The 172,735-nt window shown below is 73.1% G+C and carries 139 protein-coding genes, 2 tRNA genes and 1 riboswitch (1 of these 142 cut by a window edge); of the genes, 89 read left to right on the top strand and 52 right to left on the bottom strand.

Annotated features, from left to right (window positions below):
* A protein-coding gene (locus OTB16_RS20555; protein WP_267721737.1) for a hypothetical protein crosses the window boundary here: on the top strand, positions 1-2,854 show its 3' portion. The gene continues 470 nt to the left of window position 1, outside the view; the window shows 2,854 of its 3,324 coding nt (coding positions 471-3,324); the start codon falls outside the window, past its left edge; the stop codon is at positions 2,852-2,854.
* 86 nt (positions 2,855-2,940) lie between these two features.
* Here OTB16_RS20555 and OTB16_RS20560 read toward each other — a convergent pair whose 3' ends face one another.
* A complete protein-coding gene (locus tag OTB16_RS20560; protein ID WP_267721738.1) occupies positions 2,941-3,444 on the bottom strand; it encodes a GNAT family N-acetyltransferase in 504 nt (167 codons plus the stop codon).
* Positions 3,445-3,482: 38 nt separating this feature from the next.
* Here OTB16_RS20560 and OTB16_RS20565 point away from each other — a divergent pair, with 38 nt between their 5' ends.
* Positions 3,483-4,286, top strand: a complete 804-nt coding sequence (locus tag OTB16_RS20565; RefSeq protein WP_267721739.1) for an exodeoxyribonuclease III — start codon at positions 3,483-3,485, stop codon at positions 4,284-4,286.
* Here OTB16_RS20565 and OTB16_RS20570 read toward each other — a convergent pair.
* Entirely contained in the window at positions 4,271-4,981 is a 711-nt protein-coding gene (locus tag OTB16_RS20570) for a MerR family transcriptional regulator (protein WP_267721740.1), read from the bottom strand. The two genes, OTB16_RS20565 and OTB16_RS20570, sit on opposite strands and share 16 nt — an antisense overlap.
* 152 nt (positions 4,982-5,133) lie before the next feature.
* Here OTB16_RS20570 and OTB16_RS20575 point away from each other — a divergent pair, with 152 nt between their 5' ends.
* From OTB16_RS20575 to OTB16_RS20590, 4 genes are all read left to right on the top strand, one after another.
* Positions 5,134-6,822 carry a flavin-containing monooxygenase gene (locus OTB16_RS20575; RefSeq protein ID WP_267721741.1) on the top strand — a complete coding sequence of 563 codons (1,689 nt, stop codon included), beginning with the start codon at positions 5,134-5,136 and terminating at the stop codon, positions 6,820-6,822.
* Complete coding sequence (locus tag OTB16_RS20580; RefSeq protein WP_267721743.1) at positions 6,819-7,745, top strand: alpha/beta fold hydrolase; 927 nt, start codon at positions 6,819-6,821, stop codon at positions 7,743-7,745. The genes OTB16_RS20575 and OTB16_RS20580 overlap by 4 nt, the downstream gene beginning before the upstream one ends.
* The gene (locus OTB16_RS20585; RefSeq protein ID WP_267721744.1) at positions 7,742-8,623 is read left to right on the top strand and encodes an SDR family oxidoreductase; all 882 of its coding nucleotides are present in this window, start codon (positions 7,742-7,744) and stop codon (positions 8,621-8,623) included. The genes OTB16_RS20580 and OTB16_RS20585 overlap by 4 nt, the downstream gene beginning before the upstream one ends.
* Positions 8,624-8,708: 85 nt before the next feature.
* Positions 8,709-8,897 (top strand): hypothetical protein, encoded by a 189-nt coding sequence (locus OTB16_RS20590; protein ID WP_267721745.1) that lies wholly within the window; start codon positions 8,709-8,711, stop codon positions 8,895-8,897.
* A 109-nt stretch (positions 8,898-9,006) separates the two neighbouring features.
* Here the strand turns inward: OTB16_RS20590 and OTB16_RS20595 are convergent, their stop codons facing one another.
* Entirely contained in the window at positions 9,007-12,288 is a 3,282-nt protein-coding gene (locus tag OTB16_RS20595) for a S41 family peptidase (protein WP_267721746.1), read from the bottom strand.
* Positions 12,289-12,439: 151 nt separating this feature from the next.
* Between OTB16_RS20595 and OTB16_RS20600 the strand changes: the two genes are divergently transcribed.
* Positions 12,440-13,030: a TetR/AcrR family transcriptional regulator gene (locus OTB16_RS20600; protein WP_267721748.1), complete on the top strand. Its 591-nt coding sequence runs from the start codon at positions 12,440-12,442 to the stop codon at positions 13,028-13,030.
* A gap of 123 nt (positions 13,031-13,153) precedes the next feature.
* Positions 13,154-15,355, top strand: coding sequence for an MMPL family transporter (locus OTB16_RS20605; protein WP_267721750.1), 2,202 nt, complete (start codon positions 13,154-13,156; stop codon positions 15,353-15,355).
* Positions 15,356-15,467: 112 nt separating this feature from the next.
* Here OTB16_RS20605 and OTB16_RS20610 read toward each other — a convergent pair whose 3' ends face one another.
* Positions 15,468-15,869, bottom strand: a complete 402-nt coding sequence (locus OTB16_RS20610; protein ID WP_267721751.1) for an SsgA family sporulation/cell division regulator — start codon at positions 15,867-15,869, stop codon at positions 15,468-15,470.
* Between the two features lie 180 nt (positions 15,870-16,049).
* Between OTB16_RS20610 and OTB16_RS20615 the strand changes: the two genes are divergently transcribed.
* The 4 genes from OTB16_RS20615 to OTB16_RS20630 are packed head-to-tail and all read left to right on the top strand — an operon-like array spanning position 16,050 to position 19,980.
* Entirely contained in the window at positions 16,050-17,141 is a 1,092-nt protein-coding gene (locus tag OTB16_RS20615) for an energy-coupling factor ABC transporter permease (protein WP_267721752.1), read from the top strand.
* A 1-nt stretch (position 17,142) separates the two neighbouring features.
* Entirely contained in the window at positions 17,143-17,904 is a 762-nt protein-coding gene (cbiQ, locus tag OTB16_RS20620) for a cobalt ECF transporter T component CbiQ (protein WP_267721753.1), read from the top strand.
* Complete coding sequence (locus OTB16_RS20625) at positions 17,892-18,653, top strand: energy-coupling factor ABC transporter ATP-binding protein (RefSeq protein ID WP_267721754.1); 762 nt, start codon at positions 17,892-17,894, stop codon at positions 18,651-18,653. The genes cbiQ and OTB16_RS20625 overlap by 13 nt, the downstream gene beginning before the upstream one ends.
* Positions 18,654-18,708: 55 nt before the next feature.
* Positions 18,709-19,980, top strand: a complete 1,272-nt coding sequence (locus tag OTB16_RS20630) for a serine hydrolase domain-containing protein (RefSeq protein WP_267721755.1) — start codon at positions 18,709-18,711, stop codon at positions 19,978-19,980.
* A 207-nt stretch (positions 19,981-20,187) separates the two neighbouring features.
* On the opposite strand, the gene OTB16_RS20635 is transcribed toward OTB16_RS20630, so the two are convergent.
* Positions 20,188-21,819 carry a penicillin-binding transpeptidase domain-containing protein gene (locus OTB16_RS20635; RefSeq protein ID WP_267721756.1) on the bottom strand — a complete coding sequence of 544 codons (1,632 nt, stop codon included), beginning with the start codon at positions 21,817-21,819 and terminating at the stop codon, positions 20,188-20,190.
* Between the two features lie 139 nt (positions 21,820-21,958).
* Between OTB16_RS20635 and OTB16_RS20640 the strand changes: the two genes are divergently transcribed.
* Positions 21,959-22,660, top strand: coding sequence for a histone deacetylase (locus tag OTB16_RS20640; protein WP_267721961.1), 702 nt, complete (start codon positions 21,959-21,961; stop codon positions 22,658-22,660).
* On the opposite strand, the gene OTB16_RS20645 is transcribed toward OTB16_RS20640, so the two are convergent.
* Entirely contained in the window at positions 22,657-24,426 is a 1,770-nt protein-coding gene (locus OTB16_RS20645; RefSeq protein WP_420717758.1) for a dolichyl-phosphate-mannose--protein mannosyltransferase, read from the bottom strand. The genes OTB16_RS20640 and OTB16_RS20645 overlap by 4 nt on opposite strands.
* Positions 24,427-24,593: 167 nt before the next feature.
* Between OTB16_RS20645 and rsmI the strand changes: the two genes are divergently transcribed.
* From rsmI to OTB16_RS20710, 13 genes are all read left to right on the top strand, one after another.
* The gene (rsmI, locus tag OTB16_RS20650) at positions 24,594-25,523 is read left to right on the top strand and encodes a 16S rRNA (cytidine(1402)-2'-O)-methyltransferase (protein WP_267721757.1); all 930 of its coding nucleotides are present in this window, start codon (positions 24,594-24,596) and stop codon (positions 25,521-25,523) included.
* Positions 25,524-25,662: 139 nt separating this feature from the next.
* Positions 25,663-26,184 (top strand): hypothetical protein, encoded by a 522-nt coding sequence (locus OTB16_RS20655; protein WP_267721759.1) that lies wholly within the window; start codon positions 25,663-25,665, stop codon positions 26,182-26,184.
* Positions 26,185-26,194: 10 nt separating this feature from the next.
* Positions 26,195-27,100 carry a TatD family hydrolase gene (locus OTB16_RS20660; protein WP_267721761.1) on the top strand — a complete coding sequence of 302 codons (906 nt, stop codon included), beginning with the start codon at positions 26,195-26,197 and terminating at the stop codon, positions 27,098-27,100.
* 182 nt (positions 27,101-27,282) lie between these two features.
* On the top strand, positions 27,283-28,722 hold the full coding sequence (locus OTB16_RS20665; RefSeq protein WP_420717759.1) for a ubiquitin-like domain-containing protein: 1,440 nt from the start codon (positions 27,283-27,285) through the stop codon (positions 28,720-28,722).
* A gap of 48 nt (positions 28,723-28,770) precedes the next feature.
* Positions 28,771-29,691 carry a 16S rRNA (adenine(1518)-N(6)/adenine(1519)-N(6))-dimethyltransferase RsmA gene (gene rsmA, locus OTB16_RS20670; protein WP_267721762.1) on the top strand — a complete coding sequence of 307 codons (921 nt, stop codon included), beginning with the start codon at positions 28,771-28,773 and terminating at the stop codon, positions 29,689-29,691.
* Positions 29,688-30,596 (top strand): 4-(cytidine 5'-diphospho)-2-C-methyl-D-erythritol kinase, encoded by a 909-nt coding sequence (locus OTB16_RS20675; RefSeq protein ID WP_267721763.1) that lies wholly within the window; start codon positions 29,688-29,690, stop codon positions 30,594-30,596. Before rsmA ends, OTB16_RS20675 begins: the two co-directional genes overlap by 4 nt.
* Positions 30,597-30,698: 102 nt before the next feature.
* A complete protein-coding gene (locus OTB16_RS20680; RefSeq protein ID WP_267721765.1) occupies positions 30,699-32,048 on the top strand; it encodes an acyltransferase family protein in 1,350 nt (449 codons plus the stop codon).
* 28 nt (positions 32,049-32,076) lie between these two features.
* Positions 32,077-33,879, top strand: a complete 1,803-nt coding sequence (locus OTB16_RS20685; protein ID WP_267721767.1) for an ABC-F family ATP-binding cassette domain-containing protein — start codon at positions 32,077-32,079, stop codon at positions 33,877-33,879.
* 165 nt (positions 33,880-34,044) lie between these two features.
* Positions 34,045-35,739, top strand: coding sequence for an outer membrane protein assembly factor BamB family protein (locus OTB16_RS20690; protein ID WP_267721768.1), 1,695 nt, complete (start codon positions 34,045-34,047; stop codon positions 35,737-35,739).
* 53 nt (positions 35,740-35,792) lie between these two features.
* Positions 35,793-37,487, top strand: coding sequence for an outer membrane protein assembly factor BamB family protein (locus OTB16_RS20695; protein ID WP_267721770.1), 1,695 nt, complete (start codon positions 35,793-35,795; stop codon positions 37,485-37,487).
* A 146-nt stretch (positions 37,488-37,633) separates the two neighbouring features.
* Entirely contained in the window at positions 37,634-38,326 is a 693-nt protein-coding gene (locus OTB16_RS20700) for a response regulator transcription factor (protein WP_267721963.1), read from the top strand.
* Between the two features lie 163 nt (positions 38,327-38,489).
* Complete coding sequence (galE, locus tag OTB16_RS20705; RefSeq protein WP_267721772.1) at positions 38,490-39,449, top strand: UDP-glucose 4-epimerase GalE; 960 nt, start codon at positions 38,490-38,492, stop codon at positions 39,447-39,449.
* A gap of 476 nt (positions 39,450-39,925) precedes the next feature.
* Positions 39,926-40,690, top strand: a complete 765-nt coding sequence (locus tag OTB16_RS20710) for a LuxR C-terminal-related transcriptional regulator (RefSeq protein WP_267721773.1) — start codon at positions 39,926-39,928, stop codon at positions 40,688-40,690.
* Here OTB16_RS20710 and OTB16_RS20715 read toward each other — a convergent pair.
* A complete protein-coding gene (locus OTB16_RS20715; protein ID WP_267721774.1) occupies positions 40,649-41,146 on the bottom strand; it encodes a MarR family winged helix-turn-helix transcriptional regulator in 498 nt (165 codons plus the stop codon). The two genes, OTB16_RS20710 and OTB16_RS20715, sit on opposite strands and share 42 nt — an antisense overlap.
* A 160-nt stretch (positions 41,147-41,306) precedes the next feature.
* Between OTB16_RS20715 and OTB16_RS20720 the strand changes: the two genes are divergently transcribed.
* Entirely contained in the window at positions 41,307-42,155 is an 849-nt protein-coding gene (locus OTB16_RS20720) for a trans-aconitate 2-methyltransferase (RefSeq protein ID WP_267721775.1), read from the top strand.
* A gap of 100 nt (positions 42,156-42,255) precedes the next feature.
* Here OTB16_RS20720 and OTB16_RS20725 read toward each other — a convergent pair whose 3' ends face one another.
* Together OTB16_RS20725 and OTB16_RS20730 are read right to left on the bottom strand one after the other, a co-directional pair.
* Positions 42,256-42,927, bottom strand: coding sequence for a TetR/AcrR family transcriptional regulator (locus OTB16_RS20725; RefSeq protein ID WP_267721964.1), 672 nt, complete (start codon positions 42,925-42,927; stop codon positions 42,256-42,258).
* The gene (locus tag OTB16_RS20730) at positions 42,927-43,907 is read right to left on the bottom strand and encodes an acyl-CoA desaturase (protein WP_267721776.1); all 981 of its coding nucleotides are present in this window, start codon (positions 43,905-43,907) and stop codon (positions 42,927-42,929) included. The genes OTB16_RS20725 and OTB16_RS20730 overlap by 1 nt, the downstream gene beginning before the upstream one ends.
* A 388-nt stretch (positions 43,908-44,295) precedes the next feature.
* Here OTB16_RS20730 and ppc point away from each other — a divergent pair, with 388 nt between their 5' ends.
* Entirely contained in the window at positions 44,296-47,067 is a 2,772-nt protein-coding gene (gene ppc, locus OTB16_RS20735; RefSeq protein WP_420717760.1) for a phosphoenolpyruvate carboxylase, read from the top strand.
* Between the two features lie 67 nt (positions 47,068-47,134).
* Here the strand turns inward: ppc and pth are convergent, their stop codons facing one another.
* The 5 genes from pth to OTB16_RS20760 form a co-directional block, all read right to left on the bottom strand.
* The gene (pth, locus tag OTB16_RS20740; protein WP_267721779.1) at positions 47,135-47,725 is read right to left on the bottom strand and encodes an aminoacyl-tRNA hydrolase; all 591 of its coding nucleotides are present in this window, start codon (positions 47,723-47,725) and stop codon (positions 47,135-47,137) included.
* 91 nt (positions 47,726-47,816) lie between these two features.
* On the bottom strand, positions 47,817-48,398 hold the full coding sequence (locus tag OTB16_RS20745; RefSeq protein WP_267721782.1) for a 50S ribosomal protein L25/general stress protein Ctc: 582 nt from the start codon (positions 48,396-48,398) through the stop codon (positions 47,817-47,819).
* 192 nt (positions 48,399-48,590) lie between these two features.
* Positions 48,591-49,568, bottom strand: a complete 978-nt coding sequence (locus OTB16_RS20750; protein ID WP_267721784.1) for a ribose-phosphate diphosphokinase — start codon at positions 49,566-49,568, stop codon at positions 48,591-48,593.
* Positions 49,569-49,702: 134 nt separating this feature from the next.
* On the bottom strand, positions 49,703-51,148 hold the full coding sequence (gene glmU / locus OTB16_RS20755; RefSeq protein ID WP_267721787.1) for a bifunctional UDP-N-acetylglucosamine diphosphorylase/glucosamine-1-phosphate N-acetyltransferase GlmU: 1,446 nt from the start codon (positions 51,146-51,148) through the stop codon (positions 49,703-49,705).
* A 109-nt stretch (positions 51,149-51,257) separates the two neighbouring features.
* Positions 51,258-51,329, bottom strand: a tRNA-Gln gene (locus OTB16_RS20760).
* Between the two features lie 213 nt (positions 51,330-51,542).
* Between OTB16_RS20760 and OTB16_RS20765 the strand changes: the two genes are divergently transcribed.
* Positions 51,543-52,805 (top strand): sensor histidine kinase, encoded by a 1,263-nt coding sequence (locus OTB16_RS20765; protein WP_267721788.1) that lies wholly within the window; start codon positions 51,543-51,545, stop codon positions 52,803-52,805.
* A gap of 326 nt (positions 52,806-53,131) precedes the next feature.
* Here OTB16_RS20765 and OTB16_RS20770 read toward each other — a convergent pair whose 3' ends face one another.
* Both OTB16_RS20770 and OTB16_RS20775 read right to left on the bottom strand, forming a co-directional pair.
* Positions 53,132-53,641 carry an SUKH-3 domain-containing protein gene (locus OTB16_RS20770; protein WP_267721789.1) on the bottom strand — a complete coding sequence of 170 codons (510 nt, stop codon included), beginning with the start codon at positions 53,639-53,641 and terminating at the stop codon, positions 53,132-53,134.
* Positions 53,642-53,643: 2 nt separating this feature from the next.
* Positions 53,644-54,108: a YwqJ-related putative deaminase gene (locus OTB16_RS20775; protein ID WP_267721966.1), complete on the bottom strand. Its 465-nt coding sequence runs from the start codon at positions 54,106-54,108 to the stop codon at positions 53,644-53,646.
* A 434-nt stretch (positions 54,109-54,542) separates the two neighbouring features.
* On the opposite strand from OTB16_RS20775, the gene OTB16_RS20780 reads away from it, so the two are divergent.
* The 3 genes from OTB16_RS20780 to OTB16_RS20790 all read left to right on the top strand — a co-directional run bounded on the left by OTB16_RS20780 (position 54,543) and on the right by OTB16_RS20790 (position 59,138).
* Positions 54,543-55,538: an SMI1/KNR4 family protein gene (locus OTB16_RS20780; RefSeq protein WP_267721790.1), complete on the top strand. Its 996-nt coding sequence runs from the start codon at positions 54,543-54,545 to the stop codon at positions 55,536-55,538.
* 7 nt (positions 55,539-55,545) lie between these two features.
* Positions 55,546-58,131, top strand: a complete 2,586-nt coding sequence (locus OTB16_RS20785) for an SUKH-4 family immunity protein (protein WP_420717761.1) — start codon at positions 55,546-55,548, stop codon at positions 58,129-58,131.
* 134 nt (positions 58,132-58,265) lie between these two features.
* A complete protein-coding gene (locus tag OTB16_RS20790) occupies positions 58,266-59,138 on the top strand; it encodes a coiled-coil domain-containing protein (protein ID WP_267721793.1) in 873 nt (290 codons plus the stop codon).
* 225 nt (positions 59,139-59,363) lie between these two features.
* Here OTB16_RS20790 and OTB16_RS20795 read toward each other — a convergent pair whose 3' ends face one another.
* Positions 59,364-60,242, bottom strand: coding sequence for an alpha/beta fold hydrolase (locus tag OTB16_RS20795; RefSeq protein WP_267721794.1), 879 nt, complete (start codon positions 60,240-60,242; stop codon positions 59,364-59,366).
* Positions 60,243-60,324: 82 nt separating this feature from the next.
* Between OTB16_RS20795 and OTB16_RS20800 the strand changes: the two genes are divergently transcribed.
* Positions 60,325-60,873: a CGNR zinc finger domain-containing protein gene (locus OTB16_RS20800; RefSeq protein WP_267721796.1), complete on the top strand. Its 549-nt coding sequence runs from the start codon at positions 60,325-60,327 to the stop codon at positions 60,871-60,873.
* A gap of 72 nt (positions 60,874-60,945) precedes the next feature.
* Here OTB16_RS20800 and OTB16_RS20805 read toward each other — a convergent pair whose 3' ends face one another.
* Together OTB16_RS20805 and OTB16_RS20810 are read right to left on the bottom strand one after the other, a co-directional pair.
* Positions 60,946-61,800: a hypothetical protein gene (locus tag OTB16_RS20805; RefSeq protein ID WP_267721797.1), complete on the bottom strand. Its 855-nt coding sequence runs from the start codon at positions 61,798-61,800 to the stop codon at positions 60,946-60,948.
* Positions 61,801-61,925: 125 nt separating this feature from the next.
* Complete coding sequence (locus tag OTB16_RS20810) at positions 61,926-62,207, bottom strand: hypothetical protein (RefSeq protein WP_267721799.1); 282 nt, start codon at positions 62,205-62,207, stop codon at positions 61,926-61,928.
* Between the two features lie 342 nt (positions 62,208-62,549).
* Here OTB16_RS20810 and OTB16_RS20815 point away from each other — a divergent pair, with 342 nt between their 5' ends.
* Positions 62,550-63,326 carry an ABC transporter ATP-binding protein gene (locus tag OTB16_RS20815; protein WP_383913064.1) on the top strand — a complete coding sequence of 259 codons (777 nt, stop codon included), beginning with the start codon at positions 62,550-62,552 and terminating at the stop codon, positions 63,324-63,326.
* Positions 63,323-65,911 carry an ABC transporter permease gene (locus OTB16_RS20820; protein ID WP_267721801.1) on the top strand — a complete coding sequence of 863 codons (2,589 nt, stop codon included), beginning with the start codon at positions 63,323-63,325 and terminating at the stop codon, positions 65,909-65,911. The genes OTB16_RS20815 and OTB16_RS20820 overlap by 4 nt, the downstream gene beginning before the upstream one ends.
* 156 nt (positions 65,912-66,067) lie before the next feature.
* Here the strand turns inward: OTB16_RS20820 and OTB16_RS20825 are convergent, their stop codons facing one another.
* Positions 66,068-67,474, bottom strand: a complete 1,407-nt coding sequence (locus OTB16_RS20825) for a DUF2079 domain-containing protein (RefSeq protein WP_267721802.1) — start codon at positions 67,472-67,474, stop codon at positions 66,068-66,070.
* Positions 67,475-67,768: 294 nt separating this feature from the next.
* Here OTB16_RS20825 and mfd point away from each other — a divergent pair, with 294 nt between their 5' ends.
* The 4 genes from mfd (at position 67,769) to OTB16_RS20845 (ending at position 75,824) form a co-directional block, all read left to right on the top strand.
* The gene (mfd, locus tag OTB16_RS20830; protein ID WP_267721803.1) at positions 67,769-71,302 is read left to right on the top strand and encodes a transcription-repair coupling factor; all 3,534 of its coding nucleotides are present in this window, start codon (positions 67,769-67,771) and stop codon (positions 71,300-71,302) included.
* Positions 71,303-71,532: 230 nt separating this feature from the next.
* Positions 71,533-73,596 (top strand): N-6 DNA methylase, encoded by a 2,064-nt coding sequence (locus tag OTB16_RS20835; protein WP_267721805.1) that lies wholly within the window; start codon positions 71,533-71,535, stop codon positions 73,594-73,596.
* Between the two features lie 171 nt (positions 73,597-73,767).
* Complete coding sequence (locus OTB16_RS20840; protein WP_267721807.1) at positions 73,768-74,319, top strand: hypothetical protein; 552 nt, start codon at positions 73,768-73,770, stop codon at positions 74,317-74,319.
* Positions 74,316-75,824, top strand: coding sequence for a serine/threonine-protein kinase (locus OTB16_RS20845; protein ID WP_267721808.1), 1,509 nt, complete (start codon positions 74,316-74,318; stop codon positions 75,822-75,824). Before OTB16_RS20840 ends, OTB16_RS20845 begins: the two co-directional genes overlap by 4 nt.
* A 78-nt stretch (positions 75,825-75,902) precedes the next feature.
* On the opposite strand, the gene OTB16_RS20850 is transcribed toward OTB16_RS20845, so the two are convergent.
* Positions 75,903-78,329 (bottom strand): YfhO family protein, encoded by a 2,427-nt coding sequence (locus tag OTB16_RS20850; RefSeq protein ID WP_267721809.1) that lies wholly within the window; start codon positions 78,327-78,329, stop codon positions 75,903-75,905.
* A 175-nt stretch (positions 78,330-78,504) separates the two neighbouring features.
* Between OTB16_RS20850 and OTB16_RS20855 the strand changes: the two genes are divergently transcribed.
* Both OTB16_RS20855 and OTB16_RS20860 read left to right on the top strand, forming a co-directional pair.
* The gene (locus tag OTB16_RS20855) at positions 78,505-79,131 is read left to right on the top strand and encodes a SurA N-terminal domain-containing protein (RefSeq protein WP_267721810.1); all 627 of its coding nucleotides are present in this window, start codon (positions 78,505-78,507) and stop codon (positions 79,129-79,131) included.
* A 28-nt stretch (positions 79,132-79,159) separates the two neighbouring features.
* A complete protein-coding gene (locus OTB16_RS20860; RefSeq protein WP_267721811.1) occupies positions 79,160-80,203 on the top strand; it encodes a nucleoside triphosphate pyrophosphohydrolase in 1,044 nt (347 codons plus the stop codon).
* 27 nt (positions 80,204-80,230) lie between these two features.
* Here OTB16_RS20860 and OTB16_RS20865 read toward each other — a convergent pair whose 3' ends face one another.
* Positions 80,231-81,439 (bottom strand): globin domain-containing protein, encoded by a 1,209-nt coding sequence (locus OTB16_RS20865; RefSeq protein ID WP_267721967.1) that lies wholly within the window; start codon positions 81,437-81,439, stop codon positions 80,231-80,233.
* A 121-nt stretch (positions 81,440-81,560) separates the two neighbouring features.
* Here OTB16_RS20865 and OTB16_RS20870 point away from each other — a divergent pair, with 121 nt between their 5' ends.
* From OTB16_RS20870 to OTB16_RS20910, 9 genes are all read left to right on the top strand, one after another.
* Positions 81,561-82,919, top strand: a complete 1,359-nt coding sequence (locus OTB16_RS20870) for a cytochrome P450 family protein (protein ID WP_420717763.1) — start codon at positions 81,561-81,563, stop codon at positions 82,917-82,919.
* Between the two features lie 85 nt (positions 82,920-83,004).
* Positions 83,005-84,084, top strand: a complete 1,080-nt coding sequence (locus OTB16_RS20875; RefSeq protein WP_267721813.1) for a LysM peptidoglycan-binding domain-containing protein — start codon at positions 83,005-83,007, stop codon at positions 84,082-84,084.
* Between the two features lie 275 nt (positions 84,085-84,359).
* Positions 84,360-84,532: riboswitch (cyclic di-AMP (ydaO/yuaA leader) on the top strand.
* 3 nt (positions 84,533-84,535) lie between these two features.
* Positions 84,536-85,267, top strand: a complete 732-nt coding sequence (locus OTB16_RS20880) for a LysM peptidoglycan-binding domain-containing protein (protein ID WP_267721815.1) — start codon at positions 84,536-84,538, stop codon at positions 85,265-85,267.
* A 294-nt stretch (positions 85,268-85,561) separates the two neighbouring features.
* Positions 85,562-86,854 carry a phosphopyruvate hydratase gene (gene eno / locus OTB16_RS20885; protein WP_267721817.1) on the top strand — a complete coding sequence of 431 codons (1,293 nt, stop codon included), beginning with the start codon at positions 85,562-85,564 and terminating at the stop codon, positions 86,852-86,854.
* A gap of 128 nt (positions 86,855-86,982) precedes the next feature.
* The gene (locus tag OTB16_RS20890) at positions 86,983-87,471 is read left to right on the top strand and encodes an FtsB family cell division protein (RefSeq protein ID WP_267721818.1); all 489 of its coding nucleotides are present in this window, start codon (positions 86,983-86,985) and stop codon (positions 87,469-87,471) included.
* Between the two features lie 52 nt (positions 87,472-87,523).
* Complete coding sequence (locus OTB16_RS20895; protein WP_267721820.1) at positions 87,524-88,069, top strand: DUF501 domain-containing protein; 546 nt, start codon at positions 87,524-87,526, stop codon at positions 88,067-88,069.
* Positions 88,066-89,037 (top strand): Ppx/GppA phosphatase family protein, encoded by a 972-nt coding sequence (locus tag OTB16_RS20900; protein ID WP_267721822.1) that lies wholly within the window; start codon positions 88,066-88,068, stop codon positions 89,035-89,037. The genes OTB16_RS20895 and OTB16_RS20900 overlap by 4 nt, the downstream gene beginning before the upstream one ends.
* Positions 89,038-89,554: 517 nt before the next feature.
* The gene (locus OTB16_RS20905) at positions 89,555-90,937 is read left to right on the top strand and encodes an NAD(P)/FAD-dependent oxidoreductase (RefSeq protein WP_267721823.1); all 1,383 of its coding nucleotides are present in this window, start codon (positions 89,555-89,557) and stop codon (positions 90,935-90,937) included.
* Positions 90,938-91,100: 163 nt separating this feature from the next.
* Positions 91,101-92,642, top strand: coding sequence for an SAM-dependent methyltransferase (locus OTB16_RS20910; protein WP_267721825.1), 1,542 nt, complete (start codon positions 91,101-91,103; stop codon positions 92,640-92,642).
* A 114-nt stretch (positions 92,643-92,756) separates the two neighbouring features.
* Here OTB16_RS20910 and OTB16_RS20915 read toward each other — a convergent pair whose 3' ends face one another.
* Both OTB16_RS20915 and OTB16_RS20920 read right to left on the bottom strand, forming a co-directional pair.
* Positions 92,757-95,306 carry an ABC transporter permease gene (locus tag OTB16_RS20915; RefSeq protein WP_267721827.1) on the bottom strand — a complete coding sequence of 850 codons (2,550 nt, stop codon included), beginning with the start codon at positions 95,304-95,306 and terminating at the stop codon, positions 92,757-92,759.
* Between the two features lie 60 nt (positions 95,307-95,366).
* Positions 95,367-96,131, bottom strand: coding sequence for an ABC transporter ATP-binding protein (locus OTB16_RS20920; RefSeq protein WP_267721970.1), 765 nt, complete (start codon positions 96,129-96,131; stop codon positions 95,367-95,369).
* 459 nt (positions 96,132-96,590) lie between these two features.
* Here OTB16_RS20920 and OTB16_RS20925 point away from each other — a divergent pair.
* A tRNA-Leu gene (locus OTB16_RS20925) sits at positions 96,591-96,672 on the top strand.
* A gap of 146 nt (positions 96,673-96,818) precedes the next feature.
* Positions 96,819-97,679: a Bax inhibitor-1/YccA family protein gene (locus OTB16_RS20930; protein ID WP_267721828.1), complete on the top strand. Its 861-nt coding sequence runs from the start codon at positions 96,819-96,821 to the stop codon at positions 97,677-97,679.
* 114 nt (positions 97,680-97,793) lie between these two features.
* Here the strand turns inward: OTB16_RS20930 and OTB16_RS20935 are convergent, their stop codons facing one another.
* Positions 97,794-98,024 carry a DUF4287 domain-containing protein gene (locus OTB16_RS20935; RefSeq protein WP_267721830.1) on the bottom strand — a complete coding sequence of 77 codons (231 nt, stop codon included), beginning with the start codon at positions 98,022-98,024 and terminating at the stop codon, positions 97,794-97,796.
* Between the two features lie 103 nt (positions 98,025-98,127).
* Here OTB16_RS20935 and OTB16_RS20940 point away from each other — a divergent pair, with 103 nt between their 5' ends.
* A complete protein-coding gene (locus OTB16_RS20940) occupies positions 98,128-98,517 on the top strand; it encodes a hypothetical protein (protein ID WP_267721831.1) in 390 nt (129 codons plus the stop codon).
* On the opposite strand, the gene OTB16_RS20945 is transcribed toward OTB16_RS20940, so the two are convergent.
* From OTB16_RS20945 to OTB16_RS20955, 3 genes are all read right to left on the bottom strand, one after another.
* Positions 98,501-99,316, bottom strand: coding sequence for a hypothetical protein (locus tag OTB16_RS20945; RefSeq protein WP_267721971.1), 816 nt, complete (start codon positions 99,314-99,316; stop codon positions 98,501-98,503). The genes OTB16_RS20940 and OTB16_RS20945 overlap by 17 nt on opposite strands.
* Positions 99,317-99,792: 476 nt before the next feature.
* The gene (locus tag OTB16_RS20950) at positions 99,793-101,013 is read right to left on the bottom strand and encodes an acetyl-CoA C-acetyltransferase (RefSeq protein ID WP_267721832.1); all 1,221 of its coding nucleotides are present in this window, start codon (positions 101,011-101,013) and stop codon (positions 99,793-99,795) included.
* Positions 101,014-101,222: 209 nt separating this feature from the next.
* Positions 101,223-102,287 (bottom strand): SGNH/GDSL hydrolase family protein, encoded by a 1,065-nt coding sequence (locus tag OTB16_RS20955; RefSeq protein ID WP_267721834.1) that lies wholly within the window; start codon positions 102,285-102,287, stop codon positions 101,223-101,225.
* 126 nt (positions 102,288-102,413) lie between these two features.
* Here OTB16_RS20955 and OTB16_RS20960 point away from each other — a divergent pair, with 126 nt between their 5' ends.
* Positions 102,414-103,799: a cystathionine beta-synthase gene (locus OTB16_RS20960; RefSeq protein ID WP_267721972.1), complete on the top strand. Its 1,386-nt coding sequence runs from the start codon at positions 102,414-102,416 to the stop codon at positions 103,797-103,799.
* Between the two features lie 349 nt (positions 103,800-104,148).
* Here the strand turns inward: OTB16_RS20960 and OTB16_RS20965 are convergent, their stop codons facing one another.
* The 5 genes from OTB16_RS20965 to OTB16_RS20985 form a co-directional block, all read right to left on the bottom strand.
* On the bottom strand, positions 104,149-104,532 hold the full coding sequence (locus OTB16_RS20965; RefSeq protein WP_267721835.1) for a hypothetical protein: 384 nt from the start codon (positions 104,530-104,532) through the stop codon (positions 104,149-104,151).
* Positions 104,533-104,572: 40 nt separating this feature from the next.
* Complete coding sequence (locus OTB16_RS20970; protein ID WP_267721836.1) at positions 104,573-105,238, bottom strand: hypothetical protein; 666 nt, start codon at positions 105,236-105,238, stop codon at positions 104,573-104,575.
* Positions 105,231-106,502: an ABC transporter permease gene (locus tag OTB16_RS20975; RefSeq protein WP_267721837.1), complete on the bottom strand. Its 1,272-nt coding sequence runs from the start codon at positions 106,500-106,502 to the stop codon at positions 105,231-105,233. Before OTB16_RS20975 ends, OTB16_RS20970 begins: the two co-directional genes overlap by 8 nt.
* Positions 106,499-107,200 (bottom strand): ATP-binding cassette domain-containing protein, encoded by a 702-nt coding sequence (locus OTB16_RS20980; protein WP_267721839.1) that lies wholly within the window; start codon positions 107,198-107,200, stop codon positions 106,499-106,501. The genes OTB16_RS20975 and OTB16_RS20980 overlap by 4 nt, the downstream gene beginning before the upstream one ends.
* A 154-nt stretch (positions 107,201-107,354) precedes the next feature.
* Complete coding sequence (locus OTB16_RS20985) at positions 107,355-107,687, bottom strand: hypothetical protein (RefSeq protein WP_267721841.1); 333 nt, start codon at positions 107,685-107,687, stop codon at positions 107,355-107,357.
* A 612-nt stretch (positions 107,688-108,299) separates the two neighbouring features.
* Between OTB16_RS20985 and OTB16_RS20990 the strand changes: the two genes are divergently transcribed.
* Positions 108,300-109,142: a MurR/RpiR family transcriptional regulator gene (locus tag OTB16_RS20990; protein WP_267721842.1), complete on the top strand. Its 843-nt coding sequence runs from the start codon at positions 108,300-108,302 to the stop codon at positions 109,140-109,142.
* A 122-nt stretch (positions 109,143-109,264) separates the two neighbouring features.
* Here OTB16_RS20990 and OTB16_RS20995 read toward each other — a convergent pair whose 3' ends face one another.
* Positions 109,265-110,722: a type III PLP-dependent enzyme domain-containing protein gene (locus tag OTB16_RS20995; RefSeq protein ID WP_267721844.1), complete on the bottom strand. Its 1,458-nt coding sequence runs from the start codon at positions 110,720-110,722 to the stop codon at positions 109,265-109,267.
* A gap of 103 nt (positions 110,723-110,825) precedes the next feature.
* Between OTB16_RS20995 and hutU the strand changes: the two genes are divergently transcribed.
* From hutU to OTB16_RS21035, 8 genes are all read left to right on the top strand, one after another.
* Entirely contained in the window at positions 110,826-112,505 is a 1,680-nt protein-coding gene (gene hutU / locus OTB16_RS21000) for a urocanate hydratase (RefSeq protein ID WP_267721845.1), read from the top strand.
* A 23-nt stretch (positions 112,506-112,528) separates the two neighbouring features.
* Positions 112,529-113,734: an allantoate amidohydrolase gene (locus tag OTB16_RS21005; RefSeq protein WP_267721974.1), complete on the top strand. Its 1,206-nt coding sequence runs from the start codon at positions 112,529-112,531 to the stop codon at positions 113,732-113,734.
* Positions 113,710-115,065, top strand: coding sequence for a formimidoylglutamate deiminase (locus OTB16_RS21010; RefSeq protein WP_267721847.1), 1,356 nt, complete (start codon positions 113,710-113,712; stop codon positions 115,063-115,065). The genes OTB16_RS21005 and OTB16_RS21010 overlap by 25 nt, the downstream gene beginning before the upstream one ends.
* Before the next feature lie 77 nt (positions 115,066-115,142).
* A complete protein-coding gene (hutI, locus tag OTB16_RS21015; protein ID WP_267721848.1) occupies positions 115,143-116,321 on the top strand; it encodes an imidazolonepropionase in 1,179 nt (392 codons plus the stop codon).
* Between the two features lie 264 nt (positions 116,322-116,585).
* A complete protein-coding gene (locus OTB16_RS21020; RefSeq protein WP_267721850.1) occupies positions 116,586-117,272 on the top strand; it encodes an LPXTG cell wall anchor domain-containing protein in 687 nt (228 codons plus the stop codon).
* Between the two features lie 16 nt (positions 117,273-117,288).
* Complete coding sequence (locus OTB16_RS21025; protein WP_267721852.1) at positions 117,289-118,287, top strand: hypothetical protein; 999 nt, start codon at positions 117,289-117,291, stop codon at positions 118,285-118,287.
* 5 nt (positions 118,288-118,292) lie between these two features.
* Entirely contained in the window at positions 118,293-119,426 is a 1,134-nt protein-coding gene (locus OTB16_RS21030) for a neocarzinostatin apoprotein domain-containing protein (protein WP_267721976.1), read from the top strand.
* Positions 119,423-120,718, top strand: a complete 1,296-nt coding sequence (locus OTB16_RS21035; protein WP_267721854.1) for a hypothetical protein — start codon at positions 119,423-119,425, stop codon at positions 120,716-120,718. Before OTB16_RS21030 ends, OTB16_RS21035 begins: the two co-directional genes overlap by 4 nt.
* Before the next feature lie 76 nt (positions 120,719-120,794).
* Here OTB16_RS21035 and OTB16_RS21040 read toward each other — a convergent pair whose 3' ends face one another.
* Positions 120,795-122,315 (bottom strand): peptide MFS transporter, encoded by a 1,521-nt coding sequence (locus tag OTB16_RS21040; RefSeq protein ID WP_267721855.1) that lies wholly within the window; start codon positions 122,313-122,315, stop codon positions 120,795-120,797.
* A 499-nt stretch (positions 122,316-122,814) separates the two neighbouring features.
* On the opposite strand from OTB16_RS21040, the gene OTB16_RS21045 reads away from it, so the two are divergent.
* Both OTB16_RS21045 and OTB16_RS21050 read left to right on the top strand, forming a co-directional pair.
* On the top strand, positions 122,815-123,492 hold the full coding sequence (locus OTB16_RS21045) for a response regulator transcription factor (protein WP_267721856.1): 678 nt from the start codon (positions 122,815-122,817) through the stop codon (positions 123,490-123,492).
* Between the two features lie 28 nt (positions 123,493-123,520).
* On the top strand, positions 123,521-124,786 hold the full coding sequence (locus OTB16_RS21050) for an ATP-binding protein (protein ID WP_267721857.1): 1,266 nt from the start codon (positions 123,521-123,523) through the stop codon (positions 124,784-124,786).
* Between the two features lie 57 nt (positions 124,787-124,843).
* Here OTB16_RS21050 and OTB16_RS21055 read toward each other — a convergent pair whose 3' ends face one another.
* Positions 124,844-125,410, bottom strand: a complete 567-nt coding sequence (locus tag OTB16_RS21055; protein ID WP_267721859.1) for a GtrA family protein — start codon at positions 125,408-125,410, stop codon at positions 124,844-124,846.
* 233 nt (positions 125,411-125,643) lie between these two features.
* Here OTB16_RS21055 and OTB16_RS21060 point away from each other — a divergent pair, with 233 nt between their 5' ends.
* From OTB16_RS21060 to OTB16_RS21075, 4 genes are all read left to right on the top strand, one after another.
* Complete coding sequence (locus tag OTB16_RS21060) at positions 125,644-126,762, top strand: 5-(carboxyamino)imidazole ribonucleotide synthase (RefSeq protein WP_383906532.1); 1,119 nt, start codon at positions 125,644-125,646, stop codon at positions 126,760-126,762.
* A complete protein-coding gene (gene purE / locus OTB16_RS21065; protein WP_267721862.1) occupies positions 126,759-127,295 on the top strand; it encodes a 5-(carboxyamino)imidazole ribonucleotide mutase in 537 nt (178 codons plus the stop codon). The genes OTB16_RS21060 and purE overlap by 4 nt, the downstream gene beginning before the upstream one ends.
* Positions 127,292-128,509 (top strand): dipeptidase, encoded by a 1,218-nt coding sequence (locus OTB16_RS21070; protein WP_267721863.1) that lies wholly within the window; start codon positions 127,292-127,294, stop codon positions 128,507-128,509. Before purE ends, OTB16_RS21070 begins: the two co-directional genes overlap by 4 nt.
* A gap of 178 nt (positions 128,510-128,687) precedes the next feature.
* Complete coding sequence (locus OTB16_RS21075) at positions 128,688-129,830, top strand: membrane dipeptidase (protein ID WP_267721865.1); 1,143 nt, start codon at positions 128,688-128,690, stop codon at positions 129,828-129,830.
* A gap of 23 nt (positions 129,831-129,853) precedes the next feature.
* Here OTB16_RS21075 and OTB16_RS21080 read toward each other — a convergent pair whose 3' ends face one another.
* Complete coding sequence (locus OTB16_RS21080; protein WP_267721866.1) at positions 129,854-130,216, bottom strand: VOC family protein; 363 nt, start codon at positions 130,214-130,216, stop codon at positions 129,854-129,856.
* Between the two features lie 95 nt (positions 130,217-130,311).
* Here OTB16_RS21080 and OTB16_RS21085 point away from each other — a divergent pair, with 95 nt between their 5' ends.
* Positions 130,312-130,800, top strand: a complete 489-nt coding sequence (locus OTB16_RS21085; protein WP_267721867.1) for a CGNR zinc finger domain-containing protein — start codon at positions 130,312-130,314, stop codon at positions 130,798-130,800.
* A gap of 39 nt (positions 130,801-130,839) precedes the next feature.
* Here OTB16_RS21085 and OTB16_RS21090 read toward each other — a convergent pair whose 3' ends face one another.
* On the bottom strand, positions 130,840-132,183 hold the full coding sequence (locus OTB16_RS21090) for a UDP-glucose dehydrogenase family protein (protein WP_267721869.1): 1,344 nt from the start codon (positions 132,181-132,183) through the stop codon (positions 130,840-130,842).
* Positions 132,184-132,377: 194 nt separating this feature from the next.
* Here OTB16_RS21090 and OTB16_RS21095 point away from each other — a divergent pair, with 194 nt between their 5' ends.
* Positions 132,378-133,550 carry an acyl-CoA dehydrogenase family protein gene (locus OTB16_RS21095; protein WP_267721870.1) on the top strand — a complete coding sequence of 391 codons (1,173 nt, stop codon included), beginning with the start codon at positions 132,378-132,380 and terminating at the stop codon, positions 133,548-133,550.
* Here the strand turns inward: OTB16_RS21095 and OTB16_RS21100 are convergent.
* Positions 133,496-133,867, bottom strand: a complete 372-nt coding sequence (locus OTB16_RS21100; RefSeq protein ID WP_267721872.1) for a GntR family transcriptional regulator — start codon at positions 133,865-133,867, stop codon at positions 133,496-133,498. The genes OTB16_RS21095 and OTB16_RS21100 overlap by 55 nt on opposite strands.
* Positions 133,868-134,208: 341 nt before the next feature.
* Here OTB16_RS21100 and OTB16_RS21105 point away from each other — a divergent pair, with 341 nt between their 5' ends.
* Both OTB16_RS21105 and manB read left to right on the top strand, forming a co-directional pair.
* Positions 134,209-134,856: a hypothetical protein gene (locus OTB16_RS21105; RefSeq protein ID WP_267721874.1), complete on the top strand. Its 648-nt coding sequence runs from the start codon at positions 134,209-134,211 to the stop codon at positions 134,854-134,856.
* 298 nt (positions 134,857-135,154) lie between these two features.
* On the top strand, positions 135,155-136,237 hold the full coding sequence (gene manB / locus OTB16_RS21110) for a mannose-1-phosphate guanylyltransferase (RefSeq protein ID WP_267721875.1): 1,083 nt from the start codon (positions 135,155-135,157) through the stop codon (positions 136,235-136,237).
* 91 nt (positions 136,238-136,328) lie between these two features.
* On the opposite strand, the gene OTB16_RS21115 is transcribed toward manB, so the two are convergent.
* Positions 136,329-137,666 (bottom strand): LCP family protein, encoded by a 1,338-nt coding sequence (locus tag OTB16_RS21115; protein ID WP_267721877.1) that lies wholly within the window; start codon positions 137,664-137,666, stop codon positions 136,329-136,331.
* Between the two features lie 106 nt (positions 137,667-137,772).
* Between OTB16_RS21115 and OTB16_RS21120 the strand changes: the two genes are divergently transcribed.
* A complete protein-coding gene (locus OTB16_RS21120; RefSeq protein ID WP_267721879.1) occupies positions 137,773-138,309 on the top strand; it encodes an acyl-CoA thioesterase in 537 nt (178 codons plus the stop codon).
* Positions 138,310-138,399: 90 nt separating this feature from the next.
* Here the strand turns inward: OTB16_RS21120 and OTB16_RS21125 are convergent, their stop codons facing one another.
* A complete protein-coding gene (locus tag OTB16_RS21125) occupies positions 138,400-139,896 on the bottom strand; it encodes an LCP family protein (protein ID WP_476470171.1) in 1,497 nt (498 codons plus the stop codon).
* Between the two features lie 166 nt (positions 139,897-140,062).
* Between OTB16_RS21125 and OTB16_RS21130 the strand changes: the two genes are divergently transcribed.
* Positions 140,063-141,088, top strand: a complete 1,026-nt coding sequence (locus OTB16_RS21130) for a glycosyltransferase family 2 protein (RefSeq protein WP_267721882.1) — start codon at positions 140,063-140,065, stop codon at positions 141,086-141,088.
* A 79-nt stretch (positions 141,089-141,167) separates the two neighbouring features.
* Here OTB16_RS21130 and OTB16_RS21135 read toward each other — a convergent pair whose 3' ends face one another.
* The 4 genes from OTB16_RS21135 to OTB16_RS21150 form a co-directional block, all read right to left on the bottom strand.
* Positions 141,168-142,934 (bottom strand): LCP family protein, encoded by a 1,767-nt coding sequence (locus OTB16_RS21135; RefSeq protein WP_420717764.1) that lies wholly within the window; start codon positions 142,932-142,934, stop codon positions 141,168-141,170.
* Positions 142,935-142,984: 50 nt separating this feature from the next.
* Positions 142,985-144,715, bottom strand: a complete 1,731-nt coding sequence (locus OTB16_RS21140) for an LCP family protein (RefSeq protein ID WP_267721886.1) — start codon at positions 144,713-144,715, stop codon at positions 142,985-142,987.
* A gap of 219 nt (positions 144,716-144,934) precedes the next feature.
* Positions 144,935-146,161, bottom strand: coding sequence for an LCP family glycopolymer transferase (locus tag OTB16_RS21145; RefSeq protein WP_267721888.1), 1,227 nt, complete (start codon positions 146,159-146,161; stop codon positions 144,935-144,937).
* 189 nt (positions 146,162-146,350) lie between these two features.
* The gene (locus tag OTB16_RS21150; RefSeq protein WP_267721890.1) at positions 146,351-147,100 is read right to left on the bottom strand and encodes a TIGR03089 family protein; all 750 of its coding nucleotides are present in this window, start codon (positions 147,098-147,100) and stop codon (positions 146,351-146,353) included.
* Between the two features lie 139 nt (positions 147,101-147,239).
* Between OTB16_RS21150 and OTB16_RS21155 the strand changes: the two genes are divergently transcribed.
* Entirely contained in the window at positions 147,240-148,643 is a 1,404-nt protein-coding gene (locus OTB16_RS21155; RefSeq protein WP_267721892.1) for a peptidoglycan recognition protein family protein, read from the top strand.
* A gap of 124 nt (positions 148,644-148,767) precedes the next feature.
* Positions 148,768-149,850 carry a DNA-3-methyladenine glycosylase family protein gene (locus OTB16_RS21160; protein WP_267721894.1) on the top strand — a complete coding sequence of 361 codons (1,083 nt, stop codon included), beginning with the start codon at positions 148,768-148,770 and terminating at the stop codon, positions 149,848-149,850.
* Positions 149,851-149,961: 111 nt separating this feature from the next.
* On the opposite strand, the gene OTB16_RS21165 is transcribed toward OTB16_RS21160, so the two are convergent.
* Genes OTB16_RS21165 through OTB16_RS21175 form a run of 3 tightly spaced genes read right to left on the bottom strand, consistent with a single transcriptional unit; the run spans position 149,962 to position 152,735 of the window.
* The gene (locus OTB16_RS21165; protein ID WP_267721896.1) at positions 149,962-151,281 is read right to left on the bottom strand and encodes a coenzyme F420-0:L-glutamate ligase; all 1,320 of its coding nucleotides are present in this window, start codon (positions 151,279-151,281) and stop codon (positions 149,962-149,964) included.
* Positions 151,278-152,237, bottom strand: a complete 960-nt coding sequence (cofD, locus tag OTB16_RS21170) for a 2-phospho-L-lactate transferase (RefSeq protein WP_267721897.1) — start codon at positions 152,235-152,237, stop codon at positions 151,278-151,280. The genes OTB16_RS21165 and cofD overlap by 4 nt, the downstream gene beginning before the upstream one ends.
* Positions 152,238-152,264: 27 nt before the next feature.
* Positions 152,265-152,735 carry a cupin domain-containing protein gene (locus tag OTB16_RS21175; RefSeq protein WP_420717765.1) on the bottom strand — a complete coding sequence of 157 codons (471 nt, stop codon included), beginning with the start codon at positions 152,733-152,735 and terminating at the stop codon, positions 152,265-152,267.
* Positions 152,736-153,515: 780 nt separating this feature from the next.
* Here OTB16_RS21175 and OTB16_RS21180 point away from each other — a divergent pair.
* From OTB16_RS21180 to OTB16_RS21190, 3 genes are all read left to right on the top strand, one after another.
* On the top strand, positions 153,516-153,779 hold the full coding sequence (locus tag OTB16_RS21180; protein WP_003983763.1) for a WhiB family transcriptional regulator: 264 nt from the start codon (positions 153,516-153,518) through the stop codon (positions 153,777-153,779).
* 262 nt (positions 153,780-154,041) lie between these two features.
* Entirely contained in the window at positions 154,042-157,740 is a 3,699-nt protein-coding gene (locus OTB16_RS21185) for a glycosyltransferase (protein WP_267721937.1), read from the top strand.
* Positions 157,737-159,227 (top strand): DUF5719 family protein, encoded by a 1,491-nt coding sequence (locus OTB16_RS21190; RefSeq protein ID WP_267721938.1) that lies wholly within the window; start codon positions 157,737-157,739, stop codon positions 159,225-159,227. The genes OTB16_RS21185 and OTB16_RS21190 overlap by 4 nt, the downstream gene beginning before the upstream one ends.
* 78 nt (positions 159,228-159,305) lie before the next feature.
* Here OTB16_RS21190 and OTB16_RS21195 read toward each other — a convergent pair whose 3' ends face one another.
* On the bottom strand, positions 159,306-159,773 hold the full coding sequence (locus tag OTB16_RS21195) for a metallopeptidase family protein (RefSeq protein ID WP_267840192.1): 468 nt from the start codon (positions 159,771-159,773) through the stop codon (positions 159,306-159,308).
* Positions 159,774-159,863: 90 nt separating this feature from the next.
* On the opposite strand from OTB16_RS21195, the gene OTB16_RS21200 reads away from it, so the two are divergent.
* The 6 genes from OTB16_RS21200 to OTB16_RS21225 all read left to right on the top strand — a co-directional run bounded on the left by OTB16_RS21200 (position 159,864) and on the right by OTB16_RS21225 (position 165,476).
* On the top strand, positions 159,864-160,238 hold the full coding sequence (locus OTB16_RS21200) for a DUF3499 domain-containing protein (protein ID WP_267721939.1): 375 nt from the start codon (positions 159,864-159,866) through the stop codon (positions 160,236-160,238).
* Between the two features lie 75 nt (positions 160,239-160,313).
* Positions 160,314-161,684 carry a phosphomannomutase/phosphoglucomutase gene (locus tag OTB16_RS21205; RefSeq protein WP_267721940.1) on the top strand — a complete coding sequence of 457 codons (1,371 nt, stop codon included), beginning with the start codon at positions 160,314-160,316 and terminating at the stop codon, positions 161,682-161,684.
* Between the two features lie 179 nt (positions 161,685-161,863).
* Positions 161,864-162,049, top strand: a complete 186-nt coding sequence (locus OTB16_RS21210) for a Trm112 family protein (protein ID WP_267721942.1) — start codon at positions 161,864-161,866, stop codon at positions 162,047-162,049.
* Positions 162,050-162,108: 59 nt separating this feature from the next.
* Positions 162,109-163,242, top strand: coding sequence for an SIS domain-containing protein (locus OTB16_RS21215; protein WP_267721944.1), 1,134 nt, complete (start codon positions 162,109-162,111; stop codon positions 163,240-163,242).
* A 39-nt stretch (positions 163,243-163,281) separates the two neighbouring features.
* Positions 163,282-164,439 carry a mannose-6-phosphate isomerase, class I gene (gene manA / locus OTB16_RS21220; RefSeq protein WP_267721945.1) on the top strand — a complete coding sequence of 386 codons (1,158 nt, stop codon included), beginning with the start codon at positions 163,282-163,284 and terminating at the stop codon, positions 164,437-164,439.
* A 71-nt stretch (positions 164,440-164,510) separates the two neighbouring features.
* Positions 164,511-165,476 carry a cation diffusion facilitator family transporter gene (locus OTB16_RS21225; protein WP_267721946.1) on the top strand — a complete coding sequence of 322 codons (966 nt, stop codon included), beginning with the start codon at positions 164,511-164,513 and terminating at the stop codon, positions 165,474-165,476.
* 97 nt (positions 165,477-165,573) lie between these two features.
* On the opposite strand, the gene OTB16_RS21230 is transcribed toward OTB16_RS21225, so the two are convergent.
* On the bottom strand, positions 165,574-167,625 hold the full coding sequence (locus OTB16_RS21230) for a fructose-specific PTS transporter subunit EIIC (protein WP_267721947.1): 2,052 nt from the start codon (positions 167,623-167,625) through the stop codon (positions 165,574-165,576).
* A gap of 373 nt (positions 167,626-167,998) precedes the next feature.
* Here OTB16_RS21230 and ahcY point away from each other — a divergent pair, with 373 nt between their 5' ends.
* The gene (ahcY, locus tag OTB16_RS21235; protein WP_267721948.1) at positions 167,999-169,435 is read left to right on the top strand and encodes an adenosylhomocysteinase; all 1,437 of its coding nucleotides are present in this window, start codon (positions 167,999-168,001) and stop codon (positions 169,433-169,435) included.
* A gap of 108 nt (positions 169,436-169,543) precedes the next feature.
* Complete coding sequence (locus OTB16_RS21240; protein ID WP_267721950.1) at positions 169,544-170,173, top strand: hypothetical protein; 630 nt, start codon at positions 169,544-169,546, stop codon at positions 170,171-170,173.
* On the opposite strand, the gene OTB16_RS21245 is transcribed toward OTB16_RS21240, so the two are convergent.
* Positions 170,170-171,138 (bottom strand): RDD family protein, encoded by a 969-nt coding sequence (locus tag OTB16_RS21245; protein WP_267721951.1) that lies wholly within the window; start codon positions 171,136-171,138, stop codon positions 170,170-170,172. The two genes, OTB16_RS21240 and OTB16_RS21245, sit on opposite strands and share 4 nt — an antisense overlap.
* Before the next feature lie 112 nt (positions 171,139-171,250).
* Here OTB16_RS21245 and OTB16_RS21250 point away from each other — a divergent pair, with 112 nt between their 5' ends.
* Positions 171,251-172,258, top strand: a complete 1,008-nt coding sequence (locus OTB16_RS21250; protein WP_267721952.1) for a stage II sporulation protein M — start codon at positions 171,251-171,253, stop codon at positions 172,256-172,258.
* A gap of 180 nt (positions 172,259-172,438) precedes the next feature.
* Here the strand turns inward: OTB16_RS21250 and OTB16_RS21255 are convergent.
* A partial coding sequence (locus tag OTB16_RS21255; RefSeq protein ID WP_267721953.1) for a hypothetical protein occupies positions 172,439-172,735 on the bottom strand: 297 nt, incomplete at its 5' end.

Consider the following 172,735-nt stretch of genomic DNA (forward strand, 5'->3'; position numbering starts at 1 on the left):
GCTGGGCACGGTCACGATCCCCGCCGGGCAGACCTACTACGGGACGTACGGGCGCACCGTACTGACCGTCGAGGGCGGCGACTCCGCCGTCACCGGCTGGTTCCTGAACCGGCTGGACGCGGGCTCCACCGTCCGCACCAAGGTGGCGCTTCCCGCCGGCGCGGTGCCGGCCACCTCGGTGCACGACGGTGACCAGAACTCGCTGATCCTGCGTCACCGCCTGGACGACCTCACGCACTCCGTCCTGGTGGACGTCGTGACGGGGCAGACCACCGCGCTGCCGGACGAGGGCCCGTACGACTTCACGCACGGCTTCCGGCTGGCCAAGGGCAAGGTGCTGCGCACCGACCAGCAGAACATGGTCGACGTGCTGGACCGGGCGCAGCCGCAGACCGTGCTCAGTTCCACCTACTTCAACCCGGTCGACGGCGAACTGCGGCTGCTCGGCGACTGGTTGCTCGGCAGCCAGTCCGTCGCGGGGACCTCGGGCGACAACCGCGGCCGTCCGCTGCACCTGGCGGAGGTCGGCTCGACCTCCGGCGTCGTCGAGTTCTTGCTGGAGTTCGCCGACTCCCAGTTGCTGCCCGCGCCGGACGGGTCGCTCATCGCGATCGGCAGTGCGAAGGCCCCCGAGTACGGCACCCAGCCGCAGACCGCCGTCCACCGGATCACCGCGGCCGGCGCCGCCAAGCCGCAGGCCGTCAAGCTGGTCGACGTGCCCCACGCGCCCGCCACCGTCTTCGGGCTGACGATCGGCGGCGGCGTGGTCACCGCCGCCTCGGACACCGTCCAGTTCCAGCCGGGCGACATCACGGGCGCCTACCGCAGCTACCGCGTCTCGAACGACGCGACCCCGGTCAAGACCGCCGAATACCTCGACGGCCGGCACGGCATCAGCGACTGCTTCAGCTTCAACGCGGGCTGCGTCGGTCTCCGGTCCACCGGAGACGGCCGCTACCTGGAGCACGAGCCGGTGGAGCAGGACCGGTACGTCGTCGTCCGCGAGGCGGGGAACAAGGAGTGGGCCGGCACGATCCCCATGAACGGCGAGAGCGGCATGCAGACCGCGGACGTCTCGGGCCGCTACATGGCGCTCGCCCAGACCGCGTACGGCAACTGGACCGCCAACCACCAGGTGATCGTCAACGACCTCGACACCCGTACCCGGGTGTTCACGACGCAGGCGACCGGCGTCGCCCTGCAGGGTGACACGCTCTGGACCTCGAAGGAGGGCAGCACCAGCGTCTCCGCCACCGACGTGCGGGGCGGGCAGGCCCGCGGCAGCTTCACCACGCCGTGCCCGGCCACGCTGCTCGAGGCCGTCGGGCGCTACGTCGCCTGGAACTGCCAGGACGACCACGGCACCGTGCGCACCAGCGGTGTGTACGACACGGTGACCCGCCAGACCCTCTCGGTGCCGGTGCAGACCGTCGGCTGGCTCAACGTGACCTGGGGCCGCGAGTCGCTGCTCGGCGACGGCTACCTGGTACGCCAGGACCTGGCCACCGGCCGGCTGCTGCTGCTCGACTTCCACGAGGGCATCAAGACCTCCGGCGGCGAGAACACCGTGCAGGTGCGCACGCTCGCCCAGGGCGACGAGTGGAAGTCGCTGCGCCAGCCGAACCGGTCCTGGGCAGTCGACCGTACCGGCGCGAACATCGTCTGGACCGACGCCGACGGGCAGCGTGTCCACGTCGCCAACAACGGCATCCCGGCCGTTCCGGCCGTGCCGGCAGGCGACCGCTTCACCGCGCTCTCCCCGGCACGCCTGCTGGACACCCGGGAGGCCCTCGGCCGTCCCGGGACCCAGCCGGTGGCGGCGGGCGGCGAGGTGTCGCTCCAGGTCGCGGGTCGGGCGGGGGTGCCCCAGTCCGGGGTGAAGGCCGTCGTGCTGAACGTGACGGTGACCGACCCGAAGGCCGACGGTCACCTGACCGCCTGGCCGTCGGGCACCACCCGGCCGGATTCCTCCAACCTCAACTGGGCGGCCGGGCGGACCGTACCCAACCAGGTCGTGGTGCCGGTGGGCGCGGACGGCAAGGTGAACCTGCGCGTCGCCAGCCCGGGCACGGCGCACGTGATCGCCGACGTCTTCGGCTACTACTCCGCGGACGCCGGCGGCAGCACCTTCGCCTCGGCGGGACCGGCGCGGCTGCTGGACTCGCGGGCGGCCGTGGGCAGGCCGGGCACCGACCCGGTGCCGGCCCGCGGCGAGGTGTCGCTGACCGTGGCGGGCCGCGGCGGTGTCCCGCAGAGCGGGGTCAAGGCCGTCGTGCTGAACGTCACGCTGACGGACGCCAAGGACGCCGGGCACCTGACGGTGTGGCCGTCGGGCACCACCCGGCCGAACTCGTCCAGCCTCAACTGGACGGCCGGCCAGACCGTGCCCAACCACGTGGTGGTCCCGGTCGGCGCGGACGGCAAGGTGAAGCTCTACAACGCGAGCGGGGGCTCCGCCCACCTGATCGCCGACGTCTTCGGCTACTACTCCGACGACCCGGCCGGCGCCACCTTCCGCACCGCCGGTCCCAAGCGCATGTTCGACACCCGCACCACCAGCCCGGTGGCCGCGCGGGGGAGCACCGTGCTCGACCTGTCCGGCAGCAGTGAGCTCGCCCGTGCCAAGGCGGTCGTGCTGAACGTGACGGTCACCGACCCGAAGTCCGACGGTCACCTGACCGCCTGGCCCTCGGGCACGACCCGCCCCGACTCGTCCAACCTCAACTGGACGGCCGGCAGCACCGTGGCCAACCTGGTGACGGTGCCGGTGGGCGCCGACGGCAAGGTGGAGTTCGCCAACATCGGCTGGGGCTCCGCCCACGTCATCGTCGACCTCTTCGGCTACCTCGGCTGAGACCCGGAGCCGCGGTACGGCCCGGCCCCAGGCCGGCGCCGTCCGCGGCTCCGTCGTTTCCGGCGCGGGGCCGTGCCCGGTCCGGGTCAGGACGGGGTGTGGAGCGCCTTGGCCATGCAGCGGCTGGAGTCGTGGAAGCGGTAGTGGCCGAACTTGGCGGCCGGGGCGTAGCCCGAGGAGAAGTACAGGGCTATCGCCTCCGGCTGCTGGTCGCCCGTTTCCAGGACCATCCGGGTACGGCCCGCCGCGCGGGCGTCGTCTTCCAGGACGGCCAGGATGCGCCGGGCGAGGCCCAGGCCGCGGGCCTCGGGGACGACGTACATGCGCTTCAGTTCCGCGTCGCCGTCCGCGTACCCCTCGTCGTTCTCGTCCTGGCGGCGCCAGCCGCCGCTCGCGACGGGAGCGTCCTTGAGGTCGTAGGCGATGAGGTAGAGGCCCCGGGGCGGGGCGAACATCGCCGGGTCGAGGTACGTGACGTCGCCCTCACCCTGGTACCGCTCCTGATACTCGAGCTGGACCTGGTCGTCGAGTTTGACCGCGTCAGAGTGGTCGTAGGGTACGGCGCGGAGCTGGATCATCCCGTGAGACATTCGAATATCGTACGGAAGCATCCCGCTATCGTGCAGGGATGCTCACTGTGACCTCCGTGAATGTGAATGGGATCCGCGCCGCCGCGAAGAAGGGCTTCGTGGAGTGGCTCGCCGGGTCCGACGCCGATGTCGTCTGCCTCCAGGAGGTGCGGGCCGAGGAGGGGCAGATCCCGGCCGGGGCCAGGGAGCCCGAGGGCTGGCACACCGTCTTCGCGCCCGCCGCGGTCAAGGGCCGGGCCGGGGTCGCGCTCTACAGCCGGCGCGAGCCCGAGCGGGTGCGGGTCGGCTTCGGCAGCGAGGAGTTCGACGCCTCCGGCCGGTACGTCGAGGCGGACTTCCCCGGTGTGACCGTCGCCAGCCTCTACCTGCCCTCGGGCGAGGCGGGGACCGGGAAGCAGGACGAGAAGTACCGGTTCATGGGCGAGTTCCTCGCCTACCTCCGGGAGCTCAAGGTGCGGGCCGCCGCCGACGGGCGCGAGGTCGTCGTCTGCGGCGACTGGAACATCTGCCACCGGGAAGCCGACCTCAAGAACTGGAAGACGAACCGGAAGAACGCCGGCTTCCTCCCCGAGGAGCGGGAGTGGCTGGGGAAGGTCTACGGGGAGGCCGGCTACGTCGACGTCGTGCGCGGCCTGCACCCCGACACCGAGGGGCCGTACTCCTGGTGGTCCTACCGGGGCCGGGCCTTCGACAACGACGCCGGCTGGCGCATCGACCTCCAGGTCGCGACCGCGGGGCTGGCCGCGAAGGCCGTCAAGGCCTTCGTCGAGCGGGCCGAGACGCACCCGGAGCGGTGGTCCGACCACGCGCCGGTGACCGTGGTCTATCAGCTCGGGGTCTGATCCCGGTGCGGGGATGACGGTGGCGCCGGTGACGCTGCCAGGAGGCGGTCCATCGCCATCGTCAGCTCCGCCTCCACCACGCTCTTCGCCAGCGGGCGCAGGCGCGGGAGGGCATCCTGCGAGGTGTGGGTCGAAATCAGCTCGGTGAACAGGGCGGCCAGCGCGTCCGCGTGCTCGCGGACCCGGCGGCCGGTCTCCAGGACGGCCGAGAGCGGGATCCCCTCGCGGACCAGGGCCGAGGAGACGTCCAGCAGCCGCCGGCTGACGTGCACGATCTCCTCGCCGTCGGTCGCGAGGTAGCCGAGGTCGAGCGAGGCCGCCAGGTTCTCCGGGGTGACCTCGCCCTCGAAGTAGTCGGCGAGGGCCTCGGGAGTCAGGCGTACGGGGGTCTCCTCGGACCAGCCGATGCCGAGGAGCTCACCCAGCTGGCCCACGTCGCGGCCGCTCTCGAAGGCGGCGGTCAGCTCGGCGATCCCGCCGAGGGTGTGGCCGCGCTCCAGCAGGGCGGCCACGGTGCGCAGCCGGGCCAGGTGGTGTTCGTCGTACCAGGCGATGCGGCCCTCGCGGCGGGGCGGTGGGAGCAGTTTGCGCTCGCGGTAGAAGCGCAGGGTGCGGACCGGGATGCCGGCCGCCTCGGCCAGTTCCTCCGTGCGGTACTCGCGCACTGTCTTCGCTTCCGTCTCGTCCTTCGCCACAGGCGCAGCCTATGGCGTACCGGGGGTAACTTTCCGGGCGCGACCCCTACCCATGAGTACGGGGCTGCTCTACCCTCCCGATTGTGCCAGTGATTGCTGGCAGTGTTGCGATGGTCTGGCAAGGCACTGCGGATGAAGCGGAGGCGGCGGGCATGGGCGAGCGCGAGCACGGGCGGCGTGAGCACGTACGGGTGGCGGTGATCGGAACGGGCTTCGGCGGTCTCGGGGCCGCCGTACGGCTGCGGCGCGAGGGGATCACGGACTTCGTCGTCCTGGAACGGGCGGGGTCGGTCGGCGGGACGTGGCGCGACAACAGCTATCCGGGGTGCGCGTGCGACGTCCCGTCGCACCTGTACTCCTTCTCCTTCGCGCCCAACCCGGACTGGCCCCGGACCTTCTCGGGGCAGCCCGCCATCCGGGAGTACCTGGAGCACGTCGCCGACACCTTCGGGCTGCGCCGGCACATCCGCCTCGACTCCGAGGTGCGGATGATGCGCTGGGACGCCGAGGAGCTGCACTGGGAGATCGAGACCGACACCGGGGAGCTGACCGCCGACGTGGTGGTGTCGGCCACCGGACCGCTGTCCGACCCGAAGATGCCGGAGATACCGGGACTCGCGGAGTTCCCCGGCAAGGTCTTCCACTCGGCCCGCTGGGACCACGACTACGACCTCGCGGGCAAGCGCGTCGCCATGATCGGCACCGGCGCCTCCGCCATCCAGATCGTGCCCGCCATCGCCCCCGACGTGGAGCGGCTCACGCTCTTCCAGCGGACCCCGCCGTGGGTGATGCCGCGCACCGACCGGGCCATCTCCACCGCGGAGCGCTGGCTCCACCGCCAGCTGCCCTTCACCCGCGCGGCGCGGCGCGGGCTGCTGTGGGGGATCCGGGAGCTCCAGGTCAGCGCCTTCACCAAGCGGCCGAACCAGCTCGGGCTCGTCGAGGCGCTGGCCAAGGCCAACATGGCCCGCTCCATCAAGGACCCGGCGCTGCGGGCCAGGCTGACGCCCTCGTACCGGATCGGCTGCAAGCGGATCCTGCTGTCCAGCGAGTACTACCCGGCACTGGCCCGGCCCAACGTGGACCTCGTCGCCTCCGGCCTCAAGGAGATCCGCGGCTCGGTGCTGGTCGCCGCCGACGGGACGGAGACCGAGGTCGACGCGATCGTCTTCGGTACCGGCTTCCACGTCACGGACATGCCGATCGCCGACCGGGTGGTCGGCGCGGAGGGCAAGACCCTCGCGGACGAGTGGAAGGACGGGATGCGGTCGCTGCGCGGCGCGACGGCGGCGGGCTTCCCCAACTGGATGACGATCATCGGTCCGAACACCGGGCTGGGGAACAGCTCGATGATCCTGATGATCGAGTCCCAGCTGAACTACATGGCGGACTACCTGCGCCAGCTCGCCCTCCTCGACGGAAGCAGCCTGGGCGGGAAGGTCGCGCTGGCCGCCCGGCCCTCCGCCGTGAACACGTGGAACCGGCACGTCCAGGCGCGGATGGAGCGGACGGTCTGGAACACCGGCGGCTGCACCAGCTGGTACCTGGACGCCCAGGGCCGCAACACCACCGTCTGGCCGGGCACGACCGGGGAGTTCCGCAAGGAGACGCGGACCGTGGACCTCGCCGAGTACGAGGTCATCCGCGCCCAGGACCGCGACCGGGGACGGGAGCGGATACCGGTGCCGGTGGGCGCGACGGCGGGCCCGGCCGCGGCCGCCGCCCGGCCCGGCCGGGCGGCCAAGGCCGTCGCCGGGGCGCCCGCGGCGGCTCCCGCCGCCGCGCCCACGACGGGGCCCGCCGGGGCGCCCGCCGCCGCCGCCGGGGAGGGGGCCGCGTGAGCCGCGCGGCGCACGTTACGACCGGTCGCTACGCCCCGCCCGCCGCGCGGCGGGAGCTGGAGGCCGTCTCCGCCGACGGGGCCCGGCTCCACGTCGAGGTGCACGGGGAGGACGGGGCGCCGGCCGTGGTGCTGGCGCACGGCTGGACCTGCTCCACGGCCTTCTGGGCCGCGCAGGTCCGCGAGCTGGCCACGGACCACCGGGTCATCGCCTACGACCAGCGCGGGCACGGGCGCAGCCCCGCCTCCCGCGCGTGCACCACCACCGCCCTCGCCGACGACCTCGTGGCCGTACTGAAGGCCACCCTGGCCGCCGGTGAGCGGGCCGTCGTCGCCGGGCACTCCATGGGCGGGATGACCGTCATGGCGGCCGCCCGGCGGCCCGAGTTCACCGAGCACGCCGCGGCCGCCCTGCTGTGCAGCACCGGCAGCGGACGCCTGGTCGCCGAGTCGCGGGTCCTGCCGTTCGGCCCGGGGCGCGCGCGGACCCGTATCACCGGCGCGGTGCTGGGCTCGCGCGCCCCGCTCGGGCCCGTCACGCCGGTCGCCCGCGCGATCCTCAAGTACGCCACCATGGCCCCCGGCTCCGCCCCCGACGCCGTCGAGGCCTGCGCCCGCATCGTGCACGCCTGTCCCGCGGGGGTCCGCCGGGACTGGTCGCAGGTGCTGGCCGGGCTCGACCTCGACGCGGACCTCGCCCGGCTCACCGTGCCCACCGCCGTCATCGCCGGCACGAGCGACCGGCTCACCCCCGTGGTGCACGCCCGGGGGCTCGCCGCCGCGCTCCCGAACTGCGTGGGGCTGACCGAGCTCACGGGGATCGGGCACATGACCCCGATCGAGGCCCCGGAAGCCGTCACCCGCGTCCTGCGCGAACTGACCGCCCTGTACCTCCCCACCGAAGAGAAGGAGAAGACCCCGTGAGCCGCAGGAGTCTGGAAGGCCAGGTCGCCGTCGTCACCGGCGCGGCCCGCGGGGTGGGCGAGCTGCTCGCCCGCAAGCTCTCGGCGCGCGGTGCGAAGATCGCGCTCGTGGGACTGGAGCCGGAGGCCCTCAAGGAGGTCTCCGAGCGGCTGCACACCGAGAGCGCCCACTGGTACGCGGACGTCACCGACCACGAGGCGATGGCCCGCGTCGCGCAGGAGGTCAAGGAGCGCTTCGGCAAGGTCGACATCGTCGTCGCCAACGCGGGCGTGGCCTCCGGCGGTCCGTTCGTCGACTCCGACCCCGCCGCCTGGCGCCGGGTGATCGAGGTCAACCTGATCGGCGGGGCCGTCACCGGCCGGGCCTTCCTGCCCGTCCTGATGGAGAGCCGCGGCTACTTCCTCCAGATCGCCTCGCTCGCCGCGATCACCCCGGCGCCCATGATGACGGCGTACTGCGCCTCCAAGTCGGGCGTCGAGGCCTTCGCCCACTGCCTGCGCGCCGAAGTCGGCTACAAGGGCGTCAAGGTCGGCGTCGGCTACCTGTCGTGGACCGACACCGACATGGTGCGCGGCGCCGACCAGGACGACGTGATGCGGGAGCTGCGCCAGCGGCTGCCCTGGCCGTCGAACCGCACGTACCCGCTGGGGCCGGCCGTCGACCGGATCGTGGCGGGCATCGAGCGGCGCTCGGCGCACGTGTACGCGCAGTGGTGGCTGCGCGGGATGCAGGGCGTGCGCGGCTACCTGCCCGGGATCATCGGCGCCGTCGGGCAGCGCGAGATGAAGCGGTTCGAGCCGCGGCTGGCCTCCGTGTCCAAGGGGCTCGTCGGGGCCGGCGGGGCCGCGGACGAGCAGGAGCGGGCCGTGCGCTCCTGAGGGCGAACTGTCGGATGTGCGAGGTTCGTCCGGTCGTGCCAGGCTGGTCGCACCCGAACCCCCGACACCACGCTGGAGGAACGCCATGGGCCTGAGAGACCAGTTCCACGAGAAGGCGAAGCAACTGGCGGAGCGCGCCGGCGCCGAAGCCGGCCGGATCCGCGACGAGTCCCCGGAGGGTTCGGCGCAGCGCGCGCCGGACGCCCCGGGCACGCCCGACCGGGCGCGGCGGCGCCGACCCGCCGAGGCCCCCGCCGACGGCTTCGGCGCGTAGCCGCGCGGCGGGACCGGCCGACGGAAGGGGCGCGGCCCGCGGGCCGCGCCCCTTCCCCGTGCCCGGGTTTCCCCTCCCGTCCCTCCCGTCCCTCCCGTCCCTCCCGTCCCTACGGCCTCGGCGGCAGCTCCGGGCGGCGCAGGTCCGGTACGTCCGTGTAGCCGGGCGGCACCGCCGCCGGGTCCTGCTCCAGCAGCTCCAGGGCCAGGTGCACCGCGTCGTCGAGCTGCGCGTGGCGGCCCTCCGCCCAGTCGAGGGGGGTCCGCAGGACGGCGAGGTCCGGCTCCACGCCGTGGTTCTCCACCGACCAGCCGTACTCGGGGAACCACGCCGCGTTCATCGGCACCGTGATCACCGTCCCGTCGCCGAGGGTGTGCCGGCCGGTCATCCCGACCACACCGCCCCAGGTCCGCTGGCCGACCACGGGGCCGAGCCCCAGCAGCTTGACGGCCGCGGTGATCATGTCGCCGTCCGAGGCGGTCGCCTCGTCGGCCAGCGCCACGATGGGACCTCGGGGCGCGTTGGACGCGTACGACACCGGCTGGGCACCCCGCGGGAGGTCCCAGCCGAGGATCGATCGGGTCAGCTTCTCCACCACCAGCTCGCTGATGTGCCCGCCCGCGTTGCCGCGCACGTCCACGATCAGCGCCGGACGGGACATCTCCATCCGCAGGTCGCGGTTGAACTGGGCCCAGCCCGAGCCGCCCATGTCCGGGATGTGGAGGTAGCCGCAGCGGCCGCCGCTGAGCTCCCGGACCACCGCGCGCCGCTTGGACACCCAGTCCTGGTAGCGCAGCGGCCGCTCGTCGACCAGCGGCACGACCGCGACCCGGCGGGCCCGGCCGGAGCCCTCCGCGGGCCGGAAGGTCAGCTCCACGGTGGTGCCGCCGGCCGCCCCGAGCAGCGGGTACGGGCCGGTCACCGGGTCGACCGGGCGGCCGTCCACGTGGGTGAGCTCCGCGCCCTCCCGGATGCCCGTTCCGGCCAGCGGGGAACGGGCCTTGGAGTCGGAGGACTCGCCGGGCAGGATGCGGCTGACCACCCAGGCGCCGTCCCGGGGGACCAGGTTGGCGCCGAGCAGCCCGATGGCCCGCTGGTAGTGCGGGGGGCCCTCGTTGCGGCGCGCGGGGGAGACGTAGGCGTGCGAGGTGCCCAGCTCGCCGAGGACCTCGCGCATCAGGTCGGCGAACTCGTCGGGCGAGGCGACCCGTTCGACCAGGAAGCGGTACTGGCGCAGCACCCCGTCCCAGTCGATCCCGCACATGCCCGGCTCCCAGAAGTAGGCGCGGATGATCCGCCCGGCCTCCTCGAAGGCCTGGCGCCACTCGGCCGCCGGGTCGACCTCGTGCAGGATGCGCCGCAGGTCCAGGTAGACGGTCGAGTCGCTGTCGCCCGACTCGGTCGCCGGGACCGCCCGCAGGTCGCCGTCGTCGTTGACCACGAGCCGGGTGCCGTCCCCGCTGACCGCGAACCAGTCCAGACCGGCGGCCAGTTCGGTCTTGCGGGCCTTGGTCATGTCGAAGTGCTCCAGCGTCGGCTTGCCGCTGGTGTCCGCCGGGTTGGCGAAGGTCTCGCCGAGCGCGCCGGAGATGGGCCAGCGCAGCCACACCAGCCCGCCGCCGCTGACCGGGTACAGCGCCGAGTACTTCGACGCCGACACCGGGAAGGGCGTCACCCGGCTCTCCAGCCCCTCCACCTCCACGATCACCGCGCCGTCGCCCGCGTCGGAGTCCCCCTCGACCGGGTCGAGCCCGCCGGCCGCGGGGCGCCCGTCGGGCGAGAACGCGAACGGCGAGGGGGTCGCCGAGGACAGCGGCACCAGATAGGGGCGGCAGCCCAGCGGGAAGGACAGGTCCCCGGTGTGCACGTCGTACACCGGGTCGAAGCCGCGCCACGACAGGAAGGCGAGGTAGCGGCCGTCCCGGGTGAAGACCGGACTCTCGTCCTCGAAGCGGCCGTTGGTGACGTCGATGACCGTGTGGGCGCCGGGACCGGAGATCCGGGCCATCTTGATCTGCCGCAGCGAGCGGCCGATGCCCGGGTGCGACCAGGTCAGCCAGCACCCGTCGGGGGAGAACGCCAGGTCGGTGACGGGTCCGTTGGCGGACCGGATCAGCTCGGTGACCTCGCCGTTGGACTCCTGCGTCGCGTCGATGAGGAGCAGCCGCCCGTCGTTGGAGGCGATGGCGAGGCGCTCCCCGTCCGGGTCGGACAGCAGCTCCAGTACGCGCCCCAGCTCGCCGGAGGCCAGCCGGCGCGGCTCCCGCTCCCCGGAGGCCCGCGGCAGGTACGCGATCTCGACCGCGTCCTCGCCCTCGGCGTCGGTGACGTACGCGACCTGCCCGCCGCTGCCGAGCATCTCCGGCAGCCGCACCCGCACCCCCGGGGTGTCGGCGATGGTCCGGGCGGGCCCGTCGCGGTGGGTCAGCCAGTACAGGCTGCCGCGCACCACGACCGCGCTGGCCCGGCCGGTGGCGTCCACCGAGAGGGAGTCGACGTGGCTGGCGGCCGGCACCTGGTAGCTGCGCCGGCCCGCGCGCGGACCCCCGAGCCGGACCCGGAGCTTGCGCGGGACCGCGTCGGGAGCCAGCGACTCCACCAGCCAGAGGTCCCCCGCGCACTGGTAGACGATCCGGGAGCCGTCGCTGGAGGCGTGCCGGGCGTAGAACTCCCGGTGGTCGGTGTGGCGGCGCAGTCCGGTGCCGTCGGGCAGGCAGGAGTACAGGTTGCCGACGCCCTCGTGGTCGGAGAGGAAGGCGATCCGGCCGTCCACGAACATCGGCGAGTCCAGGTGGCCCTCGATGTCCTCCAGGAGCCGCGTGCCGTGCAGCCAGAGCCGGCCCGTGGCGCCGCCGCGGTACCGCTTCCAGGCGGCCGGCTCGTGCGGGGGCTTGCCGGTGAGCAGCAGGGTGCGCCGCTCGCCGTCCTCGCCGCCGTGCACCTGGAGGTCGGAGACCGGCCCCCAGGGCAGGCGGCCGCCGGGGCTGCCGTCGGTGGGGAGGCTGTAGGCCCAGGCGAAGTACGAGAAGGGCTGGCCGTGCGAGGAGACGGCCAGGATGTCGCTGCGGCCCTCCTCGTCGGGCGGGGTCCAGCCGCAGACGCGGGTGTCGGTGGCGCCCCAGTAGCTCAGCTGGCGCGCCGGGCCGCCGTCCACGGGGACGAGGTGGATCTCGGGGTCGAGGCTGCGCCAGGTGGTGAAGGCGATGTGCCGGCCGTCGGGGGAGAAGCGGGGGTGGCTGACCCGGGTCCGGTCGACGGTGACCCGCCAGGCCCGGCCGGGTGTCTGTCCGTCGGGGACCAGGGGGGCGATCCAGAGGTCGTCCTCGGTGGCGAAACACAGCAGGTCGTCGTGCAGGTGCGGGAAGCGGAGGTACGCGACGTCGTGACTCACCCCCCAATGCTTTCCGCGGCAGGGGGGCCTGGCAACTCGTACAGGTGATCCACGACACGGTCCGAAGCGAAACGGTACGGTTTCGTTTCGCTAGGCAGGGGGGTATGGTCTTAAGCGTACGGAACAGTTTCGTTCGGACGGAGGATGCGGAATGACCGAGGCGATGGCGGCTCGGCGCAGCCGGATCACCCCCGAGCGGCAGGCCGAACTGCACGAGGCGGTCCTCGACCTCCTGCGTGACGTCGGCTACGAGGCGCTGACCATGGACGCGGTCGCCGCCCGGACGAAGTCCAGCAAGGCCACCCTCTACCGCCAGTGGGGGAGCAAGCCGGAACTGGTCGCCAAGGCCCTGCGGTGCACGCAGCCCGTCTCGCTGCGCGAAATCGACACGGGCACCCTGCGCGGGGACTTCGCGCGCATGGTGGCGCACTCGGACGACGCGCAGATGGCCAAGGACACCGCGCTGATGCGGGGTCTGGCCCACGCCGTCCACGAGAGCCCCGAGCTCCACCAGGCGCTGCGGGACCTGCTGGTCGACCCCGAGATCAACGGCCTCCAGGACATGCTCCAGCGCGCGGTCGACCGGGGCGAGATCCGCCCGGACTGTCCCGCTCTGGATTTCGTACCCCACATGCTCATCGGGGCGTTCATCGCGCTCCCGCTGATCGAGGACCGGCCCGTCGACCGTGCCTTCCTCGGTGACTTCATCGACGCCGTGGTGTTCCCCGCCCTCGGCGTCTGACCCTCCCCGTCCCCACCACCGCCTTCCGCTGCTCCTGACACGCCGCTCTCGTCGTCGGGCCGGCTCACCACGCCCTGATCCGCCTCGGATCCATCCCACGACCTGAACGGGAGAACCACCGACGTGGCCACCTTCCTCTACCGGCTCGGCCGGGGCGCCTTCCGGCGCCGCCGCCTCGTCGCCCTCGTCTGGGTGGCGCTGCTGTTCGTCGCCGGCTTCGGCGCCGCATCGGCCTCCGCGCCCACCTCCGGCTCCTTCTCCATACCCGGCACGGAGGCCCAGAAGGCCTTCGACCTGCTGGACCAGCGCTTCCCGGGCATGGCCGCCGACGGCGCCACCGCCCGTATCGTCATCAAGGCCCCCGAGGGCGCCAAGGTCACCGACCCCGGCACCAAGACCGAGGTCGAGAAGATCGTCTCCGAGCTGAAGTCCGGCCCGGGCGCGCAGCAGATCTCCTCGGTCGCCGACCCGTACCAGTCCCAGGCCGTGAGCCAGGACGGTTCCACCGCCTACGTCAGCGTCAAGTACGACGTCAGCGGCATGGAGCTGACGGACGCGGCGCGCGACGCGCTGAAGGACTCCGGCAAGGAAGCCACCGCCGCGGGGCTGAACGTCCAGATCGGCGGCGACGCCCTGATGGAGACCCCCGCGACCGGTTCCGGCGAGATCATCGGCATCGCGGTCGCCGCGATCGTCCTCGTCATCACCTTCGGCTCGCTGATCGCGGCCGGACTGCCGCTGCTGACCGCGCTGATCGGCGTGGGCATCGGCGTCTCCTCCATCACCGCGCTCGCCAACGTGCTGGACCTGGGCTCGACCACCTCCACCCTCGCGATGATGATCGGCCTCGCGGTCGGCATCGACTACGCGCTCTTCATCGTCTCCCGCTACCGCGCGGAGCTCGCCGAGGGCCGTGACCGCGACGAGGCCGCCGGCCGGGCCGCCGGAACCGCCGGCTCCGCCGTCGTCTTCGCCGGTCTGACCGTGGTCATCGCCCTCGTGGGCCTGGCCGTCGTCAACATTCCGATGCTGACCAAGATGGGCTTCGCGGCCGCCGGAACCGTGGTCATCGCGGTCCTGGTCGCCCTGACGCTGGTCCCGGCCATCCTCGGATTCGCGGGCAAGAAGGTCCTCCCCGCCGGTACGAAGAGCAGGCTGTTCGGCAAGGGCCGCCCGGCCGGGGCCGAGCCCAAGGCCAACGGCGGCACCCGCTGGGCCCGCTTCGTCCTGCGCCGCCCCGTCATGGTGCTGCTGGCCGGCGTGATCGGCCTCGGCATCATCGCGATCCCGGCGAGCAAGCTGGAGATGGGCCTGCCGGACGACGGCGCCCAGCCGGTCTCCACCAGCCAGCGCCAGGCGTACGACCTGCTGTCCGACGGCTTCGGCCCGGGCTTCAACGGCCCGCTGATGGTGGTCGTGGACGGCGACAAGGCGCTCGCCGACAAGACCGTCGACCAGATCAAGGGGCTGGAGGGCGTGGCCGCGGTCACCCCGCCGAACCTCAACAAGGCCGGCGACGCGGGCGTCATCACCGTCATCCCCAAGGACCGCCCGTCCTCGACGCAGACCGAGGACCTGGTCCACGAGATCCGCGCGGTCAGCGGCGACGAGGTCCTCGTCACCGGCCAGACCGCGATGAACATCGACTTCTCGCAGAAGATGAACGACGCGCTGCTGCCCTACCTGGCGCTCGTGGTCGGCCTCGCCTTCCTGCTCCTGATGCTGGTGTTCCGCTCGATCCTGGTCCCGCTCAAGGCGGCGCTCGGCTTCCTGCTGTCGGTCGTCGCGGCCCTCGGCGCGGTCGTCGCGGTCTTCCAGTGGGGCTGGCTCGGCTCGCTGTTCGGGGTGGAGCAGACCGGCCCGATCATGTCGATGATGCCGATCTTCATGGTGGGCGTGGTCTTCGGTCTGGCCATGGACTACGAGGTCTTCCTCGTCACCCGCATGCGGGAGGCGTACGTCCACGGCGAGCGCCCCGGCCAGGCGGTCGTGACCGGCTTCCAGTACAGCGCCCGGGTGGTCGTGGCCGCCGCCGTCATCATGATCGCGGTGTTCGCCGGCTTCATCGGGGCCAGTGAGCAGATGGTCAAGATGATCGGCTTCGGTCTCGCCGTCGCCGTCTTCTTCGACGCCTTCGTGGTCCGCATGGCCATCGTCCCGGCCGTCCTCGCCCTGCTCGGGCACAAGGCCTGGTGGCTGCCGAAGTGGCTGGACAAGCTGCTGCCGAACGTGGACGTGGAGGGCGAGAGCCTGCGCAAGCACCTCGACGGCACTCCGGACTCTCCCGAGGGTCCGGACAAGGACCGCGAGCTCGTCAACGTCTGACCGGGCGGCTCCCGCGCGGCCCTGACCGTACGGCCGACCGCGCGGGCCCCGCACGACGGACCGGCCCCGTACCGCCTGATCGCCAGGTGGTACGGGGCCGGTCCGTTTGCGCCTACCGGGTGACGGAGGCGTACGTACGGCGCAGGAAGCGGCGCAGCACGGCGATGTCGAACTGCACCACGGCGACGCCCTCGGGGGAGTGGAACTCGACGACCGCCTGGACGCGGCCGCAGGGCCAGACGCGTACGTCCCCGGTCCCCGTCGGGGTCACCAGGCCGGCCTCCAGCAGGGCGCGGGGGAAGACCCACTCGTTGTCCGTGCCCTCGGGGGAGAGGTCCGCGGGGAAGACGATCCGGACGGCCAGGGGTTCGTCGGGGTCGAAGCGGAGGAAGGCCGGGACGGTCCGGTAGAGCGGGTCGTCGGTGATCACGCGTGCCCTGACGCGTTCCTCGACGGCGGCCGCGGTCGCGGTGGCCGCTCCGACGGCGGGCGGATTCTCGGCGGTCGCTGACATCGACACGACTCCTCGAAATCGGAACATATGAGTCCGTTTGTCCGTCAAGCCTCGCACATTCCGACGAAAGCGCACCGCTCTATTTGTGACGGCAGCGCTCTTGCCAACCGTTCGCAAGTGGGCACTATTCTTGAACGGTTAAAGACTTCGTAAGTCTGCGTGAGGAAGCGGAGCCATTCCATGCATGTGCCCGACGGATTCATCAACGCACCCGTCTCGGTGGCCGCCGGAGTGGTGGCCGTCGCCGCGGTGGGCGTCAGCCTGCGCGGCGCGCGCCGCGAACTGGGGGGCCCCTCTCAGGCCGAAGGCTCCGGGGGAGAGCGCACCGCACCGCTCGCCGGTCTCGTGGCCGCCTTCGTCTTCGCCGTCCAGATGCTGAACTTCCCGGTTGCCGCCGGCACCAGCGGCCACCTGCTGGGCGGGGCGCTCGCCGCGATACTCGTCGGCCCCTACACCGGCGTGCTGTGCGTCTCCGTGGTGCTCCTCATGCAGGGCATCCTCTTCGCTGACGGCGGGCTGACCGCGCTGGGCGTGAACATCACCGTCATGGGCGGCGTCACCGTGGTCGTCGCCTACGCGATCTTCCGCGGGCTCCTCAAGGTGCTGCCGCCCACCCGCCGCTCCGTAACCGCGGCCGCCTTCACCGGCGCCCTCGTCTCGGTGCCGGCGGCCGCCGCCGCCTTCACCGCCGTCTACGCCGTCGGCGGCACCACCGACGTCCCGCTCGCCAAGGTCCTCACCGCCATGGTCGGCGTGCACGTCCTCATCGGCATCGGTGAGGCCGCCATCACCGCCGCCACCGTCGGCGCCGTGATCGCCGTACGCCCCGACCTGGTGCACGGCGCGCGCGGGCTGCACACGCCGCTGAAGCTGCGCGTCGGCGGCGAGCTCGTCGACGCGCCCGCCGCCGAGGCCCCCGCGCCGGCCGCCCACCGCTCCACCCGGAAGTTCTGGCTCACCGGCCTGGTCACCGCCCTCGTCCTCGCCGGATTCGTCTCCTTCTACGCCTCCGCCAGCCCCGACGGCCTGGAGAAGGTCGCCGCCGACAAGGGCATCGACGCGAAGGTCGAGGACCACGCGGCCGCCGGCTCCCCGCTCGCCGACTACGGCGTCAAGGACGTCGAGGACCCGCGCCTGTCCGGCGGCCTCGCCGGGGTCATCGGCGTCGGCGCGACCGTCGCCGTCGGCACCGGGATCTTCATCACCGTGTCCCGCCGCCGCCGCTCCGACGAGCTCACCGCCGCCTCCACGGCGCCCCCCGCGGCCGGCTGACGTGGGAGCCGGCCACGCCCACAAGCTCTACCGGCACGGGCACTCGCCGGTCCACCGCCTGCCGCCGCACTGCAAGCTCGCCGCGGCCTTCGCCTTCGTGCTCGTCGTCGTGTCCACACCGCGCGAGGCGGTGTGGGCCTTCGGCCTGTACGCCGTCCTCGTCGCCGGGGTCGCCGCCGTGGCCCGCATCCCCGCGGGCTTCCTGCTGCGGCGCCTCGTGATCGAGGTCCCGTTCGTCGCGTTCGCCGTCCTCATGCCCTTCGTGGCGCAGGGCGAGCGGGTAGACGTACTCGGCATGTCCCTCAGCGTCTCCGGGCTCTGGGGCGCCTGGAACGTCCTGGCCAAGGGCACCCTCGGCGTCGCCGCCTCGGTGCTCCTGGCCTCCACCACCGAACTGCGGGCACTGCTGCTCGGCCTCCAGCGGCTGAAGCTGCCGCCGATGCTCGTACAGATCGCCTCCTTCATGATCCGCTACGGCGACGTGGTCACCGACGAGCTGCGCCGGATGTCCATCGCGCGGCGCTCGCGAGGCTTCGAGGCCCGCGGCGTCCGGCACTGGGGCGTGCTGGCCAAGACGGCCGGAGCCCTGTTCATCCGTTCCTACGAGCGCGGCGAGCGGGTCTACCTGGCCATGGTCAGCCGCGGCTACGCCGGCTCGATGCCGGTGATCGACGAGGTGACGGCCACGCGCACCCAGTGGGCGTACGCCGCCGTGCTCCCGGTGACCGCGCTCGCCGTCTGCCTGATGGGATGGACCCTGTGACGACCGCACCCTCGCTGGAGATCTCCGGCCTCGCCTACGCCTACCCCGACGGCCACCAGGCCCTCTTCGGAGTGGACCTGACCGTCGGGCGCGGCGAGCGCGTCGCCCTGCTCGGCCCCAACGGCGCCGGCAAGACCACCCTCGTCCTGCACCTCAACGGGATCCTGGCCGGCGGCGTCGGCTCCGTCACCGTGGCCGGGCTGCCCGTGGAGAAGCGGAACTTCGCCGAGGTCCGGCGCCGGGTCGGGATCGTCTTCCAGGACCCCGACGACCAGCTGTTCATGCCCACCGTCCGGGAGGACGTGGCCTTCGGCCCGGCGGCGGCCGGCCTGCGCGGCGCCGAACTGGAGGAACGGGTCCAAGGCGCCCTGGAGCAGGTCGGCATGGCCGGTTTCGCCGACCGGCCGCCGCACCACCTGTCCTTCGGGCAGCGCCGCCGGGTCGCGGTGGCGACCGTACTGGCCATGCGGCCCGAGATCCTGGTGCTGGACGAGCCCTCCTCCAACCTGGACCCGGCCTCGCGGCGCGAGCTCGCCGACGTCCTGCGGTCCCTGGACGTGACGGTGCTGATGGTGACCCACGACCTGCCGTACGCGCTGGAGCTGTGCCCGCGGGCCGTGATCCTCAGCGAGGGCGTCATCGCGGCCGACGGCCGCACCCAGGACCTGCTGTGCGACGAGCCGCTGATGCGGTCCCACCGCCTGGAGCTGCCGTTCGGCTTCGACCCGCGCTCGGTGCACGTGGCGTAGGGGCGCGGCACAGGGGACGTGGCATAAGGGCGCGGTGCCGGGTGTTGGACCGCTCGTGAACATCCAGGGTGAGGTGGCGGAGGGTTTCGAGGCCGTCCGCGAGGCATTCGTGCGCAACTTCGAGGTGCTGGGGGACCGGGGCGCGGCCGTTGCCGTGTACCGGGACGGGCGCCGGGTCGTCGACCTGTGGGCCGGGCCGAAGGACGCGGACGGGGCTTGTGACGGGGCCTGTGACGGGGCTTGTGACGGGGGCGCCGCCGCGCCGTGGGGGGCGGGGACCGCGCAGGTGGTCCGGTCGGCCACCAAGGGGGTCGCGGCCGCCGTGCCGCTGCTGCTGCACCAGCGGGGGCTGCTGGACCTGGACGCGCCGGTGGGCTCGTACTGGCCCGAGTTCAAAGCGGGCGGCAAGGACCGGGTCCTCGTACGGGACCTGCTCGCGCACCGGGCCGGGATACCCGCGCTGGACCGGAGCCTCACCCCGGCCGAGGCCGTCGACGGGACGTCCGGGCCGCGCGCCGTCGCCGGACAGCGGCCGTTCTGGGAGCCCGGCACCGACCACGGCTACCACGCGCAGACGTACAGCTGGCTGCTGTCGGAGCTGGTGCTGCGGGTGACCGGCACCTCGATCGGCCACTGGCTGGCGGCGGAGGTCACGGGCCCGCTCGGGCTGGACTTCTGGATCGGCCTGCCGGACGCCGAGGCGGCGGCCGGCCGGGTGGGCCGGGTCGCGCCCGTGGAACCGCCGGAACGGGCGGGCGCGCTGCGGGTCCGGCCGCGCAGGAACGTGTCCGAGGCGTACGCCGACCCCGCCTCCCTGACCCGGCGCGCCTTCGCCGCCATCGACCCGCTGCCGGACGAGAACGCCCCGGAGTACCGGGCCGCCGAACTCCCCGCCTCGGCGGGCACCGGCACGGCGCGGGCACTGGCCGGCTTCTACGCGGCGCTGCTGGACGACACCGAGGACGGCCGCCGCCTGTTCACCCCGCGGACCACCGCCCTCGCCGGGTCGGAGCTGTCCGCGGGCCCGGACCGGGTGCTCGTGGTGAACACCCGCTTCGGCCCCGGCTACATGCTGCACGGCGCGGCCTCACCGCTGCTGTCCCCGGCGTCCTTCGGGCACCCCGGGCGGGGCGGCTCGCTGGGCTTCGCCGACCCGGAGGCGGGCGTCGGTTTCGGGTACGTCACCAACGCCCTGGCCAAGTCGGTCACCGCCGACCCGAGGGCGCAGGCCTTGGTCCGGGCGGTGCGCGCCTGCCTTGATGCGGCGGGCGGGTCCGATTCCGGAGCCGGGCCCGGTTCCGGCCGGGGCTCTGCCGACGGCCGTTAGGCGGTGGCCGGCAGAGCCCGTACGTCGGCCAGTCGGGCGGGTGCGGCGCCACTGCCGGGGGCCCTGCCCCCGGACCCCCGCGCCTCAAACGCCGGCGGGGCTGGATTGGGGCCCCCGCGCCTCGAACGCCGGCGGGGCTGGATCGGGGCCCCGGGCCTCAGGCGGCGGTGGTTGGCAGGGGGCCGGGGGCCGGGGGGTGGGGTGGGGTCAGTTCGAGGTGAGGACCGAGGCTACGATCGGGCCCGCCGCGTCGCCGCCGTGGCCGCCGCCCTCGACCATCGCCGCCGCGGCCACGTCGCCGCTGAACCCGGTGAACCAGCTGTCCGGGCTGCCCGCGCCGTCGACCTCCGCGGAACCGGTCTTCGCGCCCTTGTCGCCGCCGACCGGCGCCATCGCCCTGGTGCCCGTACCGCCGGCCGCCGTCAGCCGCATCATCGACACCAGCTGCTGCTGCACCGCCGGCTTCATCCGGCGCTCCGCCGTCGCGACCGTACGCCCGTCGAGGTCCGGGGAGACCAGCAGCGGCTGGCGGAACACCCCGGTGCGCGCGGTCGCGGTGATCGACGCCACGTTCAGCGGGTTCATGGTGATCCGGCCCTGCCCGATGTACGCGGCGGCCTCCTCCGCGCCCGTGGCCGTCGGAACCTTGCCGTCGGTGGACTTGATGCCCGTCTTCCAGTCCAGCCCGATGCCGAAGACCTCCCGCGCCTCCTTCGACAGCGCCGCGTCGTCGCGCACGTCGTCGATCGGCTTGATGAAGGCGGTGTTGCAGGACTGGGCGAAGCTCTTCGCGAAGGTGGCGCCCGGCAGTTCGAAGTTCTTCAGGTTGTGGAAGGTGCGGCCTCCCCAGACCACGTCCTTCGTGCACTCCGCCGGCTTGTCGGCCGCGACCAGGCCGCGGTCCAGCAGCATGGCCGCCGTCACGACCTTCATCGTCGAGCCCGGCGCCCGGTTGCCCGTCATCGCCGCGTCGTAGCCGTCCGCGCGGTGGTTGGCGATGGCGAGGATGTGCCCGTTGCTCGGCTTGACCGCGACCACCGACGCCTCGGGGTACTCGGCGACCGCCTGCTCGGCCGCCGCCTGCACCTTCGCGTCCAGGTACGTCTTGAGGGTGCTCGGCTCGCCCTCCACCAGCGTCAGCAGGGTCCGCTTCGCCCCGTTCCCGTCGCCCGGCCCGATCCACAGTTCCACGCCGGGCTTGCCGCCGCCCTTGGCGCCGTACGTCTCGCGCAGCTGGGCCAGGACGGTCCGCAGCGAGGGGTACTTCTCCGCGGTCAGCTCCTCGCCGTTGCGGTCCACGGCCTTGACGGGCGGGCTCGCGGGCGCGCCCGCGCGCAGCGTGTCGCTCGGGCCCAGCTCCGGGTGGATGACCGAGGACTTCCAGTCGACCAGGGGCTTGCCGCTGGTCAGGCCGCGCACCACGGTCAGCCGGGAGTCGTAGACGAGGGGCTTGGTGACGCCCTCGTACGTGATTTCCGCGGCGACCTTGAAGGGCACGGTGGTCCCCGTCGGCGGGCCGGGGGTGATCACGGCCTTCGACACTAACGCCTTGGCCGTGAAGTCGCCGAGCGCGCTCTGCGCGGCCGCGGCGTTGTTCGTCAGGTCGGCGGCCTTCCTGCCGTCGCCTTCCGCCCACGCCGCCAGGAAGTCCTTCGCGGCCGCGGCGGCCTCCTTCTCGCCGACGGGGCCGCTGCCCTTCTCCGATGCGGTCTGGGCGCCGCCGGACGACCCGCCCCCGCCGTTCTCGTCTCCGACGAGCGCGTACACCCCGTACGACGTCCCGCCCACCATCGCCAGGAATACCCCACCGACGACGGCACTCTTCGCTGCCCCGTTCACTACTGGTCCCTCCCCCGGGAAACACGTCACTTCTCTGAACATGTTCAAAGAACCTCAGGTGCAGACCTTACGCTGTGCATACACCATGATTCACCCTTGTTACCGGACCGGAACATCTTTCAGGAGCCCCATGAACCCCATGAGCCCCATGAGCGGCGTGCGCGAGGTGGAAGCGGCCCGGGTGGACGGGCCGCCCCCGGAGCTGGTCTGGTACACGGCGTACGGCTCGAACATGCACCTGGACCGGCTGAACTCCTACATCGCCGGAGGTGCCCCGCCGGGGTCCCCGCACCGCTACCCCGGGTGCCGCGACCGGCGCGCCCCGGCGCGGTCGCTCCCCGTCGAGCTGCCCGGCCGGCTGTACTTCGCCACGGAATCCGCCGTGTGGACCGGCGGCCGGGGCTTCTACGACCCGGCGCCCCCGGGCCGGACGCGGGCGCGGGCCCACCTGGTGTCGGCGCGGCAGTTCTCCGACATCGCGGCCCAGGAGATGTACCGGGATCCCGGCGCCGACCTCGACCTGACCACGGTGCTGCGCACGGGCCGCGACGAACTCGGGCCCGGCCGGTACGAGACGCTGATCTGCCCCGGCGCGCTGGAGGGCGTCCCGGTGCTGACCTTCACGGCGCCCTGGGCCATGGGGGACGTGGACTGGGCCGCGCCCTCCGCCCCGTACGTACGGCTCCTGGCGACCGGCCTGCTGGAGTGCGGCCCGTGGGACCGGCGCTCCGTAGCCGCCTACCTCGCCCGCTGCCCGGGCGCGGCCGGCCACTGGACCGAGGCCCGGATCACGGCCCTCCTCACACCCCCTGACGGCGCCGCCGCCGGACGGACCCGCTAGACCCAGGTGTCCAGCCACATGCGGTGGCGCCAGGAGTCCATCGGGAGGGTCTGGCCCGTGTAGATGGGCCAGAAGTAGATGAAGTTCCACACGATCAGCAGGACCAGCACGCCCGACCCGATCGCGCCCAGGGCCCGTCTGCGTTCCGATGAGCCCGCCGGGCCCAGCAGGGCGCCGATCATCATCGCCACCGCCAGGCACAGGTACGGGACGAAGACCACCGAGTAGAAGAAGAAGATGGTCCGCTCCTGGTAGTTGAACCAGGGCAGCAGGCCCGCGCCCAGTGCGCACGCGATCGCGCCCGCCCGCCAGTCGCGGCGGGAGAACCACCGCCACAGCACGTACAGCAGCGCGAAGCAGCCCGCCCACCACAGCAGCGGGGTGCCCAGGGCCAGCACCTCGCGGGCGCACTTGCCCGCCTCCGTCGCCGGGCAGCCGTCCGTGCCGGGTTCGGGGGACTCGTAGAAGAAGGAGACGGGCCGGCCCAGGACCAGCCAGCTCCACGGGTTGGACTCGTAGGTGTGCCCGGAGGTCAGGCCGACGTGGAACTTGTAGACCTCGGTCTCGTAGTGCCACAGGCTGCGCACCCACTCGGGCAGGAACGACAGGGAGCTGCCCTGGTCGTTCTTGGCGGCCCAGTCGCGCAGGTAGCCGCCCTTGCCGTTGTCCGGGCTGAAGATCCAGCCCGACCAGGAGGCCGCGTACGTCGCCACCGCCACCGGCACCGTCGACACGAAGGCGGGCAGCGCGTCGCGCCGCAGCATCGAGGCGTACGGGGCGCCCGCGCCCGCCGTGCGGCGCGCGGCGGCGTCCCACAGGACGGTCAGGACGCCGAAGAAGGCCAGCGCGATGAAGCCGTTCCACTTCGTGCCCGCGGCCAGGCCCAGGCACACGCCGGCCAGGAGGCGGTACGGCCGCCAGCCCAGCCCCAGCGTCTCGGCGATCTTCATGTCGGGCCGGGTACGGCCCTCCGCGTCCACCGGCAGCGCGTCGGCGAGTCTGGCCCGGGTCCGGTCCCGGTCGATGAGCAGCGCCCCGAACGCGGCCAGCACGAAGAACATCAGCACCAGGTCGAGCAGCGCGGTCCGGCTCATCACCAGGTGCAGGCCGTCCACCGCCAGCAGCGCGCCCGCCAGGCAGCCGAGGAACGTGGAGCGCAAGAGGCGGCGCCCGATCCGGCACAGCATCAGCACCGAGAGCGTGCCGAGGACGGCGGTCATGAACCGCCAGCCGAAGGGGGTGAGGCCGAACATCCACTCGCCGAGCCCGATGACCCACTTGCCGACCGGCGGGTGGACCACGTACCCGGGGTCGACCGGCAGCGGCACGCCGTCCGGGTTGGCGAGGATCGACTTGTCGATGTCCTTCGGCCAGCTGGCCTCGTAGCCCTGCTTGACCGTGGCCCAGGCGTCCTTGGCGTAGTACGTCTCGTCGAATATCACCGCCTTCGGGCTGCCCAGGTGCACGAACCGCAGCACACCGGCGACCATCGCCACCAGCAGCGGACCGGCCCACGAGACGATGCGCTGCCAGGTGCCCCACACCCCGGGCGGCAGCCCGAAGGTCGCCCACAGCTGCGCCGACGGCCTGGCGTACGGGGGCACCAGGCGGGTGCGGGCGTCGGGGCGCGGCGCCGTCCCCGCCGGGGGCGCGTAGCCGAAACCGCGCAGGCGGCCCAGCCACGTGGGGGGCTCTTGTGCGCGTCCCGCGGGCGGGGCGGGCGGGGCCCCCGCGGGGCTGGGCGGCGGCGTCGCGGTACTGGTCACCGGGTCATCGTAGGGAACCGATCTGTGGGAGCCCCAGTCGCCGCGTACCCGACGGGCGAGCCGGGCCCCCGGCGGCGGCCCACGGTGGCTGCGTGGCGGCCCGGCGGCGCTCCGGGCCGGGGCCCGCGGCGGGGCGGGACGGCCGGAAGGACTGAGAGGATGGGCCGGTGACAGCTGACCAGCCCCGCGGTACCGAACCCGTCCACACGCCCGCCGGCCAGGCAGGCGTCCTCGTCCTCGCCGGGACCCCGATCGGCGACCTGGCGGACGCCCCGCCACGGCTCGGCGCCGAGCTGGAGCGGGCCGACGTGATCGCCGCCGAGGACACCCGGCGGCTGCGCCGGCTGACGCAGGGGATCGGGGTGCACACCACCGGGCGCGTGCTCTCGTACTTCGAGGGCAACGAGTCGGCCCGCACCCCGGAGCTGGTCGAAGCCCTGGAGGCGGGCAAGCGGGTGCTGCTGGTGACCGACGCGGGCATGCCCTCCGTCTCGGACCCCGGCTACCGGCTGGTCGCCGCCGCCGTGCTGAAGGACATCAAGGTCACCGCCGTGCCCGGGCCGTCCGCGGTGCTCACCGCGCTCGCGCTCTCCGGGCTGCCGGTGGACCGGTTCTGCTTCGAGGGCTTCCTGCCGCGCAAGGCCGGCGAGCGCCTGGGCCGGCTGCGCGAGGTCGAGGGCGAACGGCGCACGCTCGTCTACTTCGAGGCCCCGCACCGGCTCGACGACACCCTCGCCGCCATGGCCGAGGTCTTCGGCGCCGACCGGCGGGCGGCCGTGTGCCGCGAGCTGACCAAGACGTACGAGGAGGTCAAGCGCGGCGGGCTCGGCGAGCTGGCGGCCTGGGCCGCCGAGGGCGTCCGCGGGGAGATCACCGTCGTCGTCGAGGGCGCCCCGGCGGCCGGGCCCGGCGACGTGGACGCCGAGGAGCTGGTGCGCAGGGTGCGGGTGCGCGAGGAGGCGGGGGAGCGGCGCAAGGAGGCCATCGCGGCGGTCGCGGCCGAGGCGGGAGTACCCAAGCGCGAGGTGTTCGATGCGGTGGTCGCGGCAAAGAACGCGGCACAAAAGGTGCCCGCATCCGGTAAAGAGCTAACCTGAAAGGCAAAGCTCAGACCGCGCACCGGGCCCTTCGGGCATGAGTCGCCCAAGGACCGTCCAACACTCGACCGAGCCTGATGCGCTCCCGCCCGAAGAGGCGTCCACTGGCCATGGCACCAGTGGAACAAGAGGAGCTGGCATGAGTGAGATCGCAGACACCCCGGTACCCGTCGCCGCCGCGGTACCCGGCACTGTTTCCGCACCCGCCCTGCACACCGTGCACGAGGCGTACTCGTTCGCGTGCATGAGGTGCGGGTACGGCTGGGAGCAGGCCTACGAGATAGAACACCGCGTCGACGGCACAGGACGTCCGTTCATCACCTACACGGCCAACCGGGAGCGGGTTCCGTCCCCGCTGTCGAGCCCGACCTGCCTGAACTGCGGCGGGCACGTCGTACGGATCATGCGGTCGGGGCAGGTCTCCTCCGTGCTCGGCATGCTCGACCAGCTCTACCACCACCCCGTCGCACCCGGCATCGCCGGACCCGTCCCGGCGGGCCAGAACGTACCGAGGGGTCCGAAGGCTCCCAAGGCACCCAGGGCTCCGAAGCCGCGCAAGGCGTCCCGGCTCCACGACGCCCCGGGACCGGTCGCGATCGACGACGCCGAGGAGCGCCGGGGGCCGGTCGCCCGGCTGATGGGGATCTTCCGCCGGTCATAGGATCGGCCGTATGAGCACCGCTTCGAAGGACGCCCCGCCGCCGCTGCCCGAACCGCTGCGGGTGGCGGTGGCCGACTCGCACACCCACCTCGACATGCAGTCCGGCACCGTCGAGGAGGGCCTCGCCAAGGCGGCGTCGGTGGGCGTGACCACGGTCGTCCAGGTGGGCTGCGACGTGAAGGGCTCCCGCTGGGCCGCCGAGACCGCGGCCCAGTACGCGAACGTGCACGCGGCGGTGGCCCTTCACCCGAACGAAGCCCCCCGGATCGTCCACGGGGACCCAGGGGGCACCTCCCAGCCCCCTGGGGCTGGGGGAGGCTGGTCGCGGCAGGGCGCCCGCACCGGCGGCGGCGAGACGGCGCTGGACGACGCGCTCGCCGAGATCGAGGCGCTCGCCGCGCTCGGCCACGTGAAGGCGGTCGGTGAGACCGGCCTCGACCACTTCCGGACCGGCCCGGAGGGGATGGCTGCACAGGAGCGTTCCTTCCGCGCCCACATCGAGATCGCCAAGCGGCAGGGCAAGGCCCTGGTCATCCACGACCGGGACGCCCACGCGGACGTGCTGCGCGTCCTGCGCGAGGAGGGCGCGCCCGAACGGACCGTCTTCCACTGCTACTCGGGGGACGCCGAGATGGCCCGCGAGTGCGCGGCCGCCGGGTACTACATGTCCTTCGCCGGGACCGTCACCTTCAAGAACGCGGCGCCGCTGCGCGAAGCCCTCGCCGTGGCCCCGCTGGAGCTGGTGCTCGTCGAGACGGACGCCCCGTACCTGACCCCGGCGCCGTACCGCGGACGGCCCAACGCGCCCTATCTCATTCCGCTGACCGTACGGGCGATGGCCGCCGTCCGGGGCCTCGACGAGGACGCCATGGCCACCGCCCTGGCCGCCAACACGGCACGCGCCTTCGCCTACTGACGCCCCGTCCGCCCCGCCCCGCCGCAGGACGCCCGCCGGCCGGGAGACGCCCGCACCGCGACGCTGTGTGATCGAACGGCTTTCGTGTGTGACGGATCCTCCGCTAAGGTGCCGTGCCCGAACCAGCGGGGGCCGGACCAGTGGAGCGAGCGTCGTGAGCGATACGCAGGGCAGTCACCGCCGTGGCGGTCCCGTGCCGGAGGCGTACGAGGACGAGCCCCCGGGCCCGCCGGCCGCCCCGTGGGACACGGCCGGGGCGGAGCCCCCGGCCGTCCCGGCGGGCCGCCGCCGGGCCCGCGGCCGCGAAGCCCCGGCCGCCGCCGTGTCCATCCCCGCCCCCGCCGGCGAGCCGGGCACGGGCCGCCGCCGCGGGACCGGGGAGCCGCCCGCCGCCGCGGCGGCCGCCCCGTCCGGCTCCGGCAGACGCCGGGGCACCGCCGCCGAGGCCGCCGGGCCGGGGACCCTGCCCGCGCCCGCCGGAACCGGCCGGCGCCGGACGCCGGCGCGGGACCCGGGCCCCGGCGCCCTCCGCCCGCGGCGGGACCTGGCGGCGGATCGTGCCGCAGGCGCTGGTCGTCGCCTTCCTCGCCGGCGGCACCAGCGCGTTCGTGGCCGCCGACAAGGCCGTACGCCTCACCGTCGACGGGGTCCCGCGCGAGCTGCACACCTTCGCCGACGACATCGGCGAGCTGCTCGCCTCCGAGGGCCTCGGCGTCGGCCCCCACGACCTCGTCACCCCCGCCCCCGGCGCCCACCTCGACGACGGCGAGGAGATCGTCGTCCGCTACGGCCGCCCGCTGCGCCTCACCCTCGACGGGCGGCAGCGCCAGGTGTGGACCACCGCCCGCACCGTCGAGGGCGCCCTGCACCAGTTCGGCATCCGCGCCGAGGGCGCCTACCTCTCCGTCCCCCGCACCGCGCCCGTCCCGCGCGCCGGCCTCACCCTCGGCGTCCGTACGGAGCGCAGCGTCACCTTCATGGCCGACGGCCGCGAGCGCACGATCCGCACCAACGCCGCGACCGTGCTGGAAGCCCTCGACCAGGCCGGCATCACCCTGCGCGGCGAGGACACCACGTCCGTGCCCCCGACCGCCTTCCCGCGCGACGGCCAGACCGTCACCGTGCTCCGGATCACCGGCAGCCGGGAGGTCCGCGAAGAGCGCATCCCGTACCTGACGGAGCGGGTCAAGGACCCCGCCCTGTTCGCCGGCACCGAGGTCGTCGAGCGGGCCGGCCGGCCCGGCGCGCGCAGGGTCACGTACAGCCTGCGCACCGTCAACGGGGTCCGCCAGAAGGCCCGCCGGATCGCCGAGGAGACCGTCCGCGAGCCCGTCGGACAGCTCGTCAAGGTGGGCACGAAGCCGCTGCCGACGTCCGTCGCGGGCGCCGACGGCCTCAACTGGGCGGCGCTGGCCCGGTGCGAGTCCGGCGGCCGTCCCTCCGCCACCGACCCCTCGGGCACCTACGGCGGCCTCTACCAGTTCGACGTCCGCACCTGGCAGGCGCTCGGCGGAAGCGGACGCCCACAGGACGCGTCGGGGTCGGAGCAGACGTTCCGCGCGAAGAAGCTCTACGTCCAGCGCGGCGCGAGCCCCTGGCCCCACTGCGGCCGCAGGCTCTAGTCGCCGGGCCGGGGCGGGAGCACCCCGTCGATCTGAGACGCTTTACCGGTGAGCACCGCAGAGCAGCAGCCCCAGAACCCCGAGAACCCCGGGCATCCCGTATCCGACTCCCTTCTCGGCCCCGCCGACATCCGGGAGCTGGCCGCGGCACTCGGCGTACGCCCGACGAAGCAGAAGGGCCAGAACTTCGTCATCGACGCCAACACGGTCCGCCGGATCGTGCGCACCGCCGGGGTCCGCCCCGACGACGTGGTCGTCGAGGTCGGGCCGGGCCTGGGCTCGCTGACGCTCGCGCTGCTGGAGGCCGCGGACCGGGTCGTCGCGGTGGAGATCGACGACATCCTCGCGGCGGCGCTGCCCGCCACCATCGAGGCCCGCATGCCCGCGCGCACGGACCGCTTCGCGCTGGTCCACTCCGACGCGATGCTGGTCACGGAGCTGCCCGGCCCGGCGCCCACCGCGCTCGTCGCGAACCTGCCGTACAACGTGGCCGTGCCCGTGCTGCTCACGATGCTCGACCGCTTCCCGAGCATCGAGCGGACCCTGGTCATGGTGCAGGCCGAGGTCGCCGACCGGCTCGCCGCCGAGCCCGGAAACAAGGTCTACGGAGTCCCCTCCGTGAAGGCCAACTGGTACGCGCACGTCAAGCGCGCCGGGTCCATCGGCCGCAAGGTCTTCTGGCCCGCGCCGAACGTCGACTCCGGACTCGTCTCGCTCGTCCGCCGCACGGAGCCCGTCAAGACCACCGCCACCAAGGCCGAGGTCTTCGCGGTCGTGGACGCGGCCTTCGCCCAGCGCCGCAAGACGCTGCGCGCCGCCCTGGCCGGCTGGGCCGGTTCGGCGGCCGGCGCCGAAGCGGCCCTGGTCGCCGCCGGCGTCTCGCCGCAGGCCCGCGGGGAGTCGCTGACGGTGGAGGAGTTCGCGGCGATCGCCGAGCACAAGCCGGCGGTACGGGAGCCCGTCCTGTGAGCGGCGCCGTGACCGTACGGGTCCCCGCGAAGGTCAACGTGCGCCTCGCGGTGGGCGGGGCCCGCCCCGACGGCTTCCACGACCTGGCCAACGTCTTCCTGGCGGTCTCCCTCTTCGACGAGGTGACGGCGACCGCGGCCGACGCGCTGACGGTGACCTGCGAGGGGCCCGACGCGCACAAGGTCCCGCTGGACCGCACCAACCTCGTGGCGCGCGCCGCCGAGGCGCTGGCCGCGCGGGGCGGCCTCGACCCCGCCGTCCACCTGCACATCGCCAAGCGCATCCCGGTCGCGGGCGGCATGGCGGGTGGCAGCGCCGACGGCGCCGCGGCCCTGCTGGCCTGCGACGCCCTGTGGGGCCTGGACACGCCGCGCGCCGAACTCCTCGAGATCTGCGCGGAGCTGGGCAGCGACGTCCCGTTCAGCCTGGTGGGCGGCGCGGCGCTGGGCACCGGCCGGGGCGAGCTGCTGACCCCGGTGGACGCGGGCACCTTCCACTGGGTCTTCGCGGTCGCCGACGGCGGACTGTCCACCCCGGCGGTCTACCGCGAGTTCGACCGCCTCGCCGCCGCGGCCGGTACGGAGGTCCCCGCGCCGGCCGCCTCCCCGGAGCTGCTGGCCGCCCTCGCCTCGGGTGACCCGGACGCGCTGGCCGCCACCCTGGCCAACGACCTGCAGCCCGCCGCCCTCTCGCTGCGGCCGGGACTGGCCGCCGTACTGGCCGCGGGGACGGGCGGCGGAGCACTGGCCGGGATGGTCTCCGGCTCGGGGCCGACGACGGCCTTCCTGGTCCGGGACGCGGAAGCCGCCGCCAAGGTCGCCGCCGGGCTGGACGCCTCCGGCACCTGCCGGGCCACCCACGTGGCGTCCGGCCCGGCCCCCGGCGCCACGGTCCTGCCGGGCTGAGCGCGGGTCCCGGGGCCCCGGGACCCGCGGGCGGGCGTACCCAGGCCGGAACTGAGTATCCGTACCCTGTCGCGGGCCCCCGGCGGCGGCGATGTTGGGGCCATGACAGTCAGCGCCGAAGCCGTGGCCGCCGCCACCCCCGCCGCCCGGGACCGGTACATCGACCTGCTCCGGGTCGCCTCCCTCGGCACCGTCGTGTGCGGGCACTGGCTGATGGCCGCCGTCAGCGCCGACGGGATAGGGAACCTGCTCGCCCTCGTGCCCGGGCTCCAGGTCCTCACCTGGGGGCTCCAGATCATGCCCGTCTTCTTCTTCGTCGGCGGCTTCTCGCACGCCCTGTCCCACCGCTCCCTCGCCCGCCGGGCCGACCGCCCGGTCTACGCCGACTTCCTGCGGGCCCGCCTCCAGCGGCTGCTGCGGCCCACCCTCGTGTTCGTCCTCGTGTGGAGCGCGGCCGCCCTCGCGCTCCAGCTCGCCGGCGCCGGCGGGGGACGGCTGACCGGGGCCGCCCTGCGGCTGGTCACCCAGCCGCTGTGGTTCATCGGGATCTACCTCGCCATGGTCGCCTTCACCCCGCCGCTGCTGCGGCTGCACGAGCGCTTCGGCTGGGGCGCCTTCGCCGGGCTGGCCGGCGCCGCCGCCCTCGTCGACGTGCTGCGCTTCGCGCTCGGGGTCCCGTACGTGGAGTTCCTGAACTTCGCGCTCGTCTGGCTCGCCGTGCACCAGCTGGGGTTCCTGCGCGCCGACGGCCGCCTGAGCGGACTGCGACGGCCGGGCGCCCTGGCCGCCGCCGGGCTCACCGGGGCCGTCCTGCTCGTCGCGTTCGGGCCGTACCCGCTGTCCATGGTCGGGATGCCCGGCGAGAAGGTGTCCAACATGGCACCGCCCACCCTCGCCCTGCTCTGCCACGGCCTGTGGCTCGTCGGCGCCGTCCAGCTCCTGGCCGGGCCCGCCACCGCGTGGCTGCGCCGCCCGCGGGTCTGGCGCGGGGTCGTCGCCGCCAACGGCGTCGCCATGACCGCCTTCCTCTGGCACCTCACGGCGATGCTGGGGGTGTACGCGGCCCAGCTCGCCCTCGGCCTCGCCCTCCCGGCCCCCGCCGGCGCGGCCTGGTGGGCACAGGTTCCCGTACGGCTCGCCCTCGCGGCCCTGGTGACCGCGCTGCTCGTCGCCCTGTTCCGCCGCTTCGAGGCCCCGCCCCGGCCGGGTCCCGCCGTGGCCCCGGGGAGCACCCCGGCCGGCGGCGGGCCGTCGGCCGCCCTCGGGATCACGCTCTGCCTCCTCGGCGTCCTCGGCCTGTCCATGACCGGCCTCGGGGGCCTGCTGGAGGGCCACAGCGCCACCCTGATCGCCGTACCGGTCACCGCGCCCGTCGCGATCGGCATGGCGCTGGGAGGCTGGCTGCTGGTGGAACGGTCGGCCCCGGCCCGGAGGGTTAGGCTGAGGGGCTGATCCACACCCCTTCCCTGGAGCGCGTCTGATGGCCGTCAATCTGGTCAATGTCGAGGCAGTCAGCAAGGTGTACGGCACACGTACCCTGCTCGACGGCATCTCCCTCGGCGTGTCCGAGGGGGACCGGATCGGCGTCGTCGGTCGCAACGGAGACGGGAAGACCACCCTCATCCGGATGATCGCCAAACTGGAGGAGCCCGACAGCGGACGGGTCACCCAGAACAGCGGGCTGCGCATGGGCGTCCTCACCCAGCACGACTCCCTCGACCCCGCGGCCACCGTCCGCCACGAGATCATCGGGGACATGGCCGACCACGAGTGGGCCGGCAACGCCAAGATCCGCGACGTGCTCACCGGCCTCTTCGGCGGGCTGGACCTGCCCGGCTTCGGCCAGGGCCTGGACACCGTCATCGGCCCGCTCTCCGGTGGCGAGCGCCGCCGCATCGCGCTGGCCCAGCTGCTCATCGCCGACCAGGACCTGCTGATCCTCGACGAGCCCACCAACCACCTCGACGTCGAGGGCATCTCCTGGCTCGCCAAGCACCTCCAGGAACGCCGCTCCGCGCTCGTCTGCGTCACCCACGACCGCTGGTTCCTCGACCAGGTCTGCACCCGCATGTGGGACGTGCAGCGCGGCGACGTGCACGAGTACGAGGGCGGCTACAGCGACTACGTCTTCGCCCGCGCCGAGCGCGACCGCATCGCCGCCACCGAGGAGTCCAAGCGGCAGAACCTGATGCGCAAGGAGCTGGCCTGGCTGCGCCGCGGCGCGCCCGCCCGGACCTCCAAGCCCCGCTACCGCATCGAGGCCGCCAACGAGCTCATCGCCGACGTGCCGCCGCCGCGCGACACCTCCGAGCTGATGAAGTTCGCCAACGCCCGCCTCGGCAAGACGGTCTTCGACCTGGAGGACGTCACCGTCCAGGCCGGCCCCAAGACCCTGCTGGAGCACCTGACCTGGCACCTCGGCCCCGGCGACCGCGTCGGCCTGGTCGGCGTCAACGGCGCGGGCAAGACCTCCCTGCTGCGCGCCCTCGCCGAGGCCGCCCGCACCCAGGGGGAGGTCCAGCCCGCCAAGGGCAAGGTCATCGTGGGCAGGACCGTCAAGCTCGCCTACCTCTCCCAGGAGGTCGGCGAACTCGACCCCTCCCTGCGGGTGCTGGAAGCCGTCCAGCGGGTGCGCGACCGCGTCGACCTCGGCAAGGGCCGCGAGATGACGGCGGGCCAGCTGTGCGAGCAGTTCGGCTTCACCAAGGAGAAGCAGTGGACGCCGGTCGGCGACCTCTCCGGCGGTGAGCGCCGCCGGCTGCAGATCCTGAGGCTGCTGATGGACGAGCCCAACGTCCTGTTCCTCGACGAGCCCACCAACGACCTCGACATCGAGACCCTGACCCAGCTGGAGGACCTCCTCGACGGCTGGCCCGGTTCGATGATCGTGATCTCCCACGACCGGTTCTTCGTCGAGCGCACCACCGACACGGTGATGGCCCTGCTCGGCGACGCCAGCCTGCGGATGCTGCCGCGCGGCCTGGACGAGTACCTGGAGCGCCGCCGGAAGATGATCGAGGCGGCCGCGCCGGCGCCCGCCCCCGCGTCCGCCGGGGCCAAGACGTCCGCCTCCGGCGACTCCCGCGCCGCGAAGAAGGAGCTCCAGAAGATCGAGCGGCAGCTGAACAAGCTCTCCGACCGCGAGAGCGGCCTGCACGCGCAGATCGCCGAGAACTCCACCGACTACGACAAGGTGGCCAAGCTCGACGCGGAGCTGAGGGAACTGCTCTCCGACCGCGACGACTTGGAGATGCGCTGGCTGGAGCTGGCCGAGGAGGCGTAGCCCGCGCCGCACTCCGCCCGTACTCCGGGCCGACTGGCCGGATAACGGCGGCGTCACGGGCCGGTCCTCCCTTGGGAACAGGGGGCGGACCGGCCCGGCATAAGGAAGGCGTGAGTGATAGAAAGGCATCCCCCACGACCTCACCGAAGCCGAAAGTGTGCGCTGATGACCGAGCCGCCCCAGCCGCCGAACCAGCCGCCGACACCTTCCGGTTACGGCCACCTGCCCGGCCCGCCCCAGCCCGGCTACGGCTACCCGCCGCAGGGCGCGAACCCGTACGCCCAGCAGCCGCCGTACGGCCAGCAGCCTCCCCAGCCCCAGCAGCCCCAGCAGCCTTCCCAGCTCCCGCAGTACCCGCCGCAGCAGCCCCCGCCCGGCTACGCCCACCCGCCGCAGCCCCCGACCGTGCCCTCGGGCCAGGCGCTCGGCGCCCCCGGGACCCCGCCGAGGAAGAAGACGACCGCCCTCATCGCCGCCGCCGTCGCGGGCACCCTCGTCCTCGGCGCCGGCGCGTACTTCGCCTTCTTCCGTGACGGTGGCGCGGACCCCAAGCAGCCCGTGGCGCAGCCGTCCACCCCCGCCGACCCCAAGCCCTCGGCCTCCGCCGAGGTCGACAAGGGCGACGGCACCGGCAACGGCGCCGGCGGGGAAGACCTCAACGCCGGCCGGCAGCAGGGCGAGGACAAGGTCCTCTGGCTCAAGACCGCCAAGATCGACGGCCCCGGCATGGGAGTCGAGTCCGAGGGCCAGTGGGTCGTCGGCGACACCGTCGTCAAGAGCGTCTGGAAGTCCCTCACCGGCTACGGCGTCGCCGACGGCAAGGAGAAGTGGACGCTTGCCTTCCCCGCCGCGGTCTGCTCCGTCACCCCGCAGACCACCGCCGACAACAAGACGGTCGTCATGTACCGGGAGAGCGAGGCGGAGTCCGCCGCCTGCACGCAGATGCGCGTGGTCGACCTCGCGTCGGGCAAGGAGGTCTGGTCCAAGGAGGTGCCCAAGGAGCAGCTCTTCGACATCTTCACCAGCCCCGCCGTCGCCATCACCGGCGACACCGTGGCCATCAGCCGGGGCGGCACCGCCAGCGCCTTCAAGATCAGCAACGGCGACAAGCTCTTCGCCAGCACCCAGGCCGAGGGCTGCAAGCCCGGCTCCTACGCGGCCGGCAACGGCAAGATGGTCGGCCTCGCCACCTGCCTCGACGAGGACAAGACCGCCGAGGTCCAGAGCACCGACCCCGTCACCGGCAAGCGCGGCTGGACCTACCGGGTTCCCAAGTCCTTCAAGGTCAGCAGCGTGTACTCGCTGGATCCGCTCGTCCTCGAACTCGGCAACGAGGCGACGAAGGAGATCGTCATCACGGTGATCGGACCCGACGGGAAGCAGGGCGCCACCCTCTCCGCCGAGGGCAAGTTCCCGATCGGTTGCGGTGACACCGGCATCTTCCGGTCCTTCTCCGTCTGTTCCTCGGCCGTCGTCGACGGGGGCACCCTCCACCTCGCGACCGCCCGCGACGCGGTGGCGGGCAACGCCGTCGTCGCCTTCGACCTGTCCACGGGCAAGGAGAAGTGGCGCACCCCGGCCGGGGCCAAGCGCACCCTCACCCCGCTCAAGGCCGTGGGCGGGCAGCTCATCGCCTACCGCCAGGCCGAGTACGACAAGGGCGGCGAGATCCTCTCCGTCCCGGCCGGCGGCGCCACCCCCACCGCGCTCCTGCGCAACCCGTCGGGCGCGGCGGCCCCGGTCGAGAGCTCCTTCCACACCCCCAGACTCGACTACGTCGACGGGCGGTTCTTCCTCTCCGTATCGCGCCTGCAGGCCCGGGGCAAGGACGAGAAGTTCCTGATGGTCTTCGGCAAGTGAACGCGTCCCCCGAGCCGCCCCCCGAGCCGCCCACCGAGAGGCAGTCGCAACCCATGAGCACCCCGCCGCCCCCCAGCCAGCCGCCGTCCGGCGGCTTCGGAGCGCCGCAGGATCCCCCGCCGGGCGGATTCGGCGCGCCCGCCCCGCCGCCCGTGCCGCCGCAGCAGCCCCCGGCCGGCTACGGGTACCCGCAGCAGCCCCCGGCGGGCTACGGATACCCCCAGCAGCAGCCCGGCCCCGGTACCCCGCCGCCGTACGGCCAGCCGCCCACCGTGCCGGTCCAGGCCGCCCGGCCGCCGGCCGGCGGCAACGACAAGCGCACCCAGCTGATGATCGTCGGCGCCGCCCTGCTGGCCATCGTCATGATCGTCGGAGGCGGCCTCTGGTACGTCTCCGGCGACGGCAGCGGCACCGGCGGGCAGCCCACCGCGAACGGCAGCCCCAGCGCGGGCCCCGACGGCAAGCCCCAGGGCGCGGGCGGCTCCGAGAAGGTGCCCGCCAACCCCAAGTCGAAGCCGCTGTTCAACCAGCCGAACCCGCAGCCGGCCGACATCGCCAACGTCGCCGGCTCCTGGCTGACCGACTCCACCTACGTCAAGTCCGACGTCGCGAAGGTGGTCGGCTACAACGTCGTCGACGGCGGCAAGAAGTGGGAACTGCCCTTCCCCGGCGAGCTCTGCGGCGCGACCCGGCACGTCAGCGACAACAAGACGGCCGTCCTCTTCAAGGCGGTCATGCCCACGCCCGAGAACAAGTACCCGCAGTGCACCGAGGTCGGTGTCATCGACCTGGGCACCGGCAAGCTCGTCTGGTCCGGCAACGCCAAGGGCGCCACCAGCGGCGACAAGCCCGTGTCCTACTACGAGGTCACCCTCAGCGGCCAGACCGTCGCCGCCGCGGGCACCGCGGGCGGCGCCGCCTGGAACCTCGCCGACGGCAAGTCCCTGTGGCTGCCCAAGATCGACGGCGAGGGCTGCCGCGACGCGGGCTACGCGGGCGGCGAGGCCCTCGGCGTGATCCGCAAGTGCGGCCAGAGCTCCAGCCCGACCCTGCACGCGCAGCTCCTCGACGCGGCCACCGGCGCGCCCACGGCCTCGTACAAGCTCGCCCCGGGCATCGAGTACGCCGGCATCGTCTCCACGAAGCCGCTCATCGTCGGCGCCGACGTCGGCAAGACCGCCAAGAACGCCACCGGCCTCAGCGACCTCTTCGTCATCGCCCCCTCGGGCGAACTGAAGGCGCGCATCTCGCTCGCCGACGGCACGTTCGCCGGCAAGTGCGCGTCCACCGAGGTCGAGAAGTGCACCAACATGGTCGTCGGCAACGGCAAGATCTACGTGCCCTCCTACGAGCACCAGGGCGGCCAGTCCTCCAGCGGCCGCACCAACGAGCTGCTCTCCTTCGACCTGGAGACCGGCAAGCAGACCACCGACCGCGCCGACGCGGGCGACGGGTTCACGATGTTCCCGCTGCGCATGGACGGCTCGAACGTCATCGCCTACAAGGAGCCCCCGTACGACAAGGGCGGCCAGATCGTCAGCATCGACGGGACGACCATGAAGGAGACCCTCCTCATGCAGAACCCGTCGGACAAGGCGAGCCAGCGCATCGAGACGGCGTTCTCGCCCGAGTACTCCGAGTACCGCTACCACAACGGCAAGCTGTTCGTCTCGCGCACGACGGCCCGCAAGCCGTACTCGGACAAGAGCGACCCCGAGTACCTGTTCGTCTCCTTCACCGCGAGCTGACGGCGAGCCGGCCGCTCCCGCACACCCGCACCGGCACGCAGCCCCCGGAAGGTCCGCCTTCCGGGGGCTTCTGCGCGGTATCCCCCTCGCTCCGTCGAACAAGCGTGTAGCTTGCCGGGGCAGAAGGGTCGGGGGTGGATGCCTTCATGGGCGTACGGGTCGTGGTGGTCGACGAGCACCGCCTGCTGGCCGAGGCGCTCGCCTCGGCCCTGAAACTGCGCGGGCACCGGGTGCTCGCCGCGGCCGCCCCGGCCGCGGGCGCCGCCGAGCTGGTGATCAGCCGGGCGCCGGAGGTCTGTCTCTTCGGCACCGCCTCCCCGGCCGAGCCGGGAGTCTTCGAACCCGTGGCCCGCATCAAACGGGAGCGCTCGCAGATCGCCGTGGTCGTCCTGGGACCGGTGCCCAGCCCGCGCGGGATCGCGGCCGCCTTCGCCGCCGGCGCCTCGGGGTACGTACGCCAGGACGAGCGGATCGAGGGCGTGGAACGGGCGCTGGCCAAGGCGCGGGCCGGCGAGGTCGCGATCTCCCCGCAGCTGCTCCAGGGGGCCTTCGCGGAACTCCTCAACCCGGCCGTCCAGCCCGACGACGAGGGCAGCCGGCTGCTGCGCCTGCTCACCCCGCGCGAGGTGGAGGTCCTGGTACGGGTCGCCGAGGGCGAGGACACCCGGCTGATCGCGGCGGGGATGGAGATCGCCCCCAGTACCGCCCGCACGCACGTGCAGCGGGTGCTGATGAAGCTCGGCGTGGGGTCCCGGCTGGAGGCGGCCGCACTGGCGGCCCGTACCGGACTCCTGGACCGGGTGGCCCCCGCGCAGCCGCCCGGCGCGGCCCGCGGCTGAACGGCGCGGGCCTGAACTGAACGGGGCGGGCCCCGGCTGAACGGCGCGGGCCCGGGCCGTGGCGCGGGCCCGCCGATTTCCCTGCGGGCGCCGGATCGGGTAAGCCAGTCTCCAGCACGCGCACGCATCCAGCGCGCGTTCCCCCGCGAGAGGCAGTAGGCGAGTGAGCAAGTACCTGGTAACCGGTGGCGCCGGATACGTCGGCAGCGTGGTCGCTGCCCACCTCCTGGAGGCCGGCCACGAGGTCACCGTCCTCGACGACCTCAGCACCGGCTTCCGCGCGGGCGTCCCGGAGGGTGCCGCCTTCATCGAGGGCCGCATCCAGGACGCCGCCGACCACCTCGACGACTCCTACGAGGCGGTGCTGCACTTCGCGGCGTCCTCGCAGGTCGGCGAGTCCGTGGCGAACCCGGCCAAGTACTGGGAGAACAACGTCGGCGGCACCCTCGCGCTGCTGAACGCCATGCGCGGGGCGGGCCTGCGCAAGCTGGTCTTCTCCTCCACCGCCGCCACCTACGGTGAGCCTGCGGAGGGCCTGCTGACCGAGGCGTCCGTCACCGCGCCGACCAACCCGTACGGGGCCACGAAGCTCGCCGTGGACCACATGATCGCGGGGGAGTGCGCGGCGCACGGCCTGGCCGCCGTCTCCCTGCGCTACTTCAACGTGGCGGGCGCGTACGGGCGGTTCGGGGAGCGGCACGCCCCCGAGACCCACCTGATCCCGCTGGTCCTCCAGGTCGCGCTCGGCGAGCGGGAGTCGATCTCGGTGTTCGGCGAGGACTACCCGACCCCGGACGGCACCTGCGTGCGCGACTACATCCACGTCGCGGACCTCGCGGAGGCCCACCTCGCCGCGCTGGAGAACGCCACCGCCGGCGAACACCTGATCTGCAACCTCGGCAACGGCAGCGGCTTCTCGGTCCGCGAGGTCGTCGAGACGGTCCGCAAGGTCACCGGCCGGGAAATCCCCGAGGTCGTCGCCCCGCGCCGGGCCGGTGACCCGGCGGTCCTGGTCGCCTCCGCCCGCACCGCCCACGAGCGCCTCGGCTGGACCCCCAACCGCTCGGACCTCACCGGCATCATCTCGGACGCGTGGAACTTCGCGCGCACGCACGCCTCCTGACCCCTCGGCCCCGCCGGGCCCACCGCTGTCCCCTACGCCCCCCGCACCGCCAGGTACGGGGGGCGTACGCGTGTGCGCCGCGCGCCGTGATCGGGAGCCGTGCGCGGGCGCCCGGCGTGCACGCGCGGGGTGAAATGCCCCCCGTGCAACTGCCCGCGGCACACGCCGGGTCGGAAACGGCCATCCGGACCTTCGGTGCAGTCGAATTCAAGCCATGACAAAGCCCGTTCGGAACGGCTGCGCGGGAAAATCGCTGGGAAAACTTCTGCAATTCGGCCAACCGTCAGCCGCCCCGGCTCTACGCTGATGCGTGACACCGGTGGGGGCCGGTGTTGATTCAGGGGTCGAGACACGTCGGGTACGGCGTCCGCTCCGGGGTAGTGCAGAGGTGTCTCGGCGGCGGCCGCGGCAGCTGCGGATCACCCGGTCCGGGCGCCGTACCCGCCGCCGTCCGTTCCCCTACCCTTGGGGGTTTTGTGGTTCGTATCCGGGTTCTCGTGGTCGACGATCACCGCATCTTCGCCGAATCGCTCGCAGCCGCGCTCGCGGCCGAGCCGGACGTGGACGTGTCCGCGGCCGGCAGCGGCCCCGCCGCGCTGCGCTGCCTCGAACGCGCGGTGGCCGAGGGCCGCCGCTACGACGTCCTGCTGGTCGACGCCGATCTCGGCGCCGCGGCCGGGTCCGTGCCCGCCCAGCGGGAGTCCGGCTCGGGGCCGCCGGGCGGCGCGGACGGGATCGCGCTGGTCGCGGGGGTGCGGGTGTCCCATCCGGGAGTCCGCACCGTGGTCCTCGCGGAGCGGGACGAACCCCGCCGGGCCGCGATGGCGTTGCAGGCGGGGGCCTCGGGCTGGGTGGCGAAGGACTGCTCGCTCTCGCGGCTGCTGGCCGTGGTCCGCGGCGTGCTGCGCGAGGAGACCCACCTCCCGCCCGCGCTGCTCACCGGAGTGCTGCGCGAGCTGACCGCGGCACGCAAGCACCGTACGGACAGCGAGCGGCTCGTGGAGTCGCTCACCCCGCGCGAGCACGAGGTGCTGCGCTGCATGGTGGCGGGGCTGGGCCGCAAGGACGTGGCGGCGCGGCTGTTCCTGTCCCCGCACACGGTCCGCACCCACATGCAGAACGTGCTGGGCAAGCTCGGGGTGCACTCGACGCTCGCCGCGGTGGCGCTGGCCAGGCGGGCCGGCGTACGTCCCGCGGAACTAGCCGGGGATGTTGTCGAACGGAGCGGTCAACTGGCGTAGCAGCCCGGCGAGGTCGCCCCGCTGGCTCTGGGAGAGCCGGGCGAGGATCGCCCGTTCCTGGGCCAGCAGTCCGGCGAGGGCCTGGTCGGCGCGGTCCCTGCCCTCGGGGGTCAGCCGCACCAGGACCCCGCGGCGGTCGCTGGGGTCCGGGAGCCGCTCGACGAGGCCCTTCTTGGCGAGCCGGTCGATGCGGTTGGTCATGGTGCCGGAGGTGACCAGGGTCTGGGTCAGCAGCTGGCCCGGGGAGAGCTGGTAGGGCGCGCCGGCGCGCCGCAGCGAGGTGAGGACGTCGAACTCCCACGGCTCCAGGCCATGCTCGGAGAAGGCGAGCCTGCGGGCGCGGTCGAGGTGGCGTGCGAGCCTGCTGACGCGGCTCAGCACTTCGAGCGGTTCCACGTCGAGGTCAGGGCGCTCCCGCCGCCAAGCCGCGACCAATCGGTCGACCTCGTCCTCCATGCGGATCAGTGTAAGGGGTCTGTCGACGTGAAGTCTCTTCATGTCATGTATCTCGTTATCGAGTATCTTGACATCGAGATATAAACGGGTCGACGATGGGGCAGTGAGGGTCCGGAACCGCTTCCGCTTCCGACCGCCCCGCCAGCAGGGAGGCTCGTACATGCATTCCGATACCGCGCAGGACCGGACCACCGCGCCCTCCGCGCCCACCTGGGACCCCCAGCAGTACCTCCGGCACGCCGGACACCGCGCCCGCCCCTTCGTCGACCTGCTGGCCCGGATACCCGAGCTGCCCGGCCGGCCCGCCCGCATCGCCGACCTCGGCTGCGGCCCGGGCAACGTCACCACCCTGCTCGCCGACCTCTGGCCCGAGGCCCGCGTCACCGGCTTCGACCTCTCCCCGGAGATGCTGCACCGCGCCACCGGGGAGTACGCCGGGCCCACCGCCGGCGGCGGCAGCCTCGACTTCCGGCTCGGGGACCTGGCCACCTGGCTCCCCGAGGAGCCGTACGACCTGATCGTCTCCAACGCCGCCCTGCAGTGGGTCCCCAGCCACCCCGGCTCCTTCGGCCCGTGGATCAACGGCCTGCGCCCCGGCGGCACCTTCGCCTTCCAGATCCCCGGCAACTTCACCGCCCCCAGCCACGCCCTGCTCGCCGAGATCTGCGACGCCCCCCGCTGGCGCTCCCGGCTCGCCGGGCACGGCGCCCACTACGTGCACCTCCTCGAACCCGCCGAGTACCTGGCCCGGCTGACCGAGCTCGGCTGCGCCGTCGAGGTCTGGGAGACCACGTACTTCCAGCTGCTCCAGGGCGCCGACCCGGTGCTCGACTGGGTCAAGGGCACGGCCCTGAGGCCCGTCCTCACCGCCCTCGGCGACGACCGGGACGCCGTCGACGCCCTGCTCGCCGAGTACCGGGACCGGCTGCGCGAGGCCTACCCGCCCGGCCCCCGCGGCACCGTCTTCCCGTTCCGCCGCATCTTCGCCGTCGCGCGCAAAGAGGGCTGACAGCCGCCCGCGGGCGGTGCGGCCGGCGCGCGACGGCGCCCCGCCACCGGAAGCCTCCGGTGGCGGGGCGCCGCCCGTGTCGCCGTACCTGCCCGCGGGGTCAGTTCTTGCGCCGGCCCACCAGCTGTGGCTTGGACTCCAGGCGGTCCAGCCCGTGCCAGGCCAGGTTCACCAGGTGCGCGGCGACCTCCGCCTTCCCCGGGCGGCGGACGTCCAGCCACCACTGCCCGGTCAGCGCCACCATCCCGACCAGCGCCTGCGCGTACAGCGGGGCCAGCTTCGGGTCGAAGCCCCGGGCCTTGAACTCCAGACCGAGGATGTCCTCCACCTGCGTGGCGATGTCGCTGATCAGCGACGCGAAGGTGCCCGTGGACTGGGCGACCGGGGAGTCGCGCACCAGGATCCGGAAGCCGTCCGTGTACGACTCGATGTAGTCCAGCAGCGCGAACGCCGCCTGTTCCAGCAGCTCCCGCGGGTGCCCGGCCGTCAGCGCGCCCGTCACCCCGTCCAGCAGCTGGCGCATCTCCCGGTCCACGACGACCGCGTACAGGCCCTCCTTGCCGCCGAAGTGCTCGTACACCACCGGCTTGGACACCCCGGCCTTCGCCGCGATCTCCTCGACCGACGTGCCCTCGAAGCCCTTCTCCGCGAACAGGGTCCGGCCGATGTCGAGCAGCTGCTGGCGCCGTTCCACGCCCGTCATCCGCACTCGGCGACCGCGCCGCGGCTTGTCGCTGCTGGAATTCCCGCCGTCGTTCGCCACGCCCCCCATCATGCCGCGTTCGACTCGTTTTCCCTGCGCCGGGCGTCGATGCGGGCCGCGGACGGCCAGCGCACGTCCGTGGCCCAGCCCAGTTGCTCGAACCAGCGGATCAGCCGCGCACTGGAGTCGACCTGGCCGCGCAGCACCCCGTGCCGGGCCGAGGTCGGGTCGGCGTGGTGCAGGTTGTGCCAGGACTCCCCGCAGGACAGGACCGCCAGCCACCACACGTTGCCCGAGCGGTCCCGGGACTTGAACGGCCGCTTGCCCACCGCGTGGCAGATCGAGTTGATCGACCACGTCACGTGGTGCAGCAGCGCCACGCGCACCAGGGAACCCCAGAAGAACGCCGTGAACGCGCCCCACCAGGACATCGTCACCAGACCGCCCACCAGCGGCGGGATCGCCAGCGAGAACATCGTCCAGAAGATGAAGTCACGCGAGATCCGCCGGATCGCCGGGTCCTTGATCAGGTCCGGGGCGTACTTCTGCTGGTCGGTCTGCTCCTCGTCGAAGAGCCACCCGATGTGCGCCCACCACAGGCCCTTCATCAGGGCCGGGAGCGTCTCGCCGAACCGCCACGGCGAATGCGGGTCGCCCTCGTGGTCCGAGAACTTGTGGTGCTTGCGGTGGTCCGCCACCCAGCGCACCAGCGGGCCCTCCACCGCCATGGACCCCATGACGGCCAGGGCGATCCGCAGCGGCCGCTTCGCCTTGAAGGAACCGTGCGTGAAGTAGCGGTGGAACCCGATGGTGATCCCGTGGCACGCCAGGAAGTACATGAAGACCATCAGGCCGAGGTCCAGCCAGCTCACCCCCCAGCCCCAGGCCAGCGGGACGACCGCCAGCAGGGCCAGGAAGGGGACGGTGATGAACAGCAGGAGGGCGATCTGCTCGACGGACCGCTTGTTCTCGCCGCCGAGCGTCGCCGACGGCGAGGAGGTGTCGGAGGACGCCGGGGCGTCCTCGATCAGATCGGGACTGACGGTCATGGGGGTCCCCTGGGGGTGAGGAGTCGGCGAGGGGGCACCACCCAGCGGTGCTGGGGGAGCCGGGAGAGCACGGAGCCTACGGACCCGTAACCTACGGCATCGTAAGTATGGCAAAGCAGGGGGCGAGGGCAAGAGGAGCGCGGCCCCGGAGAGTCGCCACAGGCCGTGCACACGGCGTACGCGCGACGTCCACAGCCCGTGCACGGCCCGCCTCGCGGCCGCCTCGCGAGACAACTGACCGGACACGGGGATCGGACACCTATCCTGTTCTCGTCGGACAGCGCGGTCCGTACGGGCAGCCCGGGCTGCGCATCAGGAGCGGCAGTGCCGCGTGCGACCGGGAGCCCACCGCCCAGTAGCGCTCGAAACACTGCAAGGAGCCGCACCTGTGAGCAGTGCTGACCAGGCCCCCCGGGCCTCCCAGCCGGCAGCCCCCCTCACCCCGGCCGCCACCGCGAACGCAGAACTGCGCGCGGACATCCGCCGCCTCGGCGATCTCCTCGGGGAGACCCTCGTACGTCAAGAGGGCCAAGACCTCCTGGACCTCGTCGAACGCGTCCGCGCCCTCACCCGCACCGACGGCGAGGCCGCCGCCGAGCTGCTCGGCGACATCGACCTGGAGACCGCCGCCAAGCTGGTGCGCGCCTTCTCCACCTACTTCCACCTCGCCAACGTCACCGAGCAGGTGCACCGCGGCAAGGAGCTGCGCGCCCACCGCGCCGCCGAGGGCGGGCTCCTCGCCCGCACCGCGGACATGCTCAAGGACGCCGACCCCGAGCACCTGCGCGAGACGGTCAGGAACCTCAACGTCCGCCCGGTCTTCACCGCGCACCCCACCGAGGCGGCCCGCCGCAGCGTCCTGAACAAGCTGCGCCGCATCGCCGCGCTGCTGGAGGAGCCCGTCACCGGCGCCGGCGACCGCCGCCGCCACGACCTGCGCCTCGCCGAGAACATCGACCTCGTCTGGCAGACCGACGAGCTCCGCGTGGTGCGCCCCGAGCCCGCCGACGAGGCCCGCAACGCCATCTACTACCTCGACGAGCTGCACGCCGGCGCGGTGGGCGACGTCCTGGAGGACCTCGCCGCCGAGCTCCAGCGCGTCGGCGTCGAGCTGCCCCCCGGCACCCGCCCCCTGACCTTCGGCACCTGGATCGGCGGCGACCGCGACGGCAACCCGAACGTCACCCCCGACGTCACCCGGGACGTGCTGATCCTCCAGCACGAGCACGGCATCACCGACGCCCTGGAACTCGTCGACTTCCTGCGCGGGCTGCTGTCGAACTCCATCCGCTACACCGGCGCCACCGAGGAGCTCCTCGCCTCGCTCCAGGCCGACCTGGAACGCCTCCCCGAGATCAGCCCGCGCTACAAGCGGCTGAACGCCGAGGAGCCGTACCGACTCAAGGCCACCTGCATCCGGCAGAAGCTCGTCAACACCCGCGAGCGCCTCGCCCGGGGCACCGCCCACGAGGAGGGCCGCGACTACCTCGGCACCGCCGAGCTGCTCGCCGACCTCACCCTCATCCAGACCTCCCTGCGCGAACACCGCGGCGCGCTCTTCGCCGACGGCCGCATGGACCGCACCATCCGCACCCTGGCCGCCTTCGGCCTCCAGCTCGCCACCATGGACGTGCGCGAGCACGCCGACGCGCACCACCACGCGCTGGGCCAGCTCTTCGACCGGCTCGGCGAGGAGTCCTGGCGCTACGCCGACATGCCGCGCGAGTACCGCGGCAAGCTCCTCGCCAAGGAACTCCGCTCCCGGCGCCCGCTGGCCCCCACCCCGGCGCCGCTCGACGCCGCCGGCCAGAAGACCCTCGGCGTCTTCGGCGCGATCAAGGACGCCTTCGAGAAGTTCGGCCCCGAGGTCATCGAGTCGTACATCATCTCGATGTGCCAGGGCGCCGACGACGTCTTCGCCGCCGCCGTCCTCGCCCGCGAGGCCGGCCTCATCGACCTCCACGGCGGATGGGCCAAGATCGGCATCGTGCCGCTGCTGGAGACCACCGACGAGCTGCGCGCCGCCGACGTCATCCTCGACGAGATGCTCGCCGACCCGTCGTACCGGCGCCTGGTCTCACTGCGCGGCGACGTCCAGGAGGTCATGCTCGGATACTCCGACTCCTCCAAGTTCGGCGGCATCACCACCAGCCAGTGGGAGATCCACCGCGCCCAGCGCCGGCTCCGCGACGTCGCCCACCGCTACGGCGTGCGGCTGCGCCTCTTCCACGGCCGCGGCGGCACCGTCGGCCGCGGCGGCGGCCCCTCGCACGACGCGATCCTCGCGCAGCCCTGGGGCACCCTGGAAGGCGAGATCAAGGTCACCGAACAGGGCGAGGTCATCTCCGACAAGTACCTCGTCCCGTCCCTGGCCCGCGAGAACCTCGAACTGACCGTCGCCGCCACCCTGCAGGCCTCCGCCCTGCACACCGCGCCCCGCCAGTCCGACGAGGCCCTCGCCCGCTGGGACGAGGCCATGGACACCGTCTCCGACGCCGCCCACGCCGCGTACCGCGCGCTCGTCGAGGACCCGGACCTGCCCGCGTACTTCTTCGCGGCCACCCCCGTCGACCAGCTCGCCGACCTGCACCTGGGCTCGCGCCCCTCCCGCCGCCCCGACTCCGGCGCCGGCCTCGACGGCCTGCGCGCCATCCCGTGGGTCTTCGGCTGGACCCAGTCCCGCCAGATCGTCCCCGGCTGGTACGGCGTCGGCTCCGGCCTCAAGGCCCTGCGCGAGTCCGGCCGCGCGGAGGCGCTGACCGAGATGGGCGAGCGCTGGCACTTCTTCCGCAACTTCCTGTCCAACGTCGAGATGACGCTGGCCAAGACCGACCTGCGGATCGCCCGGCACTACGTCGACACCCTCGTACCCGACCACCTCAAGCACGTCTTCGCCCGCATCGAGGCCGAGCACGAGCTGACCGTCCGCGAGGTCCTGCGCATCACCGGCGGCGAGAAGCTCCTGGACTCCCACCCGGTGCTCCAGCAGACCTTCTCCGTCCGCGACGCCTACCTGGACCCCATCTCCTACCTCCAGGTCTCCCTGCTGGCCCGCCAGCGCGCCGCCGCCGCCCGCGGCGAGGAGGCGGACCCGCTGCTCGCCCGCGCCCTGCTGCTCACCGTCAACGGTGTCGCCGCGGGCCTGCGCAACACCGGCTGACCCGCCGCACCACGGCACACGGGAGCCCCCGCACCCTTCCGGTGCGGGGGCTCCCGTACGTCCGTTCCTACGCGTTGTACGTGGACTGCGCGCGCTCCAGACCCTCGGAGACCAGGCTCTCCACGGCATCGGCGGCCCGGTCCACGAACCAGTCGAGCTCCTTGCGCTCCGTCGAGGAGAAGTCCTTCAGCACGAAGTCCGCGACCTGCATCCGGCCCGGCGGCCGGCCGATGCCGCAGCGGACCCGGTGGTAGTCGGGGCCCATCGACTTCGTCATCGACTTCAGGCCGTTGTGGCCGTTGTCCCCGCCTCCCAGCTTCAGCCGCAGCGTCGGATAGTCGATGTCCAGCTCGTCGTGGACCGCGACGATCCGCTCCAGCGGCACCTTGTAGAAGTCGCGCAGCGCCGTCACCGGGCCGCCCGACAGGTTCATGTACGTCATCGGCTTGGCCAGCACGACCCGGCTGCCCGCCGGTCCCGGCGGTCCGAAGCGGCCCTCGACCACCTGGGCCCGGGCCTTGTGCGCCTTGAACTTCCCGCGGATCCGGTCCGCCAGCAGGTCGGCCACCATGAACCCGATGTTGTGGCGGTTGCCCGCGTACTCCGGTCCGGGGTTGCCGAGGCCGACGATCAGCCAGGGCGCCGCGTCGTCCGACATCAAATGCTCCTTGAGCGGGAACGACCGCCGTCCCGCTCCAGTGGAGCCGGACGGCGGTCGGTCAGCAACTGCAGAGGGGGGAGGGGGAGGCTCAGGCCTCGGTGCCCTCGGCCTCGGCGGTCGGCTCCTCGGCCTGCGGGGCGACGACCTGGAGGACGGCGATGTCGCCGTCGACGGCCAGGGTGGTGCCCTTGGGGAGGACCAGGTCCTTGGCGTGGATGGTGTCGCCGGCCTGGAGGCCCGCGATGGAGACGGTGACCTCGGTCGGGATGTGCGTGGCCTCGGCCTCGACGGAGATGGTGTTCTGGAGGGTCTCCAGCATGTTGCCGCCGACGGCCAGCTCGCCCTCGGTGACGATCGCGACGTCGACGGTGACCTTCTCGCCCTTCTTGACGATCAGGAAGTCGACGTGGGAGATGGAGCGCTTCAGCGGGTGGCGCTGCACGGCCTTCGGGATGACCAGCTCGGTGCCGGCGCCCGCGATGTCCAGGGAGAGCAGGACGTTCGGGGTGCGCAGCGCGAGCAGCAGGCCGTGGCCCTCGACGTCGACGTGCTGGGGGGCGGTGCCGTGACCGTAGATGACGCCGGGAACCTTGCCCGCGATGCGGGCCTGGCGGGCGGAGCCCTTGCCGAACGACGTGCGGACCTCGGCGGAAAGCTTGACCTCGGACATGCTCACTCCTCGTGGGGTGACGGAAGAACGGACTGGTCACCCGGCCGGAACGGCCTGCTACGAAGAGCGCGTCGATAACGGAGCATCCGTACCGGAAAAAAAGGTACGGCCTCCCTCGCCGAGCAACTCATGGAGTGTACCCGGCGGGAGAGGCCGTACCAAAAAGGATCTACCGCGTCCGCGGCGCAGCGGTTACTGCTGCTCTTCGAACAGGCTGGTGACCGAGCCGTCCTCGAAGACCTCGCGCACCGCGCGCGCGAGCATCGGGGCGATCGAGAGCACCGTGATCTTGTCGAGCTCCAGGTCGGACGGGTCCGGCAGGGTGTTCGTGAACACGAACTCGCTGACCTTGGAGTTCTTCAGGCGGTCGGCGGCCGGGCCCGACAGGATGCCGTGCGTGGCCGTCACGATGACGTCCTCCGCGCCGTGCGCGAAGAGCGCGTCGGCCGCGGCGCAGATGGTGCCACCGGTGTCGATCATGTCGTCGACCAGGACGCAGACGCGCCCCCTGACCTCGCCGACGACCTCGTGGACGGTCACCTGGTTGGCGACGTCCTTGTCGCGGCGCTTGTGCACGATCGCCAGCGGGGCGTCCAGGCGGTCGCACCAGCGGTCGGCCACGCGCACGCGCCCGGCGTCCGGGGAGACGATCGTCAGCTTGGTGCGGTCCACCTTGGCGCCGACGTAGTCCGCGAGGACCGACAGGGCCGACAGGTGGTCCACCGGGCCGTCGAAGAAGCCCTGGATCTGGTCCGTGTGCAGGTCGACCGTGAGGATGCGGTCCGCACCCGCGGTCTTCAGCAGGTCGGCGACCAGACGGGCCGAGATCGGCTCGCGGCCCTTGTGCTTCTTGTCCTGGCGGGCGTAGCCGTAGGACGGGACGATCACGGTGATGGACCGTGCCGACGCGCGCTTCAGCGCGTCGATCATGATCAGCTGCTCCATGATCCACTTGTTGATCGGAGCCGTGTGGCTCTGCATCAGGAAGCAGTCCGCGCCACGAGCGGACTCCTGGAAGCGGACGTAGATCTCGCCGTTCGCGAAGTCGAAAGCCTTGGTCGGCACGAGGCCGACACCCAGCTGGTGCGCGACCTCCTCGGCCAGCTCGGGGTGGGCGCGGCCGGAGAAGAGCATCAGCTTCTTCTCGCCGGTCGTCTTGATCCCGGTCACAGCACTGTCTCCTCAGACGTGTGGGAAAGCTGCTCGCCCCCGTGTGCGTCCGTCCCGCACACGGTGAGCCAGCCGAATTGCGTGCACCTATCACGGTACGCCGTCGCGGGCGCACCTGTTCCCGCCGGTTCTGCTCAGTGGCGGGCGGCGTCCTCCGGGGCCGCGGACTGCGCCGCGGTCGCGGCGGCGCTCCCCGGACGCTTGCGGGCCACCCAGCCCTCGATATTCCGCTGCTGGCCGCGGGCCACGGCCAGCGCACCGGGCGGCACGTCCTTGGTGATCACGGAGCCGGCCGCAGTGTAGGCGCCGTCCCCGATGGTGACGGGCGCCACAAACATGTTGTCCGAGCCCGTCTTGCAGTGTGAGCCGATGGTGGTGTGGTGCTTGTGTTCACCGTCGTAGTTCACGAACACGCTGGCCGCGCCGATGTTGGTGTACTCGCCGATCGTGGCGTCGCCCACGTACGACAGGTGCGGCACCTTGGTGCCCTCGCCGATCGTCGCGTTCTTCATCTCGACGTACGTGCCGGCCTTGGCCTTCGCGCCGAGGTTCGTGCCCGGGCGCAGGTACGCGAACGGCCCCACGGTCGCCGACTCGCCCACGACCGCGCTGTCGGCCACCGTGTTGTCCACGCGGGCGCCCGCGTGGACGGTCGTGTCCTTGAGGCGGGTGTTGGGGCCCACCTCGGCACGCTCCGCGACGTGGGTGGCGCCGAGGAGCTGGGTGCCGGGGTGGATCAGCGCGTCCTGGCCGAAGGTGACGGTCACGTCCACGAACGTGCTGGCCGGGTCCACGACCGTCACGCCCGCGAGCATCGCCTGCTCCAGCAGGCGCGCGTTCAGCAGTGCGCGGGCCTCCGCGAGCTGCACGCGGTTGTTGATGCCGAGGATCTGGCGGTGGTCGCCGCCGACCGCGGCGCCGACGCGGTGCCCGGCCTCGCGCAGGATGCCGAGGACGTCGGTGAGGTACTCCTCGCCCTGGCTGTTGTCGGTGCGGACCTTGCCGAGGGCGTCGGCGAGGAGGGTGCCGTCGAAGGCGAACACCCCGGAGTTGATCTCGCGGACGGCGCGCTGGGCGTCCGTGGCGTCCTTGTGCTCGACGATGCCCGTGACCGCGCCGTCGGCGCCCCTGATGATCCGTCCGTAACCGGTGGAGTCGGGCACCTCGGCGGTGAGGACGGTGACGGCGTTGCCGTCGGTCTCGTGCGTGCGCGCGAGCTGGCGGAGCGTCTCCCCGGTCAGCAGCGGGGTGTCGCCGCAGACGACGATCACGGTGCCGGTGACGTTCCCGCCGAGCTCTTCCAGGGCCATGCGGACCGCGTGCCCGGTGCCGTTCTGCTCGTACTGGACGGCGGTGCGGACCTCGGGGTCCACGGCGGAGAGGTGCGCGGTGACCTGCTCGCGGGCGTGTCCGACGACGACGACGAGGTGGGCGGGGTCCAGCTCGCGGGACGCGGCGACGACGTGACCGACGAGCGAGCGCCCGCAGATCTCGTGCAGGACCTTGGGGGTGGCCGACTTCATGCGGGTGCCTTCCCCCGCTGCGAGTACGACGACGGCTGCCGGGCGGTTGGCGCTCACGGGTGGGCCCTTCGGCTTCGGGGGTGGACCCGTGAAGGATAGCGGGGGCCCCGTGCCCCCCAACGAAGGCGGGTCCCGACCGTGGAGGTCAGGACCCGTACGTGCGGAGCTCCCCCGCCAGGACTCGAACCCGGACATAAGGCACCAAAAGCCTCAGTGCTGCCAATTACACCACAGGGGATGGCGGTCCAGTCTAAAACGGACATCGACTCGGCCCGCTGCGGCTAGACGCCCCTACTATGCCGCACCAGGTGCCCCCGACGCGACGGTCTACGGCGGCGCTTCGCCCGGCGCGACGCACCGGGCGGCCCGCTCGGGCGTCCGTACGTGCACCGACCGCGGCCCCGGAAATCCGGTCGGCGGGGCGCGGGGGGCGCTGGCTAGGGTGGAGCGCATGACCAGTACGGGGGAAGTGGAAGGCCGCGCTGGGCCGCCTTTGTGGTGGGTGCGGCGGCGGGATCTCTGGGTGGACGTGACGCTCGGCGGGCTGTCCGTCGTCGAGTGCGGGTGGGAGGGCGTGCTCTTCGCACGCGAGGCGGGGCTGCCGACCGCGGCCGGGGTGCTGTTCGGCATCGTGGTGGGGGCGGTGCTCGTGCTGCGGCGGCGCTGGCCGATCGCCGTGGTGCTGGTCGGGATCGCCGTGGCGCCGGCCTCGATGGGGTTCCTGCTCGGGGTGGTGGGGCTGTACACGCTGGCCTCCTCCGAGGTGCCCCGGCGGATCATCGCGACGCTGGCCTCGATGTCGCTGGCCGCGACCTTCGTCGTGATGTACCTGCGGACCCGCGGCGACGTGGAGGCCGATCCGACGCTGGTGGTGGTGCTGTCCGGGTTCGTGGCGGTGGCGCTGACCGTGCCGCCCGTGCTGTTCGGGCTGTACATCGGGGCCCGGCGACGGCTCATGGAGAGCCTCCAGGAACGCGCGGACTCCCTGGAACGGGAGCTGTCCCTGCTGGCCGACCGGGCGGAGGAGCGGGCCGAGTGGGCCCGGACCGAGGAACGGACCCGCATCGCGCGGGAGATGCACGACGTCGTCGCGCACCGGGTGAGCCTGATGGTGGTGCACGCCGCGGCCCTGGAGGCGGTGGCGCTGAAGGACCCGGCGCGGGCCGCGAGGAACGCCGCGCTGGTCGGGGACATGGGGCGCCAGGCGCTGACGGAGCTGCGGGAGATGCTCGGGGTGCTGCGGGCCGCCGGGAAGCCGAAGCCCGTCGTGGCGCGGCCGGCGGCGGCTCCCGTGACCGCCGGGCCGGCCGGGGCCTTCGAGGACGGGCCCACGATCGGCGAGCTGGAGGTGCTGGTCGGGCAGTCGCGGACGGCCGGGATGGCCGTCGAGATGCTGGTGCACGGCGAGGGGGCGGCGTACGCGGCGGAGGTGGAGCAGACGGCGTACCGCGTGGTGCAGGAGGCGCTGACGAACTGCCACAAGCACGCCCCGGGCGCGCGCGTCGTGGTGCGGCTCGCGCACCGCGACGGGGAGGTCGCGATGCAGGTGGAGAACGGGCCCTGCGACGGGACCTCCGCCGAGCCCGGGCTGCCGAGCGGGGGCAACGGGCTCGTCGGGATGCGGGAACGGGTGCTCGGGCTGGGCGGGGTCTTCGTGTCGGGTCCGACGGACGAGGGCGGCTTCAAGGTGTCGGCGGTCCTGCCGGTCCGCTAGGCGCTGAACCCGGGCAGGCGGGCGGGCGGGCAGGCGGGAGCGGTGGTGCCGGCCCTCCGGGCGCGGGGTGTCGGGGCGGGTCTGCCGGGCCGGTTCGCCAAGGCGCGGCTTCGGCGGGGTGAGCCGGGTGGGCCGGGCGTGCCGGGCTCCGGCTCGCGGCGGGCGCGGGGTGCGGCCGGCCGTTCGGGGCGCGTGGCGTCGGCCCCTGTGGGCAGCCCCGCTGTGGTGCGGGCTGCCCGTTCCGGCTGCGCGGCGACCGAGAGGAGTCCGCGCGGCGCGGAAGTGGCCGGCCCTGGGGGGCGGGCCGGGTCCCGCCCCCCCGCCGGTCAGGCGGTGGTGAGGCGGGTGGGCTGGAGGCCCGTCAGCAGGAGCGTCAGGGCCTCGTCCACGCTCGCCCCGAGGTACCAGTCGCCGGTGTGGTCGATGCCGTACACCCGGCCCTCCGCGTCGAGCGCGAGGTGGGAGCCGCCGTCGGACTCGACGCCGAGCGGGCAGAGCGTGGTGGACAGGGCGCGGCCGAGGTCGGCGAACGTGCGGGCCAGGTGCAGGCCGGTGAGCGGGTCGATCCGGACGGGGACCGGCGCTATCTGGCGGCCCGGCCCGGGGGCGGTGACCGTGAGGCCGCCGAACTCGGCCCAGGCCTCGACGGCGGCGGGGAACACGGTGTGCCGGTGCCCGGCGGGGGTGGTGTGGTCCCGGAGGGCGTCGGCCCAGTACTCGGCCTGCTTGATGTCCCAGCGGCCGGGTTCCCAGCCGGCGATGCGCAGGGCGGAGTTCACGGCGACCGGGAAGCGGGTGGCCGCGGAGCGGTCGTAGGACGCGGAGGTGCTGGTCATGGCTACTCGGCTGGGGTGAGGTCGACGGAGCGTACGCCGAAGTGGGCGAGGAGGGCCTCGCAGGAGCGGCAGGGGGGTGCGTAGCTGCCGTGGAGCGGGTCGCCGTCCTCGCGGATGCGGCGGGCGGTGATCTTCGCGTGCTTGAGGGAACGCCGGGCCTCGCTCGCGGCGAGGGGCTTGCGGGAGGCGCGCTTGGAGCGGGCGCCCTCGACGGCCGCCAGGTGGCGGGAGAGGAGGAGCGCCTCCGGACATCGGCCGGTGAAGCGTTCGCGCTGGCCGCTGGTGAGGGTGTCGAGGAAGTCCTGGACGAGGGGGTGCAGTACGGGAGGGTGGTCGGCCTTGCCCGCGGTGCCGGTGAGGGTCTCGCCGCGTACGGAGAGGGCGGCGGCGACCGTCGGCAGGATCCCGTCGCGGCGGAACCGCAGGACGGGCGGGGTGGGGCGGCCGTCGGCGCTGCCCCAGCGCAGGCGCGGGTCGCCTGCGGGACCGCCCGGCTCGGCGGGGCCCGCGGGTGCTCCTCGGCCTTCCGCTGCTTCCCCTTCTTCCGTGGGCCTCGTCCCTTCCCGTGCCGGTGTGCCTTCGGGTGCTTCCGTAGCCGCTCGGTCTCCCGGTGTTCCCGGGCCTCCCGCGGCGGTTTCGGCCGGATCCGGCCGTGTTGCCGTGTGGTGCATGGTCGCGCTTTCCCTCCCGTGGCGGCGGTGGTGGCCGCTGTCGCGCACGCCCCCGTGCCGCGGGGACAGCCTGCCAAATGTCACCTGTCATGCGGAAGCGGGGTCGAATTTTCGTATCAATTCGGATGTTCCTGGCCCGAGCCCGGAGGCATGGCCTACGTGCGGGTGAGCCTCTTGCCCCAGCGCATAGGCTGTGGCGAACCAGCCAGATCCAGCAGGGGGCTACCGCCATGACGACAGGTCGGCTCGGGCAGCAGGCCGCGCCACCCAACGCCGCTTATTCGGGGCAGGTCGTGCATTTCCCGGACCCCGTCCGGGCCGCTCGGCATCCCCGCGGAGTGCGGATGGGCGGCAACGGGCATCCGGACTTCTCCGCGTACGCCCGCGCGGCGGTCGAGATCGCCGACCCGCCCGAGGGCTTCGGCGTCGACGAGCTGCGGCTGACGGACTGCGTGTCCGCGAACGCCGCGATGCGGGCCGCCGGGCACGAGCTGTGGGACACGGTCGGCCCGGTGGCGACCCCGCACGGCTGGACCTGGCACCACGTGTCGGGCTCGCGGCGCATGGAGCTGGTCCCCGTCGAGGTGAAGGCGCTGCTGCGGCACCACGCGGGACTGGCGACGGCTCCGGTGGACCACGACAAGCGCGGGACGCGGGCCCTCCAGGAGGTGCGCCCGGTGCACATGGGACTGCCGAAGTCGGTGGTGTCGGTGTCCGAGGAGCAGGTGCAGGGCGTCGAGGAAGACCTCGGCTACCGGCTGCCGGAGGCGTACCGCTCGTTCCTGAAGGCCGCGGGCGGCTGCGCGCCGGTGGGCGCGGGGCTGGACGTGGACCTCGGCCTGCTGGTGGACCAGCCGTTCTTCACGGTGCGCGAAGAGGCGGCGGTCAACGACCTCGTGTACGTCAACAAGTGCCTGCGGGACCACCTGACGAAGGACTACCTGTGCGTGGCCTTCGTCCAGGGCGGGCTGCTCGCGCTGAAGGTGAGGGGAGAGGGCACCGGTTCGGTGTGGTTCTCCCCGTACGACGACGCCCGCGACCGGGACGGGTGGTCGGTGCAGGAGCGCGTGGAGCGGTTGTTGCTGCCGTGCGGCGCTGATTTCGATGCCTTCCTTGAGCGGCTGGCGGGCAATCCGCCGGAGCTGGAGACGGTGGCCGGTCTGATGGTGGACGGCGGATTCGCACGCTCGGTTCCCGTGGTGCGTGCCGGTTCGGATGAGGGGTGACGGCGCGGTGGTGACGTTTGCGCAGGCGCAGGAGCGCGCCGAGGAGTGGATCAACGGGGACGTGCCCGGCTACCAGCACCGCGAGGTGCGGGTACGGGAGTTCGGGCTCGGGTTCGTGGTGTGGGCGGAGGACCGGGCGGCCGGTCCGGTGTCCGGGGGCGGCCGGCAGCGGCTGGTCATCGCCCGGGACAGCGGCGAGGTGACGCTGTGGCCGGGGCTGCCGGTGGGTGAGGTGATCCGCCGGTACGAGGAGGAGTACGGGGCGGCGGCCGCGGCCGTGGCCTCGGAGGCTTCCGTTCCGCCGCCGCGGATCGACTCGGAGCAGACCTCGTTCATGCTGAGCCCGCCGGAGTGGCTGCAGGAGGCGGCGGACCGGGCCGGGATCCCGCGCGGACCGTCGTCGTCGCCAGCGTCGGCCGCCGCCGCTTCGTCTCCGGCTTCGGGCTCGGGCTCGGGCTCGGCCGCGGGCTCGGGCTCCGGATCGGCTGCGGCCGCGGGACCGGCTCCTGCGTCGGCTTCTGCCTCTGGCCCGTCCTCGTCCTCGTCCCCTTCTTCTTCGGCGTCGTTGTCTTCTTCTTCCGCTTCTTCCGCCGGGGCTTCCTTCCCCTCCTCTTCTCCCTTCTCCTCCCCGGCGCCCGTGCAGGAGAACGCCTCCGTGCCCGCCGCGGAGCCCGCCGACGTTCCGCCGGCGCCCGTGGCCGCCGTGCCGCTGCGGCGCGGGGGTGAGATCCCGTACGAGCCGACCGCCAACGACGGCGTGCCGACGGCCGTGCCGTCCGGGGCCACGCCCTGGGCGGGGACCGACGTGAACCCCGGGGCGGACGACGCGTCCGTGGCCCTGCCCGCGACCGTGTTCGCGCCCCCGCTGTCCGGGTCCGACCTGGAGGACGGTCCCTCGTCCGGGGTGGCCCCGGAGGCGAAGACCACGCTCATGGCCGGCGGCAGTCAGCTCCCGCCCACGGCGGTCGTGCCGGCGCTCGGGTCCCGGGCGGGCGACATCGCCGACGCCCCGACCAGCAAGGCCCAGATCTCCCGGCCGGGCTCGCGCGGCCCCGGTCCGGCGCCCGTGCCGCCGGGTCCGCCCGGTGCGCCCGGTGTGCCCGGTGCCCCGGGCCCGGGACAGCCTCCCGCTCCTCCCGCTCCTCCCGCTCCGCCCGGTCCGCCGGGCGGGGGCGCGCACCATGCCGCGACCATGCTGGCCGGTCCCGGTGTACCGCGGCCGCCCGGCCCGCCGGGGGCTCCCGGCGCGCCCGGCGGCGGGTTCGACCACGCGGCGACGATGCTCGCCGGTCCCGGCGTCCCGCAGCCTCCGGGCCCGCCCGGCGCGCCCGGTGCTCCGGGTACGGGTGCGGGTACGGGTACGGGTCAGCCTCCGGCTCCGCCGGCTCCTCCGGGTCCGCCCGGGGCCCCCGGCGGGGGCGCCCACCACGCCGCCACGATGCTGGCCGGTCCCGGTGTACCGCAGCCGCCCGGCCCGCCGGGGGCTCCCGGTACCCCGGCCGGCGGCATCGACCACGCCGCGACGATGCTGGCCGGCCCCGCCGTGGGCCGCCCGCCCGGTCCCCCCGGCCCGCCGCCGGGCGGACCCGTGGCGCAGCCTCCGGCGCCCACCGGCGCGCCCACGGTGGGCCCCGGCTATCAGGCCGTGCTCCGCTACCGCGCGCCCGACGGTTCCGAGCAGCAGCTGATCCGCCGCTCGGCGCCCGGCACCCCGCACCCGGAGTGGCAGATCCTGCACGAGCTGCGCGCGATGAACGTGCCGCCGCAGCAGGTGCTGGAGCTGCACACCGAGCTGGCGTCCTGCGAGCTGCCCGGCGGTTACTGCGCCCGGATGATCAGGGAGACCTGGCCCCAGGTGCGGATCACCAGCGTCGCCCCGTACGGGACGGACCACGCGGGCCGCCAGCAGGGCATGCGGCACCTGCTCACCCACCAGGGGGAGCTGCACCAGGTGGCCGACGGCCCGGCGCGCCCCGCGCCGGTACGGGCCCCCCTGCCGCAGGTCCCGCTCCAGCCGGCGATCCCGCTGGACGCCATCGCGCAGGAACTGGCGGGGGCCTTCGGCCCGCAGGGCGTGTTCCGCTTCGAGCAGCGCGCCGTGTCCCGTCAGGGCGTGCCGGAGATCGTGGCGCAGACCCTGATGTGGGCGGGCGTACCCGTCGACTTCGGGCCGTTCTTCTGGGGCCAGGCGGTACCGGGCCAGCCCGTGCCGACGCTGGCCGAACTGGCCGGGCAGCGGCAGGTGCAGCCGGCGTCGGACGCGGGCTCGTACCTCGTCGTCGGCAGCGACTTCGGCAAGGCGCTCTGCGTGCAGTACGGGACCGCGAGCATCGTGGCGGTGCCGGTGGAGGGCGGTCCGGGCGGCGCCCCGGTACCGCCGCAGTTCGTGAACTCGAGCCTGCCGCAGTTCGTACGGTCCCTGGCGATGCTGGGTCACATGTGGCGGCTGCGGCAGCATCTGACGCCGGAGCAGGCGGGCCGCTGGACCGTCGATTTCCAGGCGAATCTTGCGGGCCTCGACAGCGCCGCGCTGGCGTCGCCGGAGAACTGGTGGTCGGTGCTGCTGGAGCAGATGTGGGACGGACTGCTGTGATCGCGGGCTGATCCGAAGATCGGTTGAATGGCCGGGGCGAGACCTTCGAACAGGGTCGCGGCCCGGCCATTCCGGCTTCCGCTCGCAAATGACGCATCCTTGACAGGAATCCCCGCGAGAGAGGCGCTTCCAGGATGAGTGCACCCATTGCGACCGTGCGCGGCCGCGGCTACCGCACGGAAGAGGTCGACCGGTATCTCGCCCGGCTCTCCGGCAGCCGTGACGAGGCCTGGGAGCGGGTCGCACGGCTGACCGTCCTGGCCGAGGAGAGGGAGGGTGAGGCGGCGCGGCTCCGCGAGGCGGTGTCCCGGCTGGCCCCGCAGACGTACGACGAGCTGAGCGAGCGGGCCCGGCGGATCCTGCTGCTCGCGCGGGAGGAGTCGCAGACGCTGGGGGCGGACGCGCGGGCGGACGCCGCCGCGACGCGGGACGCGGCCGGCGCGCACGCCGAGCGGGTGGCGGAGCTGGCCCGCCACGACGCGGAGGCGGTACGGGAACAGACCGAGGTACGGGCCCGGCAGGGGCTGTTGCGGGCCCAGCGGGAGGCGGACGACGCGCGCGCGGGGGCGCGGGACGACGCGGAGGCGTGGCGGGCGGAGGGCCAGGCCGCGCTGGACGGGATGCGGCGGCGGTCGGAGGAGCTGCTGGCGGAGCGCGAGCAGGAGCAGACGGACCGGTGGGACGCGGCCGAGCGGGAGCTCGCGGCGCGCGACGCGGAGCAGGCGGCGCGCCAGGCGGAACTGGAACGGACCGCGGAGGCGCGGCTGGCCGAGGCGCGGCGGGCGTTCGCCGAGGCGCAGGAGTCGGCGCGGCACGGGCAGGAGGACGCCGAGGCCGCGGCCGCCGAGGTGATCGCGGAGGCCAGGGTCCAGGAGGAGCGGGTGGGCCGGGAGACGGACCGGGTGCTGCGGGAGCACGCGGAGTCCCAGGAGGAGATGCGGGCCCACATGAACCACGTCCGCTCCAGCCTGGCGGCCCTGACGGGCCGGACCCCGGCGGAGGGCTGAGCCGTCGCTGCCGTTCCCGGCCGGTTTCCCGCCGTTCCCGGACGGTTTCCCGCCGGGCGCTCGGCGGACCGGGCCGTGGCCGGGGTCGCGCGGGCCGGCTCCTGAGGGCCGGTCCGTACGGACCGAGGGCGTGCCCGGCGGCTCCTCCCACGCGTGGCCCAATCGATGGCCCCACCCGGCCCCCACCCGGCCCCCGCGCGCGGCGGGCGGGGGCCGGCCCGCCGGTCAGGGGAGTTTCGCGAGGAACCCGGCGATCAGCGGGGCGATGGCCGGGAGGTGGGTCTCCAGGGCGAAGTGGCCCGCGCCGTCGAAGACGTGGACCTCCGCGTCCGGCACGTCCCGGCGGTACGCCTCGGCGCCCGCGGGGATGAAGAAGGGGTCTCCCGCACCCCACACGACCAGCACCGGCAGGCCCGCGGAGCGCAGCCAGGCCTGCCAGACGGGGTACTGGGCGAAGTTCGAGGCGTAGTCGAAGGCGAGGTCGGCCTGGGCGTCCGCGCGCCCCGGCAGGCCGAGGTAGTGGACGTCGAGGGTCCAGCCGTCGGGGGACAGCAGGCCGGTGTCGGCGACGCCGGCCTCGTACTGGAAGCGGGTGCCCTCCGCGGTGAACAGGCCGCGGACGCGCTCCTCGTCGCCCGGGACCTCGCGGCGCAGGCCGGTGAAGGCGCGGGCCGCGTCCGAGAGGCCCTCCTCGTAGGCGTTGCCGTTCTGCACGATCAGGCCCGTCACCCGCTCCGGCCGCCGCGCGGCGACCCGCAGGCCGACGGGTGCGCCGAAGTCGAAGACGTAGAGCGCGAAGCGGTCCAGGCCGAGGGCGTCGGCGAAGCCCTCCACGGTGTCGGCGAGCCGGTCGAAGGTGTACGTGAACCCGGCCGGGGCCTCGGTGCGGCCGGAGCCGGGGTAGTCGGGTGCGATCAGCCGGTACGGGGTGTCCCCGAGGGCGTCCATCAGGCGGGCGAACTGGTGCGAGGAGGTGGGGAAGCCGTGCAGGAGCAGCAGGACCGGGCCGTCGGCGGGGCCGCTCTCGCGGTAGGCGACGCGGACGCCGTCCACGTCGACGCTGAGGTGCCGGACGGGCGGAACGGCGGTGCGAAGAGCGGGCATCACATGGCTCCTTGGGTCTTGGTCCCATTAGTCTTGCCCGATCATGGCTAATGGGTCAAGGGGGAGGAGTAGCATTAGCCGGGTGACAGTGACCTTCCCGCTCACCGGTGAGCACCTCGCCCTGGACCTCCTCAACACCCGCACCGCGCAGGACGACCTCGTCGCGGATCCGTCCGCTCTCGCCGACTGGCTGGCGGCGCAGGCCGGACGGCTGACCCCCGTCGCCGCCGTGGGCCCGGCCGAGGTGGCCGCCGTGGCGGGCGTACGGGAGGCCGCGCGCCCGGCGCTGGAGGCCGTGCGGAGCGGCGGGCGGCCGCCGGCCGGCGCTCTGCGCGCGCTGAACGCGGCCCTGGCGGCCGCGCCGGTCCGCCGCGAGCTGCTCTGGGGCGCGGAGACGGGCCTGGCCGCGGCGTCGCGCAGGGACGCCGAGCCGCCCCTGCGGCTCGCCGCGGAACTGGCCGAGGCGGTCGCCGCATTGCTGACCGACGCCCGGGTGGCGTCGGTGCGGGCGTGCGAGGCCGAGGACTGCGTGCTGCTGTTCCTGCCCGCGCATCCGCGGCGGCGCTGGTGCGTCGCGGCGGTCTGCGGCAACCGGGCCCGGGTGGCCCGCTACTACGCCCGCCACAAGTAGCCGCCACCAGCAGCCGCCACGAGCAGCCGCCACGAGTATCCGCCGCGGCGGGCCCGTCCGCGGCGCCTGCGGCTACGGGGCCGGGGCGGGCCGCGCCGGCGCCCCCTCGTAGCAGTACGGGTCGCTGCGCAGGCCGCGGGCGGTGACCACCACCGTGAAGGGCGCCGTCGCGGCGGCCGGCAGCGGGGCCGTGAGAGCGCCGGTCAGCGGGTCCGCCACCGCCGGGAGGACGGTGTCGTCCACCGTGACGCGGGTCGCCTGGCCCGCCGGGCCGGTGGTGAAGCCGCCGCCCTCGACCGTGAGCCGGCCGTCATGCACGTGGACGTCGGTGATCACCGGGGTGGCCCGGGTGGCCAGCTTGTTCACCAGGTACGCCCCGGCCGGGGCGCCGGTGAGCGCCCAGATCTCGTCGGGCAGGCGGGGCAGGCCGTCACCCACGTCGGAGAGGAAGAAGAGCACCACGTAGAGCATGGTGACGGCGCTCAGCGCGACGTACTGGAGGTCGACGAGGTCGGTTCGCCCGCTGTCGTTCGCGATCAGCTCCCGCAGCGGGCGCCGCCCCGACGCCGTGGCTTTGGGGGCCGGTTTGGCCAGGGTGCCGTTCTCGATGCGCAGGCCCACGACCGTCTTCGCGGCGATCATGGCCACGTACGGGCCGCCGAGCAGCGGCAGGTACACCGACGTCAGGGGTGACAGCGGGCCGCGCTCGCCCTGGAACCAGCCGATGCCGCCGCCGGCCGTGAGCCCGTACGCGAGGACGGTGAGGAGCAGCCAGAGCAGGATCACCGTCCAGGCCAGGGCCAGCACCGTGGAGGTGGAGAGCCGGCCGTCGCGGCCGGTGACGAAGCCGGGACTGCGGCGCAGCCGCAGGGTGAGCGGCCCGGCCAGTGCGGCCAGGAGCGCCAGTGCGAAGAGTGCGGAAGCCATGTGATCCCCCCGGAAAACGGTCCTGGGCAAGAGGGTCACCTACCGGACCGGTCCATGACAACCCGACCCGCCCCGGGGCTCGCCGAGCCTCCGGCCCGCCCGTCCTCTCGGCCCTCTCGGCCCTCTCAGTCCTCCGGGAGGACGGGGAACCTCCGCGGGGCCGCCAGCAGCAGGATCAGCAGCGCGACGAGGGCAGCCACGGCCGCGCCGAGGAAGATGTGGTCGACCGCGGCGGCCACGGCCGCGCGCAGCTGGTCGGCGGCGGCCGGGGGGAACAGTTCCGGCCGGTCCAGTGCCTTCGCCACGTCGTCCAGGCCGTCTGGCAGCCCGGGCACGGCCCCGCCCGCCGTCGCCCCGCCCGCGGCCGTCCCGGCCGCGGCGGTGCCCCCGCTCTCCCCTGACCCCACCGGATTCCTTCCCCCTGCACACAGATGCGGGGAGCACCTTCTCACCGGCGGCGTACCGGGTGGTATCCCCCAGACCCGGTCCGCCGGAGGGCGGAGAACCCCTAGGGGTCACTCCACACAACGGGCCAGGGACGGCTCGTCCCGGCGGAGGAGGCCCAGGGCCGCCCCGCGTCCTTAACTGGTTCACATGGGCCGCGAGTTCCGGGGGGTGGGGATAACCCCCGGGCGGATACGGCGACGGGCACCAGCGCGCCGGACCCCCGGTCCGCCCAGACTTCACGACGGCGACGCATGCACGCGGACGACGCACACCTACCGAGGAGAAGCACCGTGACAACGGCTATGACCGAGACCAGGCACGGGGGCACTGGAGGCCATGAAGCCGTCGCGGCCCGGGCGCGGAAGGTCGTCAAGGCCTACGGCTCCGGCGAGACGCGCGTGGTCGCCCTCGACGAGGTGGACGTGGACATCCGCCGCGGACAGTTCACCGCGATCATGGGTCCCTCGGGCTCCGGCAAGTCCACGCTCATGCACTGCCTCGCCGGGCTCGACACGGTGACCAGCGGGCGGATCCACCTCGACGACACCGAGATCACCGGGCTGAAGGACAAGAAGCTCACGCGGCTGCGGCGCGACCGGATCGGCTTCATCTTCCAGGCGTTCAACCTGCTGCCCACGCTGAACGCCCTGGAGAACATCACCCTCCCCATGGACATCGCGGGACGCCGTCCCGACGCGGAGTGGCTGAACCGGGTCGTGGAGACCGTGGGTCTCGCCGGCCGCCTGAAGCACCGGCCCACCGAGCTGTCCGGCGGCCAGCAGCAGCGCGTGGCGGTCGCCCGCGCCCTCGCCGCCCGGCCGCAGATCATCTTCGGCGACGAGCCGACCGGAAACCTCGACTCCCGGGCCGGCGCCGAGGTCCTCGGCTTCCTGCGCCGCTCGGTCGACGAGCTCGGCCAGACCATCGTCATGGTCACGCACGACCCGGTCGCCGCGTCCTACGCGGACCGCGTCATCTTCCTCGCCGACGGCCGCATCGTCGACGAGATGTACGGGCCCACCGCCGAGCAGGTCCTCGACCGCATGAAGGACTTCGACGCGCGCGGGCGGACCTCATGAGCGGCATGGTCCTGAAGACCTCGCGGCGCAACTTCGTCGCGCACAAGGGGCGGATGGCGCTCTCCGCCGTCGCGGTCATGCTCTCCGTCGCCTTCGTCTGCGGCACGCTGGTGTTCACCGACACGATGAACACCACCTTCGACAAGCTGTTCGCCGTCACCAACTCCGACGTGACCGTCAGCCCGAAGTCGGCCGGGGACGGGGAGGAGACCCCCGACCGCGGCAAGCCCGAGGTCCTCGACGGCGCGGTCGTCGCGAAGGTCGCCGCCGCCGAGGGCGTCAGGAGCGCCGAGGGCGGCGTCCTGTCGATGTCGGTCACGGTGGTCAACTCCAAGAACGAGAACATGGGCTCGACCACCGGCGCCCCGACCATCGCGGGCAACTGGAACGCCAACGAGCTCAAGTCCATGAAGATCACCGCCGGTCACGCGCCGCGCGGCCCCACCGAGATGATGGTCGACGCCGACACCGCGAAGAAGCACGGTCTGCGGATCGGTGACGAGCTGCGCACCATCGCCGTCACCGGAGACATCCGCGCCACCATCACCGGCCTCGCCGCCTTCACCGTCACCAACCCGGGCGCGGCCGTCGTCTACTTCGACACCGCCACCGCGCAGCGGCAACTGCTCGGCGCGGCCGGCGCCTTCACCCACGTCAACGTCACCGCGAAGGACGGGGTGAGCGACGAGCGGCTCAAGGCCAACGTCGCCGCCGCCGTCGGCGCGGACACCTACAAGCTGCAGACCTCGAAGGAGGCCGCGGCCGCCAACAGCCAGGACGTCGGCTCCTTCCTCGACGTCATGAAGTACGTGATGCTCGGCTTCGCCGGGATCGCCTTCCTCGTCGGCATCTTCCTCATCTTCAACACCTTCTCGATGCTGGTCGCCCAGCGGACCCGCGAGATCGGCCTGATGCGCGCCATCGGCGCCGACAGCGGACAGGTCCTCAAGTCCGTCGTCGTCGAGGCCTTCCTCCTGGGTGTCGTGGGATCGGTGCTGGGCGTCGGCGCGGGCGTGGGCCTGGCCGTCGGACTCATGGAACTCATGGGCCAGATGGGCATGCACCTGTCCACCGACGATCTGACCGTCGCCTGGACCACCCCGGCCATCGGCGTGTTCCTCGGCGTCGTCGTCACCGTCGTCGCCGCCTTCGTCCCGGCCCGCCGGGCCGGCAAGGTCTCCCCGATGGCCGCCCTGCGCGAGTCCGGCGCCCCCGGCGACCGGAAGGCCGGCATGGTCCGCGCCGCCCTCGGCCTGGTCCTCACGGGCATCGGCGGCGCCGGACTGTTCCTCGCCGCCGCGGCCGACGAGGCCGGACCCGGATCCATGTGGCTGGCCATGGGCGTCGTCCTCACCCTCACCGGCTTCATCGTCATCGGACCGCTGCTCGCCGCGGGCGTGGTGCGGGTGCTCTCCGGCGCGGTCCTGCGGCCCTTCGGCTCCGTGGGCCGCCTCGCCGAACGCAACGCCCTGCGCAACCCCCGCCGCACCGGCGCCACCGCCGCCGCGCTGATGATCGGCCTCGCCCTGGTCGCCTGCCTGTCGGTCGTCGGCTCCTCGATGGTGGCCTCCGCCACCGACGAGCTCGACGCGTCGGTCGGCGCGGACTACATCGTCAGCTCCACGGCCCAGCAGCCCGTCGTGCCCCAGGCCGAGCAGGCGCTGCGCGCCACCCCGGGCCTGGACCACGTCACCGCCTACCGCCTGGTGGAGGCCGCGGTCACGGCGCCCGACGGCACCACCGAGAAGGGGGAGGGCCTCGGTGCCACCGACCCGACGTACGCCCGGGACATCCAGCGCACGATGGTCGCCGGCGAGCACGCGGCGGCGTACGGCAAGGACTCCGTGTCGGTCGGCTCGGAGTACGCCACCGCGCACGCGGTCAAGCTCGGCGACGAGCTGACGGTCGCCTTCACCGGCGGGAACACCGTCAAGCTGAAGGTCGCCGCGATCACCAGCGACGAGGGCACCCTCGACAAGGGCATGAAGTACATCAGCACCGCCGTCGCCGAGGCCAACGTCCCGGCCGACCGGATGCCGCGCCCCTTCATGCTGCTGGCCACCGCCGAGGACGGGCGGTCCGACGCGGCCTCGTACAAGGCGGTCAAGGCGGCGCTGGCGGAGTACCCGCAGTACCAGGTGCTCAACCGGGCCGACTACAAGCAGGCCCTGAAGGACCAGGTCGGCCAGCTGCTGAACATGGTCTACGGACTGCTCGGCCTCGCCATCGTCGTCGCCGTCCTCGGCGTCGTGAACACCCTCGCCCTCTCGGTCGTCGAGCGGACCCGCGAGATCGGCCTGATGCGCGCCATCGGCCTCTCCCGCCGCCAGCTGCGCCGCATGATCCGCCTGGAGTCCGTGGTCATCGCCCTCTTCGGTGCCCTGCTGGGCCTCGGACTGGGCATGGGCTGGGGGGCCAGCGCGCAGCAGCTGCTCGCGCTGGAGGGCCTGAAGGTGCTGGAGATCCCCTGGCCGACGATCCTCGGGGTGTTCGCCGCCTCGGCCTTCGTGGGCCTGTTCGCCGCGCTGGTCCCGGCCTTCCGGGCAGGGCGGATGAACGTACTGAACGCGATCGCGAGCGAGTAGCACCGCTGCGCGGTCGTACGGGGGAAACAACGGGGGACGGCCCCGGACCCGCCCGAGAGGGCGGGTCCGGGGCCGCGCCGCGTCCGGGGCGGGTCCGCGTCCGGCTCCGGCTCCGGCTCCGCGGGGCCGGCCCCGGCGGCGGTACGGCCGGTGCCGTCAGCCGCGGCGCATCAGCACGATGCCCTCGGCCTCGCCCACCACGGTGAACCGCTCGCCGGGGTGCAGCTGGGCGGCGTAGACGGTGGGGTCCTCGCCCGCCCACTTGGATGCGTTGTCGATGGTGATCCAGTCCGGGACCACGCCCTGGGTGCCGCCGATCCAGAACACGCGGCAGCGCGAGGTCAGCCGGGTCAGCGGCGTGGTGTCCGCCTCGACGCTCGCCCCGTCGGGGATCCGCTCCAGGAGCCGCTCGATCGCGCCGACGCGGGCGGGCCGCTCGTACGTACGGGCCTCCGCCAGCTTGGCGCTCGGCATGCTGGTCGCGGCCAGGGCCAGGCCCGCGGCGAGCACGGCGGTGGGCAGCTGGAGCGCGTACGCCCGCAGCCAGGGGCGCTCGCCGCGCCGGACGGTGTCGATGGCGTCGACGAGGGCGAGGGTCACGACGGGCATCAGCACGGCGCTGTAGTGCCAGTCGGTGGACCAGTAGTGGTCGTCCCCGGACAGGAACCGCCAGCCGAGGGTGGGGGCGGCGACCAGCAGCAGCGGCGAGCGCAGCGCGAGCAGCCCGGCGGTGGGGATCAGGACCCAGCCCAGGGTGGCGAGCTTGGTGCCGAGACCGGCGAGGGGCCCGCCGCCGTCGATCTTGTCCCAGTAGCCGTAGCCCGCGGTGGCGAAGGCCGGGATGAACACGGTGAACACCAGGGCCGCGAAGACCGTGGCCCCGGCGGCGACGCCGAGCGCGAGCCGCACCGCCCGCCGGTCCGAGGGCCACGCCCGCCAGGCCACCACCACGGCCAGGGCGGCCAGCGTGAAGCCGAGGTCCTCCTTGACGAGGACCAGCGGCAGCCCCCACAGCAGGGCTGCCCGCCAGCGCCGGGCGAGGACCGCCTCCAGGGCGAAGGCGATCAGCGGCACGGCGAAGGCGATCTCGTGGAAGTCGAACTCCACGGCCCGCTGGACGCCCCAGGACAGCCCGTACGCCACCCCGAGGGCGATCCCCCGGGGCCGGCCCAGCAGCCGTCCGGCGGCCCGGGTCACCGGCACGGCGGAGAGCGCGAACAGCGCGGCCTGCACCACGAGCAGGGTCACGGGCCCGGGGAAGACCCGGTAGACGGGCGCGACGAGCGCGATGACCGGGCTGAAGTGGTCTCCGAGGATGTTGGCCCCGGGCCCCTTCAGGTCGGCGACGGGCTTCTGGAAGTGGGCGTAGGCGCGGATGGCCTGCTCGAAGATCCCCAGGTCCCAGGAGGCCCAGTCCATCCGGCGGAACCGCCCGACGGACAGGATCAGGTAGACGGGGAACAGCCCGGCGGCCACCGCGTAGGGGCCGGCCCACCGGGCCCTGACCTGCCCCACCGCGGCCGGGGCCGCGGGTGCAGGTCGGGTTATCGCATCGCTCGTCACGGTCTGATGCTCCTCGGCCGGGCGGCGTGAACTCCTGCGGACGGTGGCGCGGCGAGCTCAGACGGTCAATGCGGTCGTTACGGGGACATCGTAGAGCGGCGGCCCGCCGGACCGGGCACCCCGTGCACCGTGCGCGGGGGCGTTCGCGCGCCACTCCCGCGGCGTCCGGAATCCCCCGCGCACGGGGGCGGCACGCGTCGTAGGGTGGGAAGCCCCGGCCCGTTCGACGTGTCGGGCCCTTCGCGTTGCGCCCCTGAGCCCACCGCACCCTCCACCGGACGGAAAGCCCTCTCCATGAGCCTGCACGGACTGCTCGACGCCGTCACCCGGGACCCCGCCCTCGCCGAGGCGGTCACCGCGGCCGGGGACGGCAACCGCATGTACGTGGACCTCGTCGGCCCGCCCGCCGCGCGGCCTTTCGCGATCGCCGCGCTGGCCCTGCGGACCGAGCGGACCGTCCTCGCGGTCACCGCCACCGGCCGCGAGGCCGAGGACCTGGCGGCCGCCCTGCGCTCGCTGCTGCCGCCCGACGAGGTCGTGGACTACCCGTCCTGGGAGACGCTGCCGCACGAACGGCTCAGCCCCCGCAGCGACACCGTCGGGCGCCGCATCGCCGTCCTGCGCCGGCTCGCGCACCCCAGCAAGGACGACCCGGCCGCCGGGCCCGTCAGCGTCGTGGTCGCCCCCATCCGCTCCGTGCTCCAGCCGCAGGTCAAGGGGCTCGGGGACCTCGTACCGGTGAGCCTGCGCCAGGGGCAGAGCGCCGACCTCGGCGAGATCACCTCCGCGCTGGCGGGGGCCGCGTACGCGCGCGTGGAGCTGGTCGAGAAGCGCGGCGAGTTCGCCGTGCGCGGCGGCATCCTCGACGTGTTCCCGCCCACCGAGGAGCACCCGCTGCGCGTGGAGTTCTGGGGCGACGACGTCGAGGAGATCCGCTACTTCAAGGTCGCGGACCAGCGGTCCCTGGAGATCGCCGAGCACGGGCTGTGGGCCCCGCCCTGCCGCGAGCTGCTGCTGACCGACGAGGTCCGGGAGCGGGCGGCGGTCCTCGCCGAGGCCCACCCCGAGCTGGGCGAACTGCTCAACAAGATCGCCGAGGGGATCGCCGTCGAGGGCATGGAGTCCCTCGCCCCCGTCCTCGTCGACGACATGGAACTGCTGATCGACGTGCTGCCCGCCGGGGCGATGGCCGTGGTCTGCGACCCCGAGCGGGTCCGGACCCGCGCCTCCGACCTGGTGGCGACCTCGCAGGAGTTCCTGATGGCCTCCTGGGCGGCCACCGCCGGCGGAGGCGAGGCCCCCATCGACGTCGGCGCGGCCTCCCTGCGCGGGATCGCGGACGTCCGTGAGCACGCCCGCGAGCTCGGCATGATGTGGTGGTCGGTGTCCCCCTTCGCCGCCGACGAGGACATCGCGGGATCGGACACCCTCAAGCTCGGCATGCACGCCCCGGAGGCCTACCGGGGCGACACGCCCCGGGCGCTCGCCGACACCAAGGCGTGGATCGCCGACGGCTGGCACACCGTCTACCTCACCGAGGGCCACGGACCGGCCGCCCGTACCGTGGAGGTCCTCGGCGGCGAGGGCATCCCGGCCCGCCTGGAAGCGGACCTGCGCGTCCTGGAGCCCTCGCTCGTACACGTCGCCTGCGGCTCGCTCGCCAACGGGTTCGTCGACCCGGCGCTGAAACTGGCCGTGCTGACCGAGACCGACCTCACCGGGCAGCGCACCGCCACCAAGGACCTCGGGCGGATGCCGACCCGGCGCCGCAAGTCGGTCGACCCGCTGACCCTGGAGGCCGGCGACTACATCGTGCACGAGCAGCACGGCGTCGGCCGCTACATCGAGATGGTGCAGCGCACCGTCCAGGGCGCCACCCGCGAGTACCTGCTCGTCGAGTACGCCCCCGCCAAGCGCGGCCAGCCCGGCGACCGGCTGTACATCCCGACCGACCAGCTGGAGCAGGTCACCAAGTACGTCGGCGGCGAGTCCCCGACCCTGCACCGGCTCGGCGGCGCCGACTGGACCAAGACCAAGGCGCGCGCGAAGAAGGCGGTCAAGGAGATCGCCGCCGACCTCATCAAGCTCTACAGCGCCCGCATGGCGGCCCCCGGACACACCTTCGGCCCGGACACCCCCTGGCAGCGCGAGCTGGAGGACGCCTTCCCGTACGCGGAGACGCCCGACCAGCTCACCACCATCGCCGAGGTCAAGGAGGACATGGAGAAGTCCGTCCCGATGGACCGGCTGATCTGCGGCGACGTCGGCTACGGCAAGACCGAGATCGCGGTCCGCGCCGCCTTCAAGGCGGTCCAGGACGGCAAGCAGGTGGCCGTCCTCGTCCCGACGACCCTGCTGGTGCAGCAGCACTTCGGGACCTTCTCCGAGCGCTACAGCCAGTTCCCCGTCACCGTGCGGGCGCTCTCGCGCTTCCAGAGCGACGCCGAGTCCAAGGCCACCCTGGAGGGCCTGCGCGAGGGCTCGGTCGACCTGGTCATCGGCACCCACCGGCTGTTCTCGCAGGAGACGAAGTTCAAGGACCTGGGCCTGGTCATCGTCGACGAGGAGCAGCGGTTCGGCGTCGAGCACAAGGAGCAGCTGAAGAAGCTCCGCGCCAACGTCGACGTGCTGACCATGTCCGCGACGCCCATCCCGCGCACCCTGGAGATGGCGGTGACCGGCATCCGTGAGATGTCGACGATCACCACTCCGCCGGAGGAGCGGCACCCGGTGCTCACCTTCGTCGGCCCGTACGAGGAGAAGCAGATCGGCGCGGCCGTCCGCCGCGAGCTGCTGCGCGAGGGCCAGTGCTTCTACATCCACAACCGCGTCGAGTCCATCGACCGGGCGGCCGCCAGGCTGCGGGAGATCGTCCCCGAGGCGCGGATCGCGACCGCCCACGGCCAGATGTCCGAACAGGCCCTGGAACAGGTCGTCGTGGACTTCTGGGAGAGGAAGTTCGACGTGCTGGTGTCGACCACGATCGTCGAGTCCGGCATCGACATCTCCAACGCGAACACGCTGATCGTGGAGCGCGGCGACACCTTCGGCCTCTCCCAGCTGCACCAGCTCCGCGGCCGCGTGGGCCGCGGCCGCGAGCGCGGGTACTCCTACTTCCTGTACCCGCCGGAGAAGCCGCTGACCGAGACCGCGCACGAGCGGCTCGCGACGATCGCCCAGCACACCGAGATGGGCGCCGGCATGTACGTGGCCATGAAGGACCTGGAGATCCGCGGCGCGGGCAACCTGCTCGGCGGCGAGCAGTCCGGCCACATCGCGGGCGTCGGCTTCGACCTGTACATCCGCATGGTCGGCGCGGCCGTCGCCGACTACCGGGCGGCCGTCGAGGGCGGGGTGGAGGAGGAGCCCGCGCTGGAGGTCAAGATCGAGCTGCCCGTCGACGCGCACGTCCCGCACGACTACGCGCCCGGCGAGCGGCTGCGCCTCCAGGCCTACCGGTCGATCGCGGCCGCCGCCTCCGAAGCCGACGTCAAGGCCGTACGGGAAGAGCTGACCGACCGCTACGGCAAGCTGCCGGAGCCGGTGGAGAACCTGCTGATGGTGGCGGGGCTCCGGATGCTCGCGCGCGCCTGCGGCGTCGGCGACATCACCCTCCAGGGGCCCAACATCCGCTTCGGGCCGGTGGAGTTGCGCGAGTCGCAGGAGCTGCGCCTGAAGCGGCTCTATCCCGGGGCGGTCCTCAAGCCGGCCACCTCGCAGGTGCTGATCCCGCGCCCGAAGACCGGCCGGGTCGGCGGGAAGCCGCTGGTCGGGCGGGAACTGCTGGCCTGGACGGGGGAGTTCCTCACCACCATCCTCGGGTCCTGAACGCGGCGGAGGCCGGGAGCCCGCCCGGGCTGCCGGCCTCCGGGCCTGCCGTGACCCGGATCGGGTGCCGCGACCCGGGGCGGTTGTCGTGACCCGGGGCGGCTGCCGGGCCCCGGAGCGGCTGCCGTGGACCGAGCGATGGCTGTGAACCGGGTCAACACGGATCACCGGCGTTCTCAAGTCAACGGGGGAACCGGGCCCTTCACCGGTGCACGGGTATGCTCCCCGGCATGCCCGAGGAGAGCGCCGCAGGCGCAGAGGTCACCGCCGCCGAGGTCGCCCGGCTGGCAGGCGTCGGCCGCGCCGCCGTGAGCAACTGGCGGCGCCGCCACGCCGACTTCCCCAAGCCCGCCGGCGGCTCCGAGACCAGCCCCTCCTTCGCCCTCGCCGAAGTCGAGGACTGGCTCCGGGTCCAGGGCAAACTCGCCGAGGTCCCGCTGCGCGAACGGGTCTGGCAGCAGGTCTGCGCCCACCCCGGCGGAGCCGTACCCGCGCTCACCGAAGTCGGGGCCGCACTGCTCGTCGTACGTGACCGGCCGACCGACTGGCTCGAGCTGACCGCCGTCTCCGACGAGCGGACGGCAGCCCTGCTGCGGCCCGTCTTCGGGCAGGTGCTCGCCGCGCGGCTCGGTGCCGGCCACCCGCTCGCCGCCGCGCCGCCCCGGCCGGCCTCCGTGCCGCTGCTGCGCGCCGCCGCCGGGCTCGCCGCCGAACTCGGCGCGCGCAAGGCCTTCGAGTTCCTGCTCGCCCGCCACCTCGACGCCAACCCCCGCCAGTACACGCGTACCCCCGGCGGCCTGGCCGAGCTCATGGCCGCCCTCGCCGGACCCGGCGTCCGCACCGTGCTCGACCCCGCCTGCGGCACCGGCACCCTGCTGCGGGCCGTCCCCGGCGCCACCGCCCTGTACGCGCAGGACTCCTCGCCCGAACTCGCCGTCCTGGCCGCGCTGCGCCTCGCCCTGCACGGCTCCGCCCAGGTCCGCGCGGCCGCCGCCGACAGCTTGCGCGCGGACGCCCATCCGCGGCCGCCCGTCGACGCCGTGCTCTGCCACCCGCCGTTCAACGAACGCGACTGGGGGCACGAGGAGCTGGCCTACGACCCCCGCTGGGAGTACGGCTTCCCGGCCCGCACCGAATCCGAACTCGCCTGGGTCCAGCACGCCCTCGCCCACCTCCGCGAGGGCGGCACCGCCGTGCTGCTCATGCCGCCCGCCGTCGCCGCCCGCCGCTCCGGCCGCCGCATCCGCGCCGATCTGCTGCGCCGCGGGGCGCTGCGGGCGGTCGTCGCGCTCCCCGCCGGGGCCGCCCCGCCCTACGGCATCCCGCTGCACCTGTGGGTGCTGCGCCGCCCCGCCCCGCACGCGGCGCCCCCCGCCGGGCTGCTGCTCGTCGACACCGCCGGCGCCACGACCGCCGCCACGACCGGCGCCGAGGGCCGCCCCCGGCCCGCCTGGCCCGCCGTGCACGGCACGGTGGAGGGCGCCTGGGCCGCGTACGAACGCACTGGCGCGGTCGAGGAGGTGCCGGGCGTCAGCCGCGTCGTGCCCGTCATCGAGCTGCTGGACGACGACGTGGACCTCACCCCCGCCCGCCACCTCCCGCCCGCCGCGGGCGGCGGCCCGGCCGAACTGAGCGCCGTGCGCGGCCGGCTCGACGAGATCCTCGCCCGCGCCGCGCGCCTCGCCCCGCCGCCCGCCGACCCGCCCGCCGGGGACGCGGGACGGCCGCCGCTGACCACCGTCGGCGAACTCGCCCGCGCCGGAGCCCTGTGGCTGCACACCGGCACCGGCGGCGGGACCGGAACGGCGCCCGTCCTCACCGTGCGGGACGTCCTTGCCGGACGCGGCCCCTCCGGCGCCCTGGCCGCCACCGCCGACGAGCCCGTGCTGACCGCCCCCGGCGACGTCCTCGTCCCCGTCGCCGGCGGAGCCTCCACCGCCGGCGGTGCCTGCGGAGTCCGCGTCGTCGGCGCGGACTGTGCCGGCGCGGTCCCCGGCCGCGGCCTGCACCTGCTGCGCCCCGACCCCGGAGTGCTCGACCCCTGGTTCCTGGCCGGATTCCTGCGCGGCACCGCCAACAACCGCCGCGCCAGCAGCCACGCCTCCACGGCCACCCGTCTCGACGTCCGCCGGCTCCGGCTGCCCCGGCTCCCGCTGGCGCAGCAGCGGCGCTACGGCGACCGCTTCCGGGCACTCGCCGAGTTCGAGGACGCGCTGCGCCAGGCCGGGCGGCTCGGCGAGCAGCTCGTGCAAGGCCTCTACGACGGCCTGGCGGACGGCACTGTCACGCCCTAGCCCCCACTGTGCGGCGACCCTGCAACGGTTGGGCCCATCCCCTCACCGGTGGCCGGGAAGGCTGTATACCCTTTCGATCCGAATCCTCTTCCGCACGGCCCGTCAGGAGCAGCGATGCACGGCCCCGGCCTCCCGCCGCAGCACGGTCACCAACCCAGTTCCGGGGGTGTCGTGACGCTGCGCGTGCTGTTCGCGCTGCTGCCCATCCTGAGCTGCGGTTTCCTCGCGTGGGGGTCGATGCTGCGACTCGCGCTGGTGACCCGCAAGACCCGCGACTGGGTGCTGCTGGTGGTCAGCGGCGGCCTCGTCGTGCTCTGGATGACGCTGATCGGTCTCGACCCCACCGCCGAGACCAACGGCTGGCAGGGCAACCTCGGCGCCGGCGGCTCGATCTTCACCGGCTTCGCCATCTGCGTGTACTTCCTCGTCGCCGACATCAAGCACTTCGAGGCGAAGGCGGCCGACCGGTCCGCGCACTGGTACGGCTCCCAGCCGGCGCCCTACCTCCCGCCGCACCTGCCCCAGCAGCAGCAGTCGCAGGGGTACGGCTACCCGCACCAGCAGCCGGCCCCCCGGACCACCCAGCCGCAGCACCCCGCGCAGCCCCAGCAGCCGCCGCACGCCACCCCGCCGCCGCGGATCGGGCAGGTCCGGGCCGAACTCGACGAGCTCAGTGAGCTCCTGCGCAACCAGCCGCCGCGCGACGAGGATCCGACCAGGTGACCGAACGGCTCATCGGAGAGCGCTACCAGCTCGCCACCATCCTCGGCCAGGGCGGCATGGGACAGGTCTGGACGGCCTACGACCAGCGCCTGGACCGGCGGGTCGCCGTCAAGCTGCTGCGCCCCGACAAGGTGGCCGGCCCCGGCACGGTCGCCGAGGAGCTGCGCCGCCGCTTCGTGCGCGAGTGCCGGGTCACGGCGCAGGTCGACCACCCCGGCCTCGTCACCGTGCACGACGCGGGCAGCGACGGCGACGAGCTGTACCTGGTCATGGGCTACGTCGAGGGCGCCGACCTCGCCGACCACCTCGCGGAGCACGACCCGTACCCCTGGCCGTGGGCCGTCGCGATCGTCGCGCAGCTGTGCGCCGTCCTGTCGGCGGTGCACGCGGTGCCGATCGTCCACCGCGACCTGAAGCCGCGCAACGTCATGGTCCGGCCCGACGGCACCGTCCTCGTCCTGGACCTCGGCGTGGCCTCGGTGATGGACACCGACACCACCCGCCTGACCAGCACCGGATCACCCATCGGCAGCCCCGCCTACATGTCCCCCGAGCAGGCCATGGGCGGCGCGGTCGGCCCGTACACCGACCTCTACGCCCTCGGCGTGCTGCTGTACGAACTCCTCAGCGGGAACGTCCCCTTCGCGGGGTCCACCGCCCTCGGCGTCCTGCACCGCCACCTGTACGAGCCCCCGCTCCCGGTCCGCCAGCTCCGCCCGGAGGTCCCGCCGGAGCTGGAGGCCGTCCTGCTGCGCCTCCTCGCCAAGGACCCCCAGGACCGCCCCGCCTCCGCCCAGGAGGTGTACGAGGCCCTCGTGCCGCTGCTGCCCGCGCGCGGTAGCGCCGCCCCCTCCGGCCCGCTCGACCCCACCCGCCCCTTCACGCGGCCCCACGCACCCTGGCCGGACCGGGCCACGGCGATCCCGCCGCGGCCCGCCGACCCGCCGACGCCCCCGCGGCCGGACATCCCCGGCGCGGTGGACGAGGCACGCACGCTCCTGGACCAGGGGCAGCTGACCCAGGCCGGGGACATCCTCGGCGGCATCCTCCCGGCGGCCGTGGCCCAGCACGGCGAGCACTCCCCGGTGGTCCGCTCCCTGCGCAAGCAGTACGCGGCCACGCTGATGGACGACGGCCAGTACCGCCGCGCCCTGCCCGAGCTGCGCCGCCTCGCCGACCAGTTCCCGGCGGGCGACCCGCAGTCCCTGCGCTTCCGCTACGACTCGGCGCAGTGCCTGGAGCAACTCGGCGAACCGGCCGCCGCCCTCGCGGAGTACCGCTCCCTGCTCCCGCTGTTCGAGAACCACTACGCCAACCCGGACCCGGGCCTGCCCCTGGAGGTCCGCCGCCGGATAGCGCACCTGCTGCTCTCCCTCGGCGACCGCCCCGCCGCCCACGCCACCCTGGTCCGCCTGCTCTTCGACGCGGACCGCCTGCACGGCCCGGCCCACCCGTTCCCGACGGAGGTCCGCCGCACCCTGCACTGGCTCGGTCAGGTCCGCTGACGGGGCCTGCTCAGGTGCCCGGTGCGGCGATGGCCGGCCCCAGCGACTCGGCGGCTTCGAGCAGGCGCTGGTCGTACGTCACGAAGGTGAGCTGCTCGGCGCCGGGCTGGCCGGCCAGGAGCTGTGCGGTGGCCAGGGTTCGCCCGGACGAGTGGCCGGGGCCTTGCCGCGCCGCCGGGAGCGCCGTACCAGGGCGACCAGGGTCAGCGCCGCCGCAGCAGCCGCCGCCGCGCCCGGGATCAGGCCCGGCGGGCGGAAGGAGCAGGTCACCGGCCCGGTGCGGCCGTCGAGCGGGACGGCCACCAGGCCCAGGTGCGCCGCCGCCGGGCGGCCGTTGCAGGTCCAGCCCGCGACCGCCGGGACGGAGAGGACAGCCGTGCCCGTGCTCCCCGGGGGCAGCACGGCCCGTACGTCCGCGGAACCCACCCGCACGGACACCGCCCCCGAGGCCCGCAGGGCGGCCACCGCCGGGGTGAGCCGGGCCCGGTCCAGACAGGACAGCGTCCACCGGGCGGGCGGGGCGGCGTCGAAGACCAGCACGGAGGACGGCCCACGGGAGACGCCCAGCGGCTGCACGGCCGCCCGGTTGCGGGGGGCCGCGCCGTTCAGCCGGAACGGGGGCCCGTCCGCGCGCCGGGCCGTCGCGTTGTACTCCGGGGCCCACAGGAAGGCCTCCGTGCCCGCGCGGCACACCCCCGGCGCGACCGGGTCCTCGTACACCCGCGCACCCAGCAGCGCCTCCTGGTTGGCGAACGGGGAGTCCCCGTACACCGGCGCGGGGCCCGGCGGGCGCACGGTGACCAGCGGCGGGACCTCCGCCCGGCCGACCGTGCCGTCGGGCCGCAGCCGCGCCCCGACGGCGAAGACCGCGTCCGTCACCGGGCTGTCGATGCTCTGGACGTTGCGCCCGCGCGAGGTCCAGCCCGCCCCGAGCGCCGCCATCGTGTCCGTGAACACCTTCGGTGTGTGGCTGCTGTAGTACGCGCCGCCCTCCCCGCCCAGCAGCATCGGATCGTTGCCCGACAGGGCGGGCCGCCCCGCGTCGGTGCGGTACGCCGGCCAGCCCCCGGCGGCCTCCAGTGCCTCGGCGCGCGCGGTGTGCGCCGCGCCCCACGACGGGTAGTCGTCGAGGCCGCCGAGCTTGCCCCGGTGCCCTTGGGCCCCCGTCGCGGCCGCCTGAGCGAGGAGCACCCCCGCCAGCAGCCCGGCGGCCGGCAGCAGCAGCCGCGGCCGCCGCAGCGCCCACCAGGCGAGGGCCGCTACCGCCAGCCCGCCGCAGAACAGCCCGTACCCCCAGGCCGTCGTCAGCGTGCTGCCGCGCGCCGACAGCGCCGCGGCCGCCAGCAGCCCGGCCCCGGCCGCGAGGGCCCGCGGCGGCGGCGGGCCCGCCGCCAGCCCGGTCCAGGCGGCGATCACGGCGATCCCGGCCAGTACGAAGGTCTGCCGGTACGGGCTCCCGTTCGGGGTCGCGAACAGGTGCCAGGCCAGGTGCGCCGGAGCCCACTGGAGGGACAGCGCCACCGCCGCCGTCAGCCCCGCCCACCACCACCGGGCGCGCGCGGGCACCCCCCGGTGGAACGGCAGCGCGGCCACCAGCAGCAGCGTGCCGGTGCCGACGAAGACGGCGGGGGAGGAGAAGGAGTACGTGGCGGGCAGCAGCCGCGCGAACACGTCCGCCCACGGCACCGGCCGGAACTCCCGGGACCACCCCGGGTACGCCTGCCCGGAGCTGAGGAACAGCGGGACCAGGACCGGCGCCGCGAGCGCCAGGCCCAGCGCGGCCGTCGCGGCGGCCCGCCCGACGGCCCGCAGCCGGGGCCCCGCCCCCTCCCGCGTCAGCACCACCCGTACGGCCAGGACCAGCACCGCGCCCAGCGTCGCCATGTAGGCGGTGTAGAAGTTCGCCGTCCAGCACACCGCCACCACCAGCACCCCGAGGACGGGCCGGCGCCCCCGCAGGGCCCATTCACCCGTCAGACACAGGAGCGGGAAGGCGATCAGCCCGTCCAGCCACATCGGGTTGTACGAGGCCTCGACCACCGACCAGCCGCACAGCCCGTACGAGGCCCCCAGCAGCCCCGCCGCCCACCACGGGCCGCGGGCTTGCGTGCGCAGCAGCCAGGCCATCGCCGCCGCGGCCGCGGCCGTCTTGAGCACCGTGACCACGTACACCGCGAGGTCGATGCCGTCGCGCGGGAAGAGCCCGACGAGGGGGGCGAACGGACTGGTCAGGTACGTGCCCAGGTCCGGCAGGAAGCTGGTCCCGTACCCGGACTGCCAGTTGACCAGCAGCCCGCCCCGGGCCCGGCCGTGCAGCAGGTCCCACAGGTGCGCGTGGAAGGGGACGAACTGGTTGCCGAGGTCGTTGACGCTGCGGTGGCGCGGCCCGTAGGGGAAGACGCGGGCGACGGCGTCCCCCGCGCCCACGGCCACCGCCGTGAGCAGGGCGGCGGCGGCCGAGCCGAGCAGGCTCAGGCGGCGCGGAGAGCGGTGCGGTGTCGACATGGTGGGCCGACCCTGGCAGCGCCGGAGGTCCGAAGGATGGCCACCGGGTGAACACGCACCCCAACACCCCGGGAATCGTTGGTCGAACCGGTGGCCCGGACCACCCTGACTGCTTACCATCGATCACCGCAAGGCTTGTGCACCGAAGCACAATCTCCCGGCCCTGGAGGCTCCTTTGCACCGTCGCGCAGCGCTCTCCGTCTCCGTCGCCCTGCTCCTGGCGGCCCCCCTGCTGTCCGCCTGTTCGGGCGGCCAGCCCCACGCGGGCACCGCGGCCGTCGTGGGCGGGGAGCGGATCACCACTTCCGCGCTCCAGGCCCAGGTCAACGACGTGCGCGCCGCGCAGAACCGCTCCGGGCAGGCCGCCGCCGAACTCATCGCGGCGACCCCCAACCTGGAGCGGCTCAAGCTCGGCTCGATGCTCCAGAGCCGCATCATCGACAAGATGGCCGACTCCGCCGGTCTCACGGCCACCACCAAGGAGATCGAGGAAGAGCGCAAGGCGTTCGCCGAGGGCAACGGCGGCGCCGCCCAGTTCGAGGCGCTCCTCCTGCAGAAGGCCGCCACCGCCCCCGGTCAGTCGGACCGGTTCCTCACCGACCGGGTGCTCCTCGCGAAGCTGAACGCCAAGTACGGCAACGGCAAGCTCGCCGAGCCGGCCGCGGCCGCCGCGAAGGCGCTCGACATCGAGGTGAACCCGCGCTACGGGGCGTGGGACGCCGCGCAGGTCCAGCTCGGCGAGGCGCAGACCCCCTGGATCACCCAGAAGACCCGCCCCGAGCAGGCCCCCGCCGGAGCCTGACCCCGGCCGCCGGAGGTAGGTTCGCCGGGTGACCGACCACGTACCCGCCGAGCCCGCCCCCGCCGAGCCCACCGGCCGCATCGTCCTGCTGACCACCAGCCACCGGGTCGCCCCGGGCGTGCTGTCCTGGCCGGCCTGGCAGGTCCTGCACGCCGCGGACCGGGTGCTGTGCGCCGATCCGGCCCACCCGCAGCTGCCGTACCTGCGGGACGCGGGCATCGAGGTCGAGCAGGCGGCCCCGGACGCGCCCGCGCTGGTCGGGGCCTGCGCCGGCGGACGGACCGTCGTGGTGCTCCCGGGCGGCGAGGGCGACCGGCGGCTGACCGACGGCCTGGCCCGGCTCGCGGGCTCGGGCCGGGTCTCCATGCCGGACCTGGAACTGCTGCCGGGCTCGTACGACCTGCCGGGCGCGCGCCTGCTCGACCTGGTCCAGGTGATGGACCGGATCCGGCGCGAGTGCCCGTGGTCCTCCCGCCAGACCCACCGGGGCCTGGCGAAGTACGGGATCGAGGAGGCGTACGAACTCGTCGAGGCCATCGAGGACGGGAACCGGACGGAGCTGCGCGAGGAACTCGGCGACGTGCTCCTCCAGGTCGTCTTCCACGCACGCATCGCCGAGGAGTACCGCGCGGACGCGGAGGGGGAAGAGGGCGAGGAGGGGGAAGAGGGAGAGGACGGCGACGGGCCGTTCTCCATCGACGACGTCGCCGGGACCCTGGTGGAGAAGCTGGTCCGCCGCCACCCGCACGTGTTCGGGGACGCGACGGCGGACACCCCGGAAGAGGTCAAGGAGCACTGGCTGCGGACCAAGGCGGTCGAGAAGCAGCGGGAGTCGGTCACCGACGGGATCCCGCTCGGCCAGCCCGGCCTCGCGCTCGCGGCCAAGCTCGCCGGCCGCGCCCGTACGGGCGGGGTGCCCGTGGACCTGCCCCGCGGCGAGGGCGTCGGCTACGAGCTGCTGGCGCTGGCGGCGCGCGCCGAGGCGGCGGGTATCGACCCCGAGACCGCCCTGCGCGCGGCGGCCCGCGCCTACCGGGACGCGATCCGGGCCGCCGAGGGCGTCGGACCGTAGTCCGGGCCGGTCCGGATCGCGTCCCGCTCAGGGGCGCGGTGCGCGGCCCGAGGGGTTGTGCCAGTGCGGCGCCGGGCGGTTCAGGAACCACTCGCCGAAGCCCAGCGGCCGGCCGCCGGGGCCGTTGCCCCGGCCCGCGCCGGGCACCGTGTCGTGGAAGATCCGGCCGGGCCGGGCACCCAGCTCCTCCAGCAGGTACGCGGTCTCCTCGATGAACGGGGCCGGTCCGCTGAGGTAGACGTCCTGGTCGGGCCAGAGCGCGCGGTTGCTGAGCGCGGTGGCCAGCCGGTCGGTGGCCTGGTTGCGGTGCTGCCCGGGGGCGGGCGTGATGTAGGTGACGCCGAGCCAGGCGCAGGCCTCGGCGTACGCGTCGATGAGCGGCCGGTCGTAGAGGTACGCGGAGTCCCGGGCGACGACGAAGAGGCGTACGTCCTGGTCGGGGGGATGCTCCGCGAGCTCCTCCAGCAGGGCCCGGACCGGCGCCCAGCCGGTACCGGCGGCGATGAGGCTCACCGGGCGGTCCTCGCGGCGCAGGACGAGCTGCCCGCCGGCGGCGCCGAGGCGCAGCATGTCGCCGGGCCGCGTGTCGCGGACCAGGGCGGTGCTGAGCCGGCCGTCCTCGATCCGGCTGACGTGCAGGTCGACGGTGCCGTCGGGGCGGGGCGCGTTGCCGAGGGAGTAGGTGCGCCAGGTCGTCGGCACCCGCTCGCTGCTCACGCTCGCGTACTGGCCGGGGAGATAGGGGAAGGGGAGCAGCGGCTTGAGCGTCACGACGCCGATGTCCTGCCCGTACTGGAGGTGGCGGACGACCTCCGCGTCCCACCACGGGGGGTCCTCGCCGGCGTCGGCGCCCTCGGCCATCGCGTCGGAGATCATCTGGTACGCCTCGGTCCAGGCCTTCTCCGCCTGGGGCGTCCAGGCGTTGCCGGAGGTCTCGGCGAGCGCGGCGATCAGGCTGGTGCCCACGGCCGCGTAGTGCTCGGGGCCGGCCAGGAACTTGCGGTGGTCGCGCCCGAGGTCGCGGAGGTAGGGGAGCAGGGCCTCGCTCTCCAGCTCGGCGACGACGTGCGTGAGCGCGGCGAAGAGCCGGTCCCGCTGCCGTTCCATGTCCTCAAAGGACGCGGGGAAGAGCTCGCGGATCCCGGGGTTGTGCCAGAACAGGTGGGAGTAGAAGAACTTGACCGCGTGCTCGGCCCTTCTCTCCACCACCGCGAAACTGCTCTTCAAGATCCTCACATCCACAAAACCGAAAGTAGGAAGGGCCGCGAACCTGAGGTCAAGCGATGGCGGATCTACGGACAGCCGCGACGAACCGCCCATATGGGGTGGCGGGTGAACGCCGGGATACGGTCATCGGGTGCATGAGCAGACTCCCGCGACACCAGCAGAGACCCCGTCCGAGTGCCCGTCCGAGGACCCGTCGCAGACTCCGTCCGAGACCCCGTCCGCCCCCGGCCCGACCCTGTTCGACTGGGAGTTCGCGACCGACCCGTACCCGGCCTACGCCTGGCTGCGCGAGCACTCCCCGGTGCACCGCACCACGCTCCCCAGCGGTGTCGAGGCCTGGCTGGTCACCCGCTACGCCGACGCCCGCCAGGCCCTCGCCGACCAGCGGCTCAGCAAGAACCCCGCGCACCACGCGGAGTCCCCGCACGCCAAGGGCAAGACGGGCATTCCGGGCGAGCGCAAGGCCGAGCTGATGACCCACCTGCTCAACATCGACCCGCCGGACCACACCCGGCTGCGGCGGCTGGTGTCGAAGGCGTTCACCCCGCGCAGAGTGGCCGAGTTCGCCCCGCGCGTGCAGGAACTCACCGACCACCTCATCGACCGGATCGTGGAGAAGTCCCGGGGCGCGGAGACGGGGGAGGCCGACCTCATCCACGAGTTCGCCTTCCCGCTCCCCATCTACGCCATCTGCGAGATGCTCGGCGTCCCGCGCGAGGACCAGGACGACTTCCGGGACTGGGCCGGGATGATGATCCGGCACGGCGGCGGTCCGCGCGGCGGCGTCGGACGCGCGGTCAAGCAGATGCGCACGTACCTCGGCGAGCTCATTCACCGTAAAAGGGATGATCTGGGCGACGACCTGATCTCCGACCTGATCCGGGCGAGCGACCACGGGGACCATCTGACGGAGGGTGAGGCCACCGCGATGGCCTTCATCCTGCTGTTCGCCGGGTTCGAGACGACCGTGAACCTCATCGGCAACGGCGTCCACTCCCTCTTCATGAACCCGGACCAGCGCGAACGCCTCCAGCGCTCCCTCGCGGCCGGGGAGCGCGGCCTGCTGGAGACCGGTGTCGAGGAGCTGCTGCGCTACGACGGGCCCGTGGAGCTCGCCACCTGGCGGTTCGCCACCGAGGCGCTGACCCTCGGAGGCCGGCCGGTGGCGGCCGGAGATCCGGTGCTGGTCGTCCTGGCGGCCGCCGACCGGGACCCTGACCGCTTCGCCGACCCGGACGCCCTGGACCTCTCGCGCACCGACAACCAGCACCTCGGATACGGGCACGGCATCCACTACTGCCTGGGTGCTCCGCTCGCCCGGCTGGAGGGCCAGACCGCGCTTGCGACTTTGCTGACGCGTCTGCCGGACCTGGAACTCGCGGTTCCGCCCGAGGAGCTGCGCTGGCGCGGCGGACTGATCATGCGTGGCCTGCGCACGCTTCCCGTCCGCTTCGCAGCCCCAAACATCGGAGGAACATCTGACGCCTAGTCGACTGCGATCGGAACTTGTGACAATCGCTCAAAGGCCGCTAAGTTCTGCCGTTACCCCGCCGTTATGCGAAAGGTGCACCTACATGCGTTCCGGGAACGGCCGCCACAGACGCCCCCGCCAGGTCCCCGCGCTGGTTGTCACAGCCGGGGTCACTGGCTCCGCACTGGCCCTGCCACTGCTCGCGGCCACCAACGCCACGGCTGCCGACGCCTCCACATGGGACAGGGTCGCCGAGTGCGAGAGCGGCGGGAGCTGGAGCGCCAACTTCGGCAGCGGTGTGTACGGCGGGCTGCAGTTCACCCAGGACCAGTGGCGCGGCGCCGGCGGGCTCGACTTCGCCGAGCGGCCCGACCTGGCGAGCCGGTCCCAGCAGATCGCCGTCGCCGAGCGGGTGCTGGCCTCCCAGGGACCGCAGGCGTGGCCGCTGTGCGCGGCGTCCGCCGGGCTGGTCCAGCAGGGCCCCGCCGCGGAGGTGGACCCGGGCCTGCCCGGCGCCGCCGGGAGCGCGTCGCCCACGCCGAACCGCCCGGACGCCGCGGTGCCCGTCCACGGCTCCGGCGCCGCCAAGGACTTCGGGGCGCCGACCCCGACTCCGTCGGACACCCCGGCGTTCGCCATTCCCGACGCCCCGAGCGCGCCGCCGGGCGGACTTCCCGTCATGCCGGCGCCGGACGACCCGACGACGGCGCCGGCCGACCCGACGGCCCCTGTGACCCCCGGCGGCCCGGGCACGACCCCCGCGGACCCGACCGCCCCGGTGGCCCCGACGGCCCCCGTGGACCCCACCGCGCCGACCGGCCCGGCCGACCCGACGGCCCCGGCCGGCCCGGGCGCGCCCACGACCCCGGCCCCCGGCGCCTCCACCGGCCCGACGCCGCAGACCACCCCGGGCGCCTCCACCGACTCGTCGGTCCCGCCCGCCCTCCCGGCGGAGGGGAAGGGCAAGCACCGCGGGACGCCCGCCTTCGAGGCCCCCGGAGCGTCTGACGCCGCGTCGGACCCCTCGTACACCGTGAAGTCGGGCGACAGCCTGACCGCCATAGCGGACGCCAACGGACTCAAGGGCGGCTGGAACGCGCTCTACGCCGCCAACGAGCAGGTCATCGGCGGGGACGCCAACCTGATCAAGCCCGGCCAGAACCTGGATCTAAGCGCGAAATAGGGGCACTTCGGGCACCCTTTAAGGGATTGATTGTCCGTTTTCTGTAAGTGAGACATGTGTCTCTTCCGGTCAACTGGCGTGTCCCGCCCCGCGACTCGCGCAAACCCCGTCCTCACCTGCGCAAACGCTCTCGGGAGGGGCGCAAGTAGGGGCGTTTCTCCCCGATGTGGCTCGTTGAACATCGGGGAGGGAGCCGTCTACCTTCTGAATCGCCCGCCACCGCGGGCTCCTTCGACCGCATCGCCGAATCCTGCCGGCGGACGGGGGGAACAGTCGTCGCGCAAGCGCCGAAGGCAGGAGCGGGGGAACCAAGGTAGGCGCCGGGAGCGGCCGTTGAGAGACGGTCACGCCACCGGCTAGGGGTTAAGACGTGCGCTAGGTCGCACGGCCGGGCAACTCACTCGCCCGAACCCGACAGCTCACCTCGTAGGCGTCGGTGAGGAGAAACTCCATGCTGCTTTCCGGCAAGGGCAAGCACCGCCGCGGTTCCAAGGCCGTCCGCCTCGTCACGCTCGCCGGTGTCGCCGGTGTGGCCGTGGCCGCCCCTCTGATGGCCGCCGGCACCGCCAGCGCCGCCACCGCGTCCGAGTGGGACAAGGTCGCGCAGTGCGAGGCCGGTGGCAACTGGGCCATCAACACGGGCAATGGCTACTACGGCGGTCTGCAGTTCTCGTCCTCCACGTGGGCCGCGTTCGGTGGCAAGACGTACGCCGCCCAGGCCAACCAGGCCACGAAGTCGCAGCAGATAGCCATCGCCGAGAAGGTCCTCAAGGGCCAGGGCAAGGGTGCCTGGCCGTCCTGCGGCGTGGGCCTGTCGAACTCCTCCTCCACCGGTGGCGGCTCGACGGAGACCCCGAAGCAGACCAAGAAGACCGAGACCAAGAAGACCGAAACCAAGAAGACCGAGACGAAGAAGACCGCGCCGAAGGTGGAGACCAAGCGCGCCCAGGCCCCGACGACGCGCTCCGAGCGCTCCGAGGCCCCGGCTCCGGCCGCCAAGCCGAAGGCCCAGGCCCCGAAGACCGGAAACGGCTCGTACGAGGTCAAGTCCGGTGACACGCTGGGCACCATCGCCGAGGCCAACAACGTCCAGGGCGGCTGGGAGAAGGTCTTCGAGCTCAACAAGGACATCGTCTCGGACGCCGACCTGATCTTCCCGGGCCAGAAGCTCAAGCTCAGCTGATCCAGCTGACCCCGCGGTACCCGCCGCAGGAGCCCCCGCGCTCCGCCCGCCGCACCACGCAGGGTCCCCACCGCCCGGCGCGCCTTCCCCCGCGCGCCGGGCGGTGGCGTGTGCGGCCGCAGGCGTGTTGACCAAGAGTCCTATGTCCTGGAACAGGGGTATTCGGGCCCTTTTTCGTCCCAGGACCCGGGCGGTCGTCCGGCCGATTGGCCGGAGCCGGTTAGGCTCTAGGCGGCAAGGCCATCCCACGGCCTGACACGCCACCGCACACCCAGCGTCACATCCCAGAAGGAGATGCTCGTGCCCTCCATCGACGTCGTCGTAGCCCGGGAAATCCTGGACTCCCGAGGCAACCCCACGGTCGAGGTCGAGGTGGGCCTCGACGATGGCAGCACCGGCCGTGCTGCCGTTCCGTCCGGTGCCTCCACCGGTGCATTCGAGGCCATCGAGCTCCGTGACGGTGACCCCAACCGTTACTTCGGCAAGGGTGTCGAGAAGGCCGTCCTCGCCGTCATCGAGCAGATCGGCCCGGAGCTCGTCGGCTACGACGCCACCGAGCAGCGGCTGATCGACCAGGCCATGTTCGACCTGGACGCCACCGACAACAAGGGCTCCCTCGGCGCCAACGCCATCCTCGGCGTGTCGCTCGCCGTCGCGCACGCCGCGTCCGAAGCCTCGGACCTGCCGCTCTTCCGCTACCTCGGCGGTCCGAACGCGCACCTGCTGCCCGTCCCGATGATGAACATCCTCAACGGTGGGTCGCACGCGGACTCCAACGTGGACATCCAGGAGTTCATGATCGCCCCGATCGGCGCGGAGTCCTTCTCCGAGGCGCTGCGCTGGGGTGCCGAGGTCTACCACACCCTCAAGAAGGTCCTGCACACCAAGGGCCTCTCCACCGGTCTCGGTGACGAGGGCGGCTTCGCGCCGAACCTGGAGTCCAACCGCGCCGCGCTCGACCTCATCGTCGAGGCCATCAAGCAGGCCGGCTACGTCCCGGGCAAGGACATCGCGCTCGCGCTCGACGTCGCCGCGTCCGAGTTCTACAAGGACGGCAAGTACGAGTTCGAGGGCCAGTCCCGCTCGGCCGCCGAGATGACCGAGTACTACGAGGAGCTCGTCTCCGCGTACCCGATGGTCTCCATCGAGGACCCGCTGTACGAGGACGACTGGGCCGGCTGGAAGACCCTCACCGACCGCCTGGGCGCCAAGGTCCAGATCGTCGGCGACGACCTCTTCGTCACCAACCCGGAGCGCCTGGCCCGCGGCATCAAGGAGGGCTCCGCGAACGCCCTGCTCGTGAAGGTGAACCAGATCGGTTCGCTGACCGAGACCCTGGACGCCGTCGAGATGGCCCAGCGCAACGGCTTCAAGTGCATGATGTCGCACCGCTCCGGCGAGACCGAGGACGTCACCATCGCCGACCTCGCCGTCGCCGTGAACTGCGGCCAGATCAAGACCGGCGCCCCGGCCCGCTCGGACCGCGTCGCCAAGTACAACCAGCTGCTGCGCATCGAGGAGATCCTCGACGACGCCGCCGTGTACGCGGGCCGCTCCGCCTTCCCGCGCTTCCGCCCCGCGAACTGATCCCGCGCGGCCGGGGCTGACCGCCGCCCCCGCTTTTTGCGGCGCTGGCCTCCGTACGTCCCCGCACTCGGTCCCGTACCGTGTGCGGGGACGTATTGCGTAGTGCGTATATAGGGGAGGCGGGATCAATGGCCGGGAACCGGGATCGGTTCTCCACCTTCTCCACCGCGACCAGGCTCAAGCAGCTCGGCGAACGGACCGCCGCCCACGTCTACCGCTCGCAGTCGCGCCGCCAGGTCCGCCGCAGCCGGCTCACCGGCCGGGCCGCTCTGCTGGTGCTGGTCCTCTGTACCCTGGTCGTCGCCCTCGCGTATCCGATGCGCCAGTACGTGTCCCAGCGCTCGGAGATCGCGGAGCAGCAGAAGGCGGCCGCCTCCGCGCGGCTCCGCCTGGAACGGCTCCGCGACGAGAAGGCCCGCTGGCAGGACGACGCGTACGCGGAGCAGCAGGCGCGCAAGCACCTGCACTTCCTGCGCCCGGGGGAGATCGGCTACATCATGAGCGACCCCGGCGCCGAGGGCCGCGAACGGCCCCGGACCGGCCAGGCGGGCTCCGACCGGCCCTGGTACTCCAACGTCTGGGACGGCGTCGACAAGGCCGACCGACCAGGCGACTGACCGACCAGCACCATCCGTCAACGAACCGCGAACGAAGAGACTTCCTCCAGGCATGCAGACGCCCCCGCCCCAGACCGACCGGACCGAGCCGACCGACGCGGACATCGAGGCGTTCGAGCAGCAGCTCGGCCGCCCGCCGCGCGGGCTGCGCGCCATCGCGCACCGCTGCCCCTGCGGCCAGCCGGACGTGGTGGAGACCGCCCCGCGGCTCCCCGACGGCACCCCCTTCCCGACGCTGTACTACCTGACGTGCCCGCGCGCGGCCTCCGCGATCGGCACGCTGGAGGCCAACGGCGTCATGAAGGAGATGCAGGCCCGGCTCGCCGAGGACCCGGAGCTCGCCGCCGCCTACCGGGCCGCGCACGAGGACTACATCCGCCGCCGTGACGCCATCGACGTGCTCCAGGGCTTCCCGAGCGCCGGCGGCATGCCGGACCGGGTGAAGTGCCTGCACGTCCTGGTCGGCCACTCCCTGGTCGCCGGCCCGGGCGTGAACCCGTTCGGCGACGAGGCCCTCGCGATGCTGCCGCAGTGGTGGGCCAAGGGTGCCTGCGTCACCCCGTGCGGGGAGCGGAAGGCCGAGGAGGAGTCCCGGTGACCCGGGTCGCGGCCGTCGACTGCGGTACGAACTCCATCCGCCTGCTGGTCGCCGACGTCGACCCGTCCTCCGGCGAGCTGGTGGAGCTGGACCGGCGGATGACCGTCGTCCGGCTCGGCCAGGGCGTGGACCGGACCGGGCGCCTCGCCCCCGAGGCCCTGGAGCGGACCTTCGCGGCCTGCCGCGCGTACGCGGCGGTCATCAGAGAACTCGGCGCGGAGCGGGTGCGCTTCGTCGCCACGTCGGCCTCGCGGGACGCCGAGAACCGGGACGACTTCGTCCGGGGCGTGCTGGAGACCATCGGCGTCGAGCCCGAGGTGATCTCCGGCGACCAGGAGGCGGAGTTCTCCTTCACCGGCGCCACCAAGGAGCTGGCCGGCCGCGACGATCTGGCCAAGCCGTACCTGGTCGTGGACATCGGCGGCGGCTCGACCGAGTTCGTGGTCGGCGACGACCGGGTGCGGGCGGCCCGCTCCGTGGACGTCGGCTGCGTCCGGATGACCGAACGCCACCTGGTGGCGGACGGCCGGGTCTGCGACCCGCCGACGCGGGAGCAGATCGCCGCGATGCGGGCCGACATCGAAGCGGCGCTCGACCTGGCCGCCGAGACGGTGCCGCTGGGCGAGGCGCGCACCCTGGTGGGGCTGGCCGGCTCGGTGACCACGGTCGCCGCGATCGCGCTCGGGCTGCCGGAGTACGACTCATCGGCGATCCACCACTCGCGGATCTCCTACGAGCGGGTCCGCGAGATCGGCGAGCGGATGCTGACGTCGACGCACGCCGAGCGCGCCGCGATCCCCTCGATGCACCCGGGCCGGGTCGACGTGATCGGGGCGGGCGTGCTCGTCCTGCGGGCGATCATGGAGCGGACCGGCGCCCGGGAGGTCGTGGTCTCGGAGCACGACATCCTCGACGGCATCGCGATCAGGACCGCGGAAGAGGCCGAGGCGGACAAGCAGCGTTCCTGACCCGGCTCACCTCGGCTCACCCCACGAAGGCGGCGCCCCGTTCATCGGACCGGAGCGCCGCCTTCGCCGTCAGATCCCGCGGAACGGGCGGCCGCGGGCCGTGATTCCCAGGCGATCGGGTCCCATCGGCCGGTCGAACAGGGGTCTGGAGGGGGCTTCGGTCCCGTGATCCACATCAAGTTCGTGAAGTTCTTCACAAGGAAAAGGGGTCTGTTGGTCGAACGGAGGGGCCCTTGGGGGCGCTCCGGGGGCCTTCGGGCCTCTTTCCGCGTCCGTTCGTACGAACCGGGGGCGCGACGTGTTCCGTGTCGGAGCAATGGACGAAGCCTGGTGGTCCAGTCCGTTTGAGGGCCTGCGGGCCAGTTCAGGACGGGTGAACAACGATTCCTGTGGCACGCTGGTTCCCGTCGCGGGACATGACCTCGGTCACGTGGGCGGCGGAGTGTAGCAGAGGGTCCCGGACACCTTGTGAAGGGGCTCACGAGCGTCACCCCTGGGGGTGCTGGATACTCGTTCCATGAGCACCACGGAGCGTCCCAGGATCCTCGTTGTAGGAGGTGGGTACGTAGGCCTGTACGCAGCCAAGCGCATCATGAAGAAGATGCGCTACGGCGAGGCGACCGTCACGGTCGTCGACCCGCGCTCGTACATGACCTACCAGCCCTTCCTCCCCGAAGTGGCCGCAGGCAGCATCTCGCCTCGGCACGTCGTCGTCCCGCTGCGACGCGTGCTGCCCAAGGCAGAGGTCCTCACCGGCCGGGTCACGACCATCGACCAGGACCGCAAGGTCGCCGTCGTCACGCCGCTGGTCGGCGAGGCGTACGAGCTGCCCTTCGACTACCTGGTGATCGCGCTCGGAGCCGTTTCCCGCACCTTCCCGATCCCCGGCCTCGCCGAACAGGGCATCGGTATGAAGGGCGTCGAAGAGGGCATCGGCCTGCGCAACCACGTCCTCGAGCAGCTGGACAAGGCCGAGTCCACGACGGACGAGGACGTCCGCCGCAAGGCCCTCACCTTCGTCTTCGTCGGCGGCGGCTTCGCCGGTGCGGAGACCATCGGCGAGGTCGAGGACATGGCCCGCGACGCCGCGAAGTACTACTCCAGCATCAAGCGCGAGGACATGCGCTTCATCCTGGTCGACGCGGCCGACAAGATCCTTCCCGAGGTCGGGCCCAAGCTCGGCACCTGGGGCAAGGAGCACCTCGAGTCCCGCGGCATCGAGATCTACCTCAACACCTCCATGGACTCCTGCGTGGACGGCCACGTGGTGCTGAAGAACGGCCTCGAGGTCGACTCCAACACCATCGTGTGGACCGCGGGCGTCAAGCCGAACCCGGTGCTGGCCCGCTACGGCCTGCCGCTGGGCCCGCGCGGCCACGTCGACGCCGAACCGACCCTCCAGGTCAAGGGCACCGACTACATCTGGACCGCCGGCGACAACGCCCAGGTGCCGGACCTCGCCGCCCGCAAGGCCGGCGTGGAGAACGCCTGGTGCCCGCCGAACGCCCAGCACGCGCTGCGCCAGGCCAAGGTCCTCGGCGACAACGTCATCTCGGGCATGCGCGGTTTCCCGCAGTCCGAGTACTCGCACGCCAACAAGGGTGCGGTGGCGGGCCTCGGCCTCCACAAGGGCGTCGCGATGATCGTCATGGGCAAGATGAAGATCAAGCTCAAGGGCCGGCTCGCCTGGTACATGCACCGTGGCTACCACGGCATGGCCATGCCGACCTGGAACCGCAAGATCCGCGTCTTCGCCGACTGGACCCTCGGCATGTTCCTCAAGCGCGAGGTCGTCTCCCTCGGTGCGCTGGAGACCCCCCGCGAGGAGTTCTACGAGGCCGCCAAGCCGGCTCCGGCCGCCGCCGTCACGGCTCCGGCCCAGAAGGCCAAGGCGTCCTGACCCGGCACTGCCGGTGAGGCCCTGAGCCCGACCCGCAGTACCCGCCCGACCCGAAGGGGCCGTCCGCCATCCGTGGTGCGGACGGCCCCTTCGGCGCGTCCGGCGGCTTACCCGCGGTCCGGGGTGGGTAGACCGGGAGGTCGGAGCTTTGTGGAGGTGCGCCATGACCGACGCCGCGCCGCGGCTGGCCGCTGTTGCCGAGACCCTGCTGGGCACCCCCCTGCCGGTGCGCGTACGCGCGTGGGACGGCAGTGAGGCGGGCCCGCCCGGAACCCCGATCCTCGTCGTCCACAACCGTCGGGCGCTGCGCCGCATGCTCTGGAAGCCCGGCGAGATGGGGCTGGCCCGGGCCTGGGTGGCGGGGGAACTGACGGTCGAGGGCGACCTGTTCGAGCTGCTGGACCGGGTGGGCGGCCTGCTCTGGGCGCGGGTGCCCGCGACCCCGGCGCCCGCGCCCGCCACCCCGGCACTTGTGCCCACCGTGCCCACCGTGCCCGCGGCGCCGGCGCCCGTGCCCACCGTGCCCGCGACCCCCCTGCGGGTGAACGGGTCGCCGCCCGTGCTCGCGCCGCCCGCGCTCCCGCAGCCCGTGCTTCCGGCGCCCGCGCCCGTGCCCCAGGGGCCCGCCCCGCGGCGCCCCCGGCTGCCCGGCCGGCTCTCCCGGGCCGCCGACACCGCCGCGCTGCTGCGCGACCCGCGGGCGCGGGCCGCCGTACGGGAGCTGGCCGCCCTGGCACGGCCCTGGCCGGCCCCCGCGGCGCCCCCGGAGGAGGCGCGACGCCGCGGCGGACCCCGCCACACCAGGGGCGGCGACCGGCAGGCCATCAGCCACCACTACGACGTCGGGAACGACTTCTACGAACGGGTCCTCGGGCCCTCGATGGTGTATTCGTGCGCCTACTGGAGCCCCGGCGGAACCCTGGAGGAGGCCCAGCACGACAAGCTCGACCTCGTCTGCCGCAAGCTGGCCCTGGGACCCGGCGACCGGCTCCTCGACGTCGGCTGCGGCTGGGGTTCGATGGCGCTGCACGCCGCCCGCGAGTACGGCGTCCGGGTCACTGGCGTGACCCTCTCGCGCGAACAGGCGGCGTACGCCCGCAAGCGGGTCGCGGACGGGGGCCTCGCCGACCTGGTCGAGATCCGGATCCAGGACTACCGGGACGTCGCCGACGGCCCGTACGACGCCGTGTCCTCCATCGGGATGGCCGAGCACGTCGGCGCCGACCGCTACCGGGACTACGCCCGCACCCTGTACGCCCTGCTGCGCCCCGGCGGCCGGCTGCTCAACCACCAGATCGCCCGCCGGCCGGAGCCCGACGAGGAGGCGTACCGGATCAACGACTTCATCGACGCGTACGTCTTCCCCGACGGGGAGCTGTCCCCGCTCGGCACCACCGTCGGCGAGCTGGAACGGGCCGGCTTCGAGGTCCGGGACGTGGAGGCGCTGCGCGAGCATTACGCGCTGACCCTGCGGGCCTGGGTGGCGCGGCTGGAGGCCGGCTGGGACGAGGCGGTCCGGCTGACCTCGCCGGGACGGGCCCGCGTCTGGCAGCTGTACATGGCGGCCTCGGCGCTCGCCTTCGAGCACGGCCGGCTCGGGGTCAACCAGGTGCTCGCGGTGAAGTCCGCGGCGCGCGGCGACGCCGGGGTGCCGCTGCGGCCCCGTACCTGGGGCCCGGGGCCCGAGGAGTCGCCCGGGGCCTGAGCGGGGGCGCGCGGCCCGCGTACGGGGCCGGGTACGGCGGAAGGGCCACAGGAGACCGGCGGTCTCCTGTGGCCCTTCCTTGTCCCGTCCTCGCGCGTACCGGACCGGGGCCGGCTACTCGGTCTTGATGGCGGTGAGCATGTTCAGCCGGGCGGCGCTGCGCGCCGGCCACATGGCGGCCAGGACGCCGACCACGCCGGCGAGCAGGAGGAAGATGCCGATCCGGTCGAACGGCACGACCAGCGCGTAGTCCGGGATCGTCTTGGAGACGGTGGTGCCGACGGCCCAGGCGAGGAAGACGCCGATGACGATGCCGAGGACCGCGCCGAAGAGCGAGATCACGACGGCCTCCAGGCGGATCATGTTCTTGACCCGGCTGCGGTCGAGACCGATGGCGCGCAGCATCCCGATCTCCTGGGTCCGCTCGAAGACGGACATCGCCAGCGTGTTGACCACGCCGAGCACGGAGATGATGAGGGCCATGCCGAGCAGGCCGTACATGATGTTCAGCGCCAAGTTGATCATGCCGCCCATCTCGTCCCGCATGTCCTGCCGGGTGGCCACGGTCATCGCCGGGTTCTTGCCGAGGGCGTCGACCACGGTCTGCTGGGCGGCCTTGGAGGAGCCGCCGTCGACGTTGACGTAGACCTCGCTGATGAACGGCTCGTCGGAGTGGGCGTTCAGGACCTTCTCGTCGATCACGTACGGGGAGAGCAGGCCCTCCAGGTCCTTGTAGACCGCGCCGACCTTCAGCGAGCCCTTCTCGCCGTCTTCGTACTGGACCTGGAGCGGGGAGCCGACCGCGAGTTTCTGCGCCGTGGCCGTCTTCTCCGCGACGGCCACCTCGCCCTTGCCGAGGCTGTCGAGCGAACCGCTGAGGACCTCGATGTTCAGCAGCTGGCCGATGGCTCCCGGGGTGACGCCCGAGGCCGACGCGAACTCGCCGCCGATCCGCAGCGCTCCGGCGATCTGCGGCGAGACCGCCTTGATGCCGGGGGTCTTGGCCAGCGTCTCGGGCACCGACTTGTCGAGGTAGCCCGAGCCGCCCGACATCGAGACCTTGTAGTCGGCCTTGAGCTTGTCCGTGCTCATCCGGTCGACGGCCTTGCCCATGGTGATGCCGAGCACCGACAGCGTGGTGACCAGGGTCAGGCCGATGGCGAGGGAGGCGGCGGTGACGGCGGTGCGGCGCGGGTTGCGCACCGCGTTCTGCGCGGCCAGCTTGCCCGGGACCCCGAACAGCTTCTGCAGGAGAGGGCGGACGGAGGCGATGACCGGCTTGGAGAGCAGCGGCAGCAACACGATCATGCCGATGAGCATGAAGAACGCGCCGGCGCCGATCACCATGCGGCCGTCGCCGCCCATGGACACGCCGAGCAGGACCACGCCGATGCCGAGGACGCTGATCACGGAGCCGAGGATGTTGCGCAGGACCAGCGACTTGGCACTGGCCGGCAGGTGGGCGCTGCCCATGGCGGCGACCGGGGCGATCCGGCCGGTGCGCCAGGCGGGGAGCACGGCTGCCAGGGTGGTGACCAGGACGCCGATGACCAGGGCCGCGACGATGGTGCCCGGGGCGATCACCAGGTCGCCGGCCGGGAGCTTGGCGCCGAAGGAGCCCATCAGGGAGCGCATGCCGACGGCCAGGCCGATGCCGCTGACCAGGCCGATGACGGCGGACACGACGCCGACGACGAGGGCTTCGGCGAGGACCGAGCGCATGACCTGGCCGCGGTTGGCGCCGACGGCGCGCAGCAGGGCCAGCTCCTTGGTGCGCTGGGTGACCAGCATGGTGAAGGTGTTGTAGATGAGGAAGACGCCGACGAAGAGGGCGATGCCGGCGAAGGCGAGCAGCATGGTGCTCATGCCGCCGAGTTCGCGCTCGATGTCCTTGGCCTGCTCCCGGGCGAGCTCGGCGCCGGTCTGCGCCTTGGTGTGCTCGCCGTCGACCAGCGGCTTGATCTCGGTGAGCAGCCGGTCGGCGGAGGTGCCGGCCTTGGCGGACACCGACAGCTCCTGGAAGAAGCCGGGCTTGAGGTACAGCTCCTGGGCGACCTTGGTGTCGAAGAGCACCAGGCTGCCGCCGGCCTGGACGGCGCCGTCCTCGGTGGTGAAGACGCCGGCGAGGGAGTACTCCTTGACGGGGCCGTTGGTGGCGACGCGGACCTTGTCGCCCACCGCGTACCCGCCCGCGTCCGCGGTGGCCTTGTCGAGGGCGATCTCGTCGCCCTTGGCCGGGCCGGCGCCGGTGGTGAAGGCGTAGCGCGGGTCCTTGCCGTCCTTGACGGGGGCGTAGTTGGAGCCCTTGTTGGACCAGCCGGAGCCGATCAGCTTGCCGCCCTCGTCGCCGACGCCGGCGAAGCCCTGGACGCGGCCGGAGACGGTGTCGACGCCGCCCAGGCCGCGGACCTTGTCGAGGGTCTGCTGGCTGATGCCGGGCTCGCCCTCCGGGCGGCCCTCCTCGTCGCGGCCCTGGCCGTAGGAGGTGACGGAGACGGCGATGCCGTCGTAGCTCTTGGCGGACTGGCCGGAGAGGGACTTCTTGAGGGTGTCGGTGAAGACGAGGGTGCCGGAGACGAAGGCGACGCCGAGGGTGACGGCGAGCACCGTCATCAGCAGCCGGGCCTTGTGCGCGAGGACGTTGCGCAGGGCGGTACGGAACATGAGGGAAAGTCCAGGGGTTCGGTTGCGGTCAGCGGAGGCCGGGCGGGAGGAGCAGCCGCCTCAGCTGGTGCGGCCCTTGGCGTCGAACGCCTTCATGCGGTCCAGTACGCCGTCCGCGGTGGGCGCGGTCATCTGGTCGACGATGCTTCCGTCGGCGAGGAAGACGACCCGGTCCGCGTAGGCCGCGGCGACCGGGTCGTGGGTGACCATCACGACGGTCTGGCCGAGCTCGCGCACCGAGTTGCGCAGGAAGCCCAGGACCTCGGCTCCGGAGCGGGAGTCGAGGTTGCCGGTGGGCTCGTCGCCGAAGATGATCTCGGGGCGGGAGGCCAGGGCGCGGGCCACGGCCACGCGCTGCTGCTGGCCGCCGGAGAGCTGGGTCGGGCGGTGGCCGAGGCGGTCGGAGAGGCCGACCATGGCGATCACGGTGTCCAGCCACTGCTTGTCGGGCTTGCGGCCGGCGATGTCCATGGGGAGCGTGATGTTCTCCAGGGCGGTCAGGGTCGGCAGCAGGTTGAAGGCCTGGAAGATGAAGCCGATCTTGTCCCGGCGCAGCTGCGTGAGCTGCTTGTCCTTCAGGGAGCCCAGCTCGGTGTCGCCGATGCGGACGGAGCCGGAGGAGAAGGTGTCCAGTCCGGCGACGCAGTGCATCAGCGTGGACTTGCCGGAGCCCGAGGGGCCCATGATGGCGGTGAACTCGCCCTGGTTGAAGTTCACGGTGACGTCGTTCAGGGCGACCACCTGGGTCTCGCCCTGGCCGTACACCTTGGAGAGGCCGGTGGCGCGGGCCGCCACGGCCTGGGTGGTGTGCGGGGCGTAGTTCATGGTGGTCACGGGAGCGACTCCTGGGGCTGCGGACCGGCTGCGGTCTACGGATCGGCGGGACCTTCCCATCCTCACCGGGCCCACCCCCGCTCCGGATCAGCCGTGGTGACCGTTCCCTGGCCCTCCCGAGGCTGACCACGGGGCCGCCGCCCTCCTCCTCTGGTATGACGGGAGCCCCGACGCGCGACGGATCCGCGGCGCGGTCCGCCCCGGCACCGGGGGTGGCAGGGGGTGGCGGCAAGGGTGGCGCGCGGGGTGGCGGATGCCATCGAATTCCCGTCATTCCCACACGGGCGGAGACGGCCTTCCGGAAGGTGCCCACCGCGTGTTCTCGGTCTGACACTCCCTCAAGCGCCAATAAAATCAGACAACATCGGATAGACGCCCCGTTGGTGGCGATCGTCTTCCGGATAGGCTCGGCACAGCGTTCAAGGCTTTTTCACGGGGCCGCCGCGCCTTGCCCGGATGGTGGAATGCAGACACGGCGAGCTTAAACCTCGCTGGCCCTCGGGCCGTGCCGGTTCGAGTCCGGCTCCGGGCACTCCGCGCTGTCGCGAGGCTCCGCCTTTTTATCTCCTGCGCTTCGCCCTGCCTTCTCCTAAGATCCTCCTCCAGCAGTAGGGTGCTTTCTTTGCGAGCGCATTACTCTTGAGTCAAGGCCGCGCTCGGTGGCCACGGAGGAGTGAGATGAGGAGCAGTAACCCGGTCTTCTCGCGACGGGGGTTCAGCCGCGACAACGGTGGTCACGCGGGCTTCGATGCCCAGCAGCAGCACCAGCAGGCCGGGGCCGCGACCAACCCCTACGCGACGAACCCGTACGCGACCGACCCCGCCACGGGTATGCCGCAGGCGCCGGCGCGCACCAATGTGATGACCATCGACGACGTCGTGAGCCGTACGGCCATGACGCTCGGCACGGTCATCCTGACGGCGACGCTCGCCTGGGTCCTGCTGCCCGTCGACCCGGCCAACATCGGCACGTCCTACGGCATCGCGATCGGCGCGGCCCTGGTCGCGTTCGTCCTGGCCATGGTCCAGTCGTTCAAGCGGAAGGCTTCGCCGCCGGTCATCCTGGCCTACGCGGCCTTCGAGGGCGTCTTCCTCGGCGTGATCAGCGCGGCCGTCAGCACCTACCTGGGCGCAGGCGTCGTCATCCAGGCCGTGATGGGCACGATGTGCGTCTTCGCCGCCGTGCTCTTCGCGTACAAGATGCGCTGGATCCGCGTGAACCGGCGCTTCACCGGTTTCGTGATGGCCGCCGCCATGGGCTTCATGCTGCTCATGCTGGCGAACCTGCTGTTCTCGGTCTTCGCCGGCGGTGACGGCCTCGGCTTCCGCAGCGGCGGCCTCGGCATCCTGTTCGGCGTCATCGGCGTCATCCTGGGCGCCTGCTTCCTCGCCCTCGACTTCAAGCAGGTCGAGGACGGCGTGGCGTACGGCGCCCCGCGCGAGGAGGCGTGGCTGGCGGCCTTCGGCCTCACCATGACCCTCGTGTGGATCTACCTGGAGATGCTCCGCATCTTCTCGATCCTCTCGGGCGACGACTAGCGGGACCGGCGGCCGTACCGGCTGTCCGCGCAGGGGGAAGGCCCCGCGAGCACACCGCTCGCGGGGCCTTCCCGCGTTCGTAGGGGACAGGGGTCGGGAACGGGGTACCAGGGCTCAGCCGAAGCGGCGAGCGGCCCTGCGCAGGTCGTACTCGTGGATGATCGCCTTGGCCTGGCCGTACGACAGCTCGTGCGCGCCGCGCAGCCAGCCGACCTTCTCCTCGAACCGGACGAGGGACGGGCCCTCGTCGACGGTGCGGAGCCAGTCGGAGAGTTCACGACCGGTGGTCTGGGGGATTCTGTCGATCATGTTGCGGTGGGTCTGTTCGGAGAACTCGACGGACATATGGGCGCCTCCGGAGGTATCGCCGTGCTGTTCTCTTCACGACACCGTGCCGCAGAGTCCGCCCGTTGGCAATGGCGCCCGGGCGGCGCGTAAGGTCGGCCGGGTGCTTGATACTTCGCCCCTGACCGCCGTCGTGGAACGTTTCGCCGACCGGCTGCGGGCCGCCCCGCAGAGCCGCTTGCAGCAGGGTGCCGCCGCCGTGGCGCTGGAACTGGCCCGCGAGCTCTCCGTACGGGCGCAGCGCCTGGAGGGGTCCGGGCCGGCGCGGGAGATGCCGGACGCGGGGATCTTCGTCGTCGGCGACCAGGTGGCCGTGGCCGGGCTGGACCTCGCCGAGGCACTGCGCGGCGCGGCGGCGGCCCCGGAAGCGGCGGCCGGGGCGTCCACGGCGTCCTCCGCGTCCACGGCGGGGGACGGCACGAAGGCCCCGTCCGTGATCCTGGACGAGGCCGTGCGGCTGGTGGAGCAGGCGGACGTCAGAGCGATGCGATGACGCGGTCCGCGAGGATGTAGACGTTGCTGTCGGGGTCCTCGGCGTCGCCGCACGAGAAGGTCAGGGCGTACGCCCCGGAGATGCCCGAGCCGCCCAGCAGGACCGGCGCGGTGCCCGAGCGCAGGGCCTCGGCTAGCCGCTCCGCGGTCTCCCGGTGGCCGGGGGTCATGCAGAGCGTGGTGCCGTCGGTGAAGACGTACACGTCGAGCGTGCCCAGCGGGCCCGGCCGGACGTCCGAAAGGGCCGTACGGGCCTCCGCGAGCTCCTCCAGGCGGCTGACGGTGCGCTCGTGGTCGGCGCCCGGGTACGAGGCCTGGACCGGTACGAAGTCGGGGTGCGAGGGGTGGCGCCGGCGGGCGGCGGCCAGCTCGGCCGACTCCTCCGGGTAGCCGGTGTACTCCTCGTACGACTCCTCGCCGAGCACCGCCTCCAGGCCCACCAGGTCGGCCTGCCGGGGCAGGAAGACCGGGCTGTCCTCGCCGAGCCCGGGCAGGCCGCCCAGCAGCGACGGCGCGTCGGCGGCGTCACGGGCCTCCTGCGCGGCCCAGAAGGCCCGCGCCTCGGCCAGCTCCCGCTCGCGCTCCTCGGCGAGGGCTTCGGCCACGGCGGCTCGTATTTCCGCGGCGGGGGACTCCACGGCGCTGCGGGCGTGCGGCACGGTCGCACCGCGGGGGTGGGCCGGCGCCGCCAGCTCACTGCGCAGGGCCGTGACCTGCTTGCGCAGGCCGTGGACGGCGTGCAGCGCAGCAGCGCCCACGGTCGTGGCAGCGGCCGTGGTCAGCAGCAGGGCAAGAGACATGGCGCTCACTGGCTAACTCCTGATTGTTTCGATCCCCCGACTTCCTACATCAGAGTGTCCCGACCTGGGAATGGCGTGCAGTGCATTACGTCATGAATTGGACAGGTCTTTCGTCCCGGGGGCCTCGGCCGCACGGTGGTTGACCTGCACATATGCCGATCCCCCAGGACAAAGGTCACATCCTGGGGGAGATTCGGTCACAGGTCGGCGGCGACGGGGTTAGAACTGGTGTCAGTACGGGACGCGGGATCTCGCCGGATCCCTTGCGGCGCCCGGGGTTCGAGACGCCGGGGCCGCTCCCGGCAGGGGCGGCACCCATTCGGACGAGCGACGCGCCCCCTACCCTCAGCTACCGCCCGGCCCAGCCGTCGCGGCTCAGCTCAGGCGCTTCGCTCCTGTGGTCGCGCTGAGCTTCGCCTCCGCTGCGGGCAGGTGCCGCCCTCGTTCCTCGGGCGACCCCTACCCTCCGCTGCGGCTCAGCTCAGGCGCTCGATCACCATCGCCATGCCCTGGCCGCCGCCCACGCACATCGTCTCCAGGCCGAACTGCTTGTCGTGGAACTGCAGGCTGTTGATCAGGGTTCCGGTGATCCGGGCGCCGGTCATCCCGAACGGGTGACCGACGGCGATGGCCCCGCCGTTGACGTTGAGCTTGTCCAGCGGGATCTCCAGGTCCCGGTAGGACGGGATGACCTGGGCCGCGAAGGCCTCGTTGATCTCGAACAGGTCGATGTCCCCGACGGTCAGGCCGGCCCGCTTCAGGGCCTGCTTGGACGCCTCGACCGGGCCCAGGCCCATGATCTCGGGGGACAGGCCGGTGACGCCGGTGGAGACGATCCGCGCCAGCGGGGTCAGGCCCAGGTCCCGCGCCTTGGTGTCGCTCATGATGACCAGCGCGGCTGCGCCGTCGTTGAGCGCACAGCAGTTGGCGGCCGTGATCAGGCCGTCGGGGCGGAAGACGGGCTTGAGGCCCTGGACGCCCTCCAGCGTCACGCCGGCGCGCGGGCCGTCGTCGGCGGAGACGACCGTCCCGTCGGGGGTCGTGACCGGGGTGATCTCGCGCTCCCAGAAGCCGTTCTTGATCGCGGCCTCGGCCAGGTTCTGCGAGCGGACGCCGAACTCGTCCATGTCCTGGCGGGTCACGCCCTTCAGGCGGGCCAGGTTCTCCGCGGTCTGGCCCATCGCGATGTACGCGTCGGGGATCAGGCCGTCCTCGCGCGGGTCGTGCCAGGACGCGCCCTCGCTCTGCGCGACGGCGGCCGTACGGCCCTCGGCGTCGGCGAAGAGCGGGTTGTGCGTGTCCGGCAGGCCGTCGGAGGAGCCCTTCACGGACCGGGAGACCATCTCGACGCCCGCGGAGATGAAGACGTCGCCCTCGCCCGCCTTGATGGCGTGCAGGGCCATCCGCGAGGTCTGGAGCGAGGAGGAGCAGTAACGGGTGATCGTGCAGCCCGGCAGGTGGTCCATGCCCATCTGCACGGCGACGATGCGCCCCAGGTTGTGGCCCTGCTCGCCGCCGGGGAGGCCGCAGCCGAGCATCAGGTCGTCGATGTCGCGCGGGTCCAGCCCGGGAACCTTGGCGAGGGCGGCCTGGATGACCGTCGCGGTCAGGTCGTCCGGGCGTACGTCCTTGAGGGACCCCTTGAAGGCGCGTCCGATGGGCGAGCGGGCGGTCGAAACGATGACGGCTTCGGGCATCGGGACTCCAGGGGTGCGTCGTTGCGGGACCGCAAGCGAAGTTACCGCCCCGTACGGTCGAGGTCACCGGCCTTGCGGTGTGATGCCGGTCGCTCCCGCGGGGGTGGCGGGTGGCCGGGCGGGCGCCGGGGCGGCTCCGCGCCGCCTCCGGCACCCGCCCGCCGGGCCGCCCCGGGGCGCGCCCCGGGGCGTGAGGCGCCCTGGGTGGTTCAGGCCGGGCCGGAGACCGCTTCGGGGTTCGGCGTGCCCGTGGCGGCCGTCCCGGCGGCGCGCGCGGCCGGTGCCGGCTCCTCGCCGGGGACCCGCCGGCGGCGGCGGTGCTTGAGCAGGGCCCAGGGCCCGCGGGCCGCGGTGACCTCCGTACCCGCCTCGCCAGCGGCCGCCGACGCGGCCTTGGCCACCGGGAGCATGTCCTCGTCCCGGGACACGTCCAGCCGGTCCGACTCGGGCCACACCCCGAGCGCCGCGCACAGCGTGGGCAGCACGGCCATCGCGGCGGTCGCGTACCCCTCCGCCGACGGGTGATAGGCGTCCGGGCCGAACATCTCGCGCGGGTTCGCGGCGAACTCCGGGCCCAGCAGGTCCCCCATGGAGACCGTACGGGCGCCCAGCGCGACCACGCCTATGGTCTGGGCCGCCGCCAGCTGGCGCGAGACCCGCCGGGCCACCCACCGCAGCGGCTGGTACACCGGCTCGATGGTGCCCAGGTCGGGGCAGGTGCCCACGACGACCTCGGCGCCCGCCAGCCGCAGCCGCCGTACGGCCGAGGTCAGGCACCGCACCGAGTGTGTCGGCGGCATCCGCCGGGTCACGTCGTTCGCGCCGATCATGATCACGCAGACGTCGGGCGGGGGCACGTCCTGCCCCTCGGGCCCGTCGAGCAGCAGGGCCACCTGCCGGTCCAGGTCGTCGGACATGGCCCCCGACAGGGCCACGTTGCGCATCTCCACCGGCCGCTCGGCCACCGCCGCCAGCCCGGAGGCCAGCAGGGCCGCCGGTGTCTGCCGGGCCCGCCGTACGCCCAGCCCCGCGGCCGTGGAGTCGCCCAGCATGCCCAGCCGCAGCGGCCCCGGGCTCATCTCGGGGCCGGCGAACTCGCTCCCGTACAGCCCGTCCGCGCGCGGCGGATCCGGCAGCCCGGTCCCCACCGTCCGCTTCGCGAACTGGACCTCCGCCAGCACCAGGCCCACCGTCGCGGCCCCGACCAGCCCGAGGCCGCCTCCGCCGTACGCCGCTCCCGCCGCGATCCGCCGGGCCGTTCTCGCCCTCGACACGCTTCAGGCCACCTCCTCGTCCCTCGATGACCTACCTGCCCCGTACGTACGGTCGTCCAATCCCTTTCGGCATACCCTGGCCGGACCTCCCGGAGAACCCGTGGAGTCCCCTCCTTGGAGAACATGGTGCAATTCCACGACTCGATGATCAGCCTCGTCGGCAACACCCCGCTGGTGAAGCTCAACCGTGTGACCGAAGGCCTGCAGGCCACCGTCCTTGCGAAGGTCGAGTACTTCAACCCCGGCGGGTCGGTGAAGGACCGCATCGCCGTACGGATGATCGAGGCCGCCGAGCAGAGCGGAGCCCTCAAGCCCGGTGGCACCATCGTGGAGCCGACCAGCGGCAACACGGGTGTAGGACTCGCCATCGTGGCCCAGCAGAAGGGCTACCACTGCATCTTCGTCTGCCCTGACAAGGTGTCCGCGGACAAGATCAACGTCATGCGTGCGTACGGCGCCGACGTCGTGGTCTGCCCGACCGCCGTCGACCCCGAGCACCCGGACTCGTACTACAACGTGTCCGACCGCCTCGTGCGCGAGACGCCCGGCGCCTGGAAGCCCGACCAGTACAGCAACCCGAACAACCCCCGTTCGCACTACGAGACCACCGGTCCCGAGCTGTGGGAGCAGACCGACGGGAAGATCACCCACTTCATCGCGGGCGTCGGCACCGGCGGCACGATCTCCGGCACCGGCGGCTACCTGAAGGAGGTGTCCGGCGGCAAGGTCAAGGTCATCGGCGCCGACCCCGAGGGCTCGGTCTACTCCGGCGGCTCGGGCCGCCCGTACCTCGTCGAGGGCGTCGGCGAGGACTTCTGGCCGACCGCCTACGACCGCAACGTCACCGACGAGATCATCGCGGTGTCCGACAAGGACTCCTTCCAGATGACCCGCCGCCTCGCGAAGGAGGAGGGCCTGCTCGTCGGCGGTTCCTGCGGCATGGCGGTCGTGGCCGCCCTGCGCGCCGCCGAGGGCCTGGGCCCGGACGACGTGGTCGTCGTCCTGCTGCCGGACAGCGGCCGCGGCTACCTCAGCAAGATCTTCAGCGACGAGTGGATGGCCGGACACGGGTTCCTCGAGGAGGCCGGGCCCTCCGCGCGCATCGGCGACGTGCTGAACGACAAGGAGGACGGCATTCCCTCCCTCGTCCACATGCACCCCGAGGAGACCGTCGGCGAGGCCATCGAGGTCCTGCGCGAGTACGGCGTCTCGCAGATGCCGATCGTCAAGCCGGGCGCCGGCCACCCCGACGTCATGGCCGCCGAGGTCATCGGCTCCGTCGTCGAGAAGGAGCTGCTGTCCGCCCTGTTCGCGCAGCGCGCCTCGCTCGGTGACCCGCTGGAGAAGCACATGAGCGCGCCGCTGCCGCAGGTCGGCTCGGGCGAGCCGGTCTCCGAGCTGATGGCCGTGCTCGGCGAGGCCGACGCGGCGATCGTGCTGGTCGAGGGCAAGCCGACCGGTGTCGTCAGCCGCCAGGACCTGCTGGCCTTCCTGGCCAAGGGATCCAAGTAGCCGCGGCCGGTCCGCGGCCGCCGCGACGCGGCCGCGCGAGCCCGTAGCGCAATCGGTACGGGCCCGACACGTGGGCGCAGCACCGGCTTAACACGGCTCCGGCACAGTGGTGGTCGTCGGCAGGGAAGAGCGGGAAACCGCCGGACCCGGCCGGCACCACCGAACGGCGTTGCGTGACTCCGGAGCGGCTCCCGGACCATGTGCGCCACGGACGCGGACGGCCCTGACCCGGCCGTGTCCTTCGCGGGGACCGCCGTCGTCCCGCCCCCGGGCAACCGGGGTGCGGCGGTCCCCGCCCAAGTCTTTTCCGGACTCTTCTCCGGGCTCAGGCGGGGACCGGCCAGGCCGGTCAGCCGAGCGGATCGCGGTCCCGGCGGCCGAAGGACTTGTGGGCGTGGACGAAGTTCACGGCCACGATGCCCGCCCAGACCACCAGCAGCCCGCTCAGGCGCGCGTGCGCGGCGCCGATCGCCGAGAGCGGGATCGCCAGGACCAGCGTGATGACGGCGAAGCCGAAGCGCTCCCCGAACGCGGCCCCGGGCGAAGCCGGGCCGCCGCCCGCCCCGCCGCGGGCCGCGAGCAGGCGTTCCTCGGCCAGCCGGCGCCTGACCTGGGTGTCGACCTTCTCGACGAACGAGTCCACCAGCTCGGCCTCGTACTCCGGCCCCAGCTCCCGCCGGGCGTCCAGGGTGGCGTCGAGTTCCTTCTTCAGCTCTCGGGCATGCGCGTCCATCCCCCCACCGTAGGCAGCGGCCGGCCCTGCGGCACTGGGGCTAGCCCCCGGTTCGCGCGCGTCCGATGCGCGTGAACGCCCGCGACACCGCCCTGCGGGCGGAGTGGATCCTCCACGGCGTCACGCGGAGCACGGCCGGGGCGGCGATCACGAGGACGAGCGTCAGGGCCCAGCTCCACGGATCCGCGGCCGGCCGGCTCGTCCAGTCCCACCAGTAGACGTGGCCGGCGCCCCCGTGCCCGTAGTAGACGAGCGGGAAGATCGTGGAGACGGGCAGGACCCAGGCCAGGCGCCAGCCCAGGACACGGCCGGACACCACCGCCAAAGCCAGCCAGGCGAGCAGGGAACGGGAGGCCTGGAGCCCCGCCCCGGCGTCGCGCAGCACCACTTCGCAGACCCCGACGAGGAGGAGTGCGAACGCCGTCGCCGTGGCCAGGTAGCGCAACTGCATGCGCCGCAAGGTGCTCGAAGGGGATTCCTCGAACGTGTGCATGAGGCTGTGCAGGCCTCCGGCGACGAGCGATGCGTGGATCACCGGGACTTCTCGGCGGAAGGGCACCTGACGTACGCCCTCCGCCGAGGGTATGGCCAGGAGCGCGGCACCGAAGAAGGCGTTGAGGGCGAGGACCACCAGGAAGGCCACGGCCATGGCCGGGATGCCGTGGGCCCGCAGGAAGAGCCTCACGGGAGGATCGGTCTCACGCACAGGGAGTCTCCTCGATGACGTTCAGGCGTTGGTCGACCCATGCCTTCTGAGCGGGTTCTCCTTCCTTGCTGATCTTCTCTATCGCGGCGAAGTCGACCCCGGGCGGTCCGCCGTGGATGCCCTTCCGCTCGTTCGGCCCGTTCGCCCGGAACTCGAGCCAGGTCTGGATCTCGAACGTCGCCGCGCTCAGGCGTTCCAGGGAGTCCTCGCGCCACTGCTCGCACCGCATCGGGATGGAATCGCGCATGATGGCGCCGGCGAGGTTGGGGGAGACGAACCACAGGTTGCCCTCGATGATCTCGAAGTCGTTGGCGGAAGCCTCGGACCACGGCCGCAGGCCCGCCTCGTGGAAGGTCTGCGGCATCTTGATCCAGTCCTGCGGAATGGCGTCGAGGCGCTTCACCATGGCCGTGACCTCCGGCAGGTACGTGCGGTCCTCGGGCCAGAGGCACACGCGGGGCGCACCGGAGGAGCACAGCGGGGTGCCGGTGTTCTCCCGGTCCACCTGCACGGGCCCCGCCGAGACGAGGGCGACCAGCGAGGCGAAGACGGCGGTGATCGCGGCGAGACCCGCCGCGCGCGCCGGTGCCGCTGCCGTGCGCAGCCCGCTCTTGCGGCGGAATACCGACGGTCCGAGCACGGCGAACGCCGCGAGGAAGAGGGCGAGCGCCAGGTGCGACAGGAGGGCGGACTCCGAAAGCTTCCGGGCAGGGCTGCCGGACAGGACGTAGAAGCCCAGCTGGTCTGGTGAGCCGAGTGCCCCGATCGCGACGAAACACGCGAGCCCGCAGATGACGGGGGCCGCGATCGCCGAGGTGGACAGGCGTCCCACCGCGTGCCCGATCGCGGTGCAGGCCACGATCGTCGAGGCACCGAGCAGGAGGTAGCCCGGCCACAGGAAGCCCGGGCCGCCTTCCGGTACGGTGACCGCCGCCGCGGCGGCCGCTCCGAGGACGTACGCGATGAGGACGTGGGCGAGGGTCGCCGTGAACTGCGCCGCCTCGATCCGCCAGCCCGCTCGCGCGGCGGTCTCTCGCTGCTCGGCGATGCCGCGGCGCAAGGAGCGGCCCACGGCCCATGCCGCGGCCGCGGCCGCGATCGGGGCGAAGAAGAGGGCGGGAATCTGCGCCGCGGCGCTGGCCTGCGGCCAGACGCCGATCCACCACCGGCTCCGCCCGAAGATCGACGCCAGGTCGACCGCCACGAGCAGCGGAAGGACCAGGAGCAGGGGGGAGCGCCGGAATTCGATCCAGAGGACTTTCACCGCGTCGTCCCCCGGTCGGCCAGGACGGACATGTAGCCGCGCTCCAGGGCGCTGTCTCCGGGCTGGTCCGGGGACCCGCCGCCGGCGAGGGCTTCCGGTGTGCCGTGGAAGAGGAGGCTGCCCGAGCGTACGACCGCGACCTCGTCGCAGGCCGCCGAGACGTCCTCGACGAGGTGGGTGCTGAGCACGACCGCCGCGTCCCCGAGGCCCTTGATCAGAGCCCTGAACTCGAGGCGCTGCGCGGGGTCGAGTCCCACCGTGGGCTCGTCCAGAAGGATCAGGCGCGGCGATCCCACCAGGGCCGTCGCGATGCCGGCGCGGCGCAGCATGCCGCCCGACAGCGACTTCATCTTGTCGTTCGACCGGTCACTCAGGCCGACGGAGGCGATGGCCTCGCGTACCGCATCGCGCGTCCGCTTCCTCGGCACCTCGCGCAGCCAGGCGCAGTAGGTCACGAACTCCTCGACCGTGAAGTTCGGATAGAAGCCGAACTCCTGGGGGAGGTATCCGATATTGCGCCTCGCGGTCCTCGCGTCCTTTTCCGAGGTGATGGTCCTGCCCATGATGGTGATAACCCCGTCCTGCGGCGGGGCCACTGTCGCCAAGGTGCGCAGGAGAGTCGTCTTGCCGGCTCCGTTCGGTCCCAGAAGGCCGATGACCGAGCCGTTCCCGATCTCAAGCGAAAGGTGATGGATCACGGTTCTCTTCCCGTATCCCTGCTTGATTCCATCGGCGCGCGCGATGGTGTCCACATCTGCCTCCCATGCCGGAATGGGTGCCCCGATGGCCTGCTATCGGAACACCCATTCTGTCGGCCTATTCAATGCTGAAACCGACGGTTATCGGAGTGGCTCAGCCGTTGCTGTAGAGGATGTACGAGCGCAGCACCTTGAACGAGCACTCCCGCGTTCCCCACTTGCCGACGAAGCCCTTGCTCCAGCGGTGGTAGCCGCTGCCGCGGTCGGTCTGCCAGTCGCACACGCCCCAGTTGTTGAACTGCCCCGACACCGTCACCGGGTTGCAGTGGCCGGTGAATGCGGTGTTCCCCCAGGTCGAGTAACAGCCGTTGGTCTTCCCGCTGGTACCCGCCGCGGTCGCGGTGGGTACGACGGTCACGGCGGCGGCGACCGTCAGCGCTCCGATGGTGACCGCCTGGGTCACCTTGCCGAACACATTCTTCTTCATGCTCTTCCTTCCGTGGAATCAGTGATGGAATTCATCGAAAGAGGGCAGCGTCAGCTGCTCTTCGATTTCACAGAAAGGGGTAGCGGTAATTCTCTCCCGACGGTCAAGCCCGTCGAGGCCGGAAGTGCGGGTGCATAACCTCGCGCGCTTCCGGGTCACCTGTATGCGATGTGGGGCCGCAGTTTCACCGCGAACCCCGTCCCCCTTGTGATCGAAATTCTAGCCTTCGGCCCGAGGGTGATCGGCAGGCGAGGGCGGGTGGGGCGATTATGAGCCACTGCTCCACGTGTGGCCGGATCCGTGCGGCCTTGAGGCAGAGGCGGCGGGCGGTTCGACCCATCTGGTGCCTGAAGATCGAATGGCTGATTTTGTTCGCTCACGCGCACTGTTCCATAGGCGGCAAAACGGGACACTCGGGCCAATCCAGATGCGGCGGTGGGTGGTCGACCGGACCGAACTGCCGGTGGGCGCGGCGCGATCGGGCTTCGGACCGACTTCGGACCGGCTTCGGCGCGCATCCGCAGTGCGGGCGCGGGTTGCCCCGCTGCATAACCACATGCAGAGTGCTCCGTGACTGAATATCTCACCGGGGACGGGATGGAGGGGACCGCCATGAGCGACGGCCCGGCCGCACGGCTGCAGAAGCTGTTCGAAGGGCACCGGCTGACGCCGACCCAGCGGCGGATCGCGCACTGCATGGTGCGCGGGGCGGCCGAGGTGCCGTTCCTGTCGAGCGTGGAGCTCGCCGAACTGGCCGGGGTGAGCCAGCCCTCCGTGACCCGGTTCGCGGTGGCGCTCGGCTTCGACGGGTACCCGGCGCTGCGCCGGCACCTGCGCGAGGTGGCCCCCGCCGAGCGGGCGGGCACCGAGGACGGGGACGCGTACAACGAGTACCAGCAGGCCGTCCAGGGCGAGATCGAGAACCTGCGGCAGCTGTCGGCGATGCTCGCCGATCCCGCGCCGGTCCAGGAGGCGGGCCGGATGCTCGCCGCCTCGGTCCCGCTGCCGGTGCTCGGGCTGCGGGCGGCGTCATCGCAGGCGCGCGGGTTCGCGTACTTCGCCGGCAAGGTGCACCCGGACGTACGGCTGCTCGACGAGGGCGGTTCGATGCTGGAGGACCGCATCGACGCGGCCCGCTACGAGGGGGCCACCGCGCTGCTCTGCTTCGCGCTGCCCCGTCACCCCCGGGAGGTCGTGGAGGCCCTGGAGCGCTCGCGGCGGGCCGGGCTGACGGTCGTCACCGTCGCGGACTCGGCGTTCGCGCCGGTCGCCCGCCACTCGGACCTGCTGATCCCGGCCCCCGTCGGCACCGGCCTGGCCTTCGACACGGCCTGCGCCCCGATGCTGCTGGGCCGGGTGCTGCTGGAGGCGATGGCGGACGCGCTGCCGGACGCGCAGGCGCGGCTGGAGGCCTTCGACGCGCGGGCCGCGGCGCGGGGGCTGTTCGTGGAGTGAGCCGGCCGCGGGGGCGGGGCGCGGCGGTTGGCGGCGGGGCGGTCGGTGGCGCGCTCGGTTTCGGGCCTCGCCCCCGGCCCTCGCCCCGGCCTCGCGGCCGCCCTGGCGCGCGAGCCGCGGCGTCAGAGCAGGGCGTCCCGGTGGGCGCCGCCCGCCTCCGCGACGAGGGCCGCGAGGTCCTGCGCCGGGCGGGCCGCGGTGAAGCGGATCCCGCCGTCCGGGGCGGGCGCGTACCCGTGGACCGCCGGACGGGGCAGGCTGTTGTAGCCGTAGTGCGCCGTGAAGAAGTACGCGCCCGTGTCCGGCACCCCGACCAGGTCGCCCGGGGCCAGCGGGGGCAGTTCCCGGGCCGTGGCGAGCAGGTCGCCCGCGAAGCAGGCCGGGCCGGCGACGTCCTGCGCGACGGGGTCGCCTGTCTTCGGGGCGCCGGTCGCGTCGTACGCCAGGACGCGGACCGGCCAGGAGGCCGGCGCGTACACGGTCCGGGTCGCCACCTGGACCCCGGCGTGCGTGACGGCGATCGGGCGGCCCCCGGTGGTCTTGGTGTACTCGACCCGCGCGAGGACCAGCCCGTGCTTGGCCAGCAGGGACCGGCCGAACTCCGTCACCAGGCCGTACGAGCCGTCGAAGAGCCCGGGCACCGCCTCGCGCAGCGCGGCCGCGTACCGCGCGAACGCCGGGGGCTCCTCGTCCGAGGTGAAGTCCACCGGCAGCCCGCCGCCGATGTCGAGGGTGTCGACCTGGCGGCGCCCGGCCGCCGCGTTGATCTCCTCGGCCAGCGCGTGCAGCTCCCGTACGCCCTCCACGAGCAGGGCGAGCGGGACGCCCTGCGACCCGGAGTGGGTGTGCAGGCGCGTCAGCCACGGCCGGTCCAGGAAGGCCCGGACGAGCCGGGCGCGGGCGCCCGGGTCGCGCAGGGCCACGCCGAACTTCGAGGTGGCGGTGGCGGTGGAGAGGGCGCCGATGGTGCCCGCGCCCGTCTGGGGGTTGACGCGGACGCCGATCGGGGAGACGGTCGGCGCCGCCGCGACCAGGGCGTCGAGGCGCTCCAGCTCCTGGTGGTTGTCGGCGTTGACGGCGATCCCGAGGGCGAGGGCCTCCCGCAGCTCGGCGGTCGTCTTGGCGGGGGAGTCCAGGACGGTGTGCTCCGGCAGTGCCCCGGACGCCCGGGCCAGCGCCAGCTCGCCGGCGCTCGCGACCTCGCAGCCGATCCCGCAGTCCGCGAGCAGCCGCAGGACCGGTACGAGCGGGGCGGCCTTGACGGCGAAGGCGTGCAGAACGGGCGTGCCGGGCGGCAGCACGGCCGCGAACGCGCCGGTCAGGGCGGCGGCCGAGGCCCGGATGCCGGCGGTGTCCAGCAGGCAGACCAGCGGCTCGGAGTCGAGCAGCCCCTGCCCGACGGCCGCCCGCACGGCCAGGTCCCGGCGCCGGGCCCCGGCCCCCGCGGCCGGGGCGGCGGCCCCCGCGGCGGCCCCCGAACCGGCGTCCTCGCGCCCGCCGGTATGCGCGCCCGTATCCGCGCCCGTATCCGCGCCCGTACCCGCCCCCGTGCCCGTCTCCGCGTTCGTTTCGGCAGCCATGGCGCCATCCCATCACCACACCGACCCGCCCGCAGCTGTTGACTGAATCTATTCATGGGGACAGGATGTGAATGGATTGACCAACATCGGAGGAGGCACAGCCATGTCAGGACCTCGCCCCGTACGGGCCTCGCGCGGTACCGCACTCAGCACCCTGGGATGGCAGCAGGAGGCCGCGCTGCGGATGCTCCAGAACAACCTCGACCCCGAGGTCGCCGAGCACCCCGACAAGCTCGTCGTCTACGGCGGCACCGGCAAGGCCGCCCGCGACTGGCGCTCGTACGACGCCATGGTCCGCACCCTCCAGACCCTCAAGCAGGACGAGACGATGCTCGTCCAGTCCGGCCGCCCGGTCGGCGTCATGCAGACCCACGAGTGGGCGCCGCGCGTCCTGCTCGCCAACTCCAACCTCGTCGGCGACTGGGCCAACTGGGAGGAGTTCCGCCGCCTGGAGAACCTCGGCCTGACCATGTACGGCCAGATGACGGCCGGTTCGTGGATCTACATCGGCACCCAGGGCATCCTCCAGGGCACCTACGAGACCTTCGCCGCCGTCGCCGCCAAGAAGTTTGGCGGCACCCTCGCCGGCACCATCACCCTCACCGCCGGCCTCGGCGGCATGGGCGGCGCCCAGCCGCTGGCCGTGACGATGAACGACGGCGTCGCGATCTGCATCGACGTCGACCCGCGCGCCATCGACCGCCGCATCGAGCACCGTTTCCTGGACGTCAAGGCCGACAACCTCCGCCACGCCCTCCAGCTGGCCGTCGAGGCCCGCGACGCCCGCAAGCCGCTCTCCATCGGCCTCCTCGGCAACGCCGCCGACCTGCTCCCGCAGATGCTCGCCGAGGGCGCGCCGATCGACATCGTCACCGACCAGACGAGCGCCCACGACCCGCTCGCCTACCTCCCCGTCGGCGTCGACTTCGACGACATGGCCTCCTACGCGGCCAAGGACCCGGCGGGCTTCACCACCCGCGCCCGCGAGTCCATGGCCACGCACGTCGAGGCCATGGTCGGCTTCATGGACGCGGGCGCCGAGGTCTTCGACTACGGCAACTCCATCCGCGGCGAGGCCCAGCTGGCCGGCTACGAACGCGCCTTCGCCTTCCCCGGCTTCGTCCCCGCCTACATCCGGCCGCTGTTCTGCGAGGGCAAGGGCCCCTTCCGCTGGGCGGCCCTGTCCGGCGAGGCCTCCGACATCCACAAGACCGACAAGGCGATGCTGGAGCTCTTCCCGGAGGCCGATTCTCCTCAGAACGCCTCCCTGCACCGCTGGATCAAGATGGCCGGCGAGCGCGTCCACTTCCAGGGCCTGCCCGCCCGCATCTGCTGGCTCGGCTACGGCGAGCGCGACAGGGCCGGCGAGCGCTTCAACGACATGGTCGCGAGCGGCGAACTGGCCGCCCCGCTGGTCATCGGCCGCGACCACCTCGACTGCGGCTCGGTGGCCTCCCCGTACCGAGAGACCGAGGCCATGCTCGACGGCTCCGACGCCATCGCCGACTGGCCGCTCCTCAACGCCATGGTCAACGTCGCCTCCGGCGCCTCCTGGGTCTCCATCCACCACGGCGGCGGCGTCGGCATGGGCCGCTCCATCCACGCCGGCCAGGTCACCGTCGCCGACGGCACCCCGCTCGCCGGCGAGAAGATCCGCCGCGTCCTCACCAACGACCCGGGCATGGGCGTCATCCGCCACGTCGACGCCGGCTACGACATCGCCGAGACCGTCGCCGACGAGCGCGATGTCCGCATCCCCATGCGCGAGGGTGACGACGCGTGAGCGAGGCCTCCACCTTCCACGGCATGTGGGCGCAGCTCGCGCCCGTCGGCCGGCACGCCGGCAGCGGCGGCTACCGCCGCTACGCCTGGACCGGCGCCGACGCCGACTGCCGGACCTGGTTCCAGGAGCAGGCCGAGGCGCGCGGGCTGGCGTACGAGACCGACCGCAACGGCAACCAGTGGGCCTGGCTCGGTGACCCCCTCGCCGGGGACGCCGTCGTCACCGGCTCCCACCTGGACTCCGTCCCCGACGGCGGGGCCTTCGACGGCCCCCTCGGGGTGGTGTCCTCCTTCGCTGCCCTGGACGAACTCCGCAGGAGGGGAGCGGAGTTCGCCAGGCCTCTGGCCATCACCAACTTCGGCGACGAGGAAGGGGCCCGCTTCGGCCTCGCCTGCGTCGGCTCCCGGCTCGCCGCCGGGCAGCTGACCAAGGAGAAGGCGTACGAGCTGCGCGACGCCGACGGGATCAGCCTCCCCCAGGCCATGGAGGCCGCCGGGTACGACCCCGACGCCATCGGGGCCGACCCCGAACGCCTCGGCCGGATCGGCGCGTTCGTCGAACTCCACGTGGAGCAGGGACGCGCCCTGGACCTGTCCGGCGACCGGGTCGGGATCGCCTCCGCGATCTGGCCGCACGGCCGCTGGCGGTTCGACTTCCGCGGCGAGGCCAACCACGCCGGCACCACCCGCCTCGTGGACCGCCGCGACCCGATGCTCACGTACGCGGCGACCGTGCTGGCCGCCCGGACCGAAGCGGCCCTCGCCGGGGCCGTCGCCACCTTCGGGAAGATCGCCGTCGAGCCCAACGGGGTCAACGCCATCCCCTCGCTGGTGCGCGGCTGGCTCGACTCCCGCGCCGCCGACCAGGCGACCCTGGACACCGTCGTCACCGCCATCGAGAAGGCCGCCCGCGAGCGCGCCGACCAGGACGGCACCGACCTCGCCGTCATCCGGGAGTCCTTCACCCCGGTCGTCGAGTTCGAACACGCCCTGCGCGACGAGATGAACCGGATCCTGGGCGGGTCCGTGCCCGTCCTCGGCACCGGGGCGGGACACGACGCCGGAATCCTCTCCGCGGCCGTCCCGACCGCGATGCTGTTCGTACGGAACCCGACCGGCGTCTCCCACTCCCCGCGGGAGTTCGCCGCCGAGGACGACTGCGTGGCCGGAGTCCTCGCCCTCGCCGACGTACTGGAAGGCCTCGCATGCCGCTCGACCCGCACGCCGTGACGACGTACTGGCTGGAGCACGCCTGGCTCGGCACCCACGTCGAGCCGGGCGTCGCCCTCGACGTGACGGCCGACGGCCGCGTCGCCGCCCTGCGCACCGGGGCGGCGACGCCCCCGCCCGGCGCGGAGGTGCTGCGCGGCCTCACCCTCCCGGGTCTGGCCAACGCGCACTCCCACGCCTTCCACCGGGCGCTGCGCGGAACGGTCCAGGTCGGCTCGGGCACCTTCTGGACCTGGCGAGACTTCATGTACAAGGCCGCCCAGAGGCTCACCCCCGACACCTACTTCGCGCTCGGACGCGCGGTGTACGCCGAGATGGCGCTGGCCGGCATCACGAACGTCGGCGAGTTCCACTACGTCCACCACGCCCCCGGAGGCGTCCCCTACTCCGATCCGAACGCCATGGGTGAAGCCCTCATCGAAGCCGCCGCCGCGGCCGGCATCCGGATCACCCTGCTTGACACGGCGTACCTGGCGGCGGGCTTCGGCGACGCTCCCAACCAGCACCAGCTGCGGTTCTCCGACGGCACCGCAGACGCCTGGGCCGAGCGGGCCTCCGCCCTGAAGCCCCGCGGGCACGCCCTGATCGGCGCCGCGATCCACTCGGTGCGCGCCGTGCCCGCCGACCAGCTGGCCACCGTCGCCCGCTGGGCCGAGGAGCGCCGGGCGCCCCTGCACGTCCACCTCTCGGAGCAGACCGCCGAGAACGACGCGTGCCGGGCCGCCCACGGGCGTACGCCGACCCAGCTGCTCGCCGACCACGGGGTGCTCGGCCCGCGCACCACCGGCGTCCACAACACGCACCTCACCGACGCCGACATCGCCCTCCTCGGCGCCGCCACCACCGGCACCTGCATGTGCCCCACCACCGAACGCGACCTCGCCGACGGCATCGGCCCGGCCGTCCGCCTCCAGCACGCGGGCAGCCCGCTGTCTCTGGGCAGCGACAGCCACGCCGTGATCGACCTGCTCGAAGAGGCCCGCGCGATGGAGCTGAACGAGCGCCTCAGCAGCCGCACCCGCGGCCACTGGACGGCGAACGCCCTGCTCACCGCCGCCACCGAGGACGGGCACGCGGCCCTCGGCCGGCCCGACGCCGGCCGGCTGGAGGCGGGCGCGCCCGCGGACTTCACCACCATCGCCCTGGACTCCGTACGGACGGCGGGCACCCTGCCCCGCCTCGGCGCCGAGACCGCCGTCTTCGCGGCCACGGCCGCCGACGTCCGCCACACGGTGGTCGGCGGCCGCCACATCGTCCGCGACGGCCACCACACCCTGGTCGAGGACGTCCCGTCCGCCCTGGCCGACGCCATCGCGGCACTGCGCGCCTGACCAGCCGAAAATCAGCCCCGCCGGCGTGTGAGGCGCTAGGTCTGGGGCGGAGCCCCAGGCAACCCCCGAGAGGAATCATGACCACCACCGTCATCACCCACATCGGCAGCCTCGTCACCAACGACCCCGCCGTCGGCGACGGTTCCCCCCTCGGGCTGATCCGGGACGCGGCCGTCGTCATCGAGGACGACAAGATCGCCTGGGTCGGCCCCGCCGGCAAGGCCCCCGCCGCGGACGAGACGTACGACGCGCAGGACCGCGCCGTCATTCCCGGCTTCGTCGACTCCCACTCGCACCTGGTCTTCGCGGGCGACCGAACCGCCGAGTTCAACGCCCGCATGTCCGGGCGTGGTTACTCGGCCGGCGGCATCCGCACCACCGTCGCCGCGACCCGCGCCGCCACCGACGCCGAACTGGAGGCCAACCTGCTGCGCCACCTCCACGAGGCCCGCCGCCAGGGCACCACCACCTTCGAGACCAAGTCCGGCTACGGCCTCACCGTCGCCGACGAGGCCCGCGCCCTGCGGATCGCCGCCGCGCACACCGAGGAGGTCACCTACCTCGGCGCTCACATCGTCTCCCCCGACTACGCCGACGACCCGGCCGGCTACGTCGACCTCGTCACCGGCGACATGCTGGCCGCCTGCGCCCCGTACGCCCGCTGGGTGGACGTCTTCTGCGAGAAGGGTGCCTTCGACGGGGACCAGGCGCGCGCGATCCTCACCGCCGGCGCCGCCGCCGGGCTGATCCCGCGCATCCACGCCAACCAGCTCGGCCACGGACCCGGCGTACAGCTCGCCGTGGAGCTCGAAGCCGCCTCCGCCGACCACTGCACCCACCTCACCGACGCGGACGTCGACGCCCTCGGCCAGGCCGCGGCCACGACGGTGGCCACCCTGCTGCCCGGAGCCGAGTTCTCCACCCGCGCCCAGTGGCCCGACGCGCGCCGGCTGATCGGCGCGGGCGCGACCGTGGCCCTGTCCACGGACTGCAACCCCGGTTCCTCCTACACGAGTTCCATGCCGTTCTGCATCGCGCTCGCCGTACGGGACATGCGGATGACCCCCGACGAGGCCCTCTGGTCCGCCACGGCGGGCGGCGCCCGTGCCCTGCGCCGCACCGACGTCGGCACGCTCACCCCCGGCGCCCGCGCCGACCTGGCGCTCCTGGACGCGCCCAGCCACGTGCACCTGGCGTACCGCCCGGGCGTCCCGCTCGTCTCGGCCGTCTGGCAGCGCGGGGTCCGCGCGCACTGACGGTGCCGGAGGCGGGCGGGCGGTCGGGCAGCCGGCTCCGGGGCCGGCCGGCTCCGGGGGACCGGCCCGAGCCGCCCGAGCCGCCCGGCGGCCCCGGACGGCCGTGCCGGAGCCCGTCGGCCGCCCCCGGACCGGCCGAAACCGCACGGCCGAAAGCCCGTTGATCCGGGCCGTCCTGTGTCTTCCCTCCGTAAGGCCCCCGGCGTACCTTGAGCCACCAATCTGATGTGCCGTCAGTAACTTGTGGCCGAGGGGAAGACGATCGTGTCCGACCGGAAACGCTCCACCGCGCTCGCGCTGGCCTCCGCGCTGGCCGGATCGGCGGTACTGCTGGCCGCCCCCGCGGCCCGTGCGGCCGTCGTCGACGTGGCCTACGACTGCAAGACCCCCATCGGGGACAAGTCGGCCGTGTCGCCCATCGACATCAAGGCGGTCAAGGAGGGCGACGCCTACAAACTGACGATGTCCTTCCAGAAGGGCGTCTCGTCCAGCCCCATCGAACTCGGCAAGGGCGCGATGACGCCCAGCGCGGTCATCCTCGTCGACGGCGCCGAGAAGGTGTCCGTGCCGGTCGCCGGCCCGCCCAACGCCGAGGCGGCGCCCGCCGACACCCCCATCAAGATCAGCGACCTCTCGGGCACCTACACGCCCGGGAAGAGCGGCAAGGTCACCTTCACCGCCGGCGTCCTCACCATCAAGGCGATGGGCACCACCACCACCTGCACCCCCGGAAACAGCCCCGGGCCCTCCCTGGACCTGGAGGTCACCGCCCCCGCCGGGAGCGCCCCCCAGTCCGGCGGCGGGAGCGGCGGGAGCGGCGAGGACACCCTGCCGCAGACCGGGCCCACCGACTCCGCCCTCGCCCTCGGCACCCTCGGCGCCACCGTGCTGCTCTCCGGCGCCGCCGGCGTGCTCTGGCTGACCCGGCGCGGCCAGCGGGCCCGGTCCTGAACGGAGCACCCCGGCCATGTCCGTGCTCCACACCCCCGGGAGGACCGCCCGCCTCGGCGCGGCCCTCCTCACCGCCGCCGCCCTGTACGCGGGCTCCGCGCACCCGGCCGCCGCCGACGAGCCCGGCTGGACCGCCGAGCCCGCCGCCGGGAGCGCCGCCCGTCCCGGCGCCGCGCGCCCGTACTTCTACCTCTCCGGCACCCCCGGCACCGTGCTCGAGGACCGCCTCGCCCTCGCCAACACCACCGACCGGGAACTCACCGTCACCCTGCGCGGGGCCGATGCCTACAACACCGCCGACGGCGCCTTCGCCGTGCGCCCCGCCCGGGAGTCGGCCGGAGCCGGGTCCTGGATCAGCTTCGGCGCGGGCTCGACGGTGAAGGTTCCGCCGCGCACCCGCGCGGTCGTCCCCTTCACCGTCACCGTGCCGCCCGCCTCCCCGCCCGGGGACCACCCCGCGGCCGTGGTCGCCGCCGAGGGGGGCCGCGAGGCGGGCGTACGGCTGCACCTGCGCGTCAGCGGCCCGGCCCTGGCCGCCCTCACCGTCGAGGACGTCTCCGTGCGCGGTCGCGGCGCGGCCGCGGAAGTCGCGTACGCCCTGGTCAACCGGGGGAACGTGGCCCTCGCCCCCGAGCTGTCCCTGCGCGCCGAGGGCCGCTTCGGCGAGGTCCCCGGCCGCACCGCCCGCGCCCTCCCGCTGGAACTGCTCCCGGGACAGCGGGTCGAGCTGACCGAACCCTGGCCCGGCGCCCCCGCCTTCGACCGGGTCCGCCTCACCCTGACCGCCACCGCGCCCGGCGGCGCCCGGGCCACGGCGGAGGCCTCGGCGTGGTTCGTGCCCTGGCGGGTGGCCGGCTGGACGGGAGCCGGGCTCCTCCTCCTCGGCGGGACCGCGCTGGCCGCGCTGCTCCTCGTACGCGGCCGGCGGACCCGCCCGGAGCCGCCCAAGGACGAGGCCCCCGCGGCCGCACCGCACCCCGCGCCGGAACACGAACTGACGGGAGCCTCCAGGTGAGCGCCATGGTCGCCCGCACGCCCGGCGCCGGAGCACGGCTCGCGGCCCTCCTCGCCGCGGCGCTGGCGGCCTGTGTCCTCGCGCTGCTGCCCACGGCCCCGGCCGCGGCCGACGAGGGCAGGCCCGCGGTGGCGCTCTCGCTCCAGGACGCCGCGAAGGGCACCGAGATCACCGTCACCGGCACCGGCTGGCGGCCCAAGACGATGGTGATGCTGCTGGTCTGCGGCCAGAACATGATCGGCGGCACCAACAGCTGCGCCAACGCCGACGGCGCGGCCGTCGCGGTCGCCGACGACGGCCGCTTCGCCGCCCAGCTGCCGGTCGTGGCCCCGCCCAAGCCCTGCCCCTGCGTCGTGAACGTCACCTCCGTCAACGGGGACCAGTCCACCGTCGCGGCCCCCCTGAAGATCACCGACCACCCGGTCGCCGAGCTGCCCGCCGCGTCCGGCACGGCCCGTCTCGCGATGCTCACCGGGGTCAGGCTGGAGGGCGAGGACGGGGTGCTGACCTGGTTCGGCTCCCCGCCGTCGCGGAAGTTCGAGGTCACCGTCGGCAACCTCGGCACCGCCCCGGTCAAGGACCCGGTCTTCCAGCTCGGCATCGCCCACGGGGTCTTCGCGCCCCTGTGGGAGGAGGCCCGCTGGAAGGGCACCATCCCGCCGGGCGGAAAGGCGGAGATCGCCCTGGACGTCGCCCTCACCGCGGGCGCGTACGGGGACTACACGATCTCCCTCAAGTACGGGGAGACGGTGGTGGCCGCCCAGCCCTGGGGCGTGGACCGCCCGTACGGCGTCCTGCTCTTCTGGGGCCTGCTCCTGGTGGTGGTTCCGGCCGCTGTCTTCCGCGTCGGCATGGCCGTCGTCGACAAGGTCCGGCCGCGCGCCGCGCCCGCCGGCGGACGCCACCGCGGCGCCGGGACCACCGACGCGGCCGCGGCCGTGACGGCCCGGCTGCCCCGGGTGCCCCGGCTGGCGTCCGTACGCGGACCCGCGCGGGCGGACCGTACGGAACCGGCGCCCCCACCCCCACAGACCACCACGGCGGTCCTGCCGTGGTTCACCCCGGACAGCGCGCCGGAGACAGCACCACAGACGTCCGCACCGTCTGAGAACCGTTCGACGACGAAGGGACATTCGTGAAGACCCAACGGAGGGTAAGCGCGGCCGCGGTCGCGCTGCTGCTCGGCGGCGCGGGCATCGCCCTGGCGGCTTCTCCCGCCCTGGCGGCCGAGACCACGTACAAGGTCAAGTGCATTCCGCCGGCCGGCGGTGGCAGCCCCGTGGAGGGCGACACCACGGCCAAGATCACGGCTCCGGCCACCGCCAAGGTCGGTGACGAGGTCGACGTGGTCTGGGAGACCGTCAAGCCCGCCTCGAACAACACCGACCTGATGGTGATTCCGAAGGACTCCGTCCTGCCCACCGGCTGGATCGCGGTCGGCGGCGGGATGGGCGAGCTCAAGGTCGTCGGGGAGAAGAAGAACCCGGAGATAGCCAAGAAGGCCCCCATGGTGATGTCCGCCATGAAGGGCAAGCTGAAGCTCACCAAGGCCGGAAAGATCACCCTGAGCCCCGGCAAGTACGACGTCGCCGTGACGTTCTCCATCGGCACGTTCGTCACCAAGTGCGCGCCGACGGGCGAGGCCGGCGTCGGGGCGACCATCGACGTGTCGGCCGGCTCCAGCGGCGGCGCGACGAACGGGGGCGCCACCAACGGCGGCGCGACGAACGGAGGAGCCACCAACGGGGGAGCCGCCAACGGCGGCACCACCGCCGGGGGCGGCGGCCAGACCGACTTCCCGGGCAAGGCCGTCGACGTGAAGTTCGACTGCGGCGAGACGGTCCCCGGCGGCATCACCACCCCGGTCACCGTCAACGCCAAGAAGAACGGCGGCGGCTACGACCTGACGGTCAAGACGGCCAAGGACGCGATGAAGGCCCCGGTGCCCCTGCCCAAGGGCGCGCTCAAGCCGTCGATGCAGATCAAGCTCGGCGGCGCCGACAGCGGCGCGGTCAAGGTCACCGGCCCGGCCAACGCCGAGCCGATCGGCCAGGGCGCGGGAGTCAGCCTCAGCGACATGACGGGCACCTACAAGCCCGGCAAGACGGGCAAGGTCACCCTCAGCCCGTCCGACATGACGATCGAGGTCACGATGGTCGCGGGCTCCACCCCGCTCAGCGTGCCCTGCAAGGCGGCCACCAGCGCCGTCTCGCTGGAGCTGGACACCACCGCCCAGCAGGGCGGCTCCGGCGGTCCGTCCACCACGGGCGGTTCCGGCAGCGCCACCACCACCTCGGGCGGCCTCGCCGAGACCGGCGCGGAGGACGAGGGCGGCATCAAGGCCCTGGCCCTGGTCGCCGGCACGGTGGTGCTGCTCGGCGGCGCGGTCTTCACCTTCACCCCGTGGCGCCGCCTGCGCGGCACCCGGTAGAACCGGTCACGGCAAGGGAACGGCCCGGCACACCTTCCGGTGTGCCGGGCCGTTCGTCCCACGGGGCGGGGAGGGGTCAGTTCACGTCGCCCATCAGCGCGTTGACCTTCTTGCGGTACATGTAGATCGCGACACCGGCGAGCACGGCGGCGGCCGCCTGGAAGAGGATCACCCCGACGCCGTTCAGCTTCACGTCGGCCAGGCTGAGCAGACCGGTGATGCAGTCACCGGCGGTGACGGCCAGGAACCAGACGCCCATCATCTGGGAGGCGTACTTCTGCGGAGCCATCTTCGTCGTGACCGACAGGCCGACCGGTGAAAGGAACAGCTCGGCGATCGTGTGCATCAGGAAGATCAGCACCAGCCACCACATGGTGACCTTGGTGTCGTTGCCCGCGACCTGGCTCAGCGGCACGGCGAAGACGAAGAACGAGGCGCCGACGATGACCAGGGCGATCGAGAACTTCACGATGGTGCTGGGCTCGCGGTTGCGGCGGGCCAGGGCCACCCACACGGCGGCGAAGATCGGGGCCAGGGCCACGACGAAGAGCGGGTTCAGCGACTGGAAGACGACGGTCGGAACCTCCCAGCCGAGCAGGTTGCGCTCGGAGCTCTTGTCACCGAACAGCGAGAGGGTCGAACCGCCCTGGTCGTAGATCATCCAGAAGACGGCAGCGGCCACGAAGAACCAGATGTAGGCGCTCATCCGGGTCTGCTCACCGGCGGAGAGGTCCTTGTCCCGCTTGATGCGCACGAGCACCGCGACCGGGATGATCAGACCGGCGATCGTGATCGGGTACAGCGCCCACTTGATGGTGAACATGTCCGCCGCGACCACGGCGCCGTAGAAGACGGCGACGGCGGCCAGGACGGCGAGGGCCTTGACGATCACGGTCTTGCGCTCGGCGGGGGACAGCGGGTTCGGGACGATGCTGCTCTTCGGGCTCAGGGTCTTGCCGGCCAGCAGGAAGATGACCAGGCCGACGCCCATGCCGATGGCGGCGAGGAAGAAGCCGAGGTGCCAGTTGACGGTCTCGCCGATGGTGCCGATGGCGAGCGGCGCTGCGAAGGCACCCACGTTGATGCCGATGTAGAAGATCGTGAAGCCACTGTCACGGCGCGAGTCGTCCGCGTCCTTGTACAGGTGGCCGACCATCGTGGAGATGTTGGCCTTCAGCAGACCGGAGCCGATCGCGACCAGCAGCAGGCCGACGAAGAACGCCAGCTGGCCGGGCACAGCGAGCGCCACGTGGCCCGCCATGATCACCAAGCTGGCGATGGCGACCGTCTTGCGGGCGCCCCAGACGCGGTCACCGAACCAGCCGCCGGGCAGGGCCATGAGGTAGACCATGGCCACGTACACGGAGTAGATCGCCGTGGCCGTCGCCGCCGTGAAGCCGAGCCCGCCGCCCTGGCTTCCGGTCGCGGCGTCCACACCGCCGGAGACCAGGTACAGGACGAGAAGCGCACGCATGCCGTAGTAGGAGAACCGCTCCCACATCTCGGTCATGAACAGCGTGGCCAGGCCGATCGGGTGGCCGAGGACGGTCTTCTCGTGAGCGGGGCTCGGTGAGGCCGTCGTCAGGCTGGAAGCCATGGTCGATCCTTGCTTGCTCGGGACGCTGGGCCTCGTGAGCCCGGTAGCGCCCGGTGGGGGTGGCCGGCACCGGCGGCCGGAGTTCCGCCCCACGCCTCGGGGTCCGCACCCGGAGGGGGAGCGGTGGAACGTCCGTCGCCGGGATCCACGCCCGTCGCGCACCATCGCGCGCAGGGCCCGGCCCACAGGTCATTCACTGTCATCGCACCGGACAGGGCGGCCCGTCGCGTCGGTGCGTGAGGACAGCCAAACCGGCCCGAACAGAATCGAAGACCTCCGGCGCGCTTTTCGGCACAAAGGTCCCCTGAGTAGTGCATCAGGCGTCTCGCCACCATACGACACGACACTGCGGCATATGGAAGGACTTGAGATATGGATCACAGGATTCCGGGGAACCGCCTGACCGTATTCGAAGGTCATCGGCCCTTCGTATGCCCAGTTCCACAGGGGTACGCCGGCAGGCCCCAGCGTGGACTTCCTGCGGACTACCATCACCCACATGACGCGTGTACTGCTCGCCGAGGACGACGCATCCATCTCGGAGCCCCTGGCTCGCGCCCTGCGCCGGGAGGGGTACGAGGTCGAGGTCCGGGAGGACGGCCCCACCGCCCTGGACGCGGGACTGCAGGGCGGCATCGACCTCGTCGTCCTCGACCTCGGCCTGCCGGGCATGGACGGCCTGGAGGTCGCCCGCCGGCTGCGCGCCGGGGGCCACGGCTTCCCGATCCTCGTGCTCACCGCCCGCGCGGACGAGGTCGACACGGTCGTCGGCCTGGACGCGGGCGCCGACGACTACGTGACCAAGCCCTTCCGGCTGGCCGAGCTCCTCGCCCGGGTACGGGCCCTGCTCCGGCGCGGCGCCACCGAGGCGAGCCAGCCCCCCGCCACCCACGGCGTCCGGATCGACGTCGAGTCGCACCGCGCCTGGATGGGGGAGGAGGAGCTCCAGCTGACGGCCAAGGAGTTCGACCTGCTGCGCGTCCTGGTCCGGGACGCCGGACGGGTCGTCACCCGCGACCAGCTGATGCGCGAGGTCTGGGACACCACCTGGTGGTCCTCCACCAAGACCCTCGACATGCACATCTCCTGGCTGCGCAAGAAGCTCGGCGACGACGCCGCCAATCCGCGCTACATCGCCACCGTCCGCGGCGTCGGCTTCCGCTTCGAGAAGAGCTGATCCTCCCTCCTGGGGCATGCTCTAGGGCATGCGCCGCCGCCTGATCAACTCCACGCTCGCCGTGGTGCTCGTCGTCATCGCCGTCTTCGGCGTCTCCCTGGTCATCGTGGAGACCCGCACCATCAGCAGCAGCGCCCAGGACCGGATCGAGTCCGATGCGCTGAGGCTGGTGGGCGTCGTGGAGTCCGACGTCCTGGAGAAGAAGCCGGTGGACACCGCCGCGCTCGCCGAACTGCTCGAGAACGGCAAGTACGCCCGGATCACCATCCCCGGGCAGCCGGCCGTCGAGGTGGGCGACCGCATCGACGAATCCGTGATCCGGGGCACCGCGCGCGGCGAGCAGGGCGAGGTCGTCGTCGTGGAGGAGGCCCGCTCCACGGTCACCCGGGAGGTCGTGCGGACCCTGGCCGTGGTCGGCGCGGTGGCCCTGCTGGCGGTCGTGGCGGCCGTACTCCTCGCCGTACGGCAGGCGAACCGGCTGGCCTCCCCCCTCACCGACCTCGCCGAGACGGCGGAGCGCCTCGGATCCGGCGACCCGCGCCCCCGGCACAAGCGGTACGGGGTGCCCGAGCTGGACCGGGTCGCCGACGTACTGGACTCCAGCGCCGAGCGGATCGGCCGCATGCTGACCGCCGAGCGGCGCCTGGCCGCAGACGCCTCCCACCAGCTGCGCACCCCGCTCACCGCCCTGTCCATGCGGCTGGAGGAGATCACGGTCACCGACGACCTGGAGACCGTAAGGGAGGAGGCGACGATCGCCCTGACCCAGGTCGAGCGGCTCACGGACGTGGTGCAGCGGCTGCTCACGAACTCGCGGGACCCGCGGACCGGCTCGGCGGTCCCCTTCGACCTGGACGAGGTCGTCAAGCAGCAGGAAGAGGAGTGGCGCCCCGCCTACCGCAGCGCCGGCCGGGCCATCGTCCGCTCCGGCAAGCAGGGCGTACGGGCCGTCGGCACCCCCGGCGCCGTCTCGCAGGTGCTGGCCACCCTCGTGGAGAACGCCCTGATGCACGGCGGCGGCACCGTCGCCCTGCGGACCCGGGTGATCGGCAACCAGGCGGTGCTGGAGGTCACGGACGAGGGGCCGGGGGTGCCCCCCGACCTCGGGAACCGGATCTTCGAGCGGGCCATCAGCGGCCGCAACTCCACCGGCATCGGCCTCGCCGTCGCCCGGGACCTCGCGGAGGCGGACGGCGGCCGCCTGGAACTGCTCCAGGCGCAGCCGCCGGTGTTCGCGCTGTTCCTCAGCCGGACGGCCCCGGAGCGGGCCGACCCGGAGACCACGGTCCGCTAGCGGGCGTACGGGCGTACGGGCGTACGGCCCTACGGGCGCAGAGGCGTGCGCGGCGGGCTAGGAGTTCGCGGGCGCCCGCTGCTCGGGGACCGGCCCCGGGGAGGTGCCGGTACGCGGCCGGGCCGCGGGCTGCGCCGCGGGCTGCGCGGCGGGCCCGGGCGCGGGCTCCGGTGCGGCCGGCGCCTCGGGCAGGGCCTTGAAGACCCACGTCCGGTACGACCAGAAGCGGAAGACGGTGGCCGTCCCGATGCCGACGAACTTGAACACGTTGCTCGCCACCGGTCCGTCCCAGCCGAACCCGTACGTGGCGGCGTACAGCACGCCGTTCTCGATCACCAGGCCGATCGCGCTGAAGGCGGCGAACAGCGTCAGCTCGCGCGTCCGGCCGCTCTGCGCGCGGTCCCGGTAGGCGAAGTACCGGAAACCGAGGTAGTTCGTGGCGATGGCCACGACGGTGGCTATCACGCTCGCGCGCACCACCTGGAGGTCGGTCGTGTGCCGGATCAGGTTGAAGACACCCAGATTGACCAGCACACCCAGACCGCCGACCGCCCCGAACTTCGCGACCTCCCGTACGAGGTCGCGTACGCGTTCGAGGACGGATCCGTTCCCCGGCGTGCTCATCTGATGGTTCAGTCCCTGTCGGTCACCGCCCCGCGCGGGGCGTCCGGTTCTCTGCGTCGGCTCTTCCCGCCGACCCGGCCATGTTAAGTGTCGCCCCCGTACTCCGTCTGTGCCTTCGGGCACCGTGCGACGCACGGCACACCGGCCGGTCCGGACCGGGGGCGCGCGGATGCGGGTCCCGATGGCCGAATACCGCCGGATACCCTGGAGGCGTGACGTTCCCGGTAGTCGGCATGGTCGGCGGCGGACAGCTCGCCCGCATGACCCACGAGGCGGGCATCCCCCTCGGCATCAAATTCAAGATCCTCAGTGACACCCCGCAGGACTCGGCGGCCCAGGTCGTGAGCGACGTCGTCATCGGCGACTATCGCGATCTGGAGACACTGCGCGCCTTCGCGCGCGGCTGCGACGTGATCACCTTCGATCACGAGCACGTGCCCACCGAGCACCTCCGGGCCCTGGAAGCGGACGGCATCCCCGTCCGCCCGGGGCCCGACGCGTTGGTGCACGCCCAGGACAAGGGGGTGATGCGCGCCAAGCTCGACGAGATCGGCGCGCCCAGCCCCCGCCACCGGATCGTGCGCGATCCGGCGGACGCGGCGGCCTTCGCGGACGAGGTGGGCGGCTTCCCCGTCATCCTCAAGACGGTGCGCGGCGGGTACGACGGCAAGGGCGTGTGGTTCGTCCGCACCCCCGAGGACGCGGAGGCCCCGTTCAAGGCGGGCGTCCCGGTCCTCGCGGAGGAGAAGGTCGAGTACGTCCGCGAGCTCGCGGCCAACATCGTCCGCTCCCCGCACGGCCAGGCGGTGGCCTACCCCGTCGTGGAGTCCGTCCAGGTGGACGGGGTCTGCGACACGGTGATCGCCCCCGCCCCGAACCTCTCCGAAGAGCTCGCGGGCGAGGCCCAGACCCTCGCCCTGCGCATCGCCAAGGAGCTGGGCGTGACCGGCCACCTGGCCGTGGAGCTGTTCGAGACCACCGACGGCCGCATCCTGGTCAACGAGCTGGCCATGCGCCCGCACAACAGCGGCCACTGGACCCAGGACGGCGCCGTCACCTCCCAGTTCGCCAACCACGTGCGCGCGGTCCTGGACCTCCCGCTGGGCGACCCGCGCCCCCGCGCCCGCTGGACGGTCATGGCGAACGTGCTGGGCGGGGACTTCCCCGACATGTACGCGGCGTACCTGCACTGCATGGCCCACGACCCGCAGCTGAAGATCCACATGTACGGCAAGGACGTGAAGCCCGGACGCAAGGTCGGCCACGTCAACACCTACGGCGACGACCTGGACGACGTGCTGGAGCGCGCACGCCACGCTGCCGACTACCTCAGAGGAACGGTCACCGAATGAGCACCTCCGCCGCTGGTCCCGTCATCGGCATCGTCATGGGCTCCGACTCCGACTGGCCGGTCATGGAGGCCGCCGCCCAGGCCCTGGACGAGTTCGAGATCCCGTACGAGGTCGACGTCGTCTCCGCGCACCGGATGCCGCGCGAGATGGTCGCGTACGGGGAGCAGGCCGCCGGACGCGGCCTGAAGGCGATCATCGCCGGCGCGGGCGGGGCCGCCCACCTGCCGGGCATGCTCGCCTCCGTCACCCCGCTGCCGGTCATCGGCGTGCCGGTGCCGCTGAAATACCTCGACGGCATGGACTCGCTGCTGTCGATCGTCCAGATGCCCGCCGGAGTTCCCGTCGCCACCGTCTCGGTCGCCGGCGCGCGCAACGCCGGACTGCTCGCCGTACGGATGCTGGCCGCGCACGACCCGGAGCTGCTGGGCCGGATGCGGGAGTTCCAGCAGGAGCTGAACGACCAGGCCACCGACAAGGGCAAGCGACTGCGGGCGAAGGTCGCGGGAGCGGACTCCTTCGGATTCGGCAAGTGAGCGCCGCGCAGCGCCTGGACGAGGCGCGCGGGCTGCTGGCCGAGCACCCCGTCGTGGACGGCCACAACGACCTGCCCTGGGCGCTGCGCATGGGGTCCCCCCGTCCGGAGGACGGGGGGAAGGTGCGCTACGACCTGGCGCGGCGGGACATCGCGCAGGACCAGTCCGCCCACCTGCACACCGACATCCCCCGGCTGCGCGCCGGCGGGGTCGGGGCGCAGTTCTGGTCGGTGTACGTGCGCTCCGACTACGCGGGCGACGAGGCGGTCAGCGCCACCCTGGAGCAGATCGACGTCGTCGCCCAGCTGATCGACCGCTACCCCGGCGACCTGGTGCGGGCGCTGACGGCGGACGACATGGAGGGGGCCCGCGCCGACGGCCGGATCGCCTCGCTGATGGGCGCCGAGGGCGGCCACTCGATCAACAACTCGCTGGCCACCCTGCGCGCCCTGTACCGGCTGGGCGTGCGGTACATGACGCTCACGCACAACGACACCATCGACTGGGCCGACTCGGCGACCGATGAGCCCCGCCACGGCGGCCTCACCGGCTTCGGCCGCGAGGTCGTCCGCGAGATGAACCGCGTCGGCATGCTGGTCGACCTCTCGCACGTGGCCGCGACGACGATGCGCGACGCGCTGGCCGTCTCGGCCGCGCCGGTGATCTTCTCGCACTCCTCCGCACGGGCGGTGTGCGACCACCCGCGCAACATCCCGGACGACGTGCTGGCGCTGCTGCCCGCCAACGGCGGGGTCGCGATGGCCACCTTCGTACCGAAGTTCATCCTCCCGGCCGCCGTCGAGTGGACCCTGGCCGCGGACGAGAACCTGCGGTCGCACGGTTTCCACCACCTCGACACCACGCCCGCGGCGATGGCCCTGCACCGGGCCTTCGAGGCGCGGCGCCCGCGCCCGGTGGCCAACGCCGCCACGGTGGCGGACCACCTGGACCACATGCGCGCGGTGGCCGGGATCGACCACATCGGCATCGGCGGGGACTACGACGGCACCGCCTTCACCCCGTCCGGACTGGACGACGTGGCGGGCTACCCGAACCTGATCGCGGAACTGCTGGACCGCGGCTGGTCGAAGGCCGACCTGGCGAAGCTGACCTGGTCCAACGCGGTACGGGCGCTGCGCGACGCGGAATCGGTGGCGCGCGGTCTCGCGGAGACCCGGGGCCCGTCGAACGCGGTGATCCCGCCGGTGCCGTAGGCCCGACGGGGCCCGCTGCGGGCCCGACGGGGCCCGCAGCCCGCAGCCCGGCGGATGTGATGACCTGGTGTGACCTGTCGGTTACACCCGAACGCCCCATCCGCCGGGCGATCCAGGCGTCCCACATGTCACGGTGGCACCACCTCTCCCTGCTGCCGCCGAGACCGGAGCGAACGCCATGGCCGACCTGCAGGATGAACCCCACTCCGTGGGCATCGGAGCGGAGTACCTCCCGGCTCCCGCGGTTCCCGCCGTTCCCGCGGCGCCGGCCGTTCCCGCGGCGCCGGCCGTTCCCGCGGCGCCGGCCGTTCCCGCGGCGCTGCCCTGCGCCCTCGACCGGGCCGCCGCGCTGCTGTCCGTGCATCCCGTCGCGGACGGGTGCAACACGCTCGTCTGGACCCTGCGCCAGAGCCCGTACCACGACATCGGCACCCCGGACGCCGGCGTGGACACCGACATCCCGCGGTTGCGCGCCGGGGGAGTGGGGGCCCAGTTCTGGTCCCTGCTCGTGCCGTCGGGCCGCCCGGGCGGGGCCGCGGCCGCCGACCGGGTCGTCTCCGACACCCTGGAGCAGATCGACGTCGCACTGACCCTGGTGCGGGACTACCCCGACAGCCTCCTCCTCGGCCTGACCGCGGACGACATGGCCGACGCCCGCAACCGCAACCGGATCGCCTCGTTCCTCGGCCCCGTCCCCGGCCGTACGCTGACCGACTCGCTGGGCGCGCTGCGCGCCTTCCACGCCCTGGGCGTACGCATCCTCGCGCCCGCCGGGGCGCCCTGGGCGCAGGACGGCCTGACGGCCTTCGGCCACGAGGTGGTCAAGGAGGCCAACCGGCTGGCCGTGCTGCTGGACCTCACCGACTGCCCGCCGGCGACCGCCTGCCAGGTGGCCGGGGCCTCGAAGGCGCCGGTGATCATCTCGAACACGGCGGCGGCCGCACTGAACCCCCACCCGGGCAACGTCACCGACGAGGTCCTGCTCGCGCTGCGGGCGGCCGACGGGCTGGCGATGGTCACCTTCGACCCCGCGCGCACCGGCGACTCCCTGCACGCGGTGGCGGACCACGTGGACCACGTACGGGCCGTGGCGGGCCCGAACGCCGTCGGCCTCGGCGCCGCCTTCGGCTCCGAACCGGGCAGCCCCCGCCCGGCGGGCCTCACGGACCCCTCGGGCTACCCGAAGCTCATCGCGGAGCTGCTGGAGCGGGGCTGGCCGGAGGCCGACCTCGCCCTGCTGACCTGGGGCAACGCCCAGCGGGTGCTGCGCGACGCGGAGTTCACGTCCCGCGCGGCCCAGCACCGCCGCTCGTCGCCCTAGCCGCCCGCGGGCGGCGGCGCCCCCTAGCCGGCGCAGAGGCACACCGGGTGCCCGGCCGGGTCGGCGTAGACCCGCCAGGAGCGGGCCCGGTCACCGGCGTCCAGGGGCACGGCCCCCAGGGCGAGGATGCGCTCCTCCGCCGCGTCGAGGTCCTCCACGGTCAGGTCCAGGTGGAACTGCTGCGAGCCCTCCGGGGCCGGCCACTTCGGCGGTACGTGGCCGGGGGCCAGCTGGAAGGCCAGCGGGGTGCCCCCGTGCCCCTCCAGGTCCACCCAGGTGTCGTCCCCGGTGCTGGGCGTGCCGCCCAGCAGGCCGGCGTAGAAGGCGGCGAGGGCGGGCGGGTCGGGACAGTCGAGGACGACGGTGCCGAGCGTGGCGACGGCCATGGTTCTCTCCTAGCGGTTACCGGTAGATGACTTCAAGCGGTAACCGCGACTCTACGCGTTACCTCTTGCCGAAGCCAAGAGGTAACGTCGTGTCCATGAGTGGACGCGCACCGGCACCCGGCGGGCTCGCACTGGTGGAACAACTCGTCAACACGCTGAGCGTGGACACGGGGGACGACCGCCTCGCGGCCGAGTTCGGCCTGTCCGGCGCGGTCCTCGCGGACGCGGCGGAACTCCGCGAAGCGCTGCGCGAGGCCCTGTTCGCGCACGCGGGCCACGCGTTCCCGGCCGGCGCGGCCGACCGCCTGAACCGGCTGCTCGCCGCGGCCCCGCTGGCCGTACGCGTCGACGCGGCCGGCGCCGCGGTCCTGGTCCCCGCGGGGGAGCCGTCCCTGGCCTCGGGGGTCGCCGAGGCCGTCGCCGGGGCGGCCGCGGACGGCACCTGGCCCCGGCTGAAGGCCTGCGCGGCGGACGACTGCCGGTGGGCGTACTACGACCGCAGCCCGGCGGGCCGCGGCCGCTGGTGCAGCATGTCGGCCTGCGGCAGCCGCGCCAAGATGCGCACCTACCGCGCCCGCGGCTGACCGGCCGCGCCGGGGACGTACGCCGCGGCCGGAGACCGGCTACGCGCGCGGGCGGCCCATCGCGCGGTAGGTCCAGCCGGCCGCGCGCCAGCGCTCGGGGTCGAGGGCGTTGCGGCCGTCGAGGACGAGCGGGTCGGTGACGACCGAGGCCAGCTCGGCCGGGTCGAGGTCGCGGAACTCGCGCCACTCGGTCAGGTGCAGGACCACCTCGGCCCCGCGGGCCGCCGCGAGCGCGGAGTCGGCGTACGCGAGGGTCGGGAAGACCCGCCGCGCGTTGTCCATGCCCTTGGGGTCGTAGACGGTGACCTGGCCGCCCTGCAGGTGGATCTGCCCGGCCACGTTCAGCGCGGGCGAGTCGCGGACGTCGTCCGAGTCGGGCTTGAACGTGGCGCCGAGCACGGCGACCCGCTTGCCGAGGAACGAGCCGCCGACCGCGTCGCGCGCCAGCTCGACCATGTGCCCGCGGCGCCGCATGTTGATGGAGTCGACCTCCCGCAGGAAGGTCAGCGCCTGGTCGGCGCCCAGCTCGCCGGCCCGCGCCATGAAGGCCCGGATGTCCTTGGGCAGGCAGCCGCCGCCGAAGCCGATGCCGGCCCGCAGGAACTTCTTGCCGATCCGCTCGTCGTGGCCGATGGCCTCCGCCAGCTTCACCACGTCGCCGCCGGCCGCCTCGCAGACCTCCGCCATCGCGTTGATGAAGGAGATCTTGGTCGCGAGGAAGGAGTTGGCGGCCGTCTTGACCAGTTCGGCGGTCGGGAAGTCGGTGATGACCAGCGGGGTCCCCTCCGACATCGGCGTCTCGTACACCTCCCGCAGCAGCTTCTCGCCGCGCTCGCCCTGGACGCCGATCACGATCCGGTCCGGGTGCAGGGTGTCCTGCACGGCGAAGCCCTCGCGCAGGAACTCCGGGTTCCACGCCAGCTCCACGTCCGCGCCCGCCGGGGCCAGCTCGGCGAGCTTCGCCGCCAGGCGCTCCGCCGAGCCGACCGGCACCGTGGACTTGCCGACCACCAGCACCGGGCGCGTCAGATGCGGGGCGAGCGAGGCCATCGCCGCGTCCACGTAGGACATGTCGCAGGCGTACTCGCCGTGCTTCTGCGGAGTGTTCACGCACACGAAGTGGACGTCGCCGAACGCGCCGACCTCCTCCCAGGAGGTGGTGAACCGCAGCCGCCCCGTGGAGCCCGGCAGCCCGGCGACGTGCGCCGCGAGGAGCTCCTCCAGCCCGGGCTCGTACATGGGCACCCGGCCCGACGCCAGCATCGCGATCTTCTCCGGAACCACGTCCAGCCCGAGCACCTCGAACCCCAGCTCGGCCATCGCCGCGGCGTGCGTGGCGCCTAGGTAACCGGTGCCGATCACAGTGATCCTGAGGGGGGCCATGGGTGCTCCAGAGGTGCGGGGCCGTTTGCGGCCACGAGCATAGTCGTGCCTGGCAGGGGGGACGTTCCCCAGGCGGCCCCAGCTGTCACGCAACTCACGTGGGCGGTCCATATCGCCATACGGACGCCGGACACTAAGCTTGGGGTTACTTAACGGTAGTTAGCATCACGCATCACCTTTGGGGAGTGAAAGTCTTGGCGGGTTCTGCCGACTTCGACCTGTACCGCCCGGCCGAGGAGCACGACATGCTCCGCGAGTCGGTCCGCTCGCTCGCCGAGGCGAAGATCCTGCCGTTCGCCGCCGCGGTCGACGAGGAGTCCCGCTTCCCGCAGGAGGCCCTCGACGCCCTGGTCGCCAGCGACCTGCACGCCGTCCACGTGCCCGAGACCTACGGCGGCGCGGGCGCCGACGCCCTCGCCACCGTGATCGTGATCGAGGAGGTGGCCCGCGTCTGCGCGTCCTCCTCCCTGATCCCGGCCGTGAACAAGCTCGGCTCGCTCCCGGTGATCCTCTCCGGCTCCGAGGAGCTCAAGGCCAAGTACCTCGGCCCGCTGGCCAAGGGCGACGCGATGTTCTCGTACGCCCTCTCCGAGCCGGACGCGGGCTCCGACGCCGCCGGCATGAAGACCCGCGCCGTGCGCGACGGGGACTTCTGGGTGCTCAACGGCGTCAAGCGCTGGATCACCAACGCGGGCGTCTCCGAGTACTACACGGTCATGGCCGTGACCGACCCCGAGAAGCGCTCCAAGGGCATCAGCGCCTTCGTCGTGGAGAAGGGCGACGAGGGCGTGTCCTTCGGCGCCCCGGAGAAGAAGCTCGGCATCAAGGGCTCCCCGACGCGCGAGGTCTACCTCGACAACGTCCGCATCCCGGCCGACCGCATGATCGGCGCCGAGGGCACCGGATTCGCCACCGCGATGAAGACCCTGGACCACACCCGCATCACCATCGCCGCCCAGGCGCTCGGCATCGCCCAGGGAGCCCTGGACTACGCCAAGGGCTACGTCCAGGAGCGCAAGCAGTTCGGCAAGCCGATCGGCGACTTCCAGGGCGTGCAGTTCATGCTCGCGGACATGGCCATGAAGATCGAGGCAGCCCGCCAGCTGACCTACTCGGCGGCCGCCCGCTCGGAGCGCGTCTCCTCCGGAGGTCCCCACGAGGACCTGACCTTCTTCGGCGCGGCGGCCAAGTGCTTCGCCTCCGACGTGGCCATGGAGGTCACGACGGACGCGGTCCAGCTCCTCGGCGGCTACGGGTACACCCGCGACTACCCGGTGGAGCGCATGATGCGCGACGCCAAGATCACGCAGATCTACGAAGGCACGAACCAGGTCCAGCGGATCGTGATGGCCCGCAACCTGCCGTAGCACGTCTGACCTGCGCAAACGCGAACGACCCCCGGCATACCGCCGGGGGTCGTTCGCGTTTGCGGGCAGTGGGCTACTTGCCGGACGCGTCGAGGACGTAGGCGCCCATGCCCGTGACGGTATGCACCAAGCCTTCGTCCTTGGAGTACCTGTACTGCCCTGCGGAGGGTGTCCCGTGCAACGCCGAACTCCTCCTCCAGGGCCACCAGGCTGGGGATACGACGTCCGGGCGGGATGCTTCCGTCCCCAATACGTGCACGCAGGATCGTTGCGATCTGACGGTACGGCGGAACTGGTCCTTCCCGGTCAGCACTCATGGCCCACGACCCTAGGTGGCCACCAGGGACCTGCCATAGCCACCCCAGGGGGGTAGGCGGGGGTAGTAACCCTCCTCATGGTCGCGCGTCAACCCGGATGTGCGTGCGGTGCGAACGGCTCACCATGGACCCCATGGTCGTCTCCGAGGTGCACGCCGGATGGGGACCAGGGTTCAACGTCTACGCTTCCGCGTACGGATGAACGGGAGGTGCCGACTCGTTCCCGGAGTCGGCACCCTGGGCAGGCGCCCTCGGCCCGACCCAAGCGGAATCCCTCTCTCCTGGTGCGGTTATGCTCTGCGGCTGTCAGTCGTCAGTGCGCGGGTGAGGCGGAAACAAGGATGCTTACAGAACGCCAGATATCAGGAATACTCCGGCAGATCGCCCGCCAGGACGTCATCGAAATCGGCCCCGAGATGTCCACAGGACGGCTGGCCGCCCTGGCCTACATGGCCGAGCAGTACGGCTTTGAGTACGGTGAATCGCACCGGACAGGGGGGCAGAACAACTCGGTTGTCCTCGTCCAGATGTACCGAGACCCCCGCCCCGAGGCGCGTGCCCGCGAGGCGGCCACCATCGCCGCGTACCCGCAGGCGGGAAACGGCGGGGCGGTACCCGGGATGCGACAGGGGTCGCTGAAGCCCCTCCCCGAAGCGCATGAGGCCGTCGCCCGACTGAAGGACCGGATCGGGTTCGATGTCATGGCCAAGGCCGCGGACAAGCGCCAGAAGACGATCGCATGGGGATGGTGCGGGGTCCTGGTCCTCGTCCTGCTCATCATCGGGATGCCGGTTGCCGCGCTGGCCGGCGGCGCTGCGCTCGCAGCGTTCCTGACCGGAGCGTTCAAATTGGGCGAGTTCCGCCGACAGCGGATCGCACGGCGGCTGACAGACGCCGGGTTCGTTTCGGTACAGGACGAGTACGGGCGCCAGCGCTTTCTGCGTCCTGGTCAGCAACTGCCCGGCCACGCCAACCCGTTCGCCTCCTGACAGCTCGTCCACTCAGCGGAGCGGGCAGTGCAGTTCGGGGCTGGACCTGTTGGGTGAGCACGTCACCACGGCTACGGAATGGAAGAGCGTGCCGGCCAGGTAGTGGCCGAGCGACACATCCCCTTCGCCGGGGCAAACCCTGGAGTCCCCTTGCCCCGCGTCCGGGCCGACTCCGGACTGCTCCCGTTCCGGCATAGGCGATCTTGTCGGCTGGGATCTGGCCCGCGAGCCCGGCAGTGCCCCCCGCATGGGCTAAATTTGGACCCTCGCACGCAGGAATCGGTTGGGGAGAACGCAAATGACGGAAGCGATCCTGCTGGTCGGCGGCCAAGGAACGCGCTTGCGTCCCGTGACCGTGAACACGCCCAAGCCGATGGTCCCCACGGCCGGCGTCCCGTTCCTCGCCCACCAGATAGCCAGGGCCACCGCCGCGGGCGTCACGCACATCGTGATGGCCACCTGCTACCTCGCCGAGGTCTTCGAGCCGTACTTCGGCGACGGCTCGGAGTTCGGCATCACCCTCGAGTACGTGGTCGAGGACGAGCCCCTGGGCACCGGCGGGGCCATCCGCAACGCCGCGCAGCGCCTGACGGGCGGCCCGGACTCCTCCGTCCTCGTCTTCAACGGCGACATCCTCACCGGCCTGGACATCGCCGGGCTCGTCTCCGCTCACGAGGCGGCCGACGCGGACGTCTCCCTGCACCTGGTGCAGGTCGAGGACCCGCGCGCCTTCGGCCTGGTCCCCACCGACTCCGACGGGCGGGTGCTGGCCTTCACGGAGAAGCCGCAGACCCCGGAAGAGATCATCACCGACCAGATCAACGCCGGCTGCTACGTCTTCCGCCGCAGCGTCATCGACTCCATCCCGGCCGGCCGGCCGGTCTCCGTCGAGCGCGAGACCTTCCCCGGTCTCCTCGCCTCCGGGGCCAACCTCCACGGAGTCACCGAGAACACGTACTGGATGGACCTCGGCAAGCCGGAGGCCATCGTCCAGGCCTCCGCCGACCTGGTCCGCGGCGTGGTCTCCTCCCCGGCCGTCCCCGGGCGCCGCGGCGAGTCCCTGGTGCTGCCCGGCGCCGAGGTCGCCGCCGACGCGAAGCTGTCGGGAGGAACCGTCGTGGGCGCCGGAGCCCGCATCGAGGCCGGGGCGGTCGTCGAGGGCTCCATCGTGCTGGCCGGGGCCTTCATCGGCCCGGACGCGCAGGTCAGCGCCAGCCTGATCGGCGCCGGGGCCTCGGTCGGCCCCCGCAGCGTGCTCGACAGCGCGGTCATCGGCGACGGGGCCGTCGTCGGCGCCGACAACGAGCTCCGCGCCGGCGTCCGCGTGTGGTGCGGCGCCGAGCTGCCCGCCGCCGCGATCCGCTTCTCCTCCGACTCCTGACACCGACGGCTCCTGACTCCCGACGTACGGGAGGGGGTGGCGGGAGACCCCGCCACCCCCTCCCGCCGTCACCCGGCCGGCCGGGCGCCGCTCACTGGCCGCGGACGGTGACCTTCTCGTCGTTCTGGATCTGCTTGACCAGCTGCTGCACCTTCGCCTTGTCCCAGACGAGGTTCCCGCCGCGCTGACCGGAGATCGGCATGTTCATCGAGACGCCGTCACCGCCGTTGACGCCCTTCATCGCGAAGAACATCTGGCCCATGTCCCACAGGCCCATGTCCTTGTCCACGATCAGCGTGTCCAGGCCCGCGCCCAGCATCGGGTAGAGCGAGAACGGGTTGAGGACCGTCCCCGGCGTCGCCGCCTGGCTCGCGAGCGCCGACAGGAACTTCTGCTGGTTCTTCGTCCGCTGGAGGTCCGACTCGGCGAAGGCGTACCGGGTCCGTACGAACGCCAGCGACTGCTCGCCGTTCAGCGTCTGCTTGCCGGCCTGGAAGTCGGCGCCCGACTTCTCGTCCTTGAAGGCCTTCTCGATGTCGAGCTCCACCCCGCCCAGCGCGTCCACGATGTTCGCGAAGCCGGCGAAGCCGATCTCCGCGTAGTGGTCGATGCGCAGGCCGGTGTTGTGCTCCACCGTCCGTACGAGCAGCTCCGGACCGTCCTCCGCGTACGCCGCGTTCAGCTTGACCCGCCGCCCCTCGCCCGCGAACTTCTTGCCCGACTGGGAGCCCACGAACGACGGGATCTCCACGTCCGAGTCGCGCGGCAGCGAGATCATCGTGTTCCCGCTGGAGCACTTGGCCAGGATCATCATCGAGTCGGTCCGCTTGCCCTCGGCCGAGCCCGTGTGGAGCTTCTTCTTCTCCTCGGCGGACATGCCCTCGCGGCTGTCGGAGCCCACGATCAGGTACGTCGTGCAGTCCCCCTCCTTCGGGCGCTCGATCACCTTGGCGAGGTCCACCTCCCGGCGCACCTTGGAGTCGGCCCAGAAGTAGGTGGCGACCGTCGTCACCAGCAGTGCGGAGACCAGCACGATCGAGCCGACCTTGATCCGCCTGCGCCAGTCCGGAGCCGGGCCGGGCGCCCGCCCGGGGCGGCCGGGCCCCGACGGCGGCTGCGTCGGCCCGCCGGGCCCCGCGGGGCCGGCCGGCGAGCCGTAGACCTGGCCGGTGTTGTAGCCGCTGTCGAAGCCGCCGTAGGTGTCGTGGCCCTGCGCGTGCTGCGGGGGCACTCCCGGTACGGGCGGCGCCGGAGTTCCGGGCCGCCGGCCGGGCGGCGGGACCGCCGGGCGCGGGGGCTGCTGCCGCTGGACGTGCCGCATCCGCTGCGCGCCCTCGGGCCGCGCCTGCGCGCTGCCGCGTCCGTACCCGTCGTCAGGGCGGTCGCGCTCGTCGCGGTCGCCGTTCCGCCCTGCTGGCCAGTCATTCATGCGCCCTAGGATGCACGCCCGGGCGTGTCGTCCGACAGCCCGGGTGGCGTTCCGTACCGGTGCTGTTGCAGAGCTGATGCCTCCGGTACCCAACTAAGGTATGCGTATGACAGACATACCGGTCGAGCTGCCGGGGAAGCCGACCGCGGCCTCCCGGACCACCCTCAGCCACATCATGACCGCGAACGACACCAACCTCCTCGGCACCGTGCACGGCGGTGTGATCATGAAGCTGGTGGACGACGCGGCCGGAGCCGTCGCCGGCCGCCACTCCGGCGGCCCCGCGGTCACCGCGTCCATGGACGAGATGGCCTTCCTGGCCCCCGTCCGCGTCGGCGACCTCGTCCACGTGAAGGCCCAGTGCAACTGGACCGGCCGCTCCTCGATGGAGATCGGCGTACGGGTCCTGGCGGAGCGGTGGAACGAGTCCACCCCCGCCACCCAGGTCGGCAGCGCCTACCTCGTCTTCGCGGCGGTCGACGCCGAGGGCAAGCCCCGCACGGTGCCGCCCGTGCTCCCGGAGACCGAGCGCGACGAGCGGCGCTACCAGGAGGCCCAGATCCGCCGCACCCACCGGCTCGCCCGCCGCCAGGCGATCATGGCGCTGCGCGAGGAGCGGGCGGCGCAGGGCTTCGACGACTGACGGCCGCCGGCCGGCCTCCGCCACCACGAGGCCGGCAGCGGCCACCGGCCGTCACGGCGCCGGCGCCCCCGCCACCCGCGGCCGCCCCGGCTACGTCCCGCAGACCACCTGGTCGCCGGTGACCGCCCCGGTCGCCCCGCCCTGGTACGGGTCCTCCGCGCGCACCGGAACCACCTTGCGGTAGTCCGCGCCCGCGATCACCACCACGGTCCGCCCCTGCCCCGGTACGGCCCGCAGCTCGCTGCCCGGCAGGGCCGTGGACACCGTACGGGCGGAGCGGTCCCAGCGCGGGTCGTACGTGATCACCGTGCGCTTGACCTCGCGGCTGGCGCCGTTGCCCGGGGCCCGGGTGGTGTCGAAGCCGGTGGCGCGCAGGGCCGCGTCCACCCGCCCGCCCAGACCGTCGATCCGCGTCCCGTTCTCCACCTGGACCCGGATCTGCTGCGGCGGCACGTCCACCGGCACGGACGCCGGCCGGCCCCGGCCCGGACCGGGCCGGGCGGGGGCCAGCGGCCGGTCCTCCCGTACCGCCGCGAACAGCTTGGCCGCCTTCGCCTCGTCCCACTTCACGGTGGAGCCGATGCCCTTGACCCGGTACGAGGGGCTGCCGATCGGCACCGAGGCGAACTCCGACGAGGACGGGGTGAAGTCCCGCATGGCCTGGCCGAGCGCGAGCATCTGCTCCGAACCGAAGCCGGTGTCGGCCCGGACCGACCCGAGCAGGGTGGAGCTGACCTGCTTGAACTTGACCGGGTTCAGCAGCACCCCGCCGCCGGTCGCCTGCTTGATCAGGGCGGCGATGAACCGCTGCTGGCGCTGCATCCGGCCCAGGTCGGACGCCCCGTCGATGTGGCGCGAGCGCACGTACTGCAGGGCCTGGCCGCCGGTGAGCCGGTGCGTGCCGGGCAGCAGGTCCAGGCCGGTGGAGGTGTCGCGCATGGTCTTGGCGGTGCAGATCTCCACGCCGCCCATCGCGTCGACCGTCCTCATGAAGCTGGTGAAGTCGACCTCCAGGTAGTGGTCGATCTTCACCCGGGTCATGTTCTCCACGGTCCGCACGGTCAGGTTCGGCCCGCCCTCCGCGTACGCCGCGTTCAGCTTCACGGGGTGCGGCTTGTGGGCCTTGCCCGTGACCAGGTCCTGGTGCGCGGGCACCTCGGCGTAGCTGTCGCGGGGCAGGCTGATCACGCTCGCCCGCTCCCGGTCGGCCGACAGGTGCACCAGCATGATCGTGTCGGTGCAGTGGCAGGGCGCGCCGCCGAGGCGGTACTCGCGCTTCTCCTCCGGGGTGATCTTCTCCCGGCCGTCGGTGCCGACCAGCAGGAAGTTCATGCCGTGCCCGGCCTGGGGGCGGTTCTTCATGTCCTTGAACGGGTCCACCCGCTCGATCCCGGTGTCCAGGCCGGTCATCACGGCGTGCCCGACGGCCCCCGAGCCCAGCACCACCACCGACAGGCCGGCCGCGAGCCGCACCCCCCACCGGGGCCGGTCACCGCGGTGCCGGGCCGGGCCGCCGCCGGGTCCGCGCCGCGCGCGCTGCGGCTCGGGCGGCCTGGCGGGACGGATGGGGCGGTGCGGCTGGGGCACGGTGGACACCTCCGCGTGGACAGCAGGGGGACGGTCGGTCGTTCCGTCTGATTCGGCTGAACAGTAGGCCCATACGATCAGCTTCTGTCCGTACCGCTCATTCGGCGCGCACCCGGTTCCCCCGTACGCGGTAACGTGACACCGATACCCGACCTTGAAGGACGACATGCCCGCCCAGCAGCCCGCAGTCTCGGTGATCATGCCGGTGCTCAACGAGGAGCACTACCTCCGCGATTCCGTCCGCCACATCCTGGAACAGGAGTACGCGGGCGAGATGGAGGTGGTGATCGCCCTCGGGCCGTCCACGGACCGCACCGACGAGATCGCCGCCGCACTCGTCGCCGAGGACCCGCGCGTCCACACCGTCCCGAACCCCACCGGCCGGACCCCGGCGGCCCTCAACGCCGCCATCAAGGCCTCGCGACACCCCATCGTGGTGCGCGTCGACGGTCACGGCATGCTCTCCCCGAACTACATCGCCACCGCCGTCCGCCTCCTCGACGAGACGGGCGCGCAGAACGTCGGCGGCATCATGCACGCCGAGGGCGAGAACGCCTGGGAGGAGGCCGTCGCCGCGGCGATGACCTCCCGGATCGGCGTCGGCAACGCGCCCTTCCACACCGGCGGCCGGGCCGGACCGGCCGAGACGGTCTACCTCGGCGTCTTCCGCCGCGAGGCGCTGGAGCAGCAGGGCGGATACAACGAGGAGTTCATCCGCGCCCAGGACTGGGAGCTGAACTTCCGCATCCGCGGGGCGGGCGGCCTGATCTGGTTCTCGCCGGAGCTGAAGGTCCAGTACCGGCCGCGGCGTTCCGTACGGGCCCTGGCCAAGCAGTACAAGGACTACGGGCGCTGGCGCCACGTGGTGGCCCGCTACCACTCGGGCTCCATCAACCCGCGCTACCTCGCCCCGCCGACGCTCGTGTGTGCCCTCGCGGCGAGCGTGGTCGTCGGCGCGGCCGTCACCCCGTGGGGCTTCGCGGTCCCGGCCGGCTACCTCGCGGGCATCGTCGTCGGCGCGGTCCCGGCGGGCCGGGGCCTCCCCCTGAAGGCCCGGGTACGGATCCCGGTGGCCCTCGCCACCATGCACCTGTGCTGGGGCTTCGGCTTCCTGACGAGCCCGCGCGCGCTGGCGAAGCGGCTGATCGCGACCCGCCGCCCGGTGGTCAGGCGCGACGCCTCGCAGGTCTGACCCGTACGCGGGCACGCACGGCGCGAGGGGCCCGGCGGCTGTGACCACACAGCCGCCGGGCCCCTTCGTACGTACGCCGCTACCAGGTGAAGCCGGGCTGGACCGGCATGCACGCCTGGTCGTTGTCGCCGTTGAGCGGGCGGGCGGAGTCCGGCGCCTTGGTCGGCGCGGGCGGCGGCGGGGTCGGCGCGTCGCCGGTCCGCCAGTCCTTGCCGACGAACAGGACGATGCCGGACACCTCGCCGGACTTCTGCACCGAGGACGCCGGCAGCCCGAGCGCGGTCGCCAGGGCGGCGGCGCTGCCCGCCTGGTCCGCGGCGGAGAAGCGGACCACCGTCACGTCCTCGGCGCCGGTCCGGTTGTCGGCGACGGCCTTGGTGTAGCCCTTGCCGCCCAGCAGGGCGGTGACGTCGCGCGCCCGGTTCCGGGCCGGGGCCTCGGCGCCGTCCTTGCCGCCGGAGGCGTTGCGGACGCTGACCGCGGTCTTCGCGGGCGGCTCGGCGGCGGCGGTCGGCTGGGCCGCGGGCGCCGTCGGCGCCGGGGTGCCGGTCGCGGCCGACGGGGAGGCGGCGGGGTCCGCGGGCGTCCCGGAGCCCTTGCCGTCGAGGGCGATGTCCTCGCGGACCATCCGGAACAGGTCCTCGGCCTCGCCCGACTTGGGCTCGACCCGCCCGTCCATGCCGGACCGGGTGCTGTAGACCCACGGCATGGTGGTCATGGTGATCCGGCCCGGCGGGACCTTCTTGAGCTCCATGCTGAGGTCGAACAGCTTGTCTATCTTGTTGAGGCCGGTGTCCACGACCATGGCCTCGATGGCCGCCTGCGCCAGGCTGTTGAGCTTCACCGGGTTGGTGAGCTTGGCGTTCTTGCGGAACTCGCGGGCCATCGAGTTCATGTACTGGTGCTGGGCGTGGGTGCGGCCGATGTCGGTGCCGTCCTCGAAGCCGTAGCGGGTGCGCAGCCACTGGAGGGCCTGCTGGCCCTGGATGACGCTCTCGCCCTTCGGCAGCTTCAGGCCGGAGCCCTTGCCGTCGCGGGTGAGGGAGTGCACGTTCTGCTCGACGCAGACCGGGACGCCGCCGATGGCGTCCGCCATCGAGACCACGCCCTTGAAGTCGATCATCATGAAGTGATCGATGGGGATCTTGGTCAGTTCCGTCCAGGCGGCCACCGTGCAGCCCGGTCCGCCGCGGCTGAGGGACTCGTTGGTCTGGACGAGCCCCTTGCTGGCCTCGTGCACCTTGCCGCCCGGCTCGGTGCACTTGGGCATCATCAGGATCGTGTCGCGCGGCATCGACACCACGGACATGTTGCTGCGGTCGGCGGAGAGGTGCAGCAGCATCTGTACGTCCGCGAGGGGCGGGCCGTCGAAGGTGTCGGTGGCGCCGCCGAGGGCCTGGTTCGCCGCGTCGTCACGCGCGTCGGAGCCGATGAGCAGGATGTTCAGCGGGGTCTGGCCGAAGGCGTTGGGCTTGGAGCCGCCCAGTTTGTTCTCGCCGAGGTTGAGGGCGTCGGTCTGGATGCTGCCGTTCAGGTGGCGGTAGTACAGGTAACCGGCCGCCCCCGTGCCGAGTATGAGCAGGGACAGCACGGAGGCCGTCCAGCGCAGCACGCGCCGTCGTCCCCGCCGGCCGCCCGCCGCCCGCCGGGCGGCCCGGGAGCCGTCCCGCGGCGGAGGCACCGCGCCGGAGGCGCCCGTACCGTCGCCGGAGCCGGCAGTGCCGGCAGAGTCACCGGAGTCGCCGGATATGCCGCCGGACGTGTCTCCGGCGGTCCCGGCGGTCCCGGCGGTCCGAGCGGTCGCCCCCTCCCTCCGCACGCTGCTGTGCCTCACGCGTCCCCCCATCAAGATCCCCTCGTGCTTCGTGTGGTGCCGGTCCTACCGGCCGTGATCGGTCATTTCACGCAGACCGCCTTGTCCGCCTCGGTGCGCTGGACGTTCTCGGGCAGCTGCTGGGGCGCCGGCGCCGTCAGCGGGGTGCCCGGCTCCTTGAAGTCCGGACCCAGCGTCAGCTTCATCGGGGTCTTCGCCGCGGCGTCCGCCGTGCCCACCTTCATGGAGGTCGCCTGGAGGCCCAGCAGGTCCGCGAGCGCCCGGGCCTGGTCGGCCTGGTTGGGCGCGTACTCCAGCTGGGTGGCGCCCACCTTCGCGGGTGCGTTGCCGCGGTTGCTGCTCCTGGACACGCCCTTGGTGTTCTGGAGCCAGTTCAGGGTGGTGGAGGCCGAGCCCTTGGGGCCGCCCCCGTTGTACACGTCCACCCGTACGTCGGCCGCGGCCGCGCGGCCGCCCTGGAGCAGGGCGTCCTGCTTGGCCTTCGCGTCGGCGTCGGCCGACTCCTTCGCGGCGGCCTCCTTCTTCTCGACCTCCGTGAGCGAGACGTCCCCCCGGACCATCTTCAGCAGCGGATCGGCCAGTTCCTGGTTGAGCACGACGGTCGCCTTGACCTTCTCGGCCGGGTTGTCGAGGACCGGCAGGGTCGTGAAGGTGACGTTCTTGAGGTCGATGTCCTTCAGTTCGCCCGCCAGGTCGGTGAGTTTGTCGATGGAGCCCAGACCCTGATCGACGGTCAGCGACTTGGTGGCGGCCTCCGCCAGCGAGAAGAACTTCTTCGGGCTGGTCAGCGTCTCCTTCGACTTCATCTCGCGCATCATCGAACTCAGGAACGCCTGCTGGGTCTTGATGCGGTCCAGGTCGCTCTCGTTGCCGAAGGCGTGCCGGGTCCGTACGAACGCCAGTGCCTCCTCGCCCGCCAGGCGGTGTTCGCCCGCGCCCAGTTTGAGCTTGGAGTCCCTGTCGTCGACGGCCTTCTCCAGGCAGACGGGCACCCCGCCGACGGCAGTGCTGAGGTTCTTCACCGCGTTGAAGTCGACCATCATGAAGTTGTCGACCTCGATGCCGGTGAGGGCCTTGACCGTACGCATCGTGCAGCCCGCGTCGCGCCCCTCCTGCCCGAGGCTGTTGTTGAACCGGGTGCCCTTGGTGGCCCCGATCTCCTTCGTCGACCCGTCCGGCTGCTTCGTCGGGCAGGCCGGGATGTCCGTGATCAGGTCGCGCGGAATGGACAGCGCGGTCGCGTTGCTGCGGTCCTTCGCGACGTGGAACAGGATCGTGGTGTCGGCGTGGCCGAGGCTGTTCGCGTCCCCGTAGCCCTCGTTACCGGCACCGCTGCGCTTGTCGGTGCCGATGACGAGGATGTTGATGGCCTCGTTCTTCCTGAAGCCGCCGGTGCCCGCGCCCGCGGTGTCCGTGATGGTGAGGTTGCCGTTCAGGTGCTGGTAGTAGAGGTACCCCGCCACCGAACCGCCGACCAGCAGGAAGGCCAGCGCCCCGCCGGTGATGACCAGCGACTTCTTGCGGCCGCCGCCACCGCCCGTGCGGGAGCGGCCGGTCCGCCGCCCGGGCGGGCCGCCGCCGCGCCGCGGCCCCGGAACGGCGGGGGAGGGGGCGGCCGGTGCGGGGGCCGGAGCGGTTCTCGATCTGCGCTGCGCCGAAACGGAGGGCCGCTGCCGCTGTTGCTGCTCAGCGGAGTCGGCCAGTCGCAGTTCGTAGTGGCCGGTGCGGGGGTTGATCACCCACTGGTCTGCGGGGTCGATCTCGTCGGCCCGCCCACGGCTTTGCGCATCCACGGTTGCTCGAATCCTCCGTCGGTGCATCGCGACGCGCCTCCCCCAGGCGCACGGTCAACGATCCGGCTGGTGCGTGGCCTCTTGGTCGGCCGGGCACCGGATCGCTCACCCTATCCGTCAGGTTCGGCTGCAAACCATGCTGGTGACAAATTCCACTTCCCTGATAACGGGGCGAAACGCCCATCACGCTCGGTTCGGTCACCGGCCTTTGGGATTGCTTTACCGGCAGTCGGCCGGGCCCGCCGTCGTTCCGGTGAAAGTGGGGACGGGGGCAGGGGCGGTTCCGGTTCCCGCGGAGGTCTCGGCGGGCTCCGTGGCGGCTGCGGAGGGCCGCTCGGACGCCGTCCCGGAACCGGGCTCCGACGTGTCCTGCGGCGTCGGCGGGGTCACCGTCACGGGCCGGTCCATCCGCAACTGCTCGAACAGCCGGGCGGCGTCCGGTTCCACCAGTTCGTCCCGGTTGGGATTGGGCGGGTACGGCCTCCGGGGCACCGTGAGGAACTTGACCTGGTCGGTCGGTATGTCCCGTACGCCCCGGACGAGTTCGTACAGCCCGCGCAGCGAGGCCAGCCCCGGGTCGGTGGTCACCGAGGAGGTCGCCGCGTCCAGCAGCGGGACCAGGCGGGCCGGATTGAGCAGCACACCGTTGCTCTGCACCTTCTTGACCAGCGAGCCGAGGAACTGCTGCTGGCGCTGCATCCGTTCGGTGTCGCTGCCGTTGCCCAGGCTGTGCCGGGCGCGCACGTAGCCCAGCGCCTGTTCGCCCCGCAGGGTGTGCAGCCCGGCGGGCAGCTTCGCCTTGGCCGCCGCGTCGTCCACCGGCTGCTCGAGGCAGACCTCCACCCCGCCCACGGCGTCGACCATCTTCTTGAAGCCGCCGAAGTCGACGACCATGTGGTGGTCGACGCGGATGCCGGTCAGCTTCTCGACCGTACGGATCGTGCAGGCGGCCCCGCCCCACTCGAACGACCAGTTGAACTGCGCGTACCGGGCTGCGGTGCGGGTCCCGTCCGGCTTCAGGCAGGACGGGATGTCGCTCATCAGGTCCCGGGGTATCGAGACCGCGGTCGCGCTCTTCCGGTCCGCGGGCAGGTGCAGCAGGATCACCGTGTCCGAGCGCTGCGTGCCCTTGTCGGTCCCGTAGGTGGCGTTCTCCTTGCCGGAGCGGGAGTCCGATCCGATCAGCAGGATGTTCTGGGACCCGGTGGCGAGGTTCGCCGGACGCTCCTTCTCGTAGCGCCTCAGCTCGGCCTCCGCCGAGGTGTCCGAGGTGATGTTGCCGTCGAGCCTGCTGTAGAGCCACCAGCCGGCGGCGGCGCCCCCCAGGACCAGTACGCAGGCCCCGACGCAGCTCCAGCGCAGCAGTCGGCGCCTGCGGACGGGCGGAGGCGGGGGAGTGCCTCCGCCCGCTCCGGCGCCGCCCGGTATGCCTGCGCTGTCCGTCACCCGCGTCAGTCCCCTCGCCGCTCCGGCAACAAGCCGTACGAGTGAGTGCGGCCATTGCCGATCCTGCCCCCGGCGCGCCGGGGCGGCCCGGGGGCGGGGGTCTGTCAAGGGCCGGGCGGGTGACAAATAGTCCGTTCTCCGCGTTTGGAGCGGGAGCGGAACCTCGCGGGGAGCGGGAAACGCGGCCGGTCAGGCGCGGTGCGTGACGCGCTCGCTCTCGACCCGCTGGGCCAGCCCGTCCGCCGGCAGGGCGTCCAGGTTCCGGCACAGCACCACGGAGCCGCCGCAGGCCAGGGCCGCGTACAGCCCGGCCGAGAGGCCCTCCCAGGTGTCGTAGCCGAGGCCGGTCAGCACCCGCGAACCCGGGCCGAGCCCGAGCTTGACCGCGTCCTCGCGGGCGCGGTCGATGAGCTGCGCGTACGAGAGCTCCTCGCCGCCGACGGCCAGCCCGGGCCCCCGCGGGTCCACCGGGGCGAACGGCGCGAAGCGGTCGCCCTGCCCCGGCACCTCCACCGCGTAGTCCGCGAACCCGTCCGGCGGCTGCGGGAACCGCCCGCCCAGCGGCCGCAGGGCCAGTGCCACGCGCTCCCCGGAGCAGGCGCGGGCCTCCTCCAGCGTGTCCGGCCCGCTGACCACGAGGTCGGCGCCGGCGGGATCGCCGCCCACCTCCGCCACGACCCCGACCGAGGCGCAGGCGAGCAGCCACACGGCGCTCTGCCAGTGCGCGGGGAGCAGCAGCGCCAGCCGGTCGCCGGGCTCGGCGCCCAGGTCGCCCTGGAGCAGGTTGGCGGTCTTGGCCACCCAATTGGCGAAAGTGGCGACGGACAATTCGACGCGCTCGCCGGTGGCGTCGTCGTAGAAGGTGACGAGCGGACGGCCCGGATCGGCGGCGAGCGCGGATCGCAGCAGGTCGGCAGGGGTGCGGTCAGTGGCGTTCACCCGGCACAGGGTACGCGGGCCCGTCCCCCGTACGAGGGGCCTCGGCTCCTCCGTACGGGGGAGGGGTACGCGGCGGTAATCGGACGGATCGTCAGTTCTCGGTTGGCGCCGGGCCGTGCGGGTGTTCAGCATCCTTTTCATGCGTGGATTCCTTGCTTCCTCGATCGGCGTCGCGACGGCCGCCGTACTGGCCCTGCCCCTCGCGCTCCCTACTCCGGCCCTGGCCGCCCAGTCCCCGGACGCGGTCTCCCCCGTGACCCCCGCCGGGTCCACCCGGTCGCTTCCGCTCGTCCCCGTGGGACCCGCCGCGGACCGCAGCCCCGGCGTCCCCGGCATGAGCGCCTCGCCCCGCCTCCCCGAGACGCAGGGCCTCGCGGCCCGCGAGGTCACGACGTTCTCGATGGTCGGCGTCGTCTGGGACGACGCCACCACCCAGCTCCACGGCCGGGTCCAGGTCCGTACCCGCTCCAAGGCGACCGCCACCTGGTCCGGCTGGCAGGACGTGGAGACCCACAACGACGAGCACGCCGCCGACCCCGACGCGGCGGAACGCGGCTCCGGCCGGGTCCGCGGCGCCACCGCCCCGCTGTGGGTCGGCGCGTCCGACGGGGTGGAGGTCCGGGTCCAGGCCGAACCGGGCACCCCGGCCACCCGCGCACCGGCCCGGCTCCCGTCGGGCCTGCGGATCGAACTCGTCGACCCGGGCGAGGAGACGCCCGGCCGGGGGACGGACGGCAAGAACTCCGGCCCCGGGGGCGACGAAAAGGGCGACGTGGCCCTGCCCGGCATGACGATGGAGATGGCCGAGTCCTCCGCGGCCAACCTGCCGCACGCGGCGCTCGGCGCCACCGAGATCTCCGCGCTCGACAAGGCCGACTCCACCGCCGACGCCGTCTTCGCCAGCGACGGCAAACTGACCGCCGCGGCCGCCCCGTACATCGGCCCGCGCCCGCGGATCGTCACCCGTGCGGGCTGGGGCGCGGACGAGAAGCTGCGCGAGCCCGGCTTCGGTTACACGAACACGGTCAAGGCCGCCTTCGTCCACCACAGCGCCTCGGGCAACAACTACGCCTGCAAGGACGCGCCCGCGGTGCTGCGCAGCCTGTACCGCTACCACGTGGTCAGCAGCGGCTGGCGGGACATCGGCTACAACTTCGCCGTCGACAAGTGCGGCACGGTCTACGAGGGCCGCGCGGGCGGCGTCTCCAAGGCGGTCCTCGGCGCGCACACCATGGGGTTCAACACGGACAGCATGGGCGTCGCGGTCATCGGCTCCTACACCAGTACGGCCCCTCCGGCGGCGGTCGTCGACTCGGTGGCCCGCCTCACGGCGTGGAAGCTGGGCCTCTTCGGCGCGGACCCCCGGGCGAAGACGACCCTGAAGTCGGGCGGCGGCAACCTGTACGCCAAGGGCAGCAACGTGAAGATGAACGTGATCTCGGGCCACCGGGACGGCTTCGCGACGGAATGCCCCGGCAAGCTCCTGTACGGCAGGCTCCCCACCACCCGCACCGCCTCGGCCCAGCTCCAGGGCCGCCCGTAGGCCGTCGAAAGACCGCGGGGGTACGGGACGGAGCCCCGGGCCCGGAGGGGGTCCGGGGCACCGCCCCCGGGGAACGGAGCAAGGGCGGGGCGGGGACCAGCCCCGCACGGCTACGCTCGAAGACATGGCCGGCCGCTTCGACCCCCTCACCCGCACCGCCGTACGCGGCGGCCGCACCACCGTGCCCGCGGCGCAGCCCGCGCCCCCCGGGGCCGCGCAGGCACCGGTAAGCGCCGCGCCCCCCGGGGCGGCGCAGGCCGCACCGGGCCCGGTCGCCGGGGCCGGAGCCGGGCAGCGGCGCCGCTGGACCCCCGACGGACCCCTGGACCTCGGGATCACCCTCGGCCCCCTGCGGCGCGGCCCCGGCGACCCCACCTTCCGCGCCGCCCCCGACGGCTCCGTCTGGCGCGCCAGCCGTACCCCGCAGGGCCCGGCCACCCTCCGGGTCTCCCGTACGGGCACGGGCGGCGGTACGGAGATCGGCGCCGAGGCCTGGGGACCGGGCGCCGACTGGATCCTCGACCGACTGCCGGGCCTGCTCGGCGCCGGCGACGACCCCGCCGCCTTCTTCCCCCGCCACCGGCTCGTGCACGCCAGCCACCGCCGCCGTCCGGGCCTGCGCCTGACGCGCACCGGCCTGGTCCTGGAGTCCCTGATCCCCACCGTCCTGGAGCAGAAGGTCACCGCCGACGAGGCCTACCGGGCGTGGCGCCGGCTCGTGCGCCAGTACGGCGAACCCGCCCCGGGCCCTCGGGACCTCGGCCTCCACGTCATGCCCACCGCCCGGGCCTGGGCCCTGATCCCGTCCTGGGACTGGCACCGGGCAGGAGTCGACGACAAGCGCGCCGCCACCATCGTCCGGGCCGCCCGCGTGGCGAACCGGATGGAGGAGGCCGCCGCGATGGAGCCCGGGCCGGCCGCCGCCCGGCTGGAGGCGGTCCCCGGCATCGGCCCCTGGACCTCCGCCGAGACGCTCCAGCGCAGCAACGGCGACCCGGACGCCGTCACCACCGGCGACCTCCACCTGCCCGGCATCATCGGCTACGCCCTCGCGGGGGACCGCGACGCCGACGACGCCGCCATGCTGGAGCTCCTCGCCCCGTACGCGGGACAGCGCCACCGGGCCGCCCGGCTCGTTCTCCTCGCGGGCCGCACCCCGCCCCGCCGCACGCCGCGCATGCCGAAGAGCGACATCGGCAAGCTCTGACGCCCGGACCGCCCGGACCGCCCGGACCGCCCGGACCGCCCGGACCGCCCGGACCGCCCGGACCCGCCCGGACCCGCCCGGCTCAGCCCTGCGGGCGGCCCGGCGGACGGTTCAGCGGACCTCGATGAAGTCCGCCGCCACCCGTACCGGCCGCTCCGGCGCGGCCGCGGCCGGGTGGCCCACCGCCACGGCGCCCATCGGGTCCCAGTCGTCCGGCAGCCCCAGCACGCCGCGCACCACGTCCCGGCAGAACATCGTCGAGGACACCCACGCCGAGCCCAGCCGCTCCCCTGCCAGCGCGACGAGGAGGTTCTGCACGCCCGCGCCCATCGCGACCACGAACATCTCCCGCTCGGCCGCGTCACGCCGCGCGTGCCCGTAGTCGTGAGCGCCGTCCGTCACCAGACAGGGCACCACCAGGTACGGGGCGGCCCGCAGTACGTCCCCGCGCCTGAGCCGCCGCGCGATGGACTCCTCGGACTTCCCGTCCGCCCGCAGGTCGGCGGTCCACGCGTCCCGCATCGCGTCCAGCAGTTCCAGCCGGGCCGCGGCCGACTCCAGCAGGACGAACCGCCACGGCGTCGTGTGGTGCGGAGCCGGAGCCGTCACGGCCGCCGCCACCGCCCGCCGCACCGCTCCGGGGTCCACCGGCTCGGCGGTGAAGGCCCGTACCGTACGGCGCTGCGTCACGGCCTTCCGTACGGCCTCCGAGGTGCCGAGGCGGAACATGTCGTCGGCCGGCGAGCGGACCAGGTCCCGCGCCGAGGAGCCCTCGCCCAGGAGGTGGGCCAGCCCGCGGACGACGGCCACCGGCAGCCCGGCCGCCTTGCCCTTGACCAGGTCCCCGGCGGCGGCCAGTTCGTCCGCCGTGGCCACGACCGTCGCGCTCAGCGGATTGCCGTGGGCGTCCGTGCCGCCCCGCAGGTCGTCCAGGACCCGCACCCCGGCCGAGCCGATGGCGACATCGGTGAGCCCGGTGCGCCACGGCCGCCCGAAGGTGTCCGTGACGACGACGCCCACGTCCGCGCCGAGGATGTCGCGCAGCCCCTGCCGGATCGCGGCGGCCGAGGCGTCGGGGTCGGCGGGCAGCAGCAGCACGGTGCCGGGGGCGGTGTTGGAGGCGTCCACGCCGGCCGCGGCCATGACGAGGCCCTGCCGGTTCTCGACGATCCGCAGCGGGCCCCGGCGCGCGACCACCCGTACCGTCTCGGCGTCGATCGCCTCCTCGCGCGAGGAGGCCTCGACGATGCGGCCCTCCGCCTTGGAGACGATCTTCGAGGTGACCAGCAGGACGTCGCCGTCGCGCAGGTCGGGCGCGGCCACCGCGATCAGCTTCGCCAGGTCGTCACCGGGCCTGACCTCGGGAATCCCGTCGACCGCCCGGACCTCGTACGAGCGGCCGTCCCCGCACGGAGCGAGCGCCGCCGTCACCGCGCGGCCTCGGCCAGCTCCAGCGCGGCCCGGGCCATCTCGGCGGTGGCCTCCAGGTCGGTCATCATCAGCGGCACCGCGCGGCAGGTGATCCCGGCGGCCTCGACCTCGGCGACGGATTCCGCGTCGGCGGTGTCCACCAGCCAGGCGTCGAGCAGCCCGGTCCCGTAGTGCAGGGCGACGGCGGCGGCCGTGGACTCGACGCCCACCGCGGCCAGCACCTTGTCGGCCATGCCGCGCACGGGCGCGCCCCCGACGATGGGGGAGAGGCCCACGACCGGCGCGGGGGCGGCGGCCACCGCTTCCCGGATCCCGGGCACGGACAGGATCGTCCCGACGGACACCACCGGGTTGGACGGCGGGAAGACGATCACGTCGGCGGCCGCGATGGCCTCCAGCACGCCGGGCGCGGGCTTGGCCTGCTCGGCGCCCACGGGGACGACCGCCTCCGCGTCGACCGAGGCGCGCAGCCGGACCCAGTACTCCTGGAAGTGGATGACCCGGCGCTCGCCGGTGCCGGCCTCGGTGATGGCGACGTGGGTCTCGACGCGGTCGTCGGACATGGGCAGCAGCCGGACGCCGGGCTGCCAGCGGTCGCAGAGGGCCTCGGTGACCGCGCTCAGCGGGAAGCCCGCGCCGAGCATCTGCGTACGGACGATGTGGGTGGCGAAGTCGCGGTCGCCGAGCCCGAACCAGGTGGGTCCGACCCCGTAGGCGGCGAGCTCCTCCTTGACGGTGAAGGACTCCTCCGCGCGGCCCCAGCCCTGGTCCTCGTTGATGCCACCGCCGAGGGTGTACATCACCGTGTCCAGATCGGGGCACACCTTGAGCCCGAACAGGTGAATGTCGTCACCGGTGTTGCCGATGACCGTGATGTCCGCGTCGGGGACCGCGGACTTGAGTCCGCGCAGGAAACGGGCGCCGCCTATACCGCCGGCCAGAACAACAATGCGCATGCACCGAAGTCTGTCAGGCCCGCCGCGTCAGACGGGAAGGGCCTCCGGCCTGGCCGGGGAGCAGCTGTGTATCGGCATCTCGGTCAGGCCGGGGAAGTACACGTGCAGGCTGACGGCGCCGTCGAGGGTGTCGTTGACGACCTCGTGGGCGTAGCCGGGGGCGAAGACCCGCTGGGAGCCGGCGCCGAGGGAGAGCCGTCCGCGGGCGCTGTGCTCGGTGAGCTCGCCGTCGAGGACGGTCATCACGCCGGAGGAGCTGCCGTGGCCGTGGGAGCCGCTGCCCTGGCCGGGGACCCAGCTGAGCAGCCAGACCTCGTAACCGGGGCCGGTGCGCAGCCGGTGGTACCAGCGGGTGGTGGCGTCGTACCGGACCAGGTGCTCCCAGGAGGCGCGGTCCCCGGCGATGGAACGGGCGAGGCCCACGAACTCGGCGACGGTGGCCGGGTGCTCGCGGGCGGGCTGGAGGAGGTGCTGGACGGCGAGGATGTCGCCGGCGATCTGGAGGTCGCTCTCGCCGCCCGTGACGGGCGCCGGGGAGGCGGGGGCAGGGGAGGCCGGGAAGGTGACGGCCGACGCCGGGGCGACGGAGGCAGCGGCAGTGGCAGCGGGGGCCGCGGCGGGGGCGATCACGGTGGGGGTGGCGCTGTTCATCGTGGGGATACCTCGACGGATGTCAGTCGTGCTGGCGGTTGCTGTGGGGGCGGGCCGGAGCTCAGCGGAGCCGGAGCTCCGAGGGCATCAACAGCTGCAACAGCAACAGCGAACCTGGGCAGCGCACAGGAACCCACGAATGGGGGTCCGGGTGGCGACTGCAGGCGCTGACATGCGAACAAGGAGACCCGGTCGAAGGCCGGACTGTCAACTCAATGACCGTTTCGAGGCAAAAGTTTCACCTCATCCGGTTAACGGGCCCGGAGAAAGGTTTGTGCAGTCCGGGCCAGGGGATGTGGCGCTGTGTCGCGACTCAAACCAGTACCCGCCATCTCGTGACCTGAATGTGATCTGCGCCGCTTCCGTGACCAGATCGCAACCACGCCTGCGAGTGGCACGTCGATTCCGGGTAATGGGCGTCTAGTGGTGCGCGAGGCATGTGTCACGATTTTTGGCGATTTGAACACTTACTGCGTACGCTTGGTTCCGCAGAGTGAATAAGAGGCCCAATAGCAGATCCCAGCTTGACTGCTCCGGAGCCACGCACTTGTAATTTCACTCGTGTCGTTACGTAGCGATCAGTGACGGCATCACCACGGGGACGCACAGACAGAGCGAGGGGCGCACATGACCGAGCTGTTTCAGGAACTGCTGGTCGAGGAGGCGGACGAGGAGCTCGGATGGCAGGAGCGCGCTCTGTGCGCCCAGACCGACCCCGAGTCCTTCTTTCCCGAGAAGGGCGGCTCCACCCGCGAGGCCAAGAAGGTCTGCCTCGCCTGCGAGGTCCGGTCCGAATGCCTTGAGTACGCCCTCGCCAACGACGAGCGATTCGGCATCTGGGGCGGTCTCTCCGAGCGGGAGCGCCGCCGGCTGAAAAAGGCAGCGGTCTGAGGAGGGCCCGGCGCCCCCGAGCGGGCACCTACGGCACATCGCACGACATATCCCACGGCATATCCGACGGCACACCGCCCGGCACGTCCCGCGGCACGGCCGACGGCGCACCGCACCGATCGAGCAGAGCAAACGGTCCGCCTCCCGCACCTTCCCCGCAGGAGGCGGACTGCCTTGTTCCCAGCCGTTAGTGTGGGGCGCTGTCCAGCAGCCTCCGAGGGTCCACCACCCCCGGACCCCCGGCCGGAGGGCCCGTACCGCGATGTCCCTGCACAGCCAGTCGACGGCCTCCCACCAGGCCTCCGCCACCCCAGAGTTCCCCCGGCACGTCGTCACCGCGGTCCTCGTCGCCCATGACGGCGCCCGCTGGCTGCCCCGGACGCTCTCCGGCCTCCTCGGCCAGGAACGCCCCGCCCAGAACCACGTCGCCGCCGACACCGGCAGCGCCGACGAGTCCGCCCGGCTGCTCACCGAGGCCTTCGGCGACGACCGCGTCCTGCACCTCGCCCGGCGCACCGGATTCGGCACCGCCGTCGACGAAGCCGCCCGGACCGCGGGCACGCTGACCCCCGAGGACCTCCCGTACCTCAAGCGCCCCAGCGGCTGGGACCCCGTCAGCCGCACCTGGCGCGACGACGCGTACGACCTCCCCGAACTGCCCCACGGCGAACCGGTCCAGTGGCTCTGGCTGCTCCACGACGACAGCGCCCCCGAACCGGACGCCCTCACCGAACTGCTCCGCGTCGCCGACGAGAACCCCGAAGCCGCCGTCATCGGCCCCAAGCTGCGCGGCTGGTACGACAGGAAGCAGCTCCTCGAAGCCGGCGTCACCATCGCCCGCAGCGGCCGCCGCTGGACCGGCCTGGACCGCCGCGAACAGGACCAGGGCCAGCACGACCAGATCCGCCCCGTCCTGTCCGTCTCCACCGCCGGCATGCTCGTGCGCCGCGACGTCTACGACGCCCTCGGCGGCTTCGACCGCCGACTGCCGCTCATGCGCGACGACATCGACCTGTGCTGGCGCGCCCACAGCGCCGGCCACACCGTCCTCGTCGCCCCCGACGCCGTCCTGCGGCACGCCGAGGCCTCCGCCCGCGAACGCCGCACCGTCGACTGCGCCGGCCGCACCACCGCCGGCCCGCACCGCGTCGACAAGGCCGGCGCCGTCTACGCGATGCTCGCCAACAGCTCCGGCCGCGCCCTCCCGTACGTACTGCTGCGCGTCCTCGTCGGGACCGTCCTGCGCACCCTCGCCTACCTCGTCGGCAAGGCGCCCGGCCAGGCCGTCGACGAGGTCACCGGCCTGCTCGCCACCCTGCTCCGCCCCGGCCGCGTCCTCGCCGCCCGCAAGGCCCGCCGCCGCCCCGCCGTCCCCGCCGCGGAGCTGCGCCCGCTCTTCCCGCCGCCCGGCGCCTCCCTGCGCGCCAACGCCGAGGCCCTCGCCGGGTACTTCGGCGAAGGACGCGCCACCGACACCGCCCCCGCCGGCCGGCACGGCGGCGCCAGCATCCTGACCGCGCCCGGCGAGGACGGCGACTACCAGGAGACCGAACGGTTCGCGCGCCTCAAGCGGATCGCCCGCAACCCCGCGCCCGTCCTGTTCGGCCTCCTCCTGCTCGTCTCCCTCGCCGCCTGCCGCTCCCTGATCGGGGGCGGCTCCCTCATGGGCGGCGCCCTGCTGCCCGCCCCCGACAGCGGCCTCGACCTCTGGCGCGCCTACACCGACGGCTGGCACAACGTCTCCACCGGCTCCACCGCCGACGCGCCCCCCTACCTCGCTGTCCTCGGAGCCGTCTCCACCCTGCTGTTCGGCTCCACCCAGGCGGCCCTGACCCTCCTGCTCGTCGGCTCCGTGCCGCTCGCCGGACTCGCCGCGTACTTCGCCTCCCGGCCGCTCGTCGAGTCCCGCCTGCTGCGCGCCTGGGCCGCCGTCGCCTACGCCTTCCTGCCCGCCGTGACCGGAGCCCTCGCCACCGGCCGGCTCGGCACCGCCGTCCTCGCCGTGCTGCTGCCCCTCATCGCCCGCTCCGCCGTCGCCGCCTACGGCCTCGGGGGCGCCGACGCCGACGCGGCCGGCCGGCGGCCCGTATGGACCCACACCCTCCTGCTCACCCTCGCCACCGCCTTCACCCCCGTCGTCTGGCCGCTCGCCGCCGTACTCGGCGCCGCCGCGCTCGCCGCCCGCCGCGACCGCTGGAAGACGTACGGCCCCCGGCTCCTCGCCACCCTCGCCGTCCCGGTCCTCGTGCTGGCCCCCTGGTCCCTCGGCCTCCTGACGCACGCCGGCCGCCTGCTCCGCGAGGCCGGACTGCCGTACGGAGCCGGCTCCGCCTCACCCCTCGGCCTGCTCGGCATCAACCCCGGCGGCTCCGGCACCGGCGCCTCCCTGCTCCTTGCCGGCGTCGTCCTCGCAGCCCTGGCCGCCCTGCTGCGCGCCGACCGGCGGTCCGCCGTCGCCGCCGCCTGGGCCGCCGCCCTCACCGGGCTGCTGTTCGCCGTCCTCCTCGCCCGCACCGCCTGGGCCGGCCCCGCCACCCTCGTCTACGGGCTCGCCCTCCTCGCGGCCGCCGTGCTCGGCGCGGACGGCGCCAAGCACCGCGTCGCCGCCCGCAGCTTCGGCTGGCGCCAGCCGCTGGCCGTACTGGTCGCGCTCGCCGCCGCCGCCGGACCGCTGCTCGGCGCGGCCGGCTGGGTGCTCGACGGAGCCGCCGGCCCGCTCCAGCGCCGGGACCCCGTACAGGTACCGGCCTTCGTCGCCGACGCCGGCGGGGACGACAACCAGACCCGCACCCTCATCCTCGACCTGGACGGCCCCGCCGGCGTCTCCTACAGCCTGGTCCGCGGCTCCGGCGGCCGCCTCGGCGACGCCGAGACCACCGCCGCGACCGGCGGAGACGCCCGCCTCGACAAGGTCGTCTCCAACCTCGTCGCGGGCTCCGGCGCCGACCAGTCCAGCCAGCTCAGCGCCTTCGCCATCCGGTTCGTCATGTTCCGGCCGGGCGGCCCCGAGGAGATCCGCCGCGTCCTCGACGCCACCCCCGGCCTGAGCCGCCGCCACCAGCAGGACGGCACCGCCCTCTGGGGCGTCGAGCCCTGGCTGCCCCGCACCGTCATCCTCTCCGGCAAGCCCGGCGAGGCACCCGTCCCGGTCGCCTCCGGCCCGGTCGAGGCCCACGGCGAGATCCCGGCCGGCGAGGCGGGCCGGACCCTGCGCATCGCCGACCGCGCCGACTCCGGCTGGCGGGCCACCCTCGACGGCAAGCCCCTGAAGCCCAAGACCCTGGACGGCTGGGCGCAGGGCTTCGAACTGCCCGCCGCCGCCGGCCGCCTCGACCTCGTCCACGAGACGTCCCTGGTCCGCACCGCCTGGCACTGGACGCAGGGCCTCCTCGCGCTGGTCCTGCTGGTGATGGCGCTGCCCGGCCGCCGGGCCCGGCTCGACGACGACCTGCCGGAAGAGGAGGTCGAGCTGCCGTCCCAGCCCGGTCCGGGCGGGGCCGGCGAGGGCCGCCGCGCCCGCCGCCTGCGCGCCGAGGCGGAGGCCGGGGCGGCGCCGGCCCGCGCGGAGGACGCCGGGGCTGCCGACCCGTACGCGCAGATCCCCGCGCAGCCGGCGTACGGGGAGGAGACGTACGCCTACCAGGGCTACGGCGAGGACCAGAGCGGCTACGCGTACGACCCCCGGCCCCAGCAGCCCCAGCAGCCCCAGCAGCCCTACACCCCGGCGCCGGGCTACGAGCAGTACCCCGGGCAGGGCCCGTACGAGGAGCAGGACCCGTACGACCAGCAGAACCAGCAGAACCAGCAGAACCAGCAGGGCCACCAGGGCTACGAGGCCGCCCCCTACCCGCAGCACCCGCCGGCCCAGGACCCGGTCCGGCCGGACCACCCCTACCCGTACGAGCCGTACGACACCTACGGACAGCACGACCCGCGTCCGGACGGGAGCCCCCAGCAGTGAAGCAGCGCGCACCCCTGACGCTGGCGGCCGCCGCCGCGGCGCTGGCCGCCCTCACCGGGCTCGCCGCCCTGACCGCGCCCGAGGCGGAGAGCGCCGGCAGCACGGCGGCCGCGTCCCGGATGCCCGTGGAGCGGTCCCTGCTGGTCTGCCCGGCGCCCAGCTCCTCGGACATCGCGGACACGACGTACACGGCGTTCACCCCGGCCGCGACCGGGGAGAAGGCCGGCACGCCCGGCCAGGGCTCGGCCCGGCTGCTCGGCGCGACCAAGGACGCCAAGCCGGTACTGGAGCCCAAAGAGCCCGGCAAGCCCTTCGGGGCCACCGCCGCGGGCGCCGACGCCCCCGCCCTGACGGGCACCGCCGACGGGTCCCTGGCCCCCGGCTGGACCGCGCAGCAGACCACAAAGGTCTCGGTCGGCCGCGCCCGCGGCGTGCTCGGCGCCGGCTGCACCGCGCCCGGCACCGACTTCTGGTTCCCCGCCGTGAGCACCGCCAAGGGCCGCGAGGACTACGTCCACCTCACCAACCCGGACGACGCCGCGGCCGTCGTCGACATCAAGCTCTTCGGCCCCGACGGGCCGCTCAAGTCCGAGGCGGGAACCGGCGAGAACATCCGGATCGACCCCCGGTCCAGCAAGGCCGTCCTGCTGTCCTCCCTGGAGCCCGCGACCCAGCTCGCGGACGCCACCGCACACGTGACCACCCGGGCCGGCCGGGTCGGCGCCTCCGTGCAGGTCGCCGAGGAGGGGGTGGGCGCCGACTGGCTGCCCGCCGCCACCGACCCGGCCGGATCCCTCGTCCTGCCCGGCATCCCGGCGGACGCCACCTCCGTACGGCTGGTCGCGTTCGTGCCCGGCGACCAGGACGCGGACCTCAAACTCCGGCTGGCCGGCCAGGGCGGCTCCATCAGCCCGGCGGGCAACGAACAGCTGCACGTCAAGGCGGGCATGACGGCGAGCGTGGACCTCGCGGACCTCACCCGGGGCGAGGCGGGCTCCCTGCTGCTGACCCCGGCGGACGTGAAGAAGACCTCGCCGGTGGTCGCCGCGGTACGGGTGGTCCGCGGCAGTGGCGCCAAGCAGGAGCTGGGCTTCGTCCCGGCGACGGGGCCGGTGGGCCCGCGGGCGACCGTCGCCGACAACCGGCCCGAGGAGAACACGACCGTGCTCGCGCTGACCGCGCCGGGCACCGAGGACGCCAAGGTCAGGGTGACGGCCTCGCCGGGCACCGGGGGCGGGGAGGCCGCCTCCAAGGAGGTCGTCGTCAAGGCGGGCACCACCCAGAACGTGACGGTGGCCCCGGCGGGCGGGAAGGGCTCGTACGCCCTGACGGTGGAGACCCTTTCGGGCGATCCGGTCCACGCGGCCCGCACCCTGTCGCTCCCGCACGAGGGCATCGCGATGTTCACGGTGCAGACGCTGTCGGACGACCGCTCCACGGTCTCGGTCCCCAGGGCCGCCCAGGACCTGTCGGTCCTCACCCGCTGACGGCGGCCGGTACGGCCGGGACACCGCTCCCGGCCGTACCGCCGGCCGGGCCGTCAGTTCCGGCCGCCGGCCCGGCCGTCAGTCCTGGCCGTACCGCGGGTCCACGGTCTCCGGCGAGAGCCCCAGCAGCTCCGCCACCTGCTCCACCACGATCTCGTGCACCAGCAGCGCCTTCTCGTCGCGCGTCTTCGTACGGATCTCCACCGGCCGCCGGAACACCACGATCCGGGCCGGCCGCCCCTCGCGGGGCTCCTGCACCGCGCCCAGCGGCACCGCCTCGTCGTTCCAGCCGGTGTCCGCGCCACCCGGCGGACCGGGCACGTCCCCGACGAGGAACTCCACCTCGGCCAGCTGCGGGAAGCGCCGCTCCAGCCGCTCGACGGAGTCCCGCACGAGGTCCCCGAACACCTCCGACCGGCTCGCCGACAGCGGCACCTGAGGGGGCGCCACGGGCCCGCGCATCCCGCGCCCGTGGCGGTCACGCCGACGCTGGCGCGGCTCGGCGGGAAGATCGACCGGGTGGGGGGGAAGCGGGCTGTCCGTCACCCCCGCAGGGTAGCCGCCGACCACGACACGGGGGGTGAGCGCCGGGAGAGTCGTCGCGGCCCGGTCAAGAGTGCGGTACGGTCCAACGTCGTGAGCCTTGTACGTCGCTGTTCGCGCACCGCGTGCGGCCGCCCTGCCGTCGCGACACTGACGTACGTCTACGCCGATTCGACCGCAGTTCTCGGCCCGCTCGCCACCTACGCCGAACCCCACTGCTACGACCTGTGCGCCGAGCACTCCGAGCGTCTCACCGCCCCGCGCGGCTGGGACGTCGTCCGGCTGTCCGACGGCTCCGCGCCGTCCCGCCCCAGCGGCGACGACCTCGAAGCCCTCGCCAACGCCGTACGCGAGGCCGCCCGCCCGCCGGAGCGACCCGCCGAGGCGAAGGGCCCCGGGCGCGGCGGCCCGACCGCCGGCGAGACCCGCCGCGGCCACCTGCGCGTCCTGAGATCGCCCGAATCCTGACCCTCCCGCGATCCGGGGGGTACGACCCGTGCAGGTAGGTTGATCCACCGCACAGGACCTTCAGGAGGGCAGGCAGTGGCCGCAGATCTTTCGAACATCGTCAAGGCGTACGACGTGCGCGGTGTCGTACCGGACCAGTGGGACGAGACGCTGGCAGAGCTGTTCGGCGCGGCATTCGTCGAGGTCGTCGATGCCACGGCGATCGTGATCGGCCACGACATGCGCCCCTCCTCCCCGGGCCTGTCCGCCGCCTTCGCCCGCGGCGCCGCCGCTCGCGGCGTGGACGTCACCCTCATCGGGCTCTGCTCCACCGACCAGCTGTACTACGCCTCCGGATCCCTCGGCCTCCCCGGCGCCATGTTCACGGCGTCCCACAACCCGGCCCAGTACAACGGGATCAAGCTCTGCCGCGCCGGCGCGGCCCCCGTGGGTCAGGACACCGGCCTCTCGCAGATCCGCGAACTGGCCGAGAAGTGGACCGACGACGGCGTCCCCGCGATAGCCGAAGGCACCGTCCCCGGCACGGTCACCGAGCTGGACAGCCTTCCCGGCTACGCGGCGCATCTGTTGGGCCTGGTCGACCTCTCCACGATCCGCCCGCTCAAGGTCGTCGTGGACGCGGGCAACGGCATGGGCGGCCACACCGTCCCCACCGTGTTCGCGGGCCTCCCGCTCGACGTCGTCCCCATGTACTTCGAGCTCGACGGCAGCTTCCCGAACCACGAGGCCAACCCACTCGACCCGAAGAACGTCGTCGACCTCCAGGCCCGCGTCCTCGCCGAGGGCGCCGACCTGGGCATCGCCTTCGACGGCGACGCCGACCGCTGCTTCATCATCGACGAGCGCGGCGTGGGCGTCTCCCCGTCCGCGATCACCGCCCTGGTCGCCGCCCGCGAGCTGGCCCGCAACGGCGGCAGCGGCACCGTGATCCACAACCTGATCACCTCCTGGTCCGTCCCCGAGGTCGTCCGCGAGCACGGCGGCACCCCCGTCCGCACCCGCGTCGGCCACTCCTTCATCAAGGAGGAGATGGCCAAGGCCGGCGCCATCTTCGGCGGCGAGCACTCGGCGCACTACTACTTCAAGGACTTCTGGAACGCGGACACCGGCATGCTCGCCGCGCTCCACGTCCTGGCGGCCCTCGGCGGCCAGCAGGGCACCCTCTCCGACCTGGTCTCCTCCTACGACCGCTACGCGGGCTCCGGCGAGATCAACTCCACCGTCGACGACCAGAAGGCCCGCCTCGCCGCCGTCAAGGAGACCTACGGCGCCCGCGAGGACGTCACCCTGGACGAGCTCGACGGCCTGACCGCGACCGGCGCCGACTGGTGGTTCAACGTACGCGCCTCCAACACGGAGCCGCTGCTGCGCCTGAACGTCGAGGCCCGCGACGAGGCGACCCTCGCCACGGTCCGCGACGAGGTCCTGGCCCTCATCCGCGCCTGACGCCCACACCCGCGGCCGCCCCCACCGCCCCGCCCCGGGGCGGCGGGGACGCTCCGGGGCGGGGCGGCAGCGCCACCGCACGCGGCGGGACCGCGACCGGACACCGCCGCACCGCACCCGGGGTGGCTCGGCGGTACGCTGACCACGCCCCAACCGCATGTCCGAAGGGAAAGCGCCCCATGCCGCTCGAAGCCGGTCTCCTGGAGATCCTCGCCTGCCCCGCCTGCCACGCGCCCCTCCGGGACGAGTCGGCCGAGGAGACGGCCCCCGAGCTGGTCTGCACCGGCCAGGACTGCGGACTCGCCTACCCCGTCCGCGACGGCATCCCGGTACTCCTCGTCGACGAGGCCCGCCGCCCCGCCTGAGCCGCCCCGCACCGCGAGACGCGCAGACTGGTTCCGTCACCCAACAGCCGGAGGCCGCCATGCTCGACGAGTCGCTCCTCGACGCACCGGACGCGCTGGTCCGCGCCGACCGCAGGGGCCTGCTCCGCGGCGCCGCCGAGGCCGGGGCCAGGGTCCGCACCGCCGCCCGTCACGCCGTCGAGGCCGGCCTCGACGACCTGCGCCCCGACGGCCGGCCCCGCGCCGTCCTGATCGCCGGGTCCGGCACCGCGGCGACCGGGGTCGCCGACCTGCTCGGAGCCCTCGCCGGCGCCTCCGCGCCCGTCGTCCGGCTGGACCCCACCGGCGTCGCCCACGCGGCCGGAGCCCTGCGCTGGGCCCTGCCCGGCTGGGCCGGCCCCGTCGACCTGCTGCTCATCGCCACCACCGACGGCACCGAGCCCGGCCTCGCCCTCCTCTCCGAGCAGGCCTACCGGCGCGGCTGCACCGTCGTCGCCGTCGCCCCCGAACGCTCCCCGCTGAGCGAGGCGGTGGACGGCGCGCACGGGCTCCTCGTACCGATGGCCAAGGCCCCGTACCAGGAGTACGACGAGTCCGCCGCGGCCGGACCCGGCGCCCTGTGGGCCCTGCTGACGCCGCTGCTGGTGCTGCTCGACAAGGTCGGCCTGATCACCGCGGCCCCCGCGACACTGCAACTCGTCGCGGACCGGCTCGACCGCACCGCCGAACGCTGCGGGCCCGCCATCGCCACGTACTCCAACCCGGCCAAGACGCTCGCCTCCGAACTGGCCGACTCGCTCCCGCTCATCTGGAGCGAGGGCGCCGGAGCCGGGCCCGCCGGACGCCGCTTCGCCGCCACCCTCGCCGAGCTCGCCGGCCGCCCCGCACTGGCCGCCGCGCTCCCCGAGGCGCTGCCCGCCCACGGCGTCCTGCTCTCCGGCGCCTTCGCGGCCGGCGCCGATCCCGAAGACTTCTTCCGTGACCGGGTCGAAGAGCCCCAGGCCCTCCGCGCCCGCATCGTCCTGCTGCGTGACCGGCCGGCAGGCGGCCTCACCGCCGCCCCGGCCGCACGCGAGCTCGCCCTCAGCCACGACACGGCCATCAGCGAGCTCGAACCGGAGGAGGGCGTCGAGCTGGAACAGCTCGCCGAACTCCTCGCCGTCACGGATTTCGCCACCGCCTACCTGGCGTTGGCTTCCGGGGGACACGCCTGAGGTACACCTGCGTATCCGGCTCTATCCAGGAAGACCACGATGGACCGCCTGACGAACACGATCCGCCCCTACGCCTGGGGATCCACCACCGCCATCCCCACGCTCCTCGGGGTCGCACCCACCGGTGAGCCCCAGGCCGAGATGTGGATGGGCGCCCACCCCGGCGCCCCCTCCCGACTCGACCGGGGCACGGGCGAGACCAGCCTCTCCGACCTGATCGCCGCCGACCCCGAAGGCGAACTCGGCGCCGCGACCGTCGCCAGGTTCGGCCCCCGGCTGCCCTTCCTCTTCAAGGTCCTCGCAGCCGGAGCCCCCCTCTCCCTCCAGGTCCACCCCGACCTGGCCCAGGCCCGCGAGGGGTACGAGGACGAGGAGCGGCGCGGCGTCCCGACCGACGCGGCGCACCGCAACTACAAGGACCCCAACCACAAGCCCGAGATGATCTGCGCGCTGTCCCCGTTCGACGGGTTCTGCGGCTTCCGCCGGCCCGAAGAGGCCGCCGACCTCCTCGACGGCCTCGGCGTCGACTCCCTCAAGCCGTACGCCGACCTGCTGCGCGCCCACCCCGAGGACGCCGCGCTGCGCGAGGTGCTGACCGCCGTACTGACCGCCGACCGCGAGCAGATGGCCCGCACCGTCACCGAGACCGCGGCCGCCGCCGAACGCCTCGGCGGCCCGTACGCGCCCTACGCCGCCCTGGTCCACCACTTCCCCGGCGACCCCGGGGTCATCGCCGCCCTGCTCCTGAACCACTTCCGGCTCCAGCCCGGCGAGGCGCTGTTCCTCGGCGCCGGCGTCCCGCACGCCTACATCGACGGCCTGGGCGTCGAACTCCTCGCCAACTCCGACAACGTGCTGCGCGCCGGACTCACCCCCAAACACGTGGACGTGCCGGAGCTCCTGAGGGTCGTACGGTTCGAGTCGGGCGACCCGGCCGTGCTGCGGCCCGAGGGCGACGCCGAAGAGGTCTACGAGACCCCCATCGACGAGTTCCGGCTCTCCCGCTTCCTGCTCGCACCCGGCGGAGCCTCCCGGACGCTCCCGGCGGACACCGCGCAGATCCTGCTCTGCACCGCGGGCGCCCCCCGGGTCGGCGAACTCGAGCTGGCTCCCGGCGAGTCGGTCTTCGTACCGGCGGGCGAAAAGGCCGAACTGTCGGGAAGCGGCACCGTATTCCGTGCGACGGTGCTCGTCTGACGCGCTGTCGCCGGGGTAGCTGCAACAATGTGCGGCCGGTAGACAGTGCCTAGGAAGGACATCCTGAACCCATGAGCGCGTCGGGCGGTACCAAGGCGATCGTGGCGGCACTCGCCGCCAACCTCGCCATCGCTGTAGCCAAATTCGTGGCGTACCTCTTCAGCGGATCCTCGTCGATGCTCGCGGAAAGCGTCCACTCGCTCGCGGACTCGGGCAACCAGGGGCTGCTGCTCCTCGGCGGCAAGAAGGCCAAGCGCGAGGCGACGCCCGAGCACCCCTTCGGGTACGGGCGCGAGCGGTACATCTACGCCTTCCTCGTCTCCATCGTGCTCTTCACCGTCGGTGGCATGTTCGCCATCTACGAGGGCTACGAGAAGATCCACGACCCGCACGAGATCACCAACTGGTACTGGCCCGTCGGCGTCCTCGTCTTCGCGATCATCGCGGAGTCCTTCTCCTTCCGCACCGCGATCAAGGAGTCGAACCTGGTCCGCGGGAACCTGACCTGGCGCCAGTTCGTCAAGCGCGCCAAGGCCCCGGAGCTCCCCGTCGTGCTCCTGGAGGACCTCGGCGCGCTCGTCGGCCTGTTCCTGGCCCTCGGCGGCGTCGGCCTCGCCCTGCTGACCGGCAACGGCGTCTGGGACGGCATCGGCACCCTGTGCATCGGCGTCCTGCTGATCGTCATCGCGATCATCCTGGCGGCGGAGACCAAGTCCCTGCTGCTCGGTGAGGCCGCGGGCACCGACGACGTCGAGAAGATCAAGGCCGCCGTCGTCGACGGGCACACCGTGACCAGCCTGATCCACATGCGCACCCTGCACCTCGGCCCCGAGGAGCTGCTGGTCGCGGCGAAGATCGCGGTCAGGAGCGACGACACCGCGGCCGAGGTGGCCCGCGCGATCAACGACGCCGAGACCCGCATCCGCGAGGCGGTCCCGATCGCCCGGGTGATCTACCTGGAGCCGGACATCTACGACGCGGCCGCCGCGGCCTCCGCGCCCGACCCGGCGAAGGCCCCCGGCGACGACGCCCACTGAGGGTCCGGGCGGACGCCCAAGGAGACGTGAAGGCGCCCGCGGCCGGTTGGCCGCGGGCGCCTTCACGTCTCCTGCACGGTTCTCCTCGTGCGCGCTCCTACCGGATCTCGCGCAGCACCTCCAGGACCGCCGGGACGTCCGGAGCAGTGTGCAGCCGCTCCCGGAAGCCGGTGTCCATGAGCTTGCGCGACAGCAGCGCCAGGATGCGCAGGTGCTCGTCGCCCGCCGCGGCCTCGGGCACCGAGATCATGAAGACCAGCCGGGCCTTCGTGCCGTCCAGCGAGCCCCACTCGATGCCCCCGCCGGACCGGGCGAAGCCCACGGTGGGCCGGGTCACCGCGTCCGTCTTGGCGTGCGGGATCGCGATGGACTCGCCGAGACCGGTCGTACCCTGCGCCTCCCGGGCCAGCGCGACCCGTACGAGCTCGTCCACGTCCCGGACGTTCCCGGTGGTGGCCAGCATCTGCGCCATCTCGCGGATCGCCGCCTCCTTGGAGTCCGAAGCCAGCTCCGTCTTCACGGTCCGCCCGGTCAGGTAACCGGACAGCACCTCGGGCTCGCCGGGAGCCACCGGGGGCGCGGCGGTCTCCCGTACGGCGCCACCGGCAGCCGCACCGGCGGCAACACCCGCACCCGTACCCGTACCCGCACCGACCAGCACCGGCTCGGGCGCGAGAGCCTTCGGACCGGTCGGCGCCGCGCCGGCCCGGCGCTGCTTGAGCGCGATCAGGGCGTTGGTGGTCAGCGCGGTGACGACGGTGCCCGCCGCGATCGCGACGAAGAACATGCCGACCCCGCCGACGGCGCCGAACACGGAGACGATCGGGCCGCCGTGCGGCACCGAGTTCGTGACCCCGGCGATGCCCGCGATGGCACCGGCCACCGCGCCGCCCAGCATGTTCGCGGGGATGACCTGCGCCGGCCGCGCGGCGGCGAAGGGGATCGCGCCCTCGGAGATCCCGAAGCAGCCCATGAAGAGCGCGGCGATGCCGGTCTCGCGTTCCTGGTCGCTGTACAGCTTGCGCCGCAGCTGCGTGGCCAGGCCCTGGCCCAGCGGCATGACGGGGATCGCGGCGGCGGCCATGCCCATGACGGTGTTGTTGGTGCCGATCAGGCCGACCGCGACGAGGAAGGCCGTCTTGTTGACCGGCCCGCCCATGTCGAAGGCGATCATCAGTCCGATGATGGCGCCCAGCAGGATCGCGCTGGAGCCGGTCATGCCGTTCAGCCAGCTGGTCAGGTGCGTGAACACCCAGGAGATCGGCTGCCCGATCACGTAGATGTAGAACAACCCCAGCGCCAGTGTCGACACGATCGGGATCACGATGATCGGCATGATCGGCTGGACGAACTTCGGGACCTTCACCTTCTTGATCCAGATGACCAGGTAGCCCGCCAGGAAGCCGGTGGCGATGGCCCCGAGGAATCCGGCGTTCGCGTCGGCCTTGTAGATGGTCGTGGCGTCGGCGGCGAGGAAGCCGCCGATCATGCCGGGCACCAGCGCCGGCCGGTCGCCGAGGGCGTGGGCGATGTAGCCGGAGAAGATCGGCAGCATCAGCGTGAAGCCGAGGGTGCCGAGCGCGTTGACGTAGAACCAGAAGGACCCCTCGTCGAAGGTGATGCCCTTCGAGGAGGAGTGCCCGCCGAGCGCGATCGAGACGGCCAGCAGCAGCCCGCCCACGACCACGAACGGGATCATGTGGGAGACGCCGTTCATCAGGGCCTTGTACGCGGCGCTGCGCTCCCGGCCGCCTCCGCCCCCGGCCCCGCCCGCCGGGGCGGTCCCAGCCTGTACGGGCGCGCTCCGGACCCGCTCGATGAGCTCCTTCGGCTTGTGGATGCCGTCGGCGACCCCGGTGGACAGCACCCGCTTGCCGGCGAATCGCTCCCGGTCGACCTCCTTGTCGGCGGCGATGATGATGCCGTCGGCCGCCTTGACATCGTTGTCAGTGAGCACGTTCTCGGCGCCGATGGAGCCCTGCGTCTCCACCTTCATGTCGATGCCGAGCTCGTCGGCGGCCTGCTGGAGCTTCTCCGCGGCCATGTAGGTGTGCGCGATGCCCGTGGGACACGCGGTGACGGCGAGCAGCTTCAGGCGCTTCTGCCCGCTTGCGCCCCCGCCTGCGGGAGGGCCGGCCGGACTGGTCACAGAAATCTCCTTCACGCCGTGTGTCCTGCGGGGATCGTGCGGAAGTACCGATCCACCGGCATCCTCCCGCACGTCAGAGGTGGATTGAAAGTCCGAAAGGCCCCGAAACCTCCCGCCGGAGGGCCCGACCTCGGAACATGCCTCTTCCCTCGGGTGACTGGGGCACGCCCCGCGGATCGGTGTAGATTCGTCATCAGTGTCAGGCGTCGCTGCTGATGGCGGCGGGCGGTCTTCGCGACCGGCCGAGGGGAGAGAGGGCCCCCGACGGACTGTGCTCGGTGTTCCATCCCCCAGACTCGTCCGGGGTACCCCAGCCGTCCGGCGCACGGCCCAGAGCCGTACCCACCCTCTCGAACCATGAGGAGCAGCACCCATGGACTTCAAGGTCGCAGACCTCTCCCTTGCCGCCTTCGGCCGCAAGGAGATCACCCTGGCCGAGCACGAGATGCCGGGCCTGATGTCGATCCGCGCCGAGTACGCGGACGCCCAGCCCCTGGCCGGTGCCCGGATCACCGGCTCCCTGCACATGACCGTGCAGACGGCCGTGCTCATCGAGACCCTCGCGGCCCTCGGCGCCGACGTCCGCTGGGCCTCCTGCAACATCTTCTCCACCCAGGACCACGCGGCCGCCGCCATCGCGGTCGGCCCGAACGGCACCCCGGAGAACCCGCAGGGCATCCCCGTCTTCGCCTGGAAGGGCGAGACGCTGGAAGAGTACTGGTGGTGCACGGAGCAGGCGCTGACCTGGCCGAACACCCCCACCGGCGGCCCGAACATGATCCTCGACGACGGTGGCGACGCCACCCTCCTCGTCCACAAGGGCGTCGAGTTCGAGAAGGCCGGCGCGGCCCCGGACCCGTCCACGGCGGACTCCGAGGAGTATGCGTACATCCTCACGCTCCTCAACCGCACCCTCGGTGAGAACCCGCAGAAGTGGACGCAGCTCGCGTCCGAGATCCGCGGCGTGACCGAGGAGACCACCACCGGCGTGCACCGCCTGTACGAGATGATGGCCGAGGGCACCCTGCTCTTCCCGGCGATCAACGTGAACGACGCCGTGACGAAGTCGAAGTTCGACAACAAGTACGGCTGCCGCCACTCCCTGATCGACGGCATCAACCGCGCCACCGACGTCCTCATCGGCGGCAAGACCGCCGTCGTCTTCGGCTACGGCGACGTCGGCAAGGGCTGTGCGGAGTCGCTGCGCGGCCAGGGCGCCCGCGTCATCGTCACCGAGATCGACCCGATCTGCGCCCTCCAGGCGGCCATGGACGGCTACCAGGTCGCGACGCTGGACGACGTCGTGGCGACGGCCGACATCTTCATCACGACCACCGGCAACAAGGACATCATCATGGCCTCCGACATGGCCAAGATGAAGCACCAGGCCATCGTGGGCAACATCGGCCACTTCGACAACGAGATCGACATGGCCGGCCTCGCCAAGATCGACGGCATCGTCAAGGACGAGGTCAAGCCCCAGGTCCACACCTGGAAGTTCCCCGACGGCAAGGTCCTCATCGTGCTCTCCGAGGGCCGCCTGCTCAACCTCGGCAACGCGACCGGCCACCCGTCGTTCGTCATGTCGAACTCCTTCGCGGACCAGACCCTGGCCCAGATCGAGATCTTCACGAAGCCCGCCGAGTACCCGACCGGTGTCTACGTGCTGCCCAAGCACCTCGACGAGAAGGTCGCCCGCCTCCACCTCGACGCCCTCGGCGTCCGCCTCACCACCCTGCGCCCGGAGCAGGCCGCGTACATCGGCGTCGACGTCGACGGCCCGTACAAGCCGGACCACTACCGCTACTGATCCCCGCGGATCCGCAGCACCCGGCCCTTTCCGAGTCAGGCCCCCGGCACACCTGCCGGGGGCCTGCCCCGTGCGCACGCACGACGCGAACGATCCAGGGAGTACGCCATGCCCCGCGGCCGCTACTCGCTCCACGACCCGCACGACCACACCCCCCTCGGCGAGGAACACTTCCACTGCGCGCCCGGCCCCTCCGGCTGGCGCTACGTCTCCCAGCTCACCGCCCCGAACGGCGACCACCGGGGCTCCGTGGACCTGGCCGTCGACGAGCTGGGCCGCCCCATCCGCCTGGAGGCCAACGCCTCCAGCTGGCAGGTACGGGGGGCCGCCATCGACGGCGTCACCTGGGTCCGCACCGACCCGGCCGGCACCGAGGCCACCGAGGGCAACGTCCGCGCCCCGGGCTTCACCGGCACCTCACCGGCCTTCCTCATCGCGACGGCCCGCCTGCTCCGCCCGGCCCCGGGAGCCCCGGCCACCCGCGTCCGCCTCGTCGCCCTCACCGACCCGGTGCTGGCCCCCCGTACGGTCGACCAGGCCTGGGCCCTGCTGCGGCGCGAGGAGCACCCCACGGACAGCGGCCCGCTCCTGGTGGACGCGTACGAGGTCAGCGCTCTGGACACCGGCGAGGTGCACACGATCCACATCGCCGGGGACGTGGTCCTCTCCGCACCGGGCATCGAGCTGGAGCACCTGGAGACCCCGCCCTCGACGTTCCCGGACCCGGCCCAGGCCTAGGCGGGCGGCGCGAACCCACCACCGCCGCGAGGTGCCTCCGGCACCGGAGGCCCGGCAGGGGCGGTGTACCCGGGAGCGACGGCCGGAGCCGAAACCGGCACCGGCACCGGCACTGATCCCGGCACCGGCACCGGCACCGAAGCGGGCGCGGAAGCCCAGCCCGGCACCCCGCCCGGAACGCCGCCCGGAACGCCGCCCGGAACCCCGCCCGGCGCCGCGCCCGCGAAGGCCCGCGCCGCGTCCCGCGACTGTCGCTCGTGCACGACGGCCATCAGGTACGCCGCCGCCGGCACCCCGGCCGGCGGCGGCGTACCGGTCCGCGCCACCAAGTCGTCCGCGAGCCGCGCGGCCATCGCCGCGCCCACCCGCGGATCCAGCTGGGCCATCCGCGTCAGGTACTGGCGTATCGCCAGCCACAGCCCGTCCGGCACCGCCGACAGGTCCAGCCCGGCGAACCGCCCGGCCAGCCACGGGGGCGGCGGCGGAACCGGCATGACCCGCGCCCCGGGCACCCGTTCCCGCACCACCAGCGTCCCCGCGAACACGTCACCGAGCCGCCGCCCCCGCTCCGACACGAGCGAGGCGATGCACGCCACGGACCCGAACGTCATCAGCAGCTCCACGACCCCCATGGACCCGCGCACCAGCGCGTGCCGGAAACGGATCGGACCGCCGTCGTCCCGGACCACCCGCAGCCCGCAGGCCAGCTTGCCGAGGGACCGCCCGTGGGTCAGCGTCTCCACCGCGATCGGCACACCGACCACCAGCAGCAGCCCGCTGGCCACCGTCACCGCCGCCTGCGCGGCGTCGTCCAGCTCCGACATCGAGTACACCAGCCCGATCATGACGATCAGATAGGCCAGCAGGTAGACGACCAGGTCGAGAACGTAGGCCAGCCCCCGGCTCGGCACCCTCGCGGGCCGGAGCCCCAGGACTACCGCGTCCCCCGTCACCAGATCGCTCACCACAACACCCCTTCACGTGACCTGACCCGCCCCTTTGGCATCCAGTCTGCCAAGCTGAACACATTAGGAGTAGGCAGAAACTGGGGACCTGGGGCAGGGGAGCGGCAACCGGATGGATCTCGACGTCTTCGTGACGGCACACCGCGCGGAATGGGACCGCCTGGAGCAGCTCCTGGGACGCGGCCGCAAGCTCACCGGCGACGAGGCCGACGAGCTCGTCGCGCTCTACCAGCGCACGTCGACCCACCTCTCCCTGATCCAGTCCAGCGCCCCCGACCCGATGCTCATCGGCCGGCTGACCCAGCTCGTCGCCCGCGCCCGTGCGACGGTCACGGGCACCCGCCGGGCGAGCTGGCGCGACGCCGCCCGCTTCTTCACGGCCGGCTTCCCGGCGGCCGTGTACCGCAGCCGCCGCTGGTGGATACCGACCGCACTGCTCTCCACCGCGGTCGGCGTGCTCATCGGCTGGTGGATCGCGACGCACCCCGAGGTCCAGGGGGCGATCGGCGCCCCGGAGGACCTGAAGGCCCTCACCCGGCCGGGCGGCGAGTACGAGACGTACTACTCCAGTCACCCCGCGGCCTCCTTCGCCGCCCAGGTATGGACGAACAACGCCAAGGCGGCCGCGATGTGCCTGGTCCTCGGCGCCTTCCTGGGACTGCCGGTGCTCTGGATCCTCTTCCTGAACATGGTCAACGTCGGCGTCGGCATCGGCCTGATGTCGGCCGCCGGCCGCCTCGACGTCTTCCTCGGCCTGATCCTCCCGCACGGCCTGCTCGAACTGACGGCGGTCTTCGTCGCCGCGGGCACGGGCCTGCGCCTGGGCTGGACGGTCATCGACCCGGGCCCCCGCACGCGCCGCACCGCCCTGGCCGAACAGGGCCGAGCGGCCCTCGGCATGGCCCTGGGCCTCGCGGCGGTCCTGTTCGTCTCGGGCCTGATCGAAGGCTTCGTCACCCCCTCCGGCCTCCCGACCTGGGCCCGCATCCTGATCGGCATCGCCGCCGAGGCGGCCTTCCTGGTCTACGTGTACGTCCTGGGCGGCAGAGCCTCCCGCGCGGGCGAGGTGGGCGACGTCGAAGCCGCCGACCAAACGGCGACGCTCCCCACCGCCGCGTGATGTGCGTACGGGCCCGCTGAGCTGCTAGTCTCCTCGTCGTCCCGCAAACACCGTTGACACGGAGCGAGCGGGGAGGTAGATTCGAACGGTTGCCTCGAACTGGACAAGTTCGGCAGCGATGGTTTAAAGTCTCTCTCGCCCCCATGGAATTGAATTCCACGTGGGGCCGCATTCGACTCCTCATCCAGGAATCTGAAGCCGGGAAATCCGGTGGAAACCTTCTGATAGAGTCGGAATCGCCGGAAAGGGAAACGCGAAAGCGAATACCTGGAAAGCGAATCCCGCTTCGACCGGGAATCGGGCCCGAAAGAGTCTGATAGAGTCGGAAACGCAAGAACAGAACGAAAGCCCGGAGGAAAGCCCGAGAGGGTGAGTACAAAGGAAGCGTCCGTTCCTTGAGAACTCAACAGCGTGCCAAAAATCAACGCCAAAAGTTGATACCCCGTCCATTTCGGTGGATGAGGTTCCTTTGAAAAA

This window comes from Streptomyces antarcticus, from assembly GCF_026627255.1.
Lineage (GTDB): Bacteria > Actinomycetota > Actinomycetes > Streptomycetales > Streptomycetaceae > Streptomyces > Streptomyces antarcticus.

Excerpts from the sequence above, each read along its gene's own strand:
- OTB16_RS20560 (WP_267721738.1), bottom strand. The coding sequence starts at position 3,444 with ATGTCTCACGGGATGATCCAGCTCCGCGCCGTACCCTACGACCACTCT.
- OTB16_RS20565 (WP_267721739.1), top strand. The coding sequence starts at position 3,483 with ATGCTCACTGTGACCTCCGTGAATGTGAATGGGATCCGCGCCGCCGCG.
- OTB16_RS20575 (WP_267721741.1), top strand. The coding sequence starts at position 5,134 with ATGGGCGAGCGCGAGCACGGGCGGCGTGAGCACGTACGGGTGGCGGTG.
- OTB16_RS20590 (WP_267721745.1), top strand. The coding sequence starts at position 8,709 with ATGGGCCTGAGAGACCAGTTCCACGAGAAGGCGAAGCAACTGGCGGAG.
- OTB16_RS20600 (WP_267721748.1), top strand. The coding sequence starts at position 12,440 with ATGACCGAGGCGATGGCGGCTCGGCGCAGCCGGATCACCCCCGAGCGG.
- OTB16_RS20610 (WP_267721751.1), bottom strand. The coding sequence starts at position 15,869 with ATGTCAGCGACCGCCGAGAATCCGCCCGCCGTCGGAGCGGCCACCGCG.
- OTB16_RS20615 (WP_267721752.1), top strand. The coding sequence starts at position 16,050 with ATGCATGTGCCCGACGGATTCATCAACGCACCCGTCTCGGTGGCCGCC.
- OTB16_RS20625 (WP_267721754.1), top strand. The coding sequence starts at position 17,892 with ATGGACCCTGTGACGACCGCACCCTCGCTGGAGATCTCCGGCCTCGCC.
- OTB16_RS20640 (WP_267721961.1), top strand. The coding sequence starts at position 21,959 with ATGAGCCCCATGAGCGGCGTGCGCGAGGTGGAAGCGGCCCGGGTGGAC.
- OTB16_RS20655 (WP_267721759.1), top strand. The coding sequence starts at position 25,663 with ATGAGTGAGATCGCAGACACCCCGGTACCCGTCGCCGCCGCGGTACCC.
- OTB16_RS20660 (WP_267721761.1), top strand. The coding sequence starts at position 26,195 with ATGAGCACCGCTTCGAAGGACGCCCCGCCGCCGCTGCCCGAACCGCTG.
- OTB16_RS20680 (WP_267721765.1), top strand. The coding sequence starts at position 30,699 with ATGACAGTCAGCGCCGAAGCCGTGGCCGCCGCCACCCCCGCCGCCCGG.
- OTB16_RS20685 (WP_267721767.1), top strand. The coding sequence starts at position 32,077 with ATGGCCGTCAATCTGGTCAATGTCGAGGCAGTCAGCAAGGTGTACGGC.
- OTB16_RS20690 (WP_267721768.1), top strand. The coding sequence starts at position 34,045 with ATGACCGAGCCGCCCCAGCCGCCGAACCAGCCGCCGACACCTTCCGGT.
- OTB16_RS20695 (WP_267721770.1), top strand. The coding sequence starts at position 35,793 with ATGAGCACCCCGCCGCCCCCCAGCCAGCCGCCGTCCGGCGGCTTCGGA.
- OTB16_RS20700 (WP_267721963.1), top strand. The coding sequence starts at position 37,634 with ATGGGCGTACGGGTCGTGGTGGTCGACGAGCACCGCCTGCTGGCCGAG.
- OTB16_RS20715 (WP_267721774.1), bottom strand. The coding sequence starts at position 41,146 with ATGGAGGACGAGGTCGACCGATTGGTCGCGGCTTGGCGGCGGGAGCGC.
- OTB16_RS20720 (WP_267721775.1), top strand. The coding sequence starts at position 41,307 with ATGCATTCCGATACCGCGCAGGACCGGACCACCGCGCCCTCCGCGCCC.
- OTB16_RS20725 (WP_267721964.1), bottom strand. The coding sequence starts at position 42,927 with ATGGGGGGCGTGGCGAACGACGGCGGGAATTCCAGCAGCGACAAGCCG.
- OTB16_RS20730 (WP_267721776.1), bottom strand. The coding sequence starts at position 43,907 with ATGACCGTCAGTCCCGATCTGATCGAGGACGCCCCGGCGTCCTCCGAC.
- pth (WP_267721779.1), bottom strand. The coding sequence starts at position 47,725 with ATGTCGGACGACGCGGCGCCCTGGCTGATCGTCGGCCTCGGCAACCCC.
- OTB16_RS20745 (WP_267721782.1), bottom strand. The coding sequence starts at position 48,398 with ATGTCCGAGGTCAAGCTTTCCGCCGAGGTCCGCACGTCGTTCGGCAAG.
- OTB16_RS20765 (WP_267721788.1), top strand. The coding sequence starts at position 51,543 with ATGACCAGTACGGGGGAAGTGGAAGGCCGCGCTGGGCCGCCTTTGTGG.
- OTB16_RS20770 (WP_267721789.1), bottom strand. The coding sequence starts at position 53,641 with ATGACCAGCACCTCCGCGTCCTACGACCGCTCCGCGGCCACCCGCTTC.
- OTB16_RS20780 (WP_267721790.1), top strand. The coding sequence starts at position 54,543 with ATGACGACAGGTCGGCTCGGGCAGCAGGCCGCGCCACCCAACGCCGCT.
- OTB16_RS20790 (WP_267721793.1), top strand. The coding sequence starts at position 58,266 with ATGAGTGCACCCATTGCGACCGTGCGCGGCCGCGGCTACCGCACGGAA.
- OTB16_RS20795 (WP_267721794.1), bottom strand. The coding sequence starts at position 60,242 with ATGCCCGCTCTTCGCACCGCCGTTCCGCCCGTCCGGCACCTCAGCGTC.
- OTB16_RS20805 (WP_267721797.1), bottom strand. The coding sequence starts at position 61,800 with ATGGCTTCCGCACTCTTCGCACTGGCGCTCCTGGCCGCACTGGCCGGG.
- OTB16_RS20815 (WP_383913064.1), top strand. The coding sequence starts at position 62,550 with ATGACCGAGACCAGGCACGGGGGCACTGGAGGCCATGAAGCCGTCGCG.
- OTB16_RS20820 (WP_267721801.1), top strand. The coding sequence starts at position 63,323 with ATGAGCGGCATGGTCCTGAAGACCTCGCGGCGCAACTTCGTCGCGCAC.
- mfd (WP_267721803.1), top strand. The coding sequence starts at position 67,769 with ATGAGCCTGCACGGACTGCTCGACGCCGTCACCCGGGACCCCGCCCTC.
- OTB16_RS20835 (WP_267721805.1), top strand. The coding sequence starts at position 71,533 with ATGCCCGAGGAGAGCGCCGCAGGCGCAGAGGTCACCGCCGCCGAGGTC.
- OTB16_RS20850 (WP_267721809.1), bottom strand. The coding sequence starts at position 78,329 with ATGTCGACACCGCACCGCTCTCCGCGCCGCCTGAGCCTGCTCGGCTCG.
- OTB16_RS20875 (WP_267721813.1), top strand. The coding sequence starts at position 83,005 with ATGCGTTCCGGGAACGGCCGCCACAGACGCCCCCGCCAGGTCCCCGCG.
- OTB16_RS20880 (WP_267721815.1), top strand. The coding sequence starts at position 84,536 with ATGCTGCTTTCCGGCAAGGGCAAGCACCGCCGCGGTTCCAAGGCCGTC.
- eno (WP_267721817.1), top strand. The coding sequence starts at position 85,562 with ATGCTCGTGCCCTCCATCGACGTCGTCGTAGCCCGGGAAATCCTGGAC.
- OTB16_RS20890 (WP_267721818.1), top strand. The coding sequence starts at position 86,983 with ATGGCCGGGAACCGGGATCGGTTCTCCACCTTCTCCACCGCGACCAGG.
- OTB16_RS20895 (WP_267721820.1), top strand. The coding sequence starts at position 87,524 with ATGCAGACGCCCCCGCCCCAGACCGACCGGACCGAGCCGACCGACGCG.
- OTB16_RS20905 (WP_267721823.1), top strand. The coding sequence starts at position 89,555 with ATGAGCACCACGGAGCGTCCCAGGATCCTCGTTGTAGGAGGTGGGTAC.
- OTB16_RS20910 (WP_267721825.1), top strand. The coding sequence starts at position 91,101 with ATGACCGACGCCGCGCCGCGGCTGGCCGCTGTTGCCGAGACCCTGCTG.
- OTB16_RS20915 (WP_267721827.1), bottom strand. The coding sequence starts at position 95,306 with ATGTTCCGTACCGCCCTGCGCAACGTCCTCGCGCACAAGGCCCGGCTG.
- OTB16_RS20920 (WP_267721970.1), bottom strand. The coding sequence starts at position 96,131 with ATGAACTACGCCCCGCACACCACCCAGGCCGTGGCGGCCCGCGCCACC.
- OTB16_RS20930 (WP_267721828.1), top strand. The coding sequence starts at position 96,819 with ATGAGGAGCAGTAACCCGGTCTTCTCGCGACGGGGGTTCAGCCGCGAC.
- OTB16_RS20935 (WP_267721830.1), bottom strand. The coding sequence starts at position 98,024 with ATGTCCGTCGAGTTCTCCGAACAGACCCACCGCAACATGATCGACAGA.
- OTB16_RS20945 (WP_267721971.1), bottom strand. The coding sequence starts at position 99,316 with ATGTCTCTTGCCCTGCTGCTGACCACGGCCGCTGCCACGACCGTGGGC.
- OTB16_RS20950 (WP_267721832.1), bottom strand. The coding sequence starts at position 101,013 with ATGCCCGAAGCCGTCATCGTTTCGACCGCCCGCTCGCCCATCGGACGC.
- OTB16_RS20965 (WP_267721835.1), bottom strand. The coding sequence starts at position 104,532 with ATGGACGCGCATGCCCGAGAGCTGAAGAAGGAACTCGACGCCACCCTG.
- OTB16_RS20985 (WP_267721841.1), bottom strand. The coding sequence starts at position 107,687 with ATGAAGAAGAATGTGTTCGGCAAGGTGACCCAGGCGGTCACCATCGGA.
- OTB16_RS20990 (WP_267721842.1), top strand. The coding sequence starts at position 108,300 with ATGAGCGACGGCCCGGCCGCACGGCTGCAGAAGCTGTTCGAAGGGCAC.
- OTB16_RS20995 (WP_267721844.1), bottom strand. The coding sequence starts at position 110,722 with ATGGCTGCCGAAACGAACGCGGAGACGGGCACGGGGGCGGGTACGGGC.
- hutU (WP_267721845.1), top strand. The coding sequence starts at position 110,826 with ATGTCAGGACCTCGCCCCGTACGGGCCTCGCGCGGTACCGCACTCAGC.
- OTB16_RS21005 (WP_267721974.1), top strand. The coding sequence starts at position 112,529 with ATGTGGGCGCAGCTCGCGCCCGTCGGCCGGCACGCCGGCAGCGGCGGC.
- OTB16_RS21010 (WP_267721847.1), top strand. The coding sequence starts at position 113,710 with ATGCCGCTCGACCCGCACGCCGTGACGACGTACTGGCTGGAGCACGCC.
- hutI (WP_267721848.1), top strand. The coding sequence starts at position 115,143 with ATGACCACCACCGTCATCACCCACATCGGCAGCCTCGTCACCAACGAC.
- OTB16_RS21025 (WP_267721852.1), top strand. The coding sequence starts at position 117,289 with ATGTCCGTGCTCCACACCCCCGGGAGGACCGCCCGCCTCGGCGCGGCC.
- OTB16_RS21030 (WP_267721976.1), top strand. The coding sequence starts at position 118,293 with ATGGTCGCCCGCACGCCCGGCGCCGGAGCACGGCTCGCGGCCCTCCTC.
- OTB16_RS21040 (WP_267721855.1), bottom strand. The coding sequence starts at position 122,315 with ATGGCTTCCAGCCTGACGACGGCCTCACCGAGCCCCGCTCACGAGAAG.
- OTB16_RS21045 (WP_267721856.1), top strand. The coding sequence starts at position 122,815 with ATGACGCGTGTACTGCTCGCCGAGGACGACGCATCCATCTCGGAGCCC.
- OTB16_RS21050 (WP_267721857.1), top strand. The coding sequence starts at position 123,521 with ATGCGCCGCCGCCTGATCAACTCCACGCTCGCCGTGGTGCTCGTCGTC.
- OTB16_RS21055 (WP_267721859.1), bottom strand. The coding sequence starts at position 125,410 with ATGAGCACGCCGGGGAACGGATCCGTCCTCGAACGCGTACGCGACCTC.
- OTB16_RS21060 (WP_383906532.1), top strand. The coding sequence starts at position 125,644 with ATGGTCGGCGGCGGACAGCTCGCCCGCATGACCCACGAGGCGGGCATC.
- purE (WP_267721862.1), top strand. The coding sequence starts at position 126,759 with ATGAGCACCTCCGCCGCTGGTCCCGTCATCGGCATCGTCATGGGCTCC.
- OTB16_RS21075 (WP_267721865.1), top strand. The coding sequence starts at position 128,688 with ATGGCCGACCTGCAGGATGAACCCCACTCCGTGGGCATCGGAGCGGAG.
- OTB16_RS21080 (WP_267721866.1), bottom strand. The coding sequence starts at position 130,216 with ATGGCCGTCGCCACGCTCGGCACCGTCGTCCTCGACTGTCCCGACCCG.
- OTB16_RS21085 (WP_267721867.1), top strand. The coding sequence starts at position 130,312 with ATGAGTGGACGCGCACCGGCACCCGGCGGGCTCGCACTGGTGGAACAA.
- OTB16_RS21090 (WP_267721869.1), bottom strand. The coding sequence starts at position 132,183 with ATGGCCCCCCTCAGGATCACTGTGATCGGCACCGGTTACCTAGGCGCC.
- OTB16_RS21100 (WP_267721872.1), bottom strand. The coding sequence starts at position 133,867 with ATGAGTGCTGACCGGGAAGGACCAGTTCCGCCGTACCGTCAGATCGCA.
- OTB16_RS21105 (WP_267721874.1), top strand. The coding sequence starts at position 134,209 with ATGCTTACAGAACGCCAGATATCAGGAATACTCCGGCAGATCGCCCGC.
- manB (WP_267721875.1), top strand. The coding sequence starts at position 135,155 with ATGACGGAAGCGATCCTGCTGGTCGGCGGCCAAGGAACGCGCTTGCGT.
- OTB16_RS21115 (WP_267721877.1), bottom strand. The coding sequence starts at position 137,666 with ATGAATGACTGGCCAGCAGGGCGGAACGGCGACCGCGACGAGCGCGAC.
- OTB16_RS21120 (WP_267721879.1), top strand. The coding sequence starts at position 137,773 with ATGACAGACATACCGGTCGAGCTGCCGGGGAAGCCGACCGCGGCCTCC.
- OTB16_RS21130 (WP_267721882.1), top strand. The coding sequence starts at position 140,063 with ATGCCCGCCCAGCAGCCCGCAGTCTCGGTGATCATGCCGGTGCTCAAC.
- OTB16_RS21135 (WP_420717764.1), bottom strand. The coding sequence starts at position 142,934 with ATGGGGGGACGCGTGAGGCACAGCAGCGTGCGGAGGGAGGGGGCGACC.
- OTB16_RS21155 (WP_267721892.1), top strand. The coding sequence starts at position 147,240 with ATGCGTGGATTCCTTGCTTCCTCGATCGGCGTCGCGACGGCCGCCGTA.
- OTB16_RS21160 (WP_267721894.1), top strand. The coding sequence starts at position 148,768 with ATGGCCGGCCGCTTCGACCCCCTCACCCGCACCGCCGTACGCGGCGGC.
- cofD (WP_267721897.1), bottom strand. The coding sequence starts at position 152,237 with ATGCGCATTGTTGTTCTGGCCGGCGGTATAGGCGGCGCCCGTTTCCTG.
- OTB16_RS21180 (WP_003983763.1), top strand. The coding sequence starts at position 153,516 with ATGACCGAGCTGTTTCAGGAACTGCTGGTCGAGGAGGCGGACGAGGAG.
- OTB16_RS21185 (WP_267721937.1), top strand. The coding sequence starts at position 154,042 with ATGTCCCTGCACAGCCAGTCGACGGCCTCCCACCAGGCCTCCGCCACC.
- OTB16_RS21210 (WP_267721942.1), top strand. The coding sequence starts at position 161,864 with ATGCCGCTCGAAGCCGGTCTCCTGGAGATCCTCGCCTGCCCCGCCTGC.
- OTB16_RS21215 (WP_267721944.1), top strand. The coding sequence starts at position 162,109 with ATGCTCGACGAGTCGCTCCTCGACGCACCGGACGCGCTGGTCCGCGCC.
- manA (WP_267721945.1), top strand. The coding sequence starts at position 163,282 with ATGGACCGCCTGACGAACACGATCCGCCCCTACGCCTGGGGATCCACC.
- OTB16_RS21225 (WP_267721946.1), top strand. The coding sequence starts at position 164,511 with ATGAGCGCGTCGGGCGGTACCAAGGCGATCGTGGCGGCACTCGCCGCC.
- ahcY (WP_267721948.1), top strand. The coding sequence starts at position 167,999 with ATGGACTTCAAGGTCGCAGACCTCTCCCTTGCCGCCTTCGGCCGCAAG.
- OTB16_RS21240 (WP_267721950.1), top strand. The coding sequence starts at position 169,544 with ATGCCCCGCGGCCGCTACTCGCTCCACGACCCGCACGACCACACCCCC.
- OTB16_RS21250 (WP_267721952.1), top strand. The coding sequence starts at position 171,251 with ATGGATCTCGACGTCTTCGTGACGGCACACCGCGCGGAATGGGACCGC.